We start from the raw sequence: 230,686 nt of genomic DNA, 5'->3' as shown, positions 1-230,686 counted from the left end.
CGGGTGCAGGTCCCGCAGGGCCGCAACCACCAGATGCAGGTCGCGCAGACCGACCGGCTGCTCATCCTGCGCGACCTGAACACCGGCCAGATCAGCTCGCTCGACCTGGCCACGCTACAGATCATCGCGACCACCAAGACCACCGCCGGGCTCGGGGTCAACGTGGCCCTGCACGAGGACGCGGCGTTCGTGGTCGACGCGGTGCAGGGCGTCGTCCGCCAGCTCGACCCCAGGTCGCTGGCCCCGGTCGGCGAGCAGATCAACTATCCGCCGGGCATCACCGGGGGCCAGTTCGACGGCAAGGGGCGGCTCTGGGTCGCCGTGCCCAGCGAGGGGACGGTCTCCGCGGTCACCGCCGCCACGCTGCCGGAATCCGACAGCGGCGGTACCGGCGGCAGCGCCAGCCCTGAGCAGGTCTTCAACGACGCGGTCGCCGATCCGAGCCACGACCTGACCATCTCCACCCTGGACGACGGCGTGGCGGTGCTGGATCGGACCACGAGCACGCTCACCACGCTGCGCGGCGACGCGAAGCAGCCGGTGAAGCTGCCGCTGACCGGCCCTGGCGACATGCCGCCACGGACCACCGGCCTGCGGGTCCCGGTGACCGTGCTCGACGACCGCAACATCGTGGTGGCCGACAACGGCGCCGTCGGGCAGCAGTTCAAGGTGCCCGGTGGCGGCACCCGGCTGAGCCCCGCCGTCGCCTGGGCGGACCGGTTCTACTGCGCAGACGCGGACACCGGGACGGTCTACTCGTTCGACGCCGCCGGAAAGCTGCTGGAGAAGATCGAGATCCCGGGCGCCAACGGCCCGCTGGAGCTGGAGGTGCGGGAGAACCACCTCTTCATCAACGCGCCGAACTCCGCCGTCGCCCGGGTCATCGACGACAAGCACCGGGTCAAGGACGTCAACAAGTACGCCAACGACGTGCTCGGTGGCGACCCGCCGCCGGACCCGCCGGCTCCGCCGCCGCCGCCGAAGCCGGTGGTCAGCAAGCCGAGTGCGCCGAAGTCGGTGACCGCGGCGGCCGGCAACTCCCGGGCCCGGGTGAGCTGGCGACCGGCCGCCGCGAACGGTGCCGCCATCACCCGATACGTGGTGCAGGGCGCGGACCGGACCTTCGAGGTGGGCGCCAACCAGCGCTCGCTTGAGGTGACCGGTCTGACCAACGGCGAGACCTACCGGTTCGCGGTGCACGCGGTGAACGCCAAGGGCGCCGGCCCGGCGAAGCGGAGCAACCCGGTGGTGCCCACCTCCGAGGTGCCGGATCCGCCGGCCAGCGTCACCGCCGAGGAGCGGCCGGACGGTACCGTGCTGGTCAAGTGGCCGGCCGCCAACGGCCAGGGCTACAAAATCAACAAGTACGCCGTGACCGCCATCTCGGCCGGCGCCAACGCCCCGGTCGGCGAGTCGACCAAGACCGAGCTGGTGATCCCGGCCGGCGAACTCGACTACGGCAACCAGTACGCCTTCACGGTCGTCTCGATCAACGAGAAGGGCGCCGGCTCGGCCGCCTCGCCGGCCAGCAACAGTGTGGTGCCGTTCAGCACCCCGGCGGCACCGGTCGGCCTCCAGGCCAGCACGGTCGCCGGGTCGCGTGGCACCATCTCGGTGCGGTGGAACCCGCCCGCCGACAACGGCCGGCCGATCACGAAGTACCGGGTCGAGGCGGGCGGCAGGGCCAGCGAGGTGACCGACACCCAGGCGACCGTGGGAGGACTGGGTGACGGCCAGAACGTCACCGTCCGGGTGCAGGCGGTGAACGAGGCCGGGCCCGGGGCCGCCGCCACCGACACCGCCAGCACGGTGGCGGCGCCGAAGGTCACCATCACCGGCACCAGCGCCGACGCCACCTCGGTGACCGTCAACTTCACAGTGAACGCCGGTGGCGGCCAGCCGTCCTGTTCGGTGACCCCGTCCGGGCGGGCGAAGGTGAACGGCAACTGCTCCAGCATCCGGGTCACCGGGCTGACCCCGGGCACGAGCTACAGCTTCAAGGTGACGGCGACGAACGCGGCCGGCAACGGCACCGACGACGTCAGCAAGGCGACCGCGGCCGTCTACGGCATCGCGACCTGCAACAACGGTTCCTCCGGCGACCAGCGGACGTACTGCAACTCCGACGGGCCGGGCCGCAACGGCAACGAGATCTTCTCGGTGACCCAGCAGGACGACGACCGCCAGGTCGGCTGGGCGAGGCCGGGCACCCGGATCAAGGCGCTCTGCAAGAAGTCCGGCGAGGAGGTCTACGCCTACGTCTACAACGACGAGAAGCGCAGCACCTGGTGGGTCCGGATCGAGTGGGACGGCGGCAAGCCGTACATCCCGTTCGCCTGGCTCAACCTCGAAGGGGGCGACAATATCAACGTCCTGCCCACCTGCTGACCGTCTCACCCGGTAGCGGGGCGCACCTCCGGTAACAGGGAGCACCACGACGTGAACCACGAGCCGCTCACCCCGCACCACGTGCAGGGCTTCGCCAACCTGGCCGCCCGGATCGCCGACAACATCAACTCGGTGGTACTGGGTAAGCCGCACGTGGTCCGCCTGGCGCTCACCGCGCTCTTCGCCCAGGGGCACGTCCTGCTGGAGGACGTGCCCGGGGTGGGCAAGACCACCCTGGCCCGGGCGATCGCGGCGACCGTGCACGGCCAGTGGCGGCGCATCCAGTTCACCCCGGACCTGCTTCCCGCCGACGTCTCCGGGGTGACCATCTTCAACCAGGCCAGCCGGGGCTTCGAGTTCCATCCCGGCCCGGTCTTCGCCAACATCGTCATCGCCGACGAGATCAACCGGGCCTCCCCGAAGACCCAGTCGGCGCTGCTGGAGGTGATGGAGGAGCGCAACGTCACGGTGGACGGGGTCCGGCACCCGGTCCCCCGGCCGTTCCTGGTGGTCGCCACCCAGAACCCGGTCGAGATGGACGGCACCTACCGGCTTCCCGAGGCACAGCTCGACCGGTTCCTGGTGAAGCTCTCCGTCGGCTATCCCGACGAGCTGGTCGAGATCGAGGTGCTGCGCGGCGCCCCGGTCCGCTCCCCGGAGGCGCTGGAGCCGGTCACCGACACCGCCACGGTCGGCGAGATGGTCCGGATGGCGCAGCGGGTGCACATCGCCGACCCGCTCTACGCGTACGCGGTCCGGCTCGCCGCGGCGACCCGCAACCACCCACAGGTACGGGTCGGGGTCAGTCCCCGGGGCGTGATCGCGCTGACCCGGGCGGCCTGCGCGTACGCGCTGATCGACGGGCGCGGCTGGATCATGCCCGAGGACCTCAAGACACTCGCCGAGCCGGTCTTCGCACACCGGATCCTGCTCTCCCCCGACGCCCAGGTCCGGGGCGTCACCGCGACCGAGGTGCTGAACGAGGCGATCGCGTCGGTGCCGGTGCCGCTGCCCTCGGGGCAGTTGGCCCCGGCGGGCACCTGACGTGCGCCGCCCGGCCCACCCGGGCCGCGCAGCCCGCCCAGCCCGCCCAGCCCGCGCAGCCTGCGCAGCCCGCGCAGCCCGCCGGGCCGCTCGCTCGGCCCGTCTCGCCGCTCGCCCGGCCCGGCTGACCGTCCGCCCGGCCTGGCTGACCGCTCGCCCGGCCCGCCCGTACCCGACGACATCGGCGCCATGACCGTCACCTCGCGCGGTATCGGCCTGCTCGTCGGCGCCGCCGTCCTCCTCGTCGTCGGCTTCCGGTTCGGCTATCCCGAACTCGCCCTGCTCGGCACCGCCGCCGCGATCGCGGTGGGCTGCGCCGCCGGCAACGCCGCCTGGCGGCCCCGGCTCGACGTCACCCGGGTCGCCGACCCGGACCGGGTGGCTCGGGGCGAGCCGGCCAGCATGACGCTCACCGTCCGCAACAGCGCCCGGCTCCGCTCCGCCAACCTGATCGCCGAGGACCGCTGCGGCAGCCGCCCGGTGCCGGTGCCGCTGCTGCGGCTGCGCCCCGGACGGGACACCACGGTCAGCTACCCGGTGCCGACCGACCGGCGCGGCGTGATCGACGTCGGCCCGCTGCGGGTCACCGGGCGGGACGCGCTCGGGCTGATCACGGTGGCCCGCTCGCACGGCGACACCGCCCAGGTCTGGGTGCATCCCCGGATCCATCCGCTGGGCGCGGTACCCGCCGGGGTGGCCCGGAGCATGGACGGGCGGATCGACAGGGTACCGCAGGGTTCGATCACCTTCGACTCGCTCCGGGAGTACGTCGTCGGCGACGAACTGCGCCGGGTGCACTGGCGGACCAGTGCCAAGGTCGGCGAGTTGATGGTCAAGGAGCAGCTGGACACCAGCCTGCCCCGGATCGTCGTACTGCTGGACAACCGGGCCGGCGCCCATCCGGGGCGGGTCGACGGGGTCGCCGAGACGTTCGAGTCGGCCTGCGAGGCGGCCGCCTCGGTGGTGGTGGCCGCCCGCCGGGAGGACCTGCCGGTGACCCTGCTACTGGTCGCCGACTCCGACGGCTCCGGGGAGTTCCTGGACCGGCTCGCCGCCGCCGACCTGGTGCCCGGGGTGCAGGGTGCCGAAGGTGACCCGCTGCGCACCAGTACGCTGCGGCTGCGGCAGGAACGCCTCGGCGACACCCTGGTCTTCCTCACCGGACCGGGTGCGGCAGCCGACCTCGGCTACGTCGGCGCACTCCGTCCGGCGTACCCGTCGGTGCTGGCCGGGGTGTTCGGGGCCGGCGGGCAGACCGCGTCCGGTGCCTCCGGGCTGGTGGTGATCGACGCGGCCGACGGTGCGGAGTTCGCGGCCGAGTGGGACGGGGTCCGCCGGTGGTGAGAGTTCTGCGGGCGCTGCCGGTGCCGCTGGCCCTGGTGGCGATGATCGGCCTGGCCGGCGCCGTCCTCGGCGCGGTCTACGCCGACCCGCTGCTGACCCGGCTCGTCCTCGGCGCGGCCGTCGGTTCGGTCGGGGTCAGCCTGGCCGCCCGGCGCCTGCCGTCCTGGCTGGTCGCCCCGCTTTCGGTGCTGGCCCTGCTCGGCTACGCCACCGCCGCGCTCTGGTTCACCGCACAGCGGGCCGACCTGCCCGGCTCGTTCGGCACGGTGGCCGCGGACGCCGCCCGCAACGGCATCCCCCGGCTGCTCACCGCGCTGATTCCGGTCGAGCCGCTGCCGGACACGGTGATCGTCCCGCTGGTCGCGGCCTGGCTGGCCGGGCTGGCCGGCGCCGAGGTGGGCATCCGGGCCGACCGGGTGCTGCTCGGCCTGGCCGCCCCCGCCGGCCTCTACGCGGGCGCGCTCTACGTGGTCGGACCGAACGCCGATCCGACACCCTGGCTGACGGTCGCGTTCGCCGCCGCCGGCGCGGTGGCGCTGGCCGCCGGAGGGCGGCCGGCCCGACCCGACGGCGGCTCGGCGGACCCGGCCGGCGAGCTGGCTCCCGGGGTCCGGGCCGCGCTGCGGGCCCGCACCCTGGCCGGTACCGCGCTGGGCGTGGTCGTGGTGCTCGGGCTGGCCGCACTTGTGGCGCCGGTGGTGGCCCGGCAGGTCGGCAGCACCCCGGTCGACCCGCGCCGTTACGTGCAACCGCCGCAGGTGGACAGTCTGGACGAGAACCCGCTGATCCGGATCTCCGGCTGGGCGCTGAACCCGGACCAGAAGCTCCTCGACGTCGCCACCGTCGGGTCGGACAAGCCCGTGGCAGCTGGACAGCCGGCCGGGACCATCCCGCCGAGCCCGCCCGACGGCGACGGCGAGTCAACCGTCGAGGAGGGGGCCGACGGCGCGCCGCCCCGGCGGATCCGGCTGGCGGTGCTGGGCGACTACGACGGGGTGACCTGGCGGATCGGCGGGACGTACCGGAACGCGGGCCGGGTGCTGCCCGAGCCGGAGCCGCTGCCCGGGGCACAGGGCGTGGAACAGGTGGTGCAGCGGATCACCATCGACAGCCTGACCGGCCGGCTGCTGCCGGTACTGCCCACCCCGCGCGAGGTGACCGGCGCCCGGGTGGCGTACGACCAGGAGAGCGGGACGTTGATCCAGCCGGAGGGGCTGACCAGCGGGCTCAGCTATTCGGTCGCCTCGCGCGTGGAGCGGCCCGACTACGGCCTGCTGCCCTCGGCGAGCGTGCCGTCCGGCGACGCGGTGGCCAGGTTCCTCCGGGTGGAGCCAGGGGCACCGGAGCAGATGCAGCAGCTCGCGGCGCAGCTCGCCGAGGAGAACGGCGCCCCGCACGCCCGCGCCGACGCGATCGAGACCTTCCTCGCCGAGCACTACCGGCTGGTCGCCGACGCGCCGAGCGGGCACGCCTATCCGAACCTCAACTTCTTCCTCTTCGGCCCCAGCAACGGTGGCGGGCAGCGGGGCACCTCGGAGCAGTTCGCCGCCGCCTTCGCCGTACTCGGCCGGATGACCGGGCTGCCCACCCGGGTGGTGGTCGGCTTCCAGCCGCCGGCCGGTGGCGGACCGGTCCGGGGCGCGGACGCGCTCGCCTGGCCGGAGGTGCTCTTCGACGACCTCGGCTGGGTGGCCTTCGACCCGCTGCCGAAGCCGAACACCCGCCCCAAGCCGGTCGAGCAGGACTTCAAGCCGCCGCCGGAGGACCCCACCCCGCCGCCGGACGAGGCGACGGCGAGTCCGGAGGCGACACCGAGCGGCACCCCGGATCCGGGGGCGGCTTCCGACCGGGACGGCGGCCTCGGCACCCCGGTGCTGGTCGGCGGCGGCAGCGGCGGGTTGCTGCTGCTGCTCGCCGGGCTGGCCACCCTCGTCGTCGGCCTGCGTCGGGCGCAGCGCCGTCGCCGGCTCGCCGAGGGAGCGCCGGCACAGCGGATCGCCGGAGCCTGGCGGGAGGTGACCGACGCGTTGCGGCTGGCCGGGCGGCCGGTGCCGGACCACCTGGCCGCCACCGAGGTCGCCGAGCATGCCCGGACCAGCCTGGCCGGTGCGGCGGGACCGGGGCCGGACGCCGGAACGACGCCGGCGGGCGGCCTACGGCCGGCGGCACCTCCGGTGGACGACCTGGCCGCGCTGGTCAACCTCGCGGCCTTCGCACCCGGCAGCGCCACCGACGAGCAGGCTCGGCAGGCGGGCGAGCTGGCCGTGGCGTACTCGGCCGGCCTCCGCGCCGACCGGCCGTGGTGGCGGCGGGTGCTCTGGTCGCTGCATCCCGGCCCGCTCCGCTGGCGTCGCTGACCACCGCCGCTCGACCGCCGGACCGACGTTGCCGGACCGGACAGTGCCGGACCGGACAGTGCCGGACCGGGTCAGCCCTGCGGCGAGGTGGCCGGGCCCAGCTGCGCGATCAGGGTGGTCAGTGCGGCCGCGCCGCCGGCCGCCAGCTCCGGGGTGGGCAGCAGGGCCAGCACGGGTACGTCCACTCCGGACGTCACGTACCCCCGCACCCGGGCCCGGCAGGTCTCCGGGCTGCCGTGCACGACAAGCGCGTCGACCACCTCGTCCGGGACCGACTCCGCGGCACCGCGACGGTCACCGGCCGCCCAGGCCCGCCACATCGGCCCGAGCACCGACTTGCGGCCGAGCCAGCGGTGGAACTCGGCGTACGCCGGCACGTTCAGGTAGGTGGCGATCAGCCGGCGGGCGGCGGTGCGGGCGTACCCGGCGTCCTCGGTCGGGCAGACGAAGATCCGGGCGACCACCTCGAAGCCGGGACGGCGCTCCCCCAGTGCGCCGAGCACCTTCGGCACGTCCTCGTCGGCCAGCCAGTTCAGGATCGTCCCGTCCGCCTCCGCGCCGGCCAGCCGCAGCATGCCCGGGCGCAGCGCGGCCAGCAGGACCGGCGGCGGTACGGTCGGCGGACGCTCCAACCGGAACCGCCGGACGGTGAACGTGTCGTAGACCTCGTCGACCGGTTCGCCGCGCAGTGCCGCCCGCAGGAAACGCAGCACGTCCCGGGTACGCCGGAACGGCTCGGCGAAACGCGTCGCGTTCCAGTCCTGCACGAGTACCGGCGACGAGGCACCGATGCCGAGCGAGAACCTGCCGGGGGCGGCCTCCGCAAGCGCCGCCGCGCTCATCGCCAGCAGCCCGGGCCCCCTGGTGAAGACCGGTGCGACGGCGGTGCCCAGCCGCAGCGACGGTTGCCAGGCGGCGGCGAGCGCCAGCGGGGTGAACGCGTCGCTGCCGGCCACCTCGGCGGACCACAGGTCCGTGAACCCCGCCCCGGCCAGTGCCGCATAGACCGCGTCGTGTCCGTCGAGCGGTACGCCGCCGAGCGGCACCGTCATCCCCCAGCGTGTGGTCACCGGTCGATGGTGCCGGCTGACCGGGGACGGGGCAACCCGACGGGTCGTCTTGTAGCCTCTGCCGGGTGACCTTCTCGATCGTGGCGCGATCCGACGACGGCCGCCTGCACGGGGTCGCGGTCGCGAGCAAGTTCCTCGGCGTCGGTGCCGTGGTGCCCGCCGCCGAGGCCGAGGTGGGTGCGCTGGCCACCCAGGCTCGGGCGAATCTCGGCTACCGGCCGCAGGGGCTGACCTTCCTGCGCACCGGGCTGGCCGCCGACGACGTGGTGGCCGGGCTGGTCGCCGCCGACTCGAGCCGTACCCAGCGACAGCTCGGGATCGTCGACGCCGAGGGTAGGGCCGCGACGTACACCGGCACCGACTGCCACGACTGGGCCGGCGGGCAGGCCGGCAGCGGCTGGGCGGTGCAGGGCAACATCCTGGTCGGGCCGCAGGTGGTCGACGAGATGCGGGACGCCTGGCTGGACGGCGCCGACACGAGCTTCCCGGACCGGCTGCTCGGTGCGCTCCGGGCCGGTGACCTGGCCGGTGGTGACCGGCGCGGCCGGCAGAGCGCCGCACTGCTGGTCGTCGGGCGCGCCGGCGGGTACGGCAGCGGCAGCGACGTCGTGCTGGACCTGCGGGTCGACGACCACCCCGATCCGGTGACCGAGCTGGCCCGGCTGCTGGAACTGCACCGGATGCTCTTCGATCGGCCCGACCCCGCGGCCCTGCTGGACCTGACCGGTGACCTCGCCGACGAGGTGTCCCGGCTGCTCACCGGGCTGGGTTATCCCGGCGACGATTCTGCGCTGGAGGCCCGGCTCGCCGCCTGGGCCGGGGTGGAGAACCTGGAGGAGCGGCTGGTGCCGGCCCGGATCGACCCGGTCGTCCTCGCCCACCTGCGCACCCGCGCATAGCCATACGGGCAGCACGCATAGCCACACGGGCAGCAGCCCGACAGCAACGCACACAGCCGACAACCGCGCCTGTCATCGGCCTACCGGCCGGCCGTAGTCGGCCGTCAGCCGCCGAAGGTGAGCCAGCGGACGCCCCGCCGGTCGACCTCGGTCCGCTCCGGACCGGTCAACGGCCGCCGGCCGGTGGCCTTGGCAATCAGGGTCGTCCGGTCCCAGCGAAGCTGCTCGGCGAGCCCGACGGCCGCCGGCCCGGCCGCCCGGGTCAGCAGCCCGGAGATCAGCTCGGCGGCCGGCCCGGTCAGCCACGGCTCCCGGTCCAGGGCGTCGGCCAGGTCCAGGCCGTGCACCCCGAGCTCCACCACCCGGGTCACCAGGAACTCGTCCAGGGTCATCGGGTCGCCGTGCCGGGTCCGGAGCACCCGGCCGGGCGGTGCGGCGAGGCTGGCGTCGTAGCCGGCCCGCCAGGTGTGCGCGAAGTCCTCGGCGAGTTCCCGCCCGCTGCCGAATCCGGCACCCTCCGCGCGAGCCATGTCGATCCGGTCCGCGTCCGTCCCGGCGGTGAACTTCGCCGGCCCGAAGTACGCCGCCGCGTCCACCTCGGCGCGCGGTGGCGCCGGCTCGGCCAGCATCCCCACCACCCGGCCGGCACCGGTGCGCACGTGCGCGGCCAGGTCCAGGACGGTCCACGGTGCACAGCGGGTCGGCCGGGCGAAGTCCGACTCGGCCAGCCCGGCCAGCACCTCGGCGAGTCGGACCGCCTCGCCCCGGAACACCTCGACGACCCGCATTTCCGTCAGGCTAGTCGGCCGGCTCGGTGCCGCCCCGCCCGGCCGGCTCGGTGCCGCCCCGCCCGGTGTGCCGGGGCACCACCCGGTGCAGGGCGACGAGCACCAGGGCCGTCGTCAGGGCGGCGGTGCCGGCGATTCCGGCCGCACTCCCGGCGTACGCGATCAGGAGCTGGCGGCGGCCGAACTCGGAGATCGGCGTCGACCGCACGCCGTCGGTCCAGCCGATGGCGATCGCGGCGGCCACCAGCAGGGCCAGGCCGACGATGGCGAGTGTCGCGGCGGATCGCCGGTTGCCGTCGGCGGAGGCGACCTGTGCGGTCTCGCGCTGGGTGAGCAACAGCACCAGGCTGGCCGCCGACGCCCAGGCGCCGACCACCAGCAGTGCCGCCACCGCGTCGCTCGGCCGGTGCCAGCCGGCCGACAGGGTGGCGACCCCGGCGGCGGCGGCGTAACCGGCGCCGATCAGCGCGCCCCAGCCGCGCACCCGGGGCGGCAGCACCATGACCAGCGCGATCGCCACCGAGGCGGCGACGGTGGTGTGTCCGCTCGGCAGGCTGTTGCCGGCCGCCTCCCGGGCCTCGTCGACGTCGAAGTCGGGCCGCTCGATGAAGTACTTCAACGCCTGGGTGCTGAGGTTGGCGCCGACGATCAGCAGCACGGTCACCAGCGCCAGGGTGATCCGGGCCCGGATCAGCGCGATGAAGCCGATCACCGCGGTGGCGGCGAGCAGGGAGAGCAGGGAGACCGCGTTCAGCACCCCGCCGACGATGCCCTCGATCCGGTCCTGGCCGATCGAGTTGCCGGTCAACGCGATGGTGTCGAGCAGTTGCCCGTGCTCGGTGCCGACGGCGAACCGCCAGACCACGAAGAACGCGACCACCTGCACGACGGTCAGCAGGACGAGCCAGGACGCTGTCAGAATGCCGCTTCGGCCACGCACGCGGGACACCGTATCGGACGCTCCCGGCATAGCCGACACCGCACCGGTCGAGCAGCGGAACGCGGCGGAGAAACGAAGAAGCGGGAGGGGCCGCCACGGGGGAAGCGGCCCCTCCCACTGAAGCCAGGATACTCCCCTTGAGCCGCGCGGGGCACCCCGGACTGACTGGAAACTCAGCGCCGTTGGCAAGTCGTACCCCGAAACTCTCCGCCGTGCCGCGCGGACGCGCGGACGCGCGGACGCGGTCGGGGGCCCGGACGGCAGACCGGGCGGGCGGCACCTGACGGTGCCGCCCGCCCGCAGGGCGGTGGTGGACGCCCCGGCGTGCTGTCCGTGGCGGAACGGGAGTGACGGGCCGGCCGGATCGCTGCGTTGGCCAATCCGGCCGGCCCGCCACGGTTGGCCTGACCGTGGGAATCAGGCCCGTCTGGTGACCGGGATCAGCCGATCAGCCGGTCGTAGTCGTGCAGCGCCATCGCCACGTCGATCTGCGCCCAGAAACGGTGGTAGTTGAACGTCGGCACCGGACCGCCGTTCAGGTACGACTCCACCTTGGGCCAGTCCGGGTCCTCCTCGAGGAAGGAGCGGATGCTCAGGAACGTGGAGTTGGAGTTGATCGGGTCGCCGTTCGGCATGGTGCCGGTGAAGCCGGACGGGACGTAGAGGCCCTGGCCGGTGCTGGAGTTGTAGGTGTCGTCGAAGCGGTTGTAGTCCGCCTTGGTCTCCGGCACCGACACACCCTTGTCGTCCTTGTGCTGCAGGACGGCGTCGAGCAGGGCCTTGGCCGTCGTCTTGGCCGCCGTGTGGTTCGCCTTCGCGCCGTAGTAGATCAGGGTACGGGCGTAGGCACCGGCGACGCCGACGTCCTGGGTGTGGTCGAGCACCGACACCCGGAGGTTGCTGTTGTTCACCGAGGTGGTGCCGGAGGTCCAGTTGCCACCCGGCTGGCCGCTCCAGCTCAGCGTCGACGGGATCTGGTAGTCCGAGCCGTTCACCGTGGTGTTGGCGATGGCCCAGTTGACCCACTTGTCGAGCAGCGCCTTGGCCCGGGCGTCACCACTCTCGTGGTAGTACTCCGCCACCCGCTCCATGCTCCACGCCTGGAAGCCGAACCACTGGTTCGACGGCGGGTCGTGGTAGACCGGCTTGGCGTCGTAGGTCATGCCGTAGAAGGTCGGCACGCCGGACGGACGGGCGCTGTAGTCGCCGTTCCAGCTGTTTGTCGCGCCACCGGCGATGCCACCGTCGGCGGACTGGAGCCAGGTGTAGAAGTCGATCTGCCGGGTGAGGCTGGTGGCCCAGTCGGTCTTCGCGGTCGGCGACCGCGGGGTCAGCTCCGGCACGGTGGACAGGACGTACGCGGCGAACGGGTTCTGGTAGCCGCCGTGGTTGTGGCTGGAACCGATCCGCCACGCCCAGCTGCTGCTGCCGCCCTGCGAGCCGCCCCACGAGTAGTACCAGGAGAGCAGGTACGCGGAGCTGTTCTTGCCGGTGCCGGCCGCGCAGGACGGCGAGGCGCACCCGGGCTGCTTGAAGTACTTGTCGTACATCGCGTAGCGCAGGTAGTCGCCCATCTTGGCGGCGTTGGCGATGGTGGCCGAGATCTGGCCCTCGGCGCCCTGCTCCTTGGCCCACTTCAGCGCCCAGTAGGCGGCCTGCACGGCCCGGGCGTCGGCGTCGGGAGCGTTGGTGTAGCGCCACTGCTGGGCGTAGGACGAGTCACCGATGAAGATCGGCAGGTAGCCGTTCGGGCCACCGTGCTCGAACGTCTCGCAGGAGGGGTGCGGAACGGTCTCGAAGACCGACTCCTGCGGGCCGCGCTGGTAGGTGTTGATGTACGCCGGCTTGGTGGTGCCGTCGCCGCACTTGCCGAAGCCGTAGACGTTGTCCACGTCGAGCAGCCAGTGCATGCCGTACATCCGGCCGCTGTTGTAGGTGGACTGGAGTTCCGCGGCGAGCGGGTCCTGACCGACCTTCACGCTGGAGTCGAGCTTGCCGCCCTGCTGCGGGTAGAGGTCCGGCCGGACAGCCTCGGGGGCGTAGTCCGCCGGGTCGCTGGCGTTGTAGTTCGACTGGGTCTCGGACGGGATGATGTACCGGTCCATGATCTGCCAGGCGTTGTTGAACGGTCCCCACTCACCTGTGGTGCGACCGTACATGGCCTCCAGGAAGAGCCAGTAGCTGAACGCCTCGGAGGTGGTCTCGTGACCGTGGTCCGGTGCCTCGACCAGCAGCGTCTCGACGGAGTGGTACGGCACGCCCTCGGGGCTGAAGTAGCCGTTCCCGGGCGCCTTGATCTTGTTGTAGAGCTCCAGGAACTCCTCGCCGTACTCGCCGGACGGTCCGCCGCCCTCGTCGTCGGTCACGGTCACCTGGGTGGTGCCGGGGGTACGCCCGCTGGCACTGGCGGTGATGGTCGCCGTGTCGTTGACGTCGTCGGAGTCCTGCGCCGCGTTCACCGCGACGTTGACCCCGGTGTTCCAGTTCTGCGGGGTGATCGTCGCCGTGCTGGCCCCGAGCGTCACGTCGGCGTCGCCGGTCTTGGCCAGGCTGACGGTGACGTTGCTGGTCGGCGCGGCGCTGAGCTTGACGTTCAGCGGCGAGCTGCCACCCTCGGAGAGGGAGAGCGTCGCCGGTACCACCACGCTCGGCTGGGTCGTGCCGCCGACGGTGAAGGCGACCTCGTCCACACCGCTCAGTCCGGCACTGTCGTACGCCCGGGCCTGGGCGGTGTACGACCCGGCCGGCAGCGCGCTGTTGGTGTAGCTGTACGGCGCGCTGGTGTCGGTGCCGACCAGCAGGCCGTTGCGGTAGAACTCGACCCGCTCGACCGGTCCCTCGGCGTCGCTCGCGGTGGCCGAGACGGTGACGTTCGCCGGCGCGGTGAAGGTGGCGCCGTTGGCCGGGCTGGTGATGTCGACCGTCGGCGCGGTGTTCTGCTCACCGTTGCAGCGGGTGCCGTTGATGGTGAACGCGGTCGGGTTGGCATTGGTCCCGGAGTAGGAGCCGTTGAACCCGATGCTGGTCGAGGCGCCGGTGGCCAGGTTTCCGTTCCAGGCCACGTTCGTCGCGGTCACGTTGGCGCCGGACTGGGTCCAGTTCGCCGACCAGCCCTGGGTGACCCGCTGGTTGCCCGGGAAGGTGAACCCGAGGCTCCAGCTGGTCAACGGGTCGCCGACGTTACGGATGGTGATCGAGGCGCTGAACCCGGAGCCCCAGCTGTTGGCGGTGTAGGTGACGTCGCAGGCGGGTGCCGCGTAGGCGGTGCCGGGGACGACGGCCACACCTCCGACCACCAGTATGCCGGCGGCGGCCATCGCCAGTCGGCGTCTTCCTAACCTCAACTTCATGTCGTGACTTCTCCTCGCGGACCGGGCCGCGGTACTGCCGCGGCCAGGGCGCCTCCTGCGCGTGCTGCGGAGATGCGCGTGGATGGGTAGGCGCCGAGATGGTGGTGGGGTCAACCCGTCCCGGACCGGGGTCGGCGGACGCCGGAGGAGACGCCGGACGTGGCGGCTCCGGAGCTGTGTTCGGGGCGCCGTACCGAGGAGAACCCGGATGCCCTGGCGGCCCGTGATCGCGTCAGCTTATGGCTCCCGACCGCGATAGTTCGACAGTGTGGCATGGGAGCGCTCCCGCAGCAAGTGGACGCCGGCGAGCCTCCACTACGGATGGTCGGAGATGCCCGCTGACCTGCGGATAGAGTGGATCGAGAGCAGCACGGCGGAGTTTCGGCGACGTTGGCCCGATGTTTCGATCTTATTTTGGGTCTTTCACAAACCCGTGACGCGGGCTACAGTCCAACCAACGTCGATGGGAGCGCTTCCATCGACAATGATGTAAGTAGCTTGGATCGCACCACCACGGGGGGCTGCGACGATCCGGTTCGCCGGAACGGACGCACCCCGTTGGGCGAGCTACGGCAATGTTACGTAGCCGCCGACCGCTCAGCCAGAGGGCTGAGGGCGGGCCAGCCCGGACTCCGCCGTCAGCCAGCTCACCACCGTCGGAAGGAGGTGGAACCAGAGCCACTCGCGTGGCCCGGCTCCCGCGCGGCACGCACGACCTGGACGCCAATTCCGCTCGTGCGTGTTTGTAACTCACGCTGGGGACGGGGGTTGCCCTCCCCGTCCCCACACTAACCCCCCGCCAACGACGGGAAAATCGGTCATCGGTACAGCGTCTCGACGCCGAACCGGTCGATCGGCTGCGTCATCGGCACCTCGGACGGCGACCGGTCTCGTCGCGACACGACGAACGGTCGCCGTGGTCATGGCGCACGTGGGGACGGGCAATGGACGAGGCCCAGACCCGCCATTGCCACCCGAACATCCCATACGCAATCGCCCGGTAGATCGCTACGCTCCTTGCATGGGAGCGCTCCCGGGCGTCGTGCGGAGGGCCCCACTCACGAGGAGACAGCATGTCCGTACTGACCCGGCGGCATCTGCTGCGCCGCGCCGCGTTATCCGCCAGTGCCGGGCCGGTCGCCGGCCTGTCGACGAGCACGGCGGCAGCCACCGTCACCGGCGGGACGCTGGCCGGATGCGACGCCGGTCCCGAGGCTGACGACGAGCGGCGTACGGCGCCGGACGCGCAGCTGGGCCTCCGCTTTCCGGACGGCTTCGGGTGGGGTGCGGCAACCTCGGCGTACCAGATCGAGGGGGCGGCCAAGGACGACGGGCGGGGCGAGTCCGTCTGGGACACGTTCAGCCACACCCCGGGCCGGACCCGGGGCGGGGACACCGGCGACGTCGCCGCCGACCACTACCACCGGTACGTCGAGGACCTGGACCTGATGAAGGAACTGGGTCTGCGGACGTACCGTTTCTCCATCTCCTGGCCCCGGATCCAGGCCGACGGCACCGGCGCGCCCAACCAGCGCGGACTCGACTTCTACCGCCGCCTGGTCGACGGCCTGCACGACCGGGGCATCGTCCCGATGGCCACGCTCTTCCACTGGGACCTGCCGCAGTCGCTACAGAACACCGGCGGCTGGGAGTCCCGGGACGTCCCCTACCGGTTCGCCGACTACGCCGAGGCGGTCTTCGAGGCGCTCGGCGATGCCGTGCCGGTCTGGCTGACCATCAACGAGCCCAAGACGGTGGTGCAGAACGGCTACCTGCACGGCCACCACGCCCCCGGCCTGCGCGACCCGGACGCCGCCTACCTGGTCGCGCACCACCTGCAGCTCGCGCACGGCCTGGCGGTACGCGCCCTGCGCGCCACCGGCAGCGGCAGCCGGATCGGTCCCGCGCTGAACCTGCACCCGTGCTACCCGGCCGACGACGCGCCGGGGGTGGCCGAGGCCACCCGGCTCTACGACGGCTACGAGAACCGGCTCTACCTGGACTCCATCTTCAAGGGCGCCTACCCGGCCGACGTGCTGGCCGACCTCGGCCCGGACAGCCGGATGGTCCGGGGCATCCGGGACGGCGACCTGAAGATCATCTCGTCCCCGATCGACCTGCTCGCCGTGCAGTACTACACGCCGATCTACGTCACCGCCGACAGCGGCATGGCGCGCAAGTGGCCGACCTCCGAGGCGGACTGGCAGCAGATCTTCCCGGACGGCATGTACGACACGCTCACCCGGGTGACCCGGGACTACGGCGACGTGCCGCTCACCGTCACCGAGAACGGCCTGCCCACCCCGGACCGGCTCGACGGCAACGGCACGGTGGACGACGTCGGGCGGATCGCCTTCCTCCGCGACCACCTGGCCGCCGCGCACCGGGCCATCTCCGACGGCGTGCCGCTGGAGAGCTACCACGTCTGGTCGCTGATGGACAACTTCGAGTGGAACGAAGGCTACGAGCAGCGATGGGGACTCATCTACGTCGACTTCCCCACCCAGCGCCGGGTCCCCAAGCGCAGCGCGCACTGGTACCGGCGGGTGATCGCCGACAACACCGTCTGACCCCGCACCGGCCGTACCGGCCGGCACCGTAGCCGTCGCCGCCCCCGCGTGGTCCCCGCCGGACCATGCGGGGGCGCGGTCTGGGATCGAGGTTCACCCCGGGTGGGAACGCCACCCGGCCGTAGCTGGCGAGGAGAGTGTCGGATGGTGGAGGCACAGAGCTCGACCAGGAGGCACGTCACCGAGTCCGAGCTGCGTGCGCTGGTCCGGCGCGGCTTCGGCGACCGGACCGGCGTCACCGACTGGCGGGAACTGACCGGCGGCACCTACAACGCCGCCTACGCCGTCACCCTCGGTGAGAACACCGACCTGGTACTCAAGGTCGCCCCGCCGCCGGAGCTGGAGCTGCTGCGCCACGAGGTCGACCTGATGCGTACCGAGGTCGACTTCTACCGGCGGGCCGCCCGGGTCGGGGCCGCCGTGCCGGAGGTGGTCTACGCCGACTTCACCCGGGACCTGATCGGCACCGACTTCGTCTTCCTCAGCCGGATACCCGGAACCGACCTACAGCGTCGCCGGGACGAGCTGACCCCGGCCCAGCTCGCCGCCGTACGCGCGGAGATCGCCGCGCAGGCCGCCCGGCTGCACACCGTCACCGGCCCGGCGTACGGCTATCCGCTGCGCGATAGCCGGAGCTGGCAGCCGTCCTGGCGGGCGGCCTTCGGCGCGATGGTCGACGACATCCTCGCCGACGCCGTCCGGCTGCGCAGCGCGCTGCCCGCCCCACCCGACCGGATCGGTGACCTGCTGCGCCGGCACGCCGACGTCCTCGACGAGGTACGCCGACCCGCGCTGGTGCACTTCGACCTCTGGGACGGCAACGTCTTCGTCGCCGCCGACCCGGCCGGCACGGTCCGGCTGACCGGCCTGATCGACGGCGAACGGGCCTTCTTCGGCGACCCGCTGGCCGAACTGGTCTCGATGACGCTCTTCCGGGAACTGGACGACGAACCGGAGATCCTCGCCGGTTACGCCTCCGCCGGACACGGCCGGCTCGAACTGACCGGCCCGGCCCGCCGCCGGCTCACCCTCTACACCATCTATCTCTATCTCATCATGTGCATCGAAGGCGCCACCCGGGGCTGGAACAGTCCCGAACGGGCCGACCGCGAACGGTGGCTCCTCGGCCGGCTCGAGGCGCAACTGGACCGGCTGGACCGGGTCCGGCAGTGACCGGCCGAGCGCTCAGCCGCCCCCGGCGGCCGGACCACCGCGCCTCAGCGGGGCAACGCCTGCTGGAGTTCGGCCCGCAGCGCCGGAGTGAGCATCTCGCCGGCCGCCTTGGCCAGCTTGGCCATCTCGTAGCCCACCACGCCGATGTCGGCGTCGTTGGCGGCGAGGGTGGCCAGGATCGAACCGTCCCGGATCTGCATGACCAGGAAGTAGCCCCGGCCCATCTCGACAACCGTCTGCTTCACGATGTCCCCGTCGAACATCTCGGCGGCCCCGGTGGTGATGCTGGACAACCCGGAGGTGACCGCGGCGAGCTTGTCGGCGTGGTCCCGGGGCAGGTGCTCGGAGACCGCCACCAGCAGTCCGTCGGCGGAGACGACGATGGCGTGCGCCACCCCTGGTACCCGTTCCGTGAACCCGCTCACCAGCCAGTTCAGATCCCGTGCCTCTTGACTGAGCGTGTTCAATACTTCTCCTCTTCGCTGCGCGCGCCGGCCGGCGCCATCGGTATCACCATCGTCTCCTCGGCCTCGGCCCGCCGGAGCCCACCGTAGTACCGGCTCAGCATGCCGCCCACCTGCTCCGGATCCGGCGCCTCGCGCTGTACCGGCTGTCTCGGCCGGACCGGCTCCGCCTTCGCCCGCAGCTGTGCCATCGGCACCCGGATCGGCAGCCCGTTGGCGTTCGTCCCGCCGGTCACCGGCACCGCGGGCGGGGCGTTCCCGGTGGCCAGCGCACCGGTCGGCGCGCTGGCGGGGGCGGCCGCCGGTGTCGCGGTACTCCCCTTGCCCTGCCGGGACCACCAGGTACTCGGCGCCGAACCGGCACCGGCGGCCATTCCGAGCACGTCCTCGGCCCGGGTCGGCGTCTCCCGGCGAACCGCCCGGCGGGCCTGGGCAGCCTCCTCGCCGGCCGTCTGCGGGCCGGCCGTCTGCGGGCCGGCCGGCGTAGCCGCACCGTCCTGCGTGGCCGCACCGTCCGGACCGGCCACCGCACCCGCGACGGCCTCGAGCATCCGCCGGCCGGGACCACCGACCGGCTCCGCCGCCGGCGCCGGGGCGAGCAGGCTCGCCGGCAGCCAGACCGCCGCCACCAGCCCACCCTGCGCGGTGGTCCGCAGCCCCACCCGTACGCCCTGCCGGGCGGCCAGGTGGCTGACCACGAACAGACCCATCCGCTCCGAGGCGGCGACGTCCGCGGCGGGCGGCATCGCGAGCAGCTCGTTGGCCCGCTCCAACGCGGCCGGACTCATCCCCAGACCCTGGTCGACGATCTCCACCAGGACGCTGCCGTCCGGCTGCCGGGCGGTGCCGACCTGGACGACGGTGTCCGGCCGGGAGAACGACGACGCGTTCTCCAGCAGCTCGGCGAGCAGGTGCACCAGGTCGGCGACGGCATGCCCGACGACGTGCAGCTCGTCGGCGACGTGGTGCCGGATCCGCTGGTACTGCTCGATCTCGGCGATCGCGGCGAGCATCACCGTGCCGAGCAGCACCGGGCGGTTCCACCGCCGGGTGGCGTCGGTGCCGGCGAGCACCAGCAGGCTGTCGTCGTTGCGCCGCATGCGGGCGGCGAGATGGTCCAGCTTGAACAGGTTGTCGAGCTGGTCCGGGTCGCTCTCGTCCTGCTCCAGCTCGTCGAGCAGCTCGAGCTGCCGCTCGACGAGTACCTGGCTGCGGCGGGCCAGGTTGACGAACATGGCGTTGACGTGGCGACGCATCACCGCCTGCTCCAGCGCCACCGTCACCGCGCTGCGGTGCACCGCCACGAACGCCTCGGCCACCTCGCCGATCTCGTCCATCGACCGGACGTCGGCCGGGGGCACCTCGAACTCGGCCGCGACGGGATCGACCGTACGCAGCCGTTCCAGGGTCTCCGGCAGCTCGACCTGGGCGACCCGCAACGCCTGGCCACGCAGCATCCGCAGCGACCTGGCCACGGAGCGGCCGATCGCGATCGAGGTGAACAGCGCGGCCAGCAGGACCGCCAGCACCGCACCGGCGGTGAGCAGCGTCCGGCGCAGCTGCTCGGCGCTGCGGGAGTCCGCCAGCTCCACCGCGTCGCCGACCGCACCCGCCTCGACCTGCCGGAGCAGGTCCTGGCGCTGTTGGCTGATCGTCCACCAGCGGCCGGGTTCGAGCACCGCAGCGGTGCGGCCACCGGCGGAGAAGGTGGTCTCCTCCAGCCGGATCGCCGCCACGAAGTTCGGATCGCTCGCGGCCTGGTCGTACCGCTCGATCTGCCGGTCGGTGGCCGCGAGCCGGAAGCCGGCGATGCCGCTGAGCTGCTGCGCCCGCAGGTCGGTCAGGGCGACCACGTCGTTCTGGTCGTAGCGGCCGGCCCGGGCGGCGGCGTAGAGCTGCCCCCGGATGCGCGAGTTGATCTCCTTGACCTGGGCGAACTGGACGTACCTGAGTACCGCGTCGGTCAGCTCGGCGCGCTCCGCCCCGGGCGACGGCTGGGCCAGCAGCACCAGCAGCACCTCGATGGCCCGGTCGTACTCGGCGAGCACCGGATCGGGGTTCGAACCGGCTGCCGGCACCGAGGCCCGGACCTCCGGCAGCCGGTCGAGTGCGCTGTCGACCCGGTCGTAGGAGACCCGCCAGGAGGCGACTCCCCTGGCCACCGGCGACGCCGCCGCCCGGAACCGGTCGATCGCCCGGTCGGCGACCGGGTACACCGACTCCAGCGCCGGCAGCGGGCGGCCCGGCTCGACCGAGGGGGCCGCGCCGGCGCCCAGGGCCGCCAGCTCGCCCGCGGTCTGGTCCCGCTCGCGCTGCAACTCGTGCACCAGCGCCGTGATGTCCCGGCCCACCGCCACCTGGTCGGCGAAGTCGTCCAACAGGCCGGCCTGGCTCACCAGCGCGCTGGTCTGTGCCCCGGCCAGGACCAGGAACGCCACCGACGGGACCACGAGGACGGCGCCCAGCTTGGTGCGCATCCGCCAGTCCCGGATCCGGAAGGCGGACCTGCGGCGATGGGGCACCACCCGGACGTCGAGACGGCGCCGGCGGTGACGCGAGACGGCGCCGTGGAACGGGTCCGGGGCAACAGCCACCATGCCTCCTACCGTCCTCGATGCGGGGCGCGCCAAGGAGCGGAGCTATTCCAATCCAGGCCCGACCTGCTGTCAATGATCAGTTGGGCGCGACAGGTCACGAACGATACTGCGGGCGAGCAGATCTTGTCGCTGTCGGCGACTCGTCCTCATCCGTCCGGACGATGCGTTCAAGTCCGGACGCACCGTCGAACCGACCGATCGCCACCAGGGCGGCGCCGACCGCACCGATCTCCGGATTCCGGACGTGGTGCACCGCACGCGGGGCCAGCGCCACCGAGAAGGAGTGCCGCCACCACTCGGAGGCGGCGACGGCACCGCCGCCGAGGACAACCTGGACCGGTTCGTCGAGGGTGGACTCGATCGCGGCGACACCGATCCCCACCTCTCGGCAGAGCGCGCCCATCAGTCCGGCCAGGATGTCCACCGCGGTCGTGTTGAAGCCCAGCTCGGACAGGACGCCCGAGCCGGCCGGGGCGAGCCCCGGCGGACGGTCGCCGCCCAGCCGGGAGTCCGCCGCTATCCCGCCGAGCGGCGGCACCCGGGCCAGCGCCCGGTCCAGCTCGTGCCCCTCGGGCAGCCTCATCTCCCGCCGCGCCCAGGCATAGAGGTTGCCGCCGCCGGAGAAGGCGGTGCCGGTCACCACGTGCCCGTGATCCACCCGGTAGCGCCACAGCTCGTCGGGCAGCGGTGGCAGCTCGACACCGGCCGGCACCGGCTGGACCAGCCGCACCGCCGCCGAGGTGCCCACCGTGACCGCCGCCCGCCGGCTGTCGTAGCAGCCGGAGCCCACGTTGGAGGCGGCACCGTCGCCGCTCGGCGGCGCCCACCGGGCGTTCCGCAGCTCCGGCCAGCGCCCGGCGTACTCGGCCCGGAGCCGGCCGAACCAGGCGGCGGGAGCCAGCGCCGGCAGTTCGCCGTGCCGCACCCCGGCCAGCTCGCACGCCTCCGGATCCCAGTTCAGGGTGCGCAGGTCGAGCAGGCCGGTGCCGGAGGCCTGGGAGACCGACATGACCGCCTCGTCGAGGAGGACGCCGAGGACGTACTCGACCAGGCCGGCGAAGCGGATCCGGCCGGGGCCGCACCGCTCCCGCAGCCAGGGCAGCCGGACCGACCAGTAGAACCGGTGCCACCAGGTGCCGGTACGCCGGTGGTAGTCGCCGGGGTCCACCGGCCCGGCCAACCCGGCCGGCGCGGTGGGGCGGGTGTCCAACCAGGTCAGCACCGGCCCGAGCGGCTCCCCACCCGGGCCCAGCGGCACCACCGAGTGCCACTGCGCCGAGGCGACCACGAGTTCGACGCCGCCGAGGTGGCCCGCGGCGGCCAGCTCGTCGAGGCACTCGACGAGGGCGGCGAGGTAGCCCGGCCCGTCCAGGGTGGCCCGGCCGTCGTTTCCGATGACGATCTCGGCCGGTCGCCGGGCCAGCGCGTCGGGCAGCGGCCGGGCGGCCGCGTCCAGCACCAGGCCGCGCACCGACGACGTACCCAGGTCGAGAGCGAGAATCCTCATCGCCGGAAACCGTACCCGTTCGCCGGTGCCGTGCAGGGCAAGGTGGCCCGGGTACCGGCCGCGGGCGGCCCCGCGCGCCCCGGGCCGCCCATCTGGTGGACGGCGGCGCCGAAGGGGCTGCGGTACCGGTGCGTGCTGTCCTAGACTCGGCCCGTGCTCGCGCGACTCAACTCCTGGTGGCCCGCCATCCCGGCGGCCGACCTCCGCGCGTAGCGATCTTCGACGCGGCCGCCCCATGCGGCGGCCGCCACGGTTTCCTCCCCGCCTCCACGGCCACCGCTCGGGACGGTCCCCGGCTGTGAGGACCACCGATGACCCTGCTGAACCACCTGATCCGGACCATCGCCGACGGTGCCGACCCCGGCCCGTTCGCCCTGCTGCGCCGGGACGGCGCCACCGGTCTGGAAGTCTTCACCGGTACCCCGCACACCGTCGCCCGGCTCGCCGACATCCCGCTGCCGGCCGGGCCGGCCGGACCGCGCACCCTCGCCCTGGTGCCGTACCGGCAGGTCACCGAGCGCGGCTTCGACTGTGTCGACGACGGCGCCCCGCTGGAGTGCCTGATCCTCGACGAACCCGACCGGGTCCCGCTGGCCGAGGCGCTGGCGGTGCTGCCCGAGGTGCCGGTACCGGTCGGCGACGCCGGCTTCGACATCGCCGACCCGGAGTACGCCCGGATCGTCGACCGGGTGCTGGCCGACGAGATCGGCCGGGGCGAGGGAGCGAACTTCGTGATCCACCGCTGCTACCTCGGCAACCTGGCCGGTCCCGCACTGCCGGCGGCGCTTGCCGCGTTCCGCCGGCTGCTGACCGGCGAGCGGGGTGCCTACTGGACGTTCCTGGTGCACACCGGCGGGCGGATCCTGGTCGGCGCCTCGCCGGAACGGCACGTCAGCGTCGAGGACGGCCTGGTGATGATGAATCCGATCAGCGGCACGCTGCGCCATCCGGGCCGGCCGGCGGACCGGGCCGAGCTGCTGCGTTTCCTCGCCGACCCGAAGGAGATCGACGAGCTGTACATGGTGCTCGACGAGGAACTGAAGATGATGGCGACCGTGGCCGAGCACGGCGGCCAGGTGATCGGGCCGTACCTGAAGGAGATGGCGAACCTGACCCACACCGAGTACCTGCTCGCCGGGCGGGGCTCGCGCGACGTCCGGGACGTGCTCCGGGAGACGATGTTCGCGCCGACCGTGACCGGCAGCCCGATGGAGAACGCCTGCCGGGTGATCGCCCGGCACGAGGGGCGCGGCCGGGGCTACTACGCGGGGGTGCTGGCCCTGCTCGGCGTCGACGAGGCCGGCCGGCAGACCCTGGACGCGCCGATCCTGATCCGGACCGCCGAGATTTCGCCGGAGGGGCGGTTGCGGGTACCGGTCGGTGCGACCCTGGTGCGGCACTCGACCGCCGCGGGTGAGGTCGCCGAGACGCACGCCAAGGCGGCCGGGGTGCTCACCGCGCTGGGGCTGCGGCCGGAGCCGCCCGCCGCCGGCGACCGCCCCGCCGAGCGCACCCTCGGTGACCGTCCGGCCGAGACGACCGCCGCCGGCGACCGCGCTGCCGGAACGGCCCGCATCAGCGACCGCGCCGCCGGGACGACCGGCACGCGGGTGCCGTCGACGGCCGTGCCGGACCTACCGTCGGACGCCGTTGCGGCCAGCCGGCCGGGCGCCGCCGCACCGGAGCCGGCCGCCGAGGTCCGGCTGGCGGACGATCCGGCGGTACGTGCCGCGCTGGCCGCCCGCAACGTCGGGCTCGCCCGGTTCTGGCTGGAGCAGCGCACGCCGGGTGCCACCGTACGGCCGGAACTCGCCGGCCGGCGGGTGCTGGTCGTCGACGGGGAGGACACCTTCACCGGCATGCTCGCGCACCAGTTGCGGGCGCTCGGCCTGACCGTGTCGGTACGTCCCTGGGCCGAGGTCGCCGAGCCGGGCGGGTTCGACCCGGCCGGTGCCGACCTGACGGTGCTGGGGCCGGGGCCGGGCGATCCGGGACACCCGACCGACCCGAAGATGCTCGCTCTGCGCCAGATGGTCGGCCGGCTGCTGGAGACCGGCGCACCGACCCTCGGCGTCTGCCTCGGCCACCAGGTGCTGGCCGCCCGGCTGGGCCTGACCCTGCACCGGCGCACCGCCCCCTACCAGGGGTTGTGCCGGGACGTGACGCTCTTCGACACCGTGGCCCGGGTCGGCTTCTACTCCAGTTACACCGCACTGGCCGGTGCCGAGGCCCTGGACACCGCTTACGGGTCGGTGCGGCTGGCCCGGGACCCGGTCGACGGTGCGCTGCACGCCCTGCGCGGCCCGACGTACGCCGGCGTGCAGTTCCATCCCGAGTCGGTGCTGAGCCGGGACGGCATGGCGGTACTGACCGAGCTGGTCGGTCGGCTGCTCCCCACCCCGGCCGGCTCGACCCCGGTCGCCGGACTGTCCCGCGCACCGGTGCCCGGGGCCGGCACACCGTCGCCGGGAGCGGGTCGGTAGGTGTCGGGCACGCATACTTCCCGGCATCCCGGGTAGGCATTCGCGTGCCGGTGGTCCGGGCGGGTTGAGAGCCCCCGCCCGGGCCGCCGGTCCGCATCTGCCGTCGGTGACGTCGCCGCCTCCGGCGACGGGTGCGGATCGGCGGGAGATGCGCTGCGGTGTCCGACCGGGTCCTGTCGTCCGACCAGGACTGTCGTCGAACCAGGACCCGTCGTCGAACCAGGGCCTGTCCACCCCGTCCCGCCGCTGGCCCGGAAGCCGCCGGCCTCGGGGCCGTGTGGACGGTCGGCCCGGCGACCGGGCACTCGACGGCGGGACGGAGCCGGGAGTGGGGTGGCCCGCTACCGGTGCTGGGACGTCTACTTCGGTCTGCTCCCGCTCGGCGTCGCCGGCAGGCCGACCGGCTCCGGTGGCCGGGCGGGTGGCGACCGGAGCCGGGTCAGCGGTTGGCCGTCGGGGCGCCCTGCCCGGCCCAGGCGTACAACCCGGTCAGCACGTCGCGGAGACCCGCACCGCGCTCGGTCAGGGCGTAGTCGATCCGGGTGGGCGGGCCGGGGTCCACCCGACGGTGCAGCATTCCCGCGCCGGCGAGTTCGCGCAGCCGTTCCGTCAGTACCCGTCGGGAGACGCCGGGCAGCGCCTCGACGAGGTCCCGGAACCGCGCCTCGCCGTGGCTGAGCACGTACAGCAGGTCAAGGGTCCAACGTCGGCCGAGGAGTTCCAGGGCCGCCGAGGTGTCCGCCGGCAGCTGCCGGCCAGGCACGTCGGTAAGGTCGGTCGAGGCGGTTACTTTTTCAAACCTGGTTTTTCGAGCGGGGATCTGTTCGGCCGGCGGGTCGGCCGGGGCCGAGCCGCCGGCCAGGAAGACGGCGACGCCGTCGAGCACCCGGGCGAGGCCGAACTCGAAGTCGGGCCGCACGTCCGCCGGGCCGCCGCCGGCCTGCCCGACCAGCCGGGACAGCAGCGGAAACCGCCCGCTGCCAAGCCGCTCGCCCAGGCCGGCGAACTCGGCCACCCACCACTGCTCGACGCTCGTCCCGGACCGCCTCGCCTGCTCTGCCTCGGTCTGCGCGTAGCGGGCGGCGCCCTGCACGTAGTCGCTGACGGTGAGGTAGAGCTGGAGCATCGTCGCCGGGTCGAGCCCGAAGCCGTCGAACGCACCGAGCACCCACTCCACGCTGGCAAGCACGTTCGGACCGAGCGGTGGCCGCCGGGTGCCGGCGACGACCGGCAGCACCCACGGATGCCGCTGGTACATCGCCCACTCCCGGCGGGCGGAGAGTTCGATCCGGGCCCGCCAGCCGGCCGGGCCGACCGCCGGATGGTCGATCTCACCGAAGACGCTCTCCACCATCAGGTCGACCAGTTCCGCCCTGCCCGGCACGTACCGGTAGAGCGACATGGCGCCGGTGTCCAGGGCGGCGGCGACCCGGCGCATCGACAGGCTGGCCAGGCCGTCCGCGTCGGCGAGCCCGACCGCCACCCGCACGATGCGGTCCAGGCTCAGCCCTGCGCCGGACCCGGCGTCGACACCGTCACGCTCCATCCGCTCCCACCCCACCGTCGACCGGGTTCGCATCCGATACAGAGTACGCACTCTTGCGTACAGTGTATTCACGCAAGGAGTGCGAGCGACGGAGAGGTGACGATGACCGAGACGGTGCTGGTACGCCCGGCCGGGTTGGCGGATGCCCGGACGATCGCCGTCCTGCTCGGGCGGGCCGGCCACGACGAGGCCGTGTTCGGCTGGGTGGTGCCGGACGAGAGTGACCGCCGGGCGTGTGCGCAGAAGTGGGTCGAGTCCGCTCCGGACTGGCTGGGCGCGCTCCTGCCGGCGGGTGAGCTTCTGCTGGCCGGCGACGAGTCGAACCCGTCCGGTGGCCTGTCGGTGTGGGAGCACCGCGCTGCTTCGTCGGCAGCGGTGTCGGCCGCCGCCGGCACGGACGAGCAGCAGGCGGCCTTCCTCGCCCGGGCCTACGGCCGGTACGCGCCCCGGATGGCCCTGGTCGGCGAGCTGATCGCGGCCCGCCACCCCGACGGGCGACCATACTGGTATCTCCAGCAGATGGTGGTGCTGCCGGAGCTGCGCGGCCGGGGCCTCGGCGGCGCGATGCTGCGCCACCAGCTCCGCCGGGCCGACGCCGACGGGATCGGCAGCTACCTGGAGGCGAGTTCACCGCGCAACCGCGCCCTCTACCAGCGGTACGGCTTCCGGTCCTGCGCCGAGCCGATCCGGTTGCCGGACGGGGGCCCGACCCTCCAGCCGATGTGGCGGGAGCCCCACCCCGGTCAGCCGCCCTCGTAGCCCTCCCGGCCGGTGGACCGGGTGCTGGCCAGCCAGATCCCGAAGCCCATCGCGAGGATGGCGGGCACCTCCAGCAGGAGCCGGAGCCCGCCGAAGGAGAGCGTCTCGTGGAACGCCGTCACCCCGATCACGACGCTGGCGACGGGATCCACCAGGGTTATCGCGGTGAGCGGTGCGGCCAGTGGACCGTTCTGGAAGGCGTTCTGGTTCAACGCCACCGAAGCGAACCCGACCAGGGCCAACGCGTACAGGTGCCAGTCGGCGAGCGTGGAGAGCGGATCCCGGCCGACCCGGTCCGCCACGGTCTTGAGCAGGGCTGCGGTGCCGGCGTAGAGCAGCCCGCTGGCGATCCCGAGCAGTGTTCCCCGGGCGGCGTCGGTGGCCCGGTGGGCGAGGAGCAGGCAGATCCCGACCAGGGTGCCACCGATCAGCGCCATCCCGAGCCAGCCCGTCAGGGACGGCTCCGCGACCCCGGCCCGGGGTCGGGCGGCGGCGAGGAAGACGGTCAGCCCGAGGACGCAGGCGGCGACCGCGGTGACGTCGCGCGGATGCGGTCGCCGGTGGTCGAGCGCGGCCTCCAGCGGGATCGCCAGGAACATCCCGCTGATCAGCAGGGGCTGGATGAGGGTCAGCGGCCCGAACCGGAGGGCGACCGCCTGTAGGACCGTACCGGCCAGGTCGGGGATCTTGGCGAGCAGCCAGGCCTTCCGGCGCAGCAGCCGGATCAGCAGTCGCGGGTCGGCGGCACCGTGCTGCGGCTCCTGTCGCGCGGCGCGCTGTTGCAGGGCGGCACCGAGGGCGAAGCAGGCGGCGGAGCCGAGCGCCAGCGCGGTAGCCGCGCCGTTCACCCGGCGGTCCCGGCATCGGACGACGGCGCGCGATCCGTATCCACACGGATACGCTACGTGTTGTAATCGCTGCTCAGGGACGGTTCCGCGCGCCGGCCGCCGGTCCGCCCGGCCGACACCCTCCGCTCGACCGATGCTCTCCGCTCGGCCGATGCTCTCCGGCCAGCCGGCGCCCTCCGGTCGGTCCGCCGGGTGGCGGCGAAGTTCAGGAACCCGCCGACGGACGACCGGACCGACCGGACCGACCGGAAGATCGTTCCGGCCGGTCCGGGCAGCGGCACGCCGTGATCCGGCTCAGGACGCCAGGGTCCCGCCGGCCCGCCCCTCGTGCAGGGTGAGGTTGCGGCCGTTCGCCGGGTCGAACAGGTGGATCTTCTCCAGGTTGAACCAGATCCGCCGGTCCTCCCCCTCGGCGACCGTGGACTCCGCCGACAGCCGGGTCACCAGGTTGGCCCCGGTGCCGCCGAGATCCTCGGCGCCCGCGTCGGCGGCGAGTTCCTCCAGCTCCGCCGCGCTGGCCCGCTCACCGGAAACGGTGAGATAGACGTACTTGTCGGAGCCCATCGACTCGACGATCTCCACCGGCGCCTCGAACTCCATCCCCCGGCCCCGGGTCTGCTCGTCGACCAGAGCGGCGTCCTCGAAGTGCTCCGGCCGGATGCCGAGGATCAGCTCCCGGGGGGCGTCCTCGGCCGCCAGCTCACGCCGGAGCCGGTCCCCCAGGCGTACGTCGCCGATCGCCGTCCGCAGCGTCTCGTCCTCGATCGCGGCGTGCAGGAAGTTCATCGACGGCGAGCCGATGAACCCGGCGACGAAGAGATTCACGGGGTGGTCGTACAGCTCCTGGGGCGGACCGACCTGCTGCACCGCGCCGCCCCGCATGATCACCACCCGGTCGCCGAGCGTCATCGCCTCGGTCTGGTCGTGCGTGACGTAGACGGTCGTGGTGCCGAGCTGCTTCTGCAACCGGGACACCACGGTACGCATCTGCACCCGCAGTTTCGCGTCGAGGTTGGACAGCGGCTCGTCCATCAGGAACGCCTTCGGGCTCCGGACGATCGCCCGGCCCATCGCCACCCGCTGCCGCTGCCCGCCGGAGAGGTTCGCCGGCTTGCGGTCCAGCAGCGCGGTCAGTTCCAGCACCTTGGCCGCCTCGTCGACCTTCTGCTCGATCGTCGCCTTGTCCAGCTTGGCCAGCCGGAGCGGGAACGCCATGTTCTCCCGGACGGTCATGTTCGGATAGAGGGCGTACGACTGGAACACCATCGCGATGTCCCGGTCCCGGGGCGCCTTGTCGTTGACCCGCTCCCCCGCGATCCGCAGCTCGCCGGAGCTGATGTCCTCCAGCCCGGCGATCATGTTGAGCGTGGTCGACTTCCCACAGCCCGACGGGCCGACCAGGATCACGAACTCGCCGTCCGCGATCTCCAGGTCGACGTCCCGGACCGCGACCGTCCCGTCCGGGAAACTCTTGCTCACCTTGTCCAGCACGATGTCAGCCACTGCGACCTCACCCCTTGACGGCGCCGGACGTCAGGCCCGACACGATGCGACGCTGGAAGAACAGCACGAACAGAATGATCGGAATCGTGATCACCACGGCGGCGGCGCAGATCGCCCCGGTCGGGTCCTCGAACTGCGACTCCCCGGTGAAGAACGACAACGCCACCGGCACCGTGCGGGACCGCTCGGTGGAGGTCAGCGAGATCGCGAAGAGGAAGTCGTTCCAGCAGAAGATGAAGACCAGGATCGCCGTGGTGAAGACCCCGGGAGCGGCCAGCGGCGCGATCACCCGGCGGAACGCCTGCCCCGAGGTGGCCCCGTCCATCTTGGCGGCCTTCTCCAGGTCCCAGGGGATCTGCTTGAAGAACGCCGACAGGGTGTAGATGGCCAACGGCAGCGAGAACGTGATGTACGGCAGGATCAGCCCCGGCCAGGTGTCGAACAGGCCGAGCGACCGCTCGATCTCGAACAGCGGCGAGACGAGCGAGACCTGCGGGAACATCGCGATCAGCAGGGAGACCCCGACCAGCAGCTTCTTGCCGGGGAAGTCCAGCCGGGCCACCGCGTACGCGGCCATGGTGCCGAGCACCACCGCGATGGTGGTGGCGATCAGGGCGATCCCGATCGAGTTGCCCAGCGCCCGGACGAACTGGTTGGTGGAGAAGATCGTCCGGTAGTTGTCCAGGGTCCACTCCCGGGGGATGAAGTTCCCGTCGGTGAGCGTGCCGGTGGTCTTGAACGACAGCGACGCGATCCACAGCACCGGTACCAGTGCGAAGACCACCACCACCACGTCCAGCAGTCCCCACCGCCACTTCGCTCGGGCGGTGGTGTCGGCGGCGGCCATCAGAGTCCCCTTCCGTTCGCGACCGTTGCGTTCACGACCGCGGTGCTGCGCCGTGTCGTCGGCGGCGTCATCGGCGGCCTCCCTCGTCCGTGCTGCCCGGGGCAGCGGTACCGAACAGCTTCACGAAGACGAACGCGATGATCGCCACGGCCAGGAAGATCAGCACCGACATGGTCGACCCGATCCCGAGGTTGAGTCCGCGCATCAGGTTGTTGTAGGCGAGCATCGACACCGACGAGGTCTCGTTCGCACCGGCGGTCAACACGAAGATGTTGTCGAAGACCCGGAACGCGTCCAGGGTGCGGAACAGCAGCGCCACCAGGATCGCCGGCTTCATCACCGGCAGCATGACCTTGGTGAACCGCTGCCAGGCGGTGGCGCCGTCCATCGAGGCCGCCTTGAGCAGGTCCTCCGGCACCAGGGCCAGCCCCGCCATCAGCAGCAGGGCCATGAACGGGGTGGTCTTCCAGATCTCCGCCAGCATGATGATCGCCAGTGCGCTGGCCCGTTCCGTCAGTGGCGCCCCCTCGCCGAAGAGCGTGGCCAGGTAGCCGGTGCCGGGCGTCCAGGCGTACCGCCAGGAGAAGGCCGCGACGACGGTGACGATGCCGTACGGGATCAGCGCGGAGGTGCGGACCAGCCCGCGCCCGACGATGGTCCGGTGCATCACGATGGCCAGGCCCATGCCAAGCACCAGTTCGACGGCGACCGTCACGACGGTGATCAGCATGGTCACCCCGAAAGCGGTCCACCAGTAGTCGTTGGTCAGCACCGTGACGTAGTTGGACAGCCCGACGAACTCCCGCTCGTCCGGGAACTTGAGGTCGAACCGCTGCAACGACAGCCAGACGGAGTAGAGGATCGGATAGGCCGTCACCGCCAGCATCACCAGCGCGGCCGGGGCGCAGAGCAGCCAGGCCAGCCGGCGCTCGGCCCGCTTCCCCTCGCTGAGCGCCGTCCGGTCGCGCCGGCCGCGCCGGGGCGCCGGCACCGGACCGGCGGCACCGGTCCGCTCCGCGGCGGTCTGGGACTCGGTGTCCGTACTCACGGCAGCACCCCCTTGGAATCGAGCGCGTCCTGGGTCGCCTCGCGCATCCGGTCCGCGGTCTCTTCCGGGTCGATCGCCGACGGCGGCGAGAGCATCGCCGACAGCACGGTCGAGATGTTCTGGTACGCCGGACTGCGCGGCCGGGTCGCCGCGTTCTTCAACTCCTCCAGGATGGTGTCCCGCATCGGGTACGCCTCGGCCATCTCCGGCTCGGCGTAGACGCTCTCGATGGTCGGCGGCACCCCGTCGTTGATCGCGGAGAACTTCTGGTGCTCGGCGTCGCGCAGGCAGGCGGCGGCGTCGAACGACTCGTCGGGGTGCTCGGAGTAGCTGCTGACCCCCAGGTTGAACCCGCCGATCGTCACCTTGCTGGGCACTCCCGGCCGCACACCGGGGAAGCGGGCCCACTTGACCTTCTTCGCCAGCTCCGGATCGGCCTCCTGCATCGCCGGATAGACGAACGGCCAGTTGAGCTGGAAGGCGCCCGTCCCGGACTGGAAGTCGAGCCGGGCCTGGTCCTCGATCGTGTTCGAGAACGACGAGGTGGTGACCCCCGCGGTGGCGAAGTCGCGCAGCACCTCCAGGGCTCGTACGGCGCCCTCGTCGAAGACCGCCTTGCTGCCGTCGTCGCTGATGATCTGGCCGCCGGCGCTGGCCACCAGCGTGTTGTAGAGGACGACCAGCCCCTCGTACTGGGCGCCCATCGTGATCACCCGGTACGGCTGGCCCCGGTCCCGCAGCTGCTGCGCCATCCGGATCATCTCGTCCCAGGTCTGCGGCGGCTGCTCCACCAGGTCGGAGCGGTACCAGAGCAGTTGCACGTTCGTGTTCTTCGGTGCGGCGTAGAGCTTGCCCTCGTAGCGGGCGGTCTCCAGCGGACCGGCCAGGGTGCCGCGCTCGACCTCGGCCTGGCGCTCGCCGGTCCACTCCAGCAGCCAGCCGGCGCTGGCGAACTCCTGGGTCCAGGTCACGTCCAGGCCCAGGATGTCCATCCCCGAGTCCTCGGCGGCGAGCCGCCGGACCAGTTGCACCCGCTGGTCGTCGGCGGCCCGGGGTAGCACCCGGTACGCGATCCGGTACCGGCCGCCCGCCCTGGCGTTGCAGCTGTCGACCACCTTCTGGATGTTCTGCTCGGTGGTGTAGTAGAGGTTGATTGTCGGCACGCCGCCGTCGTCGCCGGAGCCGCAGGCGGCGAGTGGGGCCAGCAGGGTCAGTCCGGCCAGGGCAGCCGCGAGCCTGAACCGGCGGCGCCGCCCGGAGCCGACGCGTCCAGGTCCGGTCCCGTCGTTGCGCTCACGGTCCGGCTGATCGGACCGCTTCCGGGCTGGCCGATCGGGCTCAGTCATGCCGGCCTCCCGCCCTACTCGGCGTTCCGCCCACGTCGGCGTCCGCCGATCTCGACCTTCGGTGGCCCCCCGCCGACCACGTTGCGCGCGCCTGGTGACCGTTCATCGCGTCGCCCTCCCTTTCCACGACGGGCCGGGGCGAGGCCGTCCCGGCACACGGCGAAAGCACCCCGCCTCCAGCCGCAGGCGAACCGCCGGACCGGGCGTAGGTGTCGGATTACCCCCACTGCCCAGGCGTCCGGCGCCCGAAACATCGACGAAACCCGGTCCCGCCGACGCCCGCCCCGGTGCACGGAAGGGCCCCTTCCTATCGCTTTTCGTATAGGAAGGGGCCCTTCCCTGCACCTCAGGCCGGACGGGGCGGCGTGGCTGGCAGCAGGGCCGATTCCAGGTCCAATGTGGTGTTCCCGCAGGCCGTCACCTCGGCTACCGTGGGTGCTGCCTCCGGCGCCAGCGGTGTCGCCGTCGACGCCGACACGCTCACCGGGCCGGCAGCGCGCCCGACCCGGCGCGTCCCGGCCCGGACCGATCCGAGCGGCAGGCTCCGACAGGTGAAACGCGCCCCGTCCCCGCGATCCTCCGGCAGGATCGTCTGCAAGAGGAGGTGCCGACGTGCGGAACACCCGGGAACGCACCCTGTCCTTCGAGGTCAGCGGGCCACCGCCGGTCAGGACCGAGGCACTGTCGATCTTCGCCGCCGGGCACCGGCAGGCCGCCCGGGTCCGTACCCTGCTCCAGGCCGCCTGCGCGGCCTCGCAGCGCACCGGCTGGACCGCGTTGACCGAGCCGGTCGCACTGGAGATCGTGCTCCGCTGCCCGCCCGGCCGCCGGACCTCCGACGCGGCGACCCTGATCGGCGGGATCGCCGCCGTGCTCCAGGACAAGAAGCGGGCCGCCGACATCGGCCTGGCCCACCTCGGGGTACTCGCCGACGTCGCACTCTACGTGGACGACCGGCAGGTCCAGCAGGTCTCCTACCGGGAGGAGCCGGCCGAGGAGATGTCGTACCAGGTGCGGGTGACCAGCCTGCCGCCACCGGTCTGAAGCCGGGTGCCGGTCGCCGGGGGCCCGAGCCGGACGACGGCGGAACCACCACCGGTACGCCGGAGCGGAACCACCACCGGTACGCCGGATCCGGTTTGGCCGTCGCCCGCCGCTGGGTACGCGGTCGGCGACCGACGGGTGACGGGGACCGGCGGGCAACGGCACCGGCGACGAAGGGAGCGGTCATGTCGGAGCCACACGTCACGCTCGACCCCACCGGTCTGGACCCGGAGCGGCGGCACCTGCGCGGTCCGCTGGAGGAGCAACTCACCTCCGCGCTGCGCGCCGCCACCGACCGGGTCCGGGCGGAGTACGCCGGCGAGCCGGTCGAGCAGGTCTGCCAGCGGCTGCTCGACGAGACCCGGGCCGGGCTGCATCCCGACATCGCCGAGGGCTTCACCCCGGACATGGACGAGTTCTGCCGGGTGGCCGTGGCGATCGTCCGGCAGGACACCGCCGGATCCGGCTGAGCCGCCCCGGTCCGTTGCCCGTCCGGCGGCCGCAGCGTGGGACCACCGCCGAACCGGCAAGATCGACGGCTGTCGGCGTACGGACATTGGCCGGGGGCCTCCGGCCTCCGTACACTCAGTGCGCCGTTACGGCCGACCGTGCGCGTCCCGCGTCCCCTGCACCGGATCCGGTCGATCTCTACGGGAGGCCAAGTGCCCGCACTGCCGTCCAGCGTGCCCGCCGCGGTGCTCGACACCACCTCCACCGCCCTGCTGACCGCCGCCGAGAACGGCGAGGTGACCTGGTACAACCGGGCGGCCCAGCGGCTCGGCCAGTTGATCGGCGCGGACATCGGCTCGCTGCCGTTCCGGGCCGCCACCCCGGACGGGCCGCCGGTCGAGCTGCGCTGCCGCACCGCCGACGGCGCGGTACGGCACCTGCGGGTCACCTGCCGACGGCTGCCGCCGCCTCGGCGCGCCGACCCCGAGCCGGACGACCAGCTGGTCTACGAGCTGGCCGACGTCACCGAGCAGCGTGCCGACCGGCGCCGGGCCGAGGACTACGCCTGGCGGCTGTCCCACATCGAGCAGCTGGCCCGGGTCGGCACCTGGGAGTGGCACCTCCCCACCGACCAGGTGGTGTGGTCGCCCACCCTGAAGGCGATGATCGGGCTGGCCCCGGAGACCGCGCTCGACTATCCGACCTACCGGACGCTGATCCACCCGGACGACGTGGCGATGATCGAGGCGACGCTGGACCGGGCGATCCGGGAGGCCGACTCGTTCACCTACACCCACCGGATGTACCAGGCGAACAGCCGGCAGATGCGCATCCTGGAGTGCTACGGCGAGGTCTTCACCGACGAGTCCGGCCGGCCGCTGCGGATGCTGGGCACCGCGCACGACATCACCGAGATCCGACAGGTCCAGGACGAGCTGGCGTACCTGGCCGAGCACGACCCACTGACCGGGCTGCCGAACCGGCGGGCACTTACCGCGAGGCTGAGCCAGCTCACCGGCACCGACGGCCGGACGGCGGCGGCGCTGCTCCTGATCGACATCGACAACTTCAAGGACATCAACGACCTGCGCGGGCACGCGATCGGCGACGAGGTGCTCCGGCTGCTGGCCCGGCTGCTTCCCGACCACCTGCCCGCCGAGGCGGTGCTCGGCCGGCTGGGCGGGGACGAGTTCGCCGTACTGCTGCCCTGCTGCGACGCCGACCGGGCACTCGCGATCGGGGCCGGGCTCTGCGACCTGGTCGCGCGTACCCCGCTGGCGGTGCGCGGCGAGCCGCTGCGGGTGACCCTGAGCATCGGCGCCGCGCCGCTGGACACCGCCGACGACGACACCCTGCTGCTCGCCCACGCCGACCTGGCGCTCTACCAGGCCAAGGGCGAGGGTCGCAACCGGGCCCGGCTCTTCGCGCCGGAGCAGCAGCGCCAGGCGGCCCACCGGGTCGACCTGGTCTCCCGGGTACGCCGCGCGCTGGACACCGGCCAGCTGCAACTCGACGCCCAGCCGATCATCGACCTCGCCGACGAGCGGGTGCGCAGCTACGAGCTGCTGATGCGGGTACGCGACGACCAGCACCGGCAGATCGGCCCCGGTGACTTCCTCCCGGCGCTGGAACGCGGCGACATGATCTACGAGCTGGACCGCTGGGTGGTGGAGACCGCGACCGCGGCCCTCGCCTCGGCCCGGTCGGCCGGGGTGGAGCTGCGGCTGGACGTGAACATCTCCAGCCGCTCGCTGGAGGACCCGAGCTTCGGGGACTGGGTGGTCGGCACGCTGGCCGCCGCCGGCGTACCCGCGACGCAGCTCGGCCTGGAGATCACCGAGACCACCGCGATCGCCAACCTGGCCGCGGCCCGGCGGCTGGCCTCCACGCTCACCTCGGCCGGCTGCCGGTTCAGCCTGGACGACTTCGGCGCCGGATACGGCTCCTTCGTCTACCTCAAGCACCTGCCGTTCAGCGCGGTGAAGATCGCGGGTGAGTTCGTCCGGCAGGCCGACCACGGCGGCTCCGACCCGATCCTGATCGACGCGGTGGTCCGCGCCGCGCACGGGCTCGGGATGCGGACCGTCGCCGAGCACATCGACCGGCCCGAGCTGGTACCCGTGCTCCGGCAACTCGGCGTCGACCGGGGGCAGGGCTACCACCTGGGCCGCCCCGAGCCGCTGCACCAACTGATGGCCCGGACCGTCACCCGGGGCGGGGTCTCCGCGACCAGCCGCTGACCGGGCCCGGGCAGCGCAGGAACCCGGCCAGCGCCTCGTCGGCGCAGCCCCGGCTCAGGAACCGGCCAGCGCCACCACCTCGTCGGCGCAGCCCCAGCTCAGGGTGACCCCGGCGCCGCCGTGCCCGTAGTTGTGGACCAGTCGGGCCGCACCGGCCACCCCGGGCGTCTCCTCGGCCAGCCGGGCACCGCCGGTCCGGCCCGGCCGCAGCCCGGCGAGCTGCCCGAGCACCGGTGCCCCGGCCAGCTCCGGCACCAGCCCGACGCACCGGGCCAGGATCGCCGACGCGGCGCCGTCGTCCGGTCCGGTCCCGGTCCGGTACGGCTCGAAGGTGCCGCCGAGCACCACGTCCCGGGCGCGCGGGTGGACGTAGGTGATGCCGGCCGGGTTCGCCTCGTCGCGTACCGAGGTGGTGAGGCCGGGGTTTGCCACGAGCACGATCCGGCCCCGGACCGGGTGCACCGTCGGGTCGTCGGCGAGCTTGCCGGCGGCCAGCCCGGTCGCGTTCACCACCAGTGGCGGACGCCGCGCCGAGGGCCACATCCCGGCTGCGATCTCGGGTACGTCGGTGAGCCGGTCCACCCGGTGCCGGCGTACCGGCACGTCGAGCCGGGACAGCCGGTCGACCAGCCAGTCCAGGTACGGCCCCATCTCGACGGTCGGCACCGTGAACCGCCACTGGCCGGCGTACCCGTCCGGGGGCGGGACGGGGCGGAAGTCGGGGACCGCCGGGGCCCACCACGGGTCGGCGGTCACCGGCTCGCGCAGCAGCATCCGGGTCGGCCGCATGACGACTCCGGGTACCTGCTGGCGGGCCTGTCCGGCGAGGACCTCGAAGGTGCGCCGGGCCCAGCCCAGCACCCGGGGGTCGGCACTGGTCCGGGTCGGGTACCAGACGGCGGCGGCGATCCGGGAGACCGTGTCGACCGGGTCGTCGGCGGTCAGCACGGTCACCCGGGCACCGGCCTCGGCCAGCCGCACCGCGCTGGTCAGTCCGACCACCCCGGCACCAACCACCACGACGTCACCCATTCGTCAAGCGTGCCGGTCGACCCGGCCAGGCGTCCAGCACCACGCTCGCGAACCCTGCGGGCGGGTGGCAGGGCAGGATGCCGGGAAGGGCCGAGGGAGCGGGTTCCCCGATTCGCCGGGGTTGCGGCTTCACCGACTTCACCGTGACGGCGGGTCGCCGGCAGCCGGTCCCGGTGCTCGGCGCGACGGCGTGGCGCCCGTCGCCGACGCCAGGCGGGCCCTGGTGCGGGCCGGTGCCGTCCGGGGCAGCGTGGCGATGATGTCGGCGAGCGAGACGCCGGCGAGGCTGCGCCGCCACGCGTCGTGCGCCTCGGCCATCTTCTCGGCGAGGACGCAGGTGTTCCGGCACTCCTCGGGAGAGAGCGCGCCCAGGCCCTGCTGGCGGATCTCACGGCACTCGTACGGCGAAGCGGTGCCGTCGACCGCCTCCACGATCCGCAGCAGTGTGATCTCGGCCGCCGGCCGGGCGAGCCGGAACCCGCCGCGTGGGCCGGTCGTCGCGACCAGCACGCCGGCCTTGACGAGTCCCTGCAGTTGCTTGGCCAGGTAGGCCGCCGGGATGTCGTAGTACTGCGCGAGCTGCGCCGCCGACGCGGTGGCTCCGGGATCGAGCTGCGCCAGGGTCGCGGCGCAGTGCAACAGCCATTCGGTGCTCACCGGCAACTTCACCCGGTCAGGCTATCGCGGATATTGCGGACCTGCAAAGTCCGTAATATCGTCGGCCAGGTAACGAGAGGAAGGATCGTCATGCGAATCGCAGTCGTCGGGGCGACCGGGAACATCGGCGCCCGCACCGTCACCGCCCTCGAACGGGCCGGGCAGGAGGTGGTGCGCATCAGTCGCGCGCTGGGCGTGGACCTGTCGACCGGTGAGGGACTCAACCATGCCCTCACCGGCGTCGACGCGGTCGTCGACGTCAGCAACGGGCCGGCCACCGACCGTGCGGAGGCGGTGGAGTTCTTCGGCACCGCCACCCGGAACCTGCTCGCCGCCGGGGAGCGGGCCGGCGTCCGGCACCACGTCCTGCTCTCGATCGTGGGGATCGATCGGGTCGAGGGCAACGCACACTACGCCGGCAAGCGCGAGCAGGAGCGTCTGGTGGCCGCCGGCCCACTGCCCTGGACGATCGTCCCGGCCACGCAGTTCCACGACTTCGCCGCGATGGTCGCCGGTTGGACCGAGCGGGACGGTGTCGCGACGATCGCACCACTGCTCGTGCAGCCGATCGCACCCGCGGACGTCGCCGACGTCCTCGCCGGGATCGCGGTTGGCGAGCCACGGGGCCGCTACCCCGACGTCGCCGGCCCGGAGCCGCAGGACCTCGTCGACATGGCACGACGGACCAACGAGGCGCGCGGCCACCGGGTGAAGCTCGTGCCGACCTGGTCCGGGCGCTTCGGCCCGGCGATGGCCGGCACCGTACTGCTGCCCGGCGAGGGGGCCCACATCGCGCCGACCACCTTCGACGAGTGGCTCGCGGAACAGCGCCGGGACCACACGGCCGACCGGCACGCCGCCGCCGACCCGCGCCCGGCAACCGGGCCGGCGACTCTCTGACAGCTCCGGGCCGGACCCGGCCGGCGAGGCGACGCCTCCGGATCCTCAACCCTCCGGCGGCGCCTGCGCCGGTGTCGAGACGGCCGCCTCATACCTGAGCAGGGTGTCGACGAATGTCCGTTGCTGGGCCGGGGTCAGCGGCGCCAGGGCGCGTCGCCAGGCGTGGGCGCCGGGAGACAGCCACTGCGCGATGGCGGGGCGACTCTGCGGGCTGATGTCGATGATGCGGCGGCGGCGGTCGGTGTCGTCCTCGCGCCGCACCAGGACCCCTTTGCGGCTCAGGTCGCTCACGATCAGGCTCACCGTGGTCGGTGCCACGCCCAGCATGCCGGCCAGTTGGGAGACGGTCAGCGGGCCGTCGAGCAGGAGCAGGGACAGCATCGACAGGTGCCTCGGTGCCAGGTCGAGGGAACTCAGCTGTTCCGGTGGGGGCAGGCGTTTGACCCTGCCGACCAGCCTCGGCATCACCAGGAGCAGTTCCCGGACGGTGTCGTCCGTGGCGTCGGCCCTTGACATCCGATCATCTCCGAAATACCTTTGTTTACAAAGCTAGTTTGTGGCCAAACCTGTCGGGGAGGATACTGTGCCGCATCTCGACGTCCACGTGCTGGAGGGCGACCTGGCCGGCCGCGAGACCGCACTGATCCAGAAGTTGACCGACGCGGTCGTCACGGTCTACGGCGAGTGGGCCCGAAGCATCACCGTCGTGCGGTTGATCGGCGTGCCGCCGAACCGCTGGGGCATCGGCGGCACGCCCGCCCGGGCTCCCTCGCCCAGTGTCACGTTCGGCATCAGGGAGGCCGCGTTCAACCGGCCCGACGCCGACGAGATCGTCGCCCGGCTCGTCTCCGGAGTCACGGACGCCGTCGTAGGCGTCCTCGGGGAACGCGTCCGCGCCGGCCTCACGGTCGAACTCGTGGGCACTCCGGCCGGGCGCACCGGAGTCGGCGGAGCCGTGGTCACGGCGTAGCGGGCCGGTCGGACGCCGGCGCAGGATACCGACGTCAGGCGCGGCGGACGTCCAGCGCCACCACGTACCGGCCGCCGGTCCGGGTCAGTTCCAGGGCTCGGACCGGCAGTGCCTGGTCACTGCCGGGTGCGACCCGCAACCCCAGGCCGTACGTCAGGTAGCCCTCGAAGTCGCCGCCGAAGGCGTACCCGCGCAGGGTGGCGAAGCCGAGTTCCGGCCGGGGGGCGGCGGTGACCGAGGAGCGGCCCCGCTCGTCGTGCGCCTGTGCCTGGACGAACCGGATCCGGAGGAAGGCGTTGCCCGGCAACCGGAGTGGCTCGCCGGTCCCCTCGGCGGGGATCCGCCCCAGATAGGCCAACTCGTAGGACGGGAAGCCGCCCCGGAAGGTGAACGAGATCCGGCTGTACCCGGGTCGCCCCTCCGGATGGTCCGCCGCCCGGATCTCCACCAGGTACGGCAGCGGCGGCGCGGGAGGCGGCGCCACGGGTGGGCGTACCCGGTGCCGGACCAGTACGGGCTCGGCCGGAACACCCCAGCGGTACGCCGTCCGGAACGAGGCGACCTCCTCCCCGCCGGCCGGGCGGCCGGGTCGGCTCGGGGTACCCGTATCGGGGCTGGGGCCGCCCGGGACCGGGACGGAGCCGGACGGACCCGAGGTCGCCTCGGACAGGCGGTCCGGTGCCGCGCCGGGGCGGGGTGCGGAATCACAGCCGGCCAACCCGACCAGCAGCAGTACGGCGACGAGTGTCAGACGGTGCGCTCTCATGTGGTGGGGACGCGCGAGCGGCGCAGCCGGTTTACCGGGCGCGGCCAGGGCAACGGCGGGTCTGCGGATCGCCGCCGCGAGGCGGCCCCCCAATCGACACCTCCCGCAGGGTAGCGGCAATCTCACTCCACGTCCATAGAGGAAGACCCGTAAACTTCGCCGGAACCCCGTAAGTAATTAAAGTCCCGTGACGAGGGATCAATGAGGGTTTCTGCGCATGAAAGGTACGACTATCCTCGGTAGCGTGCAGGAAGAATCGGACCGCGAACTCAGGGCCTCCATCCGGACCCAGCGCTACGTCGTGGTGTCCGAGGTGGTCGTCGAGGTGGAGAACGACTACCGGCTTCGGGCCGCGGCCCTGGCCAGGCTGGACGCGGTGGCGTCCAGCACCCCCGAGGGGCTCGAGCGGATGCGCAGCCGCATCGAGGGCGACACCGCCGTCGCGCTCGACTTCCTCACCGATCCCGTCGCGGCCGTCGCCGCCGCCGACGGCATCCGGGCGCACGGCCACGGCATCCGGGTGCGCCGATACCTGCCCCGGGACGACGGTGCCGGCGACCCCGGTGACGAGCGGCGGTGACGTTCCGGCCCGGACTCCCCCGGCCGCTGACGTTCCGGCCCGGACTCCCCCGGCCGCTGACGGTCCGGCCCGGACTCCCCCGGACGACGCCGCCGTGCACCGGTTGACCGGGGCGGCGGACGGCCGACGCCCGGACGGCGCGGGCGGGCGTCAGCGCGGCACGATCCGCTCGACCAGCAGCGGCATCAGCCGGTCCACCTGCTCGTCCAGATAGAAGTGACCGCCGGGCAGCGAGTGCACGTCGAGCCCGGCCGTGGTGTGCACCACCCAGCGCCGCGCGTCGGCGGCGGTGAAGGTGTGGTCCCGGTCCCCGACGATCGCGGTGATCGGGCAGTTCAGCGGCTCGCCGCCCGCATGGCGATAGGTCTCGATCAACCGCAGGTCGCCCCGGACCATCGGCAGGGTCAACTGCCGGATCTCGTCGATCTCCAGCATCTCCACCCCGCTCCCGCCGAGTTCCCGGATGTACGCCACCACCCCGTCGTCGTCGCGCAGGTGCACGCCGAGCGAGCTCCGGGCCGAGGGGGCCGGGCCGGCCGAGGCGAAGAGCCGGCGCACCGTCACCGGATCACCGCCGCGCAACCGGCGGGCCACCTCGTAGGCGACCACCGCACCCATGCTGTGCCCGAAGAACACCACCGGCCCGGTCAGCTCCCGCTCGACCGCTCCGACGATCTCGTCGGCCAGCAGCGTCATGTCGTCGATGACGGGTTCGCCGTACCGGTTCTGCCGGCCCGGGTACTGCACCGCGAGCACCTCGACGCTGTCGGGGAGGAGTTCGGCGAAGCGCCGGTACCCGGCCGCCCCGCCACCGGCGTGTGGAAAGCAGACCAACCGGACCGTGGCCCGGGGCGCGGCCGCGAAGCGGAGGAACCAGTCGGTCGTGACCCTGCCGTACCTGCTGCTCACCGGCGCAGCCCTTTCCCTCGGTGGAATGTCCCGGATGGACGGGGCCGGGCGGTCACCCGTTCTCCTTGCCGGCCGGACCGGGGCGGCTGCCGAACGTGCGGTCCAGCGCCGCGTACCGCTCGTCGGCCGTCTCCTCGTCGGCGGCCTGTTCCATCGCCAGCGCCCGGACCAGGTCGTGGAAGAAGTACCGGGGCTGGCTCGACCCGTCGACCTGGGCGACGTCCAGCAACCGGGCGTCGACAAGTTGCTCCAGCAGCTCCCGCGCGGTGGCGAGGGTGACGTCGAGCAGCACCGCGGCGGTCCAGATGGCGAACCGGGGCGCGTCCAGCAGGGCCAGCAGCCGGAAGGCGCGCCGGGCGGGCTCGCCCAACCCCTGCAGGCTCAGCGCCACGCTGGCCCGCACCTCCAGGTCGCCGATCCGGAGTTCGTCGAGGCGGCGGCGCTGGCTGGAGAGCCGGTCGGCGAGCCGGGCCAGCCGCCAGTGCGGCTTCGCGGTCAGCCGGGCTCCCGCGATGCGTACCCCGAGCGGCAGGTGACCGCAGAGTTCGACGATGCGTACTGCGGACTCCGGCTCGGCGGCCACCCGGGCCGCACCGACGATCTTGGAGAGCAGCTCCAGCGCCTGCCGGTGTTCGAGCACGTCCAGGTCGATCAGGGGTACGCCCTCCAGCGCCGCCAGCCGGGCCCGGCTGGTCACCATCGCCGCGCAGCTGGGGCTCTCCGGCAGCAGTGGGCGTACCTGCTGTTCGCTGGCGGCGTTGTCGAGCAGCACCAGGACCCGCCGACCCGCCAGCCGGCTCTGGTAGAGCTGGACCCGCTCGGCCAGCGACGGCGGGATCTCCGACACCGCCACCCCGAGCGCCCGCAACGTGGTGCCGAGCAGGTCGACGGGGTCGGCCGGCTGCGGCCCGGCGCCCCGCAGGTCCAGGTAGATCTGCCCGTCCGGGTACGACGACCGGAGCAGGTGTCCGACGTGGATCGCCAGGGCCGTCTTGCCCAGCCCGGCCATCCCGCCGATCACGCAGGCGAGCCGCCGCCCGCCGGTGTCCGCCCGGGTACGCAGCAGCGCGACCACCTGGGCGGCCTCCCGGTCCCGACCGGTGAAGTCGGCGACGTCCGGCGGAAGCCGGGCCGGCAGCGGCTCGGCCGAGACGGGCCGGACGCTGACCCGGGCCTCCGGGGCCGGCAGCGTGAGCGTCGCCTCGGCGGCCAGGATCGACTTGTGCAGGTCCTGTAGCTCCCGACCCGGGTCGATACCGAGTTCCTCGGCGAGCAGCCGCCGGTAGTCCTGGTAGCTGGCGAGCGCGTCCGCCTGCCGGCCACAGCGGTAGAGGGTCAGCATGAGCTGGCCGCGCAACTGCTCGCGCAGCGGATCCGCCGCGACCAGGCCGGTCAGCTCGACGACCAGCCGACCGTGCTGGCCGAGTGCGAGTTCGGCGTCGATCCGGTCGCCGAGCGCGGCCAGCCGCGCCTCCTCCAGCCGGGGCCGTTCCGCGTCGCTGAGGAACTCGGTGACCCCGGCGAGGGCGGGCCCGCGCCACAGCGCCAGCGCGGCGCGCAGCGCCTCGGCGGCCTCGGCCGGCCGCCGGGACGCGAGGGCGTCCCGGCCGCGTGCCGCCAGCTCCTCGAAACGGACCAGGTCGAACCGCTGGGGCGCGACCCGCAGCACGTAACCGGGGCGCTGCCGGACGATCTCGGCGTCCGGAGCGAGCTTGGCGCGCAGCCGGGAGACGTACGTCTGGATCTGCGCGGCCGCGGTGACCGGCGGGTCGTCGCCCCAGAGTACGACGGCGAGCCGCGAGTCGGAGACCACCCGCCCCCGGGCGAGCAGCAGTACGGCGAGCACGGTGCGTACCTTCGACGCGCTCAGCTCGACCACGCCTGTCGAATCGACCACCTCGACCGAGCCGAGGATCCGGAACTCCAGCTCTCCGGACCGGGGGTGACCGGCCAGGCCCGCCTCGGAGTCGTCGGCCGGCGCCGCGGTCGGCGGGATCGTGCTCATCAGCACCTCCCGCCCGTCCGCGGCGCCCCGGTGACGGTGACGGTCGCCGTCGGTACCGCCCCGGCGCCGGTCATCGGAAGTCCTTGCCGTGGCCGACCGCGAGCACCGGGCGGACCGCCCGGTAGCGGCGCCGGGTCTCGATGTCCAGGTCCTCGTAGACCGGGTCGAGGGCGTCGGCCATGAACAGCTCCCGCATCAGCGCGCGCTGTACCTTGCCGCCGGGCGACTTGCGCACCTTGCCGGGATGCAGGAACGCCACGTTCGCCACCCGCACGCCGAAGCAGCGACTGAGCCAGTCCTTGACCGTACGGGCCAGCGTCGACAGCGACGCCGGATCGGCGGTCTCCGCCTGGACCTCGTGCAGGACCACGATCTCCTGGCGGGGTGACGGCACCGCGAAGACCGTGCCGGTCAGGTCGGCGAACCGGGTGTCGGAGGTGCGTACCGCCTTCTCCATGTCGTGCGGATAGAGGCTCCGGCCGCCGACGACGAGCATCTCGCGCATCCGGCCCAGCACGTACAGCTCGGTGTCGGCGATGACGCCGAGGTCGCCGGTGCGCAGGTAGCCGCCCTCGCCGTCGCCGGTGGCCGCCCCGAAGACCCGGTCGGTCTCCACCTCGCGCCGCCAGTAGCCGCGGGCCACGCTCCGGCCCCGGATCCAGATCTCGCCGAGCCGTCCGTCCGGCAATACCGAGGCGCTCTCGGGATCGACGATCCTGATGTCAAGACCATTTACGGTGCCGCTGCTGACAAGTGATCTAGCCGCCGCCGCGTCGGCCGCCGCCGGCAGGAGGATGTTCTGTTCCAACCGGCTAGGGTCGAATCGTTCCACCGCCAACGGCCGACCCGGTCGGGTGCCGGAGACGAACAATGTCGACTCGGTGATGTGGTAGCCGACCCGGACCGCTTCCGGGCAGAACCCGGCCGGCCCGAATCGCTCGGCGAATTCGATAAGCGGTTCCGGCTCGATCGGGTCCGCGCCACCGACGAAGGCGTGCTCCCAGCGGGTCAGGTCCATGCCCCTGACCTGCTCGTCGGTCACCTCGCGAGCACACAGGCGGTACGCGAATCCGGGCGCCGAACTGATCCGCACATCGTATTTGTCGACGGCTTTCAACCAACGGCAAGGATCGGTGAAGAAATCGTCGGCGGACATGAGCACGGTGGTGGCGCCGCGATAAAGCGGCTCGAGAAGCATCTCGATCAGGCCGGTCCCGTCGTGCAACGGCAACCAGCTGAGGCAGCGGTCGGCCGGAGTCAGGGAAAAAGTGTCCCGAAATATCTCGAAGTTGTGCGCCAGATTCTCATTGCTGATCATTACGCCTTTCGGGTCGCTCGTCGAACCCGTCGTATAGCGCAGCAACGCGAGCCCGGCCGGGCTGATGTGCCTCGGACCGTCCCATCCGCCCGGGTCGGCCGGACCGGCAAGGTCGGTGGCGGTGCAGAGCAGCCGGTCCAACCCGTCCTGGCTCATCCAGTCGGAGACCGTGACCAGGCTTGCGCTGTCGGTCAGCACGATCCGCGGATCGGAGTCCAGGGCGATTCCGGTGGCCCGCATGAGGTGGTGCTTGTCCCCGTCGGGCAGCGGGGCCGGCACCGGGACGATGCCCGCATACATGCAGCCCAGGATGCTTTTGACGAACTCGAGACCGGTCGGATAGAGCAGCAGGGCCCGATCACCCGGTCGGCAGCGGTCCCGCAGTCGGCCGGCCAGTTCCCGGGCCGCTCGGTCCAGCTCGCCGTAGCGCAGGGATTCCGAACGCTCCTCACGTTCACCCCAGCGCAGCAGGACGACAGCCTCCCGGTCCGGATCATGGCCGGCGTGTCGGATGACCCGCTCCACCAAACCCACGATTCCCACCCGCATTTCCCCCCAAAATGTTGGCTACAGGAAGCGTGGCCAACCACGGCGGGCCGCCGAATGAGCACAGGCTCGGCGACGGCCACGCCCGCGGACGCCAGTTCCCCAAACGCTCACGGACGGTTCCGCCTACGATATCCGTGCACGGATATTCAATCAAGTCAGGTTGGAGACAGCCATAACAACTTCCAGCGAAACATCAGGAAAACGGTGGAGTCGCTTATACAGCCGGACGTCCACTACCGAATGGTAACCTCTCCCGCATTGCCGCGATGTCCCGTCCACCAGGGCAATTGACCCGCCCGACCGGGAAACTTCCCGCCTCTTTGCCGACGCAAACAACATAGTCGGCGGTCTTCCACATACGCACCCGCACCCAGAAGACAAGACTGTTTCACATACTCGCGCGTAACCCGGCGGGGCCCGATCGGAGCAGGCCGGGCAGAGTCGGAAATAGGGGACGAGTGGCCCGACGGCGTCGCCGCGCCGGCCCGCCGGAAGGTCGCCGCGTCGGCACGCGAGAAGCCCGCCCGGGCGGCCGTTGGGCGCCGGGGCGGGCTGCTGATCGCGAGGTCAGGCGTTCGACGGCTCCGCCATCGCCACCGCGATCTGCCGGGGGCCGGTGAACGGCTCGCGGCCGTGCGCCGCGAGCATGTTGTCGACCACCAGCACGTCGTCGTACTGCCAGTCGAACCGGGTGCTCGCGGCCCGGTAGCAGTCGCGCAGGTGCCCGATGACGTCGTCCGGGATCCGGCCGCCGTCCCCGTAGTAGGTGTTCGTCGGCAGGTCCTCCTCGTCGAACATCTCCAAGACACCCTCCCGGATGTCCTTCGGCAGCGTCGTCACGTGGAAGAACGTCGCGTGGTTGAACCACACCGTCTCGCCGCTGACCGGGTGCGTGTGCACCGGCCGGCGTACCGCCCGGGTCCGCAGGCCGCCGCCGTCGCGCCACTCGACCTCGATCCCGTTGACCGCGCAGTACTCCGTGACGGCCGCCCGGTCGTCGGTGTTGAAGATCTGCTGCCAGGAGGTGCCGAAGGAGCCGTGGAAGTTGCGCACCACCATCCAGCCCCGCCGGACGAACTCCTCCCGGATGGTCGGGTCGATCGACCGGTAGACCTTGCGGATGTCGGCCAGCGGGGTCGCGCCCCGGGTGGCCGGCGCCTGCCGGCAGTAGAAGTAGAGCGTCAGCGGCCACACCGCCTGGTACGAGTTCTCGTTGTGCAGGAAGATCTCCTCTTCCGGCGGATAGTCGGTCGAGGTGTAGACCTGGCCCTTGATGGTGCTGCGCGGCGAGGAGCGCTCCGAATAGGTCAGCGGCGGGCCGGAGAGCGCGCGGACCACCGCGTCGAAGCCGTCGACACCGCCGACGGAGAAGCCGCGCAGCAGCAGCGCACCCCGCTCGCCCAGGATCTTGCGCAGCTCGGCGCGCTCGGCCCGGATCAGCTCCCCGATCTCGGCCCCGGCCGACTCGTGGGTCACCAGGTACGGCATTGTTCCGGTGTCAGTAGTGGACAGAGTCATGGTCCGGCCCTTCGGTCTGGTCAGCTCCGTGCGGTTCAGTCGGACATGGCCACCAGGACCCGGCGCCGCCCGGTGAACGGGCGCCGGCCGTGGCCGACCAGTACGTTGTCGATCAGCAGCACGTCACCCTGTCGCCAGTCGACGTCGACGGCGGCCTCCAGGCCACGGTCACGCACCTGGATGACGTACTCGTCGGGGATCGGGCTGCCGTCGGCGAAGGTGACCGACTGCGGAAGCTCGTCCGGCGGGAGCACCTCGGCCAGCGACTTCGCGGTGTCGTCGCCCAGCGCCGCCGGGTGCCACTGGTCGGACTGGTTGAACCACACCTCGACCCCGGTCACCGGGTGCCGGGTGGTGGAGGGACGGTCCTGGGTGACCCGCAGCCCGCCGTCGGACTTCCACTCCCAACTCGCCTCGGTGCTGCTCAGGAACGCCTCGACCTCGTCGCGATCGGCGGTCTCGAAGGTGTCCTGCCAGCTCTTGCCGAGGCCGAACCCGTCGTGCAGGTTCTGGGTGTAGCGCACCCCGCCGGCGTACGCGGCCCGCACCTGCGGGTCCAGCGAGTGCAGCCACAGTGCGGCGTCGACCACCGGGGTGGCGCCACCGGTCTCGGCCGCCGTGTGGCAGAAGAACATCAGCCGGGACGGCCACTGGTGGGCGTACGACAGTTCGTTGTGCATCGAGATGGTGAACTCGGGCGGGTACTCGGTGGAGGTGTAGACGTTCTTCCCCACCTTGGTGCGCGGCGAGTTGCCGTGCACGTACGCCAGCCGGTTGGGCAGCAGCTGGTCCATCACCGGATCCAGCGTCTCCTCCGTCACCTGGAAGCCGCGGAAGACCAGCGCCTTCTCCGCGGTCAGCAGGTTGTCCAGCTCCGGCGTGGTCGAGAGGTAGTCGGCCAACCCCTGCGGGCTCGCCTCGACCCCGGCCGCCACCGGGTCGATCTCCATCGGTCTCCAGCTCTGGTGACCTTCCATCGGACTCTCCCTTCGAGGGGACTCCCGCGGGAGGTGGAGACCGGTAGCGGGAATCGGAAGGTAATGCGTCGGTGACACAGCCGTCATCCAGTCCAAGGATGCCGGCAAGATCTATACTTTCTCGATACTGCGGCCATCGGGCCGCTGGACCGCTGCTCCGGCACCGGTCAGCCACAGGCCACCGGCTGCCGGCGGGACGATGTTCCGCCCCGGCGCGGCGTGCCGGCCCAGCCGGCGGACCATCCGGGCGTTGTCCGGACTCCTGGCGATCCCCCGCACCGCCGGGCTGGCGACGGCGAGCAGCACCAGCGAGGCCATCACGGCGCTCAACCCCAGCACCGTCACCCGGACCCCGGCACCGCCGAGCAGCACCCCGCCGCCCAGCGCGCCGAGGAAGTTCGCCCCCGAGGCGAGCAGCGTGGCGACGGCACCGACCCGGCCCATCATCGGGTCCGGGGTGATCCGCACCAGATAGACCCCGCCGACCACGTTGAACAGGCCGCCGACGTAGCTGTTGACGGCGAAGATCACCGCCAGGCTCACCGGATCGGTGGTGAACGCCATCAGCGGCACCGTCACCGCCCAGGCGGCCAACCCGCCCACCACCAGGGTCCGCAGGGTTGCCCGGCGCAGCCACCACATGCCGCTCAGCGCGCCGAGCATCCCGCCCACCCCGCTGGCCCCGATAACCGCACCGACGAGCGCGGCCGAACCGCCGCCGTTGCGGATGGTGACCATCAGGACCAGGGTCAGCGCCTGGAACACCGCGTTGCTGATCGCGACGAAGCCGAGCACGGTACGCAGGAACCGCTGCTGCCACAGCCAGGCCACACCCTCGGCGATGTCGGCGCGCACCGTGCCGGGCCTGGTCGCCCGGGGTTGCTGGAACGGCCGGCGGATCAGCAGCAGCGCGACGAGCGAGCCGAGGTGGGCCAGCGTGGTGAACAGGAACGGCGCCCAGCGGGCCAGGGTGAACAGCAGCCCGCCGACCGGCTGGCCGACCAGCACCGCGGCCCGGCCCCGGGTCTCGTTCTGGGTCAGCGCGCTCGGCAACTGCTCGACCGGGACCAGATGCCGGACGGCGGCCCGCTCGGCGAGCTGGTAGAAGACGCTCAGGCTGGTCTGCACGAACGCGACGACCATGAGCTGCGGCACCCAGACCCGGTCGAGGAGCACCGCCACCGCCACGCTGCCGGTGGCGAGCAGGCAGCCCAGGTCGCAGAGGATCATCATCCGGCGCCGGTCCCAGCGGTCCACGAAGGCACCCGCCGGCAGTTGCACCAGCAGGTGCGGCAGCAGCGCGGCGGCACCGACCAGCCCGGCGTTACCGGCCGAGCCGGTGTACCAGAGCACCAGCATCGGGTACGCGATCGAGGTGATCCGGGCCCCGACCATGGTGCCGGCCGCCCCGGCCCAGAGCAGCAGAAAGTCCCGGTTGCGCCGCAGCGGCACCGACGGCGACGGCGCGGCGGCAGTCGGCGCCGAGGAAGGCCGCGTGGACGAAGGCCGAGCAGCGGCAGGCGGCGAGGAGGAAACCGGCGGCGCGTAGGCAGGCGGCGCGTCGGCAGGCGTTACGGCGACAGGCGGTACGGACGGCGCCGCCCCGCCGGATGGCGGGGCGGGCTTGTCGTCCACGATGCTCACGTTCCGGTTCCCGGCGGTCCGTCGACCGGACCCCGGCGACACCACTCCAACACCGCCATCGCGCTGTGCAGCTTGTTCTCCGCCTGCTCGAAGGCGATGCTCGCCGGACCGTCGAGCACCTCGGCGGTGACCTCCTCGCCCCGGTGCGCCGGCAGGTCGTGCATGAAGACCGCGTCCGGGCTTCCCACCCAGAGTTCCTTGCCGACCTGGAACGGTGCGAAGATCTCCCGCCAGTCCGGGTCGGGCTTGCTGGTGCCGGTCGTCTGCCAACGGGTCGTGTAGACGACGTCGAAGCCGCCGGGCAGCTCGGCCATGTCGTGCCGCTCGCGGATCGTCGCCGTACCCCGGGCCGCCTGTGCCGAGGCGGTGGCCACGATCTCCTCGGTCAGCCCGTACCCCGGGGGCGTGCGCAGCTCCAGGTGGGTGCCGGCGTACCGGGTCAGGGCCAGGGCGAGCGCCGCCGCGCTGTTGTTGCCCTCCCCGACGTAGAGCACCCGCAACCCGTCGATCCGGCCGAAGTGGTCGAGCATCGTGGTCAGGTCGGTGAGCGCCTGGGTCGGGTGCTCGTCGGCGCTCATCGCGTTCACCACCGACATCCGGTCCTGGTCGGCAAGCGCCCGCAGCTCCGCCGGATCGCCCGAGGTGCGGGCCACCAACAGGTCGAGCATCCGGGACATCACCCGACCGGTGTCGGCGTGCGTCTCACCGGTGTTGAGTTGCAGGTCGTCCGGACCGTACGCGACGATCTGCGCGCCCAGCCGCAGCGCCCCGCTGGAGAATGCGGTCCGGGTCCGGGTCGAGGTCTTCCGGAAGTACACCCCGACGACGTCGCCGTGCAGCGGCCGCTCCCGCCGGGCCTGCCCGGACCGGAACCGCACCCCCCGGGCGACGATGGACCGCAGGTCCTCGTCGGTCAGGTCGTTGATCGAGATCAGGTGCCGCACCATCCGCGCCTCCTCCTGCGCCGTGCCGCCGGCCGGCGGCAGGTCCCGGGCCCGGTCGGCCGAAAGGGCGGTGTGCCCGGACGCCTCCGCGATCCGGACGGTCTCCCCGTCGGCGGCGGCGTAGGCGCCGGTCTCCGCCACGGCCGCCGGGCGCTCCGCCCAGCCCGCCAGCTCGGTGGCGACGAACGACTGCACCGCCTTGCCGGACTCGGCGTTCGTCAGCACCACGAAGCCGTCACCGGCACCGAGCCGCCCCAGCGTCATCGCCCGGTAGCCGACCGTCTCGCCCGGATGCCCGAACTCCAGGTCCGGCGCGGTGTCGTCGACCACCGTGCCGAGCCCGTAGAAGCTGCCCGGCGCGGCGACCGCCACCAGTTCGGCGGCGAGCGCCGGGGTGAGCAGTTCGCCGTTGCCGAGCCGGGCACGGTGGATCTCGACAAGCACCCGGGCCAGGTCCGCGGCGGTCGTCCAGAGCCCGCCGCCGGCCAGCGCCGGACGGTTGCGCCAGCCGCCGGGTACGGGTACCCCGTGCGCGTCGTGGCCGAGCGCGACCCGCCGGGCCGGGTCGGCCGGGAAGGCCGGGTCGAAGCTGCTGTCGGTCATGCCCAGCGGGGCCAGCACGAGCCGCCGCATCAGCTCCGGGAACGGCTCCCCGGTCAGGTCCTCGAGCACCTGCTGCAGCACCGCGTAGTGGCTGTTGGTCTTCCGGAACGACTCACCGGGCACCAGTTCGGGCCGGATCGGCGCGGAGGTGGCGGGCGGGCGGCCGTGCAGCACGTCGAGCAGGGACGGGGCCGGCTCGCCCGGGGCGTACCCGGTGTTCGGGCTGGTGGAGAGGCCGGAGAGGTTGGCCAGCAGGTGCCGTACGGTGACCGGGGCGCCGCCGTCGGGCAGCCGCCACGAGGTCAGGTACCGGTTCACGTCGGCGTCCAGCTCCAGCCGACCCTCGCGGGCCAGCCGGAGCACTCCGAGCGCGGTGACGTGCTTGCTGATCGAGGCGACCTGGAACGGGGTTTCCGGGGTGACCGGCTCCGATCCCCCGGCGGAGAGTACGCCGTAGCCGCGTACCTCGGCGACCTGGCCGGCCCGGACCAGCGCGACGCTCGCGCCGGGGATGCGGTGTTCGGCCATCAGGGGCAGCGGCGACGGCCCGGTGCCGAGCCGGCCGACCGCCGGACGCGCCCCGGCCCGGACCACACCGGAGCCGGTGGAGGCGGCCGGCTGGGCGGCCCCGACGACGGTGCCCGGTGCGGCCGGTTCCGCGACGGTGCCGGGCTGGGCGGGTTCGACGACGGTGCTGGGCGGGGGCGGGTCGCCGAGCGCCACGGCCAGGTCGGCGACGGTGCCGTTCTGGTAGAGCATCCGCAGCGACACCGGCAGCCCGGCCCGGCGCCCGGCGGTGACCAGCTGCACGATCCGCATCGAGTCGGCACCCAGGTCGAAGAAGCTGTCGTGCACACCCACCCGGTCCAGGCCGAGCACCTCCGCGCAGACCCCGGCGATCCGCCGCTCGGTCTCGGTACGCGGCGGCACGTACTCGCGCTCGCCGCCGAACGAGGTCCGCTCCGGCGCCGGCAACGCCCGCCGGTCCACCTTGCCGGCCGGGTTCAGCGGCAGCGCGTCCAGGGTGACGAAGGCGGCCGGCACCATGTAGCCGGGCAGCGCGGCGGCGAGGAAGTCGCGCAGCTCGGCCGGCTCGACCGGCCGGCCGTCCACCGGTACGACGTAGCCGGCGAGCCACTTCTCGCCGCCCGGGTCCTCCCGGGCCACCACCACACCGTTGCGGACGTCCGGATGGGCGAGTAGCCGCTCCTCGATCTCGGGCAGCTCGATCCGGTGCCCCCGGATCTTCACCTGGTGGTCCGCCCGGCCCAGGAACTCCAGGTTGCCGTCCGGGCCGTACCGGACCAGGTCGCCGGTGCGGTACATCCGGGCCCCGACCGCTTTGCCGAACGGCTCCGGCAGGAACTTCTCGGCGGTAAGTTCGGGGCGGTTGACGTACCCCCGGGCGACGCCGTCACCGGCGATGTACAGCTCGCCGACCACGCCGACCGCGACCGGCTGGAAGTCCCGGTCCAGCACGTAGGTCCGGGTGTTCGCGATCGGCCGGCCGATCGGCACCACCTCGACCTCGCCGGGCACGTCCCAGCTCGTCGACCAGATCGCGGTCTCGGTCGGGCCGTAGACGTTCACCAGCCGCTTCACCCGGCCGCGCAGTTCACCGGCGAGGGCCGGCGGCAGCGCCTCGCCGCCGACCAGCGCCACCACCGGGCGGTTGCCGAACCCGGCGTCCAGCAGCAGCTTCCAGCCGGACGGGGTCGCCTGGACGTGCGTCACCGGATAGCGGTCGAGCAGGCCGAGCAGTTCCGGGCTGTCCCCCACCTCGTCGTCGTCGGCCAGCACCAGCCGGCCGCCGGTGACCAGCGGGAGGTACAGCTCCAGGCCGGAGATGTCGAAGGAGAGCGAGGTCGCGGCGAGCCAGACGTCCTCGGAGCCGGCGTCCAGCAGCCGGCGCATCGAGAAGAGCAGGTTCAGCAGCGCCCGGTGGCTGATCTGCACACCCTTCGGCCGCCCGGTCGAGCCGGAGGTGAAGATGATGTAGGCCAGCTGGTGCTGGTCGTCGCGCCGGGGCACCGGCTCCGCCGACCGGGACTCGATCTCGGCCTCGTCCCGGTCGGCGAGGACCTGCCGGCCGGAGTAGACCCCGGCCAGCCGCCCGACCAGCTTCGACTCGCTCACCACCAGGCTCGCTCCGGCGGTCTCCAGCATGTAGCCGAGCCGTTCCGCCGGCAGCTCCGGATCCAGCGGCACGTACGCCGCACCGGCCTTCCAGACGGCCAGCAGCCAGGCCACCAGGGACGGCTCGCGGGACAGCAGCACCCCGACCACCGACTCCGGCCCGACGCCGGCCGCCCGCAGGTGCCGGGCGTACCGGTTCGCCAGCGCGTCGAGTGCGGCGTACCGGACCCGCTCGCCACCCTGGACCACTGCCACCGCTCTCGGGGTGGCCGCCGCCTGTGCCTCGACGACATCGTGCACCGATCGACTCATCTCACCACTCCACGGCCGTGTCGTTCCAGTCGGTCAGCACCGCGGCCAGTTCCGCCGCCGGCACGTACGCCGCCCGGGCGTCCCCGTCGGCACCGGCGGCCATCGCCTCCAGCACCGTCCGGTACATCGCCACCACCCGCTCGGCGTTCTGCTGGGTCAGCGCGGAACGCCGGACCCGCAGCATCAGGTGCCCGGGGCCGGTCGAGACCGCGAGCGCGAACTCGTTGGCGGCGTCCCCGGCACCGGCCCGGACGTCCACCAGCTCCGTGTCGACCTGGTGGAAGTCCTGGTAGCTGAACATCACCTCGATCAGCTGCCGCCCGCCGACCTGGCGCTGGATCGCCGGCATCGGGTAGCGCCGGTGCGGCCAGAGTTCGACCTCCCGGTCGTAGACCTGCCGGACCAGTTCGCCCCAGGTGCCGGCGGTGCGGTCGTGCGGGAACGGCAGGGTGTTCAGGTACATCCCGTAGACCCGGTCGGCGCCGTCGACCTCGGGGCGGGCGCTGCACACCAGGCCGGTGAAGAACGCCGGCTCGTCGGTGAGCTGGCTCATCACCTTCAGGTGCGCGGCGTGCAGCACGGCCTTCATCGAGGTACGGGTCGCCGTGGCCAGCGCCCGCAGCCCCGGCTCGAGGTCGGGGAAGCCGACCGGGATCCGGTAGCTGCCGGTCTCCTCGGGACCCTCGCCCCAACCGGCCGGCGGGGTGAACCGGGCGTACCGGGTGACGATGCCGTGCCAGTAGTCCCGGTCCCCGGCCGAGACCAGCGAGTCGAGTTCGGCGGCGATGAAGTCGGCGTACCGGACCGGCGGCGCGACGACCGGCTCGGGAGTCTGTCCGGCGGCGAGCTGCCGGTAGAGGTCGAGCACCTCCATCAGCAGCGACTGCTGGCTCCAGCCCTCGGTGATCGCGTGGCACTGGGTGAAGCCGAGCCGCCAGGCGACGTCGCTCTCCACGAACCCGGCCATCCGGAGCAGCGGCGGGTCGGTCAGCTCGAACAGGTTCGCCCGCTCCCGGGCGATCAGCTCGTGCAGTGCCTGCTCCTTGCCCGCCTCGTCCAGGTGCCGTACGTCGCGGACCTCGACCGGCATCTCGGCGCTGTCGTGCACGAGCTGCATCGGCACCGAGTAGCTGGTCAGGTCGAACGAGGTACGCAGCAGTTCGTGCCGCTCGACGACGATCCGGGCCGCCTCGCGCAGCGCGGACGGCTGGAAGGGCCGCTCGTCGCGGATCCGGAAGAAGCTGGTGTTGTGGTAGCGGTTGCCACCCACCCCGCCGAGCATCTCCACCACCATGCCGAGCTGCACCTGGGACAGCGGGTACGCGTCGACCACCCCCGCCGGCAGCGCGGCCCGGTCCTCGGCGGAGACCAGCGCGAACGGCGGCACCGGACCCGCCTCGGCCGACTGCTCGGCGACCGGCTGGCCGGCGAGTTTCTCGGCGAGTTCGGCGACCGTGCGGTACTGGAACACGTCCCGGACCGCCACCTCGAACCCGGCAGCCCGCAACTTCCCGACCAGGGCCACCGCCCGGATCGAATGCCCACCCAGATCGAAGAAACTCTCCGTCACCCCGACCCGATCCAGACCCAGCACCTCACACCACACCGCGGCGATCCGCTCCTCGATCCCGGTACGCGGACCCACGAACACCGGCCCCGCATCCACCGCCGCGGAATCCGGATCCGGCAACGCCCGACGATCCACCTTCCCGTTCGCGTTCAACGGCAACGCATCCAACGACACGAACACCGCCGGCACCATGTACTCCGGCAACCGCGCCCCGCAGTGCTCGACCAACCCGCCCACCGGCAACTCACCGGAACCCGGCACGCAGTAGGCCACCAACCGCTTGTCCGACGCCGAACCGACCGCGACCACCGCCGCGTCCCGCACCGCCGGATGCGCCAGCAACACCGAACGGATCTCACCCAACTCGATCCGGTAACCGTGCACCTTCACCTGGTCGTCGACCCGACCCACGAACTCCACATCACCGCCCGGCAGCATCCGGACCAGATCACCCGTCCGGTACAGCCGCCCACCCGGCGTCGCACCGAACGGATCCGGCACGAACCGCTCCGCCGTCAACTCCGGCCGGTTCACATACCCCCGGGCCACCCCGACACCACCGACGAACAACTCACCCAACACACCCACCGGAACCGGAGACAACTCCCCGTCCAGCACGTACATCGCCATCCCCGGCAACGGACGACCGATCGGCACCACCTCGACCGTCTGCGGGCCGCGCACCGGATAGACGCAGGTCCCCACCGACGCCTCCGTCGGGCCGTACTCGTTCACCAGACGGCCGTCGCCGAGAATGCCGCGCCACTGTTCGGCGACCGGGCCGGGCAGCGCCTCGCCGGCCACCACCACGATCTCGGCCAGCGTGGCGAGCTGGGCGGCCCCGGCCTGCTGGCCAATGATCTCCAGGTGGCCGGGGGTCAGCTTCAGGAAACTGAACGGACCCGCCGCCACCAACTCCCGACCCAGATCCGCCATGTCCAACTCCGGACCCGCCAACCACACCCGCTGACCCGACACCAACGGCGCCCACACATTCGGCACCACCAGATCGAACGCCACCGACGAGAACAACGCCGAACCACCAACACCACGACCAGCCAACTCCCGCGCCGCCCACGACACATGGTTGACCAACCCACGATGCGACACCGCCACACCCTTCGGCCGACCCGTCGACCCCGACGTGAAAATCACGTACGCCAGCCGGTCCAGCTCGGCGGGCTCGGCGATCGGTGAGGACGGACGGTTGCCGATCTCCAAACGCTCGGTGTCGACCAGGACACAGTCCAGCGCCGGGTCGAACCGGTCGGCGTGCCGGGACCTGGTGACCACCACCCGGGCACCGGCGTCGGCGAGCATCGCGTTCACCCGGTCGGCCGGGAAGGACGGGTCCAGCGGCACGTAGGCGGCACCGGTCTTCCAGACCGCCAGGAAGGTGGCGATCAGGTCGGGGCCCCGGTCCAGCAACACTCCGACCAGGGACTCCGGCCCGACGTTCCGGGAGCGCAGGTGCCGGGCCAGCCGGTTCGCCCGGGCGTCCAGTTCGGCGTAGTCGAGTTCCAGCTCGCCGAGCGCCACCGCGGTCCGCTCCGGATGGGCGGCCGCCATCTCGGCGACCAGCTCCGGCACGGTACGGGTCGGCGCCTCGGTGGGGTTGTCCGCGTACTCGCCGAGCAGCCGGTCCCGCTCCCCCACCGGCAGGTGGGTGCCCCGGGCGTTCCCGCCGGCACCGGTCGCCGCCATCGCGGCCAGCACCGCCCGGTACATCTCGCCCACCCTGGCCGCCTCCGGCCGGCTCAGCGTGTGCGTGTCGGCGGTCAGCACCAGACTGCCGGTCATCGCGGCGACGGCCAGGCCGAACTCGGTGGCGCCCTCGCCGAGACCGGACTCCACGTCGACAAGTTCGGTGTCGACGGCGTCGAAGTCCTGGTAGCTGAAGCGCACGTCGAGCAGGCGCTGGCCGTCGGCCAGCTCGCGCTGGATCGCCGGCATCGGGTAGCGCCGGTGCGGCCAGAGTTCGACCTCCCGGTCGAAGACCTGCCGGACCAGCTCGCCCCAGGTCGCCGCGCCGCGCCGGTGCGCGAACGGCAGGGTGTTCAGGTACATCCCGTAGACCCGGTCGGCGCCGTCGACCTCCGGGCGGGCGCTGCACACCAGGCCGGTGAAGAAGACCGGCTCGTCGGTGAGCTGGCTCATCACCTTCAGGTGCGCCGCGTGCAGCACGGCCTTGAGTGAGGTACGGGTCGCCGTGGCCAACTTCCGCAGCTCCGGCTCCAGGTCCCGGACCGGCACGGTGACCGAGTACGGCTCCCGGGGCGTGTCCGGGGCGTCGGCCCAGCCGGTCGGCAGGCTCAGCCGGGCGTACCCGTCGACGATGCCGCGCCAGTAGTCCCGGTCCCCGGTCGAGGCCAGCGAGTCGAGTTCGGCGGCGATGAAGTCGGCGTACCGGACCGCCGGTTGGGTCACCGGTTCCGGGGATCCGCCGACCCGGAGCTGCTGGTAAAGCTCCAGCAGCTCGGTGAGCATCGCCCGGTGGCTCCACCCCTCGGTGATCGGGTGCGAGACGGTGACGGACATCCACCACGCCTCGTCGCTCTCCTCGTGCACGGTGAACCGCAGCAGCGGCGCCACCCCGAGGTCGAACAGCTCGGCCCGTTCCGCCGCGGTGAACTCCCGGATCGCCTGCTTCCGCCCGGCGGCGTCGAGCTGCCGCAGGTCGCGTACCCCGATCGGGATCTCGGCGGTGTCGTGCACGAGCTGCATCGGCACCGAGTAGCTGGTCAGGTCGAACGAGGTACGCAGCAGTTCGTGCCGCGTCACGACGATCCGGGCCGCCTCGCGGAGCGCGGCCAGCCCGAACGGCTGCTCGGTGCGCAGCCGGAACGAGGTGACGTTGTGGTACGCGTGCAGGTCGCTGTCGGCAAGCATCTCCACGACCATGCCGAGCTGCACCTGGGACAGCGGGTACGCGTCGACCACCCCGGCCGGCACCCTGGCCCGGTCCTCCTCGGAGACCAGCGCGAACGGCGCCACGGTCGGCCCGTCGAGGCCCGTGCCCCCGACGGCCGCAGCCGCGACGGTCGCACCCTCGGCGGCCGTGCCCTCGGCGGCCGTCTCCGGCAGCGGACCGGCGAGTTTCTCGGCGAGTTCGGCGACCGTGCGGTACTGGAACACGTCCCGGACCGCCACCTCGAACCCGGCAGCCCGCAACTTCCCGACCAGGGCCACCGCCCGGATCGAATGCCCACCCAGATCGAAGAAACTCTCCGTCACCCCGACCCGATCCAGACCCAACACCTCACACCACACCGCGGCGATCCGCTCCTCGGCCCCGGTACGCGGACCCACGAACACCGGCCCCGCATCCACCGCCGCGGAATCCGGATCCGGCAACGCCCGACGATCCACCTTCCCGTTCGCGTTCAACGGCAACGCATCCAACGACACGAACACCGCCGGCACCATGTACTCCGGCAACCGCGCCCCGCAGTGCTCGACCAACCCGCCCACCGGCAACTCACCGGAACCCGGCACGCAGTAGGCCACCAACCGCTTGTCCGACGCCGAACCGACCGCGACCACCGCCGCGTCCCGCACCGCCGGATGCGCCAACAACACCGAACGGATCTCACCCAACTCGATCCGATAACCGTGCACCTTCACCTGGTCGTCGACCCGACCCACGAACTCCACATCACCCGTGGGCAGCATCCGGACCAGGTCGCCGGTGCGGTAGAGCCGGGCACCCGGCGTCGCACCGAACGGGTCGGGGACGAACCGCTCCGCGGTCAGCTCCGGCCGGTTCACGTAACCCCGGGCCACCCCGACCCCACCGACGAACAACTCACCGAGCACACCCACCGGAACCGGAGACAACTCCCCGTCCAGCACGTACATCGCCATCCCCGGCAACGGACGACCGATCGGCACCACCTCCGAGGCCGGCACACCCACCACCGGGAACACGCAGGTACCCACCGACGCCTCCGTCGGGCCGTACTCGTTGACGAGTACCGCGTCGGGGGCGCACTCGCGCCAGCGTTCCAGGGTGTGCCGGGTGAACGCCTCGCCGGCCACCACGGTGATCCCGGCCAGGCCGGTGGCCTGGCCCGGTGCGAGCTGGTGGGCGAGCACCTCCAGGTGGCCGGGGGTCAGCTTCAGGAAACTGAACGGACCCGCCGCCACCAACTCCCGACCCAGATCCGCCATGTCCACATCGGACGGCAGCAACCACACCCGCTGCCCCGACACCAACGGCGCCCACACATTCGGCACCACCAGATCGAACGCCACCGACGAGAACAACGCCGAACCACCAACACCACGACCAGCCAACTCCCGCGCCGCCCACGACACATGGTTGACCAACCCACGATGCGACACCGCCACACCCTTCGGCCGACCCGTCGACCCCGACGTGAAAATCACGTACGCCAGCCGGTCCAGCTCGGCCGGTACCGGAAGCGGGGTCTCCGGCTGTTCCGCGACGGCCGCCGCGTCCCGGTCGACCAGCACCCGCACCGGGACCTGCGGGAACCGGTCGGCGTAGCCGGCGCCGGTCACCACCACCCGGGCACCGGCGTCGGCGAGCATGTCGGCGAGCCGGTCCGCCGGGTGGGCCGGATCCAGCGGTACGTAGGCGCCGCCGGCCTTCCAGACCGCCAGCATCGCCACCAGCAGCTCCGGGGTACGGTCCAGCAGCACCCCGACGACCGACTCCGGCACCACCCCGCAGGCGCGCAGGTGCCGGGCCAGCCGGTTCGCCCGGGCATCCAGCTCCGCGTAGTCGAGCCGCTGGCCGGCGCACTCGACCGCCACCGCGTCCGGGGTGGCCGCCGCCTGTGCGGCGAACCGTTCCGGCACGCCCGGCCCGGCCGGCTCGGCGGTGGTGCGGTTCCACTCCACCACCAGGCGCTGCCGCTCCTCGTCGGCGAGGAAGGTGCCCCGGGCGTCGCCGTCCGGGTCGGCCGCCATCGCCTCCAGCACCGCCCGGTACATGGCGCCGATCCGGTCCCCGTTGGCCCGGCTGAGCGCCCGGGGGTTGACGGCCATCGTCACGTAGCCGAGCCGGACCGCCACGGCGAGCGGGAACTCGGTGGGGCTGTCGTCGATGCTCGCCATGTAGTCGACCAGGTCCCGGTCGACCTGGTCGAAGTCGTGGTAGCTGAACCGGACGTCCATCAGCCGCTGACCCTCGCCGAACTCGCGCTGGATCTCCGGCATCGGGAACCGGCGGTGCGGCCAGATCTCCATCTCCCGGGCGTACGTCCGCGTCACCAGCTCCCGCCAGGTCCGGGCGCCCCGGTCGTAACCGAACGGCAGGCTGTTCAGGTACATCCCGTAGACCTGGTCCGCGCCGACCACCTCGGGGCGGCCGTGCAGGACCAGGCCGGTCAGGAACGACTCCTCGGCGGTGAGCTGGCTCATCACCTTCAGGTGCGCGGCGAGCAGCACCGTCTTCAGTGACGCCTTCGCCCGGCTGGCCAGTTTCCGCAGGTCGGCGTCGAGGTCGTGGAACGGCACCCCGAGCATCAGCGACTCGCGCGGCGCGTCCGGGTCGCCCCAGCCGGTCGGCAGGGAGAACCGGGCGTACCGGCCGACGATGTCCCGCCAGTACTCCCGGTCCTCCGTCGAGTCGAGCGAGCGCAGCTCGGCGGCGATGAAGTCGGCGAACCGCACCGGCGGGGCCTCGACCGGCGGCGGGGTGCCGCCGTCCCGGATCTGCCGGTAGAGGTCGAGCACCTCCATCAGCAGCGAGTGGTGGCTCCAGCCCTCGATGATGGCGTGGCACTCGGTGACCGACAGCCACCAGGTCTTGTCGTCGCAGACGTGTGCGTGCAGCCGCATCAGGGACGGCTGGGCCAGGTCGAAGACGTCGGCCCGCTCGACGGCGGTGAACTCCCGCAGCGACCGGTCCAGTTCGGCGGCGTCCAGGTGCCGCAGGTCCCGCTCCCCGACCGGCATCTCGGCGTCCGGGTACACCACCTGCATCGGCACCGAGTACGTGGTCAGGTCGATCGCGGTACGCAGCACCTCGTGCCGGGCCACCACGATCCGGGCCGCCTCGCGCAGCGCGGCCAGCCCGAACGGCCGCTCGTCCCGGATCCGGAACGAGGTCACGTTGTGGTACGCGTGCAGCTCCCCGTCGGAGAGCATCTCCACCACCATGCCGGCCTGCACCCGGGACAGCGGGTACGCGTCGGCCGCGCCGGCCGGCACCTTCGCCCGGTCGGCGGCGGAGAGCAGCTCGAACGGCGCGACGGGGCGCTCCTCGGCGGCCGGTGTCGAGCGGCCGTCCAGGATGCCGCAGAGTTCGGCGACGGTACGGTGCGCGAAGACGTCCCGGACCGAGACGTCCAGCCCGATCGCCCGCAGTTCGCCGACCAGGGCGACCGCCCGGATCGAGTGCCCGCCGAGGTCGAAGAAGCTGTCGTGCACACCGACCCGTTCGATCCCGAGCACGTCCCGCCAGATCGCCGCGACCCGCTCCTCCACCGGGGTACGCGGCGCCACGTACGCCTGCTCGCCGTGCAGTGCGGCGCGGTCCGGTGCGGGCAGCGCGCGGCGGTCGAGCTTGCCGTTCGCGGTCAGCGGGATCTTCGCCAGCGGCACGAAGGCGGCCGGCACCATGTACTCCGGCAGGCTGCGGGCGAGGAACTCGCGCAGCTCGGCCGGGTTCGGCACCTGCTCTCCCTGGGGCACCAGGTAGCCGGCCAGCCGCTTGTCACCGGGAATGTCCTCCCGGACCACCACCACCGCGTCCCGGATGCCGGGGTGGGCGGCCAGGACGGTCTCGATCTCGCCGAGTTCGACCCGGTAGCCCCGGATCTGCACCTGGTCGTCGATCCGACCCAGGAAGTCCAACCCACCATCCGGACGACGCCGGGCCAGGTCACCACTGCGATACATCCGCGCACCCGGCACCCCGGCGAACGGATCCGGCACGAACCGCTGCGCCGTCAACTCCGGCCGCTTCAGGTAACCCCGGGCCACCCCCGGACCCCCCACATGGATCTCGCCGGGCACCCCGACCGGCACCAGGTTCCCGTACCCGTCCAACAGATAGATCCGCAGATCACCCAACGGATACCCCACCGGGTTGCCCGGATCCGTGATGTCCTGCGCCCGCACCTGATGGAACGTCGAGTGCACGGTCGTCTCGGTGATCCCGTACATGTTCAACAACGCCGGACGGTCCAGACCGAACCGATCCGTCCACGGCGCCAACTCCGCCATCTCCAACTTCTCACCGGCGAAGACCACCGCCCGCAGTTCCAGGGCGGCGAGTCGTGGGTCTTCGTCCCGGGCGAAGCCGACCAGGCTGCGGAACGCCGACGGGGTCTGGTTCAACACCGTCACCCGCTCCCGGACCAGCAGCTCCAGGAACTCGTCCGGCAGCCGGGTCACCTCACGCGGCACCACCACCAGACGACCGCCGTACAGCAACGCACCCCACAACTCCCACACCGACACGTCGAACGCGTACGAGTGGAACAACGGCCACACGTCCTCGGCCGAGAACCGGTAGTGGGTCTCGCCGACGGTAAGCAGCCGGAGCACGTTGGCGTGGGTCAGGCAGACGCCCTTCGGCTTGCCCGTCGAGCCGGAGGTGTAGATGACGTAGATCAGGTTCTCCGGACCGGAGAGCGGGACCGGGTTCTCCGCCGGCCGACCGGACAGGTCCTCCTCGTCCAGGTCGACCACGGCACCGGCGGAGAAGCCGGCGACCGTCCCGGCCAGCGAGGACTGTGTCACGACCACCGAGGCCCCGGCGTCGCCGACCATGAAACCGAGCCGGTCCACCGGCTGCGCTGGATCCAACGGCAGATACGCCGCACCCGACTTGAGCACACCGAGCAGAGTCGGCACCAGCTCGATGCCGCGCTCCAGACAGACCCCGACCAGGGACTCCGGCCCCGCACCGAGCGCCCGCAGCCGGTGCGCCAACCGGTTCGCCCGGGCGTTCACCTCCGCGTACGTCAACGACACACCCTCGAACGTCACCGCGACGGCGTCCGGGGCGGCGGCCACCCGCTGCTCGAAGACCTGGTGCACGGTAAGAGTCGGTGGCACCGCGTCGATCCGGAACGGGTCGGCGACCCCGGTCACCTCGGCCCGCTCGGCCCCGTCGAGCAGGTCGACGGCGGAGAGCGCCCGACCCGGCTCGGCGACGGCGGCCTGGAGCAGCCGGACCAGGTGCCCGCCCAGCCGCCGCATGGTGGCCCGGTCGAAGAGCGCTGTCGCGTACTCCAGGTGGGCGCGCAGCCCACCGTCGGCGGCCTCCTGCACCTGTAGCGTCAGGTCGAAGCGGGAGACCTGGGAGAGCGCGTCCAGCGGGGAGACCGCCAGCCCCGGCATCGCGTACCGGCCGTCGCCCGCCTCGTGCATCGTGAAGGCGACCTGGAACAGCGGGGTACGGGACATGTCCCGCTCCGGCTGGAGCTCGTCGACGAGCTGCCCGAACGGCACCTCCTGGTGGTCGAAGGCGGCCAGCACGGTCTCCCGGTTGGCGGCGAGCAGCTCGGCGAAGGTGATGTCGGAGTCCCAGCGGGCCCGCATCACCAGGCTGTTGATGCCGTACCCGATCAGCCGGGACAGCTCGGGCCGGTTGCGGCCGGAGACGACCGTGCCGACCGGGATGTCGGTGCCGCCGGTGTACCGGGACAGCAGCGCCTGGTAGCCGGTGAGCAGCACCATGAACAGCGTCGCGCCGTGCCGCTGGGCGAGGTCACGGAGCTGCCCGCCGAGCCCGGCCGGCAGCTCCAGCTCGACCGCCGCGCCGGCCCACTCCCGGGTGGCCGGCCGGGGCCGGTCCGCCGGCAGGTCCAGCGGCGGGACCCCGGCGAGCTGCCGGCGCCAGTAGTCCAGGTGCCGCTGGTGTTCCGTCGCCTCACGGCTGCGTTCCCAGGCGGCGTAGTCGGCATACTGCACGGGCAGCGGGGCGAGGGTGTCGGGGCGGCCGGCGAGCGCGGCGGCGTACAGCTCGCTCAGTTCCTCGGCGAAGATCCCGGCGGACCAGGCGTCGCAGGCGATGTGGTGGAAGACCACCACCAGCAGGTGGTCGTCGTCGGCCAGCCGGATCAGCCGGGCCCGGACCGGCCACTGGGTGCCGAGGTCGAACGGTACCGCCGGCTCCTGGGCGGCCCGCTCGAAGCCGCGGGCCTCCCGCTCCGCCTCGGGCAGCTCGGTCAGGTCGGTCACCGCCAGCTCGACCGGCCCGGCCGGGTCGATCACCTGGACCGGTTCGCCGTCGGCGAGCGCGTAGCGGGTACGCAGGATCTCGTGCCGGCCGACCAGCCCGGTCAGCGCCCGGCGCAGCGCGGCGGAGTCCAGCGTGCCGCGCAGCCGCAGCGCCAGCGGCACCAGGTACTCCCAGCTACCCGGGTCCAGCCGGCTCAGGAACCACATCTGCTGCTGCCCGAAGGAGAGCGGCAGCGGGCCGTTCCGGTCCACCCGGGTCAGCGCCGCGCGGCGCCCGCCGCGCACCCGACCGGCGAGCCGGGCCCGCAGCAGTTCCTCCCGGGCCGCCTCGACGCCGCGTTCGATCGTGCCCTCGCCCGTGCTCATCTGTTCTGCTCCTTCAGCAACGCCAGGCCGGTCAGCAGGTCGGATTCGGATAGCTCGTCGATCTCGGCGCGGATCCGCTCCTCGACCGCCTCGGCGATCCGCGCGATCGTGGGCCGCTCGAAGACGGTCCGGACCGGAAGGTCGATCTCGAACTCCTCCTGGATCCGGGAGGCCAGCCGGACCGCGAGGATCGAGTGGCCGCCGACGGTGAAGAAGTTCGTCTGGGTGCCGGCGTCGACGTCGAGCAGTTCGGCCCAGATCTCGGCGATCCGCTCCTCGACCGGGCCGTTCGGCGCGACGTGGTCCGGGGCGTCCGCTCCGGTGGCCGTCCGGCCCGGTGCCGGCAGTGCGCGGCGGTCGAGCTTGCCGTTCGCGGTGAGCGGGATCTTCGCCAGCGGCACGAACGCGCCCGGCACCATGTAGTCGGGCAGCCGCTTGCCGCAGTACCCGGCCAGTTCGGGGACGGTCGGCGCCGCGTCGGAGTCGGGTACGTAGTAGGCGACGATCCGCGGCTGGCCCGGCTCCGGTTCGTCGGTGCGGACCACCGCGTCCCGGATGCCGGGATGGGCGGCCAGGACGGTCTCGATCTCGCCGAGTTCGACCCGGTAGCCCCGGATCTGCACCTGGTCGTCGATCCGACCCAGGAAGTCCAACCCACCATCCGGACGACGCCGGGCCAGGTCACCACTGCGATACATCCGCGCACCCGGCACCCCGGCGAACGGATCCGGCACGAACCGCTGCGCCGTCAACTCCGGCCGCTTCAGGTAACCCCGGGCCACCCCCGGACCCCCCACATGGATCTCGCCGGGCACCCCGACCGGCACCAGGTTCCCGTACCCGTCCAACAGATAGATCCGCAGATCACCCAACGGATACCCCACCGGGTTGCCCGGATCCGTGATGTCCTGCGCCCGCACCTGATGGAACGTCGAGTGCACGGTCGTCTCGGTGATCCCGTACATGTTCAACAACGCCGGACGGTCCAGACCGAACCGATCCGTCCACGGCGCCAACTCCGCCATCTCCAACTTCTCACCGGCGAAGACCACCGCCCGCAGCGCCAACCGGTCCAACCTCGGGTCACCGTCCCGGGTGAAACCGACCAGGCTGCGGAACGCCGACGGGGTCTGGTTGAGCACCGTCACCCGCTCGGCGACCAGCAGGTCCAGGAACTCGTCCGGCAGCCGGGTCACCTCACGCGGCACCACCACCAGACGACCGCCGTACAGCAACGCACCCCACAACTCCCACACCGACACGTCGAACGCGTACGAGTGGAACAACGGCCACACGTCCTCGGCCGAGAACCGGTAGTGCTGGCGGGTGGTGTCGAACAGCCGGAAGACGTTGGCGTGGGTCAGGCAGACGCCCTTCGGCCGGCCCGTCGAGCCGGAGGTGTAGATGACGTAGATCAGGTCCTCGGGGTGCGAGACCGCCGCCGGGTTGTCAGCCGGCAGCCCGGAGAGGTCCTCGTCGTCCAGCACCAGCAGCTCGCCGTCGAAGAACCCGGCGACCGTGTCGACGAGCGAGGACTGCGTCACGACCACCGGCGCCCCGGCGTCGCCGACCATGAAACCGAGCCGGTCCACCGGCTGCGCCGGATCCAACGGCAGATACGCCGCACCCGACTTCAACACCCCGAGCAGGGCCGGCACGAGGTCGATCCCCCGCTCCAGGCAGACGCCGACCAGAGACTCCGGACCCGCACCCGACGCACGCAACCGGTGCGCCAACCGGTTCGCCCGGGCGTTCACCTCCGCATACGTCAACGACACATCCTCGAACGTCACCGCCACCGCGTCCGGGGCGAGCAGCACCCGCTCCTCGAAGACCTGGTGCAGGCAGCGGTCCGGGGTGCCGGTGCGGAACGGGTCGGTCCGGCCGGTGCCGACCAGCTCGTCGAGCGGGTCGAGGAAGTCCACCGTGCCGAGCCGCAGCTCCGGGTCGGCGGTGACCGCCTGGAGCAGCCGGACCAGGTGCCCGCCGATCCGGTCCACGGTGGAGCGGTCGAAGAGCGCGGTGGCGTACTCCAGGGCGCCGAGCATGGTGCCGTCGGCCTGGACCCGGACGAAGAGCGTCAGGTCGGTCTTGGCGACCTGCCACGCCTCGGTGAACGCGGCCAGGTCGTCGCTGCGGACCGCCCCACCGGTGAGCCCCTCGTCGTGCAGGTCGAAGGCGGCCTGGAAGAGCGGGGTCCGGGACATGTCCCGGTCCGGCTGGAGGTCGTCGACGAGTTGCTCGAACGGCAGGGTCTGGTGTGCGAACGCCGCCCGGCAGACCTCCCGGGTCGCCTCCAGCGCCTCCTCGAACCGCATCCCCGGGCCGAGGTTCGGCCGCAGCACCAGGGAGTTGAGGAAGAAGCCGACCATGTTCTCCAGCTCGGGCCGGTTGCGGCCGGCGACCGGGGTGCCGACGGCCACGTCCCAGTTCCCGGCGTACCGGGCGAGCAGCGTGCTGAACGCGGTGAGCATCGTCATGTACGGCGACGCGCCGTGCCGCCGGCCCAGGTCGCGGACGGCGGTGGCCAGTTCGGTCGGGATGGTGAACGGGGCGAGCGCGCCCCGGGGATTCCGCCGGGCCGGTCGGGGCCGGTCGGTCGGCAGATCCAGCGGGCCGAGCCCGTCGAGGGTCTTCCGCCAGTACGCCAGCTCGGCCGCCAGCACCTGCTCGGTCAGCCAGCCCCGCTGCCAGCTCGCGAAGTCCGGGTACTGCACCGGCTGGGCCGGCAGTTCCGGGTCGCGTCCGGCGAGCACCGAGGCGCAGATCTCCCGCAGCTCCCGCTCCAGCACCACCGACGACCAGCCGTCGCAGGCGATGTGGTGCAGGGTGAGCAGCAGCACCGACTCGCCGGCCGGGGCACGTCCGGCGGTGGCCGGGATCCGCACCGAGGTCGGCGGGGTGCGCGTCGGCACGCCCGGGAAGCGGACCAGCAGCGCCCGCCAGACCGGACCGGTGGCCAGGTCGAAGCCGCGCTCGAACTCGGAACGGAACACCGTCTCCAGGTCGGCGGAGTCGGCCTCCACCACCCGCAGCTCGACCGGAGAGGGCGGGTCGACGAGCTGCCGGGGCTCGCCGCCGTCCTCGACGTAGCGGGTGCGGAGGATCTCGTGCCGGCCGGCGACCAGGTCCAGGGCCCGCCGGACGGTGCGCTGGTCGACCTCGGGGCCGAGCCGGACGAAGAGCGGAGCGACCCACTCGGTGTTGCCCGGCTCCAGCCGGTCCAGGAACCAGAGCCGGCGCTGCCCGAACGAGAGCGGCAGCGGGCCGATCCGGTGCACCGGGAGCAGCGGCGGACCGTCGTCGGACGGTACCGCGATCAGCTTCGCCTGCTGCTCGACGGTGGGTGCGGCGAAGAGGCCGCGCAGCGCGACCTTGCTGCCGGACGCCGACCGGAGCTGGTTGGCGAGCCGGGTGAGCAGCAGCGACGAGCCGCCGAGGGTGAAGAAGTCGTCGTGCGCGCCGACCCGGTCCACCTTGAGCAGTTCCGCCCACGCCTGCGCGACCATCCGCTCGGCGGTGGTGCGCGGCGCGACGTACGGCGGGCGGCCGTCCTCGGCGGCGGTCTTCGGGGCCGGCAGCGCGGCCCGGTCCACCTTGCCGCTGCTGTTCAGCGGAAACTCGGGCAGGGCCACGAAGGCGGCCGGGATCATCGGGTCCGGCAGCCGGTCCCGCAGGAAGGTACGCAGCCGGTCGGCGGCCGGCACCCGCTCGCCGGTGACGTACCCGACGAGTCGCTTGCCGCCCTCGGCCGCCTCCACCGCCAGCACCACCGCGGCGCTGACGTCGGGGTGGGCGACGAGCGCCGACTCCACCTCGCCGGGCTCGATCCGGACCCCGTTCACCTTCACCTGGTGGTCGAGCCGGCCGATGTACTCCAGGGTCGCGTCGGCCCGCCAGCGCACCAGGTCACCGGTGCGGTAGAGCCGGGAACCGGCCGGCCCGTACGGGTCGGGGACGAACTTCTCGGCGGTCAGGTCCGGCCGCCCGAGGTAGCCCCGGGCCACCCCGACCCCGCCGGCGTGCAGTTCACCGGCGACCCCGACCGGCACCGGGTCACCGTTGCCGTCGAGCACCAGCACCCGCAGGTTGGCCAGCGGCCGGCCGATCGGCACCGGGCCGGTCGGCAGCGCCGGGTCGTACGGGTGCGCGGTCACGTCGATGGCGCACTCGGTCGGCCCGTAGGTGTTCCAGAGGGTGACCTTCAGGCCGTCGGTGAGCCGCCGGCACAGCTCGGCGTGCAGCGGCTCGCCGGCCGAGAAGAGCAGCCGCAGCGAGGTGCAGTCCCGCCAGCCCGGTTCCTCGGCGACCAGCCGGAGCACCGACGGCACGCCCTGGAAGACGGTGACGCCGTGCCGGTGGATCGCCCGGACCAGTGCGGCCGGGTCGCGCTCGGCGCCGACCGGGGCGAGCACCACGGTGCCGCCGCTGACCAGCGGGGCGAAGAACTCCCAGCAGGCCGCGTCGAAGGTGAGCGCGGTCTTCTGCAACACCCGGTCGGCCGGGCCGAGGCCGTGCTGCCGGACCGCCCAGTCGACCCGGTTCGCGATCGCCGCGTGGCTGATCATGACGCCCTTGGGCCGCCCGGTGGAACCGGAGGTGTAGATCGCGTAGGCGAGGTGGTCCCCGCCGGCCGGGTTGACCGGTGCCTGGTCGGAAAGTCCGGCGAGGACGGTCCCGAGGTCGTCGAGGGTGACCACCCGGGCGCCGGTACCGGCCACCAGCCCGGCGTGTGCCGACCCGGTGAGCACGATCCCGGCGCCGGTGTCGGTGAGCACCCAGCTCGCCCACTCCCTCGGGTGGTCCGGGCTCAGCGGCAGGTAGCCGGCACCCGCCTTCCAGACGCCGAGCAGCGCGACGACCAGCTCCACGCCGCGGGGCAGGCAGACCCCGACCAGTGCGTCCGGCCCGACGCCGAGGTCGCGCAGGTGGCGGGCCAGCCGGTTGGCCCGGCGGTCCAGCTCGGCGTACGTCACCTCGACGTCGCCGGCCAGTACGGCGACCGCGTCGGGCGTGGCCGCCACCTGGCGGGCGACAAGCGCCGGCAGGATGTTGGCGGACCCGGCGTCGGTCGCCGGCCCGCCGAGGTCGCCGGCTGATTCGGTCCGGCTTCGATCGGGGTTCATCGGGTGCTCCTCACCTCGTCGCGGGGGCGGTCAGCCCTGCGCCGCCGCCATCCGCTGGCGCAGGCTCAGCGGGCGCATGTCGGTCCAGACCTCGCCGATCCGGGCGAGGCAGTCGGCCCGGGGGCCCTCGGTGCCCTCGGCGTGCCAGCCGGCCGGCAGATCGCGGTCGGCGGGCCAGATGGAGTACTGCTCCTCGTCGTTGCGGACGACCCGGTACACCCGGTCGTCGGTCTGCTCGTCAGCCATCGGAACTCCTCGTGTGGTCGGTCAGGGCGCCGGCCGGATGCCGGCTCACCTGGGCGGTCGGGCCGCCGGCCGAGAGCCGGCCGGCCTGGGCTGCTGCTGCCCCGGCCCGGTGCGGGTCCGGGGGTCGCGATCCCGGCCGGGCCGGATCGCCGGGTCGTGCGTGGCGGGCGGGTCAGCCGGGATTCGCGGTGCCGCCGGTGGCGGGCAGGAAGTCGTCGACGCGGATGCCGAGGCCCCGCTCGACGGCGGCGGCCCGGACGAACTCCGCGAGGGCGATGTCCAGGGCGCCGAGGCCGAACGGCGAGAAGACCACCGTCCGGTCCGGGTCGCGGCGGAAGCCGCCGGTGCCGCGCAGGATCTGGCCGATCGGTGCGTCGACGAAGTCCCGGTGTCCGACCTGCTGCTCGGCCAGGTGCAGCGAGGTCCGCTCCCGGCAGACGTGGTCGGCGTCGTCGACCACGTTCTGGCTGGCCAGGATCGTCGCCGGGGTCAGGTCGCGCAGCGAGACGTGCAGCACCAGGGTGCCGGGCCGGGCCGGGCCGAGATCGAGGTGCGGCTCGGCCGCCGTGGTGGCGATCGAGACCAGGTCGTGCGCCGCGACCGCCCGGCCGGCGTCGGCGGCCAGCGTCACGTGCAGGGTGGCCGAGAGGTCGGCGCACTGCCGGGCGAACGCGGCGGCCCGGGTGCAGTCGCTGTCGAACAGGGTCACCTCGGACAGCGTCGGCAGCGCGGCCAGCAGGAAGCGCAGCACCTCCAGGTTGATCACGCCGCAGCCGATCAGCGTGACCCCGCTCGGTCCCGGCTCCCTGACCAGCAGCCGGGCGGCGAGCGCCGCACTTGCCGCGGTCCGCTTGGCCGAGATCACCGATCCTTCGAGCAGCGCCGTCGGCTGCCCGGTGTCGAGGTCGTTGATCACGATCGAGGCGCTGGCCCGGGCCAGCCCGCTGTCGATGTTCCCCGGCCAGGAGGCGATCCACTTCATCCCGGCCGCCGGGGACTTCCCGCCGACGTACGCGGGCAGCCCGATGATCCGGTTGCGGGGCTGGTCGGGGAAGCGGAGGAACGTCGAGTGCGGCACCGCGGTGGCACCCTCGTCGTGCAGCCGGTACGCCTCGCCGACCAGCTCGATCAGTGCGAGCTCACGTTCGGCCAGGATCTGGCGCACGTCGTCATGTCGAAGGATCAGCATCAGGCCTGATCACCACCGGCGGCTTCCTTCCAGAGGTGCGAAACCTCACCGAAGCGGCTCCGCACCCAGTCGTCGGAATAGATCGTGTCGAGGTAGCGGTCGCCACCGTCGGGAAAGATGAGCACGCATGTCGCGTCCTCGGGGATGGTCTGGCTGCGCCGCTCCAGGGCCGCGACCGTGGCTCCGGAGGAGCCGCCGGCCAGGATCGCCTCCCGGGCGGTGAGCCGGCGGCAGGCGGCGACACACTCCAGGTCGGTCACGTGCATGACCTCGTCGGCGGCGTCCGGGTCGAAGAGGCCCGGCCGCAGCGACGCGCCGTGTCCGGGGAGCAGCCGCTCGATCGGCTGCTGCCCGTCGAAGATCATGCTGCCGACGGCGTCGACCGCGACGATCTTCGTGTCGAGCCCGTGCTGCCGGATGTAGTCCGCGCAGCCGCGCAGGGTCCCGCAGGAGCTGACCGCGCAGAACAGGTAGTCGACGGAGCCGTCCAGCGCCGCGACGATCTCGTCCATCGTCTGCCGGTGGGCGATCGGGTTGAGCGGGTTGGCGTACTGGTTGGGCCAGAACGCGTGCGGGGTGTTGGAGACAAGTTCGCGGACCCGGCGTACCCGCACCGGCAGGTACTCGCCGCTGTCCGGGTCGGGCCGGTTCACCACCTCGACCGACGCCTGGTAGGCCCGCAGTATCGCGATGTTCTGCTCGGTCGTCTTGGCGTCGACGACGCAGACGAACCGGAGTCCGAAATACCGGCAGATCTGGGCGAGCCCGACCGCGAGATTTCCGGAGCTGGACTCGACCACCACCGACCGGCCGGGCTGGAGCTCACCGCTGCGAATTTTGTCCAGCAGCATGCTCAGCGCGGTCCGGTCCTTGACGCTGCCGCCGGGATTGAACCGCTCCAGCTTGGCGTACACCCGAATTCGGGAATCGGGCACCAGGCGTTCGAGTTCCACGAGCGGCGTGTTCCCGACGGCCGCGAGGATGCCCTTGAGCGCATCCGGTGGACCCTCTTCGACCTCGCCCTGCGGTTGGTCGTCACCGCTGCTGAGGGTCGGCGTGCAGGCGCCGCGCTGTCCAGCTCGTAAAAGGTCCATTGGCACGGCTTTCCCTTCGCGGGTCAGTTACGTTCCCGGGAAACGTCACCGCCAGGTGAGGCGTTCCCACGGTTGGCGCCGGCCTGCTTTCTCGGCTCCTTGCCATCCTGCGACCCGCGGCTATACCAGCCCCATATCGAAACTATCTTCGAAAACGAACCGGGCCCCGCCGCCGGCGTAAAGCCGGCTGGCGGAGCCCGAAGGGTCCGTTGTGGACGACTATTCGCGTACGCCGGCCAGCTCGACCGCGCCGGACCGGAAGGCGAGCCGGACCGGCAGCACCGCGCCGAGCACCGCCAGGGCGGCGCTGACCAGCGTGATCACCGCGACGGTGCCCCACGGCACGCTGACCGGGGTGGCCCCGACCAGCTGCCCCAGGGCGAGCCGCAGCCCGGCCAGGTTCACCGCCGACGCCCCGACCGCGAGCAGCACCCCGACCCCGGCGACCAGCAGCGACTCGGCGGCGAAGACCCGGAGCACCTGGCGCGGGGTGGCCCCGGCCAGCCGGAGGATCGCCAGGTCGCGCAGCCGGTCCGAGGTCGCCATCACCAGCGTGTTGACGATGGCGATGAAGCAAAAGACGATCGCGATGCCGAGCACCAGCACCATGCCCAGCGAGCTGGCCTGGCTGTTCTCGCTGCTCTCCTCGCCGAGCCAGTCCTCGGCCGGGATCGCCCGCGCACCGAGCCCGGACGTGGCGGCGGCCAGGGCCGAGCGGACGGTCGCCGGGTCGGTGCCGTCGCGCACCGAGACGTAGATCCGGCGGGCCAGCCCGGTGAAGGCGTACTCGGCGGTGCCGGCGTACTTCGTGCTCAGGTAGGCGACGTCGTTGCTGCCCGAGGTGGTGTTCAGCACCGCCACCACCCGCAGCGGCACTGTCGTGCCGTCGGCCAGGAAGACCTCGACGGTCTCGCCGACCCCGACGCCCCAGTCGTCGTTCACCACTATCGTGTCGTCGCGCAGGTCGGCCGGGTCGCCCTCGTCGACCGGCAGGGTCAGGGTGCTGGCCAGCGCCGCCGGGTCGACGGCCAGCGCCTCGTAGTCGGCCAGCCGGGCGTCGTCCCGGGCGTACACCATCGTCGGCAGCGCGGCGAGCACGTCGACGCCGGGGATCGCCCGGACCCGTTCGGTGACCGCCTCGTTGACCCCCGGGGTGCCGTCCGGGGTGACCACGAAGTCGGCGACGACCTGGTTGCGCCGGCCGCTGTCCTTGGCCCGGTCGATGGTGGCGGCCGCGCCGAGCAGCGAGATGGAGAGCCCGACGGTGAGCAGCACCGGTGCGGCGGTGGCCGCGGTACGCCGCACCGCGGTCAGCGCGCTCTCCCGGACCAGCATCCCGGCGGCCCCGCCGAGCCGGCCCAGCGGCCAGGTGATCAGCCGGGCGATCGGCTTGACCACCACCGGGGCGAGCAGCGCGAAGGCGAGGATCGGGAACATCAGCACCCCGATGTACCGGGTCGGCACCATCACCAGGCCCGGGTTCACCACCGCCACCCAGCCGATGGTGACGAGTCCGAAGGCGAGCGCCAGCAGCCCGTAGAGCCACCGGCCGGAGGTCATGGTGCGGGAGTCCACGGCCGCGTCCCGCAACGCCTCGATCGGGCGTACGTCGCCGGCCCGGCGGGACGCCGCCCAGACACCGAGCAGCGCCACGCCGAGCCCGGTGCCGAAGGCGATCAGCAACGGGACCCAGATCGCCGGACTGGTCGAGACCTCGACGGTGAACCACGACGGGGCGAGCCCCAGCTCGACCATCCAGCGGGCCAGCGGCGGCGCGGCGGCCAGCCCGAGGGCGGAGCCGGCGACCGCCGAGGCGAGCCCGACCACCAGCGCCTCGGCCAGCACCATCCGGCGTACCTGCCGGGGGGTGGCGCCGACCGTGCGGAGCAGGGCGATCTCCCGGCGCCGCTGGGCGACCGCGAAGGCGAACGTCGAGGCGACCAGGAAGATCGAGACGAAGCCGGCCACCACGGCGGTGATCGGCAGCAGCGTCTGGGTGTTGTCGATCGCCTCCCGGTCGGCGTTGTAGCTCGGGTCCAGCACCCCGCGCCGGTCCCCGGTGAGCACCTCGGCGTCCCCGCCGACGGCCTGCCGCACCGCCTCCGGATCGCCGTAGGAGACCAGTGCCTCGACCCGGGGCGCGAGCCGGGCCGCCTCGGCGTCGGTGAAGAAGACCGCGGACTCGAAGTCGGCCGGCCCGGTCACCCCGGCGACGGTGTACTCGCGCGGCCCGCCGGTGGTGAGGACGCTGACCCGCTCCCCCGGCCCGGCACCGCCGGCCGGCACCACCACCTCGGTGTCGGTCTGCGGCGCCCGGCCGGCGGCCAGCGCGTACGGCGCGAACTCGGCACTGGCCCAGCCGTGCCCGACCTGGTCGTCGGGTCCACCGGCGAGCTGGGCGTAGAAGGAGCGGACCGGCACGGTACGGCCCAACGCGCCGACCTCGGCGGCGAGCGCGTCGGAGATGCCCCGGGCCTGGATCAGGGAGCGGCTGCCCGGGTCGTGCCGGGCCGGATCCCACTCGGGGTCCAGCGCGGCCACCACCACCGGGGCGGTGGCGAACCGTTGCGGCGCCCGGTCCGGCAGGTCCAGGGTGGCGGCGATCTCCAGCCCCATCGCGGCGATCATGCCGGCGCCCAGGGTCAGCGCCAGGAAGGTGCCGACGAAGGCGGCCCAGCGCATCCGCAGCGTCTGCACCGCGATGCTCAGCACGGCAGGACCTCCGTCCGCGTCGTCCGGAACAGCCGCGATGCGATGCTCGGCACGCGCCGACGCTCGATCCGGCTCGGCACGCACCGACTTCCAACCGGGCTCGGCCCGCGCCCACATCCAACCGGGCTCAGCACGCGCCGACCTCCATCCGGGTCATCCGGGCGGCGATCGCCTCCGCCGTCGGGTTGACCAGCTCGCCGGCGAGCACCCCGTCGGCGAGGAAGACCACCCGGTCGGCGTTGGCGGCGGTGACCGGGTCGTGCGTCACCATCACGATCGTCTGCCGGTGCTGGTCGACCAGGTTGCGCAGCAGGGCCAGCACCTCCCGGCTGGTGCTGGTGTCCAGCGCGCCGGTCGGCTCGTCGGCGAAGAGCACCGCCGGCTTGGTGACCAGGGCACGGGCGATCGCCACCCGCTGCTGCTGGCCGCCGGAGAGCTGCGCCGGCCGGTGTCCGCCCCGGTTGCCGAGCCCGACCTCGGCGAGCACCTCCGCCACCTCGGAGCGGCTCGGCCGGCGACCGGCGAGCCGCAGCGGCAGCGCCACGTTCTGCTCGGCGGTCAGCGACGGCAGCAGATTGAACGCCTGGAAGACGAAGCCGATCCGGTCCCGCCGGAGCAGGGTCAGCGCGGTCTCGCTCAGCCCGGTCAGGTCGGTGTCGCCGATCACCACCCGACCGCCGGTCGGCCGGTCCAGCCCCGCCGCGCACTGCAACAGGGTCGACTTGCCCGAGCCGGACGGCCCCATGATCGCGGTGAAACTGCCGGCCCGCAGGTTCAGCGACACGTCCCGCAGTGCGGTCACCGCGTTCTGTCCCGAACCGTACGTCTTGCTCAGCGACTCCAGCCGCACAGCGTGCTCCATAGCGAGCATCCAATCACTGATCGTCAGATCGACACATGAGATTCCACCCTGAGAAGCCCCGGACGGCCGACCCTGAGCCGTCCTGCGGGTTCGGGTGGTTTCCCGGGCGTCACCGCCCGGGGGAGACTCCGCCGGTACCCAGGGCGAGCAGCAGCTCCAGTTGTGCGCTGTCGACGAGGGAAATCCGGTCGATCCGGTGCGTCGGGTCGGCGGTGGCCGCCTCCAGCAACCGGCGGTAGTGCCCGGTAAGCCGCTCTATGGTCGCACCGTCGAACAGATCCGTGTTGTACCGGAAGGCTCCGGACAGTGAATCCTCCGACTGCCGCAGCTCGACGTTGAGGTCGAACTGCCCCTCCAGCTGCGGCACGTCGAAGGCGGCCAGCCGCAGCCCGGAGTGTTCGATCTCCGGGCCGACGACGGCGCCCTCGGGCACCAGCGGCAGCGGCGGGTCGAGCCGGTCCGCCGCCACCATCGTGAAAGCGATCCGGAACAGCGGCGCCCGGCTGCCGCCCCGGGCCGCGCCGAGCATCCGGTCCAGCAGCGGGAACGGATAGCCGACGTGGGCCAGCCCGGAGAGGAGTTCCCGGTGCGCCGAGGCGACCGCGTCGGCGAAGGTGGCGCCGGGTGTGAAGGAGGAGCGGAGTACCACCGTGTTGACCAGGTAGCCGACCACGTCGCGCAGGCCGGCGCCGTACCGGGTGGCGACCGGGCAGCCGAGGGTGAAGTCGTCCTGCCCGCCGTACCGGTACAGGGTGGCCTGGAAGACGCCGAGCAGGAACGCGAACGGGGTCACCCCGGCCGCCGAGGCCGCCGACCGGACCCGGCCGGCCAGCTCGTCGGGGAGCCGCAGGTGGTGGGTGGCACCGTCGAAGGTCTGCCGCTCCGGCCGGGGCCGGTCCAGCGGGAGCACCCCGGCCGACACGCCGGTGCAGCGCTCCCGCCAGTACCGTTCCAGGCGGGCCCGGCGGGGCGAGTCGAGCAGTTTCCGTTCCGCCTCGACGTGGTCGAGGTAGCCCGCGGTCAGCGGCGTCCAGTCCGGTGCGCCGCCGGCCGCGAGGCCCCGGTAGCCGGCCAGCAGGTCGCGCAGCAGCAGCCACTGCGAGGTGGCGTCGCTGACGATGTGGTGGGTGACGAGCACCAGGGCGGCGTCGTCGGCGGCGCGGCGCAGCAGCACCACCCGGAAGACGTCCCCGGCGCCGAGCCGGAACGGCTGCTCGCCGATCGACCGGGCCAGCCCGAGCAGCGCCTCGTCGGTGCGGCCCGGCACGTCCCGGATCTCCAGCCAGCGGGAGGTCGCCGCCCCGCCCGGCGGAGGAGTCGGGGGCGCCGCCGGAACGTACTGCCGGGGTGCCCCGTCCCGCTCGGCGAAGGCCGTGCCGAGCACCGGGTGCCGGGCCACCAGCGCGTCGACCGCCCCGGCCAGCGCCGCGTCGTCGAGCGCGGTCCGGACCCGGACCGCGAGCGTGATGTTGTACGCCGGGCTCTCCGGCGCGAGCTGGTAGAGGAACCAGAGCGCCTCCTGCCCGACCGAGAGCGGATGCCCGGCCCCGGGCGAGGGCTCGACCGGCGGCTGCCCGCCCGGGGTGGCCGGCCGCCCCCCGGCGGTCCCGAGGTCGGTGCTCATCCCCGGTCGCCCAGTACGCCGTGCAGGTGGCCGGCGAGGGCGTTGACGGTCGGGTGGTCCCAGGCCATCGTCGGCTCCACCTCGATGTCGAAGCGCTCCTCGACGTCCCCGCTCAGGGTCATCGCGTACACCGAGTCGAGGCCGATCTCGACAAGCGGCGTGTCGGCGTCGATCTGCTCCGCCGGCCGTTGCAGGTAGAACGCGATCCGGCCGACCAGCCAGCTGCGGATGGCGTCGACGGACGTGTCTTGGATGGTTCCGGACATGGTGCTCTCCTTCGGCGTACGGGCGCGGACGGTCAGCCGGCCAGGCGCCGGTTGACGAGGTCGAAGCCGCGGTTGTCCTGATGACGTTCCAGCAGCTCGGTGTAGAGGTGGTCGGCCAGCCCGTCCGGCGCCGGGCCCGGGTCGATGCCGAGCCGGCCGGCCAGCCGGGACAGTGCGGCGAGCAGCCAGCGGGGGTCCCGCAGGAACGGGTCCGCCGGGCCGTGCCGCCACATCCCGAGGCAGGCGGCGGCGGCCAGCACCGTCGCGTACCGGTCGGTCAGCTCGAAGCTGCGCCGGCCGGCGATCACGGTGCGGTCGGCCGGGGGCAGGTCCACGCAGAGCCGGCCGAGCCGGTCGAGTTCGGCGGCGAAGAGCCGGCCGAGCCGGTCGACCGCCGGATCGGCGCCCGGCTCGTCGAGATGGTCCCGCAGGCTGCCGGCCAGGCTGTCCATCCCCTTGGCGGAGAGCCCGAGGGCGGTGAAGTCCAGCGGCGGCAAAGGGTCGTCGAGCCGGAACAGGGCCGGCGGCGCGCTCGGGCTGGACCGCCAGCCCTGCCGGGCCAGCCGGGGCAGTTGCGGGATGATCGTCGCCTGGCAGACCGCCGCGCTGGCGTGTGTGAGCGTCGCGGCGAGCAGGTCCCGCAGGGTCTTCTGGAAGATCGCGTACCGGCCGTCCCGCAGGTACGACCGGGCGCCGAGCACCACCGAGAGCGAGTGGGCGGCTTCCTGGAACAGCTTCGGCACCAGGTACTTCACGGCGGCGCTGTACACACTCGTCTGGTCGGGCAGCACGTGCAGGGCGCGGGCGGCCACCGTGGACAGACAGTCGCCGACCAGCAGGTCCAGGAAGGCGCCGACCAGGGTGGCCCGGGCGTGCGGCAGCTCGGCGACGGGCAGCCCGTAGAGCCGGCGGTCGAGGGCGAAGCGCAGCACGGTACGCAGTTGGGTGTCGACGATCCCGACGGCCATCCCGGGCAGCACGCTCCGGGTGACCTGGAAGGCCCGCAGCACCGTCTCCATCGCACCGCCGGCCTCGCCGACAAGCGCGTCGGCCGGTACCGGGCAGTCGGTGAACTCCAGCCCGCCGAGCAGGATGCCGCGGACACCGGCGGTCCGGTAGCGGTGCAGGTGGCGGCGGTGTCCGGCCGGCAGCGCCGCCATGTCCAGCAGCAGGTGCGAGTGGCTGCGGCTGCCCGGCCGGTCGTCGGTGCGGGCGAACAGGGTCACCGCGTCCGCCCGGGACAGGTTGCCGACCATCTCCCGGCGACCGGTCACCAGGAACCGGTCCCCGGCGGGCCGGGCCCGCAGCTCGGTGCGGCCGAAGTCGGTGCCGTGCGCCAGCTCGTTGTAGCCGGCCGACGCCTTGCCGTGCCGCAGCAGCAGCTCGGCCAGCCAGCGGCGCTGTGTGGGGGTGCCGTCGGTCCAGACCGGGGTGGCGGCGATGAAGGTGGTGACCCCGTAGCCGACCCCGAGGGTGGTGTCCCGGCGGAACACCGCCCGCAGCACCCGGGCCAGCCGGTCGGCCCGGTCGAACCGGCCACCGAGGGCCCGGGGCACGAACTCGGCGTTCAGGCCGTACCCGTCGAGGGCCCGCTCGCCCTCGGCGAGCAGTTCGCCGCGCTCGTCGGCGGCGAGCACCGCCGGATAGCCGACCGGGTTCGCCGGATCGTGCGGATCCCCGAGGTACGTCTCCAGGTCGGGATCGGCCGCACCGGCCGGCGTGCTGCCGGCCGGGGATGCGGTGTCGACGCTCATCGGACCACCTCGGGAAGCTGCGGAGCCGGCTCACCGGACCGGGCCGAGGCGGACGCCTCAGCCGACCGGGTCGACGCGGAAGGCTCACCGGGCCGGTCCGACGCGGACGCCTCGTGCCCAGCTCGTTCGCGGTGAGCGTCGGTCGGGTCCTGCTGTACGGCCTCGGGCCGGGCCGGCGGTGCCGGCGCGTCGGCGGGTCGGGACGGCGGTGCGGGCGGCTGCCCGGTCGCCTCGGCGAGCCGGAACGGGAGCAGGGAGAAGAGCCGGCCCGCGCGGTGCTGCGCGCGCAGGTCGGGCAGCAGCCGGTCGTAGTCCTCGCCGCCGTCGGGTCCGGAGCCGCCGTCGGGTCCGGTGCCGTCGTCCGGTCCGGTGCCGTAGTCGGGTCTGGTGCCGGAGCCGCTGCCGGTGGCCGGGCGGAGCTGCCCGATCAGCCGGTGCAGGCAGGCGCGCAGCCAGCGGGCGTCCGCCCAGAGCGGCGCGGTCGGCCCGTCGGCGAGCCAGTGCCGGTTGCGCAGCCACAGTTGCAGGCAGCCGGCGGCGGCGAAGGCGACGGCGTACTCGCCGGCCAGCTCGAACGCCTCGACCGGCACCTGGCGGGGCTGCGGCCGGTACGCCGCCATCCGCTCGTGCAGGGCGTCCACCCGTCCGGCCAGCGTCTCGGCCTGGGCCGCCAGGGCCGGCGGGACGATGCCGGCGTCGGCCAGCTCCAGCACCTCGGCGACGGCGGCCGGTAGCCGCTGCACCACGCTGCACCCGGCCCGGGAGAGCAGGGCGAGCCGGCTCCGGTCGAAGTCCGGCAGCGGCCGGGACAGCTCGACCGTCTCGGTCAGCCCCGGGTCGACCACCCCGCGCCGGTAGCCACGCACCAGTCCGGGGAACTGGTTGACCAGGGAGTTCAGGTTGACCAGGGTGTTGCCGTCGAAGATGCCGACGATCCGGTGGTCGCGTTCGATCTTCTGGAACAGCCCGTCGGCGTGGTCGGCGGTGAGCAGGGCACGCGCGCCGAGCACCTGGCCGAGTCGCGGGATGGTCCGGTCCATCATGGTCGGCACCAGGTATTTGGCGATCGCAGAGGTGACGCTCAGCTCGCCCGGGGTGGCGTGGATGCCGCGCGCGGTCAGCACGCTCACCACCTCACCGACCAGCAGGTCGACGTACGCCTCGGTGAGGGTGCGGTTCGCGTGCGGCAGGTCGATCAGCGCCCGGTCGTAGAGCCGGTGCCCGGCGGCGAAGTCGGCGACCAGCCGGAGTGCCTGGTCGGCCAGGCCGAGCGACATCGCCGCACACATCGTCCGGGTGAGCTGGACGCTCTTCAGCACGATCTCCGGGCCGGCGCCGGCCGGGCCGAGCAGCGCCTCGGCCGGCACCTGGGCCCCGGCGAAGGCGATCCCGCTGATGTCCGCGCCGCGTACCCCGTGGGTGCGCTCCTTGGGCAGGCAGCGGAAGGTGCCGGGGTCGAGCCGCCGCTTGTCGACGAGCAGCAGGCTGAACCCCCGGGTACCGCCGGCCGGCTCGGTCCGGGCCAGCACACAGAGCAGGTCGCCCCGGCTGGCGTTGTTGATCAGCCACTTCTCGCCGTCGACCCGGTAGCCGGCGCCGGCCGGCACCGCCGAGACGTCACCGGCGAGCAGGTCGCTGCCGTGCTCCCGCTCGGTCAGCGCCAGCGAGATGACGCGGCCGGCCAGCACCTCGGCGCCGACCCGGCGGGCCTGCTCCGGAGTGCCGCCCACCCAGGCGGAGACCGCGCCGAGATAGGTCTTGCCGTGTCCGATCGCGACGGTCAGGTCCCGGCGGGCCAGCATCCGCACCGCGTGCAGCAGCTCCTCGTAGCTGCGCAGCTCGCCGCCGAACTCGGCCGGCACGTACCAGCGGGGCAGGCCGAGCCGGTCCAGTTCGGCGCAGACCTCGGCCGGGAACTCCTCCCGGGTGTCCAGTGCCACGCAGTTGGCGAACGAGGCCGCCCGGGACGGGTCGTGCGGGTCGCCGAGCCCGGCGTCCAGGTGCTCGGCGAGGGCGAAGGCCGGATAGCGCATCCCGGTCACCCCCGCCCGGCCGGCACCGGCAGTCCGGCCCGGCCGGCCCGGTAGCGGTCCCGGACCTCCGGATCGAGTTCCTCGTACGTCGCGTCGAGCACGCCGGAGACGAAGAGTTCCCGCATCATGGTGCGCTGGATCTTGCCGCTGGTGGTCCGCCGGACCTGGCCGACCCGGACGAAGACGACGTTCGCCACCCGGACCCCGAGGACCCGGCTCAGCGCCGCCCTGACCCCGGCGGCCAGCCCGGCGATCTCGGCGGCGTCCCGGCCCCGGGTGCGCAACTCCTGGACGACCACGATCTCCTCCCGGGGCGCCGGCACCGAGAAGACCGCGCAGGGCAGCCCGGCGAACGCCGGCGAGACCTCCCGGACCTCGCGCTCCACGTCGTGCGGATAGAGGTTGCGGCCGTGCACGATCATCATTTCCTTGATCCGGCCGGTGACGTAGAGTTCGCCGTCGTCGAGGACACCGAGGTCACCGGTACGCAGGAAGCCGCCGTCGCCGTCCGCGGTCGCCGCGCCGAAGGCCCGGCGGGTCGCCACCGGGTCCCCCCAGTAGCCCCGGGTGACGCTGCCGCCCCGGATCCACACCTCGCCGACCCGCCCGTCCGGCAGCACCGTGCAGGTGCCGGGGTCGACGATCCGCACGTCCAGCTCGTTCACCCGGCCGCTGCCGACCAGGGCCAGCCCGGCGGGCGTACCGGCGGGCAGTGGGGTGAAGACGTCCCGGGCCAGTTCGGCGGGGTCGACGTACGCGCTGACGGGGCGGCCGGTCGGGCGGGCCCCGGTGACGCAGAGGGTCGCCTCGGCCAGCCCGTACGTCGGCAGGAACGACTCGTAACGGAACCCGGCCGGGGCGAACCGGGCGGCGAACCGCTCCAGGGTGGCCGGGTCGACCGGCTCGGCGCCGTTGCAGGCGTACCGCCACCGGGACAGGTCCAGCCCGGCGACCTGCTCGTCGGTGAGCACCCGGGCGCAGAGGTCGTACGCGAAGTTGGGCGCGCAGGCGACCTCGGCGCCGTACCTGTCGATCGCCGCCAGCCACAGCTGCGGGCGCTTGAGGAAGTCGTTGGGCCGGATCAGCACGGCGGTGCTGCCGAGCAGCAGCGGGGCGATCAGCATCGCGATCAGGCCCATGTCGTGATAGAGCGGCAGCCAGGAGCAGAACCTGGTCTGGTCGGTCCAGCCGAGAGTGCGGTGCGCCGAGCCGATGTTGTGCAGCACGTTGCCGTGGGTGACCATCACACCCTTCGGGTCGCTCGTCGAGCCCGAGGTGTACTGGAGGAACGCGATGTCGTCGGGGCGGGCCGGATAGGGCCGCCAGTCCGCGCCACCGTCGCCCGGTCCGGTCCCGGCCGGACCGCCGGACCCGATCGGACCGTCAGGCCCGGCCGGGACGGCGGCCAGGTCGGTCGCGGCGAAGGCCAGCTGGTCCAGGCCCTCCTGGAGCATCCAGTCGGCGACCGGACGCAGGTTGTCCGGGTCGGTCAGCACCACCGCCACGTCGGCGTTCCGGGCGATCGCGCTGGTCCGGTCGGCGTGCTGCCGGTAGTTCGCCGGCAGCGGCACCGGCACCGGGATCACGCCCGCGTAGAGGCAGCCCAGGAAGCCGGCGACGAATTCCAGCCCGGTCGGATAGAGCAGCAGCGCCCGGTCGCCCGGCCGGCACTGCCGGCCCAGCCAGGTCGCGGTGGACCGGGCCGCCCGGTCGAGTTCGGCGTACGTCAGGGACGACTCGACGAGCCGCTCCCCCACACCACGGCAGAACACCACCGCCTGCCGCCCTGGCGAACCGGCGACGTTGTGCCGGACCGCCTCGACGATGCTTCCCAACATTGCTTCCCCGGCTTCTCCGGTACGGCGTGCACCCGCGCCATCGGCGCCTGTCGGGCCAGACCGTACGGTCGACGTCTCTATTCGGGCTATATCGGCGGGTTGGCCGGCGCGCTCAGCCGCAGCCGCCGGCATGCCCCTCGTCGGTGCGGCCCGGCACACCCACCAGCACCGGCTCGGCAACCGGGTCGCTCTCCTCCGGCGCCGGCCCGCTCGCCCACTCCTGCGCCGGAGCGCTTTCCCGTGCCTGCGCCTGCGCCGGGCCGCTGCCCACAGGTGCCGGTACCGCCGCCGGCCGGGCTGCCGGTCGGGCGGTGCCGCGCTTGGCGGCGACCGAGGCGGCGAACGCGGCGAGCCGGTCCACCCCCCAGAACCGGTCCAGGCCGTGGACGAAGAACGGCACCCCGAAGACGCCGTCGGCGTAGATGTCGAGCAGCGCCGCGACGCCCTGGCGGCGTACCTCGGGATCGTCCGCCGCCCCGGCGACCTCGGCCGGGTCGAGTCCGAGTTCGGCGGCGATCCCGGCGACCGTGTCCCGGTCGCAGATGTTCCGGCCCTGGACCCACCTGGCCCGGTACGCCCGTTCCAGGTAGCCCGGCCCGGCGCCGTGCCGCGCCGCGACCAGGTAGCCGAGGTGCGGAATCTCCCAGACCGGCTCCCGGTCCACCGGCCAGGTGAAGGAGAGTCCGCGTTCGGCGGTCAGCCGCCGGACGTCGGCGAGCACGTAGAGGTGCTTGGCCCGGGACATCGCGGTGTAGACGAACTCGCCACCGGCCTCGGCCAGCAGCCGGGAACTCTGCTCGTCCGGCTCCCAGAACGGCACCCAGTCCAACTCGGAGACCAGCTCCGGATGCCGCTGGTGCAGGTCCCGGTAGGCGAGCCAGGAGTACGGGCTGCGCAGGCTGAAGTAGAACCGTGGGGTGCGGCGCACCGCCATGGGAAACTCCTCGGATGCTCCGAGGCGGTACGCGCTACAGCGCGATGCCGCCGTCGACTTGGAAGACCTGGCCGGTGACGTAGGAGGACCGGTCGGAGACGAGGAAGCCGACCAGGTCGGCGGTCTCCTCGGCCCGGCCGAACCGGCCCAGCGGAATCCGGCCGAGCATCTCCTTGTTGACCGCCGGCGGAAGTCCCGCGGTCATGTCGGTCTCGATGAACCCCGGCGCGACCACGTTGGCCCGGATGCCGTACCGGCCCATCTCCTTGGCCAGCGCCTTGGTGAAGCCGATGATCCCGGCCTTGGAGGCGGAGTAGTTGGTCTGCCCGGCGTTGCCGGCCACCCCGGCGACCGAGGAGAGCGTGACCACCGCGCCACGGCGCCGCTTCATCATGGCGAAGACCGCCGACCGGCAGACGGTGAAGGTGCCGTCCAGGTTGGTCCGCAGCACCCCGTGCCACTCGTCCTCGCCCATCAGCACCAGCGGCCGGTCCCGGGTCACCCCGGCCACCGTCACCACCGCGTCGACCGGGCCCAGCTCGTCCTCGGTGGCGCTGACGAAGTCGCGTACCTGGGCCAGGTCCACCACGTCCACCTGCCGGGTCAGCACCCGGGCACCCGCGGACCGGGCGGCCTTCGCCGACAGCTCGGCCGCCTCGGCGTTGGCCTGGTAGCAGAAGGCCACGTCGAATCCGTCGGCGGCCAGCCGGGCCACCACGGCCCGGCCGATGCCCCGGGATCCGCCGCTGACCAGCGCGACCCGTCGTCCGTTGTCGCTCATCTCGCTCCTCACACCCCCGCCGGGGCCGGCTCCGCCGGACGCAGCGCGTCCAGCGGGCGCAGCGTCTGCACGAACTGGCCGAGCCGCATCACCGGCTCGTCGCCGACCACGGTCTCGCCCTCGAGGATCACCGTCTCGCCGACGACCTTGACCAGCCGGACCCGGTGCTCGAGGACGTCGCCGGGATAGACCGGGTTGCCGAAGGTGACGTTGCTGATCGAGCCGGCCAGCACCACCTTGCCGGCCAGCACGTCCGGGTTGGGGTTCTCCCAGCTGGCCAGCAGCACCGCCGCCTGGGCCCACGACTCGACGATCAGCGTCCCCGGGTACGCGTAGTCGCGGTCCACGGACGCCTCGTCGAGCCGCTCGTAGCAGGCCTCGCTACAGGTGACCGCCTTGAGCGCGGCCAGCCGCTCACCCGGCACCAGCTCGACCACCCGGTCGAGCAGCAGGATCGGATACCGCTGGGGTATCACCTTCCTGATCCCGGCGACCCCGATCATCGGCTCTCCTCCGGTCGGTAGCGCAGGCGCAGCTCGGCGGCCGGACCGCGACCCGTGCTGATCTTGGCTGTGCAGCGCAGTTCCGGCCCGGACCAGGACAGCGCCGCCTCGATCCGCAGTTCGTCGCCGGGGGCGACCGGGCTGAGGAAGCGGCACCGGTCCATCGCGGCCAGCTCGGGGCGGTGCCGCTCGCCGAGCGCCGCCCGGACGGTCTGCCCGACGAGTTCGACCAGGTAGACCCCGGGCAGCACCGGGAAGCCCGGGAAGTGCCCGGTGAAGACCGGGTCACCGGGGTCCACCTTCGCGGTCGCCACCGCCGAGGTCCCGTCGGCTTCCAGCAGCTCGACCTGGTCGGCCAGGGGTGCGCAGCGGATCGTCACGACCCGCCCCGCAGCTTGCCGTCGAGGAGCTGGTAGGTGCTGTCCAGCGTGCTGACCGCGATCAGCTCGCTCTCCTCCATCTTGACGCCGTACCGCTTCTCCAGCCGGACGGTGATCTCCAGGGCCATCAGGGAGTCCACCTCCAGGTCGTTGACGAAGTGCGCGTCGTCGGTGACCTCGGCCAGGTCGACGTCGATGGTGTCGGCGATGAGCCGGCGCAGGTCTTCCTTGTCGAGCCCCGTGGTGAGCTGGTCAGACATGACTTTCCGTCCTCTCGGTGTTGATCTCGTGGTCCTCCCCGCGGGCGACGTCGCCCGGGGACGGCTCGGCCAGCACGGACTCGACGACGCCGAGCTGGTAGTCACCGGCGCGGAAGCCGGGATGGCGCAGCAGCCGGCGGTGGAAGTCGACGTTCGTGGTCACTCCCGCCGACCGGTACTCGGCCAGCGCCCGGTCCAGCCGGCGCAGCGCCTCCTCCCGGGTGGCGCCGTGCGTGACGATCTTGGCCAGCAGCGAGTCGTAGAACGGCGGTACGACATAGCCGTCGAAGAGATGGCTGTCCACCCGTACGCCGGGGCCGGCCGGCATCCGCAGCCCGTGCAGCCGGCCGGTGGAACCGGCCCAGTCCCGGTCCACGTCCTCGGCGTTGATCCGCGCCTCGATCGAGTACCCGTCGAACCGGACGTCCGACTGGGTCAGGTCCAGCCGCTCCCCGGCGGCGATCCGGATCATCCAGGCGACGATGTCGATCCCGGTGCGTACCTCGGTGATCGGGTGCTCGACCTGGAGCCGGGTGTTCATCTCCATGAAGTACGCCGCGCCGTCCGGTGCGACAAGGAACTCGAAGGTGCCGGCGCTGACGTAGCCGATGTCCCGGGCCCCGGCGACCGCCGCCGCGCAGAGCCGCTCCCGCAGCTCCGGGTCGAGGGCCGGGGACGGGGACTCCTCGACCAGCTTCTGGTGCCGCCGCTGCACCGAGCAGTCCCGCTCGCCCAGGTGCAGCACGGTGCCGTGCCCGTCGGCGAGTACCTGCACCTCGATGTGCCGGGCGGCCGGCAGGTAGCGCTCCAGGTAGACCCGGTCGTCGCCGAAGAGGGTCCGGGCGGCCGAGCGGGTCGTCTCGTACGCCAGCGGCAGGTCCTCGGCCCGGTGCACCACGGCGATGCCCCGGCCGCCGCCGCCGGCCACCGCCTTGACGATAAGCGGGAAGCCGATCTCGGCGCCCACCGTCACCGCGTCGCCGAGCGAGTCGACGGTGCCGTCCGAGCCCGGCAGCACCGGCACCCCGGCGGCGCGCATCGCCGTCCGGGCCGCCACCTTGTCCCCCATCAGCGCGATGTGCTCGGCGGCCGGGCCGACGAAGGTGAGCCCGACGTTCCGGCAGGAGGCGGCGAAGACCGGGTCCTCGGAGACGAAGCCGCAGCCGGGGTGCACCGCGTCGGCGCCGGACTTGGCGGCGGCATAGAGGATGGCCGGGATGTTGGTGTAGCTGCGGGCGACCGGGCCGGGTCCGATGTGCACGGCGTGGTCGGCGAGCTGCACCGCCAGGCTGTCCCGGTCGGCGGTGGAGTAGACCTGCACGCTCTCCAGGCCGAGGTCGCGGCAGGCGCGGATGATCCGGACTGCGATCTCGCCCCGGTTGCAGACGAGTACCCGGTTGACCATGCCCGCCACCTCAGCCCGGCTCGATGCTGAGCAGCGCCTGCTCGTACTCGACGACCTCGCCGTCGGTGGCGAGCACCGCCCGGACGATCCCGCCCCGGTCGGTGACGACCGGGTTCATCATCTTCATCGCCTCCACGATCGCGACCTGGTCACCGGCCTCGACCCGCTGGCCGATCTCGACGAAGGGCGGCTGGTCCGGGCCGGGGCGGCGGTAGAAGACCCCCATCAGCGGCGCGGTCACCGACACGGTGCCGGCCGTCGGGGCGACCGCCGCGGCGACGGCCGCCACGGCCGCACCCGGCGCCACCGCCACGGCCGCGGCCGGTACGGCGGTCACGGCCGCGCCGGCACCCGCCGCCGGGTCACCGGCGACGGGGACCACCGCCTCCCGGACCGGGCCGGGTTCGGCCCGCTCGACCTCGATCCGGACGTCGGCCACCTCCACCCGCACCCGCCGGATCGCCGAGTCGCGGACCAGCTCCGCCACCTCGGCGGCGGCCCGCACCGCACTGTGCAGCGCGGCGTCGGTGTCGTTGGCGACCGGGTTTGCCGGACCGGCGCCGGCGGCGACCGGGGTTCCCGGACCGGTGCCGTTCGCGGCTGCCGGACCGGTGCCGTTCGGGGCAGCCGGCCGGCCGCCGTTGGCGGTTTTCGACCGGGTGCCGTCGCGCTCCGGCGACGGCTGCGTGCCGTTTGCCACCTGGGCGGTGGCCGGCTCGCGGACCTGCTCAGACATGCGCGCCTTCCTTCCAGGGTTCCGGCACCGTGCTGCCGGCGACGGCGCCCTCCGGGGCCAGCACGCCGTATCCGCGCAGCCGGCGGTAGCGGGCGGCCAGCAGTTCCTCGACCGGGACCGCGGCGAGCTGGCGCAGCAGCCGGCCCACCGCCTCGGCGACGAGTTCGGCGGCCCGGTCGGGGTCGCCCGGCGGCTCCGGCAGGATCTCGTCGACCACACCGAGCCGGCCGAGGTCCTCGGCGCGCAGCCGCAGCGCGCGGGCCGCCACCGGGGCCTGCCCGGCGTCGCCGAAGAGGATCGCGGCGCAGCCCTCCGGGCTGATCACCGAGAAGACGCCGTTCTCCTGGATCAGCAGCCGGTCCGCGACCGCCAGCGTCAGCGCGCCGCCGCTGCCGCCCTCGCCGGTGATCACCGCGACCACCGGGGTACGCAGCCCGGCCGCCAGCGCCAGCGTCTCGGCGATCGCCCCGCTCTGGTTGCCCTCCTCGGCGGCCAGCCCCGGGTACGCCCCCGGAGTGTCCACAAGGGTCACCACCGGTACGCCCCAGCGCTGCGCCAGCTCGAACAGCCGCATCACCTTGCGGTAGCCCGCCGGGTGCGGCATGCCGAAGTTGTTCGCCACGTTCTCCCGGGTGTCCCGCCCCTTGGCGTGTCCGACAAGCACCACCGGGACGCCGTCCAGCCGGGCCAGCCCGCCGACGATCGCCGGGTCGTCCCGCTCCCAGCGGTCGCCGTGCAGCTCGACGAAGTCGCCGAAGATCCGTTCGATGTGCTGCCGCACCGTCGGCCGGTCCGCCGCCCGGGCCCGGCCGACCGCCGTCCAGGCGTCCACCGAACGCTGCGGCCGGTCGTCGTGCCCGGCTCCCCGGGAGGTGCGGCGGCCGGCGGAGGTGACCGGGCGGGCCGGGACGGTGGGGCGGGCCGTTGCGGTGGGGACAGCCGCGAGCGGGCCGGCCGAGGAGGCGCGGGCCGCCGCGAAGAAGCCGACCAGCCGGGCCAGCATCCCGCGCAGTTCCGCCCGGCGTACCACCAGGTCGACGTGGCCGTGCTCGTGCAGGAATCGGGCGGTCTGGAAGCCGGCCGGCAACGGTTGCCGGATCGTCTGCTCGATCACCCGGGGACCGGCGAACCCGGCCCGGGTGCCCTCCTCGGCGACGATCACGTCACCGAGGCTGGCGAAGGAGGCGGCCACCCCGCCGTAGACCGGGTCGGTGAGCACGCTGACGTACGGCACCCCGGCGTCCCGGAGCAACCGGATCGCGGCGGCGGTCTTGGCCATCTGCAACAGCGAGAGCACGCCCTCCTGCATCCGCGCTCCGCCCGAGGCGCTGACCGCGACCAGCGGCACCCCGTGGTCCAGCGCCGTCTCGGCGGCCCGGGCGACCTTCTCGCCGACCACCGAGCCCATGCTGCCGCCGAGGAACGCGAAGTCGAGCACCACGAGCGCGACCCGGTGGCCGCCGATGGTCGCCAGCCCCAGCACCGCGCCGTCGGCCCGGCCGGTCCTGGCCCGCGCCCGGGCCAGCCGCTGCGGGTACGGCATCCGGTCGGTGAACTCCAGCGGGTCGGCGGCGGCGAGGTCGGCGTCGTGCTCGACGAAGCTGTCCGGGTCGACGAGCAGCGCGATCCGGTCCTCGGCGCGCAGCGGCAGGTGGTGGCCGCACTCCGGGCAGGTGTGCAGGGCCCGGGCCAGCCGGTCCCGGTGCAGCAGCGCCGTGCAGCGCGGGCACGGCTGCCACACGCCGTCCGGCAGCCCGTTGATCAGGTCCAGTGTGGAGGCGCCCACGGCTCAGCCCACCCCGCCGAGCAGGGTGGCGCCGACCTGGCCGTCCCGGTCCACTCCGGTCACCAGCGCGACACCGTCGGGGCGCTCGGAAAGCTCGGCGAGCGCACCGGCGAGCTGGAACGCCGACGACGCCGCCGAGGTGTCGCCGAGCAGGGCCCGGCAGTGCACCCGGGTCGGCCGGTTCGCCCCCAGCACGTCGGCCAGGGCCGCCTCCTCCAGGGCACCGAGCTCGTCGCCGCTGTCGGAGGCGGCCAGCACCGTCACGTCGGCCGGGCTCAGGTCGGCGGCGGCGAGCGCCTCCGCGACCGCGCGGGCCAGCACGGTGCGCACCGCCGACGGGTCGGCGAAGGCGAGGAACCGGGAGCCCCGGACCGCCGCCAGCGGCCGGCGCTGCTGCCGGACCGCACTGGAGTACGACTCGAGCAGGAAGATCGCGCAGCCCTCGCCGAGCGCCGTCGCACCGTCGGCCGGGGCTTCGCCGTCCCGGGACCGGGCGTGCCACTCCAGCCAGCCACGCTGGATCGAGTACTCCTCGACCGCGCCGCACAGCACCGGCCCGCCGTGCCCGCAGCGGTGCAGCCGTACGGCGTAGTTCAGCGCCAGCAGCCCGGTGAGCGAGCCGCCCGCGATCGTGGTGTTCGGGCCCTTCAGCCCGTACCAGATCGCGCTCTGCCCGGCGGCGCGGTTCATCACCGTGTTCGGGAAGCGCGCCGGGTCGACGTGGAACGGCTTCGCCCCGGTCAGCGACTCCCGGGTGAAGTCCATGATGCTCTGCACGCTGCCGGAGTTGGTGCCCAGCACCAGGCCGAGCCGCTCCGGCTCGCCTAGCCGCTCCCGCCCGTGTTCGTCGAGCAGCATTCCGACGGTGGCGATGGCGATCCCGGTGGCCCGGTCCATCGACCGGGTGCCCTTCTTGCCGAGCACCTCGGCGACGTCGAAGCCGGGGATCAGGCCGGCCCGGTCGTACGGTCCGGGCCAGACATCCCGGTCCAGCGCGGTCACCGCACCGGTCCCGGCGCGCAGGCCGGCGGCGAACCGGTCGGCGCCGAGCCCGAACGCCGACGCCGCCGACCAGCCGGAGAGCACCAGCTCGTCCGCGGCGATGGTGGTGACGGTCATCTGTCTCTCCCCCTCAGCCCGCGGCCGACGCCGCGACCGGCGTCCCGTTCGGCTCCGACACCGCGACCGGCGTCTGGTTCGGTCCCGCCACCACACCCGGCGTCGGGTTCGGCCCCGACGCGACAGGCGTCGGGTTCGACGACGACACCGCGACCGGCTCGACCGCCTCGGCGTGCCGGGGACTCCAGGCCGGAATCCCGGCGATGTTCTCGGCCCCGTCGACCCCGATCGTGTTGCCGGTGATCCAGGACGAGTCGGTACGGGACAGCAGCAGGATCGCCTCGGCCACGTCCTCGGGCCGGGTGAGCCGGCCGTGCGGGTTGGTGGCGCCGGCCTGGGCGACGAACTGGGTGTGTTCGGGGATCCGCTCCAGGGCCGGGGTCACGGTCACCCCGGCGCAGAGCGCGTTCACGGCGACGCCGTACCGGGCCAGTTCGCAGGCGAGCTGCCGGACGTGCGACTCCAGCGCGCACTTGGCGGCCGACACCGCGCCGTAGCTCGGCATCACCGAGGTGGCCCCGGAGCTGGTCATCGCGTACACCTTGGCGCCCCGGTGCAGCAGCTTCGCCGCCATCAGCTCCTGCACCCAGTAGACGAGGCTGTGCGCCATCACGTCGACCGTCATCTCCATCTGCCGCTGCCCCAGCGTCCGGTCCCAGCCGGCCCGCGGCAGGTACGGCAGCAGCGAGCCGAACGCCAGCGAGTGCAGTACGACGTGCAGCCCGCGTGAACCGGTCAGCTCGGCGATGGTGGGCAGCAGTTGCTCCCGGGTCGACCGGCTGGACGCGTTGACGTTGAAGAAGTGCGCCTGTACGCCGTACCCGCGCAGCTCCGCCTCCAGGGCCCGGGCGGCCTGGGCCCGCTCGCCCATGTCCAGGTGCACCCCGATGACGTTGCCGCCCTCCCGGGCCAGCGCCAGCGCGGTCGCCCGCCCCATGCCGCTGGACGCGCCCAGCAGCAGACTCCACGTGCCTTCCAGGGGAATCAGCATCCCGCGCTCCTTCGAGTCGATCCGGCCGTCCGCCAGATCCGGACCATCGCCACGTTTCCGGTGCCGGCCGCGGTGACCAGCAGGCTGTCCCCGTCGCCGGCACGCAGCCGGTCGGCCAGCCGGAGCATCGGGGTGAGGCTGCCGGCGGCGGGCGGGCCGGCGTCCCGCACCAGGTCGACGCCGGCCGGCAACGCCCCGGCCACCAGTTCGCCGACCGCCGAGTCGTCGAGCAGCGCGTGCACCGGTACCCGGTCGGCGCCGAGGCTGAAGGCCGCCTCCCGGACCACGGCCACGGCCCGGTCCCGGGCCGCGCCGGCGGTGAGCCCGTGCGGCGGCAGCAGCAGGGTGCGGACCGCGCACCTGCCGTAACCGGTGACGCCGCGCGCCCGCGCCTGCTCCGGCGGCTCCAGGACCAGTACCACCGAGCCCTCCTCCGGGGCCGCCGCCTCGGGTGCCGGCACCGCCTGCTCCATCGCGCCGGCGAGCAGCAGGCTGGCCCGGCCGGCCGCGAAGGCCCGCGCACCGACCTGCACCGACTCCAGGCCGGCGACCAGCGGCGAGATCAACGTGAGGCTGATCCCGGTGAAGCCGTGCTCCATCGACAGCCGACTGGTCAGCACGTTCACCGCGCCGTACGGCGCCGTCACCGGGCTCAGCTCGCTGGCGTGCTCGGCGATCACGGTGCGGTCCTGCTCGTCGTGCAGCGCCGCCACCCCGTTGTTGGTGCCGACCACCACGCCCCGGCCCTGCTCGGCGACGCCGTCGAGCCGGTCGCCGGCGTCGTCCAGGGCGTCCCGCCCGGCCGCCAGCAGGTACTGGCAGGCGGCCGGCAGGTACTTGTAGCCGCGCCGGCCGAGCCGGGTACGGACGTCGAACCAGGCGTCGGCCGCCGGCCGGTCCACCGGCGGCGCGCAGACACCGATCCCGGTGACCGTGACCTGGCTCATGCCGTCGCCCCCGCAGGTGTGCCCGCCTCCGCGAGAGCCCCCGCCTCCGCGAGGGCTCCCGTTCCGGCCAGCACCAGCGACACGTTGTTGCCACCGAAGGCGTACCCGTTGACCATGATCCGGTCGGAACCGAGCGGGGTCGCCCGGCCCTGCGGCAGCCAGACCTGGCACTCCGGGTCCTGCTCGGCGACCGGCACGTTCGGCGGCACGGTGCGGTGCCGCAGGATCAGCGCCGCCGCCACCGCGGCGACCGCCGCCGCCGCACCGCCGGTGTGTCCGATAAGCGCCTTGAGGCTGTAGAGCGGCACACCGGCGCCGAGCACCTCGTGCAGCGCCCGGCTCTCCACCACGTCGTTGAGCTGGGTGCCGGTGCCGTGCGGCAGGACGCAGCCGATCCGCTCCCGGCCGGCACCGGTCTGCTCCAGCGCGGCCCGCATCGCCCGGATGATCTGGGTGCCGGCCGGCTCCGGCGCCGTCAGGTGATAGGCGTCGCAGGTCCAGCCGGAGCCCTCCACCGTGCCGTACACGGTCGCGCCCCGGGCCCGGGCGTGCTCCACCGACTCGACCACCAGGGCGCCGGCCGCCTCGCCGAACGAGGTACCCCGGCGGTGCCTGTCGAACGGGCGGCACCGGACCGGGTCCACCGCGCCCATCCGGTTGAAGCAGGCGAGCATGACCCGGCTGTACGCGTCCGAACCGACGGCCAGCGCCACGTCCGCCTCGCCGGACCGGACCAGGTCGGCCGCGGCGCCGAGGGCGAACCCGCCGGCCGCGCAGGCGTTGCTGATCGTGGTGGCGACGCTCAGCGGCCCGAGCCGCTCGGCGATCTCCGCGGCGACGGCGATCTCCGAGGTGAACCGGGCCACCGGCTTGCCGCCGTCGGCCCGCCACTGCTCGTGCAGGCCCGCGTCACCCATGCAGGTGCCGAGGGCCAGGCCGAGGCGAGGGCCCGACGCCGGCCCGCCGAGCGGCAGGCCGGCGTCGGCGACGGCCTCGTCGACCGCGGCCAGCGCCATCCGGGACGTCCGGGCCAGCGCCAGGGACTCGGCCGGCAGGTCGGCGTCGGCGACGCCCTGCACCACCGGCACGTCCATGTTCGCGTACGGGTCCGGCACCGGACCCGGGTCGGTAACCGGTGCCGCCATCATCGCGTCCCAGAGGGCGCGCGTACCACTGCCGTGGCACGTGACGACACCGAGGCCGGTGATGGCGACGCCGGTCATCGACGTGTACTCGAGGCGGCCGGCGCGCCCTCCAGCGCGCTGGCGAGCCGGTCGTCGAAGTCCACCAGGGTCCAGTCCCGGCGGCTGCCGATCACCGCGTACCCGTGGGTGATCCTGCCGGTGGCGGTCGGCACCAGGATGCCGTCGCGCAGCACGTAGCAGTCCATCCGCGAGGTGTAGGTGAGCCGCTTGAAGACGTTCTCCACGGTGAAGACGGTGTAGAGGTCCTCCTCCATCCGCGCCTCGTCCAGCAGCGTGATCCGGGAGTGCGGCACCACCGGGATCCAGTCCTGCTCGTCCAGCAGCGTCTTGATCGAGACACCCCGGTCGGCCAGGAAGAGGTCGACGACCTCCTCCATCTGCCGCAGGTAGCCGGACATCTGCATCCGCTCGGTGAAGTGGCAGTAGAAGTACGGGATCCGCCACTTCCAGGCGTACGCGTTGCGGCCGGCGGTGAGCGCGGCCAGCACGTCGCCCTCGGGGGCGGCACCGGCGGCGGCCGGCCGGGTCACCTTGACCGGCGCCTGGCCCAGCCGCTCCACCGCGTACGGGGCCAGCTCGGCCGGCGCCGGCTCGGCCGGGTGCCCGTGCGGGTCGTGGCGCAGCTCCACCCGGACCTTGGCGCTCACCGCCTTGACCGGCGGCACCCCGTCGACCGAGATCTCCACCGCGAAGGCGAGCGCGTCCCCGGGCAGCGGCCGGACCTCGGCCGTCGCCACGTCGTCGATGTGGAAGGCGTGCGTGATCCGGGTGTCGATGTCGACGATGTCGACGCAGAGGCCGTGCCGCTCGTAGAGCCCGCCGGGCGCGAAGCCGCGCTGCCGCAGGTGGTCGAGGACGGCCTCCTCCACCAGGTAGTTGACGTGCTTGAAGCCGATCCAGGTGCAGATGTTGGACCCCTCGTAGCGGGGCCGCAGGTCCACGCGGGTCACCCCGTCGGTGAGCGGTTCGGCCACGGGCCGGGGTGCCAGGGTCGTCGAGTTCACGTGCGCTCCAGGTGTGTGTCGAGGATCGGTTCCGGTGCCGCGTGCAGCGGCGACAGCGGGCGGGCGAAGTCCGCCACCAGGGCGGCGAACCGGTCGGGGTGCTCGGCCATCGCGAAGTGGCCGCAGTCGGTCAGCAGGGCGTACCGGCCGTCCGGCGCCGCGTCGGCGAGCGCCCGCCCGTCACCGGGCCGGGCGGCGAAGTCGCCGTCACCGGCGACCACCAGCATTGGCAGCGCCAGCTCGCCGACGGGCAGGAACGGGGTACGCAGGTACGCCTCGAAGAAGCGCATCCAGCCGTACGGGCCGATCCGCTCGCGTACCCGCTCGCCCATCGCGACGCGGATCTCGGCGGGCAGCCCGGCCGGAGCACTGACCCGGATGCCCTCTTCGAGGATCCGGTGGAAGTGGTTGAGATAGAAGTCGATGGCCGCCCAGTCGAAGTCGTCGGCGGCGCTCCGGTAGAAGGGCGAGACCAGCACCACCGCCCGGGGCAGCGGCACGGCCGCCCACGGAGGTGTCGCCGGCGGTGCCATCGCCGGCCGGATCTGCTCCGGCCCGGTCTCCGCCGCACCGGCCCGGCCGAGCAGTTCCAGCAGGGTGTTCGCGGCGAACGAGTGCGCCACCACCAGGTCGGCGCCGCCGTCGACCCCGGCCAGCGCCCGGGCCAGCGGGCCGGTGGGGTCGGACCGGTGGCTCCAGCCGCCGTCACCGGCGCTCGCCCAGGGCAGCTCGGCGTCCCACAGTTCCAGCCAGTCCGGCGCCCGCGACTCGAACCGGTCCCAGATGCCCCGGCTGCTGCCCAGGCCGTGCAGCAGCAGGGTACGCACCGGCCGCGTCCCGGCACCCGGCCGCCGGCACCGGACCGGCGCCCCGACACCGGTCGCCCCGGCCACCGTCCCGGTCGCCCCGGCCACGGCCCCCGTCGTCCCGGCCACGGCTTCCGTCGTCGCGGCAACCGCTCCGGTCGCTCCGGCGCGGCTCGGCCTCGGCGGCGCGGTGGTGCTCATCGCGCACCCGCACCGGCGGTGAGCAGCAGAGCCGCCGCCGCGTCCGCACCATCGCCGTCCGAGCTGGCCAGCACGGCGCCCCGGTCGTGTCCGCTCAGCCAGGCGGTGCCGGCCACGCACTGGAGCACGCCGAGCGCACCCGAGCAGTGCCCGTGATAGGAGGTCAGGTCGTGGCTCGTCAGCTCGGTCGTCCCGGCCGGTCCACCCGGGCCGCCGCCGAACCACATGTCCACCGGCCGCGGGTCGGTGCGCCGGACCGCCGCCACCGCCGCCGGCTGGTCCGCCTTGCGGGCGTACGGGCCGAGCGCGGCGAGCGCCTCGACGCCCCGGTCCCGCACCGACGCCGCGGACTCCAGCACCAGCGCCGCCGCGCCGTCGAAGAGCCGCAGGTCGGCCGCGCTGTTGCTGCGACCGCCGCTGACCAGGTGCCGCACCGGCGCGTTCGCCGGCTCGACCCCGACCACCAGCACCCGGTCCACCCGGCCGGCCAGCACCAGCAGCCGACCCCAGTTGACCGCGTCCAGCCCGGACGTCGCCCCGCTGCACATGGTGAGGTTCGCCCCGCGCAGCCGGAACCAGATGGCCAGCCAGGAGGCGGTCACGTTGCTGGCGGTGGCCGGCAGGGTCATCGGGCTCAGCCCGGCGTACGTCTCGGCGGCGATCGTCGACACGGTGTCGCAGACGGTGTCGACGTTGCCGTAGTTCGAGCTGACCACCACGCCGACGGTCTCGCCGGGGACGGTCAGGCCGGGGTCGCCGAGCAGCCCGGCGTCGGCCAGCGCGTCCCGCCCGGCGCAGAGCGCGAGCCGGGTCGCCCGGTCCTTGTAGCGCAGTCCCTTGCCGGTCAGCCGCCGGGCCGGGTCGTCCCCGCCCTCGACGACCGGGGTACGCCGGAGCAGGTCGTCGGGGCCGGCGATCCCGGAGACCGCCAGACCGACCCCGCTGACCACCACGTCGACCGGAGCCATCAGGTCACCTTCTCCACGATCGCGACGGCGTTCAGCCCGCCGAAGCCGAACGAGTCCACCTGGGCGAGACGCAGGCTGGCCAGCTCGGCGTGCCCGCGTACCAACCGGAAGCCGTCGACCTCGTCGATCGGGTTGTCCAGGCCGAGGATCGGCGGCACCACCCCGGAGCGCAGCGCCTCGACCGCCACCACCAGGCTGTGCAGCCCGGAGGCGCCGGCGGTGTGCCCGGTCATCGACTTGATCGCGGTCATCCACGGCGACGGCGAGACCCCGGAGTAGACCTCCCGGACGGCCTGCGCCTCCGCCTCGTCGTTGAGCGCGGTGCCGGTGCCGTGCAGCATCAGCAGGTCCACGTCACCGGGCTCGATCCCGGCCCGGCGGTGCGCCTCCCGGGTGACCAGGGCGATGCTCTTGGCGTCCGGCGCCGACGGGTGGTAGGCGTCGCAGTTCACCGCGACGCCGCGGACCCGGGCGTGCCGGTGCCCGGCGCCGGGGCCGTCGGACTCCCGGCGCAGCACCACGGCGACCGCTCCCTCGCCCTGGAGCATGCCCCGGCGGTCCCGGTCGAACGGCCGGACCCGTTCCGGTGCCTCCGGATAGCAGCGGTCCAGCAGCCCGTAGGTGCTCTCGGTGATCGCGTCCACTCCGGCCACCACCACGGTGTCGGCGGCACCGACGTCCAGCAGGTCCATGCCGAGCCCGAGGGCGTAGAGCGAGGCCGAGCAGGCGTTCGCCACGGTGTGCGTGTTGCTGGCACCGAACCGCCGGCGCAGCGCGCTGCCGAAGTGCAGGTCGCGGACGTCGAAGGGCACGCCGTCGCGCCAGCTCAGCTCGACCGAGCGCAGCTCCCGCAGGGTGGTGCCGACAAGCACCGGGGTGTCCCCGAGGTCGGGGTCGAGGCCGGCGTCGGCGAGTGCGGCGGCGACCGCCTGCTCCAGCCACCGGCTGGCCCGCAGGGTCTCGTCGCAGTCCGGCCCCGGCCGGTCGTCGATCTCGTAGGCGTGCTGCGCCCGGTACCGGCTGCGGTCGAAGCCGCGCAGTTCGGCCAGCCCGCTGTAGCCGGCGCAGAGCGAGTCGAAGAACTCGACGGTGTTGCCGCCGATGCTTGCCACCGCGCCCATCCCCACCACCAGCGCGGTCACGGTGCCACCTCGTCGTACCTGCCGAGGATCAGCACCGCGTTGTTGCCGCCGAAGGCGAGCGCGTTGTTCTGCACCACCCGCAGGTCGGCCTCCCGGGCCACGTTCGGCACGCAGTCGAGCCCGCACTCGGGGTCGGTCTCGACGTGGTTGACCGTCGGCGGGATGAACCGGTGGGTGATGGCCAGGGCACAGGCCGCCGAGGCCAGCGCGCTGGCCGCACCCATGCTGTGCCCGATCATGCCCTTGATCGAGACGGTGCGCGGCGGGCGTTCCCCGAAGACCTGCCGGATGGCACCGGCCTCGGTCACGTCGTTCGCCTTGGTGCCGGTGCCGTGCGCGGAGATGAAGTCGATGTCGCCCGGCTTCACCCCGGCGTTGCGGTGGGCCAGCTCGATGCAGCGGGCGATGCTGTTCCGGTCCGGCGCGACCGGGTGGTACGCGTCGCAGTTGAGCCCGTAGCCGAGCACCTCCGCGTAGATCCGGGCGCCCCGGGCCCGCGCCGAGTCCAGGCTCTCCATCAGCAGAATGCCGGCACCCTCGCCGGTGAGGATGCCCTTGCGGTTGCGGTCGAACGGCTGGCACGCCTCCGGGGCGATGGTGCCGAGCCGGTAGAAGCCGGTGAAGGTCTTCCGGCACAGCGCGTCGGCGCCGCCGCTGAGCGCCACCTCCACGTCCCCGGAGCGGATCGCGTCGAAGCCGTACCCGACCGCGTAGTTCCCGGCCGCACAGGCGGTCGGGATGGTCACCGTCTCGACGTCGGTGAGCCCGAGTTCGGCGACGATGCTGGAGGAGAGCCGGCCGGCGGGGACCCGGCGGGCCACCACCGGGTCGAAGTGCTCCGGCCCCCGGTCCACCTGTACCCCGACCAGCTGGTCGAGGTCGTGCGACTCCCCGTCGGTGGTGCCCACCGAGACCAGGGCGCGGCGGGACCGCAGCTCCTCGACGGCCAGGCCGGCGTCCGCGACCGCCATCCCGGCGGCGGCGGCCGAGAGCTGGCTGGCCCGGCCGAGCTGCGCCGGGTCGACGCGGTGCAGCCAACGGGCCGGGTCGAAGTCGCTGATCTCACAGCCGTTGGCGTACGCGAATCCGGTGGTGTCGAACGCGGTGATCGGCTTGACTCCGCTCCGGCCGGCCCGCAGCCCGGCGAGGAAGTCCTCGACCCCGATCCCGATGCTTGTCACCACGCCGAGCCCGGTGACGACCACCCGGCGGGGCGACCGAGCATCGCCTGGCAGAACGCTCATGATCTCGCCTCACTCACCCGTAGTCTTCCGACCCGACTTCCGCGCGCCCGTGCTCAGGCTTTCGACGCCTCGTCGATGACGGCGTAAACGCCCGCCAGATTCACCATTCGACTCAGTTCCGCCTGGTCGATGGTGACGTGCAGATTCCGCTCGAGAGCGGCGAGAATTTCGATCGCCAGCAGCGAGTCCGCGCCGTGGTCCTCTTTGAACAGACTGGTCTCGGTGACCTCGTCGGCGTCGATTTCGAGAATCTCGCAGACGATCTCCTTGACCTGCTCGCGGTCGATGTCGGTGGTCGGGGTCGTGCTGGTCATCTCGCCTCCAGAAACGGATCGGTTGAGCGAATTGATGGCTACCTGCGCCGGCGGCGCCGTGCGCCGCATTACCCGATACCGTTTGCCGCATCGGCCCGTCCGGCGGCACCATCGGATCGCGGTACTGCCCCGAGTCTGTGAGCCGCGACTATATTTCTCCTATATGGCGACGGGCGGCCCGCCATATCCGCCCCGGCCCCCGGTTTTGGCTGTGCCCGCCTGCTGGTCCACCGCCCGTGGCAGGATGGAGTCATGGCGGTCGACATCGTCTACGAGACGCACGCGACGACCACCGACAACGAGGCCGGCCTGGCCACCGGCTGGCGCCCCGGCCAACTCTCCGGGTACGGCCGGCGCGGCGCCCGGGAGCTGGGTGAGCGGCGGCGCGGCGACGGGCTGGCCGCGGTCTTCTGCTCCGACCTGGCCCGGGCGGTGGAGACGGTGGAGATCGCCTTCCCGCAGCGGCAACTGCCGGTGCACCGCGACACCCGGCTGCGGGAATGCGACTACGGCGAGTTGACCGGTCACCCGGTGGCCGAGCTGGCCGCGCTGCGCGCCCGGCACCTGGACGAGCCCTTTCCGGGTGGCCAGAGCTATCGGCAGGTGGTGGAGCAGACCCGGGACTTCCTCCGCGACCTCTCCGCCGGCTGGGACGGGTTCCGGATCCTGGTCGTGGCGCACTCGGCGAACCGGTGGGCGCTGGAACACCTGCTGCACGGTCGCCCGCTGGCCGATCTGGTAGCCGCGCCGTTCGAGTGGCGCCCCGGGTGGACGTTCCGGCTGCCGTCGCGCTGGGGCACCGATCGCCCTCCGCCGGCCCGGCGGCAACCGGGGCAGCCGGCCGGCGACCACCGCCGGCCCCGGCCCGGTCGGTGAGCCGTGGCGGAGCATCGGTAACTCACGGGCGGTTGGCGTCCGGGCCTGCCTATCCTTGGCGACGACATGCAGACGCCACCGCCCGCCACCGCCGTACCCGCCGCCGACCTTCCCGCGCTCCGGGCCCGGTTGCCGGAGCTGATGTTCCGGGACCAGCGCCGGATCCAGCGCCGGCTGGAGGGGCTGTCCAAGATCCGTGATCTCGGGCGGCGGCAGGCGGCCGGCGCCGAGATCGCCGTCGAGATCGGGGCGGCAGAGCAGCGGCTGGCCAGCCGCCGGGCCGCCGTGCCGGTGATCAGCTATCCGGCCGGGCTGCCGGTCAGCGAGCGCAGGGACGACCTGCTGGCCGCGATCCGGGACCACCAGGTGGTGATCGTGGCCGGCGAGACCGGCTCCGGCAAGACCACCCAGCTGCCGAAGATCTGTCTGGAGCTGGGTCGGGGCGTCCGGGGGCTGATCGGGCACACCCAGCCGCGCCGGCTGGCCGCGCGTACGGTGGCGGACCGGATCGCCGACGAACTCGGCACCGAGTTGGGCGGGGCGGTCGGCTACAAGGTCCGCTTCACCGACCAGGTCGGGGACGGCACGCTCGTCAAGCTGATGACCGACGGCATCCTGCTGGCCGAGCTGCAACAGGACCGGATGCTCCGGCAGTACGACACGTTGATCATCGACGAGGCGCACGAGCGCAGCCTGAACATCGACTTCATCCTCGGGTACCTCCGGCAGCTGCTCCCCCGCCGGCCCGACCTCAAGGTGGTGATCACCTCGGCGACGATCGACCCGGAGCGGTTCGCCCGGCACTTCGCCGCCGACGGCGAGCCGGCGCCGGTGCTGGAGGTCTCCGGCCGGACCTATCCGGTGGAGACCCGCTACCGGCCGCTTGTCGAACTCGGCGACGGCGAGGACCCGGACGACGACGGGGAGACCGTCCGGGACCAGATCCAGGCGATCGGCGACGCGGTGCAGGAGCTGGCCGCCGAGGGGCCCGGGGACGTCCTGGTCTTCCTCAGCGGTGAACGGGAGATCCGGGACACCGCCGACGCGCTGGGCAGACTCGTGCAGAACCGGCCGGCGCTGCGGGACACCGAGATCCTGCCGCTGTACGCCCGGCTCTCCACCGCCGAGCAGCACCGGGTCTTCCAGCCGCACCGGGGCCGCCGGGTGGTGCTGGCCACAAACGTCGCCGAGACCTCGCTCACGGTGCCCGGCATCAAGTACGTGGTGGACCCGGGCACGGCCAGGATCTCCCGGTACAGCCACCGGCTCAAGGTGCAGCGGTTGCCGATCGAGCCGATCTCCCAGGCGTCGGCGAACCAGCGCAAGGGGCGCTGCGGGCGTACCTCGGACGGGATCTGCATCCGGCTCTACGACGAGCCGGACTTCCTCGGCCGGCCCGAGTTCACCGACCCGGAGATCCTGCGCACCAACCTCGCCTCGGTCATCCTGCAGATGACCGCGATCGGGCTTGGCGACATCGCCGCGTTCCCGTTCATCGACCCGCCGGACAAGCGCAACATCGCCGACGGGGTCAACCTGCTGCGCGAGCTGGGCGCGCTGGAGGAGAACGGGCCGGAGGAGGGCTACCGGCTCACCCCGCTGGGCCGCCGGCTGGCCCAGCTTCCGGTCGACCCCCGGCTGGCCCGGATGGTGCTGGAGGGCGAGCGCAACGGCTGCGCCACCGAGGTGTCGGTGATCGCCGCCGCCCTGTCGATCCAGGACCCCCGGGAGCGGCCGGCGGAGAAGCAGGCCCAGGCCGACCAGGCGCACGCCCGGTTCACCGACAAGGAGTCGGACTTCGCCGCCCTGCTGAACCTGTGGCGCTATCTCCAGGAGCAGCAGCGGGCGCTCTCGTCCAGCGGGTTCCGCCGGATGTGCAAGGCCGAGTACCTCAACTACCTGCGGGTGCGGGAGTGGCAGGACATCAACTCCCAGCTCCGCCAGGTGCTCCGCAGCGGTGCCGCGTCCGAGGCCCGGCCGGGCCGTAGCCGGCGCGGCGGCGACCGCGGCACCGGCGGCACCGCCCCGGGTACGCCGGCAGCGGCCGGCGCCCCGACGGCCGACACCCGGACGGCCGACACCCCGTCGGCCGACGGCACGGCGCCGGAGAACGTCGACACCGACCGGATCCACCAGTCGCTGCTGGCCGGGCTGCTCTCGCACGTCGGGCTGAAGGAGGCGCAGAAGAACGAGTACCTCGGCGCCCGGGGTGCGAAGTTCGCCCTCTTCCCCGGCTCGGCGCTGTTCCGCAAGCCGCCGCGCTGGGTGATGGCCGCCGAACTTGTCGAGACCTCCCGGCTCTGGGGCCGGGTCGCCGCCCGGATCGAGCCGGAGTGGGTCGAGGCGCTCGCCGGTCACCTGGTCAAACGCAGCTACAGCGAACCGCACTGGGAGAAGAAGCAGGCGGCTGTGCTGGCGTACGAGAAGGTGACCCTCTACGGCATCCCGCTGGTCAGCGGCCGAAAGGTCAACTTCGGCCGGATCGACCCGGTGCTGAGCCGGGACCTGTTCATCCGGCACGCCCTGGTCGAGGGCGACTGGCAGACCCACCACAGGTTCTTCCACGACAACCGGGCACTGCTCGACGAGGTCGAGGAGCTGGAACACCGGGCCCGACGCCGGGACATCCTGGTCGACGACGAGACCCTGTACGCCTTCTACGACCAGCGCGTCCCGGCCGACGTGGTCTCCGGCCGGCACTTCGACGCCTGGTGGAAGAAGACCCGCCGGGACTCACCGGACCTGCTCACCTTCGACCGGCAGATGCTCGTCAACGAGGGCCGGGGCGGGGTCGACGCGGCCGACTATCCCGACGAGTGGCACTCCGAGGGGGTGGCGCTGCCGCTGACGTACCGGTTCGAGCCGGGGACGGCGGCCGACGGGGTGACTGTGGACATCCCGCTGCCGATGCTGAACCAGGTCGACGCGGACGGCTTCGACTGGCAGGTGCCGGGGCTGCGTGAGGAACTGGTGGTGGCGCTGATCCGGTCGCTGCCGAAGGCCGTACGCCGGAATTTCGTCCCGGTGCCGGACTACGCGCGGGCGGTGCTGGCCACGATCACGCCGGGCCGGGAGCCGCTGCTCGACGCGCTGACCCGGGAGTTGCGCCGGATGACCGGGGTGACGGTCCCCCGGGACGCCTGGGAGCTGTCGAAGCTGCCGGCACACCTGCGTCCCACCTTCCGGGTGGTCGGCGACGAGCGGCAGACCGTCGCCGAGGGCAAGGACCTGCCGGCACTGCAACGCCAGCTCAGCACCCAGGTACGCCGGATGGTCGCCGCCGCCGCGCCGGAGGTGGAACGCTCCGGGCTGCGGGAGTGGAGCATCGGCACCCTGCCGAGGTCGATCGAGCAGGACCGGGCCGGCTACCTGGTGACCGCCTATCCGGCGCTCACCGACGAGGGCGACACCGTCGGGGTCCGGGTCTTCGAGACCGAGGCCGAGCAGCGCCGCCAGATGTGGGCCGGGACCCGGCGGCTGCTCCGGCTCACCCTCGGCTCGCCGCAGAAGGCGGTCTCCGGCCGGCTGACGAACGAGGCGAAGCTGGCGCTGAGCCGCAACCCGTACCGCAACGTGCAGGAGTTGCTCGACGACGCCGCGGACGCGGCGGTGGACCGGCTGCTGGCCGACGCGGGCGGCCCGGCCTGGGACGCGGACGGTTTCGCCGCGCTGCGCGACCGGGTCCGGGCGGAGCTGGTGGACACCACCGCCGAGGTCGTCGACCGGGTGCGCCGGGTACTGGCCGCCGCCTACTCCGTCGAGCAGCGGCTGACCCGGACCAACAGCCTGACCCTGGTCGCCGCCCTGGCCGACATCCGCGCCCAGCTCTCCGGGCTGGTCCACCCCGGCTTCGTCACCGCGACCGGGCACGCCCGGCTCGCCGACCTGCCCCGCTATCTGACCGCGATCGAGCGCCGGCTCGACCGGCTGCCGCAGAATCCGCAGCGGGACCGGGACCAGCAGGCCCGGATCGCCCAGGTGCAGCAGGAGTACCAGGAGATGCTGGCCGCGCTGCCCCCGGCCCGCCGGGCCGACGACGCGGTACGGCAGATCCGCTGGATGATCGAGGAACTCCGGGTGAACGTCTTCGCCCAGGCGCTCGGTACGCCGTACCCGATCTCGGAGCAGCGGATCTACCGGGCGATGGACGTGGCCGAAGCGGGCTGACCGCCCCACGCCCACCCGCCCCGGCCGGGTTCAGCCGCGCGGCCTGACCGGCAGGGTCGACAGGCCACGGAGCAGCAGGCTGGGGCGCCAGCCGATCTCCTCCGGCGGCACCGCCAGGCGCATCCCGGGGAAGCGGCGGGCCAGCGCACCGAAGGCGATCTGGCCCTCCAGCCGGGCCAGCGGTGCACCGAGGCAGTAGTGGATGCCGTGCCCGAAGGCGAGGTTCGGGGTGGCCGGGCGGTCCAGGTCCAGCCGGTCCGGCTCGGGGAACCGCTCCGGGTCCCGGTTCGCCGCCAGCAGTGCCACCAGCACCCGGGCGCCCGCCGGGATGGTCCGGCCGCCCAGTTCGACCGGTTCCATCGCGGTCCGGAACGACGCGTTCTGCACCGGCCCCTCGTAGCGGAGGATCTCCTCGATCGTCCCGGGCAGCAGTTCCGGTTCGGCCGCCACCCTGGCCCAGCGCTCCGGCTCGGCGAGCAGCACCAGCATCCCGTTGCCGATCAGGTTGACGGTGGTCTCGTGCCCGGCGATCAGGAACAGGTAGACCATCGAGACGAGTTCGTCGTCGGTGAGCCGGTCGCCCTGCTCGTGCACCGCGATCAGGGCGGAGAGCAGGTCGTCGGCCGGCTGCTCGCGCTTGGCCGCCAGCAGCGTACGGATGTAGCCGACGATTGCGGTCAGCGCGGGCGCCAGCCCGGCCGGGTTCATCGGGCCGCTCACGATGGCATCCGTCCAGGCGCGGAAGTCGGCCTGGTCCTCGGCCGGCACCCCGAGCAGCTCGCAGATCACCTGGATCGGCAGCGGGAAGGCGAACCGGTCGATCAGGTCCACCTGCCCGGCGTCGCCGACGTCGTCGAGCAACTGCTCGGCCAGTTCCTCGATCCGGGGGCGCAACGCGGCGACCCGGCGGGCGGTGAACGCGCCGGAGACCAGCCGCCGCAGCCGGGTGTGGTCGGGCGGGTCGAGCGCCAGCATGTGCCGGCTGACCGCCCGGGCCACGTCGTCCGGGATCATTCCCCGGTAGGTGAAGCCGCCGGCCGAGGTGGTCTTGCCCATTCGCGGGTCGTTCAGCACCCGCTGGGCGTCCTCGTAGCGGGTCACCACCCAGGCGGTGACCCCGGTCGGCAGCGTGACCTCTGCCACCGGACTCTCCCGGCGCAGCTCGGCGAGGACCCGGTGCAGCTCGGCGGCGGAGCCGAAGGGACTGGCAACGGTCGTCGACATCGTCTCCCCATTCGACGGAGAAAGCTCTGTTGTGGTCGGCCCGGCTGCCGGAGCGGGCCCAGCCTTCCCCTCCCATACTGCCGCCTGCGAAACGTGCCCGGGGCCCGCCGGCGCATACCGCGCCGACGGGCCGGCCGATCAGTGACTGTCAGTTCCACTCGAACTCGCGTCGCACCCTCATCACCCCCTCGGATCGTCGGGTCCGTCCAAGGACCCGACGGGCTGTCCGGATGTGACATCACGGCGAGGTGACCGACGGCGGGTTCGGACGAAGACCCGCTAACCCATACGATCTGGTGCATGGCACTGCTGCACCGGGCGAGACTGCATCCCGCGAAACTCGAACTCCTGGCGGCCTGGCTGCCCGGTCGGCGCTGGTACCGGGGTCCGTCATCCGCCGACGTCCTCCGCGTCGCCGGCTTCCGCTTCGACGACCCGGACGGGGCGGTCGGAATCGAGACGATGCTGGTCGGCGCCGGTGCCGGTCCGGTGCACCAGGTTCCGCTCACCTACCGCGACGCGCCGCTGCCCGGTGCCGACGACTGGTTGGTCGGCACCGCCGAGCACACCGTGCTCGGCCGCCGCTGGGTGTACGACGGCTGCGGCGACCCGGCCTACGCCAGCGCGCTGGTCAGCGCCATTCTCACCGGTGGCGGCCAGGCGGAGGAGTTCTTCGAGTCCGACGGGGTACGCGAGGTCCGGGCACCGAGCATGACCGTGACCGGCAGCGGCACTCCCGGCACCGCCGTGCCGCCGGTCCAGGTGATCCGTCGGGTGGTCGAGGACGCGTTGACGACGATCGTCACGGACACGGTGGAACTGACGGTGGTCCGCCGCCCCGGCTCCGGGCACGGTGACCTGCCGGGCGCCACGCTCACCGGCACCTGGCCCGGCCAACCGAGCCCGCTGCCGCTCGCGTACGTTTCCATGCGCTGACCGGCCCGTCCCGACTCAGCGACGGCTCAGGAGTTCGCTGACCCGGAGGAAGCCGTCGGTGCCGTGGCCGAGCCCGATCACCCGGCGGGTCAGGCCCTCGACCGCCCGCATCACGCCCGCGTCGATGCCGTGCGACTCCGAGGTGTGCACGATGTGCGCCATCGTCGAGGCGGCCGAGGTGATCGGGTTGTCCGCACCGGAGTAGCTTCCCTCCGCCACCTCGGTTGCGGTCGCCCCGAAGATCGGCGGCAGGATCTCCCCGATGCCCTTCGCGAAGGGAAGCAGTTCCTCCGCGCTGATCCCCTCGGCCCGGGCCACCGCCAGGGCGTGCGCCCAGCCCGCCATGGCGGTCCAGAAGATGTCGAGCAGGGCGATGTCGTACGCCGCCGCCCGGCCGATCTCCTCGCCGAGGTGGGTGTGTGTGCCGCCCAGCTGCTCCAGCACATCCCGGTGCCGCTGGTAGAGGTCGATCGGGCCGCTGTGCAGGAAGACGCCGTCCGGCGTACCGATGGTGGTGGTCGGTGTCATGATCGCGCCGTCCAGATAGCCGATGCCGTGCCCGGCTGCCCAGGCTGCCACGTCCCTGGCCCGCTGTGGCGTGTCGGCGCTGAGGTTCGCCACCGTACGGCCCCGCAGCGCGTCCGGAACGTCGCCGCGGCGCAGGATCGCGTCCACGGCATCGTTGTCGACCACGCAGACCACGATCAGGTCGCTGGCGGCCACCGCCTCCTCCGCCGAGCCGGCACCGACGGCGCCCCGCTCGACGAGCGCGGTGTCCCGGCCGGGCGTCCGGTTCCAGACCGTGGTCGGAACTCCGGCGTCCAGGAACGCGCCGGCCAGGGACCGTCCCATCGGCCCCAGGCCGAGCACGGTCACGGTGGAACGCTCGGGGTGGTGCGGGAGCATAATTGACCTCCAGTACTTGTGGACGAGCTGTGTGGGAAGGACAGTCGTGACGCGCGGCCGGGCCCGGGACCTGAACGTGTGCGGGGTGACCGCCGCGATCGCCGTGATCGACGGCAAGTGGAAGACCTCGCTGCTCTGGCTCCTGGAATCCGGCCCGCACCGCCCTGCCGAGCTGCGCCGACGGCTGCCGGGACTGCGCGAGAAGGTGCTGACCCAGGCGCTACGCGAGATGGAGAGCGACGGGCTGGTGCACCGGGAGGTGCACGACGTGCTGCCCTTGAAGACGGTCTACTCGTTGACCCCGTTCGGTCGCGACCTCGCCGAGGCGGTGGCTCCGCTCTCCGACTGGGGTCACCGTCGCCTGGACAGGCTGGCCGCCGGATCGCCGTCCTCCTGACATCTCGCCGCCCTCCCTTCGATCCAGGTCAGCGGGTCACCCGACCGCCTCGGAAACAGCGTCGCCCGGCGGCACGGCGCCGGCAAGTACGCACAAAAAGGTGGCTATCGGAGGTGGGGCGGACCCCCGGCCCGGACCGGGGGTTGTCCGGCGAACAGATCCGGGGGCGTACCGGATGGTCACCCGGCACGCGCTCGCCGACGCTGAACGAGACGCCGGCACCGGTCGATGTGGGGCTGGCGCAGCGCAGTCGCCGACAACCGTTCCTAGCAGGGAGCGCCCGTTGACCCTCCTCGCGCCAGGTCCCAGCACCCTCCGTGACTGGCACCGCCCACTGCTGGCCAACGCGACGCTGCTGTTCGGCGTCGCGGTGGTCTCGGCCGTCGCCATGTTCCTGGACGATCGCCAGCTCGCCGGCGAGTCGGTCTGGGTCAAGCCGATGAAGTTCGGCTTCGCCATGGGGGTGTACGGCCTGACGCTCGCCTGGCTGCTCGGCAGGCTGGGCCGGGGTCGGCGCCTCGGGTGGTGGCTCGGCACCTTCTTCGCGGTCGCCGGTGTGCTGGACGTCGGTGCCGTCGTCTACGCGGCCGCGCACGGCACCTACAGCCACTTCAACGACAACCCCGAGCCGGTCGCGGAGACCGTACGGACGCTCTTCTCGATCGGGGTCATGCCGCTGCTGCTGATCACGCTGGTCATCACGGTCCTGGTGCTGGTGCAGCGCACCGGCGACCGCGCCACGAGCACTGCCCTGCTCGGCGGCCTCGGGCTCGCCGTGGCCAGCATGGTCGTGGCCCTCTGGCTGAGCAGTTCGTCGGGCGCGACACCCCGTACGGTGCCCGACGCCTACGGCAACCCGGTCGCCATGACCGGTGGCCACGGCATCGGTGACCCGGACGGGACCGGGATGTTTCTCACCAACTGGAGCACGACCGGCGGCGACCTCCGGGTACCGCACTTCGTCGGCATGCACGCCATCCAGGTGCTGCTGCTCGTCTCCGCGATCCTGGGGATGCTCGCCGCCGGTCGTGGTCGGCTCCGCGACGAGCGGGTCCGGGCCCGGTTGGTCGGCGTCGCCGTCCTCGGCTACACGGGCGTCTTCGCGGTCCTCACCTGGCAGGCGAAACGGGGCGTGCCGGTGACCGATGTCGATCTGCCGACCCTGGTCGCCTTCGCGGCGGTAGCGTTGTGCACCGTCGGGACGGCCGTCGCGGTGGTCGTCGCCGCGCTCCGCGCGGGCTCGCCGGGACCGGCAGGCCCACCATGAACTAGCCGCCTCCACTTCGTATGGCAGCACCTGCACGGTGATGTTGGGCAGCCTGGCGAGTTTGGCGAGGTGTTGCAGTTGATCACGCATCACCTCCGCCCCGCCGACTTTGCGGTGCAACACCCCCTCGTCGAGGATCGCCCACACCTTGAGCGGCTGATGAGCCTGGAGGAGCTGACCCACCAGGAGCGTTTCTACGCGGCGATGCGGCTGCTGACCGAGACGGCGTGGCACCGGAACATGACGGTCGAGGCGCTGCTGGCCCTGACCGACCTGCTCGACCCGCTGGACGGCGCGGAGACCGCGCGACCTGGCGGCGGGCCAGGGAGCCGGGCGGCGGCAGGTGCGCCGGACTGAGCCGGTGCGGGGTGCGACGTTGCTCCGGGGGATAGTCCGGACCGGAGACTGTCGAGCTGCCCCGCCGGTGCGCCCAGCAGTCTCCGACATCGTCCGGAGCCCTGATGCCCGGAGCCTGGCGCCCGGGAGCCCTGGAAGCCAGAGCGCAATGCCCGGATCGTCGCGCCCCGTTTGTGCACCCAGCTCGACAGTCCGCAGCCGAGGTATCACCCGGCCGGCGAGGAGGCGGCGACCGGGTGGCCGGCCAGTCGCGGGTCCGGAGTTGGTCATGGTCCGGCCGACGCGGTCCTACAGCTCGCCGACGCGGTTCTACAGCTCTCGGGCGAACCCGTAGTGTTGGCCGGGTGAGTGGTGACCTGGTCCCGCCCAAGCGGGAGGTGCGGCTGTCCGACGCCGAACGGGAGGGCGTGATCGCCCGGCTGAGCGCGGCCGTCGCGGAAGGCCGGCTGACGCTTCCCGAGTTCGAGGAGCGCGTCGACGGCGTGATGCGGGCCCGGACCGACGTCGAGGTGCAGCCGTTCCTCGCCGACCTGCCGGAGGTGGCCGGGCCGATCGCCCCGGACGAGGTCGTCGAGCTGAACAGCCACGCCGGGGAACTCAAGCGTTCCGGCCGGTGGGCCGTACCCCGGAAACTGTTGGTGCGGAGCAAGGCCGGCTCGGTCAAGCTCGACCTGCGGCACGCCGTCTTCGGTTCCCGGGTGGTCGAGATCGATCTGGCCACCCAGGCCGGCTCCACGACCATCGTGCTGCCGCCCGGCGCGACCGCGAACATCGACCGGCTCAACACCAGCGCGGGCACCGCGAGCGCCAAGGTGCCGTCCACCCCCGAGCCCGGCTCGACCGCCCCGCACGTCGTGGTCACCGGCAGCACCGCCGCCGGCAGCATGGTGATGCGCTACGAGCGCCGGTTCTGGCGCTGGACCTGGTAACGCGACGATGCCAGTGGCGGCGCGACGACGCCGCTGTGGCCCGGCAACGCACCGACCCACCCGGCAGCGATCCCGTGGGCGGCTCTGCGAGGCTGCCGGGATGTCGGACGGCGATCCGGTCGCCGACTTCGAGCGGGCCTGCGCCTGGGACTCGACCGGGCGGTCCGACCGGGCCGTGCCGCTCTACCGCTCGGCGCTCGACCACGGGCTCGCCGGCTACCGACGCCGCCGGGCCGTGATCCAGATGTCGAGTTCGCTGCGGAACATCGGCCAGGCCGAGCTGGCGGTCAGGCTGCTGGAGGCCGAGCGCGAGCTCGCCCCGCACCTGCCCCGCTACCAGCGCTCGATGGCGAACTACGCACGGCTGCTGCTCAGTACGGCGTGACCTCCGCCGGCAGCGTGGAGTTCGCGGCGGCCGTACCGATGTATTCGAGCAGGATCCGCCGGAACGCCCGGGCCGCGTGCGTCGGTTCCGGCTCCCGGCGCCGGGCCAGCGCGATCGTCCGGTGTACGCCCGGCGGAGCCAGCGGGGTGACCCACAGCCTCGGGCGGCGGGCGACCACGATGCCCGGCACCAGGGCGACGCCGAGTCCCGCCTCCACGAAGCTGAGCACGGCGTCCATCTCACCGCCGTCGACCGCGAGCGACGGCTCGAAGCCCGCCTCCCGGCAGGCCCGCAGGGTGGCGTCCCGCAGGTCGTAGCCCTGCCGGAACATCACCAGCGGCTGGTGGCGCAGGTCGGTCAGGTGCATGGTGCCGGCCGAGTCGGTCATCGGCAGCGGGTTCAGCGAGGCGACCACCAGGTTGTCCCGGAGGATCGGCTCGGCGGTCAGCGCCGGGTCGGCGCCGGTCGCCGGCAGGATGATCAGCGCCAGGTCCAACTCGCCCCGGAGCAGGTCCCGGACGAGGTCCTGCGAGCCGCTCTCCTCCACCCGCAGGTCGACGCCGGGGTGGGCGTCCCGGAACCGGCGCAGCACCGGCGGGGCGAGCGAGGTGGCCAGGCTGGGCGTGGCGCCGAGGCGTACCCGGCCGCGCCGGACCCCGACGAGTTCCTGCACCTCGCGGCGGGCGGTGTCGACGTCGGCCAGGATCCGCTCGGCAAGCGGCAGCAGCACCTCGCCGGCGGCCGTCAGGCCGACGTTGCCGCGCACCCGCTCGAAGAGCGGGGCGCCGAGGTCGGTTTCCAGCGCGTGAATCTGCTTACTCAAGGACGGCTGGGTGATTCCGACATTGTCGGCGGCATGAGTGAAATGCCGGGTTTCGGCCACCGCCACGAAGTATCTCAACTGGTGGAGCTGCACGTTCATAGCCTACAGCTATCGTCACTGCGCCTTCGATGCATTGGACGACTAATCAGAGCTCTCCTAGCGTCTATGGGGTGACAGCTGTATCGACGCGATCGCCGATCCGGTCCAGCATCGGGCTCAAGGCCGTGATGGCGGTGACCGGCATCCTGCTGGTGCTCTTCCTGATCGCGCACATGCTCGGCAACCTGAAGATCTTCTTCGGGCCCGAGTCGTTCGACCACTACGCGCACTGGCTGCGCACCATCGGCGCCCCGGTGCTGCCGGACACCTGGTACCTCTGGATCCAGCGCGCCGTACTCGGCGTCGCGCTCGTCGCGCACATCTGGTCGGCCACCGTACTGGCCCGGCGGGCTCGGGCGGCCCGGCCCGTCCGCTACGCGCACCGGCCCAGGGTGCAGGGCAGCTACGCGGCCCGGACGATGCGCTGGGGTGGGGTGATCATCGCGCTCTTCGTCGTCTACCACCTGCTCGACCTGACCACCGGCGACCTGAACCCGGTCGGTGACCCGAGGCGGCCGTACGCCAACGTGGCCGCCGACTTCGCACCCGAGCGCTGGTACGTCACCCTGCTCTACACCGTCGCGATCGTCACCCTCGGCTTCCACCTGCGGCACGGCATGTTCAGCGCGTTCCGCAGCCTCGGACAGCAGACCCCCCGGGGCGAGTCCCGGGCCCGGGCGCTCTCGCTCGGTTTCGCCGTCGCGCTCTGCGCCGGATACCTGGTCGTCCCCTTCGCCGTACTCGCGGGATTGGTGCGCTGATGACGAACCCCACCGAAGAAAACTCGCCCAACGGGCTGGACCTGTTCACCGTCGGCGAGCCGATCGCCGACACCAGGGCTCCGGACGGGCCGATCGAGACCCGCTGGCAGCGCCGCCGGTTCTCCGCCAAACTGGTCAACCCGGCCAACCGGCGCAAACTGACAGTGATCGTGGTCGGCACCGGGCTGGCCGGCGGCTCCGCCGCCGCCACGCTCGGCGAGCAGGGCTACCGGGTCAGGTCGTACTGCTACCAGGACAGCCCGCGCCGGGCGCACTCGATCGCCGCCCAGGGCGGCATCAACGCCGCCAAGAACTACCGCAACGACGGCGACTCGATCCAGCGGCTCTTCTACGACACGGTCAAGGGCGGCGACTTCCGGTCCCGGGAGTCGAACGTGCGCCGGCTCGCCGAGGTCTCGGTGGAGATCATCGACCAGGCGGTGGCCCAGGGCGTGCCGTTCGCCCGGGAGTACGGCGGGCTGCTCGACACCCGCTCGTTCGGCGGGGCCCAGGTGCAGCGCACCTTCTACGCCCGGGGCCAGACGGGCCAGCAGTTGCTGCTCGGGGCGTACCAGGCGCTGGAGCGGCAGATCGGGCAGGGCCGGGTCGAGATGCACAGCCGGCACGAGATGCTGGAGCTGATCGTGGTCGACGGCCGGGCCCGGGGCATCGTGGTCCGGGACCTGGTCACCGGCGAGATCACGACCGACTTCGCCGACGCCGTGGTGCTCGCCTCCGGCGGGTACGGCAACGTCTTCTACCTCTCCACGAACGCCAAGGGCTGCAACGTCACCGCCACCTGGCGGGCACACCGCAAGGGCGCGCTCTTCGCCAACCCCTGCTACACGCAGATCCACCCGACCTGCATCCCGGTCTCCGGCGACCACCAGTCGAAGCTGACCCTGATGAGCGAGTCGCTGCGCAACGACGGCCGGGTCTGGGTACCGGCGACGGCCGGCGACGACCGCCCGCCCCGGCAGATCCCCGAGGAGGAGCGGGACTACTTCCTGGAGCGGATGTACCCGGCCTTCGGCAACCTGGTCCCCCGGGACATCGCCTCCCGGGCCGCCAAGAACGTCTGCGACTCCGGCCGGGGCGTCGGGGCGACCGGGCTCGGCGTCTATCTCGACTTCGCCGACGCGATCGACCGGCTCGGCCGGTCCACCATCGCCGACCGGTACGGCAACCTCTTCGAGATGTACCAGCGGATCACCGGCGAGGACCCGTACGAGGTGCCGATGCGGATCTATCCGGCGGTGCACTACACGATGGGCGGGCTCTGGGTCGACTACGACCTCCAGTCGACGATCCCCGGCCTCTTCGTGATCGGCGAGGCGAACTTCTCCGACCACGGCGCCAACCGGCTCGGCGCCTCGGCGCTGATGCAGGGGCTCGCCGACGGCTACTTCGTGCTGCCCAGCACCATCGCCGACTACCTCGCCGCCGGACCGTTCGAGGCGCTCACCGACGACCACCCCGAGGTGGTGTCCGCCCGGGACGACGTCACCGACCGGCTGAACCGGCTGCTCGCCTGCCAGGGCGACCGGACCGTGGACTCGTTCCACCGCGAGCTGGGCCAGATCATGTGGGACCACTGTGGCATGGAGCGGACCGACGCCGGGCTGCGCAAGGCACTGGCCGAGATCCGCAGCCTGCGGGAGCAGTTCTGGCAGCGGGTCCGGGTCCCCGGCGACGGCGAGGGGCTCAACCAGGCACTGGAGAAGGCCGGTCGGGTCGCCGACTTCTTCGAGCTGGCCGAGCTGATGTGCGTCGACGCGCTGCACCGTACCGAGTCGGCCGGCGGGCACTTCCGGGCCGAGAGCCAGACCGCCGACGGCGAGGCGCAGCGCGACGACGACAACTTCGGCTACGTCGCGGCCTGGGAGTTCACCGGCGCCGACCGGCCGCCGGTGCTGCACCGGGAAGAACTGCACTTCGAGTACGTCCACCCCACCCAGCGGAGTTACAAGTGAACCTGACCCTGCGGATCTGGCGGCAGTCCGGCCCGGACGACAAGGGCCGGATGGTCAGCTACCAGGTTCCGGACGTCTCCCCCGACATGTCGTTCCTGGAGATGCTCGACGTACTGAACGACCGGCTCACCCTCGACGGCGAGGAACCGGTCGCCTTCGACCACGACTGCCGGGAGGGCATCTGCGGCGCCTGCGGCATGGTGATCAACGGTGTGGCGCACGGCCCGGAACGGGCCACCACCGCCTGCCAGCTGCACATGCGACACTTCACCGACGGCCAGACCATCGACATCGAGCCGTGGCGGGCCAGGGCGTTCCCGGTGATCAAGGATCTGGTGGTGGACCGGGACGCGTTCGACCGGATCATCGCGGCCGGCGGGTACGTCACCGCACCGACCGGCGCCGCCCCGGAGGCGCACGCCCAACTGGTCCGGAAGTCCGACGCGGACGCCGCCTTCGAGTCGGCCGCCTGCATCGGCTGCGGCGCCTGCGTCGCGGCCTGCCCGAACGGTTCGGCGATGCTCTTCACCGCCGCCAAGGTCAGCCACCTGAGCCTGCTGCCGCAGGGCCAGCCGGAACGCCTCACCCGGGTCGTCGGGATGGTCGACGCGCACGACGAGGCCGGCTTCGGCGGCTGCACGAACATCGGCGAGTGCACCGCCGTCTGTCCGAAGGGGATCCCGCTGACCAGCATCGGCCGGCTCAACCGGGACTACCTGAAGGCCACCCGGGAGCGGGACGGCGCACCCGGCACCTGACGGGCCGGCGGTCCCTGCCAGCGTCGCCTATCGTTACCGGTCGGGACGCCGACCCGATCCCGGCGATGGGAGAGCACTGGTGAGCAGGGTGAACCGCAGGACCGCACTGGGCGTCGGCAGCGCCGCCACCGCCGGCGTCGTGCTCGGCACCGCCACCTCGGCGATGGCCGCGCCGAACAGCGGCCAGGGGTTCGAAACCCCCGACCGGGCCCGTGCGGACCAGGTCGCCGCGACCTACCGCCGGGAGAAGGCGAAGGCCGGCGGCAACTGGTACGCGTACCTGAGCGTCGCCAGCGGGACCGGCCCGACGCCGCTGCCGGCGGTACGGGAGAACCAGGACACGGTCGTCGAGGCGTACAGCGTGAACAAGATCGCGGTTGCCACGGCGGTGCTGGACAAGGTGGACCGGGGACTGCTCACCCTGGACCAGCGGGTCGAGGTCACCTCGGGGATCGTGGTGCCGAACGGCGACGGAATCTTCAGCCTGGACGGCGCCTACCCCAGCTCGGTGACCCTCGGCCACGTCCTCGCGGCGCTGCTCACCGTCTCCGACGACACCGCCGTACGGCTCTGCGGGCTGGTCTGCCCGGCCGCCGAACTCAACCAGATCCTCGTCGCCAAAGGCTTCCCGAAGACCCAGGTCGAGCCGGTCGCCAACCCGAACCGGTTCTTCCTCGGCACCAGCACCGCCCGGGAGACCCACGACCTGCTCCAGGCACTGGTCCGGGGCACCCTGCTCTCCACCGCCTCCACCAACTTCCTGCTGCACCAGCTACGCGCGCCGATCGCCTTCACCGACGGCATCCGCCGGAACATGTCGTCGGCGCAGCGGAGCCGGATCGCCACCAAGGCGGGCTGGTTCGGCAACGCCCGGCACGAGGCGGGACTGATCTTCGACCCGGCCGGCACGCCGGTGCTGACGTACGTGCTCTTCGCCGACGGGCAGGCCGACCCGGACAACTTCGGCTCGACCCATCCGGCGGTGCAGGCCCGGGCGGCGATGGGTCCCGCCTTCCTCGACGCGGTCGACGGGCTGGCCAACCTCTCCCTACCGTCCCGCCGGCCGAGGAAACACCAGCCGTCCAACGGCGGCTGAGTTCAGCGGGTCACGGCAGGACAGCGCGGGTCACGGCAGGTCAGCGGGTCACGGCAGGTCAGCGGGTGAGCGGGTCGGGGCGGGCTCCGGGGCCTCGGCGGGCGGCGGATCGACCGCTCCCCGGCCGACGGCCTGGTAGACGGCCGGACGCCTCGCCCGGAGCAGCAGGCCCCAGCCGAGCCCGAGCAGCGCGGCGACCAGGGCGACCCCGGGCAGCAGCCACGCCAGGTAGCCCGGGTCACCGGGCGCGAGCAGCGCGCCGAAGTTCACCAGCAGCACCACCAGGACGGCGAGCAGCAGCACGGTGGCCAGGGCCGGCGCGACCAGCCGCTGCCAGGCGTTCACCCCGACCTCGCGGCGGCGGTGGAAGAAGCCCAGCACCGAGGCGGAGGTGAGGGTCATCAGCAGCACCACCCCGACCGCCGAGAGACCGCTGAGCCAGGTGAAGAGGTCGAGCACCGGGTCCCGGCCGGTCAGCACGAAGGCCAGTACCACGCCGAGGGCCAGCACCGTCTGGGTCAGCGAGCCGCCCACCGGCGCCCCGGTCCGCGCGCCGGTCTGGCTGAGGAAGGCCGGCAGCACCCGCTCCCGGCCCAGGGCGAAGAGATACCGGGCCACGGCGTTGTGGAACGACAGCAGGGCGGCCAGCACCGAGGTGATGAAGACCAGGTTCGCCGCGTCCGCCACCGTGCCGCCGGCATGCGCGGCCAGATTGCCGAAGACCACCCCCGGGCCGGCCCCGGCCGTGGCGGCCTGCGCGTTCTCCGGACCGGTCAGCACGGTCAGCGCCCAGGCGGAGAGCGCGTAGAAGGCACCGGTGAAGGCCACCGCGACGTAGGTGGCCCGGGCCACCGTCCGGCGGGGATCCCGGACCTCCTCGCTGTATAGCGCCCCGGACTCGAACCCGGTGAAGCTCGCGATGCCCAGCGCGAACACCGCACCGAGCCCCGCCGCGAAGAGGTTGCCCGGATCGAGCCCGGCGAGGGTGACGCTGCCGCCGGCCGGGTGCCCGAACGCCACCACGTCGAACACGACGACCGCGAGGCATTCCAGCCCGAGCAGTACGGCCAGCACCGTCGCGTTCAGGTCGACCTGGAGCACCCCGAGCAGCCCGACCACCGCCAGGCCGGCCAGGGCCCAGACCCACCACGGCCGGTCGACGCCGAACTTCGCCGTCACGAAGGCGTCCAGGACGGCACCGAAGAGGCCGTACAGCCCGATCTGGATGGCGTTGTAGGAGGCCAGGGCGAGGAAGGAGCCGCCGACCCCGGCCACCCGGCCCAGCCCGTTCGCGATGCAGGAGTAGAAGGCACCGGCGTTGCTCACGAACCGGCTCATCGCGGCGTAGCCGACCGCGAAGACCCCCAGCACGGCGGCGAGCAGCAGGAAGGAGAGCGCGGCGCCCACGTTGCCGCTGACGGCGTACATCGTGGTGATGCCGCCGCCGAGCACGGTCAGCGGCGCCGACGCGGCGACGGTGAAGAAGACGAGGTGGATGGCGCCCAGGCGTCCCTGGCGCAGGCCGGTCTCCGGGGAGGAACCCGATGACATGTGTGTCGGTCTCCCTCGGGGGCGGCTGACGAGAAAGGACGCAGGGTCGACATCGGAGAGGTTATGGGCGATCACGCCGCGCGACAAGCCATCGATCGACCACAAGTACCGAACACGTACGGCCAGGGCGGGTTGAACGGAAAGTGTGCATGCCGTACCGTCCTCCATCGACATTGCGTAGTGGCCGACCCGGCACGCCAGCCGGCCGGTGCGAGGATGACGATGACCAATTACCCGGGCCAACCGGCCGAACGGCTGGCCGACGAGTTGTTCCTCATCGCACACGATGACTACAGCGGAAAGCTCCTCGCGGCGGCCTCCCTGGTGGATGCGGCCCTCTGCGGGGCGCTCCTCGCCGAGCTGCTCTTCGACAGCCGGATCACCCTGGTCCAGTCCGCCGTCTACGTCGCCGACGACCGGGCCTGGCGGGAGCCGGTGACCGACCGGGTACTGGCCGAGATGGTCCGCCGGGGCGACGGCCACCAGGCCCGCTCCTGGCTGGAGTTCCTCGCCCCCCGGGTCCGGGACCACGTCGGCGACCGGCTGGTCAGCGCCGGTGCGGTACGCCGGATGACCGCGCGTGGGCTGAACCTGCGCACCACGCTGCGCTTCCCCGGGCTGGACCCGAACCGGGTGGCCCGGCCCCGGGTCCGGCTCAACGCCATCCTGGAGCGCTCCGAGCAGCCGCTGGACGCCCGCACCGCCACGCTGGCCGGGCTGGTCCGGGCCGGCGGGCTGGTCCGGGCGTTGATCCCGGCCAACCGGGCGATCGTGACCGAGCGGATCGCGGCGAGCCGCAGACTGCTTCCGACGGAACTCGGCGACCTGCTCAACGCGGTCGACGCGGCCGTCGCCGCCACCGCGCTCACCGTACGCCGCTGACCTGCCTCCGTCGGTGTCACGCCGCCCTCGGCCCGGATCGCGGTCGACCCGGCAGCGCGGTCGGCCCGGTGCCGTCGTCGGCGGGCTGTCCGGCGGGTGCGGCACAATGCTTGCCGGCACCCAGAAGCCCAGCGCCGAGCCCGGTGCCGGGCGCTGGCGCAACCGAGTGGAGAAGGCGGAACAGGACGTGACAACCTCTGCGCAGCCGCGCTCTGTGCACCAGCGGATCGCCGAGGAACTCGGCGTACACGAGCGGCAGGTACGGGCCGCGGTGGAGCTGCTCGACGGCGGGTCGACGGTGCCGTTCATCGCCCGTTACCGCAAGGAGGTCACCGAGTCGCTCGACGACACCCAGCTGCGCACCCTGGAGGAGCGGCTGCGCTACCTGCGGGAGCTGGAGGAGCGCCGGGCGGCGGTGCTGGAGTCGATCCGGGGCCAGGGCAAGCTGGACGACGCGCTCGAAGCGCAGATCATGGCCGCCGACTCCAAGGCCCGGCTGGAGGACATCTACCTGCCGTACAAGCCGAAGCGGCGGACAAAGGCGCAGATCGCCCGGGAGGCCGGGCTGGAGCCGCTGGCCGAGACGCTGCTGGCCGACCCGTCGCAGGACCCCCGCACGGTGGCGGCCGGCTTCGTGAACCCGGACGCCGGGGTGGCCGACCCGACCGGCGCGCTAGACGGTGCCCGGGCCATCCTGGTGGAGCGGTTCGCCGAGGACGCCGACCTGATCGGTTCGCTGCGCGAGACGATGTGGTCGCGGGGCCGGCTGGTCGCCCGGGTACGCGACGGCCAGCAGGAGGCCGGGGCCAAGTTCGCCGACTACTTCGACTTCGCCGAGCCGTACACCAGGCTGCCCTCGCACCGGATCCTGGCGATGTTCCGGGGCGAGAAGGAGGGCGTGCTCGACCTGACCATGGATCCGGAGGAGGCACCCGCCCCCGAGGACGCCCCGGTCGGGCCGAGCCGGTACGAGCAGGAGATCGCCGCCCGGTTCGGGGTCGCCGACCGGGGACGGCCGGCGGACCGCTGGCTCGCCGACACGGTGCGCTGGGCGTGGCGCACCCGGATCCTCATCCACCTCGGCGCCGACCTGCGGATGCGGCTCTGGCAGGCGGCCGAGGACGAGGCGGTACGCGTCTTCGCGACCAACCTGCGTGACCTGCTGCTCGCCGCGCCGGCCGGTACCCGCCCGACGATGGGGCTGGACCCGGGGCTGCGCACCGGGGTGAAGGTGGCGGTGGTGGACGCGACCGGCAAGGTGGTGGCCACCGACACGATCTATCCGCACGAGCCGCGCCGGCAGTGGGACGCCTCGATCGAGACGCTGGCCAGGCTGGCGAGGGCGCACAGGGTCGAGCTGGTGGCGATCGGCAACGGCACCGCCTCCCGGGAGACCGACAAGCTGGCCGGCGACCTGATCAAGCGGTACGCCGACCTGAACCTGACCAAGATCGTGGTCTCCGAGGCCGGTGCCTCGGTCTACTCCGCCTCCGAGTACGCCTCGCAGGAGCTGCCCGGCCTGGACGTCTCGCTGCGCGGCGCGGTCTCGATCGCCCGCCGGCTCCAGGACCCGCTGGCCGAGCTGGTCAAGATCGATCCGCGCTCGATCGGCGTCGGGCAGTACCAGCACGACCTCTCCGAGGTGAAGCTCTCCCGCTCGCTGGACGCGGTGGTGGAAGACTGCGTGAACGGCGTCGGGGTGGACGTCAACACCGCCTCCGCGCCGCTGCTGACCCGGGTCTCCGGGATCGGCGCCGGGCTGGCCGAGAACATCGTGCTGCACCGGGACGCCAACGGCCCGTTCCGGACCCGACAGGCGCTCAGGCAGGTGGCCCGGCTCGGCCCGAAGGCGTTCGAGCAGTGCGCCGGCTTCCTGCGCATCCCCGGCGGCGACGACCCGCTGGACGCCTCCAGCGTGCACCCCGAGGCGTACCCGGTGGTCCGGCGGATCCTGGCCAGCACCGGCGGCGACCTCTCCGCGCTGATCGGCCGGACGGCGGTGCTGCGCAAGCTCAGGCCGGACGAGTTCGTCGACGACACCTTCGGGCTGCCGACCGTCACCGACATCCTCCGGGAGCTGGAGAAGCCGGGCCGGGACCCCCGACCGGCGTTCCGGACCGCCACCTTCGCCGACGGGGTGGAGAAGATCGGCGACCTCAAGCCGGGGATGCTGCTGGAGGGCGTGGTCACGAACGTCGCCGCGTTCGGCGCGTTCGTGGACGTCGGGGTGCACCAGGACGGGCTGGTACACGTCTCGGCGATGTCCCGGACCTTCGTCAAGGACCCGCGCGACGTGGTCAAGTCCGGCGACGTGGTCCGGGTGAAGGTGCTGGACGTGGACGTACCCCGGAAACGGATCTCGCTCACCCTGCGGCTGGAGGACGAGGCCGAGCCGCGACCGGCGCGGGACCGGGGCGCCGACCGGCCGGGCCAGCCGCGCCAGGGGCGCGGCGGTGCCGGCGGCGGCCGCTCCGGCGGCGGAAACCGGTCCGGCGGCCAGTCGGGTGGCGGACGGTCGGGCGGCGGCCAGGGTGGCGGGTTCGGCGGCGGTGCGCTGGCCGACGCCCTGCGCCGGGCCGGGCTGGACAAGGGGCTGGACGGCAACCGGCGGTAGCTCTCCGGCGGAACCGCCCCGGGCCGGCCAGCGGTCGGTCGGGGCGGTTCGCCTGGGTCCAGCTGCCGCCCGGGGCCAGCCGCCGCCCGGATCCAGCCGCCGGCTACGTCCAGCCGCCGCCGGTGCGGTCCGGGACGGAGTGGGGTCGGCCGGCCGGGTCGGCGTCGTTCCGGGGAGCCGGCGCGGCCCTGCCCCGCCGGATCCAGGCCGGTGCCCGGAACGCGCTGACCCGCCCCCACCAGATGCGCTGGACCAGCAGCGTCAGCACGCCGGCCGCGACGATCGCGGACAGATTGATCAGCAGCTGGACGAGTGAGCCGAGCGCCTCGTCGAAGACGCCGTAGCCGAGCGCGACCGCGACGTTCGCGGCGGCCGGGACGGTGGTGACCGAGATCAGCACCCCGACCAGCGAGCCGGACCGGTTCGAGGTGACCGAGAGCATCCCGGCCACCCCGGCCAGGAAACCGACCACCCAGGAGAGCGCGTCGGGCCGCCAGATGAAGTCGGTCATCGGCCGCTCGTCGAGCAGCATCGACCGGTCGAGCAGGTCGACGGCGGTGAGCGTCCAGGTGCTGAGCACGGTCACCGCCACCGCCGTGAGGAATCCGACACCCAGCGCCAGCAGCGAGCGCCGGATGACCGACCGGCGCCAGCGCAGCAGCGCCACGCAGAGCGCCGCGAGCGGCCCGAACTCCGGGCCCACCACCATCGCACCGATGATCAGGATCGGCTGGTCGAGCAGGACAGCGATGCCGGCGATCACGGTGGCCAGGGTGATCAGCAGCAGGTACGTCACCGACAGCCGGGTCTCCTCGCCCGTCTTCTGGGCGATCTCGTCCCAGACCACCGCGTCGGTGCCGAGCCCGGGAGCCGCCCGGGCGGCCCGGTCGGCGGCGGCCGAGAGGGTGACGTCGACGCCGTCCCCGACCACCCCGCCGGAGTGGTGCACGCCGAGGTTGCGCAACGCCTCCAGTACCTCGTCGGCGCCCTCCCGGACGACGTCGCAGAGCACCACGTCACCGGCCGGCGTCCGGGCGGCGCCGGGCAGCACGATGACGTGTGCCACGGCGGGATCGACGGCGAGCAGTTCCTGCACCGCCGCGGACCGGTCGACGGGCACGATGATCCTCAGCTGCAGCACGCCCGTCATCCTGCACCCCTGCCCGCTCCGCATCCACCCCGACCCGGCCGCCCGGTGGCGCCTCGAAGCCTGTTTCGACCTGTCGCGGCGGTCGGCGGCGAGATGTGCCGAAGCGGTCGAGAACTTGTGACCTGTGGATGTGGGCCGCCGGTTGACCGTTTCCGGACAGGGGCTTCATCACTTCTTCACCGTTGCGGCGCTCTAATCGATCCCGCCGGAAGCAGGCAGAATGGAGCCCCATGAGCGCGCGGATACTGGTCGCCGAGGACGACCCGAAGCAGGCCAACCTGGTCCGGGTCTATCTCGAACGGGAGGGCCACAGCGTGCTCGTCGTCGGTGACGGGCGGGCCGCCCTGGAGCAGGTCCGCGCCCGCCGCCCCGACCTGGTGGTGCTGGACGTGATGATGCCGGTGCTGGACGGGCTCGACGTCTGCCGGATCCTGCGGGCCGAGTCCAACCTACCGATCCTGCTGCTGACCGCCCGGACCACCGAGGACGACGTCCTGCTCGGGCTGGACATCGGCGCCGACGACTACCTGACCAAGCCGTACAGCCCACGGGAGCTGGCCGCCCGGGTCCGTGCCCTGCTGCGCCGCTCGGGGGTGCTGAGTGCCGGCAACCAGGCGGTGCTCCGGGTCGGCGACCTGGAGGTCGACCCGGGCCGGTTCGAGGTGCGGATCAACGGTCGGCTGATCACGCTCACCGCCAAGGAGTTCGGCATCCTGGAGGTGCTCGCCGGCGAGCCGGGTCGGGCGTTCACCCGGGCCCAGATCATCGACCGGGCCTTCGGCTTCGACCACTACGTCCTGGAGCGGACCGTCGACGCGCACGTGATGAACCTGCGCCGCAAGATCGAGGACGATCCGGCCGAGCCGCGCTACGTGCAGACCGTCTTCGGCCGGGGCTACCGGCTGGTTGAGCAGCCCGGCGGGGAGCGGGGCCGCCAGGAAACCGCCGCCGGGGAACGGGGGCGGGCCGACGCCGCCGCGGGGGCGGACGGGGCGGCGTGAGCTTCCGGTTACGGGTACTCGGCCTGGTGATGCTTGTCGCGGTCAGCGCGACCGCCGCGACGCTCTGGCTGGTACTCCGGCAGGCGTCCCGGCAGATCGACGAGTCCGGCGCCGCCGCCGCCTCGCTGGACCAGGTCGCCGCCGCGCTCACCGACTACGGCCGCCGGCACGGCACCTGGGAGCGGGTCCGCGACCTGGTGGTGCGGCTCGGCGCGCAGACCGGGCAGCGCATCCACCTGGTCGCCGACTCCGGCTGGGTGCTTGTCGACACCGACCACGAGGCACGCCCGGACCGGGCGGTACGCGAACTCGGCACCGTGGTCGGCTACGTCAATCCCCGCCCCACGCTCGACCTGGCCGGGCTGGACGCCGATCCGGCACAGACCGCCGCCAAGGAGCTGTACCGGTACCGCACCGGTGTCCGGTTCGCCGCCTGCCTGACCCGCAACGGCGTCGAACCCACCCAGTTGCCGGACCGGTACGGCATACCCCAGTACGACACGAGCGTGATCGCCGCCAGCAACCCCAGGCTGGCCCGGAACTGCTCCGAACTGGCGGCCCAGTCCGAGCAGGCGAACAGTGCCGACCTGACCGAGCTCTCCGCCGCGTGCGCCGACACCGAGCCGGGCGACCCGAGGAGCTACTGCCTGGCGGAGGCGTTCAACGCCCGGATCGCGGAGGTCGCACCGGAGCCGGCCCGGGTCATCCTCGGGGTGGGTGCCGCAGGCGACCGGGGACTGGTGGTCGGCCCGCTGCTGGCGGCCGCCTGCGGGGTGGCAGCGGTGGCGATCATCGCGACCGCCCTGCTCAGCCACCGCGTGCTCCGGCCGATCGGGATCCTGACCGCCGCCTCCCAGCGACTCGGCCGGGGCGACCTGACCAGCCGGGTGCCGGTGCGGGGCAACGACGAGATCGCCACCCTGGCCCGGTCGTTCAACCGGATGGCGGACTCGTTGCAGCGCGGCGAGGAACGCCAGCGCCGGCTGGTCGCCGACGTGGCGCACGAGCTGCGTACGCCACTGGCCAACCTGCGCGGCTATCTGGAGGCACTCTCCGACGGGGTGATCGACCCCGACCCGGAACTGTTCGCCTCGCTGCACGAGGAGGCGGTGTTGCAGCAGCGGATCGTCGACGACCTCCAGGATCTCGCCCTGGCCGAGGCGGGCAGCCTGGCGTACCACCGGGCCACCGTCGACCTGGCCGAACTGCTGGAGACCTGCCGTACCGCGCACCGGGCCGGCGCCGACGCGGCCGGGGTGACCCTGACCCTCGCCGCCGAACCGGTGACCGTGCACGCCGACCCCGACCGGCTGCGGCAGGTGGTCGGAAACCTGCTCACGAACGCGTTGCGGGCCACCGCCAGGGGTGGGCAGGTCTCGCTCACCCTGCACCGGGAGGGCGAGTCGGCGCTGGTCCGGGTCGCCGACAGCGGTTCCGGGATCGCGCCGGAGGCGCTGCCGTACGTCTTCGACCGGTTCTGGCGGGCCGACTCGGCGCGCGGCCGGAAGACCGGCGGCAGTGGCCTGGGTCTGGCCATCGTCCGGCAGATCGTCACCGACCACGGCGGGGCCATCCGGGTCACCAGCGAACTCGGGGCCGGCACCACCTTCACCATCACGCTGCCGATCCCACGCTCCTGAACGCGGCCCCGCGCTCCTGAACGCGGTTCCGCCACCGGGGGCGGAGCCGAATTCTCTTTCTGTTCGTCACCGACCGGCGGCACCCGACGTTCACCTTGACGGAAGACCTGCACGACATCGCCGACAGGGTCCGGCGACCTCTTCCCGTCGTACTTCCGTGAACGGAGGACCTATCGTGAGCGCCGACGATTCCGGTGGCCAGCAGCGACGCGCGGTGTCCGGTCAGGGCCGGTGAACACCAGGATCTATCTCTCCGCGCCCGACATCGGGCCGTTGGAGGAGTCGTATCTGCTGCGCGCGCTGCGGTCGGGCTGGGTCGCGCCCGTCGGCCCGGAGATCGACGGCTTCGAGCGGGAGGTCGCCGACCGGGTCGGTGTGGCCGGTGCGGTCGCGCTGAGTTCCGGCACCGCCGCGCTCCACCTGGGCCTGCTGGCTCTCGGTGCCGGTCCCGGAACCGTCGTCGTCGTGCCCACCCTGACCTTCGTCGCCACCGCCAACGCGGTCCGCTACACCGGCGCCGAACCCGTCTTCGTGGACTGCGACCCTGCCGACGGCAACATCGACGTCGACCTGCTCGCCGCCCTGCTCAAGGAGTTCGAGGCGGTTGGGCGGCGGGTGTCGGCGGTGGTTCCGGTGGACCTCTTCGGCAGTTGTGCCGACTATGCCCGGCTGCTGCCGGTCTGCGAAGCCGCCGGAGTGCCGGTGCTGGAGGACGCGGCAGAGGCGCTCGGCGCCACCCGGGGCGGCCAGCCGGCCGGCTCGTTCGGGCACGCCGGGGTCCTCTCGTTCAACGGCAACAAGATCATCACCACCTCCGGTGGCGGGATGCTCGTCTCGGACGATCTGGCCCTGGTCGAGCGGTGCCGCTATCTCTCCACCCAGGCCCGGCAGCCGCTACCCCACTACGAGCACACCGAGACGGGGTACAACTACCGGCTCAGCAACCTGCTGGCCGCTCTCGGCCGAGCACAGCTGCGCCGGCTCGATCTCATGGTCGACCGGCGCCGCGAGCTGCGGCGACGGTACGCGACACTGTTCGGCGCGGTGCCGGGAGTACGGCTGCTCGGGGAGCAGGACCCCGGGGCCAACAACTGGCTGACCTGCATCGTCGTCGATCCGGCCCGGGCCGGCTGGCAGGCGGCGGAACTCGCCACCCATCTCGCCGCCGCACAGATCGAGACCCGGCCGGTGTGGAAACCGATGCACCTGCAACCCGCCTTCGCCGGCCGGCGCAGCATCCTCACCGGCGTCGCCGAGCGGCTCTTCGACACCGGTCTCGCCCTGCCCAGCGGCTCCGGACTGACCGAATCGGAGATCGAGTACGTGCTCCGCACGACAGCGGACTTCCTGGGAGTACCCGGGTGACCGTCGGGCGGTGCCGGTACGACCGGTCGAAGCGGGTACTGGACGCGGCCGTCGCCGCCGCCGTACTGCTGCTCCTCGCACCCGTCATCGTCGCGGTGGCCGGTGCCGTCCTGCTGGCGCTGGGCCGGCCGGTGCTGTTCCGCCAGGTCAGACCGGGCCGGCACGGCAGGCCGTTCGTCCTCTACAAGTTCCGCACGATGCATCCCGCCGGGCCGGGCCGGACCAGCGACGCCGAACGGCTGACCCGGCTGGGGGCCTGGCTCCGGGCCACCAGCCTGGACGAGTTGCCGACCCTGTGGAACGTCTGGCGCGGGGACATGAGCCTGGTCGGGCCGCGCCCACTGCTGCTTGCCTATCTCGACAGGTACACGCCGCAGCAGGCCCGCCGGCACGAGGTCCGACCCGGCATCACCGGCCTGGCGCAGGTGAACGGCCGCAACGCCCTCGGCTGGGAGGAGAGGTTCAGCCATGACGTCTGGTACGTCGACCGGCGCTGTCTCGGTCTCGACCTGCGCATCCTGCTGAAGACGGTCGCCCGGGTACTGCGCCGGCACGGCATCACGGCCGAGGGCGACGCCACCATGCCCGAGTTCCTCGGCACGCGCCGGACGCTCGTCGGTGCCGGCGGGACAGGCCCGCGGCCGGAGGTGCGGCGGTGAGCGCCGATGTCGTGATCGTCGGCTGCGGCGGGCACGGCCGGGAGATCGCCGGGATCGTCCGGGCGGTCAACGAGGTGACCCCGGTGCGGCGGCACTGGCGGCTGCGCGGCTTCCTGGACGACCGCCCGGCGGAGTCGAACCTCAAGCAGGTGCAGCGGCTCGACGTGCCGTACCTCGGGCCGGTGAGCTGGTTGCGCGACGCCCCGGCAGGCACCCACGTCGTCCTCGGCGTCGGCGATCCGCGGGTCCGTCGCGACCTGGGCGAGCGCGTCGACGCGTACCGGCTGCCCGGCGCGGTCCTGCTGCATCCGGCCGCGACGCTCGGTGACGCGAACACCGTCGGGGACGGCGTGGTGGTGTTCGCCGGCGCCCGCGTCACGACGAACGTCCGGCTCGGGCGGCACGTCCACCTGAACCAGAACTGCACAGTGGGTCACGACAGCGTGCTGGCGGACTACGTCTCGGTGAACCCGCTGGCCGCGGTCTCGGGCAACTGCGTACTGGAGCCGGGCGTGCTGATCGGCACCACAGCCGCCGTGCTCCAGGGGCTGCGGGTCGGCGCGGGCAGCGTGGTCGGCGCCGGCGCCTGCGTCGTCCGGGACATCCCGGCGGGCGTGGTCGTCAAGGGGGTACCGGCCAGGTGAACACCTACCGCGGCGAACCCGGCGGCGACCGACCGGCCACGCAGGGCCGGACCGAACAGGGCCGGACCGAACAGGGCCGGACCGAACAGGGCCGGACCGAACAGGGCCGGACCGAGCACCTGGAGCCTGGGCCGGACGACGGCGGTGCAGGCCGGCGGCGGCTGCGCGTCGTGGTGCTGTTGAAGACGAACAGCGGGGGGTTGTGGATCCTTCCGCAGGTGACGGAACTCCGCCGACGGGGTCACGAGGTCCTCGTGGTACTGCCTCCCGGTCCCGGCCGGTTGACCACCGAGCTGACCCGCAACGGCTTCCCGGTGCTCGACTCCCCGTTCGACTTCGGATTCCGGCCTCGCCCGGCCACGCTGCGCGGCCTCTGGCGGCTGCGTCGCCTCGTCCGCCGGCTCCGGCCGGACGTACTGCACTACCACCTCTACGCGTCGGCCCTCGCCGCCCGGCTGAGCACCCTGGGACTACCGGTACGCCGGGTACACATGGTCGCCGGCCCGCTCTTCCTGGAGTCCGCGCTGATCCGGCCGGTCGAGCGGCTGCTGTGGCGGCTGGACCACGCCACCATCTGCGGCACCGCGCACACCTCACGGCGTTACGGGGAACTCGGCTGCCCGGCCCGCCGCCGCCCGGTGGCGACCTACGGGGTGGATGCGGGACGGTTCGCGCCGTCCTGGGCCGGCAGTCAGCGCGACTTCCCCGGCACGGTCGCGACGGCAACCCGCGAGGAGGTACGGGCGAAGACGCGCGCCGAGCTCGGCATCGACCAGGACGCGTTCCTCGCGGTGATGGTGGCGTACGTCTATCCGCCGAAGCGGCTCGCGCACAACGGGCGGGCCATCAAGGGTCACGACGTCCTCCTGGCCGCCTGGCGTACCTTCCACGCCCGGCATCCCCGGTCGCGTCTGCTGCTGGTCGGGGGCGGGTGGACCGCCGCCGGTGAGGCCCATCGGCGCGAACTCGTCCGCCGGTTCGGCCTAAACGCGGACCCGAGTGTCAGCTGGGTCGAGTCGATGCCGGACGTCCGCCCGTGCTACGAGGCCGCCGACCTGAGCGTCAGTCCGTCCCTTTCGGAGGGCCACGGGGCCGCCTGCGAGGCGAGCGCGATGAACCTGCCGAGCATCGTCAGCGACGCGGGCGGGCTTCCCGAGACGGTCGACGAGGAGTCCGGCTGGGTGGTTCCCCGGGGCGATGTGCCGGCCCTGGCCTCGGCGCTGGAGGCCGCGTACCGCGAGTTCGAGGCCGGCCGGCTGCGAGCGCGAGGTGACCGTGCCCGCGAGCGTGCCCTGCGGCTCTTCGACAACCGGAAGGCCGCCGTCCGGGTGGCCGACGTCCTCGAACTGGTCGCCAGGGGCGAGGAGCACGGCGACGGTGGAGATGGATCCGGCGTCGGCCGGGCCGGCAGCACGGGGAAAAGCGCGGACGAGGAAATCTCTTTCAATTTCTCCGCTGGCCGAACAGGACCGAACCCGCTTTCCTGAATGCGGTCGGCCGCATACGCGATATGAGCATCCGGCGCGCCATGTGACGGCTAGGATCGTTGTTTGTCCCGATATCCCACTGACGTTTTGCGGGTCACGGCCGGAGGGTCTTGAGTGACGGCTTACCTGAGGTCGCAGACATTACCGACACCGCCCGTTCCGGTCGGTCGGGCCAGCATGCCGACCCGCGCCCGCCAGGGTCCGATCTGGCCGGTGGTGTCGCTGGCGGCCGGGTGCCTGGCCGGGGCTCTGGCGGTCGCGCATCCGGTCGCCTCGACCCTGGCGGTGCTGGTCGCCGCAGCCGTCCCGATCGTGCTGGGCCGCCCCGACCTGCTCGTCCTCTCCGTGCTGCCGCTGAGCGTGGCCCACCTCGCGTCCGTGGCCGACGACCTGCGAGGGGTTCTGCTGGTCAGCCTCGCCGTCGGCCTGCTGCTGGTGCCGACCCTGCGGTCACCGATCAAACGGGTCCGCCCGCTCCGGCCGGGTTGGCCCGCGTTCTGCGCCGCCGCGCTCACCGGACTCCTCCTGCTCAGCACGACGACCCGGGACAGTTCCTGGGCACCGGACCTGCCCGGCAGGTTCTCCGGGCTCAGCCACCTGATCGTGATCGTCGGCGGCCTGTTCCTGCTGGTCGCGGCCACCGTCTGGCCGCCGAACCCGGCCGACGTCGCCCGGCTGGTGGCCCTGGCCGGCGGCATCGTCGGCGGCTACGCACTGCTCAGGGGGCACTACAACGGTGGCCGGCTGGAGGCTCTCGGTATCAATTCCAACTATCTGGCCGCGGTGGCGGCCCCGTCGGTGGGTGCGAGCGTCGCTCTCGCGCGCCAGCCCCGCCGGCTGGCCTATCTCGCTCCGGCGGTGGTCGCCCTCGTGGCGGTGCAGCAGACCCAGTCCAGGGCGGGAATCCTGGCCGCGGCGGCCGGCGTGCTGGTCGCCCTGATCTCGAACCGTCCGGTACGCCAGCAGGTGATCGGGACGGTGCTCAGCGGACTCCTGGTCGCCGTCGTCTACGTGTTCCGCAAACCTGTCTGGACGGTGGTCTTCGACGAACGCCCGATGTCGCAGCTCACCGACGACTCCGGGCGGGCCGGCGTGCTGAGCGCGACGATCAACGCCATTGCCGAACATCCGTTCAACGGCATCGGCTACCGCATGTTTCCCTACTACGCCCTGAACTACCCCGAGGTGGGCCGATTCCTCAAGACCCACAACGACTATCTCGGCCTGGCGGCGGAGGCCGGAATTCCGGCGGCGCTGCTCCTGCTCACCCTGGTGGTCGCGGGACTCGTCGTTCGCGGCGACGCGCTGCTCACCCCACTGCGCGCCGCCGTGGCGGCCGGAGCGGTGACCCTGGCGTTCGCCAACGTCCTCGTCTGTCCGGTCGCCATCGTCGGCTTCTGGATCTGCCTCGGCTGCCTGCTCGCCCACCGACGTCGTACGGCCGCCGACGGCCCGGTCCCGCGCCCGCATCCGAACACGGAGGAAATTCATGCTCGATAGCAGGAGCGAAGTCGCCGCCGGACAGCGGTTCGGCTTCGGCGCCAACTGGAAGTCGTTCGTCCAGGTGATGGACGACGACAGGATCGCCGCGGCGACCGCCTCGCTGACCCGGGCGCTCGACGTCCCGGACCTCGCCGGCAGGTCGTTCCTCGACATCGGCTGCGGCAGCGGGCTGTTCTCCCTGGCAGCACAGCGGCTCGGCGCCACCGTGCACTCCTTCGACTTCGACCCCGACTCGGTCGCGGCCACCACGGCGCTCCGGCAGCGGTACGCGGCCGGTGCCGACTGGGTCGTCGAGCAGGGTTCCATCCTCGACCGGACGTACACCGCCAGCCTGGGCCAGTTCGACGTCGTCTACTCCTGGGGCGTGCTGCACCACACCGGGAACATGTGGCAGGCGCTGGCGGCGGCCGTCGACCTGACCCGGCCGGGCGGCCGGCTCTTCGTGTCGATCTACAACGACCAGGGTCCCGCGAGCCGGGTCTGGCGCTGGGTCAAGCGCCGCTACAACTCGTCCGGCCGACTCGGCCGGCTGTTGCTCCTCGGCCTCAGCACCGGGTATCTATACCGGCGAGTTCCGCTCCGGAAGCTCCTCCAGCTGGTCGTGCCCCGGCAGTTCCCGCCCCGACCGATCCGCCGGGGCATGTCCCGACGACACGACCTGGTCGACTGGGTTGGCGGGTACCCGTTCGAGGTGGCCCGGCCGGAGCAGATCTTCCGGTTCTTCCGGGACCGGGGCTTCGAGTTGGTCGAACTCAGCACCTGTGGCGGAGACCTGGGCTGCAACGAGTTCGTGTTCCGGCGGCGTGCTGACGGCTGACCCCCGCGCCCGCCGCCGGGCCGCCCGGCCCAGGCCGCCGGTCCGCGGCATCCGGCCCGGCCCGGTCAGGCCGGACAGCAACTGCCGGAGCATGGCGATCTCGGCCGCCGCCGGCAACAGGCGCTGCCACCGCACACCGGTCATCCGGCAGAACCGGACCACCTGTGCCAGGGTCAGCACGGCGTAGCTGACCGAGGCGGCCAGGGCACAGCCGACGATGCCCCAGCGCGGAATCAGCATCAGGTTGAGCACGATGTTCACCCCGAGCGCCGCCGTGGGAAACGCCGAGACGACGAGGGGCCGGTCACACCGGATCAGATAGGCGCCGATCTGCCGGCCGGCGTGCATGAGAAAGAGCCCCGGTCCGAGCGCGTACATCGCTCGGACGCTGCCGGCGAAGGCGACGCCGTACGCGAGCGGGATCAGGACCGGGGCGGTCGCGCAGAGCCCGCCGACGGAGATCCCGGCCAGCAGGGTCGAGATCCGGGTGGCCCGGGTGGTCGCCTCGACGGCGTCGACGAGTTCGCCCTCGGCCTGGCGGGACAGGAACACCCCGCGGACCGCCTCGGCCGGGATGCGGGCGAATCCTCCGACCGTCACCGCCAGGGCGTATAGTCCGACGGCAGCCGACGAGGTGAGCGCGCCGAGGATGAAGACGTCGAGGCGCAGGGTCAGGTTCAGCGCGGCGGAGCCGGGATGGAAGCGTAGGCCCAGCGAGATCGCCCGCCGGGCCAGGCCCGGGTTCCAGAACCTCAGTCGCGGGCGTTCCCGGGCGAGCAGCACCAGGAGCGCCGACGCCGAGGAGGCACTCCAGATCGCCACCACCCAGCCGGGCGTGAGCCAGCCCGCCGTCGCCAGCAGCGCCGTCGCGCCGAACTGGAGGACGGCGACGTACAGCATGGAGCGGGTGACCAGGGCGATCTGCGCGTCCAGGGTCAGGGCGCCGTTGAGGTAGAGCGCGGTGATTCCCGCCGGCACCGAGGCCAGCGCCATGGCCAGCAGTTCCGGACTCGCGACGGTGATGCCGAACCATGTCCCCGCCCAGAGCAGCAGGGCGCTGCCGAGCGCGGCCAGGATGCCGACGGCGGGTCCGAGCAGGACGCTGTTGGCGAGTATCTCGTCCCGCCGGCCGGCCCAGAGCCGGACGTGCGACTGTTCCACGGAGAGGTAGCCGAGCGCGATCGTGGTGGTCGCGGTCGCGATCACCAGCGCCGTCACGCCGCGTCCCTCCGGCAGCAGCGCACGGGCCACCAGGACTCCGCTCACCGCGTTGAGCCCGAGCACCAGTACGCGGGCGACGGCGTTCCACGTCGCCTGGCCCACTGTCGACCTCCGGCCGGATGGCGGCCTTCGCGGCGCCGCCGAAGCTGTCGGCGATGGCTCGGTCCGGCCGGTCACGACTGCCGGGCGAGCAGATCGCGGTACGGCGACACCGCCGCCGACGGGGCACCCGCCCGGTCCAGCCAGTTCCGGTGCCAGAGCTCGAACTGGACCAGTGCCCAGATCCGGTGACTCTCGTCGTCGCCCCGGTCGTGGCGCTCCAGCAGCGCGGTGACCGCCTCCGGCCGGAACAGCCCCCGCGACCGGGCCGTCTGGTCGGTCAACAGGCCCCAGGACAGGTCGCGCAGCTCACCCCGGAACCAGCGGCCCAGGGGCACGCCGAAGCCCATCTTGGGCCGGTCGACGATCCCGGCTGGCAGCCAGGGCGCGACGGCCCGCTTGAGCAGGTATTTCGTCGTACTACCCCGGAGCTTGAACCGGGTCGGGAGGTGCGCCGCCCACTCCATCAGATGATGGTCGAGCAACGGCGAGCGGGCCTCCAGGGAGTTGGCCATGGTGCTGATGTCGACCTTGGGCAGCAGGGCGCCCGGCAGGTAGGTCTGCACGTCGGCGTCGATGAGCCGGCCCAGCGGGTCCGCCGCCCGGGAGGCCGCGTACGCCTCGCCGAGCAGCGCCCAGCTGTCCACCCCGGCCAGGTGCGCGCGCAGCTCGGCCGTGTAGAGGTCGAACTGCTGCGCGGGCGGGAAGACGGAGATCAGCGAGGCGTACCGGTCCAGCGTCGGTTGACCGAGGAGTTGCAGGATCCGGCCCACGGCACGCGGCCGGGTGCCGGCCCTGGTCTGCGCGACGAGCCCGCCGCCGACCCGGTGCAGCGCTCGTGGCGCCGCCCACTCCGGCACCCGGGCGAGCGCGCGCATCAGCGCGTACCGCCGATAGCCGCCGAAGCACTCGTCCCCGCCGTCACCATTGAGCACCACGGTCACGTGTTCGCGGCTCAGCCGGGCCACGTAGAAGCTCGGTATCGCGGACGAGTCGGCGAACGGCTCGTCGAAGTGGTCGGTGAGCGCCGGCAGGATCTCCAGGCAGGAGGGGGTGACCACCAGCTCGTGGTGGTCGGTCCCGTAGCGCTGGGCGACCAGCCGGGCGTGTTCGCGCTCGTCGTAGCGCGCCTCGTCGAAGCCGATGCTGAAGGTCTTCACCGGCCCGGTGGAGCAGCGCGCCATCGCGGCCACCACCGCCGAGGAGTCGACCCCGCCGGAGAGGAAGGCGCCGAGCGGGCGTTCGCTGACCATCCGGACGCGCACGGCGTCGAGCAGCCGCTCCCGGAGCTGCTCCGCCGCCTCGGTCTCGTCGGGCACCTCGTGCGGCGTGCAGTCGAGGCGCCAGTACCTGCGCACCTCGACCGTGCCCTCTTCCCAGCTCAACAGGTGGCCGGGAGGGAGCTTCCGGATTCCCTGGTAGATCGACCAGGGGGCCGGCACGTACTGGTAGCTGAGATAGTGGTGCAACGCCACGAGGTCGAGCCGGCGGTCCAGGCCCGGATCCTGGAGCAGGGACTTCGCCTCGGAACCGAACGAGATGGTGGAGCCGTCGGACCGCCAGTACAGGGGCTTCTTGCCGACCCGGTCCCGGCCGAGCAGGAGCCGGCGCCGACGGACGTCCCAGATGGCGAAGGCGAACATGCCACGGAGCCGGTGCACCAGGTCGTCGCCGTGTTCCTCGTAGAGGTGTACCAGGCACTCCGAGTCGCCGTCGCTGCGTAACCGGTGCCCCCGGCGGATCAGCTCGGCCCGGAGGGCGGCGAAGTTGTAGATCTCGCCGTTGAAGACCGCGACCACGCTGCCGTCCTCGTTGCGCACCGGCTGGTCACCGCCGGCGACGTCGATTATCGCCAGCCGACGCATCCCCATGACGCACCGGTCGTCCGTGTGCATGCCGGCACCGTCCGGGCCCCGATGGGTGATCACGTCACACATCCGGTGGACCAGCGCCGGATCGGGGCGGCCGGTCGAGACGACTCCCGCTATGCCGCACATGCGGGTGCTGCCGTTTCCTCGTGCCGGCCGCCGGGTGAGCACCGGCGGTACATCGCGAGGTGGGCCGACGCCGCCGCCTCCAGGGTGAAGACGCTCGCCCGGAGTGCCCGCACAGCGGCCTCCGGATCCCGCTGCCGGGCCGGATGAAGGGCCCGTTGGATCGCCTCCGCCCACGCGCTCGGCGGGGCGTCGCGGGCCACCACGGTGACCCCGGGGAGCTGCCGGGCGATGAACCGCACGCCTGGCAGGTCGGAGGCGACGACGGCGGTCCCCACCGCCAGTGCCTCGAGTACCACACCGGGTAGTCCCTCCCGATCGGAGGGCAGCACGACGACGTCGGCCTGGCGCATCAGGTCACCGACGTCCTCGCGGGCGCCGAGCAGGTGTACGAGCCCGGCGACGCCGCCCGCCTCGGCCGCGCCCAGCACCCGTGCCTCGTCGTCGGCGTCCCGCGCCCCGACCAGCACGGCACGGCACGGGCAGCCGGTCGCGGCCAGTGCCGCGAGCGCCTGCGGCACGATCCATCGTCGCTTCTCCGGCGCCGGACGGCCGACGTGCAGGCAGATGACCTCGCCAGGTGCCGCGCCCAGCTCGGCCCGGAGGTCGAAGTCGCCCCGCCGGGCGAGACGCCCGAGGTCGATGCCGTTGGGAACGACCCGGCAGCGTGGATCCGACTCCCACGACGGCCGGTACGCGTTGCCGAGCGCGCCCGGCGAGACCCCGACGACGTCGGTCGCGAAGATCGAGATGAGTCTCCGCATCACCCAGCGCTGGACGCGGCGCCGTGGGGTGCTCGGACGGCCGTCACCGTCGCTGCGGAAGTGCGCGATCCGCACCCGAACCCCGGCCAGCGCCGCCAGCGACACGAGCACGCCGGAGAACGTCGAGACGTCGGAGTGCACCACCTGCGCCTCCAACCGCCGCAGCAGGCGCAGGAAGCGGATCGGAAACCGGAGGTCCAGCGGGAGCGGATGAACGGTGGCACCCATCCGCTCGACCGTCGGAGCGAGCACCCCGGCCCGCCCGCTGAGCGTGACGAAGTGCAGCACCACACCGGCTTCGGACAGCAGTGGCAGGAGCTCGACGGTCCGGCGCTCCGCTCCCCCGACGTCGAGTGACCCGAACACCCGGACCACGTGGCAGCGGACCGGTTCCCCCGGCCCGTCGACCGTCCCGTCGGCCGGCTTCCCGGCCGGGGTGGACTCGTCGCGGGCGAGGTTGCCGAGTGGTCTGGACACTATCCTGCTCCTGGGACGGTGGCGGGTGGCTCGGAGAGCGGGCGGTGGCCACGCTGGGCCGTCGCGGCGGCCACCGCCCGGTAGAAGGCGGTTCGCCGCCGGGCCAGCGTGTCGGCGGAGAAGTCGCGGGACCGCGCCAGGTTGCGGGCGGAGGCAGCGGTCATCCGCTCCGGGTCGGCCAGCATCCGGTCGATGGCACCGGCCAGCGCGGCCGGGTCGTCGGGTGGGACAAGGTCCTCGGCGGCGAGCAACTCCGGGATGCCGCCGACCCTCGTGCCGACGGCGGGCAGGGCGCGGGCCATCGCCTCGATCAGGGCCTGGGGCAGTCCTTCCGTGCGGGACGGCATCACGAACAGGTCCGCCGCGTCGAGGTGCCGGCGGACCGCCGCACCGGTCGGGACGACGCCGGCGAAGGTGACCCGGTCCGCCATGCCGAGCCGTTCGGCGAGCCGTTCCAGGTCGGTGCGGAACCTGCCGTCGCCGAGGTGCACGAGCCGGGGCCGGCCGGGGCCGGCCAGCCGGGCCAGCGCCGTGAGGAGGGTGTCGACACCCTTGTAGAGCTGCGCAAGCGTGCCGACCGAGACGATCGTACGGTCGCCGCGAGGGCCGTCGACGACGCGCGGCTGCCCGACGTACGCCTCCGCCGGGAGGTACACGCTCGACACGTGTGTGCTGACGATGCCCTCGCGGACCGGATACCTGCGTTGCAGGTGCTGCTCGGTCACGTAGGCCGCGCCGACCGCCGTCCGGCACTGGTGGCGCAGCCTTCTCGTGCTCAGGTGCCGCAGCACCGGCCGCAACGGGTGCCGCACCGTACCGGGGGCGAAGACGTCGTAGGGGTCACCGATGACCTCCAGCGCGTACGGCAGGCCACGCCGCTCCCGCGCCGCCGCCAGCAGTGACCCGATGGGGGACGGCACCCGCAGGACCACCGCGTCGTCCTCGGCGGCGGCGGCGGTGACGGCCCGCCTGACCGCCGGCTGGCGGCGCAGGTATTCGGCGGGTCCCTGGTAGTGCGGCACGGGCCAGACCTCGACGCCCTCTCCGTCGACCCGGGACGCACCGGCGGGTACCTCGGGCACGTCCCTGACCCTGGCGACGACCCGGACGGTCCGGAAGGCGGCCAGATAGCGACTCCAGTTCGGATAACTGGGCCCGGCGTGGACCCACACCCGCGCGTCCGGCGTCCGCAGACACCGGGACTCCGTGGTGACCACCACCCGCATCGGTGTCCTCCCTGTGACGACGGCAAGCGCTGTGGCGACGGTGTCGACCACCCGTGGAGACGGCAGTTCGACGCCGCTTTCGATTTCTTCCCGGCCTCGAACAGCACACCGGCCAGCGGCGCGCGACTGACTAACGCCGGAGTCGTCGTAAAGGTGACGGAACCCAGCGTCAACCCGTTATGTTTGGGCGCGGGTCAGCGCCGTCCACGGGCGTCGAAAACCGGCCCGCAGAACTGCGCCGACCGAGCAGATCGTGATTTCGGAAAGCGATTCACGACCGCATTCGAAAGGATCTCATGACAGCCTCGCCCACCGGTGCGGAAGCCCACCGCGGGGCGTCCGCCGGATCCGCCGCCCTGCCCGGCTCCCGGAGACCGACCGACGGCGCTGCGGATCCGCCACCGCGGCTGTTGATCGTCGCCCACTGCTTCCCTCCGTCGGAGATGGTCGGGGGCAGACGGCCGGCCTCGCTGGCCCGGATCGCCGCCCGGGACGGCTGGGACGTACGCGTCCTGACCGCCACGCCGGCGGACCGGGACGCCCCCGGCGCCGGCATCCCGGAATGGCGGGTCGTGCGGGCGGCGCCACTGTTCCAGTGGCCCCGGCTCGGCACCGAACCGCGAACGGTCCCGGCCGGCGACGGCGGCCCGCACCCCGCACCGGCGCGCCGCGCGGGTCTCCGCTCGGCGGTCACCCGTTCGGCCAAGCTCGTCGGGCGTGAGGCGCTGATGTTCCCGGACGGCGAGTCGACCTGGATCATCCCCGCCGTCACCGCCTTTCTCAGGGCGCGGCGGAGTTGGCGCCCCGACGTCGTCCTGGCCACCGGGCCGCCGTTCTCCGGCTTCGTGGTGGCCGCCGCCCTGGCCCGGAGACTCGGGGCGCCCTGGGTCGCCGACTACCGCGACCTCTGGACGGTCGGCAACGACTACCGGGTCCGGAGCCGGGTCGCGCTGCGCAGGCGGGCCGACCACTGGCTGGAACGGCGGCTGCTGCGGTCGGTCGCCGGCTGCGTCACCATCTCGGCACCGATAGCGCACACCCTGCACAGCACGTTCGGCGTCGGCACCGAGGTCGTGATGAACGGAATCGACAGGCGTGCCGAGCAGACGCCGCTCCCGACCGGGGCGGTGGGCGCCTGCTGGCCGACCGCGGCCACCGGCACGACGACGCTGCGGCTGGCCCACACCGGGCTCCTCTACCCCGGCAAGCGCAGCCCGGCACCGCTGCTCGACGCGATCGCGCTGCTCGGGGACGACGCGCGACACGTCCACTTCGTGCAGGCCGGGCCGGACAACGGCGTCGCCGTCGACGCCGCCCGGCGCTGCGCCGTGCCGGACGCCATCACCGTGCTCGGCCAGGTGCCGGTCGAGCAGTCGTGGCGGATCCAGGCCGAGGCCGACGTGTTGGTGCTGCTGATGTGGAACGACCCGCGGGACGCCGGCACCGTACCCGGAAAGTTCTTCGACTATCTGCACGCCCGGCGGCCGATCCTGATGCTCGGTCACCGCCACGGGGTGGTGGCCGACCTGATCCGCTCCCGGGGCGCCGGGGTGGTGCTGAGCGAACCCACGGAGATAGCGGACCAGTTGCGGCGGTGGCTGGCGGCCAAGGAGCGCGACGGTCGGATCCCGGCACTGCCGCACAGCGTCCAGGAGGGTCTGTTCCGGGAGGACCAGATGCCGAGGTATCTGGACCTGCTCCGCGAGACCGGCCTCCGACACCGCACGGCCACGGCCTGACCGACCACAGGACCTGACCGACCGCACGACCTGACCGCCCGCCACAGCCTCTTCGGCCGCGTCACGGCCCGGATCGGGGCGGCGCGGGCGACTGGTCAGGCGGGCACGATGCTCGGCGCGGCCGCGCCGGTCAGCCCGGCCGGGTCGTAGTGTGCCCGGTACCAGTCCACCGTGGCGCGCAGGCCGTCCGTCAGCGAGGTCGCCGACACGGTCGGAAAGAGCTGGCGCAGCAGCCGGTTGTCGGCGCTGGAGTGCCGGACGTCCCCGGTCCGTTCCGGGGCGGCCTCGCGCTCGATCCGGTGCGCCAGCAGCAGTTCCAGTTCGGCCACCACGGTGTGCAGATCGGTCTGCGTGCCGAAGGCCAGGTTCACCGGCTGGGGGTGGTGCACCTGGCGCCGCACCGCGTCGAGCAGCACGGTGCAGACCGTGTCGACGTAGGTGAAGTCCCGGGTCTGGTGCCCGTCGCCGTAGAAGACGACCGGCCTGCCGTGCAACGCGGCATGCACGAACCTCGGGACCACCGCCGCGTACGCGTGGTCGTGCCGCTGCCGGGGGCCGTAGACGTTGAAGAACCGGAAGGCGAGGGTGGGCAGGTCGTAACAGGCCTGGTAGGCCAGGGCGTACGCCTCGGTGGCAAGCTTGCTCGCCGCGTACGGGCTCAACGGCCTGGTCCAGCCCAGTTCGCTCTTCGGCAGGTCCGGGTTGGCCCCGTACACCGACGAGGAGGAGGCGACCACGACGTGCCGTACGTCGTGCCGGCGGGCCGCCTCGAGGACCGAGACCGTACCGGTCGCGTTGACCCGGTGCGACGCCATCGGGTCCTTGACCGAGCGCGGCACGCTGGGCAGCGCCGCGAGATGCACCACCGCGTCCCGACCGGCCACCGCCGCGGAGAGCACCCGCTCGTCCAGGATCGAGCCGACCACCAGTTCGACGTCGAGCCCCGCCAGGTTGCTCCGGTCGCCGGTCGACAGGTCGTCCACCACCCGGACGTCGCCGATCGCCGGGTCCGCCAACGCGGCCCGGGTCAGGTTCGCACCGATGAAGCCGGCGCCGCCGGTCACCAACAGTCGCATTTCTCGTCAACCTTTTCTTCGACGGACGCCGGTACGCGTACGCCGGACGCACCTTCCGGACACGCTACGGTTTTCCACACGCCGTCTGACTAACGCGGCAGTGGCATCGGAGGAGACGGCCACGTCGCGCCCCGCATGCGTCACGGCGGCACGCGAGAATCATCCGCAATAACGTCCACGAGCCTCCGACGGAAATATGAAAGGGATCCGCGCGACGACTCGAAAAACTCCGAAACAACTGCAACGCGCATGGAATTCGGCTAGATAGTACTTATCCTGGCGAGGAGTCATCCGGACCTGCGTCAGGCAGTCCGACCAGGGAGCCGTAGATGCAGCAGAGTGCAGCCACGCCCACAGCCACCCACGCCACCAACCCGCGAAGAGGCGCGCAGCGCCGTTCCGTGGCACTGGTGGCTACCGACACCGCAGGGTGGTTGGGCGGCTTCGCGGCAGCGGCATGGGCGCGGCACGAGTTCGACGTCACCGTCGACGAGTTCAGCAGAGTGGTCTGCGCGGGACTGGTCGCCGCCGTACTCAGTGGCCTGGCGACCCGGGTGCGACAGCGGTGCTGGGGGCGGCACCCGCTCGGCAGTCTCCAGGACGCCCGCGCCCTCGCCGGCACGGTCGGCTGCGTCTCGGCTGTCATGCTGCTGGCCGTACTCGCCATGTCACCAAGGCCCGTGCCGGCCAGCACCCCACCGGTCGGGGCGGCGCTGGCCCTGCTGCTCATGCTCTCCGTCCGGGTCGCCTACCGACAGCAGCGCGACAGGTCGCGGCGGCCGACCATCCGGTCCGCCACGCCGGTGCTGCTGTTCGGGATGGGCGCCGCCGGGCAGGCGCTGCTGCACGCCATGGTCAGCGACCCGCGCGGGCGCTACCTGCCGGTCGGCCTGCTCGACGACGACCCGGAGAAGCGGCACCTGCGCATCGACGGCGTGCCGATGCTCGGCGGTCGGGACGAGATCGCCGCCGCGGTGACCCGTACCGGTGCCGGCACGGTGATCTTCTCGGTCGCCAACGCGGACGCCGAACTGATCCGTGAGGTCCGGACCGCCACCCTGGCCGCCGGGGCCGCCTTCAAGATCCTTCCTCCGGTACGCGAACTGGTCGACCACCGGATCAGCGTCGCCGACGTGCGCGACGTCGACATCGACGACCTGCTCGGCCGGCGGCAGGTCGCGACCACCCTGCGAAGCACCGACAACGGCCTCGCCGGCCGCCGGATCCTGGTGACCGGTGCCGGCGGCTCGATCGGCTCCGAGCTGTGCCGGCAGATCGCCCAGGCCGATCCCGCCGAGCTGATGATGCTCGACCGCGACGAGTCCGCCCTGCACAGCCTCCAGCTCTCGCTCTCCGGCCGGGCACTGCTGGACAGCTCCGAGCTGATCCTCGCCGACATCCGGGACGCCGAACGACTCAACCGGATCATGGCGGAACGCCGCCCGGAGATCGTCTTCCACGCCGCCGCGCTCAAGCACCTGCCGCTGTTGCAGCAGCACCCGGGCGAGGCGGTGCAGACGAACGTCTGGGGAACGCTGGCGGTCCTCGACGCGTGTCGCGGGGTGGAGAAGTTCGTGAACATCTCGACCGACAAGGCCGCGAACCCGATAAGCGTGCTCGGCTACTCCAAGCGGATCACCGAGCGGCTCACCGCGTACGCCGCCGCCAACTGCGCCGGCACCTTCCTCAGTGTCCGGTTCGGCAACGTACTCGGCAGCCGGGGGTCCGTGGTGACCGCCTTCCGGGCGCAAATCGAGGCCGGGCTGCCGGTGACCGTCACGCATCCCGAGGTAACCCGCTATCTGATGACGGTGCAGGAGGCGGTGCACCTGGTGCTGCAGGCGGCGGCCATCGGGCGGGACGGCGAGGCGCTGGTGCTCGACATGGGCCGGCCGGTGAGCATCGACGACCTGGCCCGGCAACTCGCCGACCAGGCGTCCGAGCCGGCCCGGATCATCTACACCGGCCTACGACCCGGCGAGAAGCTGCACGAGGACCTGTTCGGTGCCGGCGAGGCCGACGTACGGCCGTTGCACCCGCTGATCTCCCACGTGCCGATACCCGCGTTGAATCCCGCCGAGGTCATCGGGCTGGACCCGTTCGACGACCGGGAGAAGCTGATCGAGCGGCTCGCCTCGCTCTGCGGCCAGATCGTCCAGGAGCCGCAGTCGATGACGCTGATACCGACCACCCGGAACGCCCTCTCCTGACACCCACATCACCGGGCTGACCAGGCAGGTAACGCGTCGGAGTCGGGAAGCGGACAGCCGACTGGCGAGCCACCGCCAGCACATAGCACGATCCAGGAAATTGCTGCCAGCAATTCCGGACAGCCGGCTGCCGCACAATTCCCGGTCGGTCGGAGCAGGTCCGGGCAACGTGGATCCGATCCCCGGGTGTCAGATTCGGTCGATTCGACGTTCCGGCGGGCAGCACGCCAACAGGAAACATTTTCGTCGCCGCGTGAATGCGGTGGAGTCCGCCGGTGCCCCCGGCTTCGGCGGCCCTGCGACCGTGCGACCCGATGGAGGCGGTACGTGACCGGACAACTGGCCCTGATCGGCTTCGGTTACTGGGGCACCAACCTGGCCCGCAACCTCGACAAGCTGGCCCCGGCACGGTGGCGCTACCTGGTGGACGCCAGTCCGGACCGCCGGCGCGTGGCGGCCGAACGCTACCCGTACCTGCGGGTCGTCGCCGACCTGGACGCGGTGCTGGCCGACGACCGGGTCGGCGCGGTCCTGATCGCCACCCCGGCGCCGAGCCACGCGCCGCTGGCCCGCCGGGTACTGGCCACCGGCCGGCACGTCTTCGTCGAGAAGCCACTGGCGATGTCGACCGGCGACGCCGTCGGACTGGCGGACACCGCCGACCGGTCCGGCCTGGTGCTGATGGTCGGCCACACCTTCGAGTACGTCCCGGCGGTGCGGCGGATGCGCGAGTACATCGGCTCCGGCGAGATCGGCGACGTGCTCCACCTGCACTCCCAGCGCCTCAACCTCGGCCGGATCCAGAGCGACCTGCACACCTTCTGGTCCATCGGGCCGCACGACGTCTCCATCGCCAACTACCTGCTCGGGACCACCCCCCGGTGGGTGGCCGCGCAGGGCGGGCGGTACCTGCACGACGGGGTCGAGGACGTGGTCTTCGTGACCGTCGGATATCCCGGCGACGTGGTGGCGCACATGCACGTGAGCTGGCTGGATCCGGCGAAGACCCGCCGCACCACCGTCGTCGGCACCCGCCGGATGCTCGTCTACGACGACCTGAACACCGACGCCCGGCTCACCGTCTTCGACAAGGGCGCGGAACCGCTGGAGCCGGACGGGGAGGGCCTGCGGCGGTACCGGCTGCGCGACGAGGCGGTGCACGTACCGGTGCTGGACACGGTGGAGCCGCTCGAACGCGAACTGCGGCACTTCCTCGACTGCGTGCACAGCGGAGCCCGGCCGCGCACCGACGGCTGGAACGGTGCCCGGGTGGTGGCGGTGCTGGAGGCGGTGGACGCGTCGCTGCGGGCCGGCGGCGCGACCGTACCCGTACCCCTGGTCGCCGCGCCGACGGCCACGGCCGGCCTACCGACCTGACACCCCGACCGCCCTCCGACCCACCCCGAGCTGCCCGACCCGACTCGTCCTGATCACCGTCGCGAGCACAGGAGCCTGCCATGTCCCGAATTCCCCTGGTCGACCTGGCCGCCGCGTACGACCGGCACCGGGAGGCGGTCGACGCGGCGATCCGAGCCGTCGTCGAGGACAACCGGTTCATCCTCGGCCGCGAGGTCGGCGAGTTCGAGTCGGCGTTCGCCGCGTTCTGCGGCAGCGCCCACGCCGTCGGGGTGGCCTCCGGCACCGCCGCCATCCACCTGAGCCTGGCCGCGTTGGGCGTGGGCCCCGGCGACGAGGTGGCCGTGCCGGCGCACACCTTCGTCGCCACCGCCGAACCGGTGAGCTGGCTGGGCGCCCGGCCCCGCTTCGTCGAGGTCGACGCCGAGACCGGCGGGATGGACCCGGACGCGCTGAAGGCGGTCGTCGACCGGGTCCGGGCGGTGGTCCCGGTGCACCTCTACGGCCTGCCGGTGGACCTCGACCCGATCGGGGCGCTGGCCGCCGCCGCCGGGGTGCCGGTGGTCGAGGACGCCGCCCAGGCGCACGGTGCCGAGTACCTCCGCGGGGACGGTTCGGTGGTGCGGGCCGGCGGCTACGGCCGGGTCGGCTGCTTCTCGTTCTATCCGGGCAAGAACCTCGGGGCGTTCGGTGACGCCGGTGCGGTCACCACCGCCGACCCGGACCTCGCCGAACGGATCCGCCGGCTGGCGAACCACGGCCGGACCAGCAAGTACGAGCACCTCACCGTCGGCTACGCGGAACGCATGGACACCCTCCAGGCGGCTGTCCTGGCGGTGAAGCTCCGCACGCTGGCCGAGGGCAACCGGCGCCGCCGGGAGCTGGCCGCCGGCTACCGGACCGGGCTGGCCGGGGTCGGTGACCTCGTACTGCCGGTCGAGCCGCCGAACCGGCGCGGGGTGTACCACCTGTTCGTGCTCCGCAGCCGGCACCGGGACGGCCTCCGGGAGCACCTGCGCCGGGCCGGCATCGACGCCGGCGTGCACTATCCGATCCCGCTGCACCTGCAACCGGCATACGCCTCGCTCGGTCACCGTCCCGGAGAACTGCCGGTGACCGAGGCGTGGGCCCGGGAGTGCCTCTCCCTGCCGATCTACCCGGAGCTGACGGACGGGCAACTGGCGACGGTCCTCGCCCGGGTACGCGACTACTTCGCCGGCACGGCGCACCGGAGCTGAGCTGACCGGCCAGGCCGGGTCGGGCTGCGAGGGGGGCTCTGACCTGCACATCCCTGACAGATCTCCGTCACCGGTCGCGGTCGCGGATCGTTGCAGCGGGCAGGAGGGAAGTTTCATGGATCTGGCTGTTCAGCGTGCGGAAACCCGGAAGTCACCCCAGGAGCGGGAGCGGATCGACGACCTGTTCCGGCTTGTCCCGGTGGGCGGCGGCCTGGCGCTCGACGCCGGCGCCTGGGACGGTCACCTGGCGCGCCGGCTCGCCGAACGCTACGAGCGGGTGGTCGCGCTCGACCTCACCGCGCCCACGATCGACCACGAGCGGGTGACATGCGTCCAGGGCGACATCACCGCGCTGAACTATCCGGACGACAGTTTCGACCTGGTGCTCTGCACCGAGGTACTGGAACACGTACCGACCGAGCGGCTGGCCACCGCCTGCGCCGAACTGGCCCGGGTGACCCGGCGGCACCTGGTCATCGGAGTGCCGTTCGAGCAGGACCTGCGGCTCGGCCAGACGACCTGTCGCAGCTGCGGCCGGCGCAATCCCCCGTGGGGGCACGTCAACTCGTTCACAATGGATCGGCTGCGTGGCCTCTTCGCCGGGCTGCGGATCGAGGCCACCTCGCTGGTCGGCCAGCGGACCGGTACCAACGCCCTGGCCGCGAAGGTGTTCGACCTCGCGGGCAACCCGTGGGGGACGTACGGGCAGGAGCAGGGCTGCGTGCACTGCGGCGCCAAGCTGGTCGCCCCGGAGCGCGGGCTGACGACGAAGGCACTGATGGCGCTCGGCTCGGCGCTCTACTTCCCCGGCGTCTGGCTGCGCGGCTACCAACCCGGCTGGGTGCACCTGCACCTGGTCAAGGAGTAGTCCGGAGAACCGTGTCCGGAGGGGCGGTTCCGGTCCGGCGCGGACCGGAACCGCCCCTCGGGTCAGCGGGTCAGCGGGTCAGCGGGTCAGCGGGTCAGCGGGTCAGCGCAGCCCGTTGCGGATCGCCACCGTCACCAGCCGCTCCGGATAGTCGGTGATTATGCCGTCCACCCCGAGGTCGATCACCCGCTGCATCACCGCCGGGTCGTCCACCGTGTACGGCACCACCTTCAGCCCGTACCGGCGTTGCAGGTCGGCCACGGTCGGGCCGTGGAAGTACGCCGGGTCCTGCCGCAGGTACCAGTCGGCGGACGGCACCGTGCCCTGGGCCGGGTCGTGCACCTGCCAGTTGGCCGAGACCGTGCCGGCGCCGGCCGCCCGGACCAGCCTGCCGAGGTCCCGGTAGCGCCACCAGTCCAGCCCGGCGGTCCAAGGGCTGCGCACCGAGGGGTCGTGGTAGACGGCCCGCAGCGAGCACTCGTCGGCCAGGCTGGCGCACTCGGCCGGGCCGTACTGCCAGACCAGGGCGACGGTCTCGATCCGCCGGTTCAGCTGCCGGGCGTAGGTGATGGTGCGCCAGTCGAAGGACTGGATCGTCACCCGGTCGACGAAGCCGGCCCGCTCCACCGCCCGGACCAGCTTCGCGGTGAAGCTGCGGTACGGCTCGGTGTCGGCCACCAGCGGGCTGAGCTTCGTCTCGACGTTCAGCCGGACGTCCCGGCGCCCGCTGCGGCGCACCAGGTCGAGGACCTCCTCCAGGGTGGGGATCCAGGCACCCGGCGCGGCGACCTGCTCCGGCAGCTCCGGTACGGTCTTCGTGCCGCAGTCGAGGGTCCGGAGCTGGCTGAGCGTGAGGTCGTGCACCCGCTTGCCGACGTACGGGAACGCCGGGTCGCCCGGCCGGGCCGGTGCGGTGTCGACGCAGTGACTGCCGTTGACGGTACGGTCGTGCAGCACCACCAGGTGACCGTCCCGGGTCACCCCGGTGTCCAGTTCCAGCGTGGAGATCGCCGGGTTGGCCAGCGCGTTGGCGAAGGCGGGCAGGGTGTTCTCCGGCCGGGTGGCCCGACCGCCCCGGTGTGCCTGGATGTCGAACGGTGCGGCGTACCCCTTCGGCAGCGCGATCCGGCGCTCCGCCAGCACGGTACGCAGCCGGTCCGGGTAGTCGGTGATGCCGTCCACCCCGTCGTCGATCAGCTTCGCCATCGTCGGCACGTCGTCGACGGTCCACGGCACCACCTTGATGCCGAAGCGGTGCGCGTGCGCCACCATCTCCCTGGTCACGTACGGCCGGTAGCCCGGGTCGGTGACCGTGCCGTTCTGCGGGAAGCCGTGCACCGGCGAGAAGGCGGTGGCGCCGAAGGTCCTGATCGCCCTGATCGGGTCGCCGTCGAAGTCGTCGATGTCGAGGCCGCCGAGCCACGGCGAGGCACCGGGCTGCCCGGTCTGCAGGAAGTCGTGGTTGGTGAGCGCCACCAGCGGCAGCCGGGGCTCGACCTGGCGCATCCGCATCAGGGCACCCCAGTCGAAGCTCTGGACCGTGACCTGCCGCAGCAGCCCGGCGGCCCGGACCTCGGCCGCGGTGAGCTGCACGAACTGCTCCCGGGGCGCGGTCTCGGCCGGCGCGCCGGCCTCCACCTTGGTCTCCACGTTGAGCATGACGTCGTCGGCCCGGTAGCGCTTGACGAGCGCGAAGACCTCGCGCAGCAGCGGCATCCGGGCCCCGGGTACGGCGAGCTGTCCCGGCTTGTCCGGCAGCGTCTTCGTACCGCAGTCGAGGGTACGCACCTGGGCCAGGCTCAGCGTGTTGACGTACCTGCCGACGTACGGGTACTCGGCGTCGCCGGGGGTGGCCGGGCCGGTGTCGACGCACTTCGTACCGCTGACCCGGCGGTCGTGGGTGACCACCAGTTGCCGGTCCTCGGTCACCTGCACGTCCAGTTCGAGGGTGCGGACCCCGAGCTGGAGCGCGTTGCCGAACGAGGCGAGGCTGTTCTCCACCCGCAGGCCGAGCCCGCCCCGGTGTGCCTGTAGGTCGAAACTCCGCCGGGAGTCCGGTCGGTGGCGCTCGTCCGCCTGGACGCCGGTGGGCGTCCCGGCCAGTACGGCCGCCGTCACCAGCAGCGCGCCGATCAGTTGGCGCCGTCGGGACATCGGTTATCACCTGTTCCAGTGTGGTGCCCCGGGTCCGTTCTACCTGGCCCCGGTGCGGTGTCGAGGGTCGCGCCGGGTCCGGCCCGGCGATCGGGCACAGCATCACGAGGGCCGGCGGCCGGTAGGCGTGCGCGGGGCGACATCGGCGTGAACCGGGGGCGACGGCCGGCCCCGGATCGGACGATCCGGTGGTGATGTCCGGCCCGGTCGTCCCACCCGCCGTCCGCCGAACCGGCCGCAGCGCCGCGGGCAGGGCGGACACTGTCCACTTTTCGATCGACCCAGCCCAATTTGACACGCAGCCCGGTGTTGTGTCTCGGCTACAATGAGCCGCGACCACGTCACCCAACCACCACGGGGAGGGGTTGTGATGAGCCCGGTGGGTCCAGCGGTCGGCGCGGCGGCCGGTGCGATCGGCGCCGCCGTCGCAGCCGTCATCGGCCAGATCAATGTGGAGATCGACGGCCTGGCGAGCGCGGCCGCCGCGATGCGCGAGGAGCTCAAGGAGGGCTACCGCACGCAGGTGCCGCCGGTGCACGTCGCCATGCAGCAGGGTGCGACGATCGGTGACCAACTGGAGGGCGACGACTGGCTGCACCTCCAGGAGCGCTACGACGAGTGCATCCAGAAGAGCCTGGAGGCACTGGTCAACCTGGATCTGGGCACCCAGGCGGTGGCGGAGGCGGCCGAGCAGATCGCCACCAACTACCGCGGCTCCGACGCCTTCGCACACGCCACCGTGAGCGACGTACACGAGGTCCTGCCGCCGGTCGAGCAGAGTGGACGGCAGGCGGAGGCACGTCCCGCCAGCCCGGCGAGCCCGACAGGAGGCGCCGACAATGGCTGAGGAATACATCCCGCGCCTGTGGCGGCTGGTCGAAGCGGCACAGCAGCGGCTCCAGCCGAGCCGGGAGCAGGTCTCCGCCTGGGAGCGGACGTCGAGCATGCTGGGCGGCCACGCCACCAGGTTGCAGGCCTGCCGCAACCAGCTCGCCACGCTCTGGCCGCCGGAGCAGAACGCGGCCTCGGCGGCGTACATGGCCGAGCTGGACCGGCTGATCGAGGCGAGCCGGCAGACGTCGACGGCGGCGCAGAACAACGCCACCCACGTCGGGCACGTCGCGGACGCCATCGAGCAGGCCCGGACCAAGCTGGAGCCGATCTACCGGGAATACCTGGAGAACCAGCGGAAGCTGGCCGACTACCAGCGGCAGGTCGAGCTGGCCGGCGACGTCGGCGGAACGGTCGGCGGGGCCGCCGCGTCCCGCTTCGGCCTGACCGCACTCGGGCAGAAGGCCGGTGACTTCCTCGGCGAAGGCGCGATGAAGGTGCTCACCGACCCGCCGGTGAGCGACGCCCAGCAGGCGGCGCTTGTCGCCCGGGCCCGTGCCGTGCAGGTGGAGGTGGACGGCGCGGCGCGGGACGGCAGCGGCCGGATCCAACCGCCGCCGGAGTATGTCCCGCCACCAATCAACAAAGAAGGCCGCATACGGCATCCTGACGACGACTCCGACGGCACGATCCGACCGCCGGTCGTCAACCCGCCGCCGCGCCGCCGGGGTGAGGTTCCGGACAACCGCCCCGGCTACGTCGACGGAACGCCGCCGCCGAACATCCACGCGGAGGTGACCCCGGAACAGGTCGGTCCGCCGCCGAGCTACCCGGTGGACGACGGACCGAGTTTGACCGGCGTCGCCCCGCCGACCACCGCTCCGCCGCCCGTGGCTCCGGTCCCACCCGGCCCGCCGGTGCCCGCGCCCGGGCCGGTTCCACCGCCGGTCGTTCCGCCGACCATCGGCGTTCCGCCCGGTCTCGGCGGGCCGCCGGGCACTGGCCCGGGACTCGGCGTCGGACCGCGTGGCCCCGGCGGACCGGGCAAGGTCGGCCCGCTCGGCGGGGGCCCGACCGGTGGTGTACCGCCGGGCGGCGTGATTGGTGGCCGGCCCGGTGGTGGCCCTGGTGGGGTACCCGGCGTTGCCGGCGCACCCCGCTCGGGCGGCGTACCCCGGGGAGTCAATCCGGTCGGCGGCGTGATCGGGCCGCAGGGTGGCCGCCCCGGGGCGGCCGGCGGCGGTCGGCCCGGCGCCTCCGGCGGGGTCGGCGCCGTACCGGGCGGCGGAAGGTCGGGTGCCCGCCGACCGGGCGCGGGCGGCGGCACCTCGGGTACGCCGGGTGCGATCGGCGGAGCACGGGGTCGCCGTGATCCGGAGAATCCCGAGCAGAAGAAGTGGGATCCCGACAACCCGTGGGAGATCGAGCAGGGCGTCGCCCCAGAGATCGAGCCGAACCGGGACATCGACCGGCACGAGCCCGGAAGCGGGATCCTCGGGAAGGACCGGTGACGGGAAGCGCCAGGTTTTCCACCCGGCTGTCGCGCTGGTGCGCGGCAGCCGTGTGCGGCCTGCTCGTGGTGCCGCTCGGTGCGCCCGCAGCGCTGGCGGACGCAGCCCGGGACCGGCAGTGGCACCTGCGGGCGCTCGACGTCGCCGACGTGCACCGGATCAGCCAGGGCACCGGGGTCGTGGTGGCCCTGGTGGACACCGGTGTACGGGCCGACCACAAGGACCTGACCGGCAACATCCTGCCCGGTGTCGACGTGACCGGCGCGGGGACCGACGGGCGGCAGGACACCAACGGTCACGGCACAGCGATGGCAGGACTGATCGCGGGGCACGGGCACGGTCCAGGCAACGCCGACGGCGTGCTCGGGATCGCCCCCGAGGCCAAGATCCTGCCCGTACGCAGCTCGCGGACCAAGGTCGGTGCCGGTGACGACCTGCCGCGAGCGATCCGGGAGGCGGTCCGTCGTAAGGCGAGGGTGCTGTCGCTGTCACTCGCGGCCGGCGCCGGCGAGGCCCTCAAACAGGCTGTCGAGGAGGCGCAGGCCGCGGACATCGTCTTGGTCGCCGCAGTCGGCAACCGTCCGGACGACGCGTTCGTCGCTTATCCGGCGGCCTATCCGGGGGTGCTCGCCGTCGGCGCGAGCGGACGGGACGGCAAGATAGCCCCGATCAGCGTCACCGGCGACAAGGTCGGGCTCGTCGCGCCCGGGGTGGACATCGCCTCCACGAGCCGAACCGGGGCCTACCAGGTCAGCGAGGGGACAAGCGACGCCACGGCGATCGTGGCCGGCGCCGCCGCCCTGGTCCGGGCGAAGTATCCGGACCTCTCCGCCGCCGAGGTGATACATCGGCTCACCGCGACCGCCACCGACCGGGGCCCCCGGGGCCACGACCCCGAGTACGGCCACGGCGTGCTCAACCTCGTCGAGGCGCTGACCGCCGACGTCCCGCCGGCCGGAGCGCAGCCCAGCACCAGACCGAGTCCGACGGGAGAGGCGTCGTCACCGGCCGTGGCCCTGCCACCGCCCGGTGACGGGTCCACCGGTGTCAAGCTCAGTCCTGCCGCGTACGCCCTGGGTGGGCTCTGCCTGCTTGTGGTGCTGGCCGGTGCCGGTGTGCTCGGCTGGTTGCTGGTGCGCGCCCGGCGCCGTCGAGGCGGCACTGGGCCGCCCCGCTCCGACCATCCGTCGCCGGTGAATCCCGCCGTTGGCGGGCGGCATCCCGGACCGCCACACGGATATCCGGCAGCGCCACCGTACTCACCCGGCCCCACGCCAGCACCGCCGTATCCACCCGGTCCTGCGGCGGCGCCGCCATACCGGTCCGGGCCTCCGGCAGCGCCGGGTGGCTACCCGTCCGGCTACGGGCCGCCCGGGCAGGCACCGCCCGGACCGGGGTACCCGCCCGGTCAGGCACGATCCTGACGGGTGTTCCCGCCGGGCGGGCGCCTTCGGTGACGATCGCGGCGTCGGCGTCGGCGTCGGCGTCGGCGTCGCCGTCGTCGTCGCCGTCGGCCTCGGCTAACTGGTCGCTACCAGCCGGGGAGAAGCTGCCGCCGGGGAGTCGCCGCCGGGAGCCGGGAGTTCGGGGCGGGCCCTTCGCCGGACAGTCTCCCGGCCGAGGGCTCGGCGGACGTCGTCGGATCGAGCAGGCGTAACGTCCTGCGGATGGGACGGGACCGGGCGGCGGAGTGGGCGGAGCAGCGACGGCAGGCGATCGTCGCGCGGGCCGGGGCCGAGCAGCGCCGCCGGGAGGCGGAACAGCAGGAGGCCGGGCAACTCGTAGCCGAGTTCGTCGCCGAGGCCCTGGCTCGAGGACTGCGGCAGACCAGGCTCACCGCGCTCGCCTACAACGGTCGTACCCGCTACCGCACCGGCCTCACCGGCTGGTACGTGGACCTCGCCCGGATCCACGCGGTGGACGCCGCCGGGAACTTCTACCTGCTGACCGTGCCGGCCAGCCTGCGGGCCCGGCTCGCCGGGACGACGCTCCAGCCACAGCCGGCGAAACTTGTCGTCGGCGAGGGCGGGCCGGACGGCCAGTCGATGCCGCTGGCCGCGCTGCTACGCAGGCGGCTCGACGCCGGGGACCGGTGGCCCGAGACCGAATCAGCACCAGCGACGTCCTGACCCCGAACGGGGCGATCACGAGGCGCTGGAGCTGGTTGGTTCGCTCGCCGATCCCCGCTCGGAAGGCGCCCGCTCCGGGCTCCGGACCGGGGTCAGGCGCTCTTCAGGACGTCGGTGATCAGGGCCTGTGCCTCCTCCTGGAGCCGGCTGAGGTGCTCCGGCCCACGGAACGACTCCGCGTAAATCTTGTAGACGTCCTCGGTGCCGGACGGGCGGGCGGCGAACCAGCCGGACTCGGTGCCGACCTTCAGCCCGCCGATCGCCGCGCCGTTGCCCGGTGCCTCGGTCAGGGTCGCGGTGATCGGTTCGCCGGCCAGCTCGGTGGCGGTGACCTGGTCCGGGGAGAGCCGCCCGAGCACGGCCTTCTGTTCCCGGTCGGCCGGCGCGTCGATCCGGGCGTACGCCGGCTCGCCGAACCGGGACACCAGGTCGGCGTAGTGCTCGCTCGGGGTACGCCCGGTCACCGCGATGATCTCGGCGGCCAGCAGGCAGAGCAGGATGCCGTCCTTGTCGGTCGTCCAGGTCCGGCCGTCACGGGCCAGGAAGGACGCCCCGGCGCTCTCCTCGCCGCCGAAGCCGACCGAGCCGTCGAGCAGCCCCGGCACGAACCACTTGAAGCCGACCGGAACCTCGAGCAGCTTCCGGCCGAGGTCCTCGGCGACCCGGTCGATCATCGAGGAGGAGACCAGGGTCTTGCCGACCGCCGCTTCGGCGGACCAGTCGGGCCGGTTGCCGAAGAGGTAGGAGATGGCCACCGCGAGGTAGTGGTTCGGGTTCATCAGGCCACCGTCCGGGGTGACGATGCCGTGCCGGTCGGCGTCGGCGTCGTTGCCGGTGGCGACCTGGTAGTCGGCACGCCTGGCGATCAGCGAGGCCATCGCGTGCGGGGACGAGCAGTCCATCCGGATCTTGCCGTCCCAGTCCAGGGTCATGAACCGCCAGGTCGGGTCGACAAGCGGGTTCACCACGGTCAGTTCCAGGCCGTGCCGGTCGGCGATCTCGCCCCAGTACGCCACGCTGGCTCCGCCCAGCGGGTCCGCGCCGATCCGCACCCCGGCGGCGCGTACGGCGGCGAGGTCGAGCGCCGAGGGCAGGTCGTCGACGTACTCGGCGAGGAAGTCGTACCGGCCGGTGGTGTCGGCGGCGCGGGCCCGGGCGTACGGGACCCGCTTCACCTCGCGCAGGTCGTCGGCCAGCAGCGCGTTCGCCCGGTCCTGGATCCACCTGGTCGCATCGGTGTCGGCCGGCCCGCCGTGCGTCGGGTTGTACTTGAACCCGCCGTCCGACGGCGGGTTGTGCGAGGGAGTGATCACGATCCCGTCGGCGAGCCCGCCGGCGCGCCCCGAGTTGTGGCCGCGCCCCGAGTTGTGCCGGAGTACGGCGTGCGACAGTGCCGGCGTCGGGGTGTAGCCGTCCCGGCTGTCGACGAGCACCGTCACCTCGTTGGCGGCCAGCACCTCCAGGGCGCTCACCATCGCCGGCTCGGAGAGCGCGTGCGTGTCCCGGGCCAGGAACAGCGGCCCGTCGACGCCGTGCTGCCGCCGGTATTCGCAGGTCGCCTGGGTGATGGCCAGGATGTGCCACTCGTTGAACGCGGCCCGCAGGCTCGACCCGCGGTGCCCGGAGGTGCCGAACGAGACCTGCTGCGCCGGGTCGGCCGGGTCGGGCCGCTCGGCGTAGTACGCGGTGACGAGCCGGGGCACGTCCACCAGGTCCTCGGGCTCGGCGGGCTGGCCGGCGCGGGCGTGTACCGACATCTGACCTCCTACTGACACGGTGCGGGGCACGGCAGTCCGGTGCTGCCGGCTGCGGCGACGGTGGTCGACCGCGCGGTGGCGGCCGGCCGGGTCACGGTGGGCGGGTCAGGGCTCGACGCGCTGCCCCTTGCCGATGACCACGATGCCACGGTCGGAGACCGTGTACCGCTCACGGTCGCGATCGAGGTCCACGCCGATCTCCGCGCCCTCGGGCACCACCACGTTCTTGTCGAGGATGGCGTTGCGGACCACGGCGTGCCGGCCGATCTCCACTCCCTCCATCACCACCGAGCCTTGCACGTGGGCCCAGGAGTGCACCCGGACATTCGGCGAGACGACGGAGTTCTCCACGAGCGCGCCCGAGATCACCACCCCGGGGGAGATCATCGACTCCACCGCCCGGCCGACCCGCTCCTCCAGGTCGTGCACGAACTTGGCCGGCGGCCACGGCGGGTGGTCGGTGTAGATCGGCCACTCGTAGTTGTAGAGGTTGAATACCGGGTGTACGGCGATCAGGTCCATGTGCGCGTCGTAGAACGAGTCGAGCGTCCCCACGTCCCGCCAGTACGCCCGGTCCCGGTCGGTGCTGCCCGGCACCTCGTTGTCGCGGAAGTCGTAGACGTTCGCCTCGCCCCGTTCGACGAGCATCGGGATGATGCTGCCGCCCATGTCGTGCTTGCTGGCCTTGTCGGCCGCGTCGGTCTCCACCGCCTCGCAGAGCACCTTCGTGCTGAAGACGTAGTTGCCCATCGACGCGTAGATCTCGTCGGGCGCGTCCGGCAGGCCCCTGGCGTCGGTCGGTTTCTCCCGGAAGGCCTGGATCCGTCGGCCGTCCGAGCCGACCTCGATCACGCCGAACTGGTCGGCGGTGGCGAGCGGCTGCCGGATGCCGGCGACGGTCACCCCGGCGCCGGAGGCGATGTGCTGTTCGAGCATCTGCCGGGGGTCCATCCGGTAGATGTGGTCGGCACCGAAGACGATGACGTAGTCCGGCTGCTCGTCGTTGATCAGGTTGAAGCTCTGGTAGATCGCGTCGGCGGAGCCGGCGAACCACCACGGCCCGCGTCGCTGCTGCGCGGGTACCGGTGTCACGTAGTTGCCGAGCAGGTTCGACATCCGCCAGGTCTTCGTGACGTGCCGGTCCAGCGAGTGCGACTTGTACTGCGTCAGCACGACGATCTTGAGAAACCCGCCGTTGGCCAGGTTGGACAGCACAAAATCGATCATCCGGTACATGCCGCCGAACGGCACGGCCGGCTTGGCCCGGTCCGCGGTCAGGGGCATCAGTCGCTTGCCCTCTCCTCCGGCCAGGACGATGGCGAGGACCTTGGCTGACATGTCCCGACGGTAACGGAGCGGGCCGTCCGCCGCACAGGGCTCGTCGGCTTCGTCCCACCAAGATCTTCACCGCCCGGTTCGTCCACCTTCGTGCCGCCGCCACCAGACCCGGCCGCCGGGACTACCGGTCGAGTGCGGCGGCCGCCGCGGAGGCGACGCTGTCGGCCAGGATGCCGAGCGGTCGGGAGTCGAGCCGCCACTGCTGCCAGTAGAGCGGGACCTCGACCACCGCGGCCGGGTCGATCGGCACCACGCTGCCGGCCGGGCACCGCTCGATCTGCTGGGGCGGCATCATCCCCCAGCCGAGGCCGAGCCGGATCGCCTCCGGAAAGTCCCCCGAGGAGGGCAGGTAGCTGCGTGGCGGGTTCCACTCGCGGCGGGAACGCCGCCGCAGGTAGCAGTCCTGGAGGTCGTCCCGGCGGTCGAAGACGACCATCGGGGCGCGGGCCAGGGCGTCGGGCGTCGGGCCCTCCGGCAGCCAGGTCCGGACGTACTCCGGACTGGCCATCGGCCGGTAGGACATCCGGCCGAGCGGGCGTACCGAACAGCCCTGCACCGGGCGGGACTCCGAGGTGATCGCCGCCATCACCGTACCCCGGCGGAGCAGTTCGGCCGAGTGGTCCTGGTCCTCGCGGTAGACGTCGACACAGATCCGCTGCCGGACGGCGTCGGCCAGCGCCGGGAGTACCCAGATGTTCAGCGAGTCGCTGTTGACAACGATCGGGATCCGGCTGAACTCCGCCGGCTCCGCCGAGTCCTGGCCCAGCTCCCGCAACGCGTCGGTGGCGAGCAGCGCGACCTGGCGGGCCAGCCGCAGCACGACCCGTCCCGAGGGGGTCGGGCGGGCCGGCTTGCCGCGCTCGATCAGCACCCGGCCGACGGTGCTCTCCAGCGCTTTCATCCGCTGGCTCACCGCCGAGGGGGTGACGTGCAGCCGCCGGGCGGCCGCCTCGAACGAGCCGTCGTCCACGACGGCGACGAAGGTGCGCAGTTGCTCGAGCTGGAGATCCACGTAAGAGATGCTAACGAACCCTAAGAATCTTTAGCTGGAGCGTGGGTCGCCGGTTTCCTAGGGTCGGAGCCGTGATCCTCTCCTCCGCCGCTCCCCAGACCGGCCTGGTGCCCGTGCTCGTCACCGGCTTCGGGGTCGGCCTCTCCCTGATCGTGGCGATCGGCGCCCAGAACGCGTACGTGCTCCGCCAGGGCGTACGCGCCGAGCACGTACTGCCGATCGTGGCGATCTGCGCCCTCTCGGACGCGCTGCTGATCCTGGCCGGCATCAGCGGGATCGGGGCGGTGGTCGAACGCGCCCCGGTCGCGCTCACCGTGTTCCGCTGGGCCGGCGCCGCCTTCCTGGTCGGCTACGGCCTGCTCGCCGCCCGCCGGGCCTTCGGCACGCAGAGCCTCGCGGCCGGTGCCGGCACCGCCGGCTCGACCCTGCGCACGGCGGTACTCACCGTGCTGGCGATGACCTGGCTCAACCCGCACGTCTACCTGGACACCGTCCTGCTGCTCGGCTCGATCGCCAACACGCACGGCGGGTCCGGGCGCTGGTCGTTCGGGGCCGGTGCCGCGCTGGCCAGCGTCGTCTGGTTCACCGCCCTCGGTTACGGAGCCCGGCTGCTCGGCCGGGTCTTCGCCCGCCCGGCCGCCTGGCGGGTACTGGACGCCCTGATCGCCCTCACCATGGTCACCATCGGGGTCAGCCTGGTCCTGGAGACCTGACCCGACGCCCGCCGTCCGAGTGGATGACGTCCGACGCCCGGGTGGATCAGGCCGGGTGGATCAGGCCGGGTGGGTCGGGTGGCGCGGAGCGGGCGGAGTGGGGCGGGCTGGGCTAGGGTGCCGGCTGTGATCGAAGACGCGCCCGACACCCGGCGGCTCCGGGTCGACCTGCTGACCCGGGAGTACCCGCCGGAGGTGTACGGCGGGGCGGGGGTGCACGTCGAGTACCTCGCCCGGGAACTGCGGTCCCGCGCCGACACCCGGGTGCACTGCTTCGGCGCACCGCGCCAGCCCCCGTACGCCGAGTCGGGTGTCACCGCCTACCCGGAGCCGGCCGAGCTGTCCCACGCGAACCCCGCACTGCGCACCATGGGCGTCGACCTGGCGATGGCGGCCGGTACCGCCGGCACCGACGTGCTGCACAGCCACACCTGGTACGCCAACCTCGCCGGCCACGTCGGCAAGCTGCTGCACGGGGTGCCGCACGTGGTGACCGTGCACAGCCTGGAGCCGCTGCGGCCGTGGAAGGCCGAGCAGCTCGGCGGCGGCTACGCGCTCTCCTCCTGGTGCGAGCGGACCGCGCTGGAGGCCGCCGACGCGGTGATCGCAGTCTCCGCCGGGATGATGCGGGACCTGCTGGCGGCCTATCCGGCGGTGTCTCCGGAACGGGTCCGGGTGGTGCACAACGGCATCGACACCCACCAGTACTCCCCCGACCCCGGCACCGACGTGCTGGCGCGGCTCGGCGTCGACCCGGACCGGCCGAGCGTGACCTACGTCGGCCGGATCACCCGGCAGAAGGGCCTGCCGTACCTGCTCCGGGCCGCCCGCCGGCTGCCGGCGGAGGCCCAGCTGGTGCTGCTGGCCGGCGCACCGGACACCGCCGAGATCGCCGCCGAGGTGGAGGAGTTGGTAGCCGGGTTGCGCGGCAGCCGGGAGGGCGTGGTCTGGGTCGCCGAGATGCTGCCCAAGCCCGAGGTGATCCAGATCCTCAGCCACAGCACCGTCTTCGTCTGCCCCTCGGTCTACGAGCCGATGGGCATCGTCAACCTGGAGGCGATGGCCTGCGAGACGGCGGTGGTGGCGACCGCGACCGGCGGCATCCCCGAGGTGGTCGCGGACGGCTCGACCGGCCTGCTGGTGCCGATCGCCCAGGCCGCCGACGGCACCGGCACCCCGCTGGACCCGGATCGCTTCGTCGCCGACCTGGCCGACGCGATCACCGAACTGCTCACCGATCCGGGACGGGCCGTCGAGTTCGGCCGCGCCGGCCGGCGCCGGGCGGTCGAGCACTTCTCCTGGGACGCCATCGCCGACCGCACCATGACCGTCTACCGCGAAGCCCTCGCCGCCCGCTGACCATCTCCGTGATCCGCACGATCAGGTAGCGTTCGGCTCGCCCCGGCCGGCCGGACGCTCCCTGATCACCCGGTCAGCCGGCGAGGGCCGACGGGTGGGGGTCGTCCGGCGGGCGGGTGGCGATCATTGCCAGTAGGTTGGCAGGGTGAGTGGACGGATCCCGATCGAGGACGTGACGCCGTCCGTGGCCTGTGGTCGATACCCTGCCAAGGCGGTGGTGGGCGAACTGGTCCCGGTGACCGCGCGGTCGTACCGGGAGGGGCACGCGGCGATGGGCTGCCAGGTCGCCTGGCGCGGCCCGGACGGCGCGCCGCGGCCGGTGGTCCGGATGCGGCCCGGCCCGAACTTCGACGACCGGTGGCACGCCGCCATCCGCCCCGACGCCGTGGGCGAGTGGAGCTTCACCGTGCAGGCGTTCGAGGACCCCTATCTGACCTGGCGCGACGCCGTGGTGAAGAAGATCGACGCCGGGCAGGGTGCCACCGAGTTGGCGAACGACCTGGCCGAGGGCGCCGAACTGCTGGACCGGGCCGCCGAGGGCGTACCCGAAGCGGAGTCGGACCGGGTCCGGGAGGCCGCCGCCGCGCTGCGCGACGGTGACCGGCCGGTGCCGGAGCGGGTCTCGCCGGCTCTGGACCTGGCCGGCCTGCTCTGGGCGCATCCGGTCCGGACGCTGCTGACAAGCGCGCCGGCCATGCCGATCTGGGTGGACCGGCAGCGGGCCCTCTTCTCCGCCTGGTACGAGTTCTTCCCGCGCTCCGAGGGTGCGGTGCTGGCCGCCGACGGGCAGCCGGCCCGGTCCGGGACCTTCCGCACCGCCGCGGAGCGGCTGCCCGGGGTCGCCGCGATGGGCTTCGACGTGCTCTACCTGCCGCCGATCCATCCGATCGGCCGGGTCAACCGGAAGGGCCGGAACAACACCCTGGTCGCCGAGCCGGACGACGTCGGCTCGCCGTGGGCGATCGGCGCGGCCGAGGGCGGGCACGACGCCATCCACCCCGACCTGGGTACCGTCGACGACTTCCGGTCGTTCGTCGCCGCCGCCCGGGAGGTCGGGCTGGAGGTGGCGATGGACCTGGCGTTGCAGGCCGCGCCGGACCATCCGTGGGTGACCGAGCACCCGGAGTGGTTCACCACCCGGGCGGACGGGACGATCGCGTACGCCGAGAACCCGCCGAAGAAATACCAGGACATCTATCCAATCAACTTCGACAACGATCCGGCGGGGATCCGGGCCGAGGTGTTCCGGGTGGTGCTGCACTGGGTCGGGCTGGGCATCAGGATCTTCCGGGTCGACAACCCGCACACCAAACCGTTCGACTTCTGGCACTGGCTGATCTGGGAGGTCAAGCGGCACGATCCGGACGTGCTCTTCCTGGCCGAGGCGTTCACCCGGCCGGCGGTGATGCACGGGCTCGGCAAGATCGGTTTCACCCAGTCGTACACCTACTTCGCCTGGCGGACCGGCACCGCCGAGCTGCGCGAGTACTGCGAGGAGCTGGTCGGGGCGGCCGACCACATGCGGCCGAACTTCTGGCCGAACACCCCGGACATCCTGCCGGAGCACCTCCAGCACTGCGGGCCGCCGATGTTCAAAATCCGGGCGATCCTGGCCAGCCTGCTCTCGCCCTCCTGGGGGATCTACGCCGGCTACGAACTCTTCGAGCACGTGGCCCGGCCGGGTGCCGAGGAGTACCTCGACAACGAGAAGTTCGAGCTGCGGCCCCGGGAGTGGGCGGCGGCCGAGGCGGAGGGGCGGTCGCTGGCCCCGTTCCTGGCCCGGCTCAACACGATCCGGCGGGACAACCCGGCCCTGCACCAGCTGCGCAACCTGGTCTTCCACGACATCGACAACCCGGCGCTGCTCTGCTGGTCGAAGCGGGACGAACGGACCGGCAACACGGTGCTGGTGGTCTGCTCCGTCGACCCCGGCCAGGTGCACTGGGGCAACACGGTGCTCGACATGCCGGCGCTCGGCCTCGACTGGCCCGAGCGGTTCGCCGTGCACGACGAGCTGACCGGCGAGCGCTACGACTGGGGGCAGCACAACGCGGTCCGGCTCGACCCGTTCGTCTCCCCCGCACACGTCTTCACCGTGCACCCCTACCGCGAAGGCGACGGGGTGGCAGACCGGGCCGGGGATGCCGAGGGGGACGCCGGGGCGGGAGGGCCGGGATGGACGAGCTGATCGCCGGTACGGCACACGACCCGCACGCCCTGCTCGGTGTGCACCCGGCGGACGGCCGGACGGTCGTCCGTACGCTCCGGCGGGGCGCCGGCACTGTCGAGCTGCTCGTCGACGGGGAACGGCAGCCGATGCGCCGGGTGCACGAAGAGGGGATCTTCGAGGCGACGGTGCCCGGTACGGTGCTGGACTACCGGGTGGTGGTGGACGGCGGTGAGCCGTGCGACGACCCGTACCGGCATCCGCCGACCGTCGGGGAACTCGACAGGCACCTGATCGCGGAGGGGCGGCACGAACGGCTCTGGACGGCGCTCGGCGCCCGGCCGGCGCCCGGCGGCGGGGTGGCGTTCGCGGTCTGGGCGCCGAACGCCCGCGGCGTCCGGGTGGTCGGCGACTTCACCGGCTGGGGCGCGCACCAGGGCTGGCCGATGCGTTCGCTCGGCAGCAGCGGAGTGTGGGAGATCTTCGTACCGGAGGCGACCGCCGGGCAGCGGTACAAGTTCCGGATCCTCGGCCGGGACGGGCAGTGGCGGGACAAGGCGGACCCGATGGCCCGGCACACCGAGGTGCCGCCGGCCACCGCCTCCGTGGTGTACACCTCCGGCTACCGGTGGTCCGACGGCGAGTGGCTGGCCCAGCGGGCCCGTCGGCAACCGCACCAGGAGCCGGTCAGCGTCTACGAGGTGCACCTCGGCTCCTGGCGGCCGGGCCTGTCCTACCGGGAGCTGGCCGACCAGCTCACCGGGTACGTGCTGGAGATGGGCTTCACGCACGTCGAGTTCCTGCCGGTGATGGAGCACCCGTTCGGCGGCTCCTGGGGCTACCAGGTGACCGGCTACTACGCCCCGACATCCCGGTTCGGCGACCCGGACGACTTCCGCCACCTGGTGGACCGGTTGCACGCCGCCGGCATCGGGGTGCTGCTGGACTGGGTGCCGGCGCACTTCCCGCGTGACGAGTGGGCGCTGGCCCGGTTCGACGGCACCCCGCTCTACGAGCACCCCGACCCGCGCCGCGGCGAGCACCCCGACTGGGGCACGTACGTCTTCGACTACGGCCGTCCCGAGGTCCGCAACTTCCTGGTCGCGAACGCGCTCTACTGGTGCGAAGAGTTCCATGTGGACGGTCTGCGGGTGGACGCGGTCGCCTCGATGCTCTACTTGGACTACTCCCGTAAGGACGGTGAGTGGCTGCCGAACCAGCACGGCGGCCGGGAGAACCTGGAGGCGATCGCGCTGCTCCAGGAGGTCAACGCGACCGTCTACCGCAGCCATCCGGGGGTGCTGATGGTGGCCGAGGAGTCGACCGCCTGGCCCGGGGTGACCCGGTCGACCGACACGGGCGGGCTGGGTTTCGGCTTCAAGTGGAACATGGGCTGGATGCACGACACCCTGAGCTACCTCGGCCGGGACCCGATCTACCGGCAGCACCACCACAACGAGCTGACCTTCTCCCTGGTGTACGCCTGGAGCGAGAACTACCTGCTGCCGATCAGCCACGACGAGGTGGTGCACGGCAAGGGGTCACTGCTCGGCAAGATGCCCGGCGACCGGTGGCGCAAGCTCGCCGGGGTACGCGCGCTGCTGGCGTACATGTGGGCGCATCCGGGCAAGCAGCTGCTCTTCATGGGCTGCGAACTGGGCGACGACCGGGAGTGGAGCGAGACCCGGGGGCTGGACTGGCGGCTGCTCGACGACCCCGGTCGGGCCGGCGTGCAGCGGCTGCTGCGCGACCTGAACCACGGCTACCGGGACAATCCGGCGCTCTGGTCCCAGGACACCGTACCGGCCGGGTTCCGGTGGATCGTCTCGGACGACTCCGGCAACAACACCCTGGCGTTCGTCCGGACCGCCGCCGACGGCTCGCCCCTGGTCTGCGTGGCGAACTTCGCCGCGCTGCCGCACGAGGGCTACCGGATCGGGCTGCCGACGGCCGGGCGCTGGTCCGAGATCCTGAACACCGACGCGGACTGCTACGGCGGCTCCGGGGTGGGCAACCTGGGCGCGGTCACCGCCGAGGAGCAGCCGTGGCACGGCCTGCCCGCCTCGGCGGCGCTGCGGGTGCCGCCGCTGGGCGTGCTCTGGCTACGCCCAGGCTGAGCGCCTGGCTCCGGCGCTGTCCGACCGGGGAACCGTGCGGGCATCCGGCGCACCGCCTGCCGGAGGACTGCTGGCTAACGGTTCCACCAGCGCCGGACGGTCCACCCCAGTGTCCGGGTGAACTGTTGCCACGATGCCGTCAGGCTCATGTCGGCGCTGCTGGGCGCGGCGACCCGCACCAGGGCGGTGTGCAGGTGTGGCAGCAGGCGTTCCGTGTTCGTGACGAGTTCGTCGCCGACCCGCCGGCAGACCCAGCGATAGCTCGTCCAGGACATCAGCAGGCCCCCGACGAGGACGGGCGTGGTGAGGCCCATGGCGACAAGGACCCATCTGGACGGGCCCCCGAAGTCCGCCGGGGCCATCAGGAACCCGATCACGCCGAAGACGAAGAAGACGTCCACCAGAAGATGACATCCGAGGATCGGCCACAGGCTTCGCCGGATCCGTGCCCTGTTCCGGAGCCAACGGAAGAAGCGACGGTCCTGCCCCCGTGCCCGCAACACGGCACCGACCCTTCCGATCCGGCCCAGCGTGGCCGTGACCGCCTCGATCTCCTGGCGTGACGTCCACCCCCGGGTACGGACGAGCCGCGAGGCGTCGGCGATCCGGCGCCGGGCACCCGACAGCCCGGCGGTCGTCTGCATCCTTCTCGCCATCCCGACCCCGAGCATGAAGACCGAGGCCACACCGACGAACGGAAGGATCGCGCCGAGCACCTGGATGAGCGGTTCTCCCTCGCCCGTCAGCAGGTTGATCCCCAGCCCGGCGAACACGCCACCGAGCGCGGCGCCGACCGGCAGGTGCACCGCTCCGTAGGCGACCTGCTGAGGGACCGAGTCGAGCTTACGTAGCTGACCGTGCAGTCCACGGTTGAACACCACGTCGAGGAGACCGGAGACGAGATAGCCGACGGCGCCCAGCAGGGCCACGGCGAACGCGGCCGTCACCAGTACGGTGACCACGGTGACGACCGGGGTGGAATCCGCCATGCGCGGCAGTCTACGAAGGACTTGGTCGGTCGGTCGCGGGTGCGGTGTCGAGGCGTGCTCCGGCGACGAACACCGCCAGCAGCGTCAGCGCGGCGACGGTGGCGGCGACCAGGAAGACCCCGCTCGGCGAGGTGGCCGCCTCTACCGGCCCGAACAGCAGCGGCGAGCCGAACTGGCCGGCGAAGGCGGCGGTGCCGAGCAGCGCGGCCGCCTGCCCGCGTCGGCCGGCCGGGGCCTGTTCGGCGACCAGCACCGTCAGGGCCGGCACGGCCAGCCCCATGCCGAAGCCGAAGAGGGCCGAGGCGACCAGTAGCACGATCGGCGACGCGCCGAGCGCGAAGACCAGCAGCGCCACCGTCCAGGCGCCGAAGGCGAGGCGCAGCAGGCCCGACCCGCCGAACCGGGCGCGGAGGTGGCCGAAGCGGAGCCCGGTAACGCTCATCGTGAGGGAGAGCAGCGCACTGAAGAACGCGACCCGGAGGCTGTCCCGGACACCGACCTCGGCCAGGCGTGGTGGCAGGAACACCAGTACCCCGTAGAGCAGCGCGGCGGCCACCGCCTGGAGCCCGTAGCCGACCAGCGCCACCGCTGCACCGCCTCGCCCGGCCGGTCCGGAGCGCCCGAGCGGCAGCGGTTCGGGGCGGACCGGTCCGGCCTGGCCCGAGCCGGCGGACGCCGGCACGTCCGGGACGGCAGGCGGGATCGTCGGGCGGGGCGCGGGAGCCGCAGCCGGCCGGGCCAGGCGCGTTCTCCGCGGTCCGTCGGAGCCCTCCGGCCTGACACGCCCCGATGTGGACAGTACTCGGAGGGTGACCACGCCGAGCGGGACACCGAGCAGGTAGACCGCGAACGGTGCCTGCCAGGAGATCGTGCCCAGGGCGCCGCCGAGCAGCGGCCAGAACACGCCGCCGAGGCTGATCGCGGTGGTGCGCCAGCCCATCATCCGGTCCCGGGCCGCCCCCGGCGCCAGGTCGAGCAGGCCGAGGGTGGTGCCGGCGAAGACGGCGGCGGCACCGATCCCGAACAGCAGGCGGCTGACGATCAGGGGTACGTAGTCGTCGAGCAGCAGGCCCGCGCCGCCGGCCACGCCGTACAGCGCGAGTCCGGCGGCGAGCGGGCCCGGCACACCCCACCGGTCGATCGCCCTGCCGACAAGCGGGCCGACGAGGGCCAGCGACAGGCCGTGTGCGGTCAGCACCAGTCCGGCGGCCCCGGGGCTGATCCCGAGGTCGGCGCGGAGCAACTCGACCACCGGTGCCAGCACCGCTCCGGCCAGCACGGTGAGGGTGGAGGCGAGCAGGAGTACCCAGAGTGGCCCGGCCGGCGGGCGCGACGGTCTGCCGTCGGCGGACGGTCGACCGGTGCGGACCGGCCGGACGGGGTGGTCGCCTGCGGCGCCGCGGGCTCTGCTGGTGGCCTGTTCGGGGCTGGTAGCCATGCCCAGAGGATCAACCCTCGACCTTTGTTGAGGTCAACCACGGTCCTCGTTGGGTCAATCACAGTCGACATCGACATGTAACAATGTCTGACGGTGGCCACCGTCCCCTGTCCGACCGCTGCCACGCCGGGCACCGCCACCCGTCCCGTCCCGTCGAACGGAGGAGGTATCACCATGCCGCGAGCGATCGGCCGGTCGGCGCTCGTATCCACCGCCGCCCTGCTCACCCTCGCCGCCCCGGCCGCACCCGCCCGAGCCGACACCGACACCGGCACCGGCCTTGCTGCGCAGGCGTTCGCCGCCGACAGCGGCGACAGCTGCCGGTTCGGTCTCGCCGAGGGAACCCTGGAGTTCCTGCCGATCTCGGCACCGCCCGGACTCGGCTCGGTGACCGTCACCGGTACCATCGCCGACCGCCCCTACGAGCGCGACCCCGGCCCGGTCTGCCGGGACGACGGCCTGTTCAGCTTCGTCACCTTCTACGCCTACGGCAACGGTCGACCGATCACCCAGAACTCGGCGAGGGTGGACAACGACATCGCCAAGTACAGCTTCCGGCTGGCCCCGCAGGTGCCGTCGACGGGCGTCGACACGGTCGTCGTGCAGGTCTGCCGGACCTCGAACACGAACGCCCCGACGCCGGTGCCGACCCCGGCCGGCTACTGCGGAACGCCCCAGGTCTACTCACTGCACTGGAGCTGACCGCCGGTAGTGGTCCGGGGCAGCGTCGGCGACCAGCCGCTGCCGATCGACCCGGTCCGGATCTGCCCGGACGACGGCTGGCTCACCACGCCAGCTACGCCGCCTACCGAGGAAAGACCAAGGTGGACGAGGCACGGGTACGGGCCGACAACGACGTCGTCCCGGTCACCGTCGGCCTCGCACCGAACACCCCACCCGTGGTGGACCCGGTCGTGGTGCGGATCCGTCGGGTTCCGACTGGTTCCCGGCTCCGCCCGATGTACTGCGGCACCCCGCAGGTGTACCGGCCCGGTGCGGTGGTGCCCCCTGTCCGATGACGACCGCTCCCGGGGTCGCCACCGGCCGGCGACCCCGGGACCTCGGGCAGGCAGCCGAGTTCTCCCTGGACGGCGGCTACTCCGTCGACTCCGGCAGTGTGACGACGCCGTCGAGGTAGCGACGGTAGCTGCCGCGCAGGCGTACCCGGTCGCCGTCGACCAGGCAGTGCACCGTGCCGCCCCGGGCGGAGAGCTGGCGGGCGGTCAACGCGGTCCGGCCGAGGCGTTCCGCCCAGTAGGGCGCGATCTGGCTGTGCGCCGAACCGGTGACCGGGTCCTCGAAGGCGCCCGCCCCGGCCCCGAACCACCGGCTGACGAAGTCGACGCCCCCGGTCCCGTCGGGGGCGGTGACGATCGCACCGCGTACCGGCAGCCGGGCCAGCCTGGTGAAGTCCGCCGCGACGGCCCGGACCTCGGCGGCGTCCCGGACCACGTAGACCAGGTCGATGTCCTGGAACCGCCGCACCGGCTCGATGCCGAGCGCGGCCACCGCAACGGTCGAGACCTCGTCGCCGTCCGGTACGGCCCGCAGCCGTCCAGCCTGGAAGTCCAGCTCCAGCTCACCGTCGCGTTCGGTGCGGCTCACCGGCAACCAGCCGCTGCGGGTCCAGAACAGCAGCCGGCGCGCCTGCGGGTGCACGTCGTCGAAGAGTTGCCCGGCGGTGGCCAGGGTCGCGTGCCCGCACAGGTCGACCTCGACCGCCGGAGTGAACCAGCGCAGGTGGTAGGCGGGATCGTCGCCGGGCGGCGCTTCGACCCCGGCCGGCAGTTGCGCGGTGTAGAAGGCGGTCTCGGAGAGGTTGTTCTCCTCGGCCAGGGCCTGTAGGACCGGGTCCGGCAGCCAGTCGGGCAGTGGCATCACGGCCGCGGGGTTGCCCTCGAACACCCGGTCGGCGAAGGCGTCGATCTGGATCAGGGGAAGCCGCATCGTCCCTGTCTATCAGCACCGGCCGGTGCCGTGCCGGCCGGCGGCCGGTCCGCGAGCGGGTGCCGGGCCGGTAGGGTCGTCCGGACCGGTCACCGGATGACGTTAGACTCTAGTTATATAAGTGGACGCTGAAAGGATGGCGACGTGCACGCGTTCGACGTTCTCGGCGATCCCGTCCGGCGGCGGATCCTGGAACTGCTCGCCGACGGCGAGCGGTCGGCGGGCGAGGTCAGCGCAGTGGTCCAGGCAGAGTTCGGCATCTCCCAGCCGGGCGTGTCACAGCACCTGCGAGTGCTCCGGGAGAACGGCTTCACCACCGTACGGGCCGCCGGCACCCGCCGGCTCTACGCGGTCGACCCCGCGCCCCTGCAGGAAATCGACCGGTGGCTGGAACGTTACCGGGGATTCTGGACCCAGCGGCTGGACGCCCTCGACACCGAGATCACCCGGGGCCGGCGGGAACGCCGCCGGGCGGAGGAAACCGCTGCGGACAGCTGACCGAGCGAGCCCCGGACGACCTTCCACCCGGTCCTCCGGATGATCTCCCAGCCCGGAGTCCCCGAGTCCTCAGACGAGGTTCGCCTCCCGGAGCAGCCGCCACAGCCCGGCCCCGTCCGGCGCGCAGAACCAGCGCTCCCCGAGCAGCCCGGCGGCCGGAGTACTGCCCTCGCCGCTGCCGGCCGGGGCCGGGAAGCCACCGGCCAGTACCGCCTGGGTCGGGGAGAGCCGGCGGATCAGCACCGCCGCGACGTTGTCCGGGTGGTCGGCGGCGAACTCGGCATAGATCTCCTGGTCGTGCTGGCCGTCGTCGCCGATAAGCAACCAACGGACATCGGGGAACTCGCGGACCAGCCGGGCCAGGGTGGCCCGCTTGTGCTCCCGCCCGCTGCGGAACCAGCGGTCCGCCGTCGGACCCCAGTTCGTCAGCAACAGCGGGCCCGCCGGATAGAGATGACGGGACAGGAACCGGGACAGGGTCGGCGCGACGTTCCAGGCACCTGTCGAGAGGTAGAACACCGGAGCGCCGGGATGGGCGTTGACCAGGCGCTCGTACAGCACCGCCATGCCGGGCACCGCCATCCGGGCGTGCTCGTCGAGCACGAACGTGTTCCACGCGGCGAGCAGCGGCCGGGGCAGCGCGGTCACCATCACCGTGTCGTCGATGTCGGAGAGGATCCCGATCCGCAGCGCCGGGTCGACGATCCGCACCGGCGCGTCGACCGGCTCGGCGCCGGGACTGGACAGGCGTACGGTCTGCCAGCCGGGCGCCAGGTCGGCCTCGACCACCAGGTCGACGAAGCCGCTGCGGTCCGCCCGGGTCTCGTGCCGCCGGCCGCCCGCCTCGATCACCACCGGTGCGTGCTGGACCGGCAGGGTGGCGAAGCTACGCCAGCCGCGGACCTTCTCCGGTCCCTCGCGGGGGCGGCGGCGCAGCCGGGTCAGCAGGACGCGGCCGAGCACCCGGATCCATCCCGGCCCGCCGTAGCCGGCGTACGGGATGATCGTGGCATCCCACCCGCCCTGCCCCAGGCGGCGCTCGATGAACTGGTGAACCGCGTCCTCGATCCGGGCCGCCCGGTGCAGCCTCGGCGCGGGCGCCGGACCGGCGGGTATCAGCGACACCTAGCCACCCTGCCACAGCACACCCGGTCCGGCTACGAGACAGATCAACTAACCCGGTGGAAAGGTCACCGATCCGGCCGGCGGACCGCACCGGGACCGTGGCGGAGGCGCCCGATCGCGGCGGACCGGCACTGTGGCGGACCGACACTGTGGCGGACCGGATCTGATCGCGGCGGGCCGGCAGTTGACCGCACCGGGCCGGACGGGACCGTGACGACACGCGTCTGACCGCACCGGGCCGGACGGGACCGTGGTGACCTGCGCCGGATCGGCCGGTCCGGCCGGCGGTGCCGTGCGAGACTGGCGAGTGGGCGGGACGGCTACGCCGGGCACGGGGGTCTCGGTGGCGGTGCCGCGCGGGCGGCGGTCGGGCACCCTCGACCGGCCGGGCGCGCTGGCGCTCGGGCTCGGGCTGCTCGGCCTGGGCTACCGGCTGGCGCTGGTCCTGCTGACCGTCCCCGGCTCGAACAGCGACGAGGCGACCTTCGGACTCGTCGCGCTGCACATCGCCGACGGCCGGGAACTTCCGGTCTTCCTCTACGGCCAGCACTACATGGGTACCGTGCAGAGCTACCTCGCCGCGCCGCTGTTCCTGCTCTTCGGCGCCGGCTGGATCCCGCTGCGGATACCGCTGCTGTTCCTCTACGCCGCCTTCGTCTACCTGGTGTACCGGCTCACCCGCCGGCTCTACTCCCCCTGGCTGGCCACCTTCACCGTCGGGGTGCTCGCGCTCGGTGGGGAGCGGGTGGTCCGGGACCAGATCACCGCCGTCGGCGGGCGGCCCGAGGTGAAACCGGCCGTACTGGGCCTGCTGCTGATCGCGCTCGCGCTCGGCCAGCGCCGCACCCGGCACCGGCACCTGGCGTTCGGCCTCTTCGGCCTGCTCGCCGGGCTCTGCGTCTGGGACGACTGGCTCGTGCTGCCGTACCTGGCCGTCGCCTTCGGCGTCCTGTCGGTCGGCTGCTGGCGGGACCTGCTCGGGCCGGCCGGCGCGCTGCTGGTCGCCGGCTTCCTGGTCGGGGTCGCCCCGCTGGTCGCCGACAACCTGACCGCGCCGGCCGGACAGGACTCGATCTCCGTGCTGCGGCAGGTCAGCGAGGGCGAGGAGGCGGCGACCCCGGGTGACGACCGGCTGCACGGCGCGCTACTGGTCGGCATCCCACTCGCCACCGGGCTCTGCCGGCCGGAGGGTTGCGACCCGCTGGAGATGACCTGGGGCGGGCTCTACCTGGCACTGCTGCTCGCCGCCGGGACGCTGGCGGTACTCGGACTCGCCCGTCCTGCCCGGCTCGACGACGTGGCAAGGACCGGTGCGACCACCCGGACCGGTGACACCACGCGGACCGGTGACAGCGACCGGAGCGGTGACGCGCTCCGGGCCGCCCGGGTCGGGTACGCCGCCCGGCTCGCCCTGGTGCTCGGTGCCGCGCTGACCGTCGCGGCCTACGCCCGCAGCTCGCTCGCCGGCAGCACACCGCTGGCCAGCGCCCGCTACCTGTCGATCCTGCAGATCTCGCTGCCCGCCGTACTCTGGCCGCTCTGGCTGCTCGCCCGCCGGGCGGGGCGGAGCGGCATACCGCCGCCGACCCGGCTCGCCGGGATACTCGGCGCCGCCGTACTCGCCCTGCTGGTGGTGATGCTGGTCGGCCCCACCGGACACCTGGTCGGCGAGATCGGCACGATCCGGGCCGAGGAGCGGGAGCAACGGCGGCTCACCCGCACCCTGGAGCGGGCCGGGGTACGAGCCGTGTACGCCGAGTACTGGACCTGCAACCGGCTCGTCTTCGTCAGCCGGGAACGGGTCGCCTGCGCGGTGCTCGGCGAGAACCTGCGGCCGGGGCAGGACCGCTATCCGGCGTACCCGAAACGGGTCGGCGCGGCCGAGCGGCCGGGCTTCGTCTTCGAAGCCGGCGGGCCGGCGGACGCCGCGTTCCAGGAGCACCTGCGCGGCTCGGGTGTGCCGGCCCGGGTGATCCAGGTTGGCCGACACCGAATCTACCTGCCGGAGTCGACCCTCCGTCCCCCGGGCTGACCGACCCGGCCGATCCCGTATCCTGCGAAGTCGTGACTTCAGCGATGAACGAGCCTGCCGCGCTCCCGGAAACCGTCTTCGTGCACCCCTCGGCCGAGGTCGACCGGGGCGCCCGGATCGGCGACGGCACCAAGGTCTGGCACCTCGCGCACGTCCGCTCCACCGCCCAGGTGGGCGCGAACTGTGTGATCGGCCGGAACGTCTACGTCGACGCGAACGTCGTGGTCGGCGACCTGGTGAAGATCCAGAACAACGTGTCCGTCTACCAGGGCGTGACGATCGAGGACGAGGTCTTCGTCGGCCCCTGCGCGGTCTTCACCAACGACCTGCGGCCCCGGGCGCAGAACCCGGACTGGGAGATCACCCCGACCACCGTCCGCCGAGGGGCCTCGATCGGCGCCAACGCGACGATCGTCTGCGGCGTCGAGATCGGCGAGTACGCGATGATCGCGGCCGGTTCGGTGGTGACCAAGGACGTCAAGCCGCACCAACTGGTGGCCGGCAACCCGGCCCGCCCGCTCGGCTGGGTCGACGTCAAGGGCCAGGTGATCTCCCGGGACCGGGAGAATCCGCCGCAGGATCTCTGATCCACCGGAGGTGATGCCACCGGATCGCGGTGACATCACCTCCGCTCGACAGCCTGGCGGGGGCTGCGCCGCTGCCAGGGCCGCCACCGGTGGCGGAGGCTCCGTCCTCGCCTGGCGGTCGGTTCGCCGCCGTTCGGCTAGTCGTCCTCGTCCGACCAGGCCAGCGAGGTGGTGACGGGCAGCTTCGGATACCGGCGGGCCAGCTTCCAACCGATGGTCACGCCGTCCACGCCGGAAACCACAACCCGGCGGGTACGCCCGATGTCGAGCTTGGGCACCGCGTGACGCCGGGCGATCCGCCACAGTACCAGTGGCCGGACCAGCTGGTAGCCGCGGTTGAAGACCTTGTGGTGGAACGCCCCGGCCGACCGATTGTGTGCCCACTGGGCCACCGCGACGGCCAACTCCGGCCGGGGTGCCGACATCCGCTGGGTCCGGCTCCGGGCCACCGACAGGACCTTGCCCGGCATCTTGCGCAGCAGCAACCGCTCGGCCCGGAGCAGTGGACGGCGCTCCTCGTGCCCGGCCAGCGGATGGAGCCGCACGCTGTGCCCCAACCCGATCCGGTTCGCCGCGCCCGGGTCGGCCGTGATCAGGTCGACGTGCAACCCCTGGGCCACCACCGAGTGCGTGAAGGCCTTGCTCCGGCGTACGTTGCCGGCGCTGATCGCCACCACGACCACCCGATCGGCGTCCGCGGGCACCGGCGCCGGAAGTCGGTCCGGACGCCCGGTATCCACCGCCGCCGCCGACGCGTCGGCGAGTTCCGGTCCCGACGCCTCCGCACCGGCGACCGGCTCCGGGCCCAGGCCGTAGTGCCGCCGTAGTGCCGCCGCGACCGCCTCCCGGCCGAACCGGGCGAGCACGGCGGTGCGGGCCAGCGCCGGGTTCAACGAGCCGAGGCGTCCGCGCAGCTCCCGAAAACCTTCCACGACCACCTTCGGGTCGTTGGTCAGGTCGACCAGGCGACCGGCCACCGGCTCGACGTCACCGAGAACGTCCTCGCTGCCGGAACTACGGGTGGCGAAGACCGGTAGCCCGGTGGCGACCGCCTCCGCGACGACCCTGCTGAAGGTGTCGCGACGGCCCAGGTGCACCAGCAGGTCGTGCTCGCGCAGCAGGGCCGGCTGCTCCTCGGCCGGCACAGTGGATCGCAGCGTCACCCTGTCCGCGATGTGCAGGTCGCGGGCCATCGCCCGGACCGCACCGGCCATCGCCCTGGTGCCCACGACGGTCAGCGTGGCGTCCGGCTCCCCACCCACGCTGCGGGCGAAGCCGGAGAGCAGCGCCCGCACGGCTCGCTCGTCCGCCAGCTCACCGACGGACAGCCAGCGGAGCAGGCCACCGGGTGGGGCGGAGCGGAGCGGGAACCGCTCCGGGTCGATCGGGTACCGCACGACGTGCAGCTTCTCGGCGTACTGCGGGAACGCGGCGGCGACGGTGTCGCGCAGGTACGGGTTGACGCAGAGCAGCGCGGCCACCCGGCCCAGCATCTCCGCATAGAGCTTCTTCGCGTCGGGCTGGCCGAGCAGTTCGGTCAGCCACTCCGACTGCTCGGAGACCACCACCCGGGCGTCCGGGCGGGCCAGCCGCACCGCCGCGAGCCCACCGGCGAGCCCGCCGTAGCCGTGCACGAGCGGTGTGTCGATCCGGCCGCCGGGCAGTGCGGCTCGCAGTGCCTGCAGGTTCGCCTCGGCGTGTTCGGCGAAGGCCCGGGACCTGACGGGCTTGAGCACCGGGACCCGGGTCAGTTCACCCCGTCCGGTCTCCGTCCGCACCGGCACGATCCAGTTCGGACCGAATCGCTTGACCGCCACTTCGATGTGCGGCGCGATGGCCGACGCCGGCGGGTACGGCCACTCCTCGGCGTGCAGCACGGAGATCCGGCCGACGGACGGGTCGACCGCGTGCGGCGCCGACGGCTCGAAGTCCGAGTCAGGGTCCTCCGGTGAGGTGTACCAGGGCGTGACGACGGTGAGGTCGGCGAGTCCGGTACGCCGCTCCGAGTCCTCCGCCGGCTCCAGCCGGACGGCCAGGTCGGGGCGTCGACGCAGCGCGGCCCAGCCCACCGGCAGTGCCTCCGGATCGCCGACCACCAGCAGGTCGGCCGCGCGCAGCGGACCGTCCCGGCCGAGCAGCAACCGGCGGGCCGCCCGCAGCGCGGCGCGGGGCTCCCGGGCCGGGAGCCGGTGCACGGCCACCCCGTCCGGTGGATTCGAACTCTTCCACTGTGGATGATTCGCTACCACCAGGGTGACCTGTGCGCCGGTCTCGCGGAGCCGTCCGACATGCCAGAGCGCGGCCCGGACCCGTCCGGTGCCCAGGGCGACGTAGAGGACGTTCGTGTACGGCACGGTCACCGCGCCCCCTCCGCCAGCCGGCGCAGCCGGTCCTCCCACGGCCCGAGCGTCGCCCCCCGGGTGTACGTCTCCGCGTGCCGGACCGCCGCCTCGTGCGTGCCGGCGTCGAGATCCCGGGCGGCCTTCGCGGCGGCGACAAGCGACTGGGCCACACTCTCGGCGTCCAGCCGCTTGCCGGCGAACCACAGCGGATATCCGGAGAGCACCTCGCTGGCGGCGATCTCGGGGATGTGCACCGACACCACCGGCTTGCCGGTCGCCATGTACTCGAAGACCTTTCCGGAGGTCACGTACTTCGCGCCCGGTACGCAGAAGACCAGCACGTCGGTCCGACCGTACACCGCGGCGACATCGGTCTTGCTGAACGGACCGCGGTAGCGTACGCCCAGGTGCGACTCCTGCTCGATCCGCGCCTTGAGCGGGGCGATGTTGTGCGGGAAGAAGCCGAGGTGGCCGTGCACCTCCAGCACGGCGGTGGAGAGCAACGGATGCGCCTTGGCCAACCGCCAGCCTGCGAAGAGCACGTCCAGCGGCATGTGGGTGGTGACCGTACCGAGGTAGCCGAACCGCAGCGGCTGCTCCGGGTCGGGCGCCCGGTAGGTCGCCCGACCGAGAATCTCCGGTTCCCAGCCGTTCGGCACGACCTTCATCCGCTCGGCGGCGAACGGATAGCGCTCGGCGTGCCACTGCCGCATGCCGTCGTTGACGAAGACGCTCTCGGCGGCGTGCCGCAGCACCCGCGCCTCCCAGCGCACCATCCGGCTGCCCTCGGGGAAGAGCAGCTCCTCGGTGAACTGGTTGAAGGTCCAGGCGTCCCGGTAATCCACCACGTACGGAATCCGGAGCAGCCGGCCCAGCGCCCACGCGGCGGCGAACGAGACGAACGGGTTGCCCGTGGCCAGCACCAGGTCGTAGCGGCGCCGCAGGTGCCGTTTGAGCGCGGTCCGGAGCAGGCCGGGCAGCCACCCCAGATAGTGCTCGGGAAAGATCTTCTGCTGCCCAAGCTGGTAGATCCGCTCGCTGACGCTCGGGAACATGCCCCGGAAGAACCCGAACCTGCGGACGTCGGTCTCCCAGTGGTGCATCCCGAGCTTGATCCGCTCGACCCGTACCCGGGGGTCGACCGTGGCCTCCAGCGTCTCGTCGCTGGCCCCGCCGAGATGCTCGGCGAAGAACTCCCGGGGGGCGGTGAAGACGGTCACGTCCCAACCGTCCTCGGCCAGCCGGTTCGCGGTGGCCCTCGCCCGGAAGACCCCGCTGGCCCGGCTGGGTGGGAAGTAGAACGACAGATAGAGGACCCGGGGAGGCCGAGAACGTCCCCGGGCGGACGGCGTGGCGATGGCGAGTCACTCCTGTCGGATAGCGGCGGTTCGGGCCGGCGCCCGAACCGGGATGCCGAGCCGGGGACGGGACCGGCTCAGCCGCCGATGACGATCCGGCGCACGCTGGGCCAGCGGGCCGGGTCGGTCACCCGGCGGCCGTCGACGACCACCCGTACGCCCGGCAGGTCGGTCTCGGCCAGGGTGCGGTACTCCGGGTGGTCGGCCTGCACCACCACGGCCTCCACCCGCTCGCCCTGGTAGGCCGGCAGCCCGAGCGTGGTCAGCTCCTCGGCGGTGTACATCGGGTCGGAGACGTACGGGCGGGCGCCACGGGCCCGCAGCGCCTCGACGGTCGGGAAGACTCCGGAAAAGGCCGTCTCCTTGACCCCGCCCCGGTACGCCGCGCCAAGCACCAGCACCTCGACGTCGGTCAGGTCGCCCCAGGCGGCGGCGAGCAGCTCGACGGCGTAGTCCGGCATCCCGGCGTTCGCCTCCCGGGCTGCCCGGACGACGGTGGCGGAGGGGTCGTTCCACAGGTACATCCGGGGATAGACCGGGATGCAGTGCCCGCCCACCGCGATGCCCGGCGAGTGGATGTGGCTGTACGGCTGGGTGTTGCAGGCTTCGATCACCTTGATCACGTCGACGCCCACACTGTCGGCGAACCGGGCGAACTGGTTGGCCAGCCCGATGTTGACGTCCCGGTACGTGGTCTCGGCGAGCTTCGCCAGCTCGGACGCCTCGGCCGAGCCCAGGTCCCAGACACCGTTGGGCCGGGACAGGTCGGGGCGCTCGTCGAAGTCGAGCACCGCCTCGTAGAACTCGACACCGCGCCGGGCCGAGACCTCGTCCACCCCGCCGATCAGCTTCGGGTAGCGGCGCAGGTCGGCGAAGACCCGGCCGGTCAGCACCCGCTCCGGACTGAACACCAGGGTGAAGTCGGTGCCGACCTTGAGCCCGGAGCCCTGCTCCAGCATCGGCGCCCAGCGGTTGCGGGTGGTGCCCACCGGCAGGGTGGTCTCGTAGCTGACCAGCGTGCCCGGTTTGAGGCCGGCCGCGATCGCCCGGGTGGCGTCGTCCATCCAGCCGAAGTCCGGCGTCCCCTCGGCGTCGACGAAGAGCGGCACCACCACGACCACGGCCTCGGACCCGGCTACCGCCGAGGCGGTGTCGGTGGTCGCGGAGAGCCGCCCGGCCGCCACCGCCTCCTTGAGCTTGACGTCCAGGTCGGCCTCGCCGGGGAACGGCACCGCCCCGTCGTTGACCAGCTTGACGACCCGCTCGGAGACGTCGGCACCGATCACCGTGTGCCCCTTGTCGGCGAACTGCACGGCGAGCGGCAGGCCGATCTTGCCCAGCGCGACAACGCAGATTTTCATGCCTCTACTTTCCTCCCTTGGGCAACCTACGCCGCAACTGGGCCATGACCCGACGTGGCGTGACAGCTGCTATTGCGATCACGAGTTGCCCACGGTGACTTCTGGTGGGCGTGAGAACGAAGAGCCGGACCCCCCGCCGGAAGATCATGCGGGGCGCGGTCGGCCTGGTCGGCATCCGCAGCGGGCTGGAGCCGGTGGTGCCGAACGCGGTCAACTGGGACCGCACCGTGAGCAGCGTGCTGCCCGCACCGAGCCCCGCGAGCAGCTGGTCCACCCGGAACCGGGCCCGCACGGTGGTGCCGTCGACGTCCCGGCTGGTCTCCAGGGTGGTGCCGACCACGTCTCCGGCGGCCAGCCCGATCGGACCCGAGGTGAGGCTGGCCATGTTGCGCCGGGGAGTGTGCGCGGTGATCGTCAGACCGCGGCTGCCGTCCGGGGCGGTTTCCCACCGCAGGTCGACCGCGTCCATCCGGGCCAGCCAGTCGGCCGCCGCGTCCGAGACGTCGAACCAGCGGTCCGGCATCGCCAGCCGGGCGTCCCGGAAGCCGGGATAACCGGCGTACCAGCGGTCCCCGTCGACGATGGTCGGCGGTACCCCCTCCTCGGCGTCCTGTCGGATCACCGCGAGCAGGTCGTCCAGGGTGCCGCGCTGGGCTGTGGAGATCCGCAGCCGCGCCTCGATCTCCAACCGGTCCCGGATGTCGTCGGTGAGGTACCGGTCGGCCAGTGTCCGGATGCCGGCCACCACCTGCTCCTGGACCGTCCTGTCCAGTTGGCGGAAGTCGTCCTCCAGCAGCCGGGCGATCTCCCAGGCGAAATGCCGGACCAGCACGGCGTCCCGCTGCCGGCCCGGCTCGATCAGGCCGGCGACGAACTCCACCAGTTGCTCGGCGCAGCGCAGCCGCTCCAGGTGCCGCGACCGGTAGGTGATGTTGTGCGCGTTGAGCCGGCGGACCGCGTGGTAGAAGTGGTAGTCGGCGAGCACGGAGATCCGCTTCGCCCGGTAGCACGCCTCCAGGGTGAACGGCTGGTCGCTGCCGACCGGCATGTCCTCCGGATAGCGCAGCCCGTACCGCGCGATCAGCTCGTGCCGGAACAGTTTGGTGTTCGACAGCGCCCAGGGCAGCGCCGAGTCGAACAGGTCGAGGTCGGGCTCGGTCCGGGCGAAGACCGCCTGGTGGATGTTGCGGCTGTTGACCCCGACCGTCCTGCCGAGCACCACGTCCGAGCCGTACTCGTCGGCGGCGGCCACCAGCCGCTCCAGCGCCTCGTCGCCGAGATAGTCGTCGGCCCCGATGAAGAAGACGTACCGGCCGGTCGCAAGCTCCAGACCCCGGTTGCTCGGCGCGGCCGGACCGCCCGAATTCTCCTGGTGGAGCACCTTGACGGTCGCCGGGTAGAGCCGGGCGAAGCGGTCCAGTTCCCGGCCACTGCCGTCGGTGGAGCCGTCGTCCACCGCGACGATCTCCATCCGGTCACGACCGATGCTCTGCCGCACAAGCGAGTCCAGACACTTGGTGAGGTAGGGCATGGTGTTGTAGACCGCCACCACCACACTGACGTCGGGGGTCCCCATCAGGCCACCGCCGCCCTCACGCCGGCAGCCCGACGGCCGGTCGCGACCCGCTGCCCGGGGTCGAGCCGAGCAGGTCCGCCGCGGCGCCCTGCGGCACCGAACCGGGCAGCAGCCGGGTGTAGACCTCGTCGAGGACGGCGGCCTGCGCCTGCCAGGTCCAGCTTTCCAGCAGCCCCGGCCGGTCGTACGCGGCCCGGTAGCGCGCGGCGTCGCGGAGTACGGCCCGGACGGCGCGGACGTAGTCGGCCACGTCCTCGGCCCGGAACACCTCGCCCTGTCCGGTCGAGCGGACCGTCTCGGCCATCGTCCGCACGTCGCTGACCACGATCGGCAGCCTGGCGTGCGAGTACTCGAAGAACTTGGTGATCAGCGCGATCTCGTGGTTGGGCCAGTGGTGGATCGGGATCACCCCGACGTCGGCACCGGCCAGGAACGGCACCACCTGCCAGTGCGCGACGTACGGCAGCACGTGTACCCGGTCGGCGATCCCGAGCCGGGCGGCCCGGCGCAGTACGTCCTGCATCTGCGGACCGGCCGGCTTGTTCACCACCAGCGCGACGTGTACCCCGGGCAGCTCCGGCAGTCCGGCCACGGTGATGTCGATGCCGCGCTGGGCGCTCGCCGCACCGCTGTAGACCAGCAGCGGCACGTCCGGCCCGATCCCGCAGCGGCGGCGCAGCTCCGGCTGCGGCTCGCCCGTTCCGGTCGGCCGGTCGCCGACGTCCGGCGCGTTCAGCACCACGGCCGGGCGCTCGGTCAGGCCGTGGTGCCCGCGCAGCAGGTCGCCAAGCGCCTCGGAGACGGTCACCACCGCGTCGGCGTACGGGGCGTACTCCCGCTCGTGGCCGACGTTCGCCGGCAGCCAGCGGGCGTTGTCCCGCCACGGCTTGAGACCGGGCAGGAACTCGTGCGCGTCCCAGACCAGCCTGACCGCGCGGCCGGCGGCCTGTGCCCGGATCTTGGCCCGCGCGCCCACCCCGAGCATCCGGAAGTCGTTGGCGTGGATCAGGTCCGGCGCCAGCTCGTCCACCACCGGCCCGTACGCCAGCTCGTAGTCCCACAGTCCCGGTTCCAGCCGGCGCCAGGCCCCGTCGCCGCGCAGTCGCTGCCAGAACCAGGTGTAGCCACGGTCCCACGGATTGCGGAACTTCCGGCCGTTCTGCGCCCTTGTCAGCTGCCAGTAGCGGAAGGAGACCCAGCGGCGGCGCAGCTGGGCGGCGAGCAGCCGGAGCCGGAGCAGCCGCTGCCCGAACGGGTCGGGACGGCCGGCTCGGGCCGCCAGGGTGAGCTGCGCCTGCCGGAACCGCAGGTCGGCCTGACGGGCCTTGGCCGACTGGGCCCGCCATGGTGCGATGCCACCCGGCGGATAGGCGAGCGGCCAGCGCAGCCAGGCACGGCGGTAGTCGTGCCGGCGGCGGGCCAGCGGATCCGGCATCGGCAGCAGTCGGACCTCGGCGTCGCCGAGCCGCCACTGCTGCGGCTGCCCGTGCGGGGAACGGCCGAGCAGGATCACCTCCCAGCCGGCCGCGGCGGCCGAGCGGGCCGCCTTCTGCACTCGGGAGTCACCGTTCACCCCGTTGTCGACAAGCATCACCACGCGCCCACGCGCGCTCCGCGCCTCGGCGGCGCCGTCGAACTCCATGGCTGTTTCTTCGCTGCCCTTCCGGTCGGGCTTCCGCCAGGACTCCGGCGAGTGTACGGCAATCCCGGCTGCGGTTGCCGATCGTGACTGTCGGCCGAATCGATCCTCATCGGCAGAACGGCGCCGATCGACCCGTACGAGGGTTTTCCCAGGTGGTATCGCTGCCGGCCGCTCGAATCAGCCGGTGGTCTCGAGCGTGCGTCGCGTACCGGTAGTGACCAGGTGACCCGAAGTATCCGGTTGCCCGCTGGGCGGACGAGCGGGCAGCAACCGCCGGTAGACCTGCTCCAGGGTCCTGGCCTGCGCCTCCCAGGTCCAGCTCTCCAGCAGCCCGGGGCGGTCGTATGCGGCCCGGTAGCGGGCCGGGTCGGCAAGTACCGCGCGGACCGCCCGGACGTAGTCCGTCACGTCCTGTGCCCGGAACACCTCGCCCTGCCCGGTGGACCGGACTGTGGCGGCCATCGTCCGTACGTCGCTGACCACCATCGGCAGTCGGGCCTGGGAATACTCGAAGAACTTGTTGCTCAGCGCGATCTCGTGGTTGGTCAGGTGCACGAGCGGACTCACCGCGGCATTGGCTGTGGAGAGGAACTCGGAGACCTGCCAGTGCGGCACGTAGGGCAGCAGGTGCACCCGGTCGGCCACCCCGAGCCTGGCGGCCCGGGCCAGCAGCGTGTCGATCGACGCCGAGCTGCGCCTGCCCGGCGGCAGCGAGACGAGCGCCACGTGCACGTCGGTCAGGGTCGGCAGCGCGTCGATCATCACGTCGACGCCGCGCACCGGCGCGATGCCGCCCGAGTACGCCAGGAGTGGGGTTTCCGGGCCCAGCCCGCACCGGGTGCGGATGTCCGAGACAGGCTCGTCTCCCCCGGACTCGGTCGACCGGTCCCGCACCGTCACGTCCGGCGCGTTCATCACCACGGTCGGCAGTTCGGCCAGCCCGTGCGACTCCTTCAGCAGCTCGGCCAGCCCCTCGGAGACGGTGAGCACCACGTCGGCGAAGGGCGCGTACTCGCGCTCGTGCGCGACGTGTGCCTTCAGCCAGCGCCCCCGCTTGGTCGCCGAGCTGAGACCGGGCAGGAACTCGTGGGCGTCCCAGACCAGTTTGACGTCCCGGCCGGCCGCCCGGGCCCGGACCGTCGCCCGGGCACCCACCCCGACCATCCGGTAGTCGTGGGCGTGGATCAGGTCGGGCGCCAGTTCGTCGATCACCGGACCGAAGGCCAGCTCGTAATCCCAGAGCCCGGGCTCCAACCGACGCCAGCTGCGCTCACCCTGCACGGCGCTCCAGAACCAGGTGTAGAAGCGGTCGACCGGCCCCTCCAGCCGGCGGCGGGCCCGCTGGGCGCTGGTGAGCTGCCAGTAGCGGAAGGAGACCCACTTCTTCAGCACCCCCGCCGCCTGCTCCTCCAGCCGCAGCCGCCGGGCCCCGCCGGGAGGCACCGGTCCCTCACCCCGCCGCGCGATCGCGAGCTGCGCGGCCCGGACCCGCAGGTCGGCCCGCCAGGCCCGGACCCACTGCGCGCGGTGCTCGGCGATGCCGCTCGGCGGGTAGGCCAGCGGCCCGCGCCGGAAGACCCGGCGGAACTCGTGCCGCTTCTTCGCCAGCGGCTGCGGGAACGGCACCAACCGGACCTCGGCCCGACCGAGCTGCCAGGTCTGAAGTTGGCCGGTCGGCGAACAGCCGAGCAGGATCACGTCCCAGCCGGCCTCGGCGGCCGAGCGGGCGACCTTCTGCACCCGGGAGTCACCGATGACCCCGTTGTCGACCAACATGACAATCCGCCGACGGGAGTCGGACATCCCGGCCGCGCCGTCAACCACCATCTTTGGTTATCCCGCCTTCCAAGGGCCCCGAGGACCCGACGAGTGTACGGCAAGCTGGTCGGATCCATCGGCTCGGCCGGATCCACCGGAATCGCCGGGTCCGGTAACCTGCGCACCCTCGTTTGACCGGTTCCGCCCCGCCTCGCCGGGTAGTTCGGTTCTGCCCGGACGAGGGCGTGTTAGCGTCGCCGCCGGAGCCACCGACAGATGCGCCGGGTACGAGTCGAGGACGGTGAGCCGGGGTGCAGTTGTTGTCCGCCGAGGAGAACGCCGCCTACTGGGACGACCGGCACCGGCGGGAGGGCGACCTGCGCTCCGGCGGGGACACCTCCTTCGACGAGCCGACAAACCGGATGTTCTACATCCTGCGCCTGAGCCTGCTGCTGGACATCGTCGGCCACCAGTCGGACCCGGTCGCGCCGCTGTTCCTGCTCGACGCCGGCTGTGGCAAGGGTTGGTTCAGCCGGGAACTGGCCCGGTTCGGCCACCAGGTCGACGGAATCGACGCCAGCGAGAGCGCACTGACCCACTGCCGGCGGCGAGGCGGCGGCGCCCGGTACTTCCGGTCCACCCTTTCCGGGTGGCGCAGCCCGTGGCCGTACGACCTGGTGCTCGCGGTGGACGTGCTCTTCCACGTGCTCGACGACGGGCAGTGGGAGCAGTCGGTGCGAAACCTGGCCTCGCTGGTCCGGTTCCGGGGTCGCCTGGTCGTCGCCGACTGGGGCGAGGACGGCGACCGGGCGTACGGGAACTACCAGGTCGCCCGGGGTCGGCAACGGTACCTTCCGCTGGCCCGGGAGTGCGGCCTGAGGTTCGACGGCTGGCGGCCGTACGCGTTCCGCGGCAACCCCAACGGGTTCTACGTCTTCACCCGGACCGGCTGAGCGGAGGCGCACAGGTGCGGATCTCCGAGATCCTTCCGCGTTACCTCGACGGGGTACGCGAGGTTGTCGACGTCAGCCATCCAGACGTCAAGCTGGAGCGGCAGCTGCGGCTGCCTCCGGCGGTCGGCTACCGCCGGCAGCGGCTCGACGAGGCCACCGGGGCGGACCTCGGCGCGGGAAGCATGCTGTTCTGCCTGCTCGGCGCCGACTCGCCCGTGCACACCGACCCGGACGCACTGGTTCCGCTGCTGCGCCGGGCCGGGCCGGGCACCCGGGCGGCGCTGCTGATCGGCTGGCCGGTCGAGGAACTGCCGTGCCACCGGCTGGTCGGGCCGCTGGTGGCCGGCCAGTGCCAGATCCGGGAGGTCTCCCCGCTGGACCGGGCCGCGATCCGCGGGGTGTCCAGCGCGCTTGTCGTCGAGCGGGTGGACCGGCTCGTACCGCTGCGCGGTTACCTGATCGACGCCCGTACCCCGGTCGAGCCGGTCGGAAGCGGACCGAAGGCGGAACCGGACGACGGGGACGCGACGGAGCTGGCCGCGCTGCTGCGGGTGGTCAACGAATACCAGCTCGCCGACCTGGTGACCCGGCCGGTACGACGAAGGTTGGCCGAGCTGACCGACCGGGTCGCGGTGCAGGATGCCGAACTGCGGGAGCTGCGGCACCGGCTGGCCGGGATCGAGTCGTCGGCCGGGTTCCGGCTCGGCTCCGCGGTCGCCCGGGGAGCGCGGGCGCCGGGGCGCGCCCTGGTCGACGTACCCCGGGAACTGGCCCGAGTCTGGCGCGGGCGCCGATCGGTCCGGGGCACCGGCAGCGGATCGGGCGACGCCTGATCCGCCCGCTACCGGCGTTCCCGGCCACATCCGTTCCGGACCGTGCCGGGGCAGCGGCCGGCTGGGAGGGCACCGAGCGGGTGACGTATCGTCTGGGTACCAGGGGTGCTGTACCATTCCCGCCCTGTCGCGCGAAGACGGCGCGATCAGGAGCGCATGAATCAGCCAATGCCTCGCATTTCACCGTCGATCGACGCCGGGAGTAATCCGCAGTGAAGGTTGTCAGCGTTGTCGGAGCCCGTCCGCAGTTGGTGAAACTCGCGCCGATCGCGGCCGCCTTCGCCCGGACGGAACACGAACACGTAATCGTGCACACCGGTCAGCACTACGACGCCGACCTCTCCGACGTCTTCTTCTCCGGCCTGGGCATCCCTGACCCGGACGTCCACCTCGGAGTCGGCTCCGGCAGTCACGGCGTGCAGACCGGTGCGGTGCTGGCCGGAATCGACCCGGTGCTGGCCGAGCAGGAGCCGGACTGGGTTCTTGTCTACGGCGACACCAACTCGACGCTGGCCGGCGCGGTCGCGGCGGTCAAGCAGCACCTGAAGGTCGCGCACCTGGAGGCCGGGCTGCGCTCGTTCAACCGGCGGATGCCGGAGGAGCACAACCGGGTGCTCACGGACCACGCCGCCGACCTGCTGCTGGCCCCGACCGAGGAGGCCATGCGGCACCTCGCCGACGAAGGGCTGGCCGCCCGTTCCGTGCTCGCCGGGGACGTGATGGTCGACGTCTGCCTGCGGATCCGGGACGCCGTACTCGCCGGCGAGCACCCGCGGCCCACCCTGCCGGAGGGGATCGACCCGTCCTCGCCGTACCTGCTCGCCACGCTGCACCGGGCGGAGAACACCGATGACCCCGAGCGGCTCGCCGGGCTGGTCGCGGCGCTCGCCGCGCTGCCCGTGCCGGTCGCCCTGCTGGCCCACCCCCGACTGCTGGCCCGGACCGAACAGTACGGCCTGAAGCTCGCCCAGGGGGCCATCCACGTGGGCCGGCCGGTCGGTTACGCCGCCATGGTCGCCGCGGTGCTCGGCTCGACCGGGGTCGTCACCGACTCCGGCGGTCTGCAGAAGGAGGCGTTCCTGCTCGGCCGGGTCTGCACCACGCTGCGCCCGGAGACCGAGTGGATCGAGACGCTGGACGGTGACTGGAACCGGCTCGTCCCGGACCCGGCCGGGACGCCCGACTGGATCGAGACGGCGACCCGGCCGGCGCCGGCGACCGAGCGGGCAGCCCCGTACGGCGACGGCACCGCCGCGCAGCGGGTGGTCGAGATCCTCGAGCGCCATGCCTGACCGGGACCGTCCGGCGAGCCCCGGACCGCGCCAGGTGCGGACGAACACCGCCAGCGACGTCGCCGTCGTCACGCCGTGGTATCCGACCGGCCAGCGTCCGTTCCGGGGCGCTTTCGTGCAGGCGATGGTGGAGGCGACCGCACCGGACTACCGGCAGGTCACCGTCTACCACACCGACGAGTGGGGGCACCGGCTGCCGGCGGAGACCACCGCCGCCATCGACGAGGCGTTCCGGGGTCTGCTGCCGCAGGGGGTGCACCGCCGGCCCACCGTCGGCGGGGCCGACCTGGTGCACCTGCCGGTGGTCATGCCGGTGACTCCGGACTACGCGGTGATCTCCGGCAACCACACCGAGGCGCTCCGGGCGGTGCTGGGCAACGCCCCCATCGACGCGCCGGTGGTGCACGCCCACGTCGGGCTGCCGGGCGGCTGGGCGGCCCTGCACAACGCCCGCCCGGACGCGAGGGTCTTCGTGACCGAGCACGCCACCTTCCTCAACCTGGTGCTCGAACAGCCCGAGGCCCGGGCGATGTACGACGAACTGCTGCACCGCTGCGCCGGATTCTTCGCCGTCGGCGACGCCGTCCGTCGGCCACTGGTCGAGGCGTTCCCGCACCACGCGGAGCGGATCGGCTTCATCCCCAACCCGATCTCGTTCGACCATCCCCGGGCCGCCCCGGTCACCGCGTTGCACCGCTGGCTCTTCGTCGGCGGCTTGCTCCCCCGCAAGGGCGTCTCCTGGCTGTTGGAGGCGTTCGCCAAGTGCCGGGCCGAGGAGCCGGAGTTGTCCCTCACGTTCGTCGGCGAGGGACAGCTGCGGAACGACCTGGCCAGGCGGGCCGCCGAACTCGACGTCGCGGACGCGGTCACCTTCGCCGGCGCACTGCCGCCGGACGACGCGCTGCGGATGATGCGCGAGCACGACCTGCTGGTGCATCCGAGCCGGTTCGAGACTTTCGGCATGACGATCGTGGAGGCGATCGCCGCGGGCACGCCGGTGCTGGTCACCCGCTGCGGCGGGCCGGAGGAGACCCTGGCCGGGCTCGAAGAGGCGGCTGGCGAGCTGATCCCCGTCGAGGAGAACGCGGAGTCCATCGTGGACGGCTACCGCCGGCTGCGGGACCGCTTCCCGCACGGCCTCGAGCTGGCCCGCGCACAGCGCGAACTCGCCGAGAAGTACAGCTACCCCGCCGTCGCCCGCAGCCACCGCGCGGCATGGTTCGGCGATTCGGACGCGGCAGCGTCGACCACGATCGGATGGGATGCCGGTACCAATGGCTGAACCGCAGGTGTTGATCCTGGCCCTGGACGGCTCCCGTCGCCTCGCTGTGCTGGCCGACGTCGATCGGGTGCTCGCCGCCGGTGGCAGCGCCACCCTCGTGGTCAGCGACATCGCGAAGTGGCGCCGAGAGAAGCTGCCGAAGCAGCTGCGCACCGTCGACCTGACCAAACTCGAACTGCGGCTGGCGCCGCTCGCCGTCGAGCAGCTGGTGCTGTTCCGGGCCCCCGGCCTCCTGTTCAGGGCGGCCGGTCGGGGGGCGCTGGCCGGCCGGTCGAAGAAGGCGAACCGGGCATACCAGCGGGGCTTCGCGGACCGGGTGCATCGCCGGGTCGGCATGCCGGTGTACCGGCGGCTGTTCCAGCCGCTCTATGCGAGGAAGGGCGACCCTCGGCTGCGACTGCTCGACCGGTACGTGCTCCAGCGGGGCCGGTTCGACGTGCTGGTGGTGGCCGATCCCGGTTCGATGCCGGCCGCCGCCACGATTCTGGCCAGCCTGACCGCACGCGGTGCCGCACCGACACTCTGCTTCGATGCCGGGGCGGTGCTGCCCGCACCGGCCGGCTGACCGGTATCGCGAACCACGCTCTCGGCAGCGGTTCGGACGCCGGCCGGCGTCCGGATCGCTCCGGACCGGTCGGCGGCCGAACCCGTCGGTGGTAGGCGACCGGACCACGTCCGGCCGGAAGGCGTCAGCTGTTCAGGAAGCCCGCGAAGGCGGTCGCGGTGCGGCGGCCGTCGTGGTACTCCCGGACGTACGCCACCGACTCGGCTCCCCGGCGCGCGGTGCCGGTCCGGTCGTCCAGCAGCGACTCCAGCACCTGGTCCAGGTTGGCCGGGGTGGCGTTCACGATCGGCGGGGTGGTGCCCACGGTTCCGGCCACACTCTCGCTGAGGTACGCCACCACCGGCTTCCCGGCGGCCATCGCCTCGACCGCGAACGTGCCGTAACTGCCGGTGGTGAACTGGTCGATCACGATGTCACTGGTCTTGACCAGCTCCGCCATGTCCTTCCACGGAACGTTCTCGGCCAGCTTCAGCTCGATCGCGCCCCGGTCGTGCAGCGAGGTCAGCACCGGAAGGATCCGGTCGGTGCCCTTGGTCCAGCGCTTCGACGGGCCGTGCAGCACCACCGGCCGGCTTCGCTCCATCACCGGCTCGTCGGTGGACCAGGCGTCCAGGTCCACCACCAGCGGCGCCCAGGTCGCCCAGGGCAGGTCGTCGAGCAGGTCCGGGGTGGTGACGAAGAGCGGCAGCCCGGTCTCCTCGGCCACCCTGCGGTTACGCTCGGCCCGCGCCGTGTAGCGCTCGACGTAGCCGTCCGGAGCGTCCCGGAACAGCGAGAACTCGTGCCGGGCCAGGTGCCGCCCGGGATGGCGTACCTCGCTGCCGTGGCCGAGCAGCGCGACCTTGATCTTGGCTCGTTGCAGCGCCGGCAGGTCGCCTTCGATGTTGTTGCCGTTCAGGTGCCCGAAGAACGGTAGGAAGGCGTCCGCGACCAGGTGGGTGTAACGGCCTATCGCCCGCTGCACCAGCTCCAGCTGGCAGTCCAGGTCGGGCAGCCGGGACTGGTCGACGTAGACGTCCGCCGGATAGAGCAGGACGTCCGAGGTCTTCGTCATCACGACCTCGGCCGAGACCTCGGCGTTGCTCCGGCAGATCGCCTGGGCGAAGGTGGCGAGCTGGCCGGCGTAGTTCGCCGGGCCCAGGCCCAGCCGGATGTTCGTGTTGTCCAGCGGGCGCCACCGGGGCAGCGGACCCGGCTCGGCCGCCGGAGCGGCGACCGGCACCGGCTGCTCGGTCAGCGACCAGCGCACCTCGGGGCGCGGGTTGGCCGGCGTGATCCCGGAGACCTCGGAGTAGAGGCGCATCAGCCCTGCGCTCTGCCGCTCCCAGGAGAGGTCGTCGAGCATCTCCTCGGTGATCGCGTCGGCCAGCTGCTTCCGGTTCGCCATCGCGTGCGTCACGGTGGCCACGAAGCTCGCCGCGTCGTCGGCCCGGAACACCTCGCCGACCCGGTGCTCCCGGACGTAGGCGCTCAACGTCTTCACGTCGCTGACCACCACCGGCAGCCCGCCGTGCAGGTATTCGGCGAGCTTGGTGGGCAGTGAGATCTCGTAGTTCAGGGTCCGCTTGGAACAGATCAGGCCGAGGTCCGCCGAGGAGAGGTAGTCCGAAACGGCGTGCTGCGGCACGTACGGCACCACGTGGATGCGCTGCCGCACGCCGAGCTGGGCCGCCTTTGCCAGCAGCGTGGTCAGCTCCGGGCTGGTCCGTCCGGAGACGATCGCGAGGTGGAACTCGGGCAGCTCCGGCAGGGCGTCGACGGCCACCCCGAGACCCCGCTCGGCGGCGAGCCAGCCGGAGTAGACAAGCAGCGGCACGTCCGGCTCCAGCCCACAGGCCCGGCGTACCGAGTAGGTGTCCCGGGCGGTACCGACCGTCTCCCTGATCGGCACGTTGCGGACCACCAGCGGGGTCTTCTTCAGCTTGTAGTCCTTGCGCAGCAGGTCGGCGATCTCCGGGGAGACGGTGACGACCGCGTCGGCGAAGCCGATGAACTCCTTCTCGAGTGCGTTGAAGGCGGTGGCCTGCAACGGCTCCGGCCAGTCCACACCGCGCACGTACTCGTGCGCGTCGTAGATCCACTTGACCTTGTCGCCCCGGTTGCGCATCCGGGCCACGCTCTGCGCCGCCGTGCCGATCATCGTGATGTCGTTGGCGTGGATCACGTCCGGCTTGAACTCCTCGATCGCCGGGCCGAACGCGAGGTCGAGGTCGAGCAGGTAGGGCCAGTCCTTGGCCCACTGCCCGGTCGGGGCCGCCTGGTAGCGCTGCTCCCACTGGAAGGCCCGGACCCGCAGCTTGTGGGTGAGCCGGCGGGCCCGGACCAGTGCGCCCAGCGCCCGGCTGGCCGGTACGGCGATCGCGTTGGCCGCCGCCGACCGCCCCTCGGTGGCCCGCATCCGGCCGATCCGGGCCGTGGTCTGGCGTACCCAGGTCTGGTTCGCCGCCCGGGTGCGCGCCAGCGCCTCCTTGTCGGCGATGCCGAACTGGGTGACGATCCGACGCAGCTTGTGACCCTTCTGCTTCGCCCGCATGTGCGCGGCTACGCCGACCCGGACGACCTGGACGACGCCCATTGTCGACTTCACCGCGCGACCCCGCCCGGCGCCGATCAGCAGCACCTCCCAGCCGGCCCGCGCCGCCGAGATGGCCGTCTTCTGTACCCGGGAGTCCCCGGTGATGCCGTTTCCGACGATCACTGCCAGTCGCGGTCGGCGAGCGGGCGGTGCCATGCATTCCTCCAGTTAGGACGGGCCGACTCTTACCCGCCTGCGACGGGCTGTGCGATCATCACCGGAATCTCTCGGACGAAACCGCGGAGAACCGCGGGCGGTTTCAGCCGGTCGTGGCGAGGTCGCCGACAGTGCGCTCGCCCGGCGCGACCGGCACCGTGCTGCCGTCCGTGGCGGACTGGAGCACCGCCGCCGCCACCTGCACGGTACGCAGGCCCTGGCGCAACGTCACGATGTCGCTCTCCTTGCCCTCCACCGCGTCGCGGAACCGCTCGTGCTCGACCAGCAACGGCTCCCGCTTCGGGATGGCATACCGCACCATGTCGCCCTCGGCCACCCCGCGGAACGCGCGCAGCGCCTCCCACTCGGTGTCGATCGCGCCGTTGGCGTAGAAGGTGAGGTCCGCGGTGAGGGTGTCGGCGATGAAGCAGCCCCGGTCGCCCGTGATCACCGTCGACCGCTCCTTCAGCGGGCTCAGCCAGTTCACCAGGTGGTTGACCATCGTGCCGTCGGCGAGCTGGCCGACCGCCGCCACCATGTCCTCGTGCAGCCGACCGCTGCGGGAGACCGTCCGGGCCGAGACCGAGACGTACTCCTGGCCGGTGACCCAGCTGGTCAGGTCGATGTCGTGGGTGGCCAGGTCCATCACCACGCCGACGTCGGCGATCCGGTGCGGGAACGGGCCCTGCCGGCGGGTGACGACCTGGAAGACCTCGCCCAGTTCGCCCGCCTCCAGCCGGCTGCGCAGATTCTGCAACGCCGGGTTGTACCGCTCGATGTGCCCGACGCCGGCGACCAGCCCGGCGCTCTCGAACGCGTCGACCAGTCGCTGGGCGGTCTCGACGGACTGGGCGAGCGGCTTCTCGATCAGCGCGCTGACGCCGTTGGCGGCGAGTTCCAGACCCACCTGCTCGTGCAGGGCGGTGGGGCAGGCGACGACCGCGTAGTCGAGCTTCATCGCGATCAGCTCGGCCAGGGTCGCCACCACCGGCGCCCGGACCGTGCCGGTCGAGTCGCCGGCCGGATCGGCGACACCGACCAGCTCGACACCGTCCAGGCCGGACAGCACCCGGGCATGGTTGCGGCCCATCGCGCCCAATCCGATCAGGCCGGCGCGGAGGGTACGCCCCGAGCCGCTGACGACACTCACTGTGCGTCCTCCAGGCTGTTCACGGCATCGGCGATCCGCTCGAGGTCGGTCGCGCTCAGCGAAGGGTGGACCGGCAGCGAGACCACCTCGCGGGCGGCCCGCTCGGTCTCCGGCAGGTGCCACGGACCCGGCTCGCCGTCCTTGCCGAGGTACGGCTTCAACCGGTGGATCGGAGTCGGATAGTACACGGCGTTTCCGACACCCCGATCCAGCAGCTTCTGCTGTGCGGCGTCCCGGTCCGCGGTGATCCGGACCGTGTACTGGTGGTAGACGTGCCGGGCACCGTCGGCGGTCGGCGGGGTGATCGCGCCGGTGATCCGGGAGTCGAGGAGTTTGGCGTTCGCCCGCCGCTGCTCGGTCCACTCGGGGAGCCGCTTGAGCTGCACCCGCCCGATCGCCGCGGCCACGTCGGTGAGCCGCATGTTGGCCCCGACGATCTCGTTGGCGTACCGCTGCTCCATGCCCTGGTTGCGCAGCAGCCGCAGGGTCCGGGCCAGCTCGGCGTCGCCGGTGGTGATCATGCCACCTTCGAGCGAGTGCATGTTCTTGGTGGGATAGAAGCTGAAGCAGCCGGCGGTGCCGAAGCTGCCGACCGGCTGGCCGTGCAGGGCCGCGGCGTGCGCCTGGGCGGCGTCCTCCACGACGGCCAGGTTGTGTCGCTGCGCGATCGGCATCAGCCGGTCCATCGCGGCGGGGTGGCCGTAGAGGTGCACCGGCATGATCGCCACGGTGCGCGGGGTGATCGCCGCCTCGACCGAGGCCGGGTCCAGGCAGAAGCTGCCGGCCTCGATGTCGGCGAAGATCGGCTCGGCACCGACCAGGCGGACCGCGTTGGCGCTCGCCGCGAAGGAGAACGACGGCACCACGACCTCGTCGCCGGGGCCGATCCCCAGCGCCATCAGGGTCAGTTGCAGAGCGGAGGTGCCGGAGTTGACGGCCACACAGTGCCGTCCGGCGACAAGTTCCGAGAACTCCTGCTCGAACGCGGCCACCTCGGGCCCCTGCACCACCCGACCGCTGCGGAGCACCCGTACGGCGGCCTCGATCTCGGCTTCTCCGATGACGGGTTTCGCGGGTGGGATCAGGTCTTGCTGCCCAGTCATGGGCATCCTCCTGTCGACGAGGGATCGCGTCCGGCAGTGATGCTAGCTCTCGGTGCGATCGATGAAAGAAGTGGTGGGGTTCAGGTCACGGGGTGGATCGGGTCCCGGGGGGCCGGGTCGGCGTGCGTGGCCGGGACGATGCCGGCCACCGGTCAGCCGGGGAGTACGACGTCGAGGCCCCCTCCCACCGGCATCGGGCCCCGCGCGCCGAGCCCGGCCGCGATCGCGGCGGCCATTCGAGGCAGGTAGTCCTCCGGGAACGGGGTGCGGGCGACGGCGAGCCGCCAGTAGAGCGGGCCGACGATCAGGTCGATCGCGATGTCCGGATCCGCCTCGGCCGGCAACTCGCCGCGATCGACCGCGCGGTCGATCAACAGTACGCCGACCTCCCGCTGGTTGGTCCGCAGGGCCTGCTGGAGGGTCTCGGCGATCTCCGGGTTGCGGGCCGCCTCGGCCAGCAGGTCCGGGACGATCTGCGAGGCCAGCGGGTGGCGCAGCGCCCGGGCCACGATCCGCAGCAGCACCTCCAGGTCGCCCTGCAGGCTTCCGGTGTCGGGCAGGGGTAGGCTCTGCCCGGCGACCCGGGACACGATCTCCAGCACCATCTCCAGCTTCGAACTCCAGCGGCGATAGATCGCCGTCTTACCGACGCCGGCCCGGCGCGCGATCGCCTCGATCGAGAGGCGCCCGTATCCGACCGCGGCGAGTTCCTGCATCACGGCTCGGCGGAGCGCGGCGGTTATCTCCCCTCGGAGTACCGCCGCTCCCGCCGGAGCACGCCGGTTGTCAGTCGCCACGTGGGCCAATATAGCGCGACGACGGTACGGTTGCGTCCCGACGTAGTTTTGGACTACCTTGCCACCCAGCGACGCCCCGGTCGGTGAACCCCACACCAGACCGGCCGGTCGTCACGCATTCTTGAAGCCCGGACAGATCGGAGCGCCCAGCTATGGCCAGCACGGCGGTAGCACATCCCGATTCAGAGCTGACCCAGGCACAACTGGCCGCCCGGTACGGTCTGTCGGTCGCCGGAGCGCGACCCAGCCTCGGGGCGTACGTCAAGCAGCTCTGGTCGTATCGGCACTTCATCACCGCCTACGCCAACGCAAAGCTGGCCGCCTCGTTCAGCACGGCACGGCTCGGACGGGTCTGGCAGGTGCTGACCCCGCTGACCAACGCGGCGGTCTACTACCTGATCTTCGGCGTGATCCTCGGCACCAGCCGGGACGTCGAGAACTTCATCGCCTACCTCTGCACCGGGCTCTTCGTCTTCACCTTCACCCAGTCGGTGGTGAGCGGCGGGGTGACGGCGATCAGCGGCAACCTCGGGCTGATCCGGGCGTTGCACTTCCCCCGGGCCAGCCTGCCGATCGCGATCACACTCACCCAGTTCCAGCACCTGCTCGCCTCGATCGTCGTACTGGCCGCCATCGTGCTTGTCGACGGGGAGCCGCTGACCGTGGAGTGGCTGCTGCTCGTCCCCGCCATGCTGCTCCAGTCGGTCTTCAACGCCGGCCTGGCGATGGCGATGGCCCGGCTCGGATCCAAGGTCACCGACCTGAAGCAGCTCATTCCGTTCGTGATGCGGACCTGGATGTACGCCTCCGGCGTGCTCTACAGCGTGGAGATGTTCCAGCGGCACCTGCCCGAGTGGGCCGCCACACTGGTCCAGCTCAACCCGCTGCTGGTCTATATCGAGCTGATGCGGCACGCGCTGATGGAGACGGCGCCGGTGACCGCCTCCCAGACCCAGTCCTGGCTGCTCGGTATCGGCTGGGCGGTGCTGGCCGGTGTTCTCGGGTTCATCTACTTCTGGCGTGGTGAAAAGGAGTACGGCCGTGGCTGAACCGATCGACCCCAGGACCGACCTCTCGGCGACCACCACCACGGTGGGCGGTCCCCGGATCCCCACCGTGGTGGTCGACGACGTACACGTGATCTACCGGGTGTACGGCGCCGGCGCGGGCGGCAACGGCAACGCGGCCGCCACCCTGAAGCGGATCGTGACCGGCGCCAAGAGCGTCGCGGTCCGCGAGGTGCACGCGGTGAAGGGGGTCAGCTTCACCGCATACCGGGGGGAGGCGGTCGGCCTGATCGGCAGCAACGGCTCCGGCAAGTCGACCCTGCTCCGGGCCATCGCCGGGCTGCTGCCGGCCAGCCGGGGTGCCGTCTACACCCAGGGCCAGCCCTCGCTGCTCGGCGTCAACGCCGCGCTGCTCAACGACCTCTCCGGCGAACGCAACGTCGCGCTCGGATGCCTGGCGATGGGGATGTTGCCGGCCCAGGTGAAGCAGGTCACCCCGGACATCATCAAGTTCTCCGGGATCAACGACCGGGGCGACTTCAGCTCGCTGCCGATGCGGACCTACTCCTCCGGAATGGCGGCCCGACTGCGGTTCTCGATCGCGGCCGCGAAGAAGCACGACGTACTGCTGATCGACGAGGCACTGGCCACCGGTGACGCCCGGTTCCGCCGGCGCAGCGAGCAGCGGGTCCGCGAGCTGCGCGCCGAGGCGGGCACGGTCTTCCTGGTCAGCCACAGCATCGACACGATCCGGACCACCTGCGAACGGTCCATCTGGCTGGAGTCCGGGGTGATCCGGGCGGACGGCCCGACCGACGAGGTCGTGCCGGAATACGAGAAGTTCATGAGCCGCAGCTGATCGGTGACCGTGCGTCGAGCCGCGGCACGTCGGGACGACCTGCTCCGTCTCCGCCGCGCTAGGGTCCGATAGGTCGTCTGCGGCACCGGCACGACTTCCGACCGGCGCGACACCGTCGTTCGGCGTGATCGGCGCCAACCCGCCGGCGGGCGCGAAACGGCGCGACGACACCGGCAACACCGCTAACGACCAGCGAAGTCAGTGAGGATCGGCAATGGCGCAGAACCCGGCGAATCGGGCGGTCGACCGGCCGGCCGCCAACCAGTGGCGGCCGACCCGGACCGTGGCGGTGGTGCTGGCCGGGGGCACCGGGACCCGGGTCGGGCTGGGCATCCCCAAGCAGCTGCTCAAGATCGCCGGCAAGCCGATCCTGGAACACACCATCGCCGTCTTCGAGTCCGCGCCCGAGATCGACGAGATCCTGGTGCTGATGGCTCCCGGCTTCGTGACCGAGGCGCGCGAGATCGTGGACCGGGCCGGATTCCGCAAGGTCAGCCAGGTGATCGAGGGCGGCGACAGCCGCAACGCCACCACCCGACTGGCGCTTGACGCACTCGGCCCGGACGACTGCAACGTGCTCTTCCACGACGCGGTCCGGCCGCTGCTGAGCCCCCGGATCGTCCGGGAGTGCGTGAACGCGCTCTGGCGGCACTGCGCCGTCGACGTGGCCATCCCGTCCGCCGACACGATCATCGAGGTGGACGACGACGACTGCATCACCGACATCCCGGTCCGGGCCCGGCTGCGCCGGGGTCAGACCCCGCAGGCGTTCCGGTCCGGCACCATCCGGGCCGCGTACGAGCTGGCCGGGCAGGACCCGGAGTTCAGCGCCACCGACGACTGCGGGGTGGTGCTGCGCTACCTGCCCGAGGTGCCGATCAAGGTGATCGACGGCTCGGACGAGAACATCAAGGTGACCCACCCGGTCGACGTACACCTGGCGGACAAGCTGTTCCAGCTCGCCGCGGCCCAGGCGCCCCGGCTGGTGGACGAGCGGGCGTACGTCGAGGAGCTGAGCGGCCGTACCGTTGTGGTCTTCGGCGGCAGCCACGGGATCGGGGCGCGGCTGGCCGAGGTGGCCCGCGGCTACGGCGCGGACGTCTTCCCGGTCAGCCGGTCGGGCACCGGCACCCACGTGGAGCGCGCCGAGGACGTCGCCGCCGCACTGCGCGGGGCGTTCGAGGCGACCGGCCGGATCGACCACGTGGTGGTGACCGCCGGGGTGCTCCGGATGGGCGCCCTCGCCGAGATGGACGAGGCGACGATCGCGCACATGCTCCAGGTGAACCTGGTCGCTCCGGTGGACATCGCCCGGCAGGCGCTGCCCTACCTGCGGCAGACCCGGGGCCAACTGCTGCTCTACACCTCCAGCTCCTACACCCGCGGCCGGGCCCGGTACGCGCTCTACTCGGCCACCAAGGCCGCCGTGGTCAACCTCACCCAGGCGCTCGCCGACGAGTGGTCGGAGTTCGGCGTACGGGTGAACTGCGTCAACCCCGAGCGGACCGCGACCCCGATGCGGACCCGGGCGTTCGGCGAGGAGCCGGAACACACCCTGCTGGCCGCCGACACGGTGGCCCGGGTCTCGCTGGACGTGCTGCTCTCCGGGCTGACCGGCCAGGTGGTCGACGTCCGCCGCTCCCCCGGCGATCCGACCGGCCAACCCGGCGACCCGACCGGCCAGGCCGACGCACCAGCCGACCCGGAACCGGCGGACGCGGAAGCCGTGGACGCGGAAGCCGTGGACGCGGAACCGGCCGACCCGGAACCGCTGCCGGACCGGGAGGCCGGAGTCGGCCGGATCGGCCGGCAGCGTGCCAACCACCTGGTGCCGCCGCCCCGGGTCGGCACTCCCTAGCCCGGTCCCGCACCCCCGCCGGCCGCGATCCGGCGACCGTCCGCCCCAGGAAGGAAGCGAATGCGTGGCGATCTGGTCAGGAAACTGACCGTCCGGTGTCTGAGTGCCGGCCTGGCCGTGCTGTCCTTCCTGCTCCTCGCCCTCACCTCGGCCGAACTGCTCGGGCTGGCCCTGGCGGTGGCCGGCGCCGTGGCCGTCTGGCTGGAACGCCGGGTCAACCCCCGCGCCGACCTGGTCGCCGAGCCGGTGCTGCTGATCGCCGGGGTACTCGTCGGCTACGCGCACCGGGTGCCCGAGTCCGGGCTGAACTGGCTGGCCCTGGCGCTGACCGGGCTGACCCTGCTCGGGCTGACCCTGGCCGAGCGACCGCTGCGGGACGCCGCCGAGCTGGAGGTGCGTTCGGCAAACCTCGGGGTACGGGCCTGGCCGCTGCTGGTCGCCGACCGGCTCGGGCCGGCGGTGCTGGTCCTGCTGGCCGTACTCGCCGGCAGCGCGGCGCTGACCCTCCCGGCCTGGCCCGCCCTGCTGCTCACCGTGCTGGTCGGCGCGGCGGCCGGAATCGGCGCGGTCGGGCCGCTCGCGCTGCGCCGGCTGCGCCCCTCGGCCGGGCAGAGCGCGGTCACCCAGGCGCTGCGCCGGCACCAGCCGGAGTTCCTGCTGCACTTCTCCGCGCCACCCGGCTCGGAATACCAGGTGATGATGTGGCTGCCGTACCTGGAGCGGATCGGGCGGCCGTTCGTGGTGCTGCTGCGGGAGCCGAACTTCCTGCCGGCGATCTCCGCCGCCACGAAGGCGCCGGTGGTGGTCTGCCCGACGCCGCGATCGATCGACGAGGCGATCGTGCCGAGCCTGCGGGTGGCGTTCTACGTCAACCACGGCGCCAAGAACAGCCACTGCATCCGGTACGCCCACCTCACGCACATCCAGCTGCACCACGGCGACAGCGACAAGGCGCCGAGCGCCAACCCGGTCTCCGCGATCTTCGACCGGATCTTCGTGGCCGGGCAGGCGGCGATCGACAGGTACGCCCGCAACGGCGTGACGATTCCCCGGGAGAAGTTCGCGATCGTCGGCCGTCCGCAGGTGGAATCGATCGCGGTACGCCGGGAGCCGATCCGGGACCGGGCCGACAAGGTGGTGCTCTACACGCCGACCTGGACCGGGCACAACGCCGACGTCGACCACTGCTCGCTGCCGGTCGGCGAGAAGCTGGTCCGCCGGCTGCTGGACCGGGGCGTGACGGTGGTCCTGCGCGCCCACCCCTACACCTCGCAGAACCCGGCGTCGGCCCGGCAGCTCGCCCGGATCGAGCAGCTCCTCGCCGAGCACCGGGCCGGCACCGGCCGGCGGCACGTATTCGGCGCCGACGCGGCCCGGAAGATGAGCCTTGTCGACTGCGTCAACGCCTCCGACGCGCTGGTCTCGGACGTCTCCGCGGTGATCTCCGACTACCTCTACTCGGGCAAGCCGTACGCGGTCACCGACCGGGTCGGCGAGGGCGACCGGTTCGTCGAGGGCTTCCCGCTGGCCGGCTCGGGCTACGTGCTGGACCCGGAACTGTCCAACCTGGACGAGGTGCTGGACCGGTTGCTGGAGAGCGATCCGCTGGCCGAGACCCGGTGGCGGACCCGGACCCGTTATCTCGGCGACTTCCCGGAGCAGCACTACGCCGACGGGTTCCTCGACGAGGCCCGCCGGCAGGTGGCCGGTGCCGGTACGCCCCCGCCGGTACCGACACCCCGCCCCGCCCCGGTCCCCTGACCGCGCCCCCTCGCCTGCCGGTGCTCCTGAGGCGGGGACCCGTGGGCGGGGACCCGTGGGCGGCTGGGTGGCGTTGCGCCGAGGGTGCTCGCGGGCTGTGCCATGATGCCCCGGTGACGATGATCAGGACCAGCCACGACCGTAACGAGCTGGCCGACCTGCTGCGCCGCGACCCGCACCTGCACGCGTACGAACTCGGCGACCTCGACGACTTCTACTGGCCGTACACCAACTGGTACCGGTGCGGCGAGGCCGTGGCGCTGCTCTACCACGGTGCGCCCAGGCCGGTGCTGCTGGCACTGCACCGCTCCCCGGCACCACTTACCGAACTGCTCACCGGTCTCCTCCCGCTGCTGCCCCGGCACTTCGAGGCGCACCTCTCCCCCGGCGGCGTGGAGGTGCTGGCCCGGGAGTACCCGGTCCGGACGCGCGGGGCGCACCTGAAGATGGCGCTCACCGACCCGGACCGGCTGGCCCGGGTCGCGCCGGCCGGCGAGGTGCTGACCGAGGCGGACGTACCGGAGCTGACCGCGTTCTACCAGGCGGCGTATCCGGGCAACTGGTTCGACCCGCGGATGGTCGAGACCGGTCACTACGTCGGGCTGCGCCGGGACGGTGGGCTGGTCGCCGTCGCCGGGGTGCACGTCTGGTCACCGCGCTACCGGGTGAGCGCGCTGGGCAACGTGACGACCGCTCCGGCGTACCGGGGGCAGGGGCTGGGCAGCACCGTGGTGGCGACGCTCTGCCGGCGGCTGCTGGAGGCCGTCGACACGGTGGCGCTGAACGTCGCAGCGGAGAACACCGCCGCGCACAAGCTCTACGACCGGCTCGGCTTCACCCCGGTCGCCGAGTACACCGAGTACGTCGTCGGCGAGGCGCCGGTGGCCGCGGCCACGTCCGACGAAGGTCCACAGTGAACTGACGCTGGTCCGGACCGCCGGTCGAAGTCCGCCGACCCTTGTCAAGGACCAGTGCCACGGGCACCATGTCAACGGTCCGCACGCCTGCCAGGCTGCCGGAGCTTTCCGCCACCGGCCCGTACGCCGGTCGTCCCACCCTGTCTTTCGCCGATCCGATCTGTCGCCGAGGAGGCTCCGGTGCTCGAGGAGTTCATGGGCATTCCCGCCCACCCCTTCCTGGTCCATGCCGCGGTGGTCTTCGTGCCACTGCTCGCGCTGGCCGCGGTCGGGTACGCGTTCCTGCCGTTCGTCCGCCCGCACCTGCGCTGGGTGCTGGGGCTGCTCGCCGTCGCCACCCCGGTCGCGGCGCTGATGGCCAAGCTCTCCGGTGACCGTTTCCTCGCCCGCCTCGAATCGCGCAACCGGGTCAGCCCGGAGTACGTCCCCCGGCTGGCGGAGCACCAGGATCTCGGCACCAACACCCTGTACGCGACCATCGCGCTCGGCGTGCTGACCCTGGCGCTGGTCCTCCTCGTCAAGCCCCGCACCGCCGCCACCCGGCCAGCCGCGACCGCCGACGGGGACGGCACGGACGGCGCGGCCGCCGGCGCCGCACCGGCCGCCACGGGTTCACCGGTGCTGAGCCTCGTGCTCGGGGTGTTGGCCCTGGCCGCGGCCGGCGCCGCCCTCTACTACGTGTTCCGCACCGGTGACACAGGCGCCAAGGCGGTGTGGGAGGGCCAGTGACCCGCACGGGTGTAAGGAAGGGCCCCCTCCTAGACAAAATGCGATGGGAGGGGGCCCTTACACCCGTGCGGGAGGGTGGGGCGGGTCAGGAGGAGTAGCCGCGGGTGGCCGCCCAGTTCGCCAGGTCGATGGTGCTCATCCAGTAGTTGCTGTCCTCGCCGGGGATGGCCGGGTCGGCGATCTTCACCGTACGGCCGTCGTCGCGGTAGCCGACCACCGTCAGGTAGTGCCCGCCCGGGTAGCTGTGCCAGCCGCCGTCGAGGTCGGTGGCCGAGCCGGCGATGTTCACCACCACGGCGTATCCGCTGGTGACGGCGTGCACCACGTCCGCCTGGAGCCGGTCCATCTGGGCCGGGGTGGCCGCGCCGCCCGGGATGGCCGTGGTGCGGTAGAAGTCGGTACCGATGATCTTGTTGAGCACCCGGGTGGTGTCCTGGGCCGAGTTCGTGCCGCTCGTCGTGGTGCCGAGGTCGGCGGCGACGGAGTCCTGGCTCGGCTGCTTGTCCCGGACGGTGAGCGCGATCCGGGTGGCCGCCGGGCCGCAGTACCAGCCGTTGATCTGGGTCTGGAAATCGTAGTCCAGCAGCTTGGTCGCGGGCGGTGCCGGCCGCTTGCTCGGGGCGCTGGTCGGAGCCGCCTTGGCCACCTTGGCCGCCTTGCTGGCCGGTGCCGTGGTCGGTGTCTCGGTCGCCGGGGCGGTGGTCTGCGGCGCCGTCGTCCGCGGCGCGGTGGTGGCGGCCGCTCCGGCCTGATCCGCGACGGGGGCGCCGACCTCGGCGACGGCGACCGTCGAGCCGGTCCCCGGTGCCCCGGGCGAGCCGGTCGAGGCCAGCACGACCCCGGTCGAGGCGGCGGCGGCGAGCACCGCTGCCGAGGCGAGTGCGAGCCGGTTCCGGCGGCCCGACATGGCAGTCCTGAACCGCCCGTTAATTGCGTGCTTCAACGTTGTCCTCCAGGGGAATGCGTGCCACCACTACCGGGGGACGGGGTGGTGACGCGACGTTTCTTATCGCTGCCGGAATGTGCCGGGAAATCGCGCGGAATGGCACCGGAAAGGCGCGCGCCGACGGACATGGCGGAGACGGAGGGACCCACGATGTGCCCAGGGGTGGGGACACCGCTGTCGGCGTACCGGTGGAATCAGCGCCACCACGATCCGTCGCCGCCGGCCTGCGGCGCGGTACCGGGACCTGCCGGCGAGCCGGTCGGCGCGCCCGGGACGACCCGCGCGTCGACGACCTCCGCGGCACAGCCCGCTATCGGATCAGGATCGGGCCCCGGCCGGGGACCGGGTGGTCCGGTACGGCTGTCGCGGCGGCCGGGAGCGGCGCCGCGACGCAGCGAGGAAACTGGGGGGACGGGCCGGAGCCCGGGTGATGCGGCACGAACAACTACTCCTTCCGACACCGCCTACCGGGTTAGCTGACGGATTCGGGCGGGAAGGCCGCCCTACCCCGGGCCGTAGCCCGAAGATTCACCCCAGATAACTGTGGGTCCCCGGCTCGTCACAGAACGATTAAGCGGGTCCGCACCGGTGTCACCAGGCGGTGACCAAGGGGCCGATGGCGGACTTGCCGACATTACTGTCCGCGTTCGGCTGTTGCCAAGCCCAGTGAGCAGCGAAAACAGTGAGCAGGACCGCGATTTGGAGCTCCGGGGGCCACCCGACGGTCACGGACGGTCGCGCAGATAAACCGGCATGATCATGTACGGGTGCGGTATGACGGAAATGACCGGCTTAGCCCGGTCGCCCGAGTATGGGACGAGGACACCAGGAGGCTCCTTTCGATGACAACGGTGCACGAAGCGACCTACGACCTGCTCCGTTCCCTGGGCCTGACCACCCTGTTCGGCAACCCCGGCTCCACCGAGGAGCCATTTCTGAAGAACTTTCCGGCCGACTTCGCGTACGTGCTGGCCCTACAGGAGGCGTCGGCGGTCGCGATGGCGGACGGCTACGCCCAGTCCAGCGGCCGTCCGGTGCACGTAAACCTGCACACCGCGCCCGGCACCGGGAACGCGATGGGCAGCCTCGTCACCGCCTGGCACAACAAGACACCCATGATCGTTACCGCCGGCCAGCAGACCCGGACGATGAGCCTGTCGGAGCCGATGCTGACGAACGTGCGCCCCACCCAACTTCCCGAGCCGTACGTCAAGTGGAGCCACGAGCCGCTGCGCGCCCAGGACATCCCTGAGGCGTTCATGCGGGCGCTGGCCACCGCGGTACAGCCGCCGGCCGGGCCGGTCTACCTCTCCCTGCCGCTGGACGACTGGGACGAACCGGCCAACGGCACCGCCCAGGTACGCCGGGTGAGCACCCGGATCGCGCCCGATCCGGCGGAACTGGACCGGTTCGCCGAGATCCTGGCGAGCAGCCGGCAGCCCATGCTGGTGATCGGCTCCGGGGTCGACCGGGCCGGCGGCTGGGCCGAGGCGGTCGCCCTCGCCGAACGGACCCGGGCACCGGTCTGGCAGCCGCCGTTCGCCGACCGGGTCGGCTTCCCCCAGCAGCACCCCCAGTTCCAGGGGCTGCTGCCGCCGGCGATCGGGCCGCTGGCCGAGAAACTGGTCGGCTACGACACCGTACTGGTGATCGGTGCCCCGGTGTTCCGTTACTACCCGTACGTCCCGGGGCGGCGGGGCTACCTACCGGACGGGACCCGACTGCTGCACGTCACCGACGACCCCGCCGAGGCGGCCCGGGCGCCGGTCGGGGACAGCCTGGTCGGCGACGTGACGCTGGCCTGCGCCGGGCTGGCCGAGCGGCTGCCGCCGAGCGACCGACCGCTGCCGCCGCCCCGGCCCGCCCCGCCGGAGGCGGCCGGCGACACCCCGCTCTCCCCGGACGCGCTCTTCGGGGCACTCGCCGCCGAGTGGCCCGCCGACGGGATCGTCGTACCCGAGTCCCCCTCCAACCTCAGCGTGCTGCACCGGCAACTGACAATCACCCGGCCTGGCTCGTACTTCAAGATGGCCAGCGGTGGACTCGGCTTCGCACTGCCGGCGGCCGTCGGCATCGCGCTCGCCCAGCGGGACATCCGGCAGCACCGGCCGGTGGTGGCGGTGATCGGGGACGGCTCGTTCCAGTACTCGCCGCAGGCGCTCTGGACCGCCGCCCAGCACCGGCTACCGGTCGTCTTCGTGGTGCCGGTCAACCAGGAGTACGGCGTGCTGAAAGCCTTCGCCGAGCTGGAGGAGACCCCGGGGGTGCCCGGCCTGGAACTGCCCGGCCTGGACATCCCCGGCATCGCCCGGGGCTACGGCTGCACGGCGCACCAGGTGGAATCGGTGGACGAGTTCCGGACGGCGTTCCGGGCGGCACTCGGCACGGAAGGTCCGACCGTGCTCGCCGTGCCGATCAGCCGGGACGTCGCACCACTGCTCTGAAGCAGCCGTCCGAAGCCCTCCGGGTGCAACCGGAAGTGCTCCGCCCGTGGTCATCGACTGGACCGGGAACGGCGGTCCCAGGCCGGCGTCCACCCGCTGGTCCCGGAACCGCGGTCCCAGGCCGCCGTCACCCGCTGGTCCGGGAACGGCGCCTCAGGCCGCCATCACCCGCTGGTGCAGCGCGGTGACCACCGAGCGGGCCGAGACGAAGGAGCCGTGCTGCCAGGCCACCTCGTGACTGAGCCAGTCACCGGCGAAGTAGACCCGCCCGGCCGGCCGGAGCAGCAGGTCGTAGCCGGCGGTGCCGTGCGGCGGCGAGGTCCAGGCGCCCTCCAGGAAGCGGGTCCGGTCCCAGGCGTGCGAGTACGCGGTGGCCAGCTCCGAGCGGTACTTCTCGCCGTGGATCTTCACCCCCTGCATGACCGCCCGCTCCTGCCGCTGCGCCGGAGTCAGCGCGCTGTACGCCCGCGCGTTCGCCCCGGTGTTGTAGTAGCCGACGATCAGCCCCCGCCGGCCGTGGAAGCCGTACGACGGGTACCAGATGTGCGCCAGGTCCAGGTCGGTCTCGGTGATGCCGCCGTAGATGCGCTGGTCCGACTCCCACCACCGGCTGCGGTACTCCAACCCGATCTTGCCGGAGGCGGTGGCCGGGAAGCTGCCGAGCGCCGCCGTCACGTCCGTGCCGAGGTTGTGCGGCACCCGGGCCATCAGGTGCGGCGGCAGTGTCGCCACGCAGAAGTCGGCCCGGAGCAGGCGTTCCCGGCCACCCTTCCGGTAGGTCACCTCGACCCGGCCGCCCCGGTCGGTCACCCCGGTCACCTCGGCCCCGAGCTGGATCCGGTGCGGGCCGACCGCCTTCGCCAGCGCCCGGGGGATCTGGTCCATCCCGCCCACCGGCTGGAACATCAGCATCGCCTGGTCGTAGCCCAGCTCGAAGGAGAAGTACCGGCCGACGTTGCTGGCGAAGACGTCCGCCAGCGGCGGCGGGGCGCCCAGCGGTACGCCGCTGTCGTTGCCCGCGCCGGGATAGCTGGCGTACCCCCGCCGGCCGGTGCCGGTGTACGCCCATCCGCTGGTACGCCCGCCGATCGCGCCGAAGCTCTGTAGGAAGGAGAGCAGCCGCTGCTTGTCCTCTGCGGTCAGCCGGTCGTCCAGCGCACCCTGGTCGGTCGCCTTGGCCAGCAGCTCGGAGACGTAACCGTAGACGTCGGCCCGCGCGGTGCGGTAGCGGACCGGGGCGGTCATCCCGGCCGAGGCGTTGTAGATCCAGGCGTCCGCGTTGGCGTTCGTGAAGACCTCCACCGGCACGCCCAGCTCGCGGCAGTAGTCCATGGTGACCATCCACTGTGCGATCCGGCCCGGCCCGGCGTTGAAGTAGACGCCGTCGGAGAAGCCGGCCCGTTGGGTCTGCCCGTCGAGATCGGTCTCCACGTCGCCGCCCCGGACGGTCAGGTTCCGGCCGCCGGGGCGGGAGCGCGCCTCCAGCACCGTGCAGTCGTACCCTGCCTTGCCCAGCTCGTACGCGACCGCCAGGCCGGCGACGCCGCCGCCGAGCACCACGACCCGGGCGCCGGAGCGGCCGGTCAGCTGGAAGTCGGACCGGTTCGGTGCCCGGAACGGCGGTGCCGCCGACGCGGCGGTCGGGGCGAGCCCGAGCGCGCCCATGGTGGCGAGCATCGCGCCCGCCCCGCCGCTGACCCCGACCGCCCGGAGGAAGCCCCGGCGGCTGACCGAGGACTGGTCGTGCTGGTTCATACCGTCTCCTCACCAGATCCGTGGGACGCCGAGTCTGTAAGGAGTGTGTTTCCGCGACGGAACGGAGAAGATTGCCGATCTGTTTCCCGCCTGGTGCCCCGGCCCCGTCCGCTAACCGGCGCCGGCGGCGAGCCGGACGAGCATCTTGCCGACGTTGCCGCCCCGGAGCATCTCCAGGAAGGCGTCCGGGGCCGCCTCGATCCCGTCCCGGACCGTGTTGGCGGTGTGCAGCGAGCCGTCGGCCAGCCAACCGGTGGCCAGTGGCAGGTAGTCGGCGAGCCGGTCCAGGTGGTCGGTCACCAGCATGCCCCGCAGGCTCAGCCGTTTGGTGAGCGCCAGCACCAGGTTCGTCGGACCGGGCACCGGGGCGGTCGCGTTGTAGAGGCTGATCGCCCCGACCAGCGCCACCCGGCCGCCGATGTGCAGCGCGTCCAGCGCCGCCGCCAGGTGGTCGGTGCCGACGTTGTCCAGGTAGACGTCGATCCCCTCGGGCGCCGCCGTCGCCAGCTGCGCGCGGACCGATCCGGCCCGGTAGTCGACGGCGGCGTCGTAGCCGAACTCCTCGACCAGCCGCCGCGCCTTCTCCGGCCCTCCGGCCGAGCCGATCACCCGGGCCGCCCCGAGCCTGCGGGCGAACTGCCCGGCCAGCGAGCCGACCGCGCCGGCGGCGGCGGAGACGAACACCACGTCCCCGGGACGGACCGGGGCGGTGTCGGTGAGTGCCACGTACGCGGTCAGCCCGGGTATCCCGAGCACCCCGAGGTACGCCTCGGCGGGCGCGACCGAGGTGTCGACGACGGTCGCGGCGGTGGCGTCGAGTACGGCGTACTCGCGCCAGCCGAGGCTGTGCGACACCGTCGCCCCGACCGGTACCGCCGGCGCCTCCGAGGTGACCACCTCGCCGATCGCGGCACCGTCCAGGGCGGCGCCGACCCGGAACGGCGGCATGTACGACTTCCGGTCGTCCATCCGCCCCCGCATGTACGGGTCGACCGACATCCAGGTGTTCCGCACCAGGATCTGCCCCGGTCCCGGCGCCGGCACGGTGGTGCTGACGAGTTCGAAGTTCTCCGGGCCGGGTTCGCCGTGCGGCCGGGCCGCCAACCGGACCTCCCGGCCGGTCGGCCCCGGCCGATCTTCCGGCCGGCCGGTGTGAGCACCGCCGGTCCCGGCACCGTCCCGACCCGCGCCTGCGCTGGCTTCGATCGACATCCGCTCGCTCCCTCCGCTGCTGCTGGTCGACACTCCTACCCCCGGTCGGGGTCCCAGGCACCGGTCGGCGCGGTGTCCCGGACGTAGTCGGCGAAGTCCCGGGGCTCGCGCCCCAGCACCTGCCGCACCCCGTCGGAGAGGTACGCGTTGCGTCCCTCGGCGATCCAGCCGAGGCTCCGGACCAGGCTCTCCGCCTCCTCCGCCGGGGTGCCCGCCCCGGTCAGCCCGGCGAGGTACTCCGACCGGGAGACCGCCCGGTAGCGCAGGTCCCGGCCGGTCGCCTCGGCGATCTCGCGTACCGCGGCGCCGAAGCCGAGCAGTCGTGGACCGGAGAGCTGGTAGGTCTGCCCCGCGTGTCCGGAGCGGGTCAGGGCGGCCACCGCCACCTCGGCGATGTCGTCGACGTCGACGAACGGCTCCAGGCCGTCGCCGGTCGGCAGTACCAGTTCACCGCGCCGCAGCGGATGCCACAGGACCGGGAACTCGCTGAAGTTCTGTGCGAACCAGGTCGGCCGGATGATCGTCGCGTCGAGCCCGGCCTGCTGGACCGCCCGCTCGCCGGCCAGCAGTTCGGGGTCGCCGGAGGCTCCCCAGTCCCGGGCGGAGAGCAGCACCAGCCGGCGGACCCCAACGGCCGCGGCCCGGGCACAGAACTCGGTGAGCTGTGCCGCCGCGTCCGTGCCGCCGGAGTCGACCAGGTAGACCGCTCCGGCTCCGGCCAGCGCGGCTGTCCAGCTGGACTCGTCGTGCCAGTCGAAGCGGGTCGAGCCGGAGCGCGAGGCGGCGCGTACCGGGTGGCCGTGCCGGTGCAGCAGCGCGACGACCCGGCGGCCGGTCTTGCCGGTGCCGCCGAGGACCAGGACGGGTGCGTCGTTCATGCCACCCAGTCAACCCCAGACCCACGGAGTCGGCTCGGCCGCTCGGTCCGATGTCCGAAGTCCGTGCCGGCAATGCGGTGTAGGGCACGACGGTGGCCGGCATGACGGACCGGGGGCGGCGCCGGCCGGCCGGCGGGTACGGTGGCGCCATGTCCGCGATCACCGCCCTCGTCTCGGCCGGTATCCCGCACCGGGTGCTCCGGCACGGGCCGGTGTGCAGCGTGGCCGAGGCCGCCGAGGCGATCGGCGTCGAGATACCGGACGTGGTGAAGACCATCGTGGTACGCCGGGGAGCCCAGGACTTCGTCTTCGTGCTGGTACCCGGCGACCGGGTGATCTCCTGGCCGAAGCTGCGTACCCTGCTCGGGGTCAACCGGCTCGCCCTGCCGGACGCCGACGAGGCGAAGTCGGCGACCGGCTACGAGCGCGGCACCATCACCCCGTTCGGCTCCCGCACGGCCTGGCCGGTGGTGGCGGACGAACGCCTCCGGGGCCGCACCATCACGCTCGGCACCGGCGAGCGCGGCACCGCCGTGGCACTGGACGCCGACGCGGCGGTGGCCGCCCTGGACGGCCGGGTCGCCGACGTCACCGACCCCGAACCGCCCCGCTGACCGGGTTCCTGGGCGGCCGTCAGGCGCCGAGGCCGACGAGCGCGACCATCAGCGGCAGGAGCAGCATGATCAGGATCGCGCCCAGGATGTCGAAGGAGAAGCCGGAGCGGATCATCCGGGTGATCGGTACGACGCCGGAGCCGTAGACGATCGCGTTCTGCGGGGTGGAGACCGGCAGCATGAAGCCGAACGAGGCGGCGAAGGTGGCCGCCAGCGCCGGCACGAACGGGTCGATCCCGGCGGCCACCGCCACCGGGATGATGATCGGCACCACCACCGCGGCCGAGGCGGTGTTGCTCGTCGTCTCCGAGATGACGATCGCCAGCAGCACGGCGAACGCGGTGATCGCGACCGCGCTGCCCAGCCCGAACAGGTCGGCGCTGCCGTCACCGATCGTCTTGGCCAGTCCGCTGCTCTCCAGCAGTGCGCCGAAGATGATGCCGGTGCCGAAGAGCAGAATGGTGCCCCAGTCGATCCGGGCCGCGTCGGACCAGCTCAGGGTGAAGGTCCGGCTGCCCCAGTCGGTGGGCAGCAGGAAGAGCAGCGCGGCGCCGAAGACCGCGACGATTCCCTCGTCGAGCCGCCCGCCGATCCACTCGTACTGGCTGGACTCGCTGCCGAAGACCAGCGCCACCACACCGGGGGTGATCCAGAGCGTCACCGTGACGGCGAAGGCGACCAGGGTGTTCCGCTCGGCCGTGGAGAGCCGGCCGAGTTTCGCCCGCTCGGCGGCGACGTACTCGGCGACACCGTCGATCCGGCGGATCTCCGGCTTGTTCAGCAGCAGCAGGACGGTGGCGAGGGCGACGAACATCAGCGCGCAGATCGGCAGGGCGACCACCATCCACTCGGCGAACGAGATCCGCTCCCCGGTCGCCTCGGCGATCAGGTCCCGGCCGATCAGGTTCGGCGGGCTGCCGACCGGGGTGAGCAGGCCGCCGACGCTGGCGCCGTAGGCGAGCATCAGCATCAGCGCGACGCCGACCCGCAGCCGGGTCGGGTCGAAGTCGGCCGCCGCGATGCCCCGCTCCTGCAACAGCTTCGCGATCACGGCGAGGATGCCGAGCGCGGTCGGCAGCAGCATCGCCACCGTCGCGGTGTTCGAGACGAAGGCGGAGAGCAGGGCGGTGATCAGGCCGAACGTGACGATCACCCGGCCGGTGGTCCGGCCGACCCCGGGCAGCGACAGCATCCGGAACGCGAACCGCCGGGCCAGCCCGTGCTTGAGCATCGCCTGGGCCAGGATGAACGCGCCGATGAAGGTGAAGACCGTCGAGGACCCGAACGGCCCGAGTACGTCGTCGGCGGGGGCCACCCCGAGGACGACCACGGCGGCGACGCCGAGCAGCCCGCCGACCGGGATCGGCACCGGCTCGGTGACCCAGAGCACGATGACGCCGAGCAGGATCCCGGCCAGCGTCTGCTGGTTGCCGGGCATGTCCAGCGGCAGGGCCAGGAAGACCACCGAGACGAGCGGGGCGAGCCAGAGGCCGGTGGTCCGGCGGCCCCGCTCGAAACGTTCCTCGGCCGGGGAGAGCCGCTGCTCCCCCAGGCTGCGGTAGGTGCCGCCGCCCAGCAACGCCTTGTCGACGTCGGTTCTGGTGGGGGCGGCGTCGCTGCTGTCGCTGGTGGTGGCCACGACGACCTCCATCGTTCTGTACTGATGCCGGGACAGGTGTCACCCTCATTCCCGCCAGACCGGCGATCCACAACAGAAGGCGTGGAAAAGGAGTCAGATATTTCCGAGTACGCCGAACGGGTCGACCGCGCCGTCGTTGTCCAGCGCGACGATCCGGCGTCGCAGCGTGAACGTGGCACCCGGTTCCAACGTCACCTGCCACTGGCTCATCACCCAGTTGTACGCGGCGTACCCGACGAAGTCGGCCCGCTCGTAGCGGAGCCCGTACGTCTGCCGGTCCGAGCCGGTCATCCCGATCCACGGCGCGGACGGCAGGTATTCGGCGGCGGTGTCGCTGGTGACGGTGCCGTGGCCCGGTATCCCGCTGCGCTGCCCGGCACCGTCGTGGTCGAGTGCGTCACCGGTCCAGAACGTCCGGGGCATCCCGCCGTCGTTGCGGAAGACGCTCTCCGCGCTCACCCACGGCTCGCCCGACCGGATGCTGTACGTCGTCACCACCGCGATCTCCGGCACGGCGGTGCTGGCCCCGGTGGCCCGGACCGCCGCCACCGGCCCGGCGAGCACCTCCACGGCGGTGCACCGGACGGTCCGCTGCTGCCAGGCGTTGTTGCCGCGCGGCTGGGCCGCCGAGGCGTACGGCAGGTTGATCCAGTCGAGCTGGTCGAGGTGGCCGACGGCGGCGAAGTCCAGCGGTTTGCCGACCGTCACCCCGGCGAGCTGCGGGTCGTCCGTACCGGCCGAGACGGCGAGCGCCACCAGGTCGTTGCCGAGCACCAGGTCGGCGACGCCGGCCGAGGACTGCGGCCCGGGAACGATACGGCCGGTGCCGGCCCGGGTGGCCGCGCGGGTCAGCCGCAGGTCGAGCCGGGTCGGCGTACCCGCCCGGACAGCTACGTCGCGGGTCAGCGGTTCGTAGCCGACCCCGTTCACGGTGACGGTGTAGTCGCCGGGCGGGGCGAAGGCGAGCACCTCGCCGGCCGGGTCGGTGCTGCCGACCGCCAGCCGGCCGCCGTCGGCCCGGACGACCGTCACCTCCACGTTCGGCAGGGCGGCGCCGGTCGCCTGGTCGCTGACCCGGCCGACGATCCCGTCCCCGGCGTCGACCCGGCGGGCCCCCGGTACGCCGTCACGCACCTCGAACGCCGCGATCGTGTACGCCGGTGACGCCGCGTCCCGGGCGTCCAGCACGATCCGCAGGTCGGCCCGCCAGCGCCGCTCGGTGACGTCGCAGACCACGTACCCGCGATAGCTGCCGTTGTAGAACCGCACGTGCGGGTTGGCGGCCAGCCCGGCGCGGACGTCGGCGTCCCAGCCGGCGCCGGACGAGATCGAGGTGCCGACGAACTCGGTGGCGACGGTCCGGGCGCGCGGGTCGGCGAAGTCGGTGGTCAGGTCGTTGACCCAGTGGGTGTGCCAGTCTCCGCTCAGGACGACCGGGTTGGAGATCCGGTGCCGGGCGACGAAGTCGAGGATCCGGGACCGGGCCGGCGGATAGCCGTCCCACTGGTCCAGGTTGACGATCCGCCCCGGCCCGAGGTCGTAGTCGAAGGCGGCCATGATGGTCTGCTGGGCGATCACGTTCCACCGCGCCCTCGACCGGCGCAGCCCGTCCAGCAGCCAGCGCTCCTGCTCCGGGCCGGTCATCGTCCGGGTCGGGTCGAAGACCTCGCCGGTCGGTTCCCTGCGGCCGTCGCCGAGGGCCTGGTCGCTGCGGTACTGCCGGGTGTCGAGCACGCTGAACCGGGCCAGCCGGCCGAAGTCGAAGCGGCGGTAGAGCAGCATGTCCGGCCCGTCCGGCCGCTGCTCGGGCCGGAGCGGCAGGTGCTCGTGGTACGCCTGGTAGCCGTTCGCCCGGCGCTCCAGGAACGGCCGCCCGTCCCCGGCCGCCCCGGCGACCGGGCCGGCGTAGTTGTTCTGCACCTCGTGGTCGTCGAAGGTGAGCACGAACGGAAACCGGGCGTGCGCGGCCCGCAGGTCCGGCGAGGTCTTGTAGAGGGCGTGCAGCCGGCGGAACTCGGTCAGACTGCCGTCGGTGGTCTCGTAGATGTAGTCGCCGAGATGCACCACGAAGTCGAGTTCCTGCCCGGCCATGTCCCGGTAGGCCGGGTACGGGCCGCCGACCCAGGACTGGCAGGAGGCGAAGGCGAACCGCAGGTGGTCGACCTTCGCGCCGGGCGCCGGCAGCGTCCGGGTACGCCCGGTGCGGCTGACGACCTCGCCGACCCGGAACCGGTACCAGTACCAGCGGTCGGGGTGCAGGTGCGGCACCACCACGTGCACCGAGTGGGCCGACTCGGGCCGCGCGGTCACCTCGCCGTGCCGCACCGGGTGCCGGAACCCCGGATCCCGGGCCACCTCCCAGCGCACCCGCACCGGCTCGGCCGGCATCCCGCCGTCTTCGGCGTCCAGCGGGTCCGGGGCGAGCCGGGTCCAGAGCACCACGCTGTCGTGCTGCGGCTCGCCGGAGGCGACGCCGAGGGTGAACGGGGCCGGATCCAGCTCTGCCGCGTACGCCTCCGGCAGTTCCGCTACGAGCTGGCTGACCGCCACCGCCGTGGCGGTGCCACCGGCGACCCTGAGGAACCGCCGCCTGCTGATCGGAGAGACGTCCACCGCTGCCCGCACCTGCCCTTACCGCCGACGATGTCGTCGGTCAGTCTGGACAGCCCGGCCACCAGGCTCCTGAAGATCATGTGAAGCGAGGTGGTACGCCGGATGGCGGGTCGCCGGTCCGGCCGGAATGCTGGGCGGTAGACCCGGTCAGCCTTCGGTCAGCTGGCCCGGGTGCCTGGCCAGCCGGGATTCGAGCAGGCGCCCGCCAGTCGGCCGCGTTCGAGCAGGCACGCACCCGCCAGTCAGCCGCGTTCGAGCAGGCGCGCGCCTGCCTGGTCAGCCGCGTTCGATCAGGCGCGCGCCTGCCTGGTCAGCCGCGTTCGATCAGGTGGCCCACCGTGTCCGGGCCGAACATCGCCGCTCCGGAGCCGTCCCGGCGCTGGTCCGGCTCGGGCAGCGCCATCGGCTCGCCGCGCTTGCTGATGCCGACCGGACGCGGCCCGACCCAGGCGACGACCAGTTTGGACTCGCCCTTGAGGAAGCGCTGTGCGCGTACCCCGCCGGTGGCCCGACCCTTCGCCGGGTAGAGCGCGAACGGGGTCACCTTGACGCCGCTGCCGCTGGAGGTGACCACCATCGGCTCACCGTGCTCCGCCTCGTCGGTGCGGACGGCGCCGAAGAAGACCACCTCGGCACCGGAGCCGAGGTTGATTCCGGCCATTCCGCCGCCCTTGACCCCCTGCGGCCGGACCAGCTTCGCCGGGAACCGCAGCAGCGAGGCGTCCGAGGTGACGAAGGCGAGCGTCTCGGCGCCGTCGGTCAGCCAGGTCGCCCCGACCACCTCGTCGCCGTCCCGCAGACCGATCACCTCGAACTCGTCCGAGCGGACCGGCCAGTCGGGCGCGCAGACCTTGACCACGCCCTGCCTGGTCCCGAGGGCCAGGCCGGGCGAGCCGGCACCGCGCTCACCGAGCGGCGCCAGCCCGACGACCGTCTCCCCCGGCTCCAACGGCACCAGTTCGGCGGTGGACATCCCGCCGGAGAGCGAGACCGTGCCGGCCTGCTCCGGCAGCACCGGCAGCGGAAGTACGTCGGTCTTGAACGCCCGCCCCGCGCTGGTGACCAGCAGCACCTGCCCCCGGGCGGTGGTGTGCACGACGGCGCGTACCGCGTCGTGCTTGGCCCGGCCGTTGCGCCGCCGCCCCTCGGCGGCCTCCTCCGACTCGGCGGCGGTCCGGGCGACCAGCCCGGTGGCGGAGAGGATCACCTGGCACGGGTCGTCGGCGACCTCCAGCGGCCCGGCCGGAGCCGACGCCGCCAGCACCTCCTTGAGGTCCCCGTCGATGAGCGTGGTACGCCGCCCGGCGGCGAACTCGTCCACCACCGCCGCCAGCTCGTCGGAGACGACCTTCCGGAGCACCCGGTCGTCGTCCAGGATCTCGGTGAGCGCCGCGATCTCGTCGCGCAGCCGCTCCCGCTCCACCTCCAGCTCGATCCGGTCGAACTTGGTCAACCGGCGCAGCGGGGTGTCCAGGATGTAGGTCGCCTGGATCTCGGAGAGCCCGAACTGGCTCATCAGCCCGTCCTTGGCCGCCTGGGCGTTCTCGCTGGCCCGGATCAGCCGGACCACCTCGTCGATGTCGAGCAGCGCCATCAGCAGGCCGTCGACCAGGTGCAGCCGGTCGGCCCGCTTGCGCCGCCGGAACGTCGTACGCCGGGTCACCACCTCGTAGCGGTGGGCCAGGAAGACCTCCAGCAGCCGCTTGAGCCCGAGGGTCTGCGGCTGGCCGTCGACCAGGACCAGGTTGTTGACCCCGAACGACTGCTCCATCGGGGTGAGCCGGTAGAGGTCGGCGAGCAGCGCCTGCGGGTTGACCCCGACCTTGCACTCGATCACCAGCCGGGTGCCGTTCTCCCGGTCGGTCAGGTCCTTCACGTCGGCGATGCCCTGGAGCCGGGCCGCCTGCCGCTGACCCTTGCGCGGGCCGGAGGTGATCAGCTTGCCGCGTACCTCGTCGGTGATCGCCTCGATGATCTTCTCGGCGCCGACCCCGTAGGGCAGCTCGACCACGGTGATCGCCTGTCGGCCACGGCTCCCCTCCAGCGGCCCGGTCTCCACGCGGGCCCGCATCCGGACCACCCCCCGGCCCGTCTCGTACGCCTTGCGCACCTCGTCCAGGCCGAGCAGCAGCCCGCCGGTGGGCAGGTCCGGGCCGGGGACGAACTCCATCAGCTTGTCCAGCTCGGCGTCCGGGTGGTCGATCAGCCAGCGGGCCGCCGCGACCACCTCGCCGAGGTTGTGCGGGATCATGTTGGTGGCCATCCCGACCGCGATCCCGGAGGTGCCGTTGACCAGCAGGTTCGGGAAGGCGGCCGGCAGCACCGAGGGCTCGGTCAGCGAGCCGTCGTAGTTGGGCTTGAAGTCGACGGTCCCCTCGCCCAGCTCGCCGACCAGCAGCATCGCCTCGCGGGACATCCGTGCTTCGGTGTAACGGGCCGCAGCCGGTCCGTCGTCCGGGGACCCGAAGTTTCCATGTCCGTCGATGAGTGGGGCGTTCAGCGAGAAGTCCTGGGCCAGCCGGACAAGGGCGTCGTAGATCGCGGTGTCACCGTGCGGGTGGAGGCGTCCCATCACGTCACCGACGACCCGGGCCGACTTCACGTGTGCCCGGTCGGGCCGGTGCCCCTGCTCGCTCATCGAGTAGAGGATGCGCCGGTGCACCGGCTTGAGGCCGTCCCGCGCGTCCGGCAGGGCACGGGAGTGGATCACCGAGAAGGCGTACTCCAGGTAGGAGTCCTCGACCTCGGTGGCCAGTGGGTTGTCCAGGACCCTGGCCCCCGCCTGGTCGAAGGCGGAGAGGTCGACCTTGGGTCCCTTGCCCGTACGGCGTGCCATGGTGTGCAGCGCTGCCTTTCCTCGCCGGCCGGGGATGCCCGGCCGCTGTCGGTTCCGCGTGCCTGTGGTGTTTCCGGTCGCCTGTCCGTGTGGGACAGGTCAGGCGTCGATCGCCTCCTGGTCGACCCGGTTCGCCGAGTCGATCAGCCAGTTCTTCCGGGGCTCCACCTTCTCGCCCATCAGCAGTTCGAGGACCTGCTCGGCGGCCTCGGCGTCGTCCATGGTGATCCGCCGGACCATCCGGCTGGCCGGGTTCATCGTGGTGTCCCAAAGCTCGTCGGCGTCCATCTCGCCGAGCCCCTTGAACCGGGGGATCGGGGTGACCACCTGCTTCTTCGCCTTCGCCAGCCGGCCGACCGTGGCCTCCATCTCGGCCTGGGTGTAGGTGTAGTGGGTCTCCGGGTTCTTGCCCCTGGTGCTGACCTTGTGCAGCGGCGGCACGGCGGCGTAGAGCCGGCCCGCCTCGATCACCGGGCGCATGTACTTGGCGAAGAGCGTGATCAGCAGGGTACGGATGTGCGAGCCGTCCACGTCGGCGTCGGCCATGATCAGGATGCGGCCGTACCGCAGCGAGGCGAGGTCGAAGGTGCGCCCGGAACCCGCCCCGAGCACCTGGATGATCGCCGAGCACTCGGCGTTGTCCAGCACCTGCTGGAGACTGGCCTTCTGGACGTTGAGGATCTTGCCCCGGATCGGCAGCAGCGCCTGGTATTCGCTGGACCGGGCCAGCCGGGCGGTGCCGAGCGCGCTGTCCCCCTCGACGATGAACAGCTCGCTGCGCTCGACCCCGGTGGATCGGCAGTCGACGAGCTTCGGCGGCATCGCCGCGCCCTCCAGCGCGGTCTTGCGCCGGGCGGCGTCCTTCTGCTGCTTCTGGGTCAGCCGGACCCGGGCCGCGTCGACGATCTTCTGCAGCACCGTACGCGCCTCGGCCCGGGTCCTGCGGTCCTCCAGCCAGGCCTTGATGTGCTGCTCGACGACCGTCTGCACGACCTTCGTCACCGGGGCGGTGGAGAGCTCGTCCTTGGTCTGCGAGGTGAACTGCGGCTCCGGGATCCGGACGTGCACCACCGCGGTGAGCCCCTCCAGGATGTCGTCCAGGACCGGGGCGTCCTCCTTCGGCTTGAGCAGGCCGCGGGCGTTGCGGATCGCGTCGACCAGGGCCCGGGTGGCGCCCCGCTCGAAGCCCCGGCGGTGGGTGCCGCCGTGCACGTTCCGGATGGTGTTGGTGAAGCACTCGACGGTCCGCTCGTAGCCGGTGCCCCAGCGGAACGCCACCTCGACCTCGGCCCGCCGCTCCACGTTGCTGCGCATCACGCCGTTGGCGTCGGCGGCGTTCTCCCGGTAGCTGCCCTCGCCGGTGACCAGCAGGGTGCCGGAGACCGGCTTGTCGGCGGCCGGCGACAGGTAGTCGACCATGTCGGCCAGGCCGTTCGGGAAGTGGAACGTCTCGGCGCTGATCGCCCCGCCGGTGGCGTCCCGCAGCACGTAGGTCACGCCGGGCACCAGGAACGCGGTGTGCCGCAGCTTGGTGCGGACCGCCTCCACGTCGAGGGCGGCGCCGGTCTCGAAGTAGCGCGCGTCGTGCCAGTATCGGATCGACGTGCCGGTCCGCTCGCCCCGCTTCGTCTTGCCGAGCAGGCGCAGCCCCGGGTGCGGGGTGAAGACGGCCCCGGCACCGGCTCCGTCGAAGATCCCCGGCACGCCGTGCTGGAACGACATCTGGTGGATCTTGCCGTCCCGGCGGACCGTCACGTCGAAGCGCCGGGACAGGGCGTTGACCGCCGAGGCGCCGACCCCGTGCAGGCCGCCGGAGGTCTTGTAGCCGGAGTTGCCGAACTTGCCGCCCGCGTGCAGCCGGGTCAGCACCAGCTCGACGCCGGAGAGCCCGGACTTGGCGTGCACGTCGGTCGGGATGCCCCGGCCGTCGTCGTCGACCTGCACCGAGCCGTCGGCGTGCAGGGTCACCTCGACCCGGGTCGCGTGGCCGGCGACACCCTCGTCGGTGGAGTTGTCCACGATCTCGTTGAACAGGTGACCCACGCCACGGCTGTCGGTCGACCCGATGTACATGCCGGGGCGCTTCCGGACCGCGTCCAGACCCTCCAGATGGGTGAGGTCGTCGGCCCCGTACAGGATTTCAGGCTGTGCAGTCAACGAGGTGAACTCCCGAAGTTGCTGGTCGGCGAGCTGGGCGCCGGGACGGCCCCCACGCCGGTAGCGAGCGTACCCACTGCGGGGGCCGGTGGCCGGCAGTGCGCGGCCCGGCCGGGCCGCGTGGCGAGGAACATCACCCGATTGTCGCCGCCGGGTACGACAGACTCCCACCGGGGCCTGCGGTGCCGGTGGGGCTGGCGTGAATCGGGATGCGGGCGGGATCTCCAGTACGGCAGGATGTCCGGTATGCCCAGCATCCGACCGCGCGGGAGACACTGACCTGCCGGGCGCCGGCCGCCGCCGAGCCCGGTCGGCGGACCGTCGCCGGATCAGCCCGGAACGAGGGTGCTGAACCGCTCGCCCCGGTTCACCCGGTCGATCAGGTCCAGCACCGCCGCCGGGCCGCCGTGTCCGGCCACCCACCTGCTGACCCGGCAGGCCGCCACCGCGTAGAGCCGGTCACCGCCCCGGGCGGCGAGCCAGTCGTCGAGCGTCTGTGGCAGCGGCTCGCCCGACACGACCCGGCAGCGGTCCGCGGCGGTGGCCGGCAACAGGTACCGGAGATCGTCCGAAACCAGTACGGCCAGTCCCTCCTGGAACCACTGCGGCACGGCGTCCGGCGACCGCAGCCGGTGGTAGAGCTCGACGTGCGACCGCTCGTGGGCGGCGATCACCACGTCGACGCCGCGCGGCGACAGCAGCACCACGCGGTCGAGGACCGCCCTGCCCCGCTCGCCGCCGCCACCGATCCGGCGGTAACAGGCGTCGGTGTAGCAGACGAGCAGCCGTGCCGAACTCCGCTCACCGCCGTAGAACGCGGCCACCCGCCGGGCCGCCTCGTCCGCCACCTCGGCCGCCCGGCTGCGCTGCTCGGCCGGGACGCCGCGTTCCACGTACAGGCCCGGTCGCAGCTGTTCGAGGCCGTAGCAGGACGGGCAGAAGGCCGCCGCGACCGACGGGAACGCCCACGACAGCCCGGCCGACACGGCCACCAGCAACGCGACGACGACACCCGCCGCCCAGAGCAGCCGCCGGCGACCGGTACGGCGGAACGGGCGGGACCGACCCATCACCGATCCTGTCGGTCGGGATCGGCGGACCGCAGCCCGCGGCCGACGACGCCGACCGGGCGCAGCACGCCGGGCAACGCGCTACCGGGGATGGGGGTCACCTACTATTTCTCCTCCGAGTTACTGGTCCTCCGAGCCGGCCCCGACCAGGTCGCGGATCCGGTACGCCTGCACCAGCCGGTCGTGCAGCGCGTCCAGCCGGACGTCGACGCGCTGCCGGGCCGGGTCGGCGTCGTGCCAGTCGACGATTTCCCGGGCACCCCGGCTGAACGGCACCGTCGCCACGAAGTCCGGCACCAGTCGGCGCAGCTTGCTGTTGTCGAAGACCATCGAGTGCGCCTTGTCGCCGAGCAGCGCCGCGCCCCACTCGGGATCCGCGGCGGCGATCGTCTCCGACGGCACGTGCACGATCCGGGCCGGCACCCCGGCCGCCGCCGCCAGCGTCTCGGCGATCTGGTTCCAGGTGAGCACCTCGTCGGAGGTGATGTGGAAGACGTCCCCGATCGCGGCCGGATGCCCGAGCAGCGGCACGAATCCCCGGGCGAAGTCCGTGTGGTGGGTGAGTGTCCACAGTGACGTCCCGTCGCCGTGCACGACGATCTCCCGGCCCCGGCGCATCCGGTCGAGCACCGTCCAGCCGCCGTCGAACGGCACCAGGGTCCGGTCGTAGGTGTGCGACGGGCGCACGATGGTGGCCGGGAACCCGTCCTCCCGGTACGCCCGGACGAGCAGGTCCTCACACGCGATCTTGTCCCGGGAGTACCGCCAGTACGGGTTGCGCAGCGGTGTCGACTCCACGATCGGCAGCCGTGCCGGTGGGGTCTGGTAGGCCGACGCCGAGCTGATGAAGACGTACTGGCCGGTCCGGTCCCGGAACAGTTCCGTGCTGGTCCGCAGGTGTGCCGGGGTGAAGGCGATCCAGTCGACCACCGCGTCGAACTCCCGACCGCCGAGGGTGGACCGCACCGAGTCCGGGTCGCGGATGTCGGCGCGCAGCACCCTGACCTCGGGCGGCAGCGGCCGCCGGGTGGTGGTGCCCCGGTTGAGCACCGTCAGCTCGATCCCGCGTTCGACGGCGAGCCGGGAACAGGCGGAGCTGATGATCCCGCTGCCGCCGACGAAGAGAACCCTGCGGGCGCTGATGGCGCCACCTCCTGTGCTCACCGCCGACCCGGCGGAACGCTGGCGCACCGGCCGCCCGGAACGCGTGTCGGTCTCACCGTCTAGGGAAGGCTGTCAGTATGGCCGCTCGCCGGTCCGGGCCACAACGCGCGGAGTCGGCGGTCGGGAGGGAGTCCGGTCAGGAGCAGTCGAACCGGTAGTCGAACGGGCGCTCCGGGCAGGACGGGCAGACGAACAGGTAGCTGCCGCCGGCGTCACCGAGCATGATCCCGGCCGGGTTCTGCACCGCCCGCCACGGGTGGTCGTCGTCGCCGTCGAACGACCAGCCGGCCATCGCGGGCCGGTCCTCCACCGGAATCCACCGCCTCTCGTCGCCGCGGCTGAACTCCCAACTCGCGATGGTGAGCAGGTGGCTCATGCCGGTACCGCATTCGCAGACCGGCCAGTCGGGGCTCTGGGCCCAGCCGGGATACCCGCCGGCCTTGGTCCCGGACGCCTCCGACAGGTCGTACTCGTACTGCCAGCCCGTCTGCTCCGCCACCCGCCGTACGGTGTCGTCGATCTGCCCCCACACCTCGGGTGGCAGGTCGTGGCTGGGATATTCGACGACCGGCTCGGGATCGACGGTGCAGGGATCCGGGACAAGTGCCGGGTCGGCGTCCTCGTGCGGCGTCGGCATCGTCTCGCGGCGGGTGCCGACGTCCGCGCGTCGCCGCCACCGCAGGTGCGGCCGGGGCGAACACCACGGTTGGTGGTCGAACGGGCACCAGAGCACCTGCAACAGATCAGTCCCGGCGGGAAACGGCAGGTCCGGCACGTCGGCGGCGAAAATCTGGAGCACTGGTACCAGCGGCCCCTGCGCGGGATCGTCCGGGCCGGCGTCGAGGTGGTCCTCGGGATGTTCGCCCCCGCACCCGGGCCATGGTTCGTCGGCGGGCCACAGCAGCGGCCCGCCGACCGAACTCTGCTCGACCCCGGGCGACCCTTGCGGGCCCGCGCGTACGCTTCGGTCTGGAGCAGGCCGGGCACGAAGTTCGTCGTGCCACCGCAGCGAGACAGCTTCACACTCGATCTCCGGCCACGGCTGGAACCACTCGGGCGCACCCTCCTTCCGCGCCCTGGTAACCAACTTCCGCACGAGCTCGCCGGACTCCAACAACTCGTCGAGCTGCTCTGCCGTGTCCGGCATCGGACCAGCCGACCGCCCTGGAAGCGGTGCCCGACCGGCATCCCGCACTGATTGTCGGCCAGATCATCTACTGGGTTCCGCGCCGACGATGACCAGCCTGCCTCATCACCCGACACCCACCCCGGGCCGCCGGTCCGATGCTTCTGGGGGCGTGCGGCCGGGAACGCCGCCGGCCCGGGATTGTTAACGTCGATCCGTGCACCGGCGGGAAAGGGCGGCGGAACGTGCGGGTGACGATGACGAGTGTCCCGGCCCGGCCCGGCCGGGTGAACGAGGACTTCGCCGGAGCCGTGCCCGGCGCGGCGGTGGTCCTCGACGGCGCGGGCATTCCCGGCAGCGGATCGGTCTGCCGGCACGGCGTCGCCTGGTACGCCCGCCGCCTCGGCGGCACCCTGCTCGGCCTGCTGTCGCCGATTTCTGACGACCGCACCGCGCCGCCCAGCCTTCCGGCGCTGCTCGCCGAGGCGATCGACCGGGTGACGGACGAACACCGGGACAGCTGCGAGGTCACCGACCTGGTCAGCCCGTCGGCGACGGTGGCCATGCTGCGGGTCTGCGACGGTGTCGTCGAGCACCTGGTGCTCGGTGACTCGACGGTCGTACTCGACCGGGTGGACGGGCCGCCGCTGGTCGTCACCGATCCGCGCGAGGTGGTGACCAGCCGGTCGTACGAGGCCAGGCTCGCGGCCACCGAGCCCGGTGGCGACGAGTACCGGCGGCTGCTGCGGGAGCTGCGCGCCCACCGGAACCGGCCGGGCGGGTTCTGGGTGGCCAAGGACGATCCGCGGGCGGCGGACGAGGCGGTCAGCGGAAGCTGCCCGGCCGCCGAGCTGACCGGGGCCGTCCTGCTCAGCAACGGTGCCAGCCGGATCGTGCACCGGTTCGGGCTCGCCGACTGGCCGGAGGTGCTGACCGCCCTGGCCGCCCACGGACCTGCCGAGATCATCCGTCGGGTCCGTCGGGCCGAAGCCGAGCACGCGGTGCCGGCGGACGACGCGTCGATCGCACACTGCACCGATCTCGACACGGCCTGACCCTGAAGACCGGGTTCGGGAACGGGTTCGCTCCAGGATCGGCTATCCGCCTCGGGTCGGGGGCTCGGGTTCGCCGGCTCGGCGGCGGGTGCCGGTGACCGTGCTGCGGGGCAGTCGCCCGGCCCGGGAGTGGCCGGTGAGAGCGTCACCGTCCAGCACCACGTCGAAGTCGAGGTTGAGGCGCATCGGACGGGTCACCGACTGCCGCCAGGTCACCCGGGGACCGTCGCAGACGATGGCCCGGAGGGGTACGGTCTCCGCCCGCGTCGACGCGGTGCCGGCCAGGCCGCTGCCGTCGTCGGTGAAGACGAAGACCACGTTCAGCGTCCCGATCGGCGTCTTCAGCTGGACGTCCCAGGTGCCGAGGATCGGAGGCACGACCACTCCCCTCAGACCGTGACGGGCGTACGGCCGGTGTCGCGCCACACCACGCCGCGTCGCTCGTACTCGAACAGGGTTTCGACCGCGTGCGCGACGCGCGGGCCGAACTCGCGCTCCAGGAGGTGGAGGCCGAGGTCCAGGCCGGAGGTGACGCCGCCGGCGCTGACCAGGTCGCCGTCGTCGACGACGCGGGCCGGCACGGCGTGCACTCCCGTCGCGTCGAGCACGTCCATCCCCAGGACGTGGGTCACCGCGTGGCGGCCCTCGATCAGGCCCGCCATCGCCAGGGCGAGCGATCCGCCGCAGACGGCCGCGACCGTCACCTCGGGGTTGCGCAGCGCGGCACGCAGCAGCGGCACCGCCGCCGAGTCCGCGAACCGGGCGAGCAGCACGGGGATCGTCGCCACCTGGTCCGGGTCGCCGACGGTGGGCCCGACGGCGCCAGGCACCACGACGTAGCCCGGCCGGTCGGGGTCCAGCTTCGCTGTCGCCCGCAGCGTCAGGCCGCGGATGCCGCTGACCACCTCCCGCGGGCCCTCGGCGGCGACCAGCTCCACCGCCAGGGCGCCACCGGCCGCGTCGCCGCCGGCCGCGAGGACCTCGAACGGCGCGATCACATCAAGCGGGTCGAAACCGTCGAACAACACGATCTGTACCAACATGCCGTTGATCCTCGGCTGGCCGGACCGGCATGCCCAGTGGCAAGATTGCCATTGTCCGACTGATATTTGCCAAGCCGGAGGTTGTTCGGATGCACACGGTGTTCGTGCTGGCCCTGCCGGACACGATCGCGTTCGATCTCGCCACCCCGATCGAGGTGCTGGGCCGGGTGCGGCTGCCGGACGGCCGGCCCGGCTACCGGGTACTGGTCTGCGGTAGCGAGCCGACGGTCGACGCCGGCCCCCTGCGGCTCGCCGTCGACCACGGCCTGGACGCGCTCGCCGACGCCGACACCGTGATCGTGCCCGGCCGGTACGACCCGGCCGCGCAGCTGCCCGCCCCGGCACTCGACGCGCTGCGGGCCGCCGCGGCCGCCGGCACCCGCATCGCCTCGATCTGTGTGGGCGCCTTCACGCTGGCCGCGGCCGGGCTGCTCGACCACCGGCGGGCCACCACGCACTGGGCCGCCGCACCGCACCTGCGCGCCGCCTTTCCGGCCGTGCAGGTGGATCCCGAGGTGTTGTACGTCGACACCGGGCAGATCGTCACCTCGGCCGGAGCGACCGCAGGGGTGGACATGTGCCTGCACCTCGTGCGTCGCGACTACGGCGCCGCGGTCGCCGCCGACGCGTCGCGGCAGGCCGTCGCTCCACTGCACCGCGACGGCGGTCAGGCGCAGTTCATCGTGCGCCCCCGCGCGGACACCGCCAGGACCGGCCTGGACGCCGTCCTACAGTGGCTGGACGCCCACGCCCTCGACGAGGTGAGCCTGGCCGACCTGGCGGCGCAGGCCGGACTCAGCCCGCGTACGCTCAACCGCCGCTTCCACGAGGAGACCGGTCGCACCCCGATGCAGTGGGTCACCGGCGTGCGCATCCGGCGGGCCCAGGAACTGCTGGAGACCACCGACCACGGCGTCGACCGGATCGCCAACCTCGTCGGCTTCGCCTCGCCGGCCAACTTCCGCGCCCAGTTCAAGCGGCACAGCGGCGTGACACCCAACGCGTACCGGACCACCTTCCGGGCCGGCCCACAGCCTCCCGGCCCTCCCGGCCCTCCCGGCCCTCCCTGCGGCCCGTCGCGCGAAGCAGCGGACGGAGTCCGCGCAGGTCACTGAGAGCGGTTACCGGCATCCGGTCGCCGGTAACCGACGCGGCCGCGCCGAGCTGCCGCCCCGGCGCCGGTCGCCACCGACCGAGGCGCCTACGATGGACCCGGCTTCGACGTAGGTCTGGAGGTCTCGGTGCCCGATCCTGGTTCCCGGTCGCCGTCGGTGGAGGGTGTCGCAGCTCGCATCGACACGACGGTGCCACATCCGGCCCGTCGGTACGACTACCTGCTCGGCGGCAAGGACAACTTCGCCGCCGACCGCGAGTCCGCCGAGGCGATGCTGAAGGTCTACCCGACCGCCCGGATGGCCGTGCAAGAGAACCGCCGGTTCCTCCGCCGGGCGGTGGGCCACCTGGCCCGGGAGGCCGGGATCCGGCAGTTCCTCGATATCGGCACCGGTATCCCCTCGGTGGACAACACCCACGAGGTCGCGCAGTCGATCGCGCCCGAGTCACGGATCGTCTACGTGGACAACGACCCCATCGTGTTGACGCACGCGCGGGCGCTGCTGACCAGCACCGCGCAGGGGCGTACCGCCTATCTGGACGCCGACCTGCGGCGCCCGCGGGAGATACTCGGCCACCCGGACCTGCTCGCTACGCTCGACCTGGCGCAGCCGGTGGCGGTGCTGCTGGTGGCGATCATGCACTTCATCGTCGACGAGGACGACCCGTACGGCCTGGTCGAGGAGTTGCTCGCGCCGCTGCCGTCGGGCAGCGCGCTGGTGATGACCCACTTCACGAACGACTTCCTGCCGCCGGAGCTGGTGGCCAAGATCGAGGCTGCCTGGCGGGAGAACCCGGCCAACGGACAGGGCCGGGCCCGCACCGCCGAGGAGATCGGCCGGTTCTACACCGACCTTGAGCTGGTGTCACCGGGAATCGTCCCGCTCGCCGAGTGGCGGGCCGAGTCGGAGCCGCAGCCCCGGCCCGCCGCCCGCGACGTCACCGCCTACGGCGCGGTCGGCCACAAGCCCTGACGTCAACGCCTCCGGCCCAGCCGGCTGGAAGCCCCGACGCCCAGCGTCTTTGGCGCGGTCGGCTGCCAGCCCCGACATCAGTGGTCCGGGCCGGTGACCCGGCACAGGTCCGGCGCGGCTGCCCGGTCAATGCCGCGCCGGTGCGGCCGTGCTGCCGCGCACGACCAGGGTCGTGGCCAGCTCGACATGCGTCTGGCTGATCGTCTCCCCGGCCGTCAGGGCCAGGACGAGCCGGGCGGCGGTGGCGCCCATCTCGGTGATCGGTTGCCGCACGGTGGTCAGCGGCGGTCCGCACCAGCCGGCGTACGAGATGTCGTCGAAGCCCACCACGCTCAGGTCGTCCGGGATGCGTAGCCCGGCCTGCCGGGCCGCCTCGTAGGCGCCGAAGGCCTGCAGGTCGTTACCGCAGAGGACGGCCGTCGGTGGCTCGCCGAGGCGTAGCAGCTCGGCGGCCTGCCGGTGGCCGTCGTCGAACGAGAACCACAGTCCGGGCCGTAGCAGTCGCTCGTCCAGCGGCGCGCCGCCGGCCGCGAGGGCTGCTCGCACGCCGTCCAGGCGTTCCCGCGCGCAGAGCCGGTCGAGCGGTCCGCTGATCACGGCGATCCGTCGATGACCCAGTGCGAGCAGGTGCTGGGCGGCGGCGTAGGCGCCACGGCGGTTGGCCGCCGCCACCGAGGGCACCGGATGCAGTGGCTCCACCGTGGGGTCCACCACCACGACAGGGATGGCGCAGGCGGCCAACAGCCCGTGCTGTTCCGGCACGACCCCCATCTGCACGGTGATCACGCCTGCCGGCCGCCGCGACAGCAGGTCCCGTTCCCAGTTGCGGCCGGTCGCGGCCTCCCGTACCACGTCGGTGAAGCCGACCGCGAAGTCACGCTCGACCACGACCTGTTTCACGCCGCGCAGCAGCTCCATCGCGACCTGGCCCAGCGCACCGTAGAAGACCACCTCGACGCAGGCGGCCCGGGTGACCTTCTCGGGACGCCGGTAGTTCTGTCCGAGCAGCAGCTCCTCCACCCGGCGGCGGGTCTTCGGGGCCACCCCCGGACGGCCGTTGAGCACCTTCGACACCGTCGGCGGCGAGACGCCGGCCAGTCGCGCGATCGCGGCCACCGTCAGCGCACCACGTCGCCTCGGCGGCTTCCCGCCGTCCGCGGTCGCCCGTGACGCGGTCTGGACCGCCGGGTTGCTCGGCGTCACCGGATGGTCCGGCGCGCCGCCGTCCTGGGTCTGCGGGGGCCGTTGCCGTGAACTGCGGCGTTCGGCGACCTCCCGCAGCAGGCGGGCGCGCACCCGGTCCGCCTCGTCCGCGGCGTCGGCTCCGGCGGGCACGGTCTGCACGAGGTACTGCCGCTTCTTCGACGCGGGATCGATGCCCGCGTAGACCCGCACCCGCAGCGATCCACTCGGCAGGGTCTCTATCTCGCCCCGTGCCCGCCGCTTCGCGCTTCCGGCCGCCATGCTGGAACCGTAGCGCACGGCTCCACAGATAGCTCCACATAGCTCCACGTCACCTCGCACGGTGCCAGATGGCTCCACATCGCACGCTCGTATCGCCTCAACGGAGTGGCGCCGCGCGTTAACGAGTTCGTAACGAGGTCCGTGGAGCCATTTCGGGCCCGATGCATGGAGCCATGAGGATCTGCGACGGCTCCACGAGTACCGGCAGATCCCTCCTCGTCGCAGTACCGGTGACGACGACGCTCACCACCGAAACAGTCATTGCGAAGATAGACCGGTTCTGTCAGAGTGTGCAATCGAGGGATGGTCATCGATGGACGGTTGGCGTGGGGACCGGGATCAGGATCAGTCCCCGTGGTGACACCGGACCGGTGCCGACCGGACCGACAGGATCGAGCAGGCGCGGACCAGCCGACAGCCCAGAAGGACGAAACATGAACCAAGATCAGAATGCGCCGGTGGTCGGCGAGCGAAGACTGCTGAGCCGCAGAACCATCCTGACGACGATGGGAGCCGTACCGGTCCTCACGGTCGCCGCGTCGGTCATGCGGGCCACGGAAGCCACGGCCGCGACGGCGAACATCAATCCGTCGGCGCCACGGCAGACGATCAGGGGCTTCGGCGCCATGACCCACGCCGCCTGGATCGGCGACCTTACCGCCGCCCAGCGGGACACGGCGTTCGGCACCGGCGAGGGCCGGCTGGGGTTCTCCATCCTGAGGATCCCCGTCGGCGAGACCCAGGCGGACTGGAGCCGCGATCTCGCGACAGCGAAGCGGGCGGTCGAACTCGGGGCCACGGTCTTCGCGTCGCCGTGGAATCCCCCGGCCAGCATGATCGAGACCTTCACCCGCGGCAGCCAGACCAATGCGAAGCGGCTCAGATACAGCTCGTACGGCGCCTATGCCCAGTACCTGAATGACTTCAGCACGTACATGCGTAACAACGGGGTGAACCTGTACAGCATCTCGGTGCAGAACGAGCCCGACTACGCGCACGACTGGACGTGGTGGACCTCCGCCGAGATGGTCCGGTTCCTGCGGGAGAACGCCGGCTCGATCAACACCAGGGTCATGGCACCCGAGTCCTTCCAGTACGTGAAATCCATGTCCGACCCGATCCTGAACGACCCCACGGCGCTGGCCAACGTGGACATCATCGGGGCGCACCTCTACGGGACGTCGTACGCGAACTTCCCCTACCCCCTCTTCAGGCAGAAGGGGGCGGGCAAAGAACTCTGGATGACCGAGGTCTACTACCCCAACAGCAACACCAACTCGGGCGACGCCTGGCCCGAGGCGCTCGACGTCGGCGAGCACGTCCACCGCGCGATGGTGGACGCCGAATTCCAGGCGTACGTCTGGTGGTACCTCCGCCGCAGTTACGGCCCCATGCGGGAGGACGGTCAGATCAGCAAGCGGGGCGCCATGATGGTGCACTACTCCAGGTTCGTCCGTCCCGGATATGTCCGGATCGACGCGACGGCGAACCCGGCGTCGAACGTCTACGTCTCGGCGTACCGGGGCGGCGACACCGTCGTCATCGTCGCCGTCAACAAGAACACCTCGTCGGTGAGCCAGCAGTTCACCCTGTCGAACACCACCGCGTCCGGCAGCGTCTCGAACTGGCTGACCGACGGGAGCAGGACGGTCGCGCCGCAGAGCGCGCTCACGATGTCGAACGGCTCCCTCACCGTCACGCTTCCGGCCCGCAGCGTGATGACCTTCGTGACAAACGTGAGTGGCAGCACGCAGCCCACCCCGTCGGCCACGCCCACAGCTCCGCCCACGGTCGTTCCCACGACCCCACCCGGTGGCGGCACGGGGCCCCGGGTCACCTACGCGATGAACACCTGGAACTCCGGCTTCACGGCCAGCATCGGCATCACCAACACCGGCACCTCGACGATCGACGGCTGGACGCTTGCCTTCACCCTGCCCTCAGGCCAGTCCATCACCTCGGCCTGGAACGCCACCTACTCCCCCGCAAGCGGCCAGGTGAGTGTCCGCAACGTCAGCTACAACGGCACCCTCGCCCCGGGTGCGACCGTCGAGTTCGGCTTCCAGGCCACCCACACCGGCAACACCGCCGAACCAACCGCCTTCACCCTCAACGGCATCCCCTGCACAGTCGCCTGACCGACGGGCCAACGATCCCGGCAGAGCGTCCCGGCGGAGCGGCTGGATCAGGTGCGGCCCCTCCGTGCGGCCCCTCCGGCGACGGAGGGGCCGCGTCGTCCGGGCCCGGCCACCTCAGAACGGCTGGCGCGAGCAGGTCGGGAAGGGCCGGCTGGTGTCGTACCTCGCGACGAGGTACCGGCCGGGCCGCGGCCGTCGGCCGGTACGCCTCGTCAGGCGCCCGTCCCGGTGGACCGGGCGAGGGTGCCGTTCAGGTAGAGCCCTTCCTGGCAGGTCGTCGGCGCCGGAGCGCCGACCGGGGTGCCCGGTTGCCGGCAGACGACGGTGAGGGTCACCCGGGCCCCGGCCGGCACCCTGATCGGGGTGACCGAGTGGTAGTCCTGGTTACGGAAGTTCTCCAGCCCGTAGGTCACCACCCGGACGTCGTCGGCGGTGACGGTCAGGGTCCCGGTGTCTCCCTGCGGGTTGTCGACCAGGAAGTCGGTGATCAGGAGCACCCGGCCGCGGGGCACGGTGTAGCTGCGCGAAGCCGAACCCCCGGGGTTGGTCCGCAGCACCAGCGCGGTGGCGAACTGTCCACCCCGGCTGGCACCGTCGCTGCTGCCGGCGGCCCCCGGAGTCGGCGTCGGCGCGGCGGGGGCCGCGGCCCGCTCCTGTTCGATGGCGTCCCGCGCCGCCTCGCCGGCGGCCTCGCTCGCCGCCTCCTCCGCCTCGGTCGCGACCTGCGCCACGCCCTCGTCCAAAGCCTCCCGGGCCGCGGACGTCACCGCCGGACGCAGCAGCCCGAACCAGAGAGCGAGCAGAAGCAGCAGCAGGGCCAGCAACAGGGCCAGCAGCTTGAGCAGCCAGGCGGAGAGCACAGGCTGCTGCACAAGGGTGCCGTCCAGGGTGACGGCCCGGCCCGTCGCATCGCCCAGCACGGCGCGGAACGGCAGATGCCTCGGCGTGCCGCGCCAGAGCAGCCGCCGGGCCCGTACGCCGAGCACGGCCGCGTACCGCTCGCCCGCCGCCAGGGTCGTCGGCCTCGGCCGGGGCGCGAAGCGGAGCTGTTCGGCACCGTCGACCGCGGTGACGGTAAGCGTCTCCTCGACGTTGCCGCCGTTGACTCCGACGAGGCGGTAGCGGGCGCCGAGCCGCGCCCGGCGCACCTGCGGCCGTAGTTCCCCGGTCACCTCGGAGAACGGCGCGATGGTCAGCACGGCTTCCTCGACCGTGGCGGTCTGCGGCGCCTCGGACGGCACCACCCGGACGCCGTACGGCAGCTCTCCCGCGCGGACGTCGGAGGACCGGGGCGGCCGGACGGTGAGCGTGACGGTCTGACTCGCGCCGGGATAGAGGG

General features: G+C 72.6%; 165 protein-coding genes, 5 pseudogenes and 1 riboswitch (2 of these 171 only partly in view). Of the genes and pseudogenes, 71 read left to right on the top strand and 99 right to left on the bottom strand.

Annotation, left to right across the window (positions count from 1 at the left end):
- The 4 genes from ACN28A_RS27860 to ACN28A_RS27845 all read left to right on the top strand — a co-directional run.
- Positions 1 to 2,388, top strand: the 3' portion of a protein-coding gene (locus tag ACN28A_RS27860; protein WP_421404684.1) for a fibronectin type III domain-containing protein. The gene continues 171 nt to the left of window position 1, outside the view; only the last 2,388 of its 2,559 coding nucleotides appear in the window; its start codon lies beyond the left edge, outside the window; its stop codon occupies positions 2,386 to 2,388.
- Positions 2,389 to 2,439: 51 nt separating this feature from the next.
- Positions 2,440 to 3,432: an AAA family ATPase gene (locus ACN28A_RS27855; protein ID WP_421399872.1), complete on the top strand. Its 993-nt coding sequence runs from the start codon at positions 2,440 to 2,442 to the stop codon at positions 3,430 to 3,432.
- 189 nt (positions 3,433 to 3,621) lie between these two features.
- A complete protein-coding gene (locus ACN28A_RS27850) occupies positions 3,622 to 4,776 on the top strand; it encodes a DUF58 domain-containing protein (RefSeq protein ID WP_421399869.1) in 1,155 nt (384 codons plus the stop codon).
- Positions 4,777 to 4,817: 41 nt separating this feature from the next.
- Positions 4,818 to 7,133 (top strand): transglutaminaseTgpA domain-containing protein, encoded by a 2,316-nt coding sequence (locus ACN28A_RS27845; RefSeq protein WP_421404682.1) that lies wholly within the window; start codon positions 4,818 to 4,820, stop codon positions 7,131 to 7,133.
- Between the two features lie 71 nt (positions 7,134 to 7,204).
- Here ACN28A_RS27845 and ACN28A_RS27840 read toward each other — a convergent pair whose 3' ends face one another.
- A complete protein-coding gene (locus ACN28A_RS27840; RefSeq protein WP_421404680.1) occupies positions 7,205 to 8,185 on the bottom strand; it encodes an LLM class F420-dependent oxidoreductase in 981 nt (326 codons plus the stop codon).
- Between the two features lie 83 nt (positions 8,186 to 8,268).
- On the opposite strand from ACN28A_RS27840, the gene ACN28A_RS27835 reads away from it, so the two are divergent.
- On the top strand, positions 8,269 to 9,102 hold the full coding sequence (locus ACN28A_RS27835) for a DUF1028 domain-containing protein (protein WP_421399867.1): 834 nt from the start codon (positions 8,269 to 8,271) through the stop codon (positions 9,100 to 9,102).
- A gap of 104 nt (positions 9,103 to 9,206) precedes the next feature.
- On the opposite strand, the gene ACN28A_RS27830 is transcribed toward ACN28A_RS27835, so the two are convergent.
- The 3 genes from ACN28A_RS27830 to ACN28A_RS27820 all read right to left on the bottom strand — a co-directional run bounded on the left by ACN28A_RS27830 (position 9,207) and on the right by ACN28A_RS27820 (position 14,180).
- Positions 9,207 to 9,890, bottom strand: a complete 684-nt coding sequence (locus tag ACN28A_RS27830; protein WP_421399865.1) for a maleylpyruvate isomerase N-terminal domain-containing protein — start codon at positions 9,888 to 9,890, stop codon at positions 9,207 to 9,209.
- 10 nt (positions 9,891 to 9,900) lie between these two features.
- A complete protein-coding gene (locus ACN28A_RS27825) occupies positions 9,901 to 10,860 on the bottom strand; it encodes a phosphatase PAP2 family protein (protein ID WP_421399864.1) in 960 nt (319 codons plus the stop codon).
- Positions 10,861 to 11,270: 410 nt separating this feature from the next.
- Positions 11,271 to 14,180, bottom strand: coding sequence for a glycoside hydrolase family 48 protein (locus ACN28A_RS27820; protein WP_421399861.1), 2,910 nt, complete (start codon positions 14,178 to 14,180; stop codon positions 11,271 to 11,273).
- Positions 14,181 to 15,253: 1,073 nt separating this feature from the next.
- Here ACN28A_RS27820 and ACN28A_RS27815 point away from each other — a divergent pair.
- Together ACN28A_RS27815 and ACN28A_RS27810 are read left to right on the top strand one after the other, a co-directional pair.
- On the top strand, positions 15,254 to 16,750 hold the full coding sequence (locus tag ACN28A_RS27815; RefSeq protein WP_421399859.1) for a GH1 family beta-glucosidase: 1,497 nt from the start codon (positions 15,254 to 15,256) through the stop codon (positions 16,748 to 16,750).
- A gap of 144 nt (positions 16,751 to 16,894) precedes the next feature.
- Positions 16,895 to 17,923 (top strand): phosphotransferase family protein, encoded by a 1,029-nt coding sequence (locus ACN28A_RS27810; RefSeq protein WP_421399857.1) that lies wholly within the window; start codon positions 16,895 to 16,897, stop codon positions 17,921 to 17,923.
- Positions 17,924 to 17,967: 44 nt separating this feature from the next.
- On the opposite strand, the gene ACN28A_RS27805 is transcribed toward ACN28A_RS27810, so the two are convergent.
- The 3 genes from ACN28A_RS27805 to ACN28A_RS27795 all read right to left on the bottom strand — a co-directional run bounded on the left by ACN28A_RS27805 (position 17,968) and on the right by ACN28A_RS27795 (position 22,491).
- Positions 17,968 to 18,390, bottom strand: a complete 423-nt coding sequence (locus tag ACN28A_RS27805) for a roadblock/LC7 domain-containing protein (protein ID WP_101365437.1) — start codon at positions 18,388 to 18,390, stop codon at positions 17,968 to 17,970.
- The gene (locus ACN28A_RS27800) at positions 18,387 to 20,984 is read right to left on the bottom strand and encodes a nitrate- and nitrite sensing domain-containing protein (RefSeq protein ID WP_421399855.1); all 2,598 of its coding nucleotides are present in this window, start codon (positions 20,982 to 20,984) and stop codon (positions 18,387 to 18,389) included. Before ACN28A_RS27800 ends, ACN28A_RS27805 begins: the two co-directional genes overlap by 4 nt.
- 94 nt (positions 20,985 to 21,078) lie before the next feature.
- Positions 21,079 to 22,491, bottom strand: a complete 1,413-nt coding sequence (locus ACN28A_RS27795; protein WP_421399853.1) for an FGGY family carbohydrate kinase — start codon at positions 22,489 to 22,491, stop codon at positions 21,079 to 21,081.
- Positions 22,492 to 22,802: 311 nt separating this feature from the next.
- Between ACN28A_RS27795 and ACN28A_RS27790 the strand changes: the two genes are divergently transcribed.
- Positions 22,803 to 24,974 carry an anthranilate synthase family protein gene (locus ACN28A_RS27790; protein WP_421399851.1) on the top strand — a complete coding sequence of 724 codons (2,172 nt, stop codon included), beginning with the start codon at positions 22,803 to 22,805 and terminating at the stop codon, positions 24,972 to 24,974.
- Between the two features lie 439 nt (positions 24,975 to 25,413).
- Here ACN28A_RS27790 and ACN28A_RS27785 read toward each other — a convergent pair whose 3' ends face one another.
- Positions 25,414 to 26,553, bottom strand: a complete 1,140-nt coding sequence (locus ACN28A_RS27785; protein WP_421399849.1) for a winged helix-turn-helix transcriptional regulator — start codon at positions 26,551 to 26,553, stop codon at positions 25,414 to 25,416.
- A gap of 69 nt (positions 26,554 to 26,622) precedes the next feature.
- Here ACN28A_RS27785 and ACN28A_RS27780 point away from each other — a divergent pair, with 69 nt between their 5' ends.
- Positions 26,623 to 27,279: a GNAT family N-acetyltransferase gene (locus ACN28A_RS27780; protein WP_421399847.1), complete on the top strand. Its 657-nt coding sequence runs from the start codon at positions 26,623 to 26,625 to the stop codon at positions 27,277 to 27,279.
- Here ACN28A_RS27780 and ACN28A_RS27775 read toward each other — a convergent pair.
- The 5 genes from ACN28A_RS27775 to ACN28A_RS27755 form a co-directional block, all read right to left on the bottom strand.
- Positions 27,264 to 28,127 (bottom strand): DMT family transporter, encoded by an 864-nt coding sequence (locus tag ACN28A_RS27775; RefSeq protein WP_421399845.1) that lies wholly within the window; start codon positions 28,125 to 28,127, stop codon positions 27,264 to 27,266. The genes ACN28A_RS27780 and ACN28A_RS27775 overlap by 16 nt on opposite strands.
- Before the next feature lie 294 nt (positions 28,128 to 28,421).
- Positions 28,422 to 29,630, bottom strand: coding sequence for an ABC transporter ATP-binding protein (locus ACN28A_RS27770; RefSeq protein ID WP_421399842.1), 1,209 nt, complete (start codon positions 29,628 to 29,630; stop codon positions 28,422 to 28,424).
- Positions 29,631 to 29,637: 7 nt separating this feature from the next.
- Positions 29,638 to 30,477, bottom strand: coding sequence for a carbohydrate ABC transporter permease (locus tag ACN28A_RS27765; RefSeq protein WP_421399840.1), 840 nt, complete (start codon positions 30,475 to 30,477; stop codon positions 29,638 to 29,640).
- Between the two features lie 67 nt (positions 30,478 to 30,544).
- The gene (locus ACN28A_RS27760; RefSeq protein ID WP_421399838.1) at positions 30,545 to 31,525 is read right to left on the bottom strand and encodes a carbohydrate ABC transporter permease; all 981 of its coding nucleotides are present in this window, start codon (positions 31,523 to 31,525) and stop codon (positions 30,545 to 30,547) included.
- Positions 31,522 to 32,871: an ABC transporter substrate-binding protein gene (locus tag ACN28A_RS27755; protein ID WP_421399836.1), complete on the bottom strand. Its 1,350-nt coding sequence runs from the start codon at positions 32,869 to 32,871 to the stop codon at positions 31,522 to 31,524. The genes ACN28A_RS27760 and ACN28A_RS27755 overlap by 4 nt, the downstream gene beginning before the upstream one ends.
- A gap of 612 nt (positions 32,872 to 33,483) precedes the next feature.
- Between ACN28A_RS27755 and ACN28A_RS27750 the strand changes: the two genes are divergently transcribed.
- From ACN28A_RS27750 to ACN28A_RS27740, 3 genes are all read left to right on the top strand, one after another.
- On the top strand, positions 33,484 to 33,915 hold the full coding sequence (locus ACN28A_RS27750; protein WP_278061073.1) for a hypothetical protein: 432 nt from the start codon (positions 33,484 to 33,486) through the stop codon (positions 33,913 to 33,915).
- A 185-nt stretch (positions 33,916 to 34,100) separates the two neighbouring features.
- Positions 34,101 to 34,385: a hypothetical protein gene (locus tag ACN28A_RS27745; protein ID WP_421399834.1), complete on the top strand. Its 285-nt coding sequence runs from the start codon at positions 34,101 to 34,103 to the stop codon at positions 34,383 to 34,385.
- A gap of 192 nt (positions 34,386 to 34,577) precedes the next feature.
- A complete protein-coding gene (locus tag ACN28A_RS27740; RefSeq protein ID WP_421399831.1) occupies positions 34,578 to 36,605 on the top strand; it encodes a putative bifunctional diguanylate cyclase/phosphodiesterase in 2,028 nt (675 codons plus the stop codon).
- A gap of 54 nt (positions 36,606 to 36,659) precedes the next feature.
- On the opposite strand, the gene ACN28A_RS27735 is transcribed toward ACN28A_RS27740, so the two are convergent.
- Both ACN28A_RS27735 and ACN28A_RS27730 read right to left on the bottom strand, forming a co-directional pair.
- Positions 36,660 to 37,637 (bottom strand): FAD-dependent oxidoreductase, encoded by a 978-nt coding sequence (locus ACN28A_RS27735; RefSeq protein ID WP_421399828.1) that lies wholly within the window; start codon positions 37,635 to 37,637, stop codon positions 36,660 to 36,662.
- A gap of 138 nt (positions 37,638 to 37,775) precedes the next feature.
- Positions 37,776 to 38,306, bottom strand: a complete 531-nt coding sequence (locus tag ACN28A_RS27730) for an RrF2 family transcriptional regulator (RefSeq protein WP_421399826.1) — start codon at positions 38,304 to 38,306, stop codon at positions 37,776 to 37,778.
- Positions 38,307 to 38,384: 78 nt separating this feature from the next.
- Here ACN28A_RS27730 and ACN28A_RS27725 point away from each other — a divergent pair, with 78 nt between their 5' ends.
- Positions 38,385 to 39,194, top strand: a complete 810-nt coding sequence (locus tag ACN28A_RS27725; protein WP_421399824.1) for an SDR family oxidoreductase — start codon at positions 38,385 to 38,387, stop codon at positions 39,192 to 39,194.
- A gap of 45 nt (positions 39,195 to 39,239) precedes the next feature.
- On the opposite strand, the gene ACN28A_RS27720 is transcribed toward ACN28A_RS27725, so the two are convergent.
- The gene (locus ACN28A_RS27720) at positions 39,240 to 39,710 is read right to left on the bottom strand and encodes a MarR family transcriptional regulator (protein WP_421399821.1); all 471 of its coding nucleotides are present in this window, start codon (positions 39,708 to 39,710) and stop codon (positions 39,240 to 39,242) included.
- Between the two features lie 67 nt (positions 39,711 to 39,777).
- On the opposite strand from ACN28A_RS27720, the gene ACN28A_RS27715 reads away from it, so the two are divergent.
- On the top strand, positions 39,778 to 40,164 hold the full coding sequence (locus ACN28A_RS27715) for a tautomerase family protein (RefSeq protein ID WP_421399818.1): 387 nt from the start codon (positions 39,778 to 39,780) through the stop codon (positions 40,162 to 40,164).
- Between the two features lie 34 nt (positions 40,165 to 40,198).
- Here ACN28A_RS27715 and ACN28A_RS27710 read toward each other — a convergent pair whose 3' ends face one another.
- On the bottom strand, positions 40,199 to 40,930 hold the full coding sequence (locus ACN28A_RS27710) for an AMIN-like domain-containing (lipo)protein (protein ID WP_421399816.1): 732 nt from the start codon (positions 40,928 to 40,930) through the stop codon (positions 40,199 to 40,201).
- Positions 40,931 to 41,174: 244 nt separating this feature from the next.
- Here ACN28A_RS27710 and ACN28A_RS27705 point away from each other — a divergent pair, with 244 nt between their 5' ends.
- Entirely contained in the window at positions 41,175 to 41,510 is a 336-nt protein-coding gene (locus tag ACN28A_RS27705; RefSeq protein WP_421399814.1) for a hypothetical protein, read from the top strand.
- 150 nt (positions 41,511 to 41,660) lie between these two features.
- On the opposite strand, the gene ACN28A_RS27700 is transcribed toward ACN28A_RS27705, so the two are convergent.
- The 38 genes and pseudogenes from ACN28A_RS27700 to ACN28A_RS27515 all read right to left on the bottom strand — a co-directional run bounded on the left by ACN28A_RS27700 (position 41,661) and on the right by ACN28A_RS27515 (position 100,993).
- Positions 41,661 to 42,419, bottom strand: a complete 759-nt coding sequence (locus ACN28A_RS27700) for a thioesterase II family protein (RefSeq protein WP_421399811.1) — start codon at positions 42,417 to 42,419, stop codon at positions 41,661 to 41,663.
- Positions 42,420 to 42,471: 52 nt separating this feature from the next.
- A complete protein-coding gene (locus tag ACN28A_RS27695) occupies positions 42,472 to 44,424 on the bottom strand; it encodes a BTAD domain-containing putative transcriptional regulator (protein ID WP_421399808.1) in 1,953 nt (650 codons plus the stop codon).
- A 70-nt stretch (positions 44,425 to 44,494) separates the two neighbouring features.
- Positions 44,495 to 46,285, bottom strand: coding sequence for a fatty acyl-AMP ligase (locus tag ACN28A_RS27690; protein WP_421399806.1), 1,791 nt, complete (start codon positions 46,283 to 46,285; stop codon positions 44,495 to 44,497).
- Between the two features lie 573 nt (positions 46,286 to 46,858).
- The gene (locus ACN28A_RS27685; protein WP_421399803.1) at positions 46,859 to 47,779 is read right to left on the bottom strand and encodes a TauD/TfdA family dioxygenase; all 921 of its coding nucleotides are present in this window, start codon (positions 47,777 to 47,779) and stop codon (positions 46,859 to 46,861) included.
- A gap of 65 nt (positions 47,780 to 47,844) precedes the next feature.
- Complete coding sequence (locus ACN28A_RS27680) at positions 47,845 to 48,759, bottom strand: TauD/TfdA family dioxygenase (protein ID WP_421399801.1); 915 nt, start codon at positions 48,757 to 48,759, stop codon at positions 47,845 to 47,847.
- A 138-nt stretch (positions 48,760 to 48,897) separates the two neighbouring features.
- Complete coding sequence (locus tag ACN28A_RS27675) at positions 48,898 to 50,238, bottom strand: MFS transporter (protein WP_421399799.1); 1,341 nt, start codon at positions 50,236 to 50,238, stop codon at positions 48,898 to 48,900.
- A 188-nt stretch (positions 50,239 to 50,426) separates the two neighbouring features.
- Positions 50,427 to 51,377, bottom strand: coding sequence for an ornithine carbamoyltransferase (locus ACN28A_RS27670; RefSeq protein ID WP_421404678.1), 951 nt, complete (start codon positions 51,375 to 51,377; stop codon positions 50,427 to 50,429).
- Positions 51,378 to 51,587: 210 nt separating this feature from the next.
- A pseudogene (locus ACN28A_RS27665) lies at positions 51,588 to 54,425 on the bottom strand (non-ribosomal peptide synthetase); the annotation flags it as partial.
- 1 nt (position 54,426) lies between these two features.
- Positions 54,427 to 65,523: an amino acid adenylation domain-containing protein gene (locus ACN28A_RS27660; RefSeq protein WP_421399796.1), complete on the bottom strand. Its 11,097-nt coding sequence runs from the start codon at positions 65,521 to 65,523 to the stop codon at positions 54,427 to 54,429.
- Positions 65,520 to 70,649 carry an amino acid adenylation domain-containing protein gene (locus ACN28A_RS27655; protein ID WP_421399794.1) on the bottom strand — a complete coding sequence of 1,710 codons (5,130 nt, stop codon included), beginning with the start codon at positions 70,647 to 70,649 and terminating at the stop codon, positions 65,520 to 65,522. The genes ACN28A_RS27660 and ACN28A_RS27655 overlap by 4 nt, the downstream gene beginning before the upstream one ends.
- A 30-nt stretch (positions 70,650 to 70,679) precedes the next feature.
- Positions 70,680 to 70,895, bottom strand: a complete 216-nt coding sequence (locus ACN28A_RS27650; protein WP_421399791.1) for an MbtH family protein — start codon at positions 70,893 to 70,895, stop codon at positions 70,680 to 70,682.
- A gap of 172 nt (positions 70,896 to 71,067) precedes the next feature.
- Positions 71,068 to 72,084: a 2,3-diaminopropionate biosynthesis protein SbnB gene (gene sbnB, locus ACN28A_RS27645; protein ID WP_421399788.1), complete on the bottom strand. Its 1,017-nt coding sequence runs from the start codon at positions 72,082 to 72,084 to the stop codon at positions 71,068 to 71,070.
- The gene (gene sbnA / locus ACN28A_RS27640; protein WP_421404676.1) at positions 72,084 to 73,067 is read right to left on the bottom strand and encodes a 2,3-diaminopropionate biosynthesis protein SbnA; all 984 of its coding nucleotides are present in this window, start codon (positions 73,065 to 73,067) and stop codon (positions 72,084 to 72,086) included. Before sbnA ends, sbnB begins: the two co-directional genes overlap by 1 nt.
- Positions 73,068 to 73,397: 330 nt before the next feature.
- The gene (locus ACN28A_RS27635; RefSeq protein ID WP_421399786.1) at positions 73,398 to 75,890 is read right to left on the bottom strand and encodes an FtsX-like permease family protein; all 2,493 of its coding nucleotides are present in this window, start codon (positions 75,888 to 75,890) and stop codon (positions 73,398 to 73,400) included.
- Between the two features lie 127 nt (positions 75,891 to 76,017).
- A complete protein-coding gene (locus ACN28A_RS27630; RefSeq protein WP_421399784.1) occupies positions 76,018 to 76,761 on the bottom strand; it encodes an ABC transporter ATP-binding protein in 744 nt (247 codons plus the stop codon).
- A 100-nt stretch (positions 76,762 to 76,861) separates the two neighbouring features.
- Positions 76,862 to 78,376 (bottom strand): condensation domain-containing protein, encoded by a 1,515-nt coding sequence (locus ACN28A_RS27625; protein ID WP_421399782.1) that lies wholly within the window; start codon positions 78,374 to 78,376, stop codon positions 76,862 to 76,864.
- Entirely contained in the window at positions 78,373 to 78,642 is a 270-nt protein-coding gene (locus tag ACN28A_RS27620; RefSeq protein ID WP_278061049.1) for an acyl carrier protein, read from the bottom strand. Before ACN28A_RS27620 ends, ACN28A_RS27625 begins: the two co-directional genes overlap by 4 nt.
- Before the next feature lie 32 nt (positions 78,643 to 78,674).
- The gene (locus ACN28A_RS27615) at positions 78,675 to 80,396 is read right to left on the bottom strand and encodes an acyl-CoA dehydrogenase (protein ID WP_421399778.1); all 1,722 of its coding nucleotides are present in this window, start codon (positions 80,394 to 80,396) and stop codon (positions 78,675 to 78,677) included.
- On the bottom strand, positions 80,393 to 82,429 hold the full coding sequence (locus ACN28A_RS27610) for an acyl-CoA dehydrogenase family protein (protein WP_421399775.1): 2,037 nt from the start codon (positions 82,427 to 82,429) through the stop codon (positions 80,393 to 80,395). Before ACN28A_RS27610 ends, ACN28A_RS27615 begins: the two co-directional genes overlap by 4 nt.
- A 5-nt stretch (positions 82,430 to 82,434) precedes the next feature.
- Positions 82,435 to 84,267 (bottom strand): fatty acyl-AMP ligase, encoded by a 1,833-nt coding sequence (locus ACN28A_RS27605; protein ID WP_421399773.1) that lies wholly within the window; start codon positions 84,265 to 84,267, stop codon positions 82,435 to 82,437.
- 112 nt (positions 84,268 to 84,379) lie between these two features.
- On the bottom strand, positions 84,380 to 85,201 hold the full coding sequence (locus ACN28A_RS27600) for a 2-hydroxychromene-2-carboxylate isomerase (RefSeq protein WP_421399771.1): 822 nt from the start codon (positions 85,199 to 85,201) through the stop codon (positions 84,380 to 84,382).
- 34 nt (positions 85,202 to 85,235) lie between these two features.
- Positions 85,236 to 85,982, bottom strand: a complete 747-nt coding sequence (fabG, locus tag ACN28A_RS27595) for a 3-oxoacyl-[acyl-carrier-protein] reductase (RefSeq protein WP_421399768.1) — start codon at positions 85,980 to 85,982, stop codon at positions 85,236 to 85,238.
- A gap of 8 nt (positions 85,983 to 85,990) precedes the next feature.
- Positions 85,991 to 86,485: a 3-hydroxyacyl-ACP dehydratase FabZ family protein gene (locus ACN28A_RS27590; RefSeq protein WP_421399765.1), complete on the bottom strand. Its 495-nt coding sequence runs from the start codon at positions 86,483 to 86,485 to the stop codon at positions 85,991 to 85,993.
- Entirely contained in the window at positions 86,482 to 86,865 is a 384-nt protein-coding gene (locus ACN28A_RS27585; protein ID WP_421399762.1) for a 3-hydroxyacyl-ACP dehydratase FabZ family protein, read from the bottom strand. The genes ACN28A_RS27590 and ACN28A_RS27585 overlap by 4 nt, the downstream gene beginning before the upstream one ends.
- Positions 86,862 to 87,125, bottom strand: a complete 264-nt coding sequence (locus tag ACN28A_RS27580; protein WP_421399760.1) for an acyl carrier protein — start codon at positions 87,123 to 87,125, stop codon at positions 86,862 to 86,864. The genes ACN28A_RS27585 and ACN28A_RS27580 overlap by 4 nt, the downstream gene beginning before the upstream one ends.
- The gene (locus ACN28A_RS27575) at positions 87,118 to 88,530 is read right to left on the bottom strand and encodes an acetyl-CoA carboxylase biotin carboxylase subunit (protein ID WP_421399757.1); all 1,413 of its coding nucleotides are present in this window, start codon (positions 88,528 to 88,530) and stop codon (positions 87,118 to 87,120) included. The genes ACN28A_RS27580 and ACN28A_RS27575 overlap by 8 nt, the downstream gene beginning before the upstream one ends.
- A 10-nt stretch (positions 88,531 to 88,540) precedes the next feature.
- Complete coding sequence (locus ACN28A_RS27570) at positions 88,541 to 89,266, bottom strand: acetyl-CoA carboxylase biotin carboxyl carrier protein (RefSeq protein ID WP_421399754.1); 726 nt, start codon at positions 89,264 to 89,266, stop codon at positions 88,541 to 88,543.
- Entirely contained in the window at positions 89,259 to 91,052 is a 1,794-nt protein-coding gene (gene accD, locus ACN28A_RS27565) for an acetyl-CoA carboxylase, carboxyltransferase subunit beta (RefSeq protein WP_421399751.1), read from the bottom strand. The genes ACN28A_RS27570 and accD overlap by 8 nt, the downstream gene beginning before the upstream one ends.
- A 3-nt stretch (positions 91,053 to 91,055) precedes the next feature.
- Positions 91,056 to 92,171: a beta-ketoacyl synthase N-terminal-like domain-containing protein gene (locus tag ACN28A_RS27560; RefSeq protein WP_421399748.1), complete on the bottom strand. Its 1,116-nt coding sequence runs from the start codon at positions 92,169 to 92,171 to the stop codon at positions 91,056 to 91,058.
- Between the two features lie 13 nt (positions 92,172 to 92,184).
- Positions 92,185 to 93,162, bottom strand: a complete 978-nt coding sequence (locus ACN28A_RS27555) for an SDR family oxidoreductase (RefSeq protein WP_421399746.1) — start codon at positions 93,160 to 93,162, stop codon at positions 92,185 to 92,187.
- Positions 93,156 to 94,109 (bottom strand): beta-ketoacyl synthase N-terminal-like domain-containing protein, encoded by a 954-nt coding sequence (locus ACN28A_RS27550; RefSeq protein ID WP_421399743.1) that lies wholly within the window; start codon positions 94,107 to 94,109, stop codon positions 93,156 to 93,158. The genes ACN28A_RS27555 and ACN28A_RS27550 overlap by 7 nt, the downstream gene beginning before the upstream one ends.
- Entirely contained in the window at positions 94,106 to 95,332 is a 1,227-nt protein-coding gene (locus tag ACN28A_RS27545) for a beta-ketoacyl-[acyl-carrier-protein] synthase family protein (RefSeq protein WP_421399741.1), read from the bottom strand. The genes ACN28A_RS27550 and ACN28A_RS27545 overlap by 4 nt, the downstream gene beginning before the upstream one ends.
- Complete coding sequence (locus ACN28A_RS27540) at positions 95,329 to 96,318, bottom strand: thioesterase (protein ID WP_421399739.1); 990 nt, start codon at positions 96,316 to 96,318, stop codon at positions 95,329 to 95,331. Before ACN28A_RS27540 ends, ACN28A_RS27545 begins: the two co-directional genes overlap by 4 nt.
- On the bottom strand, positions 96,315 to 97,145 hold the full coding sequence (locus ACN28A_RS27535) for an alpha/beta fold hydrolase (protein WP_421399736.1): 831 nt from the start codon (positions 97,143 to 97,145) through the stop codon (positions 96,315 to 96,317). The genes ACN28A_RS27540 and ACN28A_RS27535 overlap by 4 nt, the downstream gene beginning before the upstream one ends.
- A gap of 176 nt (positions 97,146 to 97,321) precedes the next feature.
- Complete coding sequence (locus ACN28A_RS27530) at positions 97,322 to 98,293, bottom strand: beta-ketoacyl synthase N-terminal-like domain-containing protein (RefSeq protein ID WP_421399733.1); 972 nt, start codon at positions 98,291 to 98,293, stop codon at positions 97,322 to 97,324.
- On the bottom strand, positions 98,293 to 99,435 hold the full coding sequence (locus ACN28A_RS27525) for a beta-ketoacyl synthase N-terminal-like domain-containing protein (RefSeq protein ID WP_421399731.1): 1,143 nt from the start codon (positions 99,433 to 99,435) through the stop codon (positions 98,293 to 98,295). Before ACN28A_RS27525 ends, ACN28A_RS27530 begins: the two co-directional genes overlap by 1 nt.
- A complete protein-coding gene (locus ACN28A_RS27520) occupies positions 99,432 to 100,679 on the bottom strand; it encodes a beta-ketoacyl-[acyl-carrier-protein] synthase family protein (protein ID WP_421399728.1) in 1,248 nt (415 codons plus the stop codon). The genes ACN28A_RS27525 and ACN28A_RS27520 overlap by 4 nt, the downstream gene beginning before the upstream one ends.
- Positions 100,680 to 100,732: 53 nt before the next feature.
- Positions 100,733 to 100,993, bottom strand: coding sequence for an acyl carrier protein (locus ACN28A_RS27515; protein ID WP_278061028.1), 261 nt, complete (start codon positions 100,991 to 100,993; stop codon positions 100,733 to 100,735).
- A gap of 252 nt (positions 100,994 to 101,245) precedes the next feature.
- Here ACN28A_RS27515 and ACN28A_RS27510 point away from each other — a divergent pair, with 252 nt between their 5' ends.
- Positions 101,246 to 101,869 carry a histidine phosphatase family protein gene (locus tag ACN28A_RS27510; RefSeq protein WP_421399724.1) on the top strand — a complete coding sequence of 208 codons (624 nt, stop codon included), beginning with the start codon at positions 101,246 to 101,248 and terminating at the stop codon, positions 101,867 to 101,869.
- A gap of 66 nt (positions 101,870 to 101,935) precedes the next feature.
- Positions 101,936 to 106,036, top strand: coding sequence for an ATP-dependent RNA helicase HrpA (hrpA, locus tag ACN28A_RS27505; RefSeq protein ID WP_421399721.1), 4,101 nt, complete (start codon positions 101,936 to 101,938; stop codon positions 106,034 to 106,036).
- Between the two features lie 30 nt (positions 106,037 to 106,066).
- Here the strand turns inward: hrpA and ACN28A_RS27500 are convergent, their stop codons facing one another.
- Positions 106,067 to 107,260: a cytochrome P450 family protein gene (locus ACN28A_RS27500; RefSeq protein WP_421399718.1), complete on the bottom strand. Its 1,194-nt coding sequence runs from the start codon at positions 107,258 to 107,260 to the stop codon at positions 106,067 to 106,069.
- Between the two features lie 300 nt (positions 107,261 to 107,560).
- Between ACN28A_RS27500 and ACN28A_RS27495 the strand changes: the two genes are divergently transcribed.
- A complete protein-coding gene (locus ACN28A_RS27495) occupies positions 107,561 to 108,196 on the top strand; it encodes a CG0192-related protein (RefSeq protein ID WP_421399716.1) in 636 nt (211 codons plus the stop codon).
- 15 nt (positions 108,197 to 108,211) lie between these two features.
- Here the strand turns inward: ACN28A_RS27495 and ACN28A_RS27490 are convergent, their stop codons facing one another.
- A complete protein-coding gene (locus tag ACN28A_RS27490; protein ID WP_421399713.1) occupies positions 108,212 to 109,219 on the bottom strand; it encodes an NAD(P)-dependent oxidoreductase in 1,008 nt (335 codons plus the stop codon).
- Between ACN28A_RS27490 and ACN28A_RS27485 the strand changes: the two genes are divergently transcribed.
- Both ACN28A_RS27485 and ACN28A_RS27480 read left to right on the top strand, forming a co-directional pair.
- Positions 109,149 to 109,499: a winged helix-turn-helix transcriptional regulator gene (locus ACN28A_RS27485; protein WP_421399712.1), complete on the top strand. Its 351-nt coding sequence runs from the start codon at positions 109,149 to 109,151 to the stop codon at positions 109,497 to 109,499. The genes ACN28A_RS27490 and ACN28A_RS27485 overlap by 71 nt on opposite strands.
- A gap of 283 nt (positions 109,500 to 109,782) precedes the next feature.
- Positions 109,783 to 110,766 (top strand): hypothetical protein, encoded by a 984-nt coding sequence (locus ACN28A_RS27480; protein WP_421399710.1) that lies wholly within the window; start codon positions 109,783 to 109,785, stop codon positions 110,764 to 110,766.
- Positions 110,767 to 110,832: 66 nt separating this feature from the next.
- On the opposite strand, the pseudogene ACN28A_RS27475 reads toward ACN28A_RS27480, so the two are convergent.
- Positions 110,833 to 111,213: pseudogene (locus ACN28A_RS27475) on the bottom strand (Scr1 family TA system antitoxin-like transcriptional regulator); the annotation flags it as partial.
- Between the two features lie 254 nt (positions 111,214 to 111,467).
- On the opposite strand from ACN28A_RS27475, the gene ACN28A_RS27470 reads away from it, so the two are divergent.
- Positions 111,468 to 112,052, top strand: coding sequence for a DUF1707 domain-containing protein (locus ACN28A_RS27470; protein WP_421399708.1), 585 nt, complete (start codon positions 111,468 to 111,470; stop codon positions 112,050 to 112,052).
- A gap of 100 nt (positions 112,053 to 112,152) precedes the next feature.
- On the top strand, positions 112,153 to 112,437 hold the full coding sequence (locus ACN28A_RS27465; RefSeq protein ID WP_421399706.1) for a tetratricopeptide repeat protein: 285 nt from the start codon (positions 112,153 to 112,155) through the stop codon (positions 112,435 to 112,437).
- On the opposite strand, the gene ACN28A_RS27460 is transcribed toward ACN28A_RS27465, so the two are convergent.
- Entirely contained in the window at positions 112,424 to 113,359 is a 936-nt protein-coding gene (locus ACN28A_RS27460) for a LysR family transcriptional regulator (protein WP_421399704.1), read from the bottom strand. The two genes, ACN28A_RS27465 and ACN28A_RS27460, sit on opposite strands and share 14 nt — an antisense overlap.
- Before the next feature lie 29 nt (positions 113,360 to 113,388).
- Between ACN28A_RS27460 and ACN28A_RS27455 the strand changes: the two genes are divergently transcribed.
- The 4 genes from ACN28A_RS27455 (at position 113,389) to ACN28A_RS27440 (ending at position 117,947) form a co-directional block, all read left to right on the top strand.
- A complete protein-coding gene (locus ACN28A_RS27455) occupies positions 113,389 to 114,120 on the top strand; it encodes a succinate dehydrogenase cytochrome b subunit (RefSeq protein WP_421399702.1) in 732 nt (243 codons plus the stop codon).
- A gap of 35 nt (positions 114,121 to 114,155) precedes the next feature.
- A complete protein-coding gene (locus ACN28A_RS27450) occupies positions 114,156 to 116,093 on the top strand; it encodes a fumarate reductase/succinate dehydrogenase flavoprotein subunit (RefSeq protein WP_421404674.1) in 1,938 nt (645 codons plus the stop codon).
- A complete protein-coding gene (locus ACN28A_RS27445; protein WP_421399700.1) occupies positions 116,090 to 116,851 on the top strand; it encodes a succinate dehydrogenase/fumarate reductase iron-sulfur subunit in 762 nt (253 codons plus the stop codon). Before ACN28A_RS27450 ends, ACN28A_RS27445 begins: the two co-directional genes overlap by 4 nt.
- A gap of 79 nt (positions 116,852 to 116,930) precedes the next feature.
- Positions 116,931 to 117,947 carry a serine hydrolase gene (locus tag ACN28A_RS27440; protein ID WP_421399698.1) on the top strand — a complete coding sequence of 339 codons (1,017 nt, stop codon included), beginning with the start codon at positions 116,931 to 116,933 and terminating at the stop codon, positions 117,945 to 117,947.
- Between the two features lie 48 nt (positions 117,948 to 117,995).
- Here ACN28A_RS27440 and ACN28A_RS27435 read toward each other — a convergent pair whose 3' ends face one another.
- Positions 117,996 to 119,498 carry an APC family permease gene (locus ACN28A_RS27435; protein ID WP_421399696.1) on the bottom strand — a complete coding sequence of 501 codons (1,503 nt, stop codon included), beginning with the start codon at positions 119,496 to 119,498 and terminating at the stop codon, positions 117,996 to 117,998.
- Positions 119,499 to 119,720: 222 nt separating this feature from the next.
- Here ACN28A_RS27435 and ACN28A_RS27430 point away from each other — a divergent pair, with 222 nt between their 5' ends.
- Together ACN28A_RS27430 and ACN28A_RS27425 are read left to right on the top strand one after the other, a co-directional pair.
- The gene (locus tag ACN28A_RS27430; protein WP_421399694.1) at positions 119,721 to 120,380 is read left to right on the top strand and encodes a GOLPH3/VPS74 family protein; all 660 of its coding nucleotides are present in this window, start codon (positions 119,721 to 119,723) and stop codon (positions 120,378 to 120,380) included.
- Positions 120,381 to 120,486: 106 nt separating this feature from the next.
- Positions 120,487 to 122,994, top strand: a complete 2,508-nt coding sequence (locus ACN28A_RS27425; protein WP_421399692.1) for a Tex family protein — start codon at positions 120,487 to 120,489, stop codon at positions 122,992 to 122,994.
- Positions 122,995 to 123,097: 103 nt separating this feature from the next.
- Here ACN28A_RS27425 and ACN28A_RS27420 read toward each other — a convergent pair whose 3' ends face one another.
- A complete protein-coding gene (locus ACN28A_RS27420; protein ID WP_421399690.1) occupies positions 123,098 to 124,135 on the bottom strand; it encodes a DUF389 domain-containing protein in 1,038 nt (345 codons plus the stop codon).
- Positions 124,136 to 124,374: 239 nt separating this feature from the next.
- Between ACN28A_RS27420 and ACN28A_RS27415 the strand changes: the two genes are divergently transcribed.
- The 8 genes and pseudogenes from ACN28A_RS27415 to ACN28A_RS27380 form a co-directional block, all read left to right on the top strand.
- Complete coding sequence (locus tag ACN28A_RS27415; RefSeq protein WP_421399687.1) at positions 124,375 to 125,145, top strand: response regulator transcription factor; 771 nt, start codon at positions 124,375 to 124,377, stop codon at positions 125,143 to 125,145.
- A complete protein-coding gene (locus ACN28A_RS27410; protein ID WP_421399685.1) occupies positions 125,142 to 126,785 on the top strand; it encodes a sensor histidine kinase in 1,644 nt (547 codons plus the stop codon). The genes ACN28A_RS27415 and ACN28A_RS27410 overlap by 4 nt, the downstream gene beginning before the upstream one ends.
- Positions 126,786 to 127,016: 231 nt before the next feature.
- Positions 127,017 to 128,150 carry a DegT/DnrJ/EryC1/StrS family aminotransferase gene (locus ACN28A_RS27405; RefSeq protein WP_421399683.1) on the top strand — a complete coding sequence of 378 codons (1,134 nt, stop codon included), beginning with the start codon at positions 127,017 to 127,019 and terminating at the stop codon, positions 128,148 to 128,150.
- Positions 128,147 to 128,809 carry a sugar transferase gene (locus tag ACN28A_RS27400; RefSeq protein ID WP_421399681.1) on the top strand — a complete coding sequence of 221 codons (663 nt, stop codon included), beginning with the start codon at positions 128,147 to 128,149 and terminating at the stop codon, positions 128,807 to 128,809. The genes ACN28A_RS27405 and ACN28A_RS27400 overlap by 4 nt, the downstream gene beginning before the upstream one ends.
- Positions 128,806 to 129,453, top strand: a complete 648-nt coding sequence (locus tag ACN28A_RS27395) for an acetyltransferase (RefSeq protein ID WP_421399678.1) — start codon at positions 128,806 to 128,808, stop codon at positions 129,451 to 129,453. The genes ACN28A_RS27400 and ACN28A_RS27395 overlap by 4 nt, the downstream gene beginning before the upstream one ends.
- The gene (locus tag ACN28A_RS27390; protein ID WP_421399675.1) at positions 129,450 to 130,940 is read left to right on the top strand and encodes a glycosyltransferase family 4 protein; all 1,491 of its coding nucleotides are present in this window, start codon (positions 129,450 to 129,452) and stop codon (positions 130,938 to 130,940) included. The genes ACN28A_RS27395 and ACN28A_RS27390 overlap by 4 nt, the downstream gene beginning before the upstream one ends.
- Before the next feature lie 177 nt (positions 130,941 to 131,117).
- Complete coding sequence (locus ACN28A_RS27385; RefSeq protein ID WP_421399673.1) at positions 131,118 to 132,440, top strand: O-antigen ligase family protein; 1,323 nt, start codon at positions 131,118 to 131,120, stop codon at positions 132,438 to 132,440.
- Positions 132,430 to 132,909 (top strand): annotated as a pseudogene (locus ACN28A_RS27380) (class I SAM-dependent methyltransferase); the annotation flags it as partial. The gene ACN28A_RS27385 and the pseudogene ACN28A_RS27380, both read left to right, overlap by 11 nt.
- A 93-nt stretch (positions 132,910 to 133,002) precedes the next feature.
- Here ACN28A_RS27380 and ACN28A_RS27375 read toward each other — a convergent pair.
- The 4 genes from ACN28A_RS27375 to ACN28A_RS27360 form a co-directional block, all read right to left on the bottom strand.
- On the bottom strand, positions 133,003 to 134,583 hold the full coding sequence (locus tag ACN28A_RS27375; protein WP_421399671.1) for a lipopolysaccharide biosynthesis protein: 1,581 nt from the start codon (positions 134,581 to 134,583) through the stop codon (positions 133,003 to 133,005).
- A gap of 71 nt (positions 134,584 to 134,654) precedes the next feature.
- Complete coding sequence (gene asnB, locus ACN28A_RS27370) at positions 134,655 to 136,517, bottom strand: asparagine synthase (glutamine-hydrolyzing) (protein WP_421404672.1); 1,863 nt, start codon at positions 136,515 to 136,517, stop codon at positions 134,655 to 134,657.
- A gap of 47 nt (positions 136,518 to 136,564) precedes the next feature.
- Positions 136,565 to 137,815, bottom strand: coding sequence for a glycosyltransferase family 4 protein (locus ACN28A_RS27365; RefSeq protein ID WP_421399668.1), 1,251 nt, complete (start codon positions 137,813 to 137,815; stop codon positions 136,565 to 136,567).
- Positions 137,815 to 139,041, bottom strand: coding sequence for a glycosyltransferase family 4 protein (locus tag ACN28A_RS27360; RefSeq protein WP_421399666.1), 1,227 nt, complete (start codon positions 139,039 to 139,041; stop codon positions 137,815 to 137,817). The genes ACN28A_RS27365 and ACN28A_RS27360 overlap by 1 nt, the downstream gene beginning before the upstream one ends.
- Positions 139,042 to 139,484: 443 nt before the next feature.
- On the opposite strand from ACN28A_RS27360, the gene ACN28A_RS27355 reads away from it, so the two are divergent.
- Positions 139,485 to 140,780 carry a glycosyltransferase gene (locus tag ACN28A_RS27355; protein ID WP_421399664.1) on the top strand — a complete coding sequence of 432 codons (1,296 nt, stop codon included), beginning with the start codon at positions 139,485 to 139,487 and terminating at the stop codon, positions 140,778 to 140,780.
- Between the two features lie 95 nt (positions 140,781 to 140,875).
- On the opposite strand, the gene ACN28A_RS27350 is transcribed toward ACN28A_RS27355, so the two are convergent.
- Positions 140,876 to 141,856 (bottom strand): NAD-dependent epimerase/dehydratase family protein, encoded by a 981-nt coding sequence (locus ACN28A_RS27350; RefSeq protein WP_421399662.1) that lies wholly within the window; start codon positions 141,854 to 141,856, stop codon positions 140,876 to 140,878.
- A gap of 329 nt (positions 141,857 to 142,185) precedes the next feature.
- Between ACN28A_RS27350 and ACN28A_RS27345 the strand changes: the two genes are divergently transcribed.
- From ACN28A_RS27345 to ACN28A_RS27330, 4 genes are all read left to right on the top strand, one after another.
- Positions 142,186 to 144,066 carry a polysaccharide biosynthesis protein gene (locus ACN28A_RS27345; RefSeq protein WP_421399659.1) on the top strand — a complete coding sequence of 627 codons (1,881 nt, stop codon included), beginning with the start codon at positions 142,186 to 142,188 and terminating at the stop codon, positions 144,064 to 144,066.
- A gap of 327 nt (positions 144,067 to 144,393) precedes the next feature.
- Positions 144,394 to 145,443, top strand: a complete 1,050-nt coding sequence (locus tag ACN28A_RS27340; RefSeq protein ID WP_421399656.1) for a Gfo/Idh/MocA family protein — start codon at positions 144,394 to 144,396, stop codon at positions 145,441 to 145,443.
- A gap of 80 nt (positions 145,444 to 145,523) precedes the next feature.
- On the top strand, positions 145,524 to 146,660 hold the full coding sequence (locus ACN28A_RS27335; protein WP_421399654.1) for a DegT/DnrJ/EryC1/StrS family aminotransferase: 1,137 nt from the start codon (positions 145,524 to 145,526) through the stop codon (positions 146,658 to 146,660).
- Positions 146,661 to 146,775: 115 nt separating this feature from the next.
- A complete protein-coding gene (locus ACN28A_RS27330; protein ID WP_421399652.1) occupies positions 146,776 to 147,528 on the top strand; it encodes a class I SAM-dependent methyltransferase in 753 nt (250 codons plus the stop codon).
- Between the two features lie 102 nt (positions 147,529 to 147,630).
- Here the strand turns inward: ACN28A_RS27330 and ACN28A_RS27325 are convergent, their stop codons facing one another.
- Positions 147,631 to 149,682, bottom strand: a complete 2,052-nt coding sequence (locus ACN28A_RS27325) for a glycerophosphodiester phosphodiesterase family protein (protein WP_421399649.1) — start codon at positions 149,680 to 149,682, stop codon at positions 147,631 to 147,633.
- Positions 149,683 to 150,052: 370 nt separating this feature from the next.
- Between ACN28A_RS27325 and ACN28A_RS27320 the strand changes: the two genes are divergently transcribed.
- From ACN28A_RS27320 to ACN28A_RS27305, 4 genes are all read left to right on the top strand, one after another.
- Positions 150,053 to 150,529: a hypothetical protein gene (locus ACN28A_RS27320; protein WP_421399647.1), complete on the top strand. Its 477-nt coding sequence runs from the start codon at positions 150,053 to 150,055 to the stop codon at positions 150,527 to 150,529.
- Positions 150,522 to 152,024 carry a hypothetical protein gene (locus tag ACN28A_RS27315; RefSeq protein WP_421399645.1) on the top strand — a complete coding sequence of 501 codons (1,503 nt, stop codon included), beginning with the start codon at positions 150,522 to 150,524 and terminating at the stop codon, positions 152,022 to 152,024. Before ACN28A_RS27320 ends, ACN28A_RS27315 begins: the two co-directional genes overlap by 8 nt.
- Complete coding sequence (locus tag ACN28A_RS27310) at positions 152,021 to 153,448, top strand: S8 family serine peptidase (protein ID WP_421399643.1); 1,428 nt, start codon at positions 152,021 to 152,023, stop codon at positions 153,446 to 153,448. The genes ACN28A_RS27315 and ACN28A_RS27310 overlap by 4 nt, the downstream gene beginning before the upstream one ends.
- 243 nt (positions 153,449 to 153,691) lie before the next feature.
- Positions 153,692 to 154,153 carry a hypothetical protein gene (locus tag ACN28A_RS27305; RefSeq protein ID WP_421399640.1) on the top strand — a complete coding sequence of 154 codons (462 nt, stop codon included), beginning with the start codon at positions 153,692 to 153,694 and terminating at the stop codon, positions 154,151 to 154,153.
- Between the two features lie 92 nt (positions 154,154 to 154,245).
- Here ACN28A_RS27305 and pgm read toward each other — a convergent pair whose 3' ends face one another.
- The 3 genes from pgm to ACN28A_RS27290 form a co-directional block, all read right to left on the bottom strand.
- The gene (gene pgm, locus ACN28A_RS27300; RefSeq protein WP_421399638.1) at positions 154,246 to 155,910 is read right to left on the bottom strand and encodes a phosphoglucomutase (alpha-D-glucose-1,6-bisphosphate-dependent); all 1,665 of its coding nucleotides are present in this window, start codon (positions 155,908 to 155,910) and stop codon (positions 154,246 to 154,248) included.
- Between the two features lie 105 nt (positions 155,911 to 156,015).
- Positions 156,016 to 157,248, bottom strand: coding sequence for a glucose-1-phosphate adenylyltransferase (glgC, locus tag ACN28A_RS27295; protein ID WP_421399635.1), 1,233 nt, complete (start codon positions 157,246 to 157,248; stop codon positions 156,016 to 156,018).
- 121 nt (positions 157,249 to 157,369) lie between these two features.
- The gene (locus tag ACN28A_RS27290) at positions 157,370 to 158,260 is read right to left on the bottom strand and encodes a LysR family transcriptional regulator ArgP (protein WP_421399632.1); all 891 of its coding nucleotides are present in this window, start codon (positions 158,258 to 158,260) and stop codon (positions 157,370 to 157,372) included.
- Positions 158,261 to 158,364: 104 nt separating this feature from the next.
- On the opposite strand from ACN28A_RS27290, the gene ACN28A_RS27285 reads away from it, so the two are divergent.
- From ACN28A_RS27285 to glgB, 4 genes are all read left to right on the top strand, one after another.
- A complete protein-coding gene (locus tag ACN28A_RS27285; protein WP_421404670.1) occupies positions 158,365 to 158,973 on the top strand; it encodes a LysE/ArgO family amino acid transporter in 609 nt (202 codons plus the stop codon).
- A gap of 126 nt (positions 158,974 to 159,099) precedes the next feature.
- Positions 159,100 to 160,332 carry a glycogen synthase gene (glgA, locus tag ACN28A_RS27280; protein ID WP_421399629.1) on the top strand — a complete coding sequence of 411 codons (1,233 nt, stop codon included), beginning with the start codon at positions 159,100 to 159,102 and terminating at the stop codon, positions 160,330 to 160,332.
- Between the two features lie 145 nt (positions 160,333 to 160,477).
- Positions 160,478 to 162,520: an alpha-1,4-glucan--maltose-1-phosphate maltosyltransferase gene (locus tag ACN28A_RS27275; RefSeq protein ID WP_421399627.1), complete on the top strand. Its 2,043-nt coding sequence runs from the start codon at positions 160,478 to 160,480 to the stop codon at positions 162,518 to 162,520.
- Positions 162,508 to 164,616 (top strand): 1,4-alpha-glucan branching protein GlgB, encoded by a 2,109-nt coding sequence (glgB, locus tag ACN28A_RS27270; protein WP_421399624.1) that lies wholly within the window; start codon positions 162,508 to 162,510, stop codon positions 164,614 to 164,616. Before ACN28A_RS27275 ends, glgB begins: the two co-directional genes overlap by 13 nt.
- Positions 164,617 to 164,690: 74 nt before the next feature.
- Here glgB and ACN28A_RS27265 read toward each other — a convergent pair whose 3' ends face one another.
- Entirely contained in the window at positions 164,691 to 165,605 is a 915-nt protein-coding gene (locus tag ACN28A_RS27265) for a hypothetical protein (protein ID WP_421399621.1), read from the bottom strand.
- A 10-nt stretch (positions 165,606 to 165,615) separates the two neighbouring features.
- Positions 165,616 to 167,043, bottom strand: coding sequence for an MFS transporter (locus ACN28A_RS27260; RefSeq protein ID WP_421399618.1), 1,428 nt, complete (start codon positions 167,041 to 167,043; stop codon positions 165,616 to 165,618).
- Between the two features lie 174 nt (positions 167,044 to 167,217).
- Here ACN28A_RS27260 and ACN28A_RS27255 point away from each other — a divergent pair, with 174 nt between their 5' ends.
- Together ACN28A_RS27255 and ACN28A_RS27250 are read left to right on the top strand one after the other, a co-directional pair.
- On the top strand, positions 167,218 to 167,745 hold the full coding sequence (locus ACN28A_RS27255; RefSeq protein ID WP_421399616.1) for a hypothetical protein: 528 nt from the start codon (positions 167,218 to 167,220) through the stop codon (positions 167,743 to 167,745).
- A gap of 122 nt (positions 167,746 to 167,867) precedes the next feature.
- Positions 167,868 to 168,062, top strand: a complete 195-nt coding sequence (locus ACN28A_RS27250; RefSeq protein ID WP_421399613.1) for a hypothetical protein — start codon at positions 167,868 to 167,870, stop codon at positions 168,060 to 168,062.
- 76 nt (positions 168,063 to 168,138) lie between these two features.
- Here ACN28A_RS27250 and ACN28A_RS27245 read toward each other — a convergent pair whose 3' ends face one another.
- On the bottom strand, positions 168,139 to 168,990 hold the full coding sequence (locus ACN28A_RS27245; RefSeq protein WP_421399611.1) for a PhzF family phenazine biosynthesis protein: 852 nt from the start codon (positions 168,988 to 168,990) through the stop codon (positions 168,139 to 168,141).
- Positions 168,991 to 169,134: 144 nt separating this feature from the next.
- Between ACN28A_RS27245 and ACN28A_RS27240 the strand changes: the two genes are divergently transcribed.
- On the top strand, positions 169,135 to 169,488 hold the full coding sequence (locus ACN28A_RS27240) for an ArsR/SmtB family transcription factor (protein WP_421399608.1): 354 nt from the start codon (positions 169,135 to 169,137) through the stop codon (positions 169,486 to 169,488).
- A 69-nt stretch (positions 169,489 to 169,557) separates the two neighbouring features.
- On the opposite strand, the gene ACN28A_RS27235 is transcribed toward ACN28A_RS27240, so the two are convergent.
- Entirely contained in the window at positions 169,558 to 170,613 is a 1,056-nt protein-coding gene (locus ACN28A_RS27235; RefSeq protein ID WP_421399605.1) for an App1 family protein, read from the bottom strand.
- Positions 170,614 to 170,956: 343 nt separating this feature from the next.
- On the opposite strand from ACN28A_RS27235, the gene ACN28A_RS27230 reads away from it, so the two are divergent.
- Together ACN28A_RS27230 and ACN28A_RS27225 are read left to right on the top strand one after the other, a co-directional pair.
- Positions 170,957 to 172,645, top strand: coding sequence for a hypothetical protein (locus ACN28A_RS27230; protein WP_421399602.1), 1,689 nt, complete (start codon positions 170,957 to 170,959; stop codon positions 172,643 to 172,645).
- A gap of 44 nt (positions 172,646 to 172,689) precedes the next feature.
- The gene (locus ACN28A_RS27225) at positions 172,690 to 173,232 is read left to right on the top strand and encodes an acyltransferase (RefSeq protein WP_421404668.1); all 543 of its coding nucleotides are present in this window, start codon (positions 172,690 to 172,692) and stop codon (positions 173,230 to 173,232) included.
- A 137-nt stretch (positions 173,233 to 173,369) separates the two neighbouring features.
- On the opposite strand, the gene ACN28A_RS27220 is transcribed toward ACN28A_RS27225, so the two are convergent.
- The 6 genes from ACN28A_RS27220 to ACN28A_RS27195 all read right to left on the bottom strand — a co-directional run bounded on the left by ACN28A_RS27220 (position 173,370) and on the right by ACN28A_RS27195 (position 183,287).
- Entirely contained in the window at positions 173,370 to 175,592 is a 2,223-nt protein-coding gene (locus ACN28A_RS27220; RefSeq protein ID WP_421399599.1) for a glycosyltransferase family 4 protein, read from the bottom strand.
- On the bottom strand, positions 175,589 to 176,881 hold the full coding sequence (locus ACN28A_RS27215; RefSeq protein WP_421404666.1) for a glycosyltransferase: 1,293 nt from the start codon (positions 176,879 to 176,881) through the stop codon (positions 175,589 to 175,591). Before ACN28A_RS27215 ends, ACN28A_RS27220 begins: the two co-directional genes overlap by 4 nt.
- Positions 176,882 to 177,009: 128 nt before the next feature.
- Positions 177,010 to 178,293, bottom strand: a complete 1,284-nt coding sequence (locus ACN28A_RS27210) for a nucleotide sugar dehydrogenase (RefSeq protein WP_421399596.1) — start codon at positions 178,291 to 178,293, stop codon at positions 177,010 to 177,012.
- Between the two features lie 4 nt (positions 178,294 to 178,297).
- Entirely contained in the window at positions 178,298 to 179,869 is a 1,572-nt protein-coding gene (locus tag ACN28A_RS27205) for a glycosyltransferase family 2 protein (protein WP_421399594.1), read from the bottom strand.
- A 16-nt stretch (positions 179,870 to 179,885) separates the two neighbouring features.
- A complete protein-coding gene (locus tag ACN28A_RS27200) occupies positions 179,886 to 181,511 on the bottom strand; it encodes a glycosyltransferase family 4 protein (protein ID WP_421399591.1) in 1,626 nt (541 codons plus the stop codon).
- A 177-nt stretch (positions 181,512 to 181,688) separates the two neighbouring features.
- Positions 181,689 to 183,287, bottom strand: coding sequence for a glycosyltransferase family 4 protein (locus ACN28A_RS27195; RefSeq protein ID WP_421399588.1), 1,599 nt, complete (start codon positions 183,285 to 183,287; stop codon positions 181,689 to 181,691).
- Positions 183,288 to 183,580: 293 nt separating this feature from the next.
- Between ACN28A_RS27195 and ACN28A_RS27190 the strand changes: the two genes are divergently transcribed.
- The 5 genes from ACN28A_RS27190 (at position 183,581) to ACN28A_RS27170 (ending at position 188,194) form a co-directional block, all read left to right on the top strand.
- Positions 183,581 to 184,222 carry a class I SAM-dependent methyltransferase gene (locus tag ACN28A_RS27190; RefSeq protein ID WP_421399585.1) on the top strand — a complete coding sequence of 214 codons (642 nt, stop codon included), beginning with the start codon at positions 183,581 to 183,583 and terminating at the stop codon, positions 184,220 to 184,222.
- A 14-nt stretch (positions 184,223 to 184,236) separates the two neighbouring features.
- Positions 184,237 to 185,055 (top strand): hypothetical protein, encoded by an 819-nt coding sequence (locus ACN28A_RS27185; RefSeq protein ID WP_421399582.1) that lies wholly within the window; start codon positions 184,237 to 184,239, stop codon positions 185,053 to 185,055.
- A gap of 212 nt (positions 185,056 to 185,267) precedes the next feature.
- Positions 185,268 to 186,347 carry a non-hydrolyzing UDP-N-acetylglucosamine 2-epimerase gene (gene wecB, locus ACN28A_RS27180; RefSeq protein ID WP_421399580.1) on the top strand — a complete coding sequence of 360 codons (1,080 nt, stop codon included), beginning with the start codon at positions 185,268 to 185,270 and terminating at the stop codon, positions 186,345 to 186,347.
- The gene (locus tag ACN28A_RS27175) at positions 186,340 to 187,629 is read left to right on the top strand and encodes a glycosyltransferase family 4 protein (protein ID WP_421399578.1); all 1,290 of its coding nucleotides are present in this window, start codon (positions 186,340 to 186,342) and stop codon (positions 187,627 to 187,629) included. Before wecB ends, ACN28A_RS27175 begins: the two co-directional genes overlap by 8 nt.
- Positions 187,622 to 188,194 (top strand): hypothetical protein, encoded by a 573-nt coding sequence (locus ACN28A_RS27170; protein ID WP_421399576.1) that lies wholly within the window; start codon positions 187,622 to 187,624, stop codon positions 188,192 to 188,194. The genes ACN28A_RS27175 and ACN28A_RS27170 overlap by 8 nt, the downstream gene beginning before the upstream one ends.
- Positions 188,195 to 188,318: 124 nt before the next feature.
- Here ACN28A_RS27170 and ACN28A_RS27165 read toward each other — a convergent pair whose 3' ends face one another.
- The 4 genes from ACN28A_RS27165 to ACN28A_RS27150 form a co-directional block, all read right to left on the bottom strand.
- Complete coding sequence (locus ACN28A_RS27165) at positions 188,319 to 190,925, bottom strand: glycosyltransferase family 4 protein (RefSeq protein WP_421399574.1); 2,607 nt, start codon at positions 190,923 to 190,925, stop codon at positions 188,319 to 188,321.
- A 103-nt stretch (positions 190,926 to 191,028) separates the two neighbouring features.
- Positions 191,029 to 192,075, bottom strand: coding sequence for a Gfo/Idh/MocA family protein (locus tag ACN28A_RS27160; protein ID WP_421399571.1), 1,047 nt, complete (start codon positions 192,073 to 192,075; stop codon positions 191,029 to 191,031).
- Complete coding sequence (locus tag ACN28A_RS27155) at positions 192,072 to 193,178, bottom strand: DegT/DnrJ/EryC1/StrS family aminotransferase (RefSeq protein WP_421399569.1); 1,107 nt, start codon at positions 193,176 to 193,178, stop codon at positions 192,072 to 192,074. Before ACN28A_RS27155 ends, ACN28A_RS27160 begins: the two co-directional genes overlap by 4 nt.
- A gap of 152 nt (positions 193,179 to 193,330) precedes the next feature.
- The gene (locus ACN28A_RS27150; RefSeq protein WP_421399566.1) at positions 193,331 to 193,975 is read right to left on the bottom strand and encodes a TetR/AcrR family transcriptional regulator; all 645 of its coding nucleotides are present in this window, start codon (positions 193,973 to 193,975) and stop codon (positions 193,331 to 193,333) included.
- 152 nt (positions 193,976 to 194,127) lie between these two features.
- Between ACN28A_RS27150 and ACN28A_RS27145 the strand changes: the two genes are divergently transcribed.
- The 6 genes and pseudogenes from ACN28A_RS27145 to ACN28A_RS27120 all read left to right on the top strand — a co-directional run bounded on the left by ACN28A_RS27145 (position 194,128) and on the right by ACN28A_RS27120 (position 201,106).
- Complete coding sequence (locus tag ACN28A_RS27145; RefSeq protein ID WP_421399564.1) at positions 194,128 to 195,024, top strand: ABC transporter permease; 897 nt, start codon at positions 194,128 to 194,130, stop codon at positions 195,022 to 195,024.
- A 4-nt stretch (positions 195,025 to 195,028) separates the two neighbouring features.
- Complete coding sequence (locus tag ACN28A_RS27140) at positions 195,029 to 195,841, top strand: ABC transporter ATP-binding protein (RefSeq protein WP_421404664.1); 813 nt, start codon at positions 195,029 to 195,031, stop codon at positions 195,839 to 195,841.
- Between the two features lie 214 nt (positions 195,842 to 196,055).
- Positions 196,056 to 197,484 (top strand): annotated as a pseudogene (locus ACN28A_RS27135) (SDR family NAD(P)-dependent oxidoreductase); the annotation flags it as partial.
- A 275-nt stretch (positions 197,485 to 197,759) separates the two neighbouring features.
- Complete coding sequence (locus ACN28A_RS27130) at positions 197,760 to 199,460, top strand: CDP-glycerol glycerophosphotransferase family protein (RefSeq protein WP_421399562.1); 1,701 nt, start codon at positions 197,760 to 197,762, stop codon at positions 199,458 to 199,460.
- A gap of 119 nt (positions 199,461 to 199,579) precedes the next feature.
- Positions 199,580 to 200,377, top strand: a complete 798-nt coding sequence (locus tag ACN28A_RS27125) for a GNAT family N-acetyltransferase (protein ID WP_421404662.1) — start codon at positions 199,580 to 199,582, stop codon at positions 200,375 to 200,377.
- Between the two features lie 180 nt (positions 200,378 to 200,557).
- Positions 200,558 to 201,106, top strand: coding sequence for a hypothetical protein (locus ACN28A_RS27120; protein WP_421399561.1), 549 nt, complete (start codon positions 200,558 to 200,560; stop codon positions 201,104 to 201,106).
- 85 nt (positions 201,107 to 201,191) lie between these two features.
- Here ACN28A_RS27120 and ACN28A_RS27115 read toward each other — a convergent pair whose 3' ends face one another.
- Positions 201,192 to 202,013, bottom strand: coding sequence for a C39 family peptidase (locus ACN28A_RS27115; RefSeq protein WP_421399558.1), 822 nt, complete (start codon positions 202,011 to 202,013; stop codon positions 201,192 to 201,194).
- A 485-nt stretch (positions 202,014 to 202,498) separates the two neighbouring features.
- Positions 202,499 to 202,639, bottom strand: a riboswitch (cyclic di-AMP (ydaO/yuaA leader).
- A gap of 255 nt (positions 202,640 to 202,894) precedes the next feature.
- Here ACN28A_RS27115 and mdlC point away from each other — a divergent pair.
- The gene (gene mdlC, locus ACN28A_RS27110; protein ID WP_421399555.1) at positions 202,895 to 204,496 is read left to right on the top strand and encodes a benzoylformate decarboxylase; all 1,602 of its coding nucleotides are present in this window, start codon (positions 202,895 to 202,897) and stop codon (positions 204,494 to 204,496) included.
- Between the two features lie 153 nt (positions 204,497 to 204,649).
- Here the strand turns inward: mdlC and ACN28A_RS27105 are convergent, their stop codons facing one another.
- The 3 genes from ACN28A_RS27105 to ACN28A_RS27095 form a co-directional block, all read right to left on the bottom strand.
- A complete protein-coding gene (locus ACN28A_RS27105) occupies positions 204,650 to 206,251 on the bottom strand; it encodes a flavin monoamine oxidase family protein (RefSeq protein WP_421399553.1) in 1,602 nt (533 codons plus the stop codon).
- Between the two features lie 111 nt (positions 206,252 to 206,362).
- A complete protein-coding gene (locus ACN28A_RS27100) occupies positions 206,363 to 207,463 on the bottom strand; it encodes an NADP-dependent oxidoreductase (protein ID WP_421399550.1) in 1,101 nt (366 codons plus the stop codon).
- A gap of 35 nt (positions 207,464 to 207,498) precedes the next feature.
- Complete coding sequence (locus ACN28A_RS27095; RefSeq protein ID WP_421399547.1) at positions 207,499 to 208,341, bottom strand: NAD(P)H-binding protein; 843 nt, start codon at positions 208,339 to 208,341, stop codon at positions 207,499 to 207,501.
- Between the two features lie 149 nt (positions 208,342 to 208,490).
- Here ACN28A_RS27095 and ACN28A_RS27090 point away from each other — a divergent pair, with 149 nt between their 5' ends.
- A complete protein-coding gene (locus ACN28A_RS27090) occupies positions 208,491 to 208,955 on the top strand; it encodes an aminoacyl-tRNA deacylase (protein WP_421399544.1) in 465 nt (154 codons plus the stop codon).
- Between the two features lie 19 nt (positions 208,956 to 208,974).
- Here ACN28A_RS27090 and ACN28A_RS27085 read toward each other — a convergent pair whose 3' ends face one another.
- The 7 genes from ACN28A_RS27085 to ACN28A_RS27055 form a co-directional block, all read right to left on the bottom strand.
- The gene (locus ACN28A_RS27085) at positions 208,975 to 210,594 is read right to left on the bottom strand and encodes an SLC13 family permease (RefSeq protein WP_421399542.1); all 1,620 of its coding nucleotides are present in this window, start codon (positions 210,592 to 210,594) and stop codon (positions 208,975 to 208,977) included.
- A 93-nt stretch (positions 210,595 to 210,687) separates the two neighbouring features.
- A complete protein-coding gene (locus ACN28A_RS27080) occupies positions 210,688 to 213,207 on the bottom strand; it encodes an alkaline phosphatase D family protein (RefSeq protein WP_421399539.1) in 2,520 nt (839 codons plus the stop codon).
- Between the two features lie 310 nt (positions 213,208 to 213,517).
- Complete coding sequence (locus tag ACN28A_RS27075) at positions 213,518 to 216,043, bottom strand: DNA gyrase/topoisomerase IV subunit A (protein WP_421399537.1); 2,526 nt, start codon at positions 216,041 to 216,043, stop codon at positions 213,518 to 213,520.
- A 99-nt stretch (positions 216,044 to 216,142) separates the two neighbouring features.
- A complete protein-coding gene (locus ACN28A_RS27070) occupies positions 216,143 to 218,200 on the bottom strand; it encodes a DNA gyrase/topoisomerase IV subunit B (protein ID WP_421399534.1) in 2,058 nt (685 codons plus the stop codon).
- Positions 218,201 to 218,529: 329 nt separating this feature from the next.
- On the bottom strand, positions 218,530 to 219,270 hold the full coding sequence (locus ACN28A_RS27065) for a hypothetical protein (RefSeq protein WP_421399532.1): 741 nt from the start codon (positions 219,268 to 219,270) through the stop codon (positions 218,530 to 218,532).
- Between the two features lie 120 nt (positions 219,271 to 219,390).
- Complete coding sequence (locus tag ACN28A_RS27060; RefSeq protein ID WP_421399530.1) at positions 219,391 to 220,434, bottom strand: SDR family oxidoreductase; 1,044 nt, start codon at positions 220,432 to 220,434, stop codon at positions 219,391 to 219,393.
- A gap of 136 nt (positions 220,435 to 220,570) precedes the next feature.
- Entirely contained in the window at positions 220,571 to 221,581 is a 1,011-nt protein-coding gene (locus tag ACN28A_RS27055) for a hypothetical protein (RefSeq protein ID WP_421399528.1), read from the bottom strand.
- A 236-nt stretch (positions 221,582 to 221,817) separates the two neighbouring features.
- On the opposite strand from ACN28A_RS27055, the gene ACN28A_RS27050 reads away from it, so the two are divergent.
- Entirely contained in the window at positions 221,818 to 222,615 is a 798-nt protein-coding gene (locus ACN28A_RS27050) for a hypothetical protein (RefSeq protein WP_421399526.1), read from the top strand.
- Positions 222,616 to 222,657: 42 nt separating this feature from the next.
- Here ACN28A_RS27050 and ACN28A_RS27045 read toward each other — a convergent pair whose 3' ends face one another.
- Both ACN28A_RS27045 and ACN28A_RS27040 read right to left on the bottom strand, forming a co-directional pair.
- The gene (locus ACN28A_RS27045; RefSeq protein WP_421399524.1) at positions 222,658 to 222,993 is read right to left on the bottom strand and encodes a hypothetical protein; all 336 of its coding nucleotides are present in this window, start codon (positions 222,991 to 222,993) and stop codon (positions 222,658 to 222,660) included.
- A gap of 11 nt (positions 222,994 to 223,004) precedes the next feature.
- On the bottom strand, positions 223,005 to 223,658 hold the full coding sequence (locus ACN28A_RS27040) for a DJ-1/PfpI family protein (protein WP_421399522.1): 654 nt from the start codon (positions 223,656 to 223,658) through the stop codon (positions 223,005 to 223,007).
- Positions 223,659 to 223,747: 89 nt separating this feature from the next.
- Between ACN28A_RS27040 and ACN28A_RS27035 the strand changes: the two are divergent.
- Both ACN28A_RS27035 and ACN28A_RS27030 read left to right on the top strand, forming a co-directional pair.
- Positions 223,748 to 224,680: pseudogene (locus ACN28A_RS27035) on the top strand (GlxA family transcriptional regulator); the annotation flags it as partial.
- Positions 224,681 to 224,899: 219 nt separating this feature from the next.
- Positions 224,900 to 225,745 (top strand): SAM-dependent methyltransferase, encoded by an 846-nt coding sequence (locus tag ACN28A_RS27030; protein ID WP_421399520.1) that lies wholly within the window; start codon positions 224,900 to 224,902, stop codon positions 225,743 to 225,745.
- A 126-nt stretch (positions 225,746 to 225,871) separates the two neighbouring features.
- Here the strand turns inward: ACN28A_RS27030 and ACN28A_RS27025 are convergent, their stop codons facing one another.
- Entirely contained in the window at positions 225,872 to 227,209 is a 1,338-nt protein-coding gene (locus ACN28A_RS27025) for a LacI family DNA-binding transcriptional regulator (RefSeq protein ID WP_421399517.1), read from the bottom strand.
- A 434-nt stretch (positions 227,210 to 227,643) separates the two neighbouring features.
- Between ACN28A_RS27025 and ACN28A_RS27020 the strand changes: the two genes are divergently transcribed.
- Entirely contained in the window at positions 227,644 to 229,347 is a 1,704-nt protein-coding gene (locus ACN28A_RS27020) for a cellulose binding domain-containing protein (protein ID WP_421399515.1), read from the top strand.
- Positions 229,348 to 229,559: 212 nt separating this feature from the next.
- Here ACN28A_RS27020 and ACN28A_RS27015 read toward each other — a convergent pair whose 3' ends face one another.
- Positions 229,560 to 230,686 carry the 3' portion of a hypothetical protein gene (locus ACN28A_RS27015; protein ID WP_421399513.1) on the bottom strand. It continues 166 nt past the right edge of the window, so the window shows 1,127 of its 1,293 coding nt (coding positions 167–1,293); the start codon falls outside the window, past its right edge; its stop codon occupies positions 229,560 to 229,562.

Source organism: Plantactinospora sp. WMMB782, from assembly GCF_049179135.1.
In the GTDB taxonomy this organism is placed as follows: Bacteria; Actinomycetota; Actinomycetes; order Mycobacteriales; family Micromonosporaceae; genus Plantactinospora.
The sequence above is the reverse complement of the archived record's forward strand: the minus strand, read 5'-3'. Positions and strand labels throughout refer to the sequence as shown.

Bases quoted from the DNA above. Each gene is read 5' to 3' on its own strand.
- ACN28A_RS27105 (WP_421399553.1), bottom strand. From the start codon at position 206,251: ATGAACCAGCACGACCAGTCCTCGGTCAGCCGCCGGGGCTTCCTCCGG.
- ACN28A_RS27650 (WP_421399791.1), bottom strand. From the start codon at position 70,895: ATGGCTGACGAGCAGACCGACGACCGGGTGTACCGGGTCGTCCGCAAC.
- ACN28A_RS27615 (WP_421399778.1), bottom strand. From the start codon at position 80,396: ATGAGCGTCGACACCGCATCCCCGGCCGGCAGCACGCCGGCCGGTGCG.
- ACN28A_RS27790 (WP_421399851.1), top strand. From the start codon at position 22,803: ATGACCCTGCTGAACCACCTGATCCGGACCATCGCCGACGGTGCCGAC.
- ACN28A_RS27695 (WP_421399808.1), bottom strand. From the start codon at position 44,424: ATGAGCACGATCCCGCCGACCGCGGCGCCGGCCGACGACTCCGAGGCG.
- ACN28A_RS27025 (WP_421399517.1), bottom strand. From the start codon at position 227,209: ATGGCGGCCGGAAGCGCGAAGCGGCGGGCACGGGGCGAGATAGAGACC.
- ACN28A_RS27545 (WP_421399741.1), bottom strand. From the start codon at position 95,332: ATGACCGGCGTCGCCATCACCGGCCTCGGTGTCGTCACGTGCCACGGC.
- ACN28A_RS27530 (WP_421399733.1), bottom strand. From the start codon at position 98,293: ATGGCTCCGGTCGACGTGGTGGTCAGCGGGGTCGGTCTGGCGGTCTCC.
- ACN28A_RS27245 (WP_421399611.1), bottom strand. From the start codon at position 168,990: ATGCGGCTTCCCCTGATCCAGATCGACGCCTTCGCCGACCGGGTGTTC.
- hrpA (WP_421399721.1), top strand. From the start codon at position 101,936: ATGCAGACGCCACCGCCCGCCACCGCCGTACCCGCCGCCGACCTTCCC.
- ACN28A_RS27425 (WP_421399692.1), top strand. From the start codon at position 120,487: ATGCTTGCCGGCACCCAGAAGCCCAGCGCCGAGCCCGGTGCCGGGCGC.
- ACN28A_RS27075 (WP_421399537.1), bottom strand. From the start codon at position 216,043: ATGGCACGCCGTACGGGCAAGGGACCCAAGGTCGACCTCTCCGCCTTC.
- asnB (WP_421404672.1), bottom strand. From the start codon at position 136,517: ATGTGTGACGTGATCACCCATCGGGGCCCGGACGGTGCCGGCATGCAC.
- ACN28A_RS27315 (WP_421399645.1), top strand. From the start codon at position 150,522: ATGGCTGAGGAATACATCCCGCGCCTGTGGCGGCTGGTCGAAGCGGCA.
- ACN28A_RS27460 (WP_421399704.1), bottom strand. From the start codon at position 113,359: ATGAACGTGCAGCTCCACCAGTTGAGATACTTCGTGGCGGTGGCCGAA.
- ACN28A_RS27040 (WP_421399522.1), bottom strand. From the start codon at position 223,658: ATGTTGGTACAGATCGTGTTGTTCGACGGTTTCGACCCGCTTGATGTG.
- ACN28A_RS27195 (WP_421399588.1), bottom strand. From the start codon at position 183,287: ATGTTGGTCGACAACGGGGTCATCGGTGACTCCCGGGTGCAGAAGGTC.
- ACN28A_RS27735 (WP_421399828.1), bottom strand. From the start codon at position 37,637: ATGGGTGACGTCGTGGTGGTTGGTGCCGGGGTGGTCGGACTGACCAGC.
- ACN28A_RS27165 (WP_421399574.1), bottom strand. From the start codon at position 190,925: ATGGCACCGCCCGCTCGCCGACCGCGACTGGCAGTGATCGTCGGAAAC.
- ACN28A_RS27605 (WP_421399773.1), bottom strand. From the start codon at position 84,267: ATGTTGGGAAGCATCGTCGAGGCGGTCCGGCACAACGTCGCCGGTTCG.
- glgB (WP_421399624.1), top strand. From the start codon at position 162,508: ATGGACGAGCTGATCGCCGGTACGGCACACGACCCGCACGCCCTGCTC.
- ACN28A_RS27200 (WP_421399591.1), bottom strand. From the start codon at position 181,511: ATGGAGTTCGACGGCGCCGCCGAGGCGCGGAGCGCGCGTGGGCGCGTG.
- ACN28A_RS27170 (WP_421399576.1), top strand. From the start codon at position 187,622: ATGGCTGAACCGCAGGTGTTGATCCTGGCCCTGGACGGCTCCCGTCGC.
- ACN28A_RS27795 (WP_421399853.1), bottom strand. From the start codon at position 22,491: ATGAGGATTCTCGCTCTCGACCTGGGTACGTCGTCGGTGCGCGGCCTG.
- ACN28A_RS27745 (WP_421399834.1), top strand. From the start codon at position 34,101: ATGTCGGAGCCACACGTCACGCTCGACCCCACCGGTCTGGACCCGGAG.
- ACN28A_RS27725 (WP_421399824.1), top strand. From the start codon at position 38,385: ATGCGAATCGCAGTCGTCGGGGCGACCGGGAACATCGGCGCCCGCACC.
- ACN28A_RS27350 (WP_421399662.1), bottom strand. From the start codon at position 141,856: ATGCGACTGTTGGTGACCGGCGGCGCCGGCTTCATCGGTGCGAACCTG.
- ACN28A_RS27780 (WP_421399847.1), top strand. From the start codon at position 26,623: ATGACCGAGACGGTGCTGGTACGCCCGGCCGGGTTGGCGGATGCCCGG.
- ACN28A_RS27755 (WP_421399836.1), bottom strand. From the start codon at position 32,871: ATGACTGAGCCCGATCGGCCAGCCCGGAAGCGGTCCGATCAGCCGGAC.
- ACN28A_RS27515 (WP_278061028.1), bottom strand. From the start codon at position 100,993: ATGACCAGCACGACCCCGACCACCGACATCGACCGCGAGCAGGTCAAG.
- ACN28A_RS27845 (WP_421404682.1), top strand. From the start codon at position 4,818: ATGATCGGCCTGGCCGGCGCCGTCCTCGGCGCGGTCTACGCCGACCCG.
- ACN28A_RS27325 (WP_421399649.1), bottom strand. From the start codon at position 149,682: ATGTCCCGACGGCGCCAACTGATCGGCGCGCTGCTGGTGACGGCGGCC.
- ACN28A_RS27670 (WP_421404678.1), bottom strand. From the start codon at position 51,377: ATGGTGCGGCACCTGATCTCGATCAACGACCTGACCGACGAGGACCTG.
- ACN28A_RS27825 (WP_421399864.1), bottom strand. From the start codon at position 10,860: ATGCCGGGAGCGTCCGATACGGTGTCCCGCGTGCGTGGCCGAAGCGGC.
- ACN28A_RS27050 (WP_421399526.1), top strand. From the start codon at position 221,818: ATGACGAGTGTCCCGGCCCGGCCCGGCCGGGTGAACGAGGACTTCGCC.
- ACN28A_RS27765 (WP_421399840.1), bottom strand. From the start codon at position 30,477: ATGGCCGCCGCCGACACCACCGCCCGAGCGAAGTGGCGGTGGGGACTG.
- ACN28A_RS27600 (WP_421399771.1), bottom strand. From the start codon at position 85,201: ATGGCGGTGCGCCGCACCCCACGGTTCTACTTCAGCCTGCGCAGCCCG.
- ACN28A_RS27265 (WP_421399621.1), bottom strand. From the start codon at position 165,605: ATGGCGGATTCCACCCCGGTCGTCACCGTGGTCACCGTACTGGTGACG.
- ACN28A_RS27155 (WP_421399569.1), bottom strand. From the start codon at position 193,178: ATGACTGGGCAGCAAGACCTGATCCCACCCGCGAAACCCGTCATCGGA.
- ACN28A_RS27685 (WP_421399803.1), bottom strand. From the start codon at position 47,779: ATGCCGTACCTGGTGACCCACGAGTCGGCCGGGGCCGAGATCGGGGAG.
- ACN28A_RS27210 (WP_421399596.1), bottom strand. From the start codon at position 178,293: ATGAAAATCTGCGTTGTCGCGCTGGGCAAGATCGGCCTGCCGCTCGCC.
- ACN28A_RS27800 (WP_421399855.1), bottom strand. From the start codon at position 20,984: ATGGTGGCTGTTGCCCCGGACCCGTTCCACGGCGCCGTCTCGCGTCAC.
- ACN28A_RS27330 (WP_421399652.1), top strand. From the start codon at position 146,776: ATGGATCTGGCTGTTCAGCGTGCGGAAACCCGGAAGTCACCCCAGGAG.
- ACN28A_RS27500 (WP_421399718.1), bottom strand. From the start codon at position 107,260: ATGTCGACGACCGTTGCCAGTCCCTTCGGCTCCGCCGCCGAGCTGCAC.
- ACN28A_RS27355 (WP_421399664.1), top strand. From the start codon at position 139,485: ATGGTCGGGGGCAGACGGCCGGCCTCGCTGGCCCGGATCGCCGCCCGG.
- ACN28A_RS27510 (WP_421399724.1), top strand. From the start codon at position 101,246: ATGGCGGTCGACATCGTCTACGAGACGCACGCGACGACCACCGACAAC.
- ACN28A_RS27815 (WP_421399859.1), top strand. From the start codon at position 15,254: ATGTCCGTACTGACCCGGCGGCATCTGCTGCGCCGCGCCGCGTTATCC.
- ACN28A_RS27145 (WP_421399564.1), top strand. From the start codon at position 194,128: ATGGCCAGCACGGCGGTAGCACATCCCGATTCAGAGCTGACCCAGGCA.
- ACN28A_RS27610 (WP_421399775.1), bottom strand. From the start codon at position 82,429: ATGCGCTATCCGGCCTTCGCCCTCGCCGAGCACCTGGACGCCGGGCTC.
- ACN28A_RS27840 (WP_421404680.1), bottom strand. From the start codon at position 8,185: ATGACGGTGCCGCTCGGCGGCGTACCGCTCGACGGACACGACGCGGTC.
- ACN28A_RS27415 (WP_421399687.1), top strand. From the start codon at position 124,375: ATGAGCGCGCGGATACTGGTCGCCGAGGACGACCCGAAGCAGGCCAAC.
- ACN28A_RS27560 (WP_421399748.1), bottom strand. From the start codon at position 92,171: ATGACCGTCACCACCATCGCCGCGGACGAGCTGGTGCTCTCCGGCTGG.
- ACN28A_RS27680 (WP_421399801.1), bottom strand. From the start codon at position 48,759: ATGGAGATCGACCCGGTGGCGGCCGGGGTCGAGGCGAGCCCGCAGGGG.
- ACN28A_RS27580 (WP_421399760.1), bottom strand. From the start codon at position 87,125: ATGTCTGACCAGCTCACCACGGGGCTCGACAAGGAAGACCTGCGCCGG.
- ACN28A_RS27305 (WP_421399640.1), top strand. From the start codon at position 153,692: ATGGGACGGGACCGGGCGGCGGAGTGGGCGGAGCAGCGACGGCAGGCG.
- ACN28A_RS27630 (WP_421399784.1), bottom strand. From the start codon at position 76,761: ATGCTCGCTATGGAGCACGCTGTGCGGCTGGAGTCGCTGAGCAAGACG.
- ACN28A_RS27710 (WP_421399816.1), bottom strand. From the start codon at position 40,930: ATGAGAGCGCACCGTCTGACACTCGTCGCCGTACTGCTGCTGGTCGGG.
- ACN28A_RS27320 (WP_421399647.1), top strand. From the start codon at position 150,053: ATGAGCCCGGTGGGTCCAGCGGTCGGCGCGGCGGCCGGTGCGATCGGC.
- ACN28A_RS27820 (WP_421399861.1), bottom strand. From the start codon at position 14,180: ATGAAGTTGAGGTTAGGAAGACGCCGACTGGCGATGGCCGCCGCCGGC.
- ACN28A_RS27810 (WP_421399857.1), top strand. From the start codon at position 16,895: ATGGTGGAGGCACAGAGCTCGACCAGGAGGCACGTCACCGAGTCCGAG.
- ACN28A_RS27055 (WP_421399528.1), bottom strand. From the start codon at position 221,581: ATGCCGGACACGGCAGAGCAGCTCGACGAGTTGTTGGAGTCCGGCGAG.
- ACN28A_RS27435 (WP_421399696.1), bottom strand. From the start codon at position 119,498: ATGTCATCGGGTTCCTCCCCGGAGACCGGCCTGCGCCAGGGACGCCTG.
- ACN28A_RS27570 (WP_421399754.1), bottom strand. From the start codon at position 89,266: ATGTCTGAGCAGGTCCGCGAGCCGGCCACCGCCCAGGTGGCAAACGGC.
- ACN28A_RS27850 (WP_421399869.1), top strand. From the start codon at position 3,622: ATGACCGTCACCTCGCGCGGTATCGGCCTGCTCGTCGGCGCCGCCGTC.
- ACN28A_RS27555 (WP_421399746.1), bottom strand. From the start codon at position 93,162: ATGCTGATTCCCCTGGAAGGCACGTGGAGTCTGCTGCTGGGCGCGTCC.
- ACN28A_RS27360 (WP_421399666.1), bottom strand. From the start codon at position 139,041: ATGCGGGTGGTGGTCACCACGGAGTCCCGGTGTCTGCGGACGCCGGAC.
- ACN28A_RS27335 (WP_421399654.1), top strand. From the start codon at position 145,524: ATGTCCCGAATTCCCCTGGTCGACCTGGCCGCCGCGTACGACCGGCAC.
- ACN28A_RS27455 (WP_421399702.1), top strand. From the start codon at position 113,389: ATGCATTGGACGACTAATCAGAGCTCTCCTAGCGTCTATGGGGTGACA.
- fabG (WP_421399768.1), bottom strand. From the start codon at position 85,982: ATGAGCGACAACGGACGACGGGTCGCGCTGGTCAGCGGCGGATCCCGG.
- mdlC (WP_421399555.1), top strand. From the start codon at position 202,895: ATGACAACGGTGCACGAAGCGACCTACGACCTGCTCCGTTCCCTGGGC.
- ACN28A_RS27465 (WP_421399706.1), top strand. From the start codon at position 112,153: ATGTCGGACGGCGATCCGGTCGCCGACTTCGAGCGGGCCTGCGCCTGG.
- ACN28A_RS27065 (WP_421399532.1), bottom strand. From the start codon at position 219,270: ATGGGTCGGTCCCGCCCGTTCCGCCGTACCGGTCGCCGGCGGCTGCTC.
- ACN28A_RS27430 (WP_421399694.1), top strand. From the start codon at position 119,721: ATGACCAATTACCCGGGCCAACCGGCCGAACGGCTGGCCGACGAGTTG.
- sbnB (WP_421399788.1), bottom strand. From the start codon at position 72,084: ATGCTGATCCTTCGACATGACGACGTGCGCCAGATCCTGGCCGAACGT.
- pgm (WP_421399638.1), bottom strand. From the start codon at position 155,910: ATGTCGGTACACGCCCGCGCCGGCCAGCCCGCCGAGCCCGAGGACCTG.
- ACN28A_RS27130 (WP_421399562.1), top strand. From the start codon at position 197,760: ATGCGTGGCGATCTGGTCAGGAAACTGACCGTCCGGTGTCTGAGTGCC.
- ACN28A_RS27260 (WP_421399618.1), bottom strand. From the start codon at position 167,043: ATGGCTACCAGCCCCGAACAGGCCACCAGCAGAGCCCGCGGCGCCGCA.
- ACN28A_RS27590 (WP_421399765.1), bottom strand. From the start codon at position 86,485: ATGATCGGGGTCGCCGGGATCAGGAAGGTGATACCCCAGCGGTATCCG.
- ACN28A_RS27785 (WP_421399849.1), bottom strand. From the start codon at position 26,553: ATGCGAACCCGGTCGACGGTGGGGTGGGAGCGGATGGAGCGTGACGGT.
- ACN28A_RS27205 (WP_421399594.1), bottom strand. From the start codon at position 179,869: ATGGGGACCCCCGACGTCAGTGTGGTGGTGGCGGTCTACAACACCATG.
- ACN28A_RS27255 (WP_421399616.1), top strand. From the start codon at position 167,218: ATGCCGCGAGCGATCGGCCGGTCGGCGCTCGTATCCACCGCCGCCCTG.
- ACN28A_RS27720 (WP_421399821.1), bottom strand. From the start codon at position 39,710: ATGTCAAGGGCCGACGCCACGGACGACACCGTCCGGGAACTGCTCCTG.
- ACN28A_RS27020 (WP_421399515.1), top strand. From the start codon at position 227,644: ATGAACCAAGATCAGAATGCGCCGGTGGTCGGCGAGCGAAGACTGCTG.
- ACN28A_RS27115 (WP_421399558.1), bottom strand. From the start codon at position 202,013: ATGTCGGGCCGCCGGAACCGGCTCGCACTCGCCTCGGCAGCGGTGCTC.
- ACN28A_RS27345 (WP_421399659.1), top strand. From the start codon at position 142,186: ATGCAGCAGAGTGCAGCCACGCCCACAGCCACCCACGCCACCAACCCG.
- ACN28A_RS27520 (WP_421399728.1), bottom strand. From the start codon at position 100,679: ATGAGCGTTCTGCCAGGCGATGCTCGGTCGCCCCGCCGGGTGGTCGTC.
- glgC (WP_421399635.1), bottom strand. From the start codon at position 157,248: ATGTCAGCCAAGGTCCTCGCCATCGTCCTGGCCGGAGGAGAGGGCAAG.
- ACN28A_RS27655 (WP_421399794.1), bottom strand. From the start codon at position 70,649: ATGAACCCCGATCGAAGCCGGACCGAATCAGCCGGCGACCTCGGCGGG.
- ACN28A_RS27095 (WP_421399547.1), bottom strand. From the start codon at position 208,341: ATGAACGACGCACCCGTCCTGGTCCTCGGCGGCACCGGCAAGACCGGC.
- ACN28A_RS27830 (WP_421399865.1), bottom strand. From the start codon at position 9,890: ATGCGGGTCGTCGAGGTGTTCCGGGGCGAGGCGGTCCGACTCGCCGAG.
- ACN28A_RS27090 (WP_421399544.1), top strand. From the start codon at position 208,491: ATGTCCGCGATCACCGCCCTCGTCTCGGCCGGTATCCCGCACCGGGTG.
- ACN28A_RS27575 (WP_421399757.1), bottom strand. From the start codon at position 88,530: ATGGTCAACCGGGTACTCGTCTGCAACCGGGGCGAGATCGCAGTCCGG.
- ACN28A_RS27550 (WP_421399743.1), bottom strand. From the start codon at position 94,109: ATGAGCCAGGTCACGGTCACCGGGATCGGTGTCTGCGCGCCGCCGGTG.
- ACN28A_RS27660 (WP_421399796.1), bottom strand. From the start codon at position 65,523: ATGAGCACGGGCGAGGGCACGATCGAACGCGGCGTCGAGGCGGCCCGG.
- ACN28A_RS27385 (WP_421399673.1), top strand. From the start codon at position 131,118: ATGCCGACCCGCGCCCGCCAGGGTCCGATCTGGCCGGTGGTGTCGCTG.
- ACN28A_RS27225 (WP_421404668.1), top strand. From the start codon at position 172,690: ATGAACGAGCCTGCCGCGCTCCCGGAAACCGTCTTCGTGCACCCCTCG.
- ACN28A_RS27620 (WP_278061049.1), bottom strand. From the start codon at position 78,642: ATGTCCGGAACCATCCAAGACACGTCCGTCGACGCCATCCGCAGCTGG.
- ACN28A_RS27125 (WP_421404662.1), top strand. From the start codon at position 199,580: ATGATCAGGACCAGCCACGACCGTAACGAGCTGGCCGACCTGCTGCGC.
- ACN28A_RS27625 (WP_421399782.1), bottom strand. From the start codon at position 78,376: ATGAGCACCGACCTCGGGACCGCCGGGGGGCGGCCGGCCACCCCGGGC.
- ACN28A_RS27495 (WP_421399716.1), top strand. From the start codon at position 107,561: ATGGCACTGCTGCACCGGGCGAGACTGCATCCCGCGAAACTCGAACTC.
- ACN28A_RS27175 (WP_421399578.1), top strand. From the start codon at position 186,340: ATGCCTGACCGGGACCGTCCGGCGAGCCCCGGACCGCGCCAGGTGCGG.
- ACN28A_RS27100 (WP_421399550.1), bottom strand. From the start codon at position 207,463: ATGTCGATCGAAGCCAGCGCAGGCGCGGGTCGGGACGGTGCCGGGACC.